The sequence below is a fragment of the Nocardia acidivorans NBRC 108247 genome (assembly GCF_001625085.1).
Lineage (GTDB): Bacteria > Actinomycetota > Actinomycetes > Mycobacteriales > Mycobacteriaceae > Nocardia > Nocardia acidivorans.
The window spans coordinates 1-165,226 of sequence record NZ_BDAW01000016.1; the positions used below are offsets into that span (position 1 = coordinate 1).

The 165,226-nt window shown below is 67.1% G+C and carries 151 protein-coding genes and 1 pseudogene; 83 read left to right on the forward strand and 69 right to left on the reverse strand.

Going from position 1 to position 165,226, the window contains the following annotated elements; genetic code table 11:
* The coding region (locus NA10_RS10210; RefSeq protein ID WP_176580421.1) for a hypothetical protein at positions 1–972 on the reverse strand (972 nt) is incomplete at its 3' end.
* A 189-nt stretch (positions 973–1,161) separates the two neighbouring features.
* Between NA10_RS10210 and NA10_RS10215 the strand changes: the two genes are divergently transcribed.
* Both NA10_RS10215 and NA10_RS10220 read left to right on the forward strand, forming a co-directional pair.
* On the forward strand, positions 1,162–2,085 hold the full coding sequence (locus NA10_RS10215; RefSeq protein WP_067566594.1) for a C40 family peptidase: 924 nt from the start codon (positions 1,162–1,164) through the stop codon (positions 2,083–2,085).
* A 17-nt stretch (positions 2,086–2,102) separates the two neighbouring features.
* A complete protein-coding gene (locus tag NA10_RS10220) occupies positions 2,103–3,851 on the forward strand; it encodes a WXG100-like domain-containing protein (protein WP_067566595.1) in 1,749 nt (582 codons plus the stop codon).
* A 34-nt stretch (positions 3,852–3,885) separates the two neighbouring features.
* On the opposite strand, the gene NA10_RS10225 is transcribed toward NA10_RS10220, so the two are convergent.
* Genes NA10_RS10225 through NA10_RS10235 form a run of 3 tightly spaced genes read right to left on the reverse strand, consistent with a single transcriptional unit; the run spans position 3,886 to position 6,282 of the window.
* Positions 3,886–5,199, reverse strand: a complete 1,314-nt coding sequence (locus NA10_RS10225; RefSeq protein WP_067566597.1) for an MFS transporter — start codon at positions 5,197–5,199, stop codon at positions 3,886–3,888.
* A gap of 39 nt (positions 5,200–5,238) precedes the next feature.
* Positions 5,239–5,916: a hypothetical protein gene (locus tag NA10_RS10230; RefSeq protein WP_067566599.1), complete on the reverse strand. Its 678-nt coding sequence runs from the start codon at positions 5,914–5,916 to the stop codon at positions 5,239–5,241.
* Between the two features lie 33 nt (positions 5,917–5,949).
* On the reverse strand, positions 5,950–6,282 hold the full coding sequence (locus tag NA10_RS10235) for a hypothetical protein (RefSeq protein ID WP_067566601.1): 333 nt from the start codon (positions 6,280–6,282) through the stop codon (positions 5,950–5,952).
* A 384-nt stretch (positions 6,283–6,666) separates the two neighbouring features.
* On the opposite strand from NA10_RS10235, the gene NA10_RS10240 reads away from it, so the two are divergent.
* From NA10_RS10240 to NA10_RS10320, 17 genes are all read left to right on the forward strand, one after another.
* Positions 6,667–7,215 carry a hypothetical protein gene (locus NA10_RS10240; RefSeq protein ID WP_067566603.1) on the forward strand — a complete coding sequence of 183 codons (549 nt, stop codon included), beginning with the start codon at positions 6,667–6,669 and terminating at the stop codon, positions 7,213–7,215.
* A 413-nt stretch (positions 7,216–7,628) separates the two neighbouring features.
* The gene (gene eccA / locus NA10_RS10245) at positions 7,629–9,338 is read left to right on the forward strand and encodes a type VII secretion AAA-ATPase EccA (RefSeq protein WP_245677127.1); all 1,710 of its coding nucleotides are present in this window, start codon (positions 7,629–7,631) and stop codon (positions 9,336–9,338) included.
* 28 nt (positions 9,339–9,366) lie between these two features.
* Positions 9,367–10,923 (forward strand): type VII secretion protein EccB, encoded by a 1,557-nt coding sequence (gene eccB / locus NA10_RS10250; RefSeq protein ID WP_067566606.1) that lies wholly within the window; start codon positions 9,367–9,369, stop codon positions 10,921–10,923.
* Entirely contained in the window at positions 10,920–14,924 is a 4,005-nt protein-coding gene (eccCa, locus tag NA10_RS10255; RefSeq protein WP_084514486.1) for a type VII secretion protein EccCa, read from the forward strand. The genes eccB and eccCa overlap by 4 nt, the downstream gene beginning before the upstream one ends.
* Positions 14,925–15,049: 125 nt before the next feature.
* Positions 15,050–15,367: a PE domain-containing protein gene (locus tag NA10_RS10260; protein ID WP_067566608.1), complete on the forward strand. Its 318-nt coding sequence runs from the start codon at positions 15,050–15,052 to the stop codon at positions 15,365–15,367.
* Between the two features lie 25 nt (positions 15,368–15,392).
* Entirely contained in the window at positions 15,393–16,772 is a 1,380-nt protein-coding gene (locus NA10_RS10265) for a PPE domain-containing protein (RefSeq protein ID WP_067566613.1), read from the forward strand.
* A 45-nt stretch (positions 16,773–16,817) separates the two neighbouring features.
* Positions 16,818–17,144, forward strand: coding sequence for a hypothetical protein (locus NA10_RS10270; protein ID WP_067566615.1), 327 nt, complete (start codon positions 16,818–16,820; stop codon positions 17,142–17,144).
* A gap of 45 nt (positions 17,145–17,189) precedes the next feature.
* Entirely contained in the window at positions 17,190–17,480 is a 291-nt protein-coding gene (locus tag NA10_RS10275) for a WXG100 family type VII secretion target (RefSeq protein ID WP_067566617.1), read from the forward strand.
* 25 nt (positions 17,481–17,505) lie between these two features.
* Positions 17,506–18,333, forward strand: a complete 828-nt coding sequence (locus NA10_RS10280; protein WP_157556345.1) for an ESX secretion-associated protein EspG — start codon at positions 17,506–17,508, stop codon at positions 18,331–18,333.
* Positions 18,334–18,992: 659 nt separating this feature from the next.
* Positions 18,993–20,210, forward strand: a complete 1,218-nt coding sequence (locus tag NA10_RS10285) for a MinD/ParA family ATP-binding protein (RefSeq protein ID WP_067566619.1) — start codon at positions 18,993–18,995, stop codon at positions 20,208–20,210.
* Positions 20,207–21,730, forward strand: a complete 1,524-nt coding sequence (gene eccD / locus NA10_RS10290; RefSeq protein WP_067566621.1) for a type VII secretion integral membrane protein EccD — start codon at positions 20,207–20,209, stop codon at positions 21,728–21,730. The genes NA10_RS10285 and eccD overlap by 4 nt, the downstream gene beginning before the upstream one ends.
* A complete protein-coding gene (mycP, locus tag NA10_RS10295) occupies positions 21,730–23,085 on the forward strand; it encodes a type VII secretion-associated serine protease mycosin (RefSeq protein WP_067566623.1) in 1,356 nt (451 codons plus the stop codon). The genes eccD and mycP overlap by 1 nt, the downstream gene beginning before the upstream one ends.
* On the forward strand, positions 23,082–24,794 hold the full coding sequence (gene eccE / locus NA10_RS10300; protein ID WP_067566625.1) for a type VII secretion protein EccE: 1,713 nt from the start codon (positions 23,082–23,084) through the stop codon (positions 24,792–24,794). Before mycP ends, eccE begins: the two co-directional genes overlap by 4 nt.
* 36 nt (positions 24,795–24,830) lie before the next feature.
* Positions 24,831–25,184: a helix-turn-helix domain-containing protein gene (locus tag NA10_RS10305; protein WP_067566627.1), complete on the forward strand. Its 354-nt coding sequence runs from the start codon at positions 24,831–24,833 to the stop codon at positions 25,182–25,184.
* A gap of 74 nt (positions 25,185–25,258) precedes the next feature.
* A complete protein-coding gene (locus tag NA10_RS10310) occupies positions 25,259–26,290 on the forward strand; it encodes a discoidin domain-containing protein (protein WP_067566629.1) in 1,032 nt (343 codons plus the stop codon).
* Positions 26,287–26,967, forward strand: a complete 681-nt coding sequence (locus tag NA10_RS10315; protein ID WP_067566631.1) for a hypothetical protein — start codon at positions 26,287–26,289, stop codon at positions 26,965–26,967. Before NA10_RS10310 ends, NA10_RS10315 begins: the two co-directional genes overlap by 4 nt.
* Before the next feature lie 123 nt (positions 26,968–27,090).
* The gene (locus NA10_RS10320) at positions 27,091–31,953 is read left to right on the forward strand and encodes an NAD-glutamate dehydrogenase (protein ID WP_067566633.1); all 4,863 of its coding nucleotides are present in this window, start codon (positions 27,091–27,093) and stop codon (positions 31,951–31,953) included.
* A 139-nt stretch (positions 31,954–32,092) separates the two neighbouring features.
* Here NA10_RS10320 and NA10_RS10325 read toward each other — a convergent pair whose 3' ends face one another.
* Together NA10_RS10325 and NA10_RS10330 are read right to left on the reverse strand one after the other, a co-directional pair.
* Positions 32,093–32,854: a trypsin-like serine peptidase gene (locus NA10_RS10325; protein WP_084514487.1), complete on the reverse strand. Its 762-nt coding sequence runs from the start codon at positions 32,852–32,854 to the stop codon at positions 32,093–32,095.
* A 27-nt stretch (positions 32,855–32,881) separates the two neighbouring features.
* Positions 32,882–33,901, reverse strand: coding sequence for an SPFH domain-containing protein (locus NA10_RS10330; protein ID WP_067566635.1), 1,020 nt, complete (start codon positions 33,899–33,901; stop codon positions 32,882–32,884).
* Between the two features lie 204 nt (positions 33,902–34,105).
* Between NA10_RS10330 and NA10_RS10335 the strand changes: the two genes are divergently transcribed.
* Positions 34,106–35,638, forward strand: a complete 1,533-nt coding sequence (locus NA10_RS10335) for an amino acid permease (protein WP_067566637.1) — start codon at positions 34,106–34,108, stop codon at positions 35,636–35,638.
* Positions 35,639–35,929: 291 nt separating this feature from the next.
* Positions 35,930–38,149 (forward strand): serine/threonine-protein kinase, encoded by a 2,220-nt coding sequence (locus NA10_RS10340; protein WP_245677128.1) that lies wholly within the window; start codon positions 35,930–35,932, stop codon positions 38,147–38,149.
* 5 nt (positions 38,150–38,154) lie between these two features.
* Here the strand turns inward: NA10_RS10340 and NA10_RS10345 are convergent, their stop codons facing one another.
* A complete protein-coding gene (locus NA10_RS10345; RefSeq protein ID WP_067566641.1) occupies positions 38,155–38,508 on the reverse strand; it encodes a DUF1707 SHOCT-like domain-containing protein in 354 nt (117 codons plus the stop codon).
* A gap of 202 nt (positions 38,509–38,710) precedes the next feature.
* Here NA10_RS10345 and NA10_RS10350 point away from each other — a divergent pair, with 202 nt between their 5' ends.
* On the forward strand, positions 38,711–39,448 hold the full coding sequence (locus NA10_RS10350; protein WP_067566642.1) for a MerR family transcriptional regulator: 738 nt from the start codon (positions 38,711–38,713) through the stop codon (positions 39,446–39,448).
* A 184-nt stretch (positions 39,449–39,632) separates the two neighbouring features.
* Positions 39,633–40,187, forward strand: a complete 555-nt coding sequence (locus tag NA10_RS10355; protein WP_157556347.1) for a hypothetical protein — start codon at positions 39,633–39,635, stop codon at positions 40,185–40,187.
* Positions 40,188–40,239: 52 nt separating this feature from the next.
* Here the strand turns inward: NA10_RS10355 and NA10_RS10360 are convergent, their stop codons facing one another.
* From NA10_RS10360 to NA10_RS10375, 4 genes are all read right to left on the reverse strand, one after another.
* Positions 40,240–40,656, reverse strand: coding sequence for a hypothetical protein (locus NA10_RS10360; protein WP_067566645.1), 417 nt, complete (start codon positions 40,654–40,656; stop codon positions 40,240–40,242).
* A 287-nt stretch (positions 40,657–40,943) separates the two neighbouring features.
* Entirely contained in the window at positions 40,944–41,282 is a 339-nt protein-coding gene (locus NA10_RS10365) for a hypothetical protein (protein ID WP_067566649.1), read from the reverse strand.
* Positions 41,283–41,309: 27 nt separating this feature from the next.
* Positions 41,310–43,295, reverse strand: coding sequence for a gamma-glutamyltransferase family protein (locus NA10_RS10370; RefSeq protein ID WP_067566650.1), 1,986 nt, complete (start codon positions 43,293–43,295; stop codon positions 41,310–41,312).
* A gap of 199 nt (positions 43,296–43,494) precedes the next feature.
* Complete coding sequence (locus NA10_RS10375) at positions 43,495–44,511, reverse strand: AraC family transcriptional regulator (protein ID WP_067566651.1); 1,017 nt, start codon at positions 44,509–44,511, stop codon at positions 43,495–43,497.
* Positions 44,512–44,739: 228 nt separating this feature from the next.
* Here NA10_RS10375 and NA10_RS10380 point away from each other — a divergent pair, with 228 nt between their 5' ends.
* Positions 44,740–45,795: a transglycosylase SLT domain-containing protein gene (locus tag NA10_RS10380; protein ID WP_245677129.1), complete on the forward strand. Its 1,056-nt coding sequence runs from the start codon at positions 44,740–44,742 to the stop codon at positions 45,793–45,795.
* 546 nt (positions 45,796–46,341) lie between these two features.
* On the opposite strand, the gene NA10_RS10385 is transcribed toward NA10_RS10380, so the two are convergent.
* Positions 46,342–46,542 carry a hypothetical protein gene (locus tag NA10_RS10385; protein WP_157556349.1) on the reverse strand — a complete coding sequence of 67 codons (201 nt, stop codon included), beginning with the start codon at positions 46,540–46,542 and terminating at the stop codon, positions 46,342–46,344.
* 43 nt (positions 46,543–46,585) lie between these two features.
* On the reverse strand, positions 46,586–49,123 hold the full coding sequence (locus NA10_RS10390) for an FHA domain-containing protein (RefSeq protein ID WP_169812564.1): 2,538 nt from the start codon (positions 49,121–49,123) through the stop codon (positions 46,586–46,588).
* Between the two features lie 221 nt (positions 49,124–49,344).
* On the opposite strand from NA10_RS10390, the gene NA10_RS10395 reads away from it, so the two are divergent.
* On the forward strand, positions 49,345–50,748 hold the full coding sequence (locus NA10_RS10395) for a hypothetical protein (protein ID WP_157556351.1): 1,404 nt from the start codon (positions 49,345–49,347) through the stop codon (positions 50,746–50,748).
* Positions 50,745–51,128: an ADP-ribosyltransferase domain-containing protein gene (locus tag NA10_RS10400; protein ID WP_067566664.1), complete on the forward strand. Its 384-nt coding sequence runs from the start codon at positions 50,745–50,747 to the stop codon at positions 51,126–51,128. The genes NA10_RS10395 and NA10_RS10400 overlap by 4 nt, the downstream gene beginning before the upstream one ends.
* Positions 51,129–51,137: 9 nt before the next feature.
* Here NA10_RS10400 and NA10_RS10405 read toward each other — a convergent pair whose 3' ends face one another.
* The 5 genes from NA10_RS10405 to NA10_RS36625 form a co-directional block, all read right to left on the reverse strand.
* A complete protein-coding gene (locus NA10_RS10405) occupies positions 51,138–51,728 on the reverse strand; it encodes a hypothetical protein (RefSeq protein ID WP_067566666.1) in 591 nt (196 codons plus the stop codon).
* Between the two features lie 362 nt (positions 51,729–52,090).
* On the reverse strand, positions 52,091–53,062 hold the full coding sequence (locus NA10_RS10410; protein WP_067566668.1) for a YdcF family protein: 972 nt from the start codon (positions 53,060–53,062) through the stop codon (positions 52,091–52,093).
* Positions 53,063–53,086: 24 nt separating this feature from the next.
* Entirely contained in the window at positions 53,087–54,919 is a 1,833-nt protein-coding gene (locus NA10_RS10415; protein WP_067566670.1) for an HEXXH motif domain-containing protein, read from the reverse strand.
* Between the two features lie 15 nt (positions 54,920–54,934).
* Complete coding sequence (locus NA10_RS10420) at positions 54,935–56,173, reverse strand: FxsB family cyclophane-forming radical SAM/SPASM peptide maturase (protein WP_067566672.1); 1,239 nt, start codon at positions 56,171–56,173, stop codon at positions 54,935–54,937.
* Positions 56,174–56,241: 68 nt separating this feature from the next.
* Positions 56,242–56,394: a hypothetical protein gene (locus NA10_RS36625; protein ID WP_157556355.1), complete on the reverse strand. Its 153-nt coding sequence runs from the start codon at positions 56,392–56,394 to the stop codon at positions 56,242–56,244.
* A gap of 370 nt (positions 56,395–56,764) precedes the next feature.
* On the opposite strand from NA10_RS36625, the gene NA10_RS10425 reads away from it, so the two are divergent.
* The 3 genes from NA10_RS10425 to NA10_RS10435 all read left to right on the forward strand — a co-directional run bounded on the left by NA10_RS10425 (position 56,765) and on the right by NA10_RS10435 (position 60,694).
* Positions 56,765–58,246, forward strand: a complete 1,482-nt coding sequence (locus NA10_RS10425) for an MFS transporter (RefSeq protein ID WP_067566674.1) — start codon at positions 56,765–56,767, stop codon at positions 58,244–58,246.
* 285 nt (positions 58,247–58,531) lie between these two features.
* Positions 58,532–59,284: a DUF5134 domain-containing protein gene (locus tag NA10_RS10430; protein WP_067566676.1), complete on the forward strand. Its 753-nt coding sequence runs from the start codon at positions 58,532–58,534 to the stop codon at positions 59,282–59,284.
* A 186-nt stretch (positions 59,285–59,470) separates the two neighbouring features.
* Positions 59,471–60,694, forward strand: coding sequence for an aminotransferase family protein (locus tag NA10_RS10435; RefSeq protein WP_067566678.1), 1,224 nt, complete (start codon positions 59,471–59,473; stop codon positions 60,692–60,694).
* A gap of 90 nt (positions 60,695–60,784) precedes the next feature.
* On the opposite strand, the gene NA10_RS10440 is transcribed toward NA10_RS10435, so the two are convergent.
* From NA10_RS10440 to NA10_RS10455, 4 genes are all read right to left on the reverse strand, one after another.
* The gene (locus NA10_RS10440; protein WP_067566680.1) at positions 60,785–61,477 is read right to left on the reverse strand and encodes a PhzF family phenazine biosynthesis protein; all 693 of its coding nucleotides are present in this window, start codon (positions 61,475–61,477) and stop codon (positions 60,785–60,787) included.
* Between the two features lie 21 nt (positions 61,478–61,498).
* Positions 61,499–62,245: an HNH endonuclease family protein gene (locus NA10_RS10445; protein ID WP_067566684.1), complete on the reverse strand. Its 747-nt coding sequence runs from the start codon at positions 62,243–62,245 to the stop codon at positions 61,499–61,501.
* A 199-nt stretch (positions 62,246–62,444) separates the two neighbouring features.
* Entirely contained in the window at positions 62,445–62,984 is a 540-nt protein-coding gene (gene ahpD, locus NA10_RS10450; protein WP_067566686.1) for an alkylhydroperoxidase, AhpD family, read from the reverse strand.
* A 40-nt stretch (positions 62,985–63,024) separates the two neighbouring features.
* The gene (locus tag NA10_RS10455) at positions 63,025–63,612 is read right to left on the reverse strand and encodes a peroxiredoxin (RefSeq protein ID WP_067566688.1); all 588 of its coding nucleotides are present in this window, start codon (positions 63,610–63,612) and stop codon (positions 63,025–63,027) included.
* 106 nt (positions 63,613–63,718) lie between these two features.
* Between NA10_RS10455 and NA10_RS10460 the strand changes: the two genes are divergently transcribed.
* Genes NA10_RS10460 through NA10_RS10475 form a run of 5 tightly spaced genes read left to right on the forward strand, consistent with a single transcriptional unit; the run spans position 63,719 to position 66,504 of the window.
* Positions 63,719–64,627 carry a LysR substrate-binding domain-containing protein gene (locus tag NA10_RS10460; protein WP_067566693.1) on the forward strand — a complete coding sequence of 303 codons (909 nt, stop codon included), beginning with the start codon at positions 63,719–63,721 and terminating at the stop codon, positions 64,625–64,627.
* Positions 64,628–64,684: 57 nt separating this feature from the next.
* Positions 64,685–65,461 (forward strand): MBL fold metallo-hydrolase, encoded by a 777-nt coding sequence (locus NA10_RS10465; RefSeq protein ID WP_067566695.1) that lies wholly within the window; start codon positions 64,685–64,687, stop codon positions 65,459–65,461.
* On the forward strand, positions 65,458–65,919 hold the full coding sequence (locus NA10_RS10470) for a gamma-glutamylcyclotransferase family protein (RefSeq protein ID WP_084514490.1): 462 nt from the start codon (positions 65,458–65,460) through the stop codon (positions 65,917–65,919). Before NA10_RS10465 ends, NA10_RS10470 begins: the two co-directional genes overlap by 4 nt.
* A 34-nt stretch (positions 65,920–65,953) precedes the next feature.
* The gene (locus NA10_RS38150; RefSeq protein WP_218021494.1) at positions 65,954–66,121 is read left to right on the forward strand and encodes a hypothetical protein; all 168 of its coding nucleotides are present in this window, start codon (positions 65,954–65,956) and stop codon (positions 66,119–66,121) included.
* The gene (locus NA10_RS10475; protein ID WP_067566699.1) at positions 66,118–66,504 is read left to right on the forward strand and encodes an AMP-binding protein; all 387 of its coding nucleotides are present in this window, start codon (positions 66,118–66,120) and stop codon (positions 66,502–66,504) included. Before NA10_RS38150 ends, NA10_RS10475 begins: the two co-directional genes overlap by 4 nt.
* Before the next feature lie 19 nt (positions 66,505–66,523).
* On the opposite strand, the gene NA10_RS10480 is transcribed toward NA10_RS10475, so the two are convergent.
* Positions 66,524–66,967, reverse strand: coding sequence for an RpiB/LacA/LacB family sugar-phosphate isomerase (locus tag NA10_RS10480; protein WP_067566700.1), 444 nt, complete (start codon positions 66,965–66,967; stop codon positions 66,524–66,526).
* Between the two features lie 86 nt (positions 66,968–67,053).
* Between NA10_RS10480 and NA10_RS10485 the strand changes: the two genes are divergently transcribed.
* On the forward strand, positions 67,054–67,773 hold the full coding sequence (locus NA10_RS10485) for a hypothetical protein (protein WP_084514516.1): 720 nt from the start codon (positions 67,054–67,056) through the stop codon (positions 67,771–67,773).
* A 56-nt stretch (positions 67,774–67,829) separates the two neighbouring features.
* Here the strand turns inward: NA10_RS10485 and NA10_RS10490 are convergent, their stop codons facing one another.
* A complete protein-coding gene (locus tag NA10_RS10490; RefSeq protein ID WP_245677130.1) occupies positions 67,830–69,383 on the reverse strand; it encodes an acyl-CoA carboxylase subunit beta in 1,554 nt (517 codons plus the stop codon).
* Positions 69,384–69,867: 484 nt separating this feature from the next.
* Here NA10_RS10490 and NA10_RS10495 point away from each other — a divergent pair, with 484 nt between their 5' ends.
* The 3 genes from NA10_RS10495 to NA10_RS10505 all read left to right on the forward strand — a co-directional run bounded on the left by NA10_RS10495 (position 69,868) and on the right by NA10_RS10505 (position 71,459).
* Positions 69,868–70,185 (forward strand): hypothetical protein, encoded by a 318-nt coding sequence (locus tag NA10_RS10495; protein WP_067566701.1) that lies wholly within the window; start codon positions 69,868–69,870, stop codon positions 70,183–70,185.
* A 143-nt stretch (positions 70,186–70,328) separates the two neighbouring features.
* Positions 70,329–70,682 (forward strand): methyltransferase domain-containing protein, encoded by a 354-nt coding sequence (locus NA10_RS10500; protein WP_067566702.1) that lies wholly within the window; start codon positions 70,329–70,331, stop codon positions 70,680–70,682.
* Positions 70,683–70,763: 81 nt separating this feature from the next.
* Positions 70,764–71,459, forward strand: a complete 696-nt coding sequence (locus NA10_RS10505) for an LmeA family phospholipid-binding protein (protein WP_067566704.1) — start codon at positions 70,764–70,766, stop codon at positions 71,457–71,459.
* 352 nt (positions 71,460–71,811) lie between these two features.
* Here NA10_RS10505 and NA10_RS10510 read toward each other — a convergent pair whose 3' ends face one another.
* Complete coding sequence (locus NA10_RS10510; protein WP_067566838.1) at positions 71,812–72,795, reverse strand: aldo/keto reductase; 984 nt, start codon at positions 72,793–72,795, stop codon at positions 71,812–71,814.
* 251 nt (positions 72,796–73,046) lie between these two features.
* On the opposite strand from NA10_RS10510, the pseudogene NA10_RS39475 reads away from it, so the two are divergent.
* From NA10_RS39475 to NA10_RS10515, 3 genes and pseudogenes are all read left to right on the forward strand, one after another.
* Positions 73,047–73,136: pseudogene (locus NA10_RS39475) on the forward strand (sterol desaturase family protein); the annotation flags it as partial.
* Positions 73,137–73,165: 29 nt separating this feature from the next.
* Positions 73,166–73,333, forward strand: a complete 168-nt coding sequence (locus NA10_RS37505) for a hypothetical protein (protein ID WP_169812563.1) — start codon at positions 73,166–73,168, stop codon at positions 73,331–73,333.
* Positions 73,334–73,393: 60 nt separating this feature from the next.
* Positions 73,394–74,704, forward strand: a complete 1,311-nt coding sequence (locus NA10_RS10515; RefSeq protein WP_084514494.1) for a class I SAM-dependent methyltransferase — start codon at positions 73,394–73,396, stop codon at positions 74,702–74,704.
* A gap of 86 nt (positions 74,705–74,790) precedes the next feature.
* Here NA10_RS10515 and speD read toward each other — a convergent pair whose 3' ends face one another.
* The 3 genes from speD to NA10_RS10530 form a co-directional block, all read right to left on the reverse strand.
* Positions 74,791–76,008 carry an adenosylmethionine decarboxylase gene (gene speD / locus NA10_RS10520; protein ID WP_067566706.1) on the reverse strand — a complete coding sequence of 406 codons (1,218 nt, stop codon included), beginning with the start codon at positions 76,006–76,008 and terminating at the stop codon, positions 74,791–74,793.
* An 8-nt stretch (positions 76,009–76,016) separates the two neighbouring features.
* Positions 76,017–77,132 (reverse strand): type III PLP-dependent enzyme, encoded by a 1,116-nt coding sequence (locus tag NA10_RS10525; protein ID WP_281180164.1) that lies wholly within the window; start codon positions 77,130–77,132, stop codon positions 76,017–76,019.
* A 169-nt stretch (positions 77,133–77,301) separates the two neighbouring features.
* Positions 77,302–79,812: a DEAD/DEAH box helicase gene (locus NA10_RS10530; protein ID WP_067566842.1), complete on the reverse strand. Its 2,511-nt coding sequence runs from the start codon at positions 79,810–79,812 to the stop codon at positions 77,302–77,304.
* 107 nt (positions 79,813–79,919) lie between these two features.
* Here NA10_RS10530 and NA10_RS10535 point away from each other — a divergent pair, with 107 nt between their 5' ends.
* Positions 79,920–80,444 (forward strand): hypothetical protein, encoded by a 525-nt coding sequence (locus tag NA10_RS10535; RefSeq protein ID WP_067566709.1) that lies wholly within the window; start codon positions 79,920–79,922, stop codon positions 80,442–80,444.
* A gap of 16 nt (positions 80,445–80,460) precedes the next feature.
* Here NA10_RS10535 and NA10_RS10540 read toward each other — a convergent pair whose 3' ends face one another.
* Positions 80,461–81,411, reverse strand: coding sequence for a PAC2 family protein (locus tag NA10_RS10540; protein WP_067566711.1), 951 nt, complete (start codon positions 81,409–81,411; stop codon positions 80,461–80,463).
* A 339-nt stretch (positions 81,412–81,750) separates the two neighbouring features.
* Between NA10_RS10540 and NA10_RS10545 the strand changes: the two genes are divergently transcribed.
* The gene (locus NA10_RS10545) at positions 81,751–82,344 is read left to right on the forward strand and encodes a DUF5642 family protein (RefSeq protein WP_245677131.1); all 594 of its coding nucleotides are present in this window, start codon (positions 81,751–81,753) and stop codon (positions 82,342–82,344) included.
* Positions 82,345–82,394: 50 nt separating this feature from the next.
* Here the strand turns inward: NA10_RS10545 and NA10_RS36630 are convergent, their stop codons facing one another.
* Positions 82,395–82,910 carry a hypothetical protein gene (locus NA10_RS36630; RefSeq protein WP_067566713.1) on the reverse strand — a complete coding sequence of 172 codons (516 nt, stop codon included), beginning with the start codon at positions 82,908–82,910 and terminating at the stop codon, positions 82,395–82,397.
* A gap of 127 nt (positions 82,911–83,037) precedes the next feature.
* On the reverse strand, positions 83,038–83,979 hold the full coding sequence (locus NA10_RS10555; RefSeq protein WP_067566715.1) for a helix-turn-helix transcriptional regulator: 942 nt from the start codon (positions 83,977–83,979) through the stop codon (positions 83,038–83,040).
* A 93-nt stretch (positions 83,980–84,072) separates the two neighbouring features.
* On the opposite strand from NA10_RS10555, the gene NA10_RS10560 reads away from it, so the two are divergent.
* Positions 84,073–84,477, forward strand: a complete 405-nt coding sequence (locus NA10_RS10560; protein WP_067566721.1) for a VOC family protein — start codon at positions 84,073–84,075, stop codon at positions 84,475–84,477.
* A gap of 267 nt (positions 84,478–84,744) precedes the next feature.
* Positions 84,745–85,893 carry a DUF4192 domain-containing protein gene (locus tag NA10_RS10565; RefSeq protein ID WP_157556359.1) on the forward strand — a complete coding sequence of 383 codons (1,149 nt, stop codon included), beginning with the start codon at positions 84,745–84,747 and terminating at the stop codon, positions 85,891–85,893.
* 22 nt (positions 85,894–85,915) lie between these two features.
* On the opposite strand, the gene galE is transcribed toward NA10_RS10565, so the two are convergent.
* On the reverse strand, positions 85,916–86,899 hold the full coding sequence (galE, locus tag NA10_RS10570; protein ID WP_067566722.1) for a UDP-glucose 4-epimerase GalE: 984 nt from the start codon (positions 86,897–86,899) through the stop codon (positions 85,916–85,918).
* Positions 86,900–86,902: 3 nt separating this feature from the next.
* Positions 86,903–87,589: an iron-dependent transcriptional repressor DtxR gene (locus NA10_RS10575; protein WP_067566725.1), complete on the reverse strand. Its 687-nt coding sequence runs from the start codon at positions 87,587–87,589 to the stop codon at positions 86,903–86,905.
* A gap of 213 nt (positions 87,590–87,802) precedes the next feature.
* On the opposite strand from NA10_RS10575, the gene NA10_RS10580 reads away from it, so the two are divergent.
* The 4 genes from NA10_RS10580 to NA10_RS10595 all read left to right on the forward strand — a co-directional run bounded on the left by NA10_RS10580 (position 87,803) and on the right by NA10_RS10595 (position 95,071).
* The gene (locus tag NA10_RS10580) at positions 87,803–89,041 is read left to right on the forward strand and encodes an acetoin utilization protein AcuC (RefSeq protein WP_067566726.1); all 1,239 of its coding nucleotides are present in this window, start codon (positions 87,803–87,805) and stop codon (positions 89,039–89,041) included.
* Entirely contained in the window at positions 89,034–91,742 is a 2,709-nt protein-coding gene (locus NA10_RS10585; protein WP_084514496.1) for a bifunctional acetate--CoA ligase family protein/GNAT family N-acetyltransferase, read from the forward strand. Before NA10_RS10580 ends, NA10_RS10585 begins: the two co-directional genes overlap by 8 nt.
* A gap of 84 nt (positions 91,743–91,826) precedes the next feature.
* Entirely contained in the window at positions 91,827–94,589 is a 2,763-nt protein-coding gene (gene ppc, locus NA10_RS10590) for a phosphoenolpyruvate carboxylase (RefSeq protein ID WP_067566728.1), read from the forward strand.
* Between the two features lie 26 nt (positions 94,590–94,615).
* Positions 94,616–95,071 carry an SRPBCC family protein gene (locus NA10_RS10595; protein WP_067566730.1) on the forward strand — a complete coding sequence of 152 codons (456 nt, stop codon included), beginning with the start codon at positions 94,616–94,618 and terminating at the stop codon, positions 95,069–95,071.
* A 59-nt stretch (positions 95,072–95,130) separates the two neighbouring features.
* Here the strand turns inward: NA10_RS10595 and NA10_RS10600 are convergent, their stop codons facing one another.
* A complete protein-coding gene (locus tag NA10_RS10600) occupies positions 95,131–95,790 on the reverse strand; it encodes an NAD(P)H-binding protein (protein WP_067566731.1) in 660 nt (219 codons plus the stop codon).
* 11 nt (positions 95,791–95,801) lie between these two features.
* Between NA10_RS10600 and NA10_RS10605 the strand changes: the two genes are divergently transcribed.
* The gene (locus tag NA10_RS10605; RefSeq protein ID WP_067566733.1) at positions 95,802–96,173 is read left to right on the forward strand and encodes a helix-turn-helix domain-containing protein; all 372 of its coding nucleotides are present in this window, start codon (positions 95,802–95,804) and stop codon (positions 96,171–96,173) included.
* Between the two features lie 9 nt (positions 96,174–96,182).
* Here the strand turns inward: NA10_RS10605 and NA10_RS10610 are convergent, their stop codons facing one another.
* From NA10_RS10610 to NA10_RS10620, 3 genes are all read right to left on the reverse strand, one after another.
* Positions 96,183–97,028, reverse strand: coding sequence for a class I SAM-dependent methyltransferase (locus NA10_RS10610; RefSeq protein ID WP_067566735.1), 846 nt, complete (start codon positions 97,026–97,028; stop codon positions 96,183–96,185).
* 192 nt (positions 97,029–97,220) lie between these two features.
* A complete protein-coding gene (locus NA10_RS10615; protein WP_067566737.1) occupies positions 97,221–98,189 on the reverse strand; it encodes a sigma-70 family RNA polymerase sigma factor in 969 nt (322 codons plus the stop codon).
* Between the two features lie 436 nt (positions 98,190–98,625).
* The gene (locus tag NA10_RS10620) at positions 98,626–100,143 is read right to left on the reverse strand and encodes a DUF7782 domain-containing protein (RefSeq protein ID WP_067566739.1); all 1,518 of its coding nucleotides are present in this window, start codon (positions 100,141–100,143) and stop codon (positions 98,626–98,628) included.
* 212 nt (positions 100,144–100,355) lie between these two features.
* Here NA10_RS10620 and NA10_RS10625 point away from each other — a divergent pair, with 212 nt between their 5' ends.
* From NA10_RS10625 to NA10_RS10655, 7 genes are all read left to right on the forward strand, one after another.
* A complete protein-coding gene (locus NA10_RS10625) occupies positions 100,356–100,694 on the forward strand; it encodes a DUF485 domain-containing protein (RefSeq protein ID WP_067566850.1) in 339 nt (112 codons plus the stop codon).
* On the forward strand, positions 100,691–102,298 hold the full coding sequence (locus NA10_RS10630) for a monocarboxylic acid transporter (protein ID WP_067566741.1): 1,608 nt from the start codon (positions 100,691–100,693) through the stop codon (positions 102,296–102,298). Before NA10_RS10625 ends, NA10_RS10630 begins: the two co-directional genes overlap by 4 nt.
* A 170-nt stretch (positions 102,299–102,468) precedes the next feature.
* A complete protein-coding gene (locus NA10_RS10635) occupies positions 102,469–102,849 on the forward strand; it encodes a hypothetical protein (protein WP_169812565.1) in 381 nt (126 codons plus the stop codon).
* A 26-nt stretch (positions 102,850–102,875) separates the two neighbouring features.
* Positions 102,876–103,631, forward strand: a complete 756-nt coding sequence (gene atpB / locus NA10_RS10640) for a F0F1 ATP synthase subunit A (protein ID WP_157556361.1) — start codon at positions 102,876–102,878, stop codon at positions 103,629–103,631.
* A gap of 44 nt (positions 103,632–103,675) precedes the next feature.
* A complete protein-coding gene (locus NA10_RS10645) occupies positions 103,676–103,933 on the forward strand; it encodes a F0F1 ATP synthase subunit C (protein WP_067566745.1) in 258 nt (85 codons plus the stop codon).
* 8 nt (positions 103,934–103,941) lie between these two features.
* The gene (locus tag NA10_RS10650) at positions 103,942–104,448 is read left to right on the forward strand and encodes a F0F1 ATP synthase subunit B (protein WP_067566747.1); all 507 of its coding nucleotides are present in this window, start codon (positions 103,942–103,944) and stop codon (positions 104,446–104,448) included.
* The gene (locus NA10_RS10655) at positions 104,448–105,020 is read left to right on the forward strand and encodes a F0F1 ATP synthase subunit B family protein (protein WP_067566749.1); all 573 of its coding nucleotides are present in this window, start codon (positions 104,448–104,450) and stop codon (positions 105,018–105,020) included. Before NA10_RS10650 ends, NA10_RS10655 begins: the two co-directional genes overlap by 1 nt.
* Positions 105,021–105,042: 22 nt before the next feature.
* Here the strand turns inward: NA10_RS10655 and NA10_RS10660 are convergent, their stop codons facing one another.
* A complete protein-coding gene (locus NA10_RS10660) occupies positions 105,043–105,771 on the reverse strand; it encodes a VOC family protein (protein WP_067566751.1) in 729 nt (242 codons plus the stop codon).
* Complete coding sequence (locus NA10_RS10665) at positions 105,768–106,763, reverse strand: GlxA family transcriptional regulator (RefSeq protein ID WP_067566753.1); 996 nt, start codon at positions 106,761–106,763, stop codon at positions 105,768–105,770. The genes NA10_RS10660 and NA10_RS10665 overlap by 4 nt, the downstream gene beginning before the upstream one ends.
* A 167-nt stretch (positions 106,764–106,930) precedes the next feature.
* On the opposite strand from NA10_RS10665, the gene NA10_RS10670 reads away from it, so the two are divergent.
* Entirely contained in the window at positions 106,931–108,238 is a 1,308-nt protein-coding gene (locus NA10_RS10670; protein WP_067566855.1) for an MFS transporter, read from the forward strand.
* On the opposite strand, the gene NA10_RS10675 is transcribed toward NA10_RS10670, so the two are convergent.
* Positions 108,209–108,559 (reverse strand): DUF3099 domain-containing protein, encoded by a 351-nt coding sequence (locus tag NA10_RS10675; protein WP_067566853.1) that lies wholly within the window; start codon positions 108,557–108,559, stop codon positions 108,209–108,211. The two genes, NA10_RS10670 and NA10_RS10675, sit on opposite strands and share 30 nt — an antisense overlap.
* Before the next feature lie 163 nt (positions 108,560–108,722).
* On the opposite strand from NA10_RS10675, the gene NA10_RS10680 reads away from it, so the two are divergent.
* Entirely contained in the window at positions 108,723–108,956 is a 234-nt protein-coding gene (locus tag NA10_RS10680; protein WP_067566755.1) for a DUF3039 domain-containing protein, read from the forward strand.
* A 36-nt stretch (positions 108,957–108,992) separates the two neighbouring features.
* Here NA10_RS10680 and NA10_RS10685 read toward each other — a convergent pair whose 3' ends face one another.
* Genes NA10_RS10685 through NA10_RS10700 form a run of 4 tightly spaced genes read right to left on the reverse strand, consistent with a single transcriptional unit; the run spans position 108,993 to position 111,177 of the window.
* Positions 108,993–109,175, reverse strand: coding sequence for a hypothetical protein (locus NA10_RS10685; RefSeq protein WP_067566756.1), 183 nt, complete (start codon positions 109,173–109,175; stop codon positions 108,993–108,995).
* Positions 109,159–109,518: an FAD-dependent oxidoreductase gene (locus NA10_RS10690; protein ID WP_067566757.1), complete on the reverse strand. Its 360-nt coding sequence runs from the start codon at positions 109,516–109,518 to the stop codon at positions 109,159–109,161. Before NA10_RS10690 ends, NA10_RS10685 begins: the two co-directional genes overlap by 17 nt.
* A gap of 25 nt (positions 109,519–109,543) precedes the next feature.
* Positions 109,544–110,683, reverse strand: coding sequence for a 4-hydroxyphenylpyruvate dioxygenase (gene hppD, locus NA10_RS10695; protein ID WP_067566759.1), 1,140 nt, complete (start codon positions 110,681–110,683; stop codon positions 109,544–109,546).
* The gene (locus tag NA10_RS10700) at positions 110,680–111,177 is read right to left on the reverse strand and encodes an EF-hand domain-containing protein (protein ID WP_067566761.1); all 498 of its coding nucleotides are present in this window, start codon (positions 111,175–111,177) and stop codon (positions 110,680–110,682) included. Before NA10_RS10700 ends, hppD begins: the two co-directional genes overlap by 4 nt.
* A gap of 1,446 nt (positions 111,178–112,623) precedes the next feature.
* On the opposite strand from NA10_RS10700, the gene NA10_RS10710 reads away from it, so the two are divergent.
* The 3 genes from NA10_RS10710 to NA10_RS10720 all read left to right on the forward strand — a co-directional run bounded on the left by NA10_RS10710 (position 112,624) and on the right by NA10_RS10720 (position 116,549).
* A complete protein-coding gene (locus tag NA10_RS10710) occupies positions 112,624–113,544 on the forward strand; it encodes a glycoside hydrolase family 43 protein (RefSeq protein ID WP_245677132.1) in 921 nt (306 codons plus the stop codon).
* Between the two features lie 186 nt (positions 113,545–113,730).
* Complete coding sequence (locus NA10_RS10715) at positions 113,731–114,954, forward strand: PP2C family protein-serine/threonine phosphatase (protein WP_084514520.1); 1,224 nt, start codon at positions 113,731–113,733, stop codon at positions 114,952–114,954.
* Positions 114,951–116,549 carry a sensor histidine kinase gene (locus tag NA10_RS10720; protein WP_067566765.1) on the forward strand — a complete coding sequence of 533 codons (1,599 nt, stop codon included), beginning with the start codon at positions 114,951–114,953 and terminating at the stop codon, positions 116,547–116,549. Before NA10_RS10715 ends, NA10_RS10720 begins: the two co-directional genes overlap by 4 nt.
* On the opposite strand, the gene NA10_RS10725 is transcribed toward NA10_RS10720, so the two are convergent.
* Together NA10_RS10725 and NA10_RS10730 are read right to left on the reverse strand one after the other, a co-directional pair.
* Positions 116,516–116,857 carry an STAS domain-containing protein gene (locus NA10_RS10725; RefSeq protein WP_245677133.1) on the reverse strand — a complete coding sequence of 114 codons (342 nt, stop codon included), beginning with the start codon at positions 116,855–116,857 and terminating at the stop codon, positions 116,516–116,518. The two genes, NA10_RS10720 and NA10_RS10725, sit on opposite strands and share 34 nt — an antisense overlap.
* Before the next feature lie 606 nt (positions 116,858–117,463).
* Entirely contained in the window at positions 117,464–118,537 is a 1,074-nt protein-coding gene (locus NA10_RS10730) for a YihY/virulence factor BrkB family protein (RefSeq protein WP_084514502.1), read from the reverse strand.
* Between the two features lie 122 nt (positions 118,538–118,659).
* Here NA10_RS10730 and NA10_RS10735 point away from each other — a divergent pair, with 122 nt between their 5' ends.
* A complete protein-coding gene (locus NA10_RS10735) occupies positions 118,660–120,375 on the forward strand; it encodes a DEAD/DEAH box helicase (protein ID WP_245677135.1) in 1,716 nt (571 codons plus the stop codon).
* Positions 120,376–120,478: 103 nt separating this feature from the next.
* Here NA10_RS10735 and NA10_RS10740 read toward each other — a convergent pair whose 3' ends face one another.
* From NA10_RS10740 to NA10_RS10780, 9 genes are all read right to left on the reverse strand, one after another.
* Positions 120,479–120,793, reverse strand: coding sequence for a DUF1905 domain-containing protein (locus tag NA10_RS10740; protein WP_067566767.1), 315 nt, complete (start codon positions 120,791–120,793; stop codon positions 120,479–120,481).
* A gap of 38 nt (positions 120,794–120,831) precedes the next feature.
* Positions 120,832–121,089, reverse strand: coding sequence for an excalibur calcium-binding domain-containing protein (locus NA10_RS39480; protein ID WP_373862355.1), 258 nt, complete (start codon positions 121,087–121,089; stop codon positions 120,832–120,834).
* A complete protein-coding gene (locus NA10_RS10750) occupies positions 120,978–121,466 on the reverse strand; it encodes a DnaJ family domain-containing protein (protein ID WP_067566769.1) in 489 nt (162 codons plus the stop codon). Before NA10_RS10750 ends, NA10_RS39480 begins: the two co-directional genes overlap by 112 nt.
* A 53-nt stretch (positions 121,467–121,519) precedes the next feature.
* On the reverse strand, positions 121,520–121,756 hold the full coding sequence (locus NA10_RS10755; protein WP_245677141.1) for a helix-turn-helix domain-containing protein: 237 nt from the start codon (positions 121,754–121,756) through the stop codon (positions 121,520–121,522).
* A 42-nt stretch (positions 121,757–121,798) separates the two neighbouring features.
* Positions 121,799–122,359: a hypothetical protein gene (locus tag NA10_RS10760; protein ID WP_067566774.1), complete on the reverse strand. Its 561-nt coding sequence runs from the start codon at positions 122,357–122,359 to the stop codon at positions 121,799–121,801.
* Position 122,360: 1 nt separating this feature from the next.
* Positions 122,361–124,088 carry a DEAD/DEAH box helicase gene (locus NA10_RS10765; RefSeq protein WP_067566778.1) on the reverse strand — a complete coding sequence of 576 codons (1,728 nt, stop codon included), beginning with the start codon at positions 124,086–124,088 and terminating at the stop codon, positions 122,361–122,363.
* Positions 124,089–124,318: 230 nt separating this feature from the next.
* Entirely contained in the window at positions 124,319–124,513 is a 195-nt protein-coding gene (locus NA10_RS38580) for a DUF7455 domain-containing protein (RefSeq protein ID WP_033087939.1), read from the reverse strand.
* A 346-nt stretch (positions 124,514–124,859) separates the two neighbouring features.
* Positions 124,860–126,665, reverse strand: coding sequence for an acyl-CoA dehydrogenase (locus NA10_RS10775; protein WP_067566780.1), 1,806 nt, complete (start codon positions 126,663–126,665; stop codon positions 124,860–124,862).
* Positions 126,666–126,751: 86 nt separating this feature from the next.
* Positions 126,752–127,786: an AraC family transcriptional regulator gene (locus NA10_RS10780; RefSeq protein WP_084514504.1), complete on the reverse strand. Its 1,035-nt coding sequence runs from the start codon at positions 127,784–127,786 to the stop codon at positions 126,752–126,754.
* 135 nt (positions 127,787–127,921) lie between these two features.
* Between NA10_RS10780 and NA10_RS10790 the strand changes: the two genes are divergently transcribed.
* The 4 genes from NA10_RS10790 (at position 127,922) to NA10_RS10805 (ending at position 131,698) form a co-directional block, all read left to right on the forward strand.
* Positions 127,922–129,247, forward strand: coding sequence for an aldehyde dehydrogenase family protein (locus NA10_RS10790; protein WP_084514505.1), 1,326 nt, complete (start codon positions 127,922–127,924; stop codon positions 129,245–129,247).
* A 358-nt stretch (positions 129,248–129,605) separates the two neighbouring features.
* The gene (locus tag NA10_RS10795; protein ID WP_067566784.1) at positions 129,606–129,974 is read left to right on the forward strand and encodes a DUF952 domain-containing protein; all 369 of its coding nucleotides are present in this window, start codon (positions 129,606–129,608) and stop codon (positions 129,972–129,974) included.
* A 43-nt stretch (positions 129,975–130,017) separates the two neighbouring features.
* The gene (locus tag NA10_RS10800) at positions 130,018–130,500 is read left to right on the forward strand and encodes a cation:proton antiporter regulatory subunit (protein ID WP_067566786.1); all 483 of its coding nucleotides are present in this window, start codon (positions 130,018–130,020) and stop codon (positions 130,498–130,500) included.
* A gap of 4 nt (positions 130,501–130,504) precedes the next feature.
* Positions 130,505–131,698, forward strand: a complete 1,194-nt coding sequence (locus NA10_RS10805) for a cation:proton antiporter (RefSeq protein WP_067566787.1) — start codon at positions 130,505–130,507, stop codon at positions 131,696–131,698.
* Here the strand turns inward: NA10_RS10805 and NA10_RS10810 are convergent.
* Positions 131,591–132,466 (reverse strand): rhomboid-like protein, encoded by an 876-nt coding sequence (locus NA10_RS10810; protein ID WP_174562496.1) that lies wholly within the window; start codon positions 132,464–132,466, stop codon positions 131,591–131,593. The two genes, NA10_RS10805 and NA10_RS10810, sit on opposite strands and share 108 nt — an antisense overlap.
* 226 nt (positions 132,467–132,692) lie before the next feature.
* On the opposite strand from NA10_RS10810, the gene NA10_RS10815 reads away from it, so the two are divergent.
* The 3 genes from NA10_RS10815 (at position 132,693) to NA10_RS10830 (ending at position 136,233) form a co-directional block, all read left to right on the forward strand.
* Positions 132,693–134,105: an ethanolamine ammonia-lyase subunit EutB gene (locus NA10_RS10815; protein ID WP_067566789.1), complete on the forward strand. Its 1,413-nt coding sequence runs from the start codon at positions 132,693–132,695 to the stop codon at positions 134,103–134,105.
* 169 nt (positions 134,106–134,274) lie between these two features.
* Positions 134,275–135,240 carry an ethanolamine ammonia-lyase subunit EutC gene (gene eutC, locus NA10_RS10825; RefSeq protein WP_084514523.1) on the forward strand — a complete coding sequence of 322 codons (966 nt, stop codon included), beginning with the start codon at positions 134,275–134,277 and terminating at the stop codon, positions 135,238–135,240.
* 300 nt (positions 135,241–135,540) lie between these two features.
* Positions 135,541–136,233 (forward strand): YdcF family protein, encoded by a 693-nt coding sequence (locus NA10_RS10830; protein WP_157556365.1) that lies wholly within the window; start codon positions 135,541–135,543, stop codon positions 136,231–136,233.
* Here the strand turns inward: NA10_RS10830 and NA10_RS10835 are convergent.
* The 4 genes from NA10_RS10835 to ppgK form a co-directional block, all read right to left on the reverse strand.
* Positions 136,230–137,822, reverse strand: a complete 1,593-nt coding sequence (locus tag NA10_RS10835) for a Na+/H+ antiporter (protein ID WP_245677136.1) — start codon at positions 137,820–137,822, stop codon at positions 136,230–136,232. The two genes, NA10_RS10830 and NA10_RS10835, sit on opposite strands and share 4 nt — an antisense overlap.
* 95 nt (positions 137,823–137,917) lie before the next feature.
* Positions 137,918–138,856, reverse strand: a complete 939-nt coding sequence (locus NA10_RS10840) for an MHYT domain-containing protein (RefSeq protein WP_084514507.1) — start codon at positions 138,854–138,856, stop codon at positions 137,918–137,920.
* Between the two features lie 844 nt (positions 138,857–139,700).
* Positions 139,701–141,095: an RNA polymerase sigma factor gene (locus NA10_RS10845; RefSeq protein WP_067566797.1), complete on the reverse strand. Its 1,395-nt coding sequence runs from the start codon at positions 141,093–141,095 to the stop codon at positions 139,701–139,703.
* A gap of 151 nt (positions 141,096–141,246) precedes the next feature.
* Positions 141,247–142,005 carry a polyphosphate--glucose phosphotransferase gene (ppgK, locus tag NA10_RS10850; protein ID WP_067566799.1) on the reverse strand — a complete coding sequence of 253 codons (759 nt, stop codon included), beginning with the start codon at positions 142,003–142,005 and terminating at the stop codon, positions 141,247–141,249.
* 161 nt (positions 142,006–142,166) lie between these two features.
* Between ppgK and NA10_RS10855 the strand changes: the two genes are divergently transcribed.
* Positions 142,167–143,099, forward strand: coding sequence for an inositol monophosphatase family protein (locus tag NA10_RS10855; RefSeq protein WP_067566801.1), 933 nt, complete (start codon positions 142,167–142,169; stop codon positions 143,097–143,099).
* Between the two features lie 284 nt (positions 143,100–143,383).
* Here the strand turns inward: NA10_RS10855 and cei are convergent, their stop codons facing one another.
* Positions 143,384–144,061 carry an envelope integrity protein Cei gene (gene cei, locus NA10_RS10860; RefSeq protein ID WP_067566803.1) on the reverse strand — a complete coding sequence of 226 codons (678 nt, stop codon included), beginning with the start codon at positions 144,059–144,061 and terminating at the stop codon, positions 143,384–143,386.
* Positions 144,062–144,506: 445 nt separating this feature from the next.
* Between cei and NA10_RS10865 the strand changes: the two genes are divergently transcribed.
* On the forward strand, positions 144,507–144,809 hold the full coding sequence (locus NA10_RS10865) for a DUF4193 domain-containing protein (RefSeq protein WP_067566805.1): 303 nt from the start codon (positions 144,507–144,509) through the stop codon (positions 144,807–144,809).
* Positions 144,810–144,901: 92 nt separating this feature from the next.
* Here the strand turns inward: NA10_RS10865 and NA10_RS10870 are convergent, their stop codons facing one another.
* The gene (locus NA10_RS10870; protein ID WP_067566867.1) at positions 144,902–145,387 is read right to left on the reverse strand and encodes a DUF3093 domain-containing protein; all 486 of its coding nucleotides are present in this window, start codon (positions 145,385–145,387) and stop codon (positions 144,902–144,904) included.
* A gap of 79 nt (positions 145,388–145,466) precedes the next feature.
* Here NA10_RS10870 and dut point away from each other — a divergent pair, with 79 nt between their 5' ends.
* Together dut and NA10_RS10880 are read left to right on the forward strand one after the other, a co-directional pair.
* On the forward strand, positions 145,467–145,964 hold the full coding sequence (dut, locus tag NA10_RS10875) for a dUTP diphosphatase (protein ID WP_067566807.1): 498 nt from the start codon (positions 145,467–145,469) through the stop codon (positions 145,962–145,964).
* A 2-nt stretch (positions 145,965–145,966) separates the two neighbouring features.
* Positions 145,967–146,848 carry a DUF3710 domain-containing protein gene (locus tag NA10_RS10880; protein ID WP_067566809.1) on the forward strand — a complete coding sequence of 294 codons (882 nt, stop codon included), beginning with the start codon at positions 145,967–145,969 and terminating at the stop codon, positions 146,846–146,848.
* A gap of 85 nt (positions 146,849–146,933) precedes the next feature.
* Here NA10_RS10880 and NA10_RS10885 read toward each other — a convergent pair whose 3' ends face one another.
* Positions 146,934–147,650 carry an alpha/beta fold hydrolase gene (locus NA10_RS10885; RefSeq protein ID WP_067566811.1) on the reverse strand — a complete coding sequence of 239 codons (717 nt, stop codon included), beginning with the start codon at positions 147,648–147,650 and terminating at the stop codon, positions 146,934–146,936.
* Between the two features lie 158 nt (positions 147,651–147,808).
* On the opposite strand from NA10_RS10885, the gene NA10_RS10890 reads away from it, so the two are divergent.
* The 3 genes from NA10_RS10890 to NA10_RS10900 all read left to right on the forward strand — a co-directional run bounded on the left by NA10_RS10890 (position 147,809) and on the right by NA10_RS10900 (position 149,907).
* A complete protein-coding gene (locus NA10_RS10890) occupies positions 147,809–148,201 on the forward strand; it encodes an OB-fold nucleic acid binding domain-containing protein (protein WP_067566813.1) in 393 nt (130 codons plus the stop codon).
* A gap of 5 nt (positions 148,202–148,206) precedes the next feature.
* Positions 148,207–149,046 (forward strand): DUF3159 domain-containing protein, encoded by an 840-nt coding sequence (locus NA10_RS10895; RefSeq protein WP_245677137.1) that lies wholly within the window; start codon positions 148,207–148,209, stop codon positions 149,044–149,046.
* A gap of 159 nt (positions 149,047–149,205) precedes the next feature.
* Entirely contained in the window at positions 149,206–149,907 is a 702-nt protein-coding gene (locus NA10_RS10900) for a sigma-70 family RNA polymerase sigma factor (protein ID WP_373862357.1), read from the forward strand.
* 26 nt (positions 149,908–149,933) lie between these two features.
* On the opposite strand, the gene NA10_RS10905 is transcribed toward NA10_RS10900, so the two are convergent.
* Together NA10_RS10905 and NA10_RS10910 are read right to left on the reverse strand one after the other, a co-directional pair.
* Positions 149,934–150,623, reverse strand: coding sequence for a potassium channel family protein (locus NA10_RS10905; RefSeq protein ID WP_067566816.1), 690 nt, complete (start codon positions 150,621–150,623; stop codon positions 149,934–149,936).
* A gap of 2 nt (positions 150,624–150,625) precedes the next feature.
* Positions 150,626–151,291, reverse strand: a complete 666-nt coding sequence (locus NA10_RS10910) for a potassium channel family protein (RefSeq protein WP_067566818.1) — start codon at positions 151,289–151,291, stop codon at positions 150,626–150,628.
* 249 nt (positions 151,292–151,540) lie between these two features.
* On the opposite strand from NA10_RS10910, the gene NA10_RS10915 reads away from it, so the two are divergent.
* The 3 genes from NA10_RS10915 to NA10_RS10925 all read left to right on the forward strand — a co-directional run bounded on the left by NA10_RS10915 (position 151,541) and on the right by NA10_RS10925 (position 155,934).
* A complete protein-coding gene (locus NA10_RS10915; RefSeq protein ID WP_067566873.1) occupies positions 151,541–153,529 on the forward strand; it encodes an APC family permease in 1,989 nt (662 codons plus the stop codon).
* A complete protein-coding gene (locus NA10_RS10920) occupies positions 153,526–155,031 on the forward strand; it encodes a class I SAM-dependent RNA methyltransferase (RefSeq protein ID WP_218021495.1) in 1,506 nt (501 codons plus the stop codon). Before NA10_RS10915 ends, NA10_RS10920 begins: the two co-directional genes overlap by 4 nt.
* Positions 155,032–155,124: 93 nt before the next feature.
* A complete protein-coding gene (locus tag NA10_RS10925) occupies positions 155,125–155,934 on the forward strand; it encodes a hypothetical protein (protein WP_067566820.1) in 810 nt (269 codons plus the stop codon).
* Positions 155,935–155,937: 3 nt separating this feature from the next.
* On the opposite strand, the gene NA10_RS10930 is transcribed toward NA10_RS10925, so the two are convergent.
* On the reverse strand, positions 155,938–156,624 hold the full coding sequence (locus tag NA10_RS10930) for an SIMPL domain-containing protein (RefSeq protein ID WP_067566877.1): 687 nt from the start codon (positions 156,622–156,624) through the stop codon (positions 155,938–155,940).
* 79 nt (positions 156,625–156,703) lie between these two features.
* Positions 156,704–158,578 (reverse strand): glutaminase A, encoded by a 1,875-nt coding sequence (gene glsA / locus NA10_RS10935; RefSeq protein WP_373862358.1) that lies wholly within the window; start codon positions 158,576–158,578, stop codon positions 156,704–156,706.
* A gap of 150 nt (positions 158,579–158,728) precedes the next feature.
* Between glsA and dxs the strand changes: the two genes are divergently transcribed.
* Together dxs and NA10_RS10945 are read left to right on the forward strand one after the other, a co-directional pair.
* Positions 158,729–160,693 carry a 1-deoxy-D-xylulose-5-phosphate synthase gene (gene dxs / locus NA10_RS10940; protein WP_373862359.1) on the forward strand — a complete coding sequence of 655 codons (1,965 nt, stop codon included), beginning with the start codon at positions 158,729–158,731 and terminating at the stop codon, positions 160,691–160,693.
* A 129-nt stretch (positions 160,694–160,822) separates the two neighbouring features.
* Positions 160,823–161,641, forward strand: a complete 819-nt coding sequence (locus tag NA10_RS10945) for an enoyl-CoA hydratase (RefSeq protein ID WP_067566822.1) — start codon at positions 160,823–160,825, stop codon at positions 161,639–161,641.
* Between the two features lie 256 nt (positions 161,642–161,897).
* Here NA10_RS10945 and NA10_RS10950 read toward each other — a convergent pair whose 3' ends face one another.
* A complete protein-coding gene (locus NA10_RS10950) occupies positions 161,898–163,154 on the reverse strand; it encodes a ribonuclease D (RefSeq protein ID WP_067566824.1) in 1,257 nt (418 codons plus the stop codon).
* Between the two features lie 139 nt (positions 163,155–163,293).
* Positions 163,294–163,923: a DUF3000 domain-containing protein gene (locus NA10_RS10955; protein ID WP_084514512.1), complete on the reverse strand. Its 630-nt coding sequence runs from the start codon at positions 163,921–163,923 to the stop codon at positions 163,294–163,296.
* A gap of 74 nt (positions 163,924–163,997) precedes the next feature.
* Here NA10_RS10955 and hemE point away from each other — a divergent pair, with 74 nt between their 5' ends.
* Positions 163,998–165,065 (forward strand): uroporphyrinogen decarboxylase, encoded by a 1,068-nt coding sequence (gene hemE / locus NA10_RS10960; protein ID WP_067566826.1) that lies wholly within the window; start codon positions 163,998–164,000, stop codon positions 165,063–165,065.
* Positions 165,066–165,226 lie beyond the last annotated feature (161 nt).

Below are 165,226 nucleotides of genomic sequence, written 5' to 3' on the forward strand. Positions count from 1 at the left end.
GCCCGGCGCGCCCGGCGCGCCCGGGGGTGGTCCGTTCGGGTGCTGGCGATCATCGCGCTGATCGTTCTTGTCGTTCATCTTCTCGACCAGCTGCAGTGCCGAGGGCAGCAGGCTGGCACCCAGCATGGGAATCATCATGAGTGCCTGCATGATTCCGGATCCGCCGCTGTCACCGCCACCGCCGCTGGCACCGGGCTGCTGCTGTCCGCCGTTACCCCCACCGCCGGGATTCCCGCCAGCGCCACCGCCGGACATGCGCAGGTTGTCCTCGGCGACCTTGCTGACCCGCTTGTATACCTCCTCGATCGTCTTCGCGATCATGTCCATGAGGCTCACTTCGTCGGCGGGTTGTAATTTGGCCGCGGTCTTTCTGCTCAGCGCGGCAACCAGATCGGCGATCAGGTGTTTGATCGCGGTGAGAGTGAGGTCCTTGTCGGCCGACATCACATTGGCGACGTCGAGCACCTTGTCATCCATGGTTAGCAGCGATGCCTGGCGGGCCTCGACCGCGGCGAGCGTCTTCTGATACACCTCGGAGGCATTGCCCTCGCCGAGGCTCTTGTAGACGACGGTCGTCAGCAGATCGTCGACTCGGGGCGGCGGGAAGGTCGTTCCACGGCCGAGCAGATCGACCGCGGTCTGGAGAGCGGCCTCGGCCATGGCGATGAAGCTCTTGAGTGCCGGCGACGCGCCGGAGGGGACGGGAAGTCGAGGAATCGTCCAGTAGTGCTTGCCGATACTCGATGGCCGCGAATCCCCGCCGGTTTTGGCGGGGAGCGTACGAGCGCCTTGCGCCGCTGCGGCCGGGGCCGTTCCGGAGGGAGCGACGCCGGCGTGCGTCACTTCGGCGGGAAGCGTTCGGGCGTTGTCCGTTCCTCCCGGCAAGGCGAAGATGTCCGCCGGGTCGGCCGTGGTCCCCGCGTCGGTCGTGTCCGCCATGAACGTCGCATCCGTTGTCATCGCCGCCGGCACCCGCCTCCCTGTTGATCTGACTCATTGTCCGGTGTTCCCCGAGATGGGAAGGCGCGCGGCTGCCGGTCATGCATAGTCGAAGGACGGCTACGGCCGATCCGCGAACGCGTGCTGCCCGGAAACAGCTGGGCAGCATGGCAATCGGGAATATGACGAACGCTCGGTGAGGCACGAAGGCGGGTGACGCGAATGGCGACGGTTCTGGCCGATGACCTGAGCGGTGTGCTGAAGTCATTGCTCGGCTTGTATGGAGCGGGCGCGCCTGCTCCGGTACAGGTGTCGAGAATGGGTGTGCTCGAACGAGATATGAGTGAGGGTGTGGGAGTCGCGGTGGCCGCCTACACCGGCGCGCGCGGTATGCACGTATCGATCGCGGATGCGCACGAGGGCAAGGACGGTGTGGTGCGCAAGGCGGTCGCGGTGTCCGGGGGCAATACCGCCGACGGTCGCAATCACCTGACCCATCAGATCTCCGATCTGCAATCGCGCCTCCAAGCGATCGCCGGGATCGGCGATACCCGATTCAGCGGCCCGGCCCTGCTGGACGCGGTGCACACCACCATAACCAAGGCCACCCAGCAGGTCGACCGGGATACGCTCGCCGCGCACAAGCTCGCCGCCCAGATCATGCCGCCCGCCACACCCAAGGCCATAACCAATTGGTCGGATTCGCCCAGACGTCGACGGCCCCGATTACGCACCCGGCGGCGCACGCGAATTCCCGGGGACGGCACCGCGGGCAGCAATGCCGTTCTCGCGGCGCGCAATTGGCTCGGCACCCGGTATGTCTGGGGCGGCGGTGGCGCGGGTGGCCCCAGCGGTGGCGGCTTCGACTGCTCAGGTCTGACCCAGTACGCCATCGCGCAGGCTTCGCAGGGCCAGGTGATCCTGCCGCGCACCACCTATGAGCAGATCCACAGTGGTGTCCGCGTTCCGGTCTCGGAAGCCCGGCCCGGTGATCTGGTCTTCCCCGCCGGGTCCTTCAGCTCCCGCGGCCCCGAACACGTGCAGTTGGCCGCCGGGAACGGCATGGTCATCGAGGCGCCCTACTCGGGGTCGACGGTCAAGTGGTCGCGCATGTCGAGCCAGGCCATAGTCGTTCGCGTGCTCTGAACCGGGGGTAGCCGGACATGGCCATCGAAATACCACACGAGGTGGCGCTGTTCCTCAATTTCGCGGGCGTGCCGTACCCCGATATCAATGAGGATCAGGTCCGCGAATTGGCCACGCACGTGGGGAATTTCGCCGCGAAGGTGCGCGGCACCCACGAGGCCGCGACCGGCGCGATCAAGGAGATGAACGGGGTCTGGTCCGGCTACTCCTATGAGCAGCTGCTCACGGTCTGGGCCCGCATGAGCGTGACCCATATGGCCGAACTCGATCGCGCCTGCAAGGTCGTGGCGGCGGCGTTGAACGCCGCCGCCGAGGTGATCGTCGTGACCAAGGTGGCGGTGCTGTCCGAACTCGCCGCCATGGCCTCGACATACCTCGCCGCCATGGCGGGCACCTTCGCCACCGGCGGACTCTCCGCGGTGGCGGCGCAGTCGCTACCCGTGATGGCGAACAAGCTGCTGTCGGTCATGGAACAGGCGCTGATCGCCTACATTCTCGCCGAGGTGCTCGGCAAGGCGATCGAACCGCTCAGCCACATCATCGAGCGCATGGTGAGCGGCGCGTTGCGCCACGCGGTGGTGGACATGCTGGATCTGCCCTCGGCGCCGAGCAGTTCGGCGGCGCTGCCCATGCGGATCGAACCGGATGAGGTGCTGCGCTACGCGGATCTCCTGGACGCCTATGCGGACCAGATGCTCTCGCACGCACAGGATTTCGCGAACAAGGTGGGCGGACTGGATTTCACCACCGAGAGCGGCCGGAACCTCGGCGACCGCCCGAGCGGTCCCGCGCATAACCCGCCGCCGGACGAGCCCACCGCAGCGTCCGCCGGGCCGCCGCCCGCGACCGATCCGGCGGATCACCCGATTCCAGCCGAAGACATTCCAGCCCGGCGGAATTCACCGCCCCCCGCACTTCCGGCGGTGTTCACGGGCGGACCGGACAGGACGGCTGCGAGCTCGGTCTCACCCTCCGGTCCGACTTCGCCGCGCCGCGGTATGGATTCGGCAGCGCCTGCCACTTCGGCTGGATCGGCTGCGAATGCCGCCGTGCCCGCGGCGAATTCGACCGGACAGGGCGAGAATTCGGCGGCGTCTCGGGTGAGCGCGACACCGTGGCGCGAGAACTCCGGGATGCGGCGGGAAGCCCCGGCCGCCGAATCGGTTCGGGGCGGCAGCGCGCGCGTCGAACGCACGGCGGCCGCGCCGCGAACCTCCGAACGCACCGAGACTCCCACCGTGGCAGTGCCTTCCGAATCGGACCGGGTCTCCGAGCCTGCCGCCACCGGTCCACTCCACACCACCCGGGAGCGATCCGGGCTGGACGCCGGTCTCACCGCCGACGCGGCGGTGTCGAGCGGTAGCGACCGCGAATCCACCGCACGGCAGCCGGATCCGAGGGAATCGGGAGGTTCGGCGGGTGCCCATCCGAGCGCCAGCCCGTGGCGCGGCGGTCCCGCACGACGCAGGGGGTCCCGGCGAGCGGCCGATGCTCCACGCGAGCCGCGTACCCCCGCGGTCCGGGACCCGCGAACACCTGAGCGCGGCGTTGTTCCGGCACCGGAGCGCGGTGTCACCTCGACGCCCTGGTCGAAACGTGTCCGCGAGTCAGACACCGCGGCAAAGGTTTTCGCCCCGCAGACATCCTCGCTCATCCGGCGGGTTCGCGCGCCGCATCCGGTGCGGGAGGACGAGGCGGGGCGCGAGAATCCGGCGGGTTCCCCGGTCGACCCGGTGATCACCCCATCCGATCCGAAGCGTCGCTGATCCGAGGAAGGGGACGATCGCTGACCGGTCGGCGCTATGCGCGCCCCGTGCCGTCGTCTACTCCGGACCCTTGCCGGGAAACCCTGGCAATCCAGTTTCCGGAGCTCGGCGGGGTGGGGTCCGCGGGCACCGACGCGGATGATTTGGGTGCGGTCAGCCGCCGCGCCCGCCGCGCCAGCAGCGCCATCGCCACCACCAGCACCCATCCCGCCGTGTGCGGACCCAGGATCGAGACCAGTACACCTGAGCACAGCGCACCCGCCGCCGTCCCACCGTGCGAGATGAGCTTGCTGGCTCCGAAGATTCGGCCGATCAGCTCCTGCGGGTAGACCCGCACTCGATAGAGGGTCAGCGGAACATTGACCATCGTCCCAACGAAGCCGACTGCCATCCAGCACAGGCCCAGGACAATGGGATTCGAGGTGACGGCGATCGGCACCGCCAACAAGGTCCAGGCCCACAGCGAGGCCGTGAGCACGATCTGGGGGTTGAGCCGATTGCCGAGCCTGGCCGCGGGCACCGCACTCAGTAGGCCGCCCACGCCGGTGGCCCCGAGTACCACCCCGACGGTCCACGTGGGTTGATCGCTCTGCTTGATCGACAGCGTGATCACCAGGATGAGGACCTGGATGATCGCGTTGGACGCGCCGAGCGTGATCGCGGCGTTCCGCCCGAACGGATCCGACCCGAGGTGCCGCATGCCGACCCGGACCTGATCCCAATCCCAGATGCTCGCGCTTTTCGCCGGAACGGGCTCGGGTGGCGTCTGCGCCCGAGAGCGAATTCTGGACAGGGTCCACAGACAGTAGAGGTAGGAGGCGGCGTTGGCCAGAAACGGCAGCCCACGTGCGATGCCGAGCAGTGCCGCGCCGAGCGTGCGGCCCATCATATTGGCGATCGGCTGTTCGGCCTCCAGGAAGGCGAACGCCGCGGGGCGCTCCGCCTCGGTGATGACGTCCCGAACCAGCACCAGCTCAGCGGTATTGAAGAAAACGTAGGCCGTACCTTCGGTGAAGGCGGCCACCGCGAGGAAGAAGGCCAGACCCGGTGGACGCGCGAAGATCACCACGGCCGCCAGCAGGGTTGCCGCCAATCCCATCCGCTGGCACAGCACCAGGGTTTGCCTGCGATCCCACAGGTCCGCCGCGACGCCCGCTGGAATTTCGAACACCAGCCCCGGTGCGGCGATGGCGAAGGCCACCAGACTCGCCGCGATCGGCGAATCGGTGAGAATGAGCGCCAGTAGCGGATAGGCGATGCGCGCGCCCTGCAGGCCGACGTGCGACAGGGCGTTGCCGGACCACAGCAGCAGGAAGTCCCGGTTTCGCAGGACGGTCGCTCCAGGCATTCGGAATCGCTTCTCCGGGAATCGAATTGGATCGGACCGCTAGAGAATTCGGGCGGCGACCGCTGTGATCAGACGTGCCAGGCCGCGCCGGGCCCGCAGGACGGCGATGGAGGCCGAGACGACGGTGATGCTGAGCGCGATCAATGCCAGCGGCGTCAGTTCCGTGGGATTGAGCTTGGACTCCTTGCCCGGCCAGGGATAGTTGGTGGTGCCGCGCAGTGCGCTGACCGCCATTCCCACCTGGGTGCTCAGATCCCCGTTCATCGACAGCGCCAGGCCCACTTGCGGAATGGCGGCGTTGAGGGTGTACACGTCCATCGCCACCAGTACCGCTACGGCGGATGCCGCTACCGCGGTGAGGGTTTCGGTCGTCGCGCCGCGGTGCCGACTGGCCCGGATCGCCGCGACCACGGTGACGAGAATGGCGACGGTGGCGAGCACGGCCCAGACACTGCTGACGTCGGGCCCGGGCGGCGTGGAGTGGGACCACAGGTTGATATGTCTGGTCGTGCGCCGGAAACGCCCGAAGCCGTTCAGGGTCCCCGTGCCGTCCCAGCCGTACGCTCGCAGCCACGGCTTGAACATCATGTACAGCACTGCCGAATTCGCCAGCGCTACTGCGAGATACGGCCAGCCTTCGCTGAGTGGCCGGGTCCCGGTGCGCTGCGGATCGTGCTCGTGGTGAGCCCCGGCCGGCGACGGTGTCGATTGCACCATCGGTCCAACCTAAGGCGTGCCGACGTGCCGGTGTCACCACCGCTGGGGAGAACAGGAGCCCTGTTGCCCGGCGGGCGTGGAGCTTTCGTCCACTATTCGGCAGTAGCTCAGCAGGAACGGGCGCAACAGGGCGCGCATGAAGGCGGGGCCGTCGGCGGCGGTCACCGGCGGTGCGGTCGCCGGTGTTTCGATGCCTTCGCGGTACCAGTGCAGCGCCAGCGGACAGGAGCTGCCGTTGCACAGCCTGAGTTCGACCGAACCCTCTGCGTTGAGCCGGAATTCAGCGACGCGATACCACTGGTTCAACCCCAGTTCGTAGATCGAGACCAGGGTGGGAACGCGTGCGGCGGGATGTGCCGTGATCATTTGATTTCCTCACTCCCCCTCCGCCATTGGATCCCCGAGCAGCTGCTGACGGCCAATGCGCCGCTTCCCCGGCGTGGGAAGTTGCCGACTGCGCCGTGTCCCGCATCCTCGGATCGTGGATGGGCACCGCCATACGGCCGAAGTGGCGCGAATTGGCCCGCAGCTGACGCTTTCTGGTACCTGGAGACCGGTCGTTTCGGCCGTAGAGTCGATGCACACTTCGCCGACGGGTTCGGAAATGAGCCCGGGATCACACGGCGCCTCGATCTGGAATCACTCGGCTCGGAGATTCGATGACGTTAATCAGCACGACCCGGATTCGGCAGACCGCCCTGCCGGTCGATCGACACCGTCGTTCGACGCCCACGGGAGAGGTCGGGTGCCATGCTGATTCACAGTAGCCGTTGCCGCACATACGAATACGCGGTCACCGGACCGTCGGCCTGCGCCGTCGGGGTGGCCGAGGATGAGGTCGGCAAACCGCATCGATTCACCGAATGCCTGGTCGTATCGATCGCGCTCGAACATGGCGATCTGGTGCTCGGCGCCGCGGCAGCCAAGATCATCCGCAAGCTCGTCGCCCGCACCGAGGCGGCGTCGGTGATCATCGACGGCTACCTTCGCCCGCCCACACCGGGGGAGCGCACCGCGGGGGCCACCGATTTGCTCTCCGATCTCGCCGATTCGCTCGATCTGCTCGCCGAGGTCACCGAACGGCTGACGCACGGCGGCGAGAACGTCCACACGCTGCCCTTCGGCTGGCGCACGCGGGCGCGGGCCCGGGTGTCCGAGGGCTCGCATACCCGGCACGATATTCGGCTGAACGCGGGCGATCCCGGTACCGGCGGCGGGGTGGTCGCGGTGCTGGATGTTCCGGCGGCACAGCGCTTTCACGCGATGAGCGCTCCGGATTTCAGCCCGACCTGCGCCTGAGGGATTCCGGAGCGGCCGGTGGTGTCCCACGCCACCGGCCGTCCGTGGATCTGGTTGTCGTGGGGAGGGGATCGACAAACCATGTCCGGGGGCGGCTGGCATACCGGATCGCGGAATCCAGCCGCAGAATCGAGACCACCCGATGAGGGGCAAGGTGGCACCGATCCTTTGTGCCGTCAATCAACGGCACAACGAATATTGGCATATTTGAACGAAGGCTGGATAGCGCCCGATTCCCCGTGCTGGGAAGCCGATGCTTGGGCCCGGGGCAAACGCCGCACGGCTATTCCCAGCGATGGGAAATGCGAGAGCGGGTCTCGCCTCTACCCTTCGTGCAGACGAGATCGGTGGAAGGGAAGTCCGAGTTGTCAGCGGCCGAGGACGCGTTCTATACAGGGGTTCAAAGTCTCGGATTGGTTTCCGGGGGAGTGCGCAACGACCAGCACGCGCTGGCGGCATTCCACGCGGCGACCGATCTCGATCCGGATATGTGCGATGCCTGGCTCGGGCTCGCCATGGCCGGGGAAATCTCCGGTGAAGTCATCTACGGGGCGTACCGCTCCGTCCACAATCTGTACCGGGATCAGCAGCGGGCGGGCCTGCCCGATCGATCGCTCTGGTGTCAGGTCGAGATCGGTATGTACGGGCTGCGAGTGGCCATGTCCGATCGCGATCAGATCGCGCTCGCGCAGGCGTGCAAATACGCCGAGGGCGGTGAATGGGATGAGGCCGCGGCCATTCTCGACCAGCTGCCCGCCGACGATGTCGCCGACTTCGTCCGGCTCTCACTGTATTTCCGCACCCACCGCTGGCCCGATGTGCTGGAATTCCGGGCGAGCAAACCGGCTCTCGAAGACAATCTGCTCGATATCGCCGCCGAATTGATGGCGACACACGCGCTGGCGCATCTGGGCCGCTTCGGTGAAGCCCTGCCCCGCGCCCAGCGCATTGTCGAGGACAGCTCCTCGGGCAGTCTCTCCTACATCTGGGCCGACGCGCACTTCCTGCTCGGAATGGTGTTGCGGCACAACGGCGATCACGAGGCCGCCGATCGAATCCTCAAGGGACTGCAGGGTTCCGCGCTGTGGCAGCAGCATGAGGATTGGCAGCGTGCGGTCGCGGACAAGACCTATCGCTTCGAAATCACGACCGCGGACGTCATATCCACCCGCACCGACCGCTGGGATCCGCGCTCGGGCGATGACCCGGCCGAGGTGGCGGCCTCCGCGGCGCGTGACGAACGTGAATCCCTGCTCACCGAGGCTTCTGATCTGTTGCAGGCGCAGATCGGCATGGACTCGGTCAAGGAGCAGGTGGACCGGCTCAAATCCGGGGTGCTGATGGATCAGGTGCGCGCCAAACGCGGTCTGGCCGTTGACTCCCGGTCCCATCACCTGATCTTCTCCGGGCCGCCCGGCACCGGTAAGACAACCATCGCGCGCGTTATCGCCAAGATCTTCGCCGGGCTCGGCGTGGTGGAGAACGCGGACGTGGTCGAGGTGTCCCGCAACGATATGGTCGGCACCCACCTCGGGCACACCGCGCCCAAGACCAACGCGCTGATCGATTCGGCCCTGGGCGGAGTGCTGTTCATCGACGAGGCGTACACCCTGATCCAGGAAGGGCTTTCCGGCGGAGACGCTTTCGGCAAGGAAGCGGTCGATACGCTACTGGCCCGAATGGAGAACGACCGCGACAAACTTGTCGTGATCATCGCGGGCTACGAGGACCAGATCGATCGGTTCCTGGCCTCCAACGATGGCTTGGCCTCCCGTTTCACCAAACGCATCCGGTTCGCCAGCTACGACGCGAACGAACTCGTCCGCATTGCCGAACATATCGCCCAGAACAAGGATTCGATCCTGTCCGGGAATGCCCGCGCTGCCCTGCACGCCCGCTGTGAGCAACTCTCCGGGCAGGCTCGCAACGGCCGTCGCCTGATCGACCTCGCGGGCAACGGCCGCTTCGTGCGCAATGTGGTGGAAGCCGCCGAGTCCGAACGCGATTACCGCTTCACCCGCGAGAACGCCAATGTGGCCGCGATGACCGACGAAGAACTCATGACCATCTCCGAGGCGGATATCACCGCCGCCCTGGAAGGACTGGCGCCGGCCGCCCACTGATCGGCGCGACGGAAGGAAATACACGACGGTGGCCCGCTTCCGGGTGGTGACCAAACACCAGATCTCCGGCTGGCGCTTCCTGTTCCGGCGCATCGAACACGCGCTGGTCCGGCGGGACGCCTCGATGATCGACGATCCGCAGCGCGGGCGCTCCACCGCTCTGTCGATCGGTATCGCGATGGCCTGTGTGGTCATCGCGGGATCGGCGGTGCTGTCCTTCTTCAAGCCCGCGAAGCCGATCGGCGATTCGAAGATCGTCGCCGAAAAGGGCACGGGCGCACTGTATGTGCGGGTGGGTGGGCGACTGCATCCGGCGCTGAACCTCACCTCGGCGCGGCTGGTGATCGGTGCGGCCGAGAACCCGGTTCAGGTGTCCAAGGAGGAGCTGGCGAAGTTCCCGCGCGGCCCGATCGTGGGCATCGCGGGTGCGCCGGGGGCGATCTCCGATGGCAATGACCGCGATTCCTCGTGGGCGGTATGCGACAGCACCGCCACCGGTGCGGCCGGCCCGACGGATCCCACCACCGGTCTACCCACCACCAGCCGCTCCCCGGTGCGCACCGTCGCGATCGGCAGTCGGCTCACCATCGACGGTGATGCCATCCGCCCGCTCGGTGACACCCAGGCCCGGCTGCTGCGCGAGGGCTCGACCACCTGGCTGGTGTATCGCGATCGTGAGCGCGGAATCGTCAGGGCTACAATCAATCTCGCTGATTCACCGGTCACCCTGGCCCTGGGTATCGACGCCACCGCGCCGGTGCTCCCGGCCTCGCGCGGATTGCTCGAAGCCATCCCGGAGGCACCGCCGCTGCGGGTACCCGCGGTGCCGGGGGCGGGGCAGGTTATCAGCCTGCCCTCGGGTCTGTCGGTCGCCGTCGGCTCGGTGCTCTCGGTCTCCACCGTGGATCACGGAGCCGCCTACTATCTGGTTTCGCAATCGGGCGTGGTGCAGATCAGCGCGGTGCTGGCGGCCATGGTCCGCAATGCCGATTCGCACGGCGCGGTCTCGGCCATCGCCGTCGGCCCGGATGTGGTGGCCACCAACCTGCGCCCCGGTGGCTGGCCCGGCACCACCAGCTATCCCGCCACCGCGGTGCACATCGCCGATCCCGAACGCGACGGCATCACCTGCTACCACTGGAAGCACGCGCCCGACGATCCGAACGCGAGCACCGAACTGCTGATCGGGCGGCAACTGCCACTGGCGGCCGAGGAGCTCGCGCGCACGGTGCCGCTGGTGACCGCGAGCGGTTCGCGCGGGACCACCGCCGACGCCGCCTATCTGCCCCGCGATTCCGGCAGTTTCGTGCGCGTCACCGGAGCGGACCCGGCCTCACCGCTGCGCGAGGCGCTGTACTGGATTTCCGACAGCGGCGTGCGCTACGGCATCGACGCCCACCTCGGCGGCAGTTCGCCGGATCCCACGCTGACCGCACTCGCGCTGCGCAATCCCGTTCCCGCCCCGTGGAGCATCGTCTCGCTCTTCGCCGTCGGCCCGACCCTGTCCCAGCGCGATGCCCGCATCCAACACGACGGCATCGCCGCCGATCGCGCCGCCGCGCCCCTGCCCGGAGGACAACCGTGACCACCACGCGCCGTTTCGTCCGCCCCGCCCGCATGGTGCGCGGGCCCAAGGCGCCGGCGGTGGCCGAACTGCGCCTGCAACCGCCCACCGAATTGCCCAAACCCGTTCCGCCGTCCCGGCTTCGGATGATCATGCCCGTGGTGATGATGGCTGGCATGGGCGGAATGATGGTCATGATGTTCCGCGGCGGCGGGGCCATGAATCCGATGTCGCTGATGTTCCCCATCATGATGGTGGTGTCCATGTTCGGCACCATGGGTGGCGCCATGGGCGGCAATGGGGGAGGCGGCGCGGCGTCCCTCAACGAGGAACGCAAGGATTATCTGCGCAGTATCTCCGAACATCGGAAATCGGTGCGCGCCACCGAGACCGAGCTGCATACCTACCTGACCCACACCCATCCCGGGCCCGACAGCGTGGCCCGGCTGATCGGTGGCCAGCGTATGTGGGAGGTCCAGGTCGCCAGTCCGCAGTTCCTGCGCATCCGGGTCGGGCGCGGTCGCATCGCGAATCAGGTGCGGGTCATCGTGCCCGAGGCCGCACCGCTCGCGGATCTGGATCCCGTTGGCGTGGTCGAGGTTACGCGTTTCGCCAAGGCGTATTCGACCGTCGGGGGTATGCCGGTCGCGATCAATCTGCTGTCCGCACCCGAGATCGGCCTGGACGGCGACGCTGCCGCCGTGGCGGGCCTGATCCGTGCGATGCTCGCGGAAACCGTTGTGCTGCATGGGCCCGACCAGGTCGGCATCGCCGCGGTGCTGCCCGAACCCGACGCACCCGAATGGGCATGGCTGAAATGGCTGCCGCACACCCAACATCCCAGCGATAGGGACGCCATCGGGTCGAGCCGGATGGTGTACCGCTCGGTCGCCGAACTCCGGGGCAAGGTGCTGGCCGGGCTCAACCGCGGACCGTTCTCGGCCAATAGTCAACCGTCACTGGAGCGCAAGCACTTCCTGCTCATCGTCGGCGTCGGCGGGGCGGCCAATGAACGCGATATCTCCGGTATCGACGGCTGCACCTGGCTGCGGCTCGGCGTCGCGGAACAACCACTGCCGCGTGCGCTGCGGTTCAGCGTGGACGAGGACCGCTCACTGTTCGAGGTGTCCGCACGCGGTAGACGCCGCGTCGGCCGGGCCGATGCCATGTCCGTCAGCGCGTGTACCGCCTTGGCTCGCAGCCTCGCCCCCTACCGGCTCTCCACGGTGGTCGAAGCCGTTGTCGCCGAACAGGCGGGCGGCACCAGCTGGGAGGAAATGGTCGGCATCACCGATCCGGGTGATATCCAAATCGATCGGTCCTGGCGCGCGATACGCGATATCGATCGATCGCGGCTGAACGTCCCCTTCGGCTACGACCCGGCGGGCAGTCTGGTCCACCTCGACATCAAGGAATCCGCCGAGGAGGGTATGGGCCCGCACGGCATGTGCATCGGCGCGACCGGTTCGGGAAAGTCCGAATTCCTGCGCACCCTGGTCCTTTCGGCGGTCACCACGCACTCCCCGGATCTGCTGAATCTGCTGCTGGTCGACTTCAAGGGCGGTGCGACCTTCCTCGGGTTCGAGCGCCTGTCCCATGTGACCGCCGTAGTCACCAATATGGAGGAGGAGGCCGATCTCGTCACCCGTATGGAGGACGTGATCAATGGCGAAATGGCCCGGCGGCAACGCATTTTGCGCGATGCGGGCAACTTCGCCAGCGTCGCGGATTACGAGCGCGCCCGAGAACAGGGCGCACAGCTCGAACCCATGCCTACGCTGTTGATCATCCTCGACGAATTCGCCGAACTGCTGGAACAGCATCCGAGCTTCTCCAAACTGTTCGTCGCCATCGGCCGCCTGGGCCGGTCACTGCGCATCCACCTGCTGCTGGCCTCGCAGAAGGTGCCCTCCAGTCGAATGGGCGAGCTCGAGGCGCACCTGTCCTACCGAATCGCGTTGCGCACCAACCAAACCAGCGATTCGCGCGATGCCATCGGCACCGCCGACGCCTATCACCTGCCCAAGAAGCCGGGCGCGGGCTACCTGCGCGTCGGTGCGGGCGATCTGCAGCGCTTCCAGGCCGCCTATGTCGGGTCGCCCTATACCGCCCCCATGCAGACCGCCACGCCCGGCACTCAGCGCGCCCGGCGCGCCAGCGGCGGCTACCGCATGCCGGAGCGTTTCACCGCGGCCGCCATCGCCGAAATCCAAAGTCCCGTCCCCGAACCCGTGCCCGCGCCGGAACCCGAGGTCATCGATGCCGAACCGGTGACGGTGATGGAGACCGTACTGCAGCAACTCGCCGGGCACGGACGGCCCGCCCACCGAATGTGGTTGCCGCCGTTGAATATCGCGCCCACTCTCGATCGGCTCATTCAGAACGTGACGCCGGGAAGCCTGCAACTGCCCTGGGCCATCGTCGACCAACCCCGCCTGCAACGCCAGGACGTGTGGACGGTGGACCTGTCCGCGGCCGGGGGGCATGTCGCGATCGTCGGCGGGCCGCAGTCGGGCAAATCCACGGCCGTACAGACCCTGGTCCTGTCGGGCGCACTGACCCATACCCCCGAGCAGGTGCAGTTCTACTGCCTGGATTTCTCCGGCGGTCTCACCGGCCTGCGCGCCCTGCCGCACGTGGGCTCGATCGCCTCCATCCGCGACGTCGACCGCGTTCGGCGCACCTTCGCGTTGCTGACCAACCTGATCGCGCACCGGCAGAACCTATTCGCCGAATTGGGTATCGACTCCATGCGTGAATTCCGTCGCCGCCGCGCGTCCGCGCCCGAATCGGCAGTGCTCGATGCCCATGGCGATCAATACGGGGACGTCTTTCTCGTCATCGACGGCTGGGATGTCGGATTCTCCAGCAACGGACCGTATTACGACGAATACCTACCGGTGGTGGAATCGCTTGCGCTGCAGGGTCTGAACTACGGCGTGCACCTGGTGCTGACCAGCTCGCGCTGGGCCGCCATCCGGTCCTCGATCAGGGATATGCTCCAGACCCGGCTGGAAATGCGCCTCGGCGACCTCACCGATACCGTGTTCACCACCCAGCGGCAGGTTGTCGCCTCGATACCCGCCAACCGGCCGGGACGCTGCATCTCCACCGACGCCCTGCATATGCTGATCGCGCTGCCGCGCGTCGACGGTGCCGCGGAGCCGGATTCCATTGGTGCGGGGCTTACCGCCGCGGCCGAAACCCTCACCCGTCAATACCCCGGCAGGCGCGCACCGGAGGTGAAGCTGTTGCCCGCCCATATCACCCTCGCCGAGGTCACCGCGGGAATGCCCGTGCCGACCACCCTCGCGCAGCGGCTGGTGGTGCCGTTCGGTCTCCGCGAATCCGATCTCACCCCGGCCGTCATCGACTTCGGTGTCTCCACCCACATGATGGTGCTCGGGTCCACGGGTTGCGGTAAGTCGACCGTGGTTGGGGCACTGCTGGATTCGATCCATCGGCGATTCACCCCGGAGCAGGCGCGAATCCTGCTCATCGACTATCGCAGGCAGCATATGGACGCGGTGCCCGAGGAACATCTGATCGGGTACCTCACCAGTGAACGCGATCTCATCGAGGGACTCGGCGGTTTCGCGGAGCGCATGCGCGAACGCCGTGCGCCCGACGGCGTGACCTCACAGCAGCTCAAGGAGCGCTCCTGGTGGAGCGGCCCGGAGATCTTCGTGGTCGTCGACGACTACCACATGGTTGTCCAACGTGGACAGGGCAATCCGCTCGATCCGCTGAAGGACCTCATTGTCGACGGCCGTGACACCGGCCTGCATCTCATAGCGGCGCGCAATATCGCACAGGCCGATTCGGCCATGTACGACAACATTCTCGGGCAGATGAAGAACCTCAATTCCTCGGGACTCATCATGGACGGCTCGCGGCTGGACGGCATGCTGGTCGGCGATGTCAAGGCGACGAAACAGCCTACGGGCCGGGGCATTTTCGTCGAACCGCTGCACGCCCGCCGCGACCTCGTACAGGCCGCGCTGCCCGCGGTGCGGGAGTAGCCGGGCGCGTCCTATTCGCCGCTCGAAGAGTGAAAAACAACTCGCATTCCCAAGGGTGGGAATGCAATAGCGTTCTTTACGTACCTCTCCATTCGAGCAATCGAATAGTCGCAAGGAGACGATCCATGTTCGTCCAAGTCGCACACGAGGAGCTCCCCGGTATCGGTGGGCAGCTTCAGACCATTCACGGCGCCTTGTCCTCGGTCGTCGGGACGCAGCTACACCGCGCGGTGCCGATACCCGCGGGCACCGACTCGGTGAGCGTCACGGCGGCGATGCGCTTGGTGGCCCAAACCGCGCAGCATATGGCGGTCACCGTACCCGGGCTCGCGCACCTGCTGTCCGGCGCCGAGATGATCTATCCGGTCAGCGCCGCCTACGGCGGTACCGACGGCACGGGCGGGGCCACCATCGGCGGGGTGGGCGCGCAGCTGAGCGTGTAGTCCGCACCGGGTTCGGAGGGATGTCATGTTTCCCGACTTTGTGGCGTTGCCGCCGGAAGTGAATTCCGCGCGTCTGTTCGCGGGCCCGGGCCCGAGCGAAATGGAGTCGACCGCCAGCGCGTACGCGGCCATTGCAGACGGCCTGCTCACCGCTGCCGCCGGCGCCGACGGAAGCATGAACCAGATGGAGATCATCTGGCAGGGCGGCTCGGCCGACCAGGCGCAGCGGGCATTTCGCAACCATGCCAACTGGTTACGCACCGAGGGCGCCGCCGCGGCGACCACCGCGGCGGTCGCCGCCGGAATCGGCGTGGCCAATGGCGCCGCGCTGGGGGCCATGCCGACCGTCGCCGAAATCGAGGCGATTCAGGCCGCCATCGCGACGGCGAGTGCCGCCAGCCCCGGCAGTTTGGGAATGGGCGCCGCGACGGTGGCCATCCTCGAAGGCATGTACATGGCCGAATGGTTCCGGGCGGCGACCGTGATGAGCACCTACGCGGCCGCGACCACGGCCCTGCTCGGTGAGTTGCCGCCGCCGAGTGAAGCGCCGCCGATCGTGAGCGGACCGCCCGGCGTGGCTCCGCCGGGTATGCCGGGCATGGATCCCGGTGTGCCGGTGGGAGATTCGGGCGGCAATACCGGTCTCACCGATCCGGGCGGTGGCGGGAAGGGCTCGGGACCCTCCGGCGGTCTGCCCGGTGACGGCGCGGCCAAACCACCGGGCGGCGACCCGGGTAATCCGGGCGAACCGGGTCAGCCCGGCAATCCCGGTCAACCCGGCGACCCCGGTAATCCGGGTCAGCCGGGGCAGCCGGGCGGCGGAGATCCTCAGACCCCGGTTACCCAAGCCCAGCAACCCATTTCGGAGCTGCCGAGCATGGCGACCGACGGCTACGGCGGTGGCGACGGACTCTCCTCCGGGGACGGCGGCCTGCTCGGCGCCGCACCCAACTCCACCACGTTGGCCGGACTCAACGGCGGCCTGGGCAGCATGGTGGCGCTCGGTATGACCCCGGGCGGATTCGGGGCGATACCGGGCAGTACGACCGGGTTCCGAATGCCGACGAACTGGTCGACCATGTCGACCCGAGCGTTCGGTATGAATACGGGAACCCCTGCGGCGCAACCGGTTGCGCAACGGACCGCGCCTCGGGGTGTCACCGCGCCCAAGGCCCGGCGGCGTCGCGAGCGCGATGAGCGCAAGCCCGGGAAGGTCTTCGCGCCCGGTGAGTCGCAGGACGTGCCGGTGCTGGAGGAACCACCCGCGATAGGCGTCATCGAGTACCTCGACGGGGACGGACAGCGGGAATCGGTTTCCGAACAACTCCTGGGGCGGGAGGACCCCACCCTCGACGACCATACGGATCCGATTCTGGATTCGATCCTCGAAATACGTCCTCGATAGATTGTCGCGGCCGAAGTTGAATACCCATATCGAAAGGAAATTCAAATGGCGAATAAGTACAGCGGCGACCCGGTAAAGGTGCAGGAGTCCGCGAACAACACCTTCAAGGCCCACGAGGAACTGGAGAACGACCTCGGCGCCCTGTTCAACGTCTCGGACGAATTGGCCAAGGCATTGGCCAGTAAGGGCGCCGGTGACGCGACCCAGATCGCCATGTCCGATGCGCTGCACAAGGGGAAGAGCCTCGACGGCCTCCTGGTTCAGATCGTCGAGCAGATGAAGAAGGCCGGTGTGACGGTCGACGAAACCGACAACTGGGCCAAGAGCAAGATCAGTGCCGTGGCCGGCAACAGCAAGATCTCGGCCTTCTGATTCCCCCTACGCAGGCAAATTTTTCTCAGAAAGGCTGAATCGGAAATGCTTTACAATTTCGAAGAAATCGATACCCACACCAGCCAGCTGGGCGGAATCATCGACAAGATGGAACAGCACACCGCGCATATCTCCGCGGTGCGGCAGGACCTGCTGAACAGCGGATTCTTCGGTTCGGCGGCGACAGGCTACGACGATGTGATGACCCAGCTGAACACCAGGCTGACCCAGTATCAGACCAGCCTGACGCAGCTCAAGGGCGCCATCGGCACGTCCAGCGATCTCATGCGGATCACCGATACGAACAACGGAAAAGGCTTCGCGGGAATCCTGTGACGGTTCGTCGACCCCGAGTGAAGAATTGATCAACGATCCTGTCGCGGTCGACCTGAATGTCGATGCCGCCCTGCTGTTGCAGTCCATGGTCGGCATCGACTCGTATCCGATGGTGCTGGCCATCATGCCGAATATCGAGAATATCGATGACCGGGACCGGGTCAACGCCTTCGTCGCCGCCCAACTCACCGAGGCGGGCATTCTCGGCGACGGAGGCGTACACCCGGTCATCGCGCACTGGTTGGGCTGCCTGGCCCGGCCGGATGTGGAACTGGTCGCCCGCATCATCGACCACGGCGTCCCCGGCGAACCACCGGGGATGCTACGAATGTCCTTGGCGCGCAGTGGCGAAACCCATGTGCTCGCCGTGCGCTACGACGACCATGTCGTCCTCCAATCGGTCTTCACCGAGGGTGAGCGGATCGACGCGGTGGCGGCGGCATTGCTCGCCGCGCTCGGGCCGGCGTCCGCGCTGGATTTCGCGCCATTGACCGCCACCCACGAGGAGTTCGATACGGTGCCCGCCGATGCGGAGTCCCGCCGCCCGGCGCTGGTACAGCTGGGCGCGCAAGGCCGCACCGCCGCCGTGCTCACCCGGGCGCTCGACGAGGTGGTCCGGCGCGCGGAAGTACTGATGATCGAGCACCACGATGGCGTCATCCCCACGCCCGAACTGTGTATGACCGTGCTGGACACCCACTCCGGCCGGATCGCGGTCGTACCGCATCGGGATCTGAACGGACAGGTGTACACCACCTACCGGCCCGGGGACGATGCGAGCGTGCGTGCCGGTGTCCGGGCGCTGGTCGACCTGCTACCCGGCGGAAGTTGGTTCCGAACCAGTCGAACGTGATTGTCTCTCTGGGATTTTCGAGAGGATGAGGGGAAATGAACAGAGCACCGAGCAGCAGCGGTGAGACGACCGGATCCGTGCGCGCTCGGGGCGGCTACGACGCCTACTTCGGGTCGGCCGAGCAGAGCGATACCGGTAGCACCTGGCGCTCCACCGTCGCGGGGCGCGGCCACCAGCCGCCTCCGCCTCCCGGCCGAGCCCAGACGCCCGAACCGGATGCGGGTGAATCATCGGATGCCGGAACAGGATTCACGGTCGGGCCCGAAAATAGCGGATCCGATCCCGCGCCGCGGAGCCCTGCCTTCGGGGGCCCGGCGAACCAGCACGGAAGTGAATCCGCGGCCGGAGTCGGCGGACCGGCACCGGGCGGTCCGCCGAACGCCACCACGTACGCAACACCCGCACCACCGGCGGGGGTCGACGTCCGGTCGACCCCGGCACCACCGGCCGCGCCGGTCCCACCACCCACCGGCTCATACGCACCCAATGGCTCGGCCGCGCCCAACGGCCAAGCCCCGCAGGCAGGTTCGGTCGCGCCCCCCGGCCAAGCCGCGCCCACCGGCCCGGTCGTGCCCACAGGTCACGCGGCGCAGTCTGGTTCGGTCGCGCCCACGGGCCATGCCGCACCATACGGCTCGTCCGCGCCCACAGCTCACGCCGTGCCCATCAGCTCGACCTCCTCCACCGGTCAGGTCGCGCCCACCGGGCAAGCCGCCGCTTTCGGTTCCGCCGAGGCCACCGCCCCAGCCAGCGCGCATACGGCGCCCACCCGGGCGCGGAGTCGGACCGGCACCCAACCAGACTTCATTTCCCCTTCCGCCCTCCAGGATTCGCGCCAGCAGGCCGCAGCACCGGCTGTTCGGACGCCGGATCGCGCCGCGCTGCCCGAATCGGCCGGATACCAAGCCCTGCCGCTCTCGCTGACTTCGAATGAACTGCTCGCCGATATCGCGGCCAGCCGTCAGGCACAGCTGCGCTCGACCACGGGGATGCGCGGCGTGTTGAACAAGGTCGGGTTCAATCTCGGCCTTTCACCCGCCGAGTTGCGCACCGAGGACCGGCATGCGCGCATCCGCCGTCAGCTGGGCACGGCTTATCAAATAGCGGTGCTGAATGTGAAGGGCGGCGTGGGCCGTACCACGACCGTGGCGGCACTGGGCGCGACCTTCGCCTCGCTGCGCCCGGATCGGGTCACCGCCATCGACGCCAATCCCGATTTCGGTGATCTGGCCGCCCGCACCAGTCGGCACCCCTTCGGCCTGACCCTGCGCGATCTGGCCCAGGAACGTCACCTCGACGCCTTCTCCGCGGTGCAGTCGTTCGCCTCGATCACCAATTCCGATCTGGCCGTGGTGTCCTCGCCGTGGTCGCCGGCGGCCATGGAGGCACTCACCGGTTCGGAGTACCTGGCCGCCACCGAGACCCTGCGCAAGCATTACAATCTGCTGCTCGTCGATTGCGGCACAGGCGTTCTCGGCTCGGCCGCCAGTGCGGTGCTCGAGTCCAGCGATTCGGTCGTGCTGGTCACCCCGGCTACCGTGCGCGGGGTCACCGGTGCGGTCGCCACCCTCGAATGGCTGAACGCGCACGGCCAATACCGGCTGGCCGCCAATTCCGTCATCGCGATCGTGCTCCAGCAACCGTCCAAGCCGGTCGTCGAGGTCGAGCGCATCGAGGAGTTGTTCGCCACCGCGCAGCGGCCCACGCTCGTCATCCCCTATGACGAGCATCTGGCCGAGGGCGGCGAAATCGATCTGCGCCTGCTGGACAAGGACACCGCGCTGGCATTCGAGGAGCTCGCTGCCACCGTCGCCGACGGTTTCCCGGACACCATGATGGCCGGTTACGGCCGGACCGAACGAGGAGGACGGCAGTGAGCGCCCCCTCCGCCGTGGCCGCGCCGGCGGCGCCCGCCCAGCAACCCGCCGAGGTCGCCCGTGCCCGGGTAGCGATCATGGTCGCCTCCTATCAGGTCGATGTGGTGTTGCCGACCAAGTTCAGCGTCGAAACCTTCATGGACGACCTGATTTCGGTGCTGGTCACCGCCGTGGACGATCCGACCGTGGACTTCACCGCCGAGAACGGTCACTGGACGCTGGCTCGCCCGGGCAAGTCGCCGCTGCCGCGCTGGAGCACGCTGGCCGAGCACGATATCGCCGACGGCGCTCTGCTACTGCTCACCACCACCGAATCGGCGGAGGCGTTCGATCCGCTGGTGGAGGACATCACCGACGCGCTGGCCCGGGTCAACGAGCGCGAGTTCACCGAATTCGATTCCGGAACAGCGGCTTTGACGGGCATATCCGCTTTCGGAGCGGGCGCGCTGGCGATCACGGCCCTGCTGTCCTGGTCCTGGATGCGCACCGGTTCGGTGCTGTGGTGCGCGGTGCCCGCGCTCATCCTGGGTGTGCTCTGCGTATTCGCCGCGACCGCGCTGGAGCGGCGCTATCGCGAGCCCAGGCTCGGCCTCGGCGCGACCTTGACCGCGATACCGCTGCTCGGGGTCGGCGCGGCCATGCTGGTGCCGCTGCCGTATGGGCAGCACGGCATGTTCGGGTCGGCGAATCTGGCCACCGGTGCGGCCGTGGCCACCGTTGTCACCGTGATCCGGCTGCGCTCGACGCGGCTCGGTCTGCCGGCGCTGCTTGCGACGGCGGTGCTGGTCTCGCTGCTGGCCCTGGCCGCGGCCGTGGAAACCGCCCTCGATCTTTCGGCGCGTCAGCTGGCCGGTGCGATGGTGCTGGCCGGACTGCTGTTGCTGACCGCCGCGCCCCGGCTGGCGGTGCTGGTCGCCCGGATTCGCCCGCCGGATCTGCCCGATCCGGGCCGTGAGGTCACGCACAGCACGCTGACCGATATCTTCGACGCCGAGACCGCGGTTCCCGGGGAAGAGGAACAGCCTGCGGCGCAACGCAATCGGGCCACGCTCTCGCTGGAGAGCCGGGCGCGCCTGGCGATCAACGGATTACGCGGACTCATAATCGCGGCCGCGCTGCTGCTGGCGGGTGCGGCGGTGCTCTCGGCGGCGCTGAGCCCGGGCGGTATTCGCGAAATCATCATGGCCGCGGCCATTTCGGGTGTGCTGGTGATGCGGGCCCGCTGGTATCCGGACCGGGTCCAGGCCATCGCGCTGGTCGCGGCCGCCGCCGCCACCGTGATCGGTATCGGGTTCGTCCTGGTCGGCGCCTACGCCACCGCGCCCGCGCGCCTGGTGGTGGTGCTCGTGATCGCCGCGCTGGCGACCGCGGGCGCGGTCTCGGGCGCGCGCCTGCCCGCGGTCCGGCTGTCGCCGGTCGTGCGCCGCATCATCGACCTGATCGAATACGCGTTCATCCTCACGGTGCCGGTGCTGGCCTGCTGGATCATGGGCATCTACACCGCGATGCGGGGGCTCTGATGAGATTCGCCGGCGCGTCCGTGCTGCTGGCCGTGCTGCTCGCGCTGGCCCCCATGACCGCGCCCGCATTGGCCGTCCAACCTCCCGAGGTGGTCACCGGGCCCCCTCCTGCCGATGACACGCCCGGGCCGGAGCTCCCCACCAAACAGGACAAGGGCTGCGTCGCGGTCGGCGTGCTGCCCAATAGCGATCCGGCGCAGGTGCCACCGCCCGAACGCGCCCTGGACCTGCGCCGGGTGCGGGCACTGAGCACCGGTGCGGGAGTCACCGTCGCGGTCATCGATACCGGCGTCGGCCCGAATTCCCGGCTGCCCAACCTGGTCGGCGGCGGCGATTATGTGCAGGCGGGTGGCGACGGCCTCGCGGACTGCGATGCGCACGGCACACTGATCGCCGGAATAATCGGCGCAGCGGCCGATCCGGCGGATGGCTTCGCGGGTGTCGCGCCCGACGCGCACCTCATTTCGATTCGCTATCGCTCCGGGGCGTACAGCCTGGACGGGATGCTGAATCTCGATGCGGCGCAGCGACTCTCGGTCCAGATCCGGGGGCTGGCGCGCGCGATCACCCGGGCGGCCAACCTCGGCGCGCAGGTGATCACCGTCGCGCTACCGGTCTGTGTTCCCGCCGGTCTCGGGGTGGACCAGTCCACCCTGTCGGCCGCGGTCTATTACGCCTCCCGGGTCAAAGGCGCGCTCATCGTGGCGGGCGCGGGTGGTTCGGGCAGCGGTTGCGAGCAGAATCCCGACATCGATCCGGGCCGCCCCACCGATCCTCGCAACTGGACCGGGGTCAAGACGATCTCCAGTCCGGGCTGGTTCGCCACCGATGTGCTGACCGTCGGCTTCACCACCGCGACCGGGGATGTCATGGCGGATTCGCTGACCGGTCCGTGGGTTTCGGTCGCCGCACCCGGCACCGGAATCGAATCGCTCGGTCCCGGCGGCGGTGATCTGATCAACGGTGTCGGTGAACCGGGCAAGCTCAACGCGGTCGGCGGCGCGTCCTTCGCCGCGGCCTACGCCAGCGGTGTGGCCGCGCTGCTGCGCTCGCGCTATCCGAACGAATCGCCCGCCGAGATCGCCGCCCGGCTGCAGGCCAGTGCGCATGCACCCGCGCGCGGGATCGACAATATCGTCGGTGCGGGCCTGATCGATCCACTCGCGGCGCTGAGCTATCGCAACGCCCCGGCCGCCCCCGCCGGGCTGTATCGCGGTGCGGTGCTGAATATTCCGCCGCCGCCGCGCGCCAAGGACCGGCGTCCCGGTATCACCGCGCTCTGCGTCGTCGTCTCGGCCGCGCTGCTCGGCGTCGGCTCGAACGCGGCGTACGGCATGTTCCGGAGGAGACGGTGAGCGAATCACGCTTCGGGGTCGGCGGTATCGGCCGGGTCCCGCTGGCCGTCCTGGTCATCGTCGGCGGACCCGCGCTGGCCGCGCTGACCGCGCACACACCGTGGTGGGTCGGCGCCATCGCGGTCGCGATCGCGCTGACCGTGACCGTGCTGCGGGTACGCGCCCGCACACCCGTGGACTGGCTGGTGATCTGGGCCGGATACCGATGGGGCCGGACCACGCGGGCCGAGCGCCGCACCTCGGTCACCGAGGTGGTCGACATCGATACCGCCGCGGGGCCCTGCGGAATCCGCTTGGGCGACAACACCTTGGTGGCGATGATCCAGCTCGCGCCCAATCTCGATCTGCCCACCATCATCACCGAGCAGACCGTGTACACCGAGGACACCCTCCCGGTGGGCCTGCTGTTGCCGCTGCTGGAGCAGTACGGCATCACCGTGGACATCGATATCGTGACCACCGGCCGCCGTGCCCGCCCCACCGGTGATTACAGCATGCTGTACGACCAGTTGATCGGCACGCATCCGGTGATCGGTGAACGACTCACCTGGCTGGTGGTCCGCCTGGACCAGCAGCGCAATCTGGCCACGCTGACCCAGCGCGGCCCCTGTGCGGTCTCGGGACCGCGCGCCCTGGCCGCGGCGACCCACCGGATCGGCACCCGATTGCGTGAGCGCGGGATCATCGCCCAGGTACTGCCCGCCGCCGCGGTCCGCGAGGCGACCCTGTTGCTGCACACCGGGGTTCGCATGCCGGAATTGCGGGAGGAATGGGATCACCTGGGCGTGGGCGCCTCGGGTCGGCGGGTGGCCAGTTTCATCGTCGACTGGACCCGGCTCGGGGATGCGGTGCTCGACGACTGCTGGAGTTGGAATCGGGGCTGGACCACCGTCGTGATCGGATTGTCCAGCGGCGACGACGGCCCACGCGGTCTGGTCCGCTTCGTCGGTCCGGAGCCGGAGGGCCCGCTGCCCGCCTATCTGCGGCCGCTCTCCGGTCGGCAGTCCGAGGCTTTCCTGGCCACCTTGCCGGGGGAGCGGTCGGTACGGGAGCTTCCCCGCGCCGATCGCGGCGGCGATCACGCCCCGGCGGAGGTGCTCGCCGATCTGGTCGTGCCGATCGGGCCGAACGGTCAGATCCTGGGCGTCATCAGCGGTCAGCCGCAGCACACCCTGGCGCTGCCGCTGTTCGATCCGGCCCGATTTCACCCCCGCCGCCGGACGGTCGACATCCGGGCGGCGCTGCCGGTGGCGCAGCAGATCGTCCTGCGCGCCATGGTGGTCGGGGCCAGCGTCGAGGTGCACTCCTCGCGGCCGCACGCCTGGCTGCCGCTGGTCAACGCGGTCGGCGATCCGCTGTCGCTGCGCCTGGCGGCCGAACCCGGTGCGCGTGAGCAGGATCCGAATACGCCGCCGGTCACCCTCGAGGTGTTCGATCAGATGTCGCCGCGCGGTTCGGCCGCCAATGCCATGGTCACCATCGGCGATCCGGGCACCCGCCCGCGCCGGACGGTGGATCTGGCCATCGAACAGGTCGACGACGGCACCGTCGAGATCGGCATCCCGATGCGCACGGTGCGCGTCGATCTCATCGAACCGCGCGGTGAGACCAGATATTTCGAGCAACCGCCGAATCCGGCCGGCCCCGAGCCGGAGCCCGACGGCGCAACGGCGCCCGCGGGTGCGCCGGTTCCGGTCCCCGGTCCGTGAAATCGGGTCCATCAACTGAAATGAGGTGGGGCAGTAATGTCTTCGGGCGTGGTAACCGATTCCCAGTCGTATGAAAGTGATGGCCGGACGCTCGGCGAGGACGAGGAACAAAGTCCGCGCCAGGCGGCCGCGGCGATATTCTCCAGTCGATTGTCGGCGTTGATCTCCGAATCGATGGTGTCGACCGAGGACGGTGCGACTCGATCGCTGACCCTGTATTCGCTCGCACAGCATCTGGAGCTGGCGTACCCGGATGTGCCCGTCTCCCAATCGGGTTTGTACCGGCTTATTCACGGGGACGCCATTCCGCGGCTCGATCTGATCATCGCGCTGGCCCGGGTATTCGATGTGCCGCCGGAGTATTTCGTGACCGGGGAGAGAACTCGCTGATTCCCCGAATGCCTTCTCGGCAGCGGGAATAGCGCGGTCCCGAATCCGCGCCGCGCCTCGATACGATCCGAGCCATGCCCGACAAGGACCCGGGGGATATCTTCCTCCAGCACCGGGAAGCGGTCCTGGAAGCGCTGTTGTCCGATCCGGCGCTGGGATGGACCGGCACACCCGCCACGGAACAGCCGCCTTTCGGGGAATTCGATGACGGTTTCGACGTCTCCGGCGCGGCGGCCCCGGACTCCGCGGCCCTGGACCCCGCACCCCCGTCCGGCGGCGGGCCCAAGGCCAGTGAACGCATTCTCGCGCTGCTGAACGGCCACACCGCCAGTACCGAATTCGAATGGTCGGATTACGCGCCGCCGGCGGCGGAGAAGGCCCCGGAGTTGCCCGCCGCCGAGAAGACCGCCGAAAAGCTCGGCGCGACCGGCCGCGGCGCGCGCTCCCCGGTCGCGCGGTTCGCCGATCCGATCCGCGATCTGGCCCTGCGCGCCCGGCAACCCAAGGTGGCGTTGGCGATCGCGGGCGTACTGGTGCTCGTGGTGGTGCTGGCCCTGTTGACCTCCGGCGGTGAGCCCGAGAACACCGGCAGTCGGACGGTGCTGGCCACCGCCACCGGTCCGGCGAATCCGGCTCCGGCCCAGCCCACTTCGACCGCCCCGGCGGCGGGCACCCCGATCCAGATCAAATCCGCTCAGTCGCACTGCCCGCCGGGCGGGACCCCCGCCATGGACGCGTTCGCGGGCACCGGCAAGGCGTGGTCGTGCCCGCGCGCGTACAAGGTCGACGGCCAGATTCTGGTCATCGATCTGGGCCGTTCCTATCGGGTCGATTCCATCGGCATCGTTCCGGGCTGGGACGCCATCGGTTCCGACGGCGGTGATCAATGGGCGAAATACCGTACGGCGACGCGGATCTCGTACAAATTCGATGACGCCAATGCCACCACCTACACCCAGCAGACGCTGGACCAGCGGGCGCTGGTCGTCACCAAGGTGAGTCCGGAGATCAGCGCGACCAAGATCGTGCTGACGGTCCTGGAATCCAAAGGCGATCCGACGATCAATTCGGTCGCCCTGTCTTCGATTGTGGTCACCGGACATTGAGCGTTTTCGAATCGATCTGCGAGTACTGCTCGCACCGCAGCCCCGGCGATGCCGCGAGCTGTATCCAATGCGGTGCGCCGCTGGCCAAGTTGATGTCCGGTGATCCGCTGGCCCTGATCGGCCCGGTCATCGCGAGCGCCGACAAGTTGATCGGCCCGACCGGTAAAACCGTCGAGGGTGCGGTGAAGGCGGTATTCGGTGGCGTGGGTCCGCGGCTGCCGCAGTGGATCGGCGCGCTGGTGGGTGTGGTGGCGATGGCGGCGGCGGTCTTCTTCCTGGTGAACTCGTGCGGGCCGGAGTTGAGTTCGGGGTGGAACGCTCCGGCGCGGACACTGCCGCAGACCTTGCTCGCGGCCTCGACATGCAGCGGGGCGGGGGAGAGTCAACAGTGTGTCGTCGCGGCGGGTAATCCGTTGCTGGCGGCCGGAATCGGCGGGGGCCGGGAGTTGGCCTACGCGGCGCGGGTGGTTTCGCCCGATCAACTCGCCAATGATGTGCGGCAGTGGCGATCCGCGGGTGCGACGGTGGTCGCCGACGGTACGACCTTCATCGCCATCAGCCCCTCGTCGAATATCTGGTACGCCGACACCCAATCGGGGCTGCGGCTCGAGACCGGTTCGCTGCCCAACGCGGCCGCCGCTCGCGCCTTCCTGATGCGGTCCGGGCTGCTCGGCTGACGACGTCCGGGTCTTCTCAGCCATGAAGACTTGTTACATTAGTTGATGTGCCGTTATTTAACGGTACATCAAACAGGTGCTGTGACCGCAGGGTACGGCTCGAATCTCGGGAAGGTGCGGACGATGGTGGCAACCACGCTGCGGATGCTTTCGTGGCAGAAGCTCCGCGAAGATCCAGCGGACCTCGAGGCGGTCTACTTCCGTTGGATACGCCCCGACGCGACGATCGCCATGGTGAGCGATCGCGCCGGGCAGATCCTGCGCCGGCACCTGGAACTGGCCGAAGCGCGTCGCCCGGGCACGGCGGTCACCCGCGTCTACCGGCCCGGCGACGAGAGCGAACTCGGCCCGGCCATTCAGATCGTCAATGACGATATGCCGTTGCTGGTCGACTCGCTGTCCTGCCTGCTGCGCCGCTTCGGCGCCGCGGTCAGCGAGGTCATCCACCCGGTCTTCGATGTGCTGCGGGACAACCAGGGTCGCCTGCGCGGGGTCGCCCCCGGCACCGGCGCGCCCCGCGAGGCGGGCCGCCACACCATCGCCGAATCCTGGATTCACGTGCAGCTCGGTCCCCAGACCGACGCCACGCTGCTCGACCGCATCGAACACGCGCTGCCCGATCTGCTCGCCGCCATTCGGGGCGTGGCCCGCGATACCGCCGCCATGACGACCACGCTGTTCAGCGTGGCCGCGGCGCTCGAGGGCGCCGCGACCCGCGAGCACGATGGCGAGATCGCCGATTACGCGCGGCTGCTGCGCTGGCTCGGCGACGGCCACTTCACCCTGCTGGGCTATGGATATCACAGCGCCACAGCCGATTCCGAGACGAGCGGGCCGACCGGAAGTCCCGAACTGCTGCGCCGGGCCGGGCTCGGCATTCTGCACGATCGGATCGCCTCGGACCTGGACATTCCCACCGTCCCGGCCGGTCCGCCGGTACTGCGCCTGTCCAGCGGCTCCCTGGACGGTGTGCTGCCGGGATCTCCGGACGGCTACATCATCAGCGTCGCCGATCCGGGGACGGCCGCACCCGGTCAGCCGCTGCCGATGCCCGGAACACACGTATTCATCGGAACCTTCACCGTCACCGGCCAGCACGAGAACATCCTGGACATCCCGGTGATCTCGCGGCGCGTGCACCAGGTGATGGAGTGGGCCGGCCTGCGCTTGAACTCGTTCTCCGGCCAGGAGTTGCTCGAGCTGCTGCAGACCTTCCCGCGCGCGGAATTGTTCGCCACCGACACCCGCCGCCTGTTCGAAACCGTCTCCGCCGTCATGGATTTGGGTCTGCGCCGACAGGTGCGGCTATTCCTGCGGCCCGAGCCCCGCGGCGGCGCGGTGTACTGCCTGGTCTATCTGCCGCGGGACCGCTATTCGACCGAGGTCCGGCTGCGCATGCGCGAGGTGCTGCGCGCGGAGTTCGACGGTGAACAGGTCGACTACTCCGCGCGCGCGACCGAATCCGAGCTCGCCGTCGTCTATTTCACCGTGCACCGGCCCATCGGAGCCCCCGCCGCCGACGTCTCGGAGGAGAGCCGCGCGCGTATTCAGGAACTGCTGTTCGCCACCACCCGCTCCTGGTCCGATCTGCTCGTCGCCGAGGCTGCTCGCGGATCGGAGGTGCCACCGGAGGTCGCCGCCGACTACGCGGCCGCCCTACCGGCCACCTATCGGCAGGAGTTCGCGCCCGCGCGCGGGCTCGCCGATCTGCGCCGCCTGCGCCCCCTGGCCGAGGGCGGTATCGACACCCAGCTGTGCCGGCGGCCCGGCGCGCGGGCGGGGGAGTGGCGATTCACCCTGTACGTGCACGGTGCGGAGGTCTCGCTGAGCCGGGTGCTGCCCATATTGCACAGCCTGGGTGTCGAGGTCGTGGACGAACACCCCTACCCGCTGCTGCTCGCGGATGGTTCGCGGCGCTGGATCTACGATTTCGGCCTGCGCGTGCCGACCGGGATCGATCAGCCGGATCAGCTGCCGGACAATGATATTCACGGACGATTCGCCGATGCGGTGACCGCCATGTGGTTCGGCGGGGTGGAGGTCGACGGACTCAACGAGCTGGTATTGCGCGCGGGGCTGGACTGGCGGCAGATCGCGATCCTGCGCGCCTACGCCCGCTATCTGCAACAGGCGGGCTTCGCGTACTCCTTCGGCAATATCACCCGGGTGCTGCAGAGCCATCCGGATATCGCCCGCTCCTGCGTCGAATTGTTCGAGGCCCGTTTCGATCCCGACGGTGCGAGCGAACTCGCGGCCCTGCGGGCGTTCACCCTCGATGAGCAATTGCGCGCCGCCATCGACGCCGTGGTCAGCCTGGACACCGACCGGATTCTGCGGGCACTGCTCGATATGATCGGCGCGACGCTACGGACCAGCTACTTCCGCACCGACCGGATCGGCGGCGACCGGGACTACCTGTCGTTCAAGTTCGATCCCCGCCGCATCCCCGTATTGCCCGAGCCGCGACCGCAATTCGAGATCTTCGTCTACTCGCCCCGGGTCGAGGGCGTGCACCTGCGTTTCGGTGCGGTGGCGCGCGGCGGATTGCGCTGGTCGGACCGCCTCGGCGACTTCCGCACCGAAATCCTGGGCCTGGCCAAGACGCAGGCGGTCAAGAACGCGGTCATCGTCCCGGTCGGCGCCAAGGGCGGATTCGTGGTGAAACGCCCGCCCGCCGCCACCGGCGACCCGACCGCCGACCGTCAGGCGCTGCAGAGCGAGGGAATCGCCTGCTACCGCACTTTCATCTCGGGCTTGCTGGATCTGACCGACAATATCGACCGCGGCACCGGGCGGACCGTGCCCCCGCCCCGGGTGGTGCGCCGCGACGACGATGACACCTATCTGGTGGTCGCCGCCGACAAGGGCACCGCGACCTTCTCCGATATCGCCAACGAGGTCGCCCAGCGCTACGACTTCTGGCTGGGTGACGCGTTCGCCTCGGGCGGGTCGGTGGGCTATGACCACAAGGCCATGGGCATTACCGCCCGCGGCGCCTGGGAATCGGTGCAGCGGCACTTCGCCGAAATGAATATCGACACCCGGACAACGGATTTCACCGTCGTCGGCATCGGCGATATGAGCGGTGACGTGTTCGGCAACGGTATGCTGCTCTCCCGCCATATCCGCCTGATCGCCGCCTTCGACCATCGGCATATCTTCCTGGACCCGAATCCGGATGCCGAGAGTTCCTTCCGCGAGCGGGAGCGGCTGTTCGCGCTGCCGCGCTCGTCCTGGGCCGATTACGATCGCTCGCTGATCAGCGCGGGCGGCGGGGTCTACGACCGGGCGGTCAAGGCGATTCCGATCACCGCCGCCGTACGCGCGGCGCTCGCCCTGGATCCTGGAGTAGCGATGCTGTCCCCGCTGGAACTGATCCGCGCCATCGTCAAGGCCCCGGCGCAACTGCTCTGGAACGGCGGGATCGGCACCTACATCAAGGCCGCCGCCGAGACCAATGCCGAGGTGGGCGACAAATCCAATGACGCGGTGCGGGTGAACGCGAATGAGTTGCGCGTCAAGGTGATCGGTGAGGGCGGCAACCTCGGCATCACCGCATTGGGGCGGATCGAATTCAGCAATGCCGGTGGCAAGTGCAATACCGACGCCGTCGACAATTCGGCGGGCGTGGACTGCTCGGACCACGAGGTCAATATCAAGGTGCTGCTCGACAGCGTGGTCGCCGCGGGCGAATTGTCGCTGACCGAACGCAATCTGCTGCTGGCCTCGATGACCGAGGAGGTCGCCGAACTCGTACTGCGCGACAATATCTCGCAGAACTTCCGGCTCGGCATCTCGCGCGCGCACGCCCCGCAAATGGCCGCGGTGCACCGGCGCCTGCTCACCCGGCTCGAGTCCGAGGGGCTCGATCGTGCGCTAGAGACGCTGCCCTCGGATGCGGAGATGTTGCGGCGCATCGACGCGGGCCTCGGCCTGACCTCCCCGGAGTTGGCCAATCTGCTGGCGCACGTGAAACTCTCGCTCAAGCGCGAACTGCTGGCGGGCGGGCTGCCCGATCATCCCGCCTTCGCCGCGGCGCTGCCCGGCTACTTCCCGGAACCGCTGCGCGAACGGTTCGGCGTTGCCCTGCAACGGCATCCGCTGCGCCGGCAGATCATCGCCACCACGGTGGTCAATCGCGTGGTCGACTATGGCGGCACCACCTACGTCTTCCGGCTCGCCGAGGAGATGGGCGTCACCACCGAGGACGCGGTGCGCGCGTTCACCACGGTCGCGGAGATTTTCGATCTGCACGAACTGTGGCATCGGATCCGCACCACGCCCATGCCCACCGAGGTGCGCGATGAGCTCGAACTCGAGACCAAGCGCACCCTGGACCGCGCCTCGCGCTGGGTGCTGACCAACCGCCCGCAACCGATTGCCATCGGCGCCGATATCGCCCGCTACCGGCTGGGGGTGCGCGCGCTGAGTCCCATGGTGCCGGCCTGGCAGCAGGGGCGGATCGCCGAAACCCTGCTCACCCGTTCACGATCGGCGGTCGGCCGGGGCGCACCCCGCGATCTGGCCGAGCAGGTGTTCCTGCTGATCCACCGCTATCCGCTGCTCGATGTCATCGATATCGCCGAAGTCGCCGGTCGCGACGCCCGCGATGTGGTCTCCCTCTACTACGCCCTCGATCAGCATTTCGACATCCAGCGCCTGCTCGACGCGGTGGTGGGACTGGAACGCAGCGACCGCTGGCGCACCCTGGCCCGCCTGGCGGTCCGCGACGATCTGTACGACTCGCTGCGCGCCCTCACCCTGGACGTGCTGACCACCGCCGCGACCGAGGACAGCACCGAGGACAAGATCGCCTACTGGGAATCGATCAACCGCTCCCGCCTCGTCCGCGCCCGGGCCGCTCTCACCGAGATCTTCGCCACCGGCACCCTGGATATGGCCACCCTGTCGGTGGCCGCGCGTCAGGTGCGCGGGATGACCGGCGGCGCGGATTCGGTCCCCGCCACCCCGGCCGCTCTCGAGTGATGCGCCTCGACGATTTCAGGAGCTGAGACGGTCCCGGTTCGCCGCCCGAAGGGAAGGCGAACCGGGACACCTTGTGCGCCCTGGGTTTACCAGGGCAATGTGGGCGGGGCCGCCGTGATCGATTGGCCCCGTGCGGGTTTCAGCAGCGGTTCGCGGTGAAGCCGAGCGGCGCCAGGTCGCCCGCTCCGCCCGCCGAGGCGCGTGCCAACAGCGCCTCGGCGGCGGTGCCGAACGGCGAACTGTACTCCACATCGGGGGTGCAGCCGCCCTGCTCGGGGCCGCCGATGACCCCGACCAACCGGCCGTTCTGGACCCACGGCCCGCCGCTGGTCCCTTCGCCGAAGCCGTCGCAGTGGATCGCGGAACCGCCCGCGGCGATCTCCAGGGGCGCGGTGCAGGTGAGCGGCCGTCCGCGGCTGCCCAGCGGGTAGCCGCTGACGGTGACCGGCGCGCCCGCCCGCGGTGTGGCGAGCGGCAATCCGGGGACCACCTCCTCGATCTGCCTACCGTCGCGCGGCGCGACTCGCAGCAGCGCGAGGTCATGTCCGGGATCGAAGGACTCCCGCCACGCCGGATCGATGTACACCGCCGTCACGGTCCACACGCCCTCGGGGAGTTCGGCGTCGTGCAGCAGCGGTGCGAATTCGATGAGGGCGCCGGGCCCGAGCACGCAGTGCGCGGCGGTCGCCAACAGGTCGTGCCCGGGTGATGCGAGCACACTCGCCGAGCAGAAATGCGGGCCGCCCAGGCGGGCCGCCACACCGGCGGCATCGGGGTAGAACAGGGCACCGGCCGAGGGCACGGTCTCGACCTCGTACGCCGCCGGTATCTCCGCCCGCGCCGCGTACGGCGCGGCCGAGCCGAGTAGCACCCCACACACCAGAGCCGTTATCCGTCGCACCCGAGGACAGTAGCGAAGTCGGCCCGATCATTGCCGGATCGTGCCGCAATTACCGCAGAACTTCGCCGAATCGCGCAGTTCGGTGGCGCAGCTCCGGCAGGCCGGGCGTGGGGCGAGCTCGGTGCCGCAGTCACCGCAGAAGCGCGCGCCGGGGGAGCGGACGCTGTGGCAGGACGGGCACACCGGCGATATGGCGGGCAGCGGCGGGGCGATGGTCTGCTGCTGCAAAGTGTTCAATCCCAGTGCCGCGCCGAGGAATCCGATATCCCCGCCGCCGCGGGCCATACCCTGTCCGGCCCCGATGGCCATCTCGCCCGCCGCGTACCGGCCGAAGTCACCGGTCATGCGGACGTAGGTGCGGTCCTTGGCGAGTCGTTTGAGCCGCTCGGCGTCCTCCGAGGCGAGGGTGATGTCGAAGTTGCCCATGCGCGGCACCCGAAGACCGTACTCGTACAGCAGGATATTGGTCTCGCGCAGCACCGTGCTCTCGATCTGGGTGAGCTGTCCGGACAGTCCGAGCACAGGCCATTCGCCGCGTGAAATACCCTGCGCGACAGCTATTTTCATACACTTGAGCAGTAGGGTGGCGCACCAGCGCGAGGCCGCGTCCGGATCGGCCGGGTCGACCGTGCCGATCAGGCCGGTGATCAGTTCGCCGGGATCCCGTACCGAGAGCGCGAATTCGCCGAAGGCCCGCAGGGTCACCACCTGTTCGCTGACCGGATCCGCGATATCGGTGAGCCGACCGCCGAACTTGATGCCGGGCAGTTCGCGCGCGGAGACGAAATACAGTTCGGCGCGGTAGAAGTTGCCGCCGGTCAGGGTGTCCACCAGGGCGCCCAATACGGGCAGCTCATCGGCGTCGATTCGGTGCCGGCCGGGGCCCAGCGCCGCGATGATCTTGCCGGATCGTACGAACAGGGCGATCTCGTCGGCATTGACCAGGGCGCGGCTGTAGCGGCGGATATTCAGATCCGGCCATTTGTAGACGAGCTGATGCTTGCGATCCTCGGGGACCGCGATGAATTCGCGCTCGAACCATGCCATGCGGGCCTCCCTGACTGTTCCACTTCTACTGATGTATCGATGTACAGCGGCACGATAGTTCTGTCAAACAAGGGCGTATTCCCAGAATTGGGACTCTGAGCAGCGGATTTGATGTCATATCAAGCCGGTACTCCTATTGAATGCGCCGTTATATGACGGTACATTAAGTATCGATATGACCCGGATCACCTGAAAGGTCTCCACATGACTACCGTTCACCCGCCCGACGCGCCCGCGGACGCCTTGGCCGACGAGGACGCGGGCTATCACAAGTCGTTGCGGCCGCGGCAATTGCAGATGATCGCGATCGGCGGAGCCATCGGCACCGGCCTGTTCCTGGGTGCGGGCGGGCGACTGGCCAGCGCCGGCCCCGGGTTGTTCCTGCTCTACGGGATCTGCGGCGTCTTCGTCTTCTTCGTCCTGCGCGCGCTGGGTGAACTGGTGCTGCACCGCCCCTCCTCGGGCTCGTTCGTCTCCTACGCGCGCGAGTTCTACGGGGAGAAGCTGGCCTTCGCGGTCGGGTGGATGTACTTCTTCCACTGGTGCATGACCGGCATCGTCGATATCACCGCCGTGGCCACCTACATCCACTATTGGGGTGCGCTGCAGGTGATTCCGCAGTGGCTGATCGCGCTCATCGCACTCGCCATCGTGGTGAGCATCAACCTGATCTCGGTCAAGTGGTTCGGTGAACTGGAGTTCTGGGCGGCCCTGGTCAAGGTCGTGGCGCTGGTGCTGTTCCTGGTGATCGGCTCGATCTTCCTGGCGGGGCGCTTCAAGGTCGACGGTCAGTCCACCGGTTTCAGTGTCATCGCCGACCACGGCGGTCTCTTCCCGGTCGGCATGGCGCCACTGGTTTTGGTCACCACCGGCGTCGTATTCGCTTATGCCGCTGTCGAATTGGTGGGAACCGCGGCCGGTGAGGCGGAGAACCCGGAGAAGATCATGCCCCGGGCCATCAACTCGGTGATCGCCCGCATCGCGCTGTTCTACGTCGGCTCCCTGGTGCTGCTGGGCCTGCTGCTGCCGTATACCGCCTATCACGCCGGGGTCAGCCCGTTCGTCACCTTCTTCGCGAAACTCGGTGTGCCCGCGGCCGGTTCGATCATGAACCTGGTGGTGCTGACCGCCGCGTTCTCCAGCCTCAATGCCGGCCTGTACTCCACCGGCCGCATTCTGCGCTCGATGTCGATGAACGGCAGCGCCCCTGCGGTCGCGGCCCGGATGTCCCGCACGGGTGTGCCGTACGTGGGCATCCTGGCCACCGGCGCCATCGCCCTGATCGGTGTGGTGCTCAATGCGCTGGTGCCGGACAAGGCTTTCGAGATCGTGCTGAACATGTCGGCACTGGGCACCATCGCCTCGTGGACCGCGATCATCCTGTGCCAGTTGGCGCTGTGGCGGCAATGGAAGGCCGGGCAGGCCGAACGGCCTTCGTTCCGATTGATGGGCGCGCCCTACACCAGTATCGCGACGCTGATCTTCCTGGCCGGGGTGGTCGCGCTGATGGCATTCGGTGATGACGAGGTGCAGCGCGGCGCGGTGCTCGGCACCGTGCTGGTGATGGCGCCGGTGCTGGTCGGCGGCTGGTTCCTGGTGCGCAAGCGGGTGCAGCGCGTGGCCGCGGCTCGCCAGGGCTTCACCGGCCAGTATCCGGTCCTCGCGGAGCGCCGCCCGCGCCTGCAGGACGCGCCCGCCGAACTGGTGGCGGCAGAGCGGAAGGATGACCAGCTGTAGCGACCGGCAACCCGTACCCCATCGTGGCGAACTCCCTTCCCACGGTGGGGAATACGGCGTGCACGCGGTATGCCCCGTGCCCCCAGAATGGGACCTCGATTCCACGGTGGGCGAGAGGTATCCATGCCGGACCAACCCAGCACATCCGATCGCCGCCGGCCCAATCCCTGGGCCGATCGGCGCATACGCGGCACCGAGGTGCCCCAGCGGATGTCGCACCCCTGGGCGACCCGGCGACCCGGTAAGACCGATCCGGTGCACCGGCCGGATCGGCCCAACCCCCCGCCAAGTATGAGAAGCGAAGCCTCGCAGCGATTCACCCCCTCCGCCGCGGTCACCGTGGACCTCGCGGCCGAGCGGTTGGATGCCGCCGAACAGTCCGGCCGCAGTGCCAGATCACGCCCCAGCGTGCGCCGTCTCGGCGGCGGTCTGGTGGAGCTGCCCCGGATCGAGCCCATCGATCCGCGCCGGGTGGTGCTGGAGAACCCGGAGGTCCCCGAACCCAAACGCTTCTGCTGGAACTGTGATCGCCCGGTCGGCCGCCGCACCCGCGACCGACCCGCCCAGGTCAGTGGCGAATGCCCACATTGCCACTCGCCCTTCAACTTTCGCCCCCAGTTGGCCCCGGGCGACCTGATCGCCGAACAGTACGAGGTGCAGGGCTGTCTCGCGCACGGCGGTCTCGGCTGGATCTATCTGGCGGTGGACCGCAATGTCAGCGATCGCCCGGTGGTGCTCAAGGGATTGCAGAATCCGCTGGATTTCGAAGCCCACGTGGTGGCCCTGGCCGAACGCCAATTCCTCTCCGAGGTAGCGCATCCCGGCATCGTCAAGATCTACAACTTCGTCAAGCACCGCACCGGCGGTGATATGCCCGACGGCTATATCGTGATGGAGTACATCGGCGGCAGATCGCTCAAATCGCTGCTCGAGCATCGCGGTGCGCGCCTGCCCGCCGCCGAGGCCATCGCCTACGTGATGGAAATCCTTCCGGCACTGGACTATCTGCACTCCTTCGGCCTCGCGTACAACGATCTCAAACCGGACAATGTCATGGTGACCGAGAATGAGGTGAAGCTCATCGATCTCGGCGCGGTGGCTGCGATGGACTCCTTCGGCAGCCTTTACGGCACCCCGGGCTATCAAGCGCCCGAGATCACCGAGACCGGGCCCACGGTCGCCTCGGACATCTACTCGGTCGGCCGCACCCTGGCGGCGCTGGTGCTGGATCTGGGCCGGGACGACAAGGGCAATCATCTGCCCGGAATCCCCGACCCCGCGGATTGTCCGTTGCTGCAACGCTATCCGGCGCTGGACCGTCTGCTGCGCCGCGCCACCGCCGCCGAGCCGGACCGTCGATTTCCCTCCGCCTATGCGATGTACTGTCAGCTCGCGGGCGTGCTGCGGATGGTGCTCGCGGCCGACACCGGTACCGAACATCCCCAGCGATCGGTCGAATTCGGTTCCATACGCGGCGATTTCGGCATTCACACACTCATCGCCCGCACCGACGGCATGGTGCGGGGAGCCGGCGAGTCCGCGGGCGTGGATCCCCGCGATATCGCCGCGGCGCTGCCGGTGCCGCTCATCGACAGCGAGGATCCGTCGGCGGAACTGTTGTCCGGGCTGCTGCACAGTGAACCCCGGCATGCCCTGGATGCGCTGCACCGCACGCACTCTCGCATTCTTGCCGGTACCGTTGCGGCTCCCGCGTCCTATGAGCTGGAGGGCGCGCTGACCGCGGTGCGCGCACACCTGGACCTCGGCCACACCCTGCCCGCCTGCGAATTGCTCGCGGAATTGATGCCGGCGTACCGCCAGGATTGGCGCATCGAATGGTTCATCGGGGTGGCGGCCCTGCTGGACCGGCATCCCGATCGCGCGTACCGGCATTTCGAGACGGTGGCGGCCATGCTGCCCGGTGAGATCGCGCCCCTGCTGGCCCTGGCCGCCAGTGCCGAGTTGACCGTGGAAAACGTTCCCGGCGTGACCGATCCGCATCTGTGGCGGGCGGCGGCGCTGGATTACTATCGCACGCTCTGGCAGGTCAACCACGGGGTGATCACCGCCGCGGTCGGATGGGCCCGGCGACTGGTCGCCGGTGGTGAGACGCTGCGCGCGGTCGAGGTGCTGGACGAGGTGCCCGACTCCTCCCGGCATTACGCGGTGACCAGGCTGACGGGTTGTCTGCTGCTGGTCTCCCGGCCAGTCACCGAGATCACCGACGCCGATCTGGCGACCGCCGCCGCTCGCATCGAGGAGTTGGCAGCCGAACCCCGCACCGCGCAATTGCGGGTGATCCTGCTCGGGGCGGCGCTGGAGTGCCTGCGCGGCGGTGGCCGCCCGGAACGCCCCGAGGCGACGATTCTCGGTTTCCCGGTCACCGAGATCGGATTGCGTCTGGGTCTGGAATCGAGTCTGCGCGATCTGGCGCGGACGGTCCCGGATCGATTCCATCGCTATCGGCTGGTGGATCTGGCGAACCACATCCGGCCGAACACCCGCTGGTGACCGAATCAGCGCAGGCGGGGGCGCAGGAGCAGGGCCAGCGGGATCGCCGCGAGCAGCAGCAGCCATACGGCATTGCCGAGCGTCACCCACAGCACGATCGCCAAGATCGTGATCGCGACGGTCCGGACCGCCCGCGCGGGTATCGGGCCGACCTCGCCGCCGGGTACGAGTGCGGGGGAGGTGGGCAGATCGGCCAAGGTCTCGGCGAGTTGCCGCCGACTGTTCGCCGCCCAGACCGCGGTGCTGCGCTCGTCGAACTCCGGTGCCGTCAAGCGGCCGATACTGAAATGCCGGGACAGTTCGCCCAGTGCGCGCTCGCGTTCGTCGTCGCTCACCCGGCCGTACGGCGATTCGCTCATCGAGTCAGGATAGAACCGGTCGGAAAACCTCGGTGTTGCATGAGTTGCCAACGGCGGGAAGAGATTCCGTACCGGCGGGTCGCGTCGCGCCGAACCGGGTTCGCGACGGTGGATTCCGCGGCAGCCCGTCATTCGACGGCGCACCGATCGGCGCGACGCCGGGCAGAGGACCGGCACCGCCTCGATATGGTTTCCTTTAGGTATGACAGGAGGGGCCGAATACACGATCGACGAGCTCGCGCGTGCTGCCGACAGCACCGTGCGCAGCGTCCGCGTGTATCACGAGAGGGGGGTTCTCCCGCCGCCGGAGGTGCGCGGGAGAACGGGCTATTACGGGGCGGAGCATCTCAATCGAGTCCGCACCATCAGCCGGCTGCTGGACCGTGGCATCAAACTCAATGGCATCAAGGAATTGCTGGCGGCCTTCGACCGCGGCGATGATCTGGGGGATCTGCTCGGCGTGCCCGAGAGCGAGCAGTCGTCCCGGGATACACGGTCGGGCCAGGCCACGGTCACCGCGACCGATCTGCAGAATCGCTTCACCGAGGTGCCGAACGGGCTCGCCCGGGTGGTGACCGCCGGGGTGTTCGAGCCCGTGGACGCGACGACCTATCGGGTCGCCGATGCCGATCTGGCGGGATTGCTGGACCGCCTCGAGGGTGCCGGGGTGTCGATCGCGGCCGCGCTACAGGAGGTCGAGCGGTTGAAGGCCGACTGCGACCGCATTTCCCGGCGCATGGTGGATCTGGTGCGCGAGCACGCCTGGGAGCCGTTCGCGCGGTCCGAGCGCGGTCCGGACGATCTCGCCGAGTTCACCGCGCGGGTCGACGTGCTCCGCTCGGCGCCCGGACATACGGCCGAGGATCTGCTGAACCGGCTCATCGATCGGCATCTGGCGCAGGACGCCGAGATCGGCACTGTGCTGAATCCCGATTCCTGACGTGCGCTGATCGCGATTCCCGCCGAGTGTCGAATCCAGATACCGAGTGGGCTCCGCTTCCCATGCGTGGCTACATAGTCGACTTAATGCGCCGTTATTCATCGGTACATTAATCGATGTCAGCGACAGTGCCGCAGCACGGGGTGAACTCGGCGCGGAGCGGCAGACGGTAACGGAGACATCGATGTTCATGAGCTCACAGCGCACTCGGACCACTGCTCACACCCCTCGAAACAGGTGGCGCGCCCGCGTGCTGCCCGCCGCACTGGCCGCCCTCGGGGCGCTCACCCTCGGCGTCACCACCGCACCCGCGCCCGCGCAGGCCCAGGCATCGCGCGAGGCCTGTCTCTGGGACGGTGCGGGCTATCGGCAGGGCGGTACGCTCTACGCGGGCGGATGGGCATTCACCTGCGGCGTAGACGGATTCGGCGCGGCGCGCTGGTTCCGCGGTTCCGGCGCCGCGCATCGCGGCGGGACGGTTTTCAGCCCGGGCACCGGAAATCCGGTGGGGCAGTTCAGCCCCGGCGCGCGTCAACCCGGTAGTGAGTGGAGCGACTACTGCGTGGGCAGCCAGCTCATCCCGGGAACCGAGGACGTCTATGAGCTGTTCGTCATCGGCGGAGCGCTGAGTTGGCGGTCGGTCGGTCCCATCTCGGACTGGGTCTTCGATTCCCCGGTCGTGCGCCCCGCGCCGACGTGGCGCTCCTCCAGCATGTGCTACGACGGCGTGTTGAGCTGATTTCCCCCGATGCTCGTGCCGGGCGCCATGTCCCGGCACGAGCATTGTGCTGTCAGCGGTCGGTGTACGCGGGCACGCGCTGCACCTGCTGCGCGTCATCACGGTGCCCGTTGTCCCAGGGCGCGTCGCCCGCACCGGCCGGCTGGTCGCGATCGCTGACGCGCCGGTTGTCGGTGGTATCGGTGGCGCGCTGCTGCTCGTCGATGCGGCGGCCGTCGGTATCGCCGACGTGGTGGTCGCGGTCGGAGGCGCGGCGATTGTCCCCGCTCGGATCCGCATGCGGCCCGCGGCCCTGACGGCCGCCGCCGTCCTTGCCCCCGGAGTGGTCGTTGTCGTGGCTGCCGCCCTGATGGGCCAGTGTGACAAGGGGATTCGCGGATGCGGTGGTGGCGGCCACTACGGGGGCCGTGACCACCGCGCAGGCGAGCATGGAGGAGGCGAGGAGTTTGCGGGTGGTGGATGCGCGCATCGCTGATTCCTTACGTGGCGTCGATTATCGGTTCACACATGCTCCGCGGGCGGTGTCGAGAGGCGTACCAAACAACGTGCCGTTAGATAGCGTTACATCGAATAGTGTTCCACTAGTGGCGGATTCGCTGTTCCCCGCGATGAGAAGTGCCGGCCCGTCGAACATCTGGCCACCGGTCGCACGCCGCACGCCGGGTCGCCGCTGTAGCGGCGGACCCGGCGTGCGAGGGTGAATCGACTGCGTAGCGGCGGGCGGCGGACCCGGCCTACTACGAGATATGTTGTGGTTCAGCAGCTTCCGAACGAACCGCTGCATACGGTCGGGGGCAGGAACGGGCGGCCGTGCCGGTAGTCGCGGGGGCCGTCCCACGAGGGCGGGAAGAAGCCCGGGAACGGCGGGCCGGGCAGGCGACCGCTCCAATCGGGCCGATCCCGATAGTCGGGCCGATCGCCCGCCCACCCGTCGTTTCCATGGTGCGGTCGGTCCAGTGCGATTCCGGTGGCCGGATCGGTGGTCTGGGCGTAGGCGACGGCGTCCAGCGCGCCGATCGGCAGGACGGTCAGGGCGGTGAGCACGCATATCCGGGCCGCGGCCCTGCGAAGCACGGGTGTGGTGGTGTCGAACATGGGATTTCCTTCTTTCGGACCAGGCGATTAGTGGTGGCCTGGTTGGTTTCGCGGCGGTTCGTCGCCGAGGACCGCGCCCTCGCGGCGCGGGTCGGCCCCGCCGATCCAGCCGTCGCCGTCCCGGACCAGGGCGGACGCGCCGCTCGACTGCGGTGCGACCGAGACCTGATGCCCGAGTTCGCGCAATCGCCGCACGAGCGCGTCATGGTCGCCGTTGTCCGTGGCATCGACGGCGGGATGCTCACCGCCGACATTCGTGCCGGCGGAGTTGATCGCGCCGAAATCGATCATGGAGACCGCCTGCTGCGGATCCAGTCCCCAATCGAGCATGGCGACAAGGGTTTTCACCACGAACTGAATGATGACCGCGCCGCCCGGTGAACCTGCGACATGGGTCAGCGGACCCCGGGAACCGTCCGGAGCGCGGTCGAAGACCAACGTCGGGGCCATCGAACTGCGTGGCCGCTTACCCGGCTCGAGACGATTGGCCACCGGTACGCCGTCGCGGTCCAGCGGTTCGGCCGCGAAGTCGGTGAGCTGATTGTTCAGGACGAACCCGTCGACCAGATGAAATGCGCCGAAGGCTGATTCGACCGTGGTCGTCATGCTCGCGGCATTGCCGTAGCGGTCGACAATGCTGATATGGCTGGTGCCGTGCTCCACCTGCGGCGTGCTGTTTCCGACGGGCACCGGTCCGAAATCGCCGGGCTTGGCCGTGCCCATACTGCGCGCCGGGTCGATGAGCGCGGCGCGACGGGTCAGATAGGCCGGGTCGATCAGAGTCCGCGGCGAATTGCCCGGCGGCGCCACGAAATCCGGGTCGGCGAGGTATTTGTCGCGGTCGGCGTAGGCGAGCCGTTCGGCCTCGGAGATCAAGTGCACCGCGGCGGCGGTGGGTTTACCGCCATCGCGGTCGGCCTCGGTGTCCCCGCCGGTGTGCTCGGGTTTCATCGCGGCGAGGTCGGTGCCCGCGAGCATGCCCAGGACCGCCGCCACCGCGGTGCCGCCCGAGGAGGGCGCGGGCATCCCGCAGACCTCGTGGGTCCGGTACGGCGCGCACAGCGCGGTGCGCTTCTTGACCTGATAGGCGGCCAGATCAGCGACGGTGGTCAGCCCGGGGGAGCGACCGCCCGAGGCGTCCGCGATCGCCGACGCGATATCGGCGGCGATGGCCCCGGTGTAGAACGCGTCCGGGCCGTCCGACGCGATCGCCGAAAGCGTCTTGGCCATGGCGGGATTGGTCAGCGTGCCGCCCGCGGGTTTGCCGCTGCCGTCAGGCTGGAGGAAGTAGGCGCGGGAGGCGGGATCCTTGGCGAGGTCCGCCTTCGATTCGGCGATCTGGGCAGCCAGCCGGGGTCCGATCGTGAATCCCCGATCGGCGAGATCGACCGCCGGGGTGAACAGCTCGCGCCAGGACTTGCGGCCGTGCTCCCGCTGCGCGAGTTCAAGCAGTCGCAGCACCCCGGGGGTGCCGATCGAGCGTCCGCTGGCGCGCGTATTGGGTTGCGGCGCGGCGTGATCGGCCGTGCTGATCCAGCGCAGGTAGTCCGGCGTCGCGGCGGCGGGCGCGGTCTCGCGGCCGTCGTAGGCGTCCACGCGCGCGGTGGCGGCATCGTAATAGAGCAGAAACGCACCGCCGCCGATCCCGGTGGCCTGCGGTTCCACCAGGCCGAGCACGGTCTGCGCGACGACGAGTGCGTCCGCGGCCGTCCCGCCGTCGCTCAGCACGACGCAGGCCGCCTCGGTGGCGACCGGGTTCGCCGTGGCCACCGCGAAGGTGCCGGTGCGCACCGGCGTCATGCCCGAGCGGTAGCCGGTCGCGATCTCCGGGTGCAGCGCCAGATCGGTGCCGGCGGCGGCAGCGGCGGCGGCCGTGTGCGCAATGCCGTTGGGAGTCGTGGTGCAGGATGCCGGAGGCTGGTCGTTATCGGACGAGCAGGCGGTCAGCAATCCGATCAGGAGCAGTGGGGCGATACCGGCGGCGCCCCAGCCTTGCGTTCGTGTGCGCCTCATATCTTCGGACCCTAGCGGTATGGCCACCGGTGGGAAGCCGCCGCGATGTGCGGATCGAAGTACGAAATGCGTTCTCACACATCAGAATCCGATAGAACATGGATTGCCGGTCGTGGGAAGGCCGGCCCGTTGCTCGAGTGTCATACTCCCGGTGTGACTCGAATTCGCCGGACCCGCCGGAACCGGAACGCGCGCGAATTCAGTGGGTGCGCCGGAACGCGTCCGGGGTCTGTCCGGTCCAGCGATGGAACGCGCGGCGCAGTGCGCGCTGGTCCCGGTAACCGACCCGCCCGGCAATGGATTGCACCGGTAACCGGGTGTCCCGCAGCAGGCGGGTGGCGTGCTGGTAGCGAACCGCTTCCAGCTCACGCCGCCACGAGGTGCCGTGATCGGCGAGTCGGCGTTGCAGGGTGCGCGGGCTCACTGCCAGCCGCTGCGCCACGACTTCTATTTCGGCGCTTTGCCTTTCGGCCAGGGCGGCGCTGATCTCGGCGCGCAGGGTGTCCTCCCAGGTCGGTGCGGGTCGGGCGGTGTCGATGATCAACTGGGCGTAGCGGATCAGGATGTGGCGCAACTCCGGATCGTAGGGCCGGCCGTCCTGCGCCCGCGCGGCAACGGGCATCGTCAGAGCGGTGCGATCCTGATCGAAATAGATATTGCCGGTGCCGAAGGTGTCGATGAGATAGCCGGGGTCGGTCGGTGCGGAATGAGTGAAGTCGACCCGGATCGGATCGGCGGCATGCCCCGCGAGCGCCCGCGCCCGATGCAGCAGTACGGTCAGCGAGAACTCGCTCACCACCGCGGCGACGGTGGATCCGTAGGCTCTGCCCCGGAATTCGGCGATGAGATGCTGATCATCCGTGGTGACGACGAGGGTGGCCGCGGGGTCCGCCATGACCGCGGCGAATCGCGCGGCATCGGAAAACCCTTCCACCAGACCGGAAGCGCCGAGGATGAGGTAGTCCCAGATGTGCAGCCGCCCGGGCCGGGCCACCTCGGCCACCCGCACGCCCACCCCGACTCCGCCTGCCGCGCAAATCAATTCCCACAATCGCAGCAGCGCCCGCGAGGGAATCCGGAGGAAGTCGTCGCCGAGTAGTTCCCGTCCGAGCCCGGTGATCCCCGCGATCTCTCGATCGGGCACCCCGACCTGGACGGCCGCCTCCAGCACCCATCGCGTCAGATGCGACGATACGGTGCCTTCGATCTCGGACAAGGCTGCTCCTGCGGGTCGCGCGAATGTTGGTTCCGCTCAGCCTGCGACCCCTCACGCGCGGGAACAACAGCCAATCACTCAATAAACGATCACTATTACTAATCAACCAATCGCGTGCTCGGGTCGCTGCCGCCCCGGCGGTTCCCCCAACTGGGAATATGCGCGGTGAGGAACCCGGATAGGGTGCGGGTGGACACGTGGCGGAGGAGGGTAGTGATGGTTGCCTCGTTGACGTTGCCAGTCGCAGGCGCCGATGTGAAGCTCCATCGCGCCTCCGAGGCGCCGATGTTGAACAGCTACATCGCCGATACCGAGTCGATCCTGCAATTGCTGCTCAACACCCTCGGTAAAGGCACGGCCCAAGAGCTCACCGCGACGGCGTTGAACGACGCGACCACGCAACCGGCGGGCACCGGAGCCGCCGCGACGGACTACCACGCGACTGATACCCAACTCGCACAATACAAATCCGACCTGAACTCGCTCGACACTCGGATCGCCGATATCGCGCAGAAATCCGCCGGGATCACCGAGAGCACGCGCTCGGAGGTGAAGGCGCTGCGCGACACGATCAACGGCATCATCGACACGGTGCGCGAAAAGCCCAGTGTCCAAGAGCAATTGGGCGCTATTGATCGGATAGATGTCGCGGTGGGCAAAGCCGAGCAGGCGGTTGTGCAGGCATGGGAGCTGAACAATGCCCACGGTGCCACGGTGCAACAGGCCAGCACCGGCGGCGGTTCCGGCGGGTCGGGCTCTCCGGGTTTCATTCCGAGCAGCTACGGCGGTTCCGGGGGTGGCGGGAACAGCTATGTGCCGACCAACGGCAGCGGCGGTTACAACGATCGATACACCTCGCCGGTGGACCCGACCGGAAGCGGTTCCGGCGGCCCGCATCGTCGTCTCAGCTCCGCCGAACTCGACGCGTATATCGGCAAAGCGCTCGATGCCCTCGGTATCACCGATCCGGTGGCCCGCGCGAATTGGACCCGCGGTTACCGCGTTCTGATCGAACGTGAATCCGGTGGCGATATCGGTGCGATCAATCTGTCCGATTCCAACGCGCGGGCCGGAACCCCTTCTCAGGGCCTCACCCAAACCATCCCCGGCACGTTCAAGGCGTACCACGTCGCGGGCACATCGTCCAATATCACCGATCCGCAAGCCAATATCGCGGCCAGCATGAACTACGTCATGGAGCGCTATCACGTCTCGCGCGACGGCTCCAACCTGGCTGCCAATGTCCAGCAGGCCGATCCGAACCGCCCGTCCAGGGGGTACTGAGCCGATACCCATCTCGGTTGCGGCGATGGCCGCTGAGTTATCCGCGAATCTCCGAATGCGGCGATGCGGATGGCGGCCGACCCGTCAAAGACGCCGAACGCGCGGTTGAGCATCCCGGCGGGATGGACCGGCAGGTCGCCGCGCGCATGCGTGCGCTGTGCGGCGACGCCGAAGACGACGAACGCGCGGCGACCCGCACCATCGCCGACTCGACCGAATCCGCTCGGCCAGCGGTTCTTTCGCACGCCTCGGACGGTGAGGGTGCGGAATACGGTGAGGCAGCCGCGATCCGGCACTGCTGCGCGGCGTCATCCAACATGAGCGCGGCTATCTCTCGACCAGTTTGGGCGCGTCGCCCCCCGGACCTCTACGCCCGCAGCTACCGCCTGGAACTACAACTCCCGGAGGGGTCGAACGGCCTCTGGATGGGCATCGAAAGCCGCAATTGCTATCAGCGCGAACTGATCCTGCCGCGCGGCACCGCCTACCACCTCGGTGTGGACTACCTGCTGAAAGCGACGGTGCTTCCCCGTCGGCCCATGAGCGTTATTCGAAATCCTTTTCGCTCAAACCTGTCGCGCGCAGCAGACGAGCCAGGGTGTCCGGATCCACCGGGCGTCCGGGCGACTTGTTCGCGACCGCGCGGTGCCGCCGAGCGACGGCGAGCAACTCGTCGTACTCCGGGTCGCCGGGATGGAACTCCTCGTAACCGTCGAACAGGATGCCGCCGTGGCCGGTACCACCCACGCGCCTCAGGATGGTCACACCATCGGCGGCGAGGAACGCAGATTCATTCAAATGTTTTTTCAAAGTAGTCCCTAAGTCGTTCGGCGATACGCGCGTCACCACGGGCGAATATCTTCAACTGTTCGGGGCCGACCATCCACGCCGAGAATGCCTCGGCGAAGCTTTCTGTGCGGCTATCGTAGTAGTCGTCCCAGCCTGCGTGCTTACTGATCGAAATCATCATGTCATTGTGTATCGCCGCCCACTGCTGCTGATCGTGCAGACTCACGTCATCGGACCCGTACGCATGAGATGCGGCGTGGCCGAACTCATGCCAGACCAGTAATCCGTCGGACCAATCGCCCCTAACGAATGTCGAGTCGACGTAGAGTCGCCGCGAGTTGGGGTCGTACATGCCGGCCACTTCATTCCATCCACGGCCCTTACCGGGGCCTTCGGGGAAGTTCCTGACTACGCTCTCGGCACCCGGCATCTCCGTTACGGGCATTCGGCCGAAGACGAGAACACCGTTGTGCGCCTCGTTGAAATGGTCGGTCACCCTCTCGAATATGGGATATTGTATTTGTGCCAATGAGTTCAGCGCTCGCATGGTCTCGGTCAGTGAGTCGAGTCTGTGGATGAAGGGGCCGCCCGCGGGCGGGGGGTAGTTGAGAATGAACTCGTAGGCGCCATTCGCGAGCGACACCGTATCACCCGGATTCACTGTCACCTGCTCACCGGACCGGATCGGGACGCCCCCGACGGTAGTGCCATTGGCCGATCCCTCATCGCGGATCCAAACCCGGCCCGAGGGATGCACTCCGATGCTCAGGTGTCGCGGGGAGATCTGTTGTCTGCCGGGCAGTTCGGCGGGCAGGCGCGGATCATCCCGGCCGAGCAGCACCGGATCGCCACCGCGCTTCACCTCGAGTGGGAACCCGCCGTGCGGGGAGTTGACATGTACCGGGGTCGGCCGGGGGTCGGGGTGCTCGATTCCCTCACGGCTGTATTGCGCGGACCCGGCCCACTCACCCATACTGAATCGATCACCGGGATGAATTCGAACCGGCCGTCCGGGATCGAGTTTTTTGTTATGACTCTCCACCCACGTCCCGGAACGTGAGTGCTCATCGCTGATCCACACGTGTCCGCGCTCATCCCGGTAGATGACGGCGTGCTGCGCGGATATCGACATATCCGTAAAGTGTTCTGAGAGAGGCGATTCAGGCCCCCTGCCGAGTACGAGTCGTTCACCGGGCGCCAGCATCACCGGCGGAATCTTCGGATCGTCGAACAATCGCAGTTCGATCGGCGCCTCAGGCCCCAGCCGGACCCTGCTGGTCACATCACCGAATTCGAGTACGGTGTCCGCGGTCAGATATCTCTTTTCGTTGAAGGAGAGGGGTTCGCCGTCGATCATCGTGCGCAGCGATCCATCGGATTGCAGATCGTGGACCCAGATCCGGCCGTCATGGTCACGCCCGATGCGAACTTCGTTCTTGTTCACCGGTTGACCGTCCTCGTACGCCTGCGTACGGCCATTGAAGAACCCGGCGTCCAGGGTCCGCTCGTGCCCCGGTTGGAGATATATGGGGTCTTGGTGATGACCCCGTACGAAGACCAGGGCAGCGGGTGTATAGGGTGCGGTCTGCGCGGTGCCCCCCGGCAGCGGGTGTACACCCGGCCGCAATGAATTCGTTGCCGCACCGAGAAATCCGCCCGCGAGTCCGGTGACCGCGGCCTGCCGTGCCACCTTGAACAGGTCGCCCAGGCTGTGAATCTCATTGTGGCGGATGATCACCGCGGGTATCGCACCGACCACTCCACCGGCCGCGCCACCCGCGCCGCCGATGAGCATGGTGCCGCCCATATGCGCGGCGAGGCGGCCCAGATCGGAGGAGGCGCGGCTGCCGATCCGCTGCAATACCGACGGTGCGAGCCGGCGTCCGACCTCCGCGCCCACGAGGCCGCCCAGCAGTCCACCCGCGGTCAGTTCCACGAATGACAGCGCATCGAACCCGTGCGCGACTCCGGTCGCGTTATCCCAGATCTGCGCGCCCACACTGGTGATCGCACCGGTCGAACCACCGATCTTCGCGGCATGCAGCGCACCGTGCAGGGCGGCCCGGCGCACTGCGCCGGACGCGGCCCGTTCGGCCACCTCCGCGGTGAATCTGGCGACCATGGCCCGCATGGTCTGCTCCGCGGCGAGCCGGTCCGCCATCGCCTTCATACCGCCGCCCTGGAAGAACAACAGCATGTCGTAGGTGAGTTGCGCGCCCAGCACGATGCCGCTGACGATGAGCAGATGTTGTAGTCGCACGGTGGAATCGGCGACGCTGTAGCACTGTTGTCCGAGGTTTTCGCAGACGGCCGCCTTATCCCGCAGCGCCTGTTCGATGGCGCGATGTCGTTCGGCCATCCCGGTCGCGGACGCGCCGTGGATCGTCTGCTGAGTTCGAACTGATTGCGCCGCAAGGTTATCCGCGGCCCGGAGCAGATTCCCATGCGCCGCCATATGCGCATCGCCGTCGCGGCGCAGCGATTCCGGTTCGGTCTTCGGCCAATGTCCGAGTACCAGGTCGCGTGCTGAGGATGACACTTCGGCCAACAGGCCCATCGCATCCATCGCAGCCCTTCCGGCATTTCCACATGCCCTCGGCGTCATCTAATTACGCCTGATCACGTCCCGACGAATGCCGGTTCCCAGCCCTGGGAAATGGTCGGGAGCGGTGCTGCGACGCCTGTGCGACGATTCCGTCCGAGTGGGTCGGTGACCGATGTCAACCACAGCCGAATGGGCACGGGCACAAGGAGAGTCGCGTGGTTGAGCAATTCTTCGCAGACCCGGACGGCTTACGGGATCGAGTGCCGGAAGCGGACAATATGGCCGCGGATGTGGCGGCGACCGTGCACGCGCTGCGGACCGCACTGGCCGCCGAAGGCGAACCGTGGGGTACCGACGAGGCGGGCCGCGCTTTCGCCGAGTCATATCTCCCCGATCAGCGCAGGGTCATGGACGATCTCGACGCGCTGGTGCGGATGCTGGGCCAGTTCGGTCGGGACCTGCGGGGGCTGGCGAACGATTTCGAGCACGTCGACCAGCTCGCCGCTCGTCGGATCACGGACGCCGGCAACGTGACTCAGCGCGCGGTCGAGTCGAGGATGGATGGGAGTCCGGCCGGCTCCGGAACGTTCGATTCGGCTGCTCCGACCGACTCCGTCGCCCGGAACTCCGCAAACACGACGGGCCCGGCGCCGGTAACCGCACCCGTCTCCCGCGATCAGGTAGCAGCGGCAGATCACCGTCCGACCGTCGGCACCTCAGGAGCGGAGGGACCCGGGGCGCCCAACCCGATGAACTCTGCCGTCGATGCCGACCGACCAGGAGCCGCCGACCCCAACGGGTCGAACGGCCGCGATCTCGGCCGGTCCACGGGGGGCGGCGCTCCGGACCCGAACGAACATCCGCCCGGCTCGCTCGCTGCGGGACCGGCTGTGCCCGTGCGGAATCCCGGTACCGGTGTCACCCCGCCGCCACCGGGCGTGCCGACGCCCGCCACCGGCACACCGTGGTCCCGGACCGCGGCGGCCATCGGCGACAGGGCCGGGATATCGGCGGCGGCTCGGTCTTCGGCGCCGGTCGATCCCCGGCCATCGGGGGTCAGCGCACCCGGGACCGGCGCGACCGGCGCACCGCCCCGCCTGCCGGGTAGGCCGGGCGCACCGCGCAAGGACAACAGGCGGGCCGACCGGACCGTCAGGCCGGGCCCCGACGAATCACTCGCGGCACGTTTGGTGCGCGAACTGGCCGAGCGGTACGGAGTGCGGGCCTTCGGCTTCGATACCCCGGGCATTCCGGATGACGTTCTCCTGGAGCTCGTCGCCGCGATAGATGAAGTGCTGCCGGAGAATCCGGGCATCGCACTCGACGCGGTCGGTATCAGGGATCTCACGGACGGTGTGGTGACGCGATTGGAGTGGGATGCGATGTCCGGTATGGCCCGGATTGTGCTGTCGCTGCGGGCGGCCACCGACCGCGCCCAGCTCGAGCACGCGGTCGCCGCCGACGCGCGACCGCGCGGACTCGAGTCGGTCGGGCGCCCGGTGTACACCTGTGTCCTGGGCGAACTCGGCCGCATCCTGGAAACCATGCCGGGTGAGCAGGTTCCGAACAGGACCATGCCGCATTCGCCTCGTACTCGGGTCCGCGATTCTCCCGGATGAACGAGGCCATGCGCATGGGGCGTATCGAACCGAGGATACGAGCCGAGATCGATGCTCTTCGAGCCGCGCTCGTCAAGCTACCCGACCATGTGGGGATGGTCTACCGAGGAGTCGAATTGCCGCCGAGTGTCCTTGCGCGCTATCAGAAGGGCAGTATCGTCGACGAAGTCGCTTTTCTGAGTACGTCGACGAAAGATGGAACCTTCACCGGCGCAGTGCGGTTCCGCATCAGGGCGAAACGCGGTAAGAAGATCACAGCGTATTCGAAGTACGCGGGCGAGCACGAGGTCGTATTTCTGCCCGGGAGTCGCTTCCAGGTGGACAAGCGCAAGTACAACCGACTGACGGCGACCACCTGGATCGATCTCACCGAGGTCTGACCCGAATCATCACTTCGGACGGACCTTTCCGGTATTTCGATTGTTGTCCGGAGTGATCGCGTTGTCTCCGTCGCCGCGGCCGTCGGAGCGGTCTTCCCGGCCGGGATTCCGGTCCGGCGTCGAGCCCGCGATCGTGGTCGCGTTCGCGGGGGGTTGGCCGATATCCCAGGTCACGGTTCGGGTGAGGCTGCCGTGGGATTCGAAGGGTTTCGCCCAGCCCAGCTCGGCGAAGCGACCGTTCTCCGCGTCACTCGCTCCGGTCGCTATATCGTGCTTGCCCTTGTCGAAGTCATAGTAGTCCTGGGCTTCCACGGTGATATCCATGACGACTTTCTTACCTTCGATCCGGACATTGGCGTGACTCCACTGCTGATATCCGCCGATGGTTTTCTGCCAATTCTCAGTTTTTGTGTCCGCACTCTTCGGGTCACCAGTGATCTTGAAGTTGCGATTGCCGGCCTTGGCGAGAGCGTCGGCGGCCAGCGCGGCGCGACCGATCTCCGTATCCACCGCTGCGGTAATGCCTTTGTCTTCTCGGTATCCTTCGTCGTAGTCGAATTCGATCGGTTTGCCGTTGTTGTCCCAGTAATGCCGGTACATGGCCGGTAGACATCCAAGCTGGTGATCAGAAATTCTGCCAACTTCTCGCAGTCATCCGAGGCGCTTCCTCTGAGGCCGTCCATCTCCGAGTGATAGTTCCTCAGCTGAAAGGCGATGTCCCCGAACGCGTTCGGCAGCAGCCCTTCGGCATCTTCCATCGGGGACGACAGATAGAACGCGGCCTTGTATATCCCGTTCACGGCCTCGGGCAAATTCTTCGGATCCGTCCACAGGGCCTGCTGATCAATCGGCTCGGGCGCCATGTGCGGTCCTTACCAGTGGGTGCCGGATCGAGTCACAGCGATGCTAACCACGTCCGCCTTCCCCGCTGTTCCCGTCGCTGGGGATCGCCGGCCCGGCGCTCAGAACCTGCGCTCGGTGGGGCGGAAGGTTTCGCGCAGCCGCTGGTAGGCGGCGCGCACCGAGTCCGGTATCTCCTGCGGGACGATGTGTCCTTCGGCAGGGTAGTCGTCGAGGCGTTTGACCTCTCCCATGATCGCCGAGGCGACCTCCCCCGTCGGCGTCACTTCCGCGGGATTGTCGCGTAGTCCGTACCGCAGGTAATCCCGCACCGAGACATCGGCGGTGACTATCGCCGCGTGCTCAACATCGGTGCCCTGCTTCATGATCGTGCCCCACACCCGTCGGGCGTGCTGGGGTGTGCACACGCCGACGACCGATCGGACGTCCCGCCCCCGGGCTCGGAGCAATGTCAATGAGTTGACGGCGTTCTCACCGGTGTTGCGAGCCAGGTGATCCTCGATGACGTGCCGGGAACCCAATCCGATCCGCTCCGCCCCGTTCCTGAACCGGACGGCTTCGGGAATGATCGCACCCTTGCCCGGGTCCGCATAACCGGAGAAGACGACAGGAGTTCGCTCCAGTCCGCGGTCGCGAATGAGATTGGCCAGGACCGATGCGCCCCCACTGTCCGAACTGCCGAACATCACCACACCGCCGTAGTTCCGTTCGGGATCGAACGCCCACTTGGGGTCGTGTCGCAGGAAGTTCCAGATCGTTCCCAGATCCGTTATCGCACGGTCGGTATCGACGCCCCGAGCCCGCAGTTCGCCGAGCCAGGTCGTGTAGGCGGCGTCGCCCTGCCTCCCGATGACCCGATCCTCACGGATGAGCGCGCGCCCGGTGACGTCGACGGGTATAGCGGTCCGGCGATCGGTGCGGAGCAGCAGACCTGCCGATTCCCGGGTTCCGCCGGCCACCGCATGCCATTGCCGGCGCAGGCCGGACGCACCGGTGGTCAGTGCTCGCGTCGTCTCCTCGGCGATGTGCCGAACGACGGCGGCGGCCTCGCCGGCGCCCGGCTCGATCGACACGGATGTGTTCCCCCTATGTCCCGGTTACCGATTCGATGGCGCTGTCGTCCCTGGGCGGACGGTTGTCGGGCTCGGCGGTGACAACCACCGGACCAGTTCGACGACGTCGGTCGCGCCGTCCACCTCCTGCACGCGGCGCAGCAGGCCCGCGGCCACCTCGGCGCGGTATTCGAGGATCTCGAAGGTGTTGCCGGGGAACGCTTTCGGCAGTGCCGCTGCCAAGCCCGCCCACAGCTGAGGGCGCAGGGGGTCGATGGCCAACTCCAGCGCGTACATCTCGACCGCCGCGGACCATTCGCCCGCCAGGTAGGCGTGATCGCCGCGCGGTTGGTCGGGGCGTGCGATGGTGCGCGCTGCTGCCGGATCGTTCAGTTTCAGCTGTGCGGAAAGGTGCAGTCGGCGATGGCGTTCCGGAATCGTCGACTGATCGACATCCCGTGCGGGCGGCAGGACGATGCCGGGTGCGGTGCGCGCCAGCCATCGCTCGGTCAGCTCGACCAGATCCGCATCGCGCACCGAACGGTTTCGCACCTGCCAGAAGGTGCGGTGCGCCGTCATGATCTCCGAAGCCGCGCGGCGCGCCTGGTCCGGCACCTCCTCCCGGCTCCACGGTTCGGCCCCGGCGCTGAGCGTGGCCGCCAGCCGCGCACCGGTCGCGGTCAGCAGCCCCGAGCCCTGCGCCTGGGCGATAGCCACCGCCAACTGCCTGCGCCACAGCTCGAATTCGGTGTGCGACAGCATCGAGCGGTGGCAGTCGGCGTACCGGTGCACCCGCCAGAAGTCGGTGACCCCGAAGAACGCGTAGATCCCGTGCAGTAGACCGAGAATCGGCCGCGGATCGTCACGCCAGGGTGCGTAGAAGCGGCAGGTCTCGTCGTTGTCGAAGAGCAGCACCTGATCGGTCAGCATGGCGAATTTGCTGTGCTGAATCTCGTGGATCAGCGACATCGCGAGCGTGCACGGATCGGCGGGAGCGGTGGTGTACACGCAGCCGACGCCGTGGTAGGCGGTGTGACTGGTGCTCGCCGCCACCGGCCGCGCGGTCAGGGGCGTGATCATCCGCAGACAGCCGCGCATCGGCGTCAGATAGCGAGGGTGGTCGTGCCGCAGCAGCCGCCAGGCGTCCGCGAAAGCTGTTCGCCAGGTGTCGATCTCGTCCGTCGCGAGCGGCGCGGGCGGATCGGAGTGCAGGTAGCGGAACGGATCGAGCTCATCGAAGAGAACCTCCGGCTCGCCGCTGCCCGGCCGCAGTCGTCGAAGCGGTCGCCACGCCACGCCGGATTCGTGCACCGGGAATGCCACGCGGATCAATTCGCCTGCCTCGGTACCGAATTCGATCGACCCGTCCTCCCAGCGCAGCTCGCGGTGGCCGAATTCGCCGACGGCTCCGACCCGGGCGAGCCCGATTCCGGGCAGCATCACCACACCGTCCCGGACCACCACCCGCAGCGACCCGCCCGCCGAGCTCGCCATCGTCCCCGCCGCCGCCAGCCAGCCGAGATAACCGAGGTCGGCCCACAGCGGAATCGCCTGCACCGCAGCGGAATCGCCGCCCTCGGCCCGCGCCCGGTGCAGTACACGGCTGAGCCATACTCCCGTATGCGGGTACGCCAGCAGCGCCTGCACCGTCTCGGGATGCGACCGCTGCAGCTCCAGCAGTCTGCCGTAGGCCGCGGAGAGCCCCGCGGCGTCGTCCGCTTCCGGTCGGTCCGAAGCGATTTCGGCGATGAGAGTGCGTAGCAGGATGATGCGCATGGACAGGGTGCCGGACATCATCCGGGCCACGGCGGCTTCGGTGCCGTAGCCGGTGAACAGTTCGGCCGCTGCGTCGTCGATATCGATGGTCGGCGCGGGCATGGGGCACTCCTGTGGTCAGTGGTCTCCGGCGGGGCGGAGAGCGGCGCGGACGCGGGCTTCGATGTGGCGGATCAGGGTGATCAGATCGGCGCAGTACACCGAGCGATTGCGGAAACCATTGCCGGCGCTGTACCGGTGCACGTAATGTCCGCCGCCGCAGACGATCTGGACGGGGCACTCCAGGCAGGCATCGCTCAGCGCCGCCGCGCCGATCTGGCGAGCGATGATCGCGGGTTCGCGCAATGCGAGGTCGAGCGGATTGCCGGCCTCCGGAACGGGCAATCTGGTGGCCCCGGCGAAGGCGGACTTCAATTCGTCGACCTGTTCCAGGGTGCCGTCGGTTTCGATCACGGCCAGCCGGACCGGAGCCAGCCCGAAGGTCTCCGAGCTCACGCTGCCGCCCAGCAGCAGGTCGATGATGTCGTCGAAAATCCTGACGCGGGTCTCCGGCTCGGTCGAGAGGAACCATCGATCGAACACCGTGATAAGCCAGTCGGCGTAGGGGGTGCCAGCGCTCCCGGCGGCCTTCGCGGGTGGTGGTGTCGTCCAATTGCCGTGTGGCAGTAGGAAATCGATCGCCGGTGGGCGCAGCTCGACCAGGGCTTCGTAGGTACGCACCGGATCGTTGGCGACGTCGATGGTGCACAGCAGACCCGCGAACAGACGCCGGTGCTCGTCCGCGTGGAGGTGTGCGATTCCGGCCGCGACTCGCGCATAACTGCCGATTCCCCGTCGATCACGGCGGTGCCTGTCGTTGCCGGTCTCGTCGCCGTCCAGACTGACCCCGACATACACGTTCCAGCGCGCGCAGATGCGCAGGAACTCCGGGTCCAGCAGTACGCCGTTGGTTTGCACGCCCAGCCGCACGGTGGTGATCGGTTCCAGTATTTCGCGCGCCGCTCGGGCGAAATACTCGAGATCGCGATGACCGACCAGCAGCGGTTCACCACCGTGGAACACCAGGGTGACCGCGGGCGTCCGGAACCGGCGGACGTGGTCGGCGATCATGCCGAGCGCCTCGTCGAAGACCTTGCGGCTCATGGTCTTCGGCTGATCGCGCCAACTCTGATCGGCCATCTCGTAGACGTAGCAGTAGTCACAGGCCAGATTGCACCGACTGTGGATCTTGATCACGAATTCCGTGAACGGCAGCGGTTCCCAGCCCCGATGGCGCAGGCCGTCGACATCCAATCCGGCGGCGGGCCACGATTCTCGGATCGAGGGGAGGCCCAGCGATACCGGGGTGGACTCCATACGCGCTCCCTGGAACGGCGGAACGGCCACGGGCGCACTGTTCGTCGAGTGGCCCGTGGCCGCGGTGATCAGTGGACGGGGTTGATGAACGACTGGAACATGCCGGGGGCGTTGTCGTGCGCACCCGAGGCGTAGCGATCGAGTGCGGCGCGCATGGCCGGTGTGCAGTTGGCGGCCAGTTCGTCCGCATCGTGAGTGGTGAGTTCGCTGAGAATTCCCATGGATGGAACCTCTTTCTCTTCATACCCGTATAGGCACGGCAGAGTGCCGGGCGTGGCAATGAATTGATCGGCTCGGCAATGCCGGCGAATAGCGGGAATATCAATCGATAAGGTGACGTGTCGCCGTCCCCGAAGCGAACTGTACCGCCCGCCGGTGTGTGTGCGCTCGCGGCGATTCCCGTTGCTGGGAACTGGATTTCGACGGACTGCCGACAGAACCTCGCTACCGTCGCGGTCGGCTGGTCGCCGCCATGAGTGGGAAGCCGCATACGGCTGAGTTATGAGCCGCGGGTTTATTGTTCGGTAGCGGCCGCCCTTGTCGAAACCCCTTTTCTGTCATCGTCTTTCGATCGAATAATCAGGAGTCGTCATGGTGGACGTGACCGGTGCGGCCGGCGGTATACGGACCTTGATACCGGCACGAATCGACCGGTTGCCCTGGTCGAGGTTTCACACCCGCATGGTGGTCGCGCTCGGGGTGGCGTGGATTCTGGACGGGCTGGAGATCACCGTGGCCAGTGCGGTCGCGGATACGCTGACCGAACCCGAAGCGCTGCAGCTGTCTTCGGCGGCCGTCGGTTTCCTGGCGACCGTCTATCTCGCGGGGGAGGTCGCCGGTGCGCTGCTGTTCGGGAGTCTGTCCGATCGGCTCGGTCGGCGCAGGCTCTTCGTGGTTACGCTCGGGGTCTACCTGGTCGGCAGTGGGCTCACCGCTTTCACGCTCGGCGGTGGTGCGGGGTGGCTGGCGTTCCTCTACCTGACCCGGTTCATCGCGGGTATGGGTATCGGCGGTGAGTACGCCGCGATCAATTCCGCCATCGATGAGCTGATCCCGGCGCGATATCGGGGTCGCGTGGATATCGCGGTGAACGGAACCTATTGGGCCGGAGCAATTCTCGGCACGCTGGGCTCGTACATCCTGCTCAATCGGGTGAGCCTGGACCTCGGCTGGCGACTCGGATTCCTGATCGGCCCGGTGCTGGGTCTGGTGATCGTGCTGGTGCGGCGCGATCTGCCGGAGAGCCCGCGCTGGCAGATCATGCACGGTCGATCCGAGGCCGCCGAGGCGTCGATCACCGCCATCGAACGCGAGGTGGCCGCGACGGGGGTGCGGCTGCCGCCGGTGGAGGAATCGCGGGCCATCGACATCACGCCCGCCGATCAGATCGGCTATCGGGCACTGACTCGAATCCTGTTCCGCGAGTATCCTTCCCGGGCTGTGCTCGGTGCGAGCCTGATGATCAGCCAGTCCTTCCTCTACAACGCGATCTTCTTCACCTACACCCTGGTCCTGGGCAAGTTCTATGACGTCCCCTCGACCGCCACGCCCCTGTACCTCATCGCCTTCGCGGTCGGAAACCTGCTGGGCCCCTTGCTGATCGGCCGATTCTTCGACACCGTCGGCCGCCGCGTGATGATCGCGGGCACCTACATCGGGTCCGGCGCGCTGCTCGCGTTCTCGGCCTGCCTGTTCTACAGCGGTGCGCTCAACGCCATCACCCAGACCGTCTGCTGGTGCGTCATATTCTTCTTCGCCTCGGCGGGTGCGAGCGCCGCTTATCTCACCGTGAGCGAGATCTTCCCGCTCGAGGTCCGCGCCAAGGCGATCGCCGTATTCTTCGCCATCGCACAGTGTTTCGGCGCGCTCGGCCCGGTCATCTACGGCGCGTTGATCGGCGACGGCACGTCCCCGGGCGGCCTGTTCGCCGGTTATCTGGTGGGGGCCGGCGTCATGATCGCCGGTGGCGTGATCGCCTACCGCCTCGCCGTCGACGCCGAGGGACGCGCACTGGAGGACATCGCCCCGCCGCTGTCGGCGACCGTGCGCACACCTGCTCACGATCCGCACTGACCGCACGGCGTCGTCGGTCAGGGTTTCGAACAGATCGACCAACGGGATCGGGTGTGCCGCGCGGAGTCCGCGGGTGGGGGTCGCCCCACATTTCCCAGACCTGCCGCATGGATTCACGCTAACCGCGAATTTCGGAGTGGCCGTAGGTATGTGTGGGGATTCGGGGTGGGTCGGCGCGGGGCGGTGTGTGGCCAGGGGAGAGGCAGGGCTAGGGCGGTGCCGGATGTCGTAGCCGGATGCCACCATGGAGGGAGATCGGGGCTCCGCGCTGAGAGGTGGTGGGGTGTGACGGGATTCGTGCAGGAGTACGGGGCGCTGCGATGGGTGATCGCGGCGGCGTTCGGGGTCGCGGTGGTGATCGTGCTGGGGCGGTTGGCCGCGGTGCGACCGGCCGCCTCGATCGCGGAGGTCTACGCGGGTGAGGGTGGCGACGCGATGGTGCGGGGAAGCACCGCGTCGCGCCCGGGGGACATCGCGCCCGGCTGGGGCGGTCGCACCTCGGGCGAGGGGATGACGTCCGGTTGGGGAGGTATCGCCGCCGGGCGCGGAGATATGTTCGCGGGGAATGGGATTCGCGGGCTCGATCAGGAGTCGGATGCGGCGCATCTGTTGATGTGCATGGTCATGCTGGCCATGTTGGTGTTCCCGGCCGCCGCCGATCCGCGGGCATTGCGGGGTGTGCTGACGGCCATGCTGGTGGTGTACGCGGCATTGCTGACGGCGCGAATCGTGCGATGGCGCAGTGTGAGTGTGGCCGCGTTCGGGTATCACGTGCTGGCCGCCGGAGCCATGTTGTACGCGATGAGCGGGCACGGTGAGCACGGGATGCGGATGGGTGGTGGCCCGGCCCCGGGCCTGATGCTCACCCTGGCCGCGTTGTTCACCGCCGACGCGATGGTCATGGCGGTGCCGTGGTCGCGGCGGGCGCTGCGGCATGTGTTCCCGCATCCGGTGGGCACCGGTCCCACGGCGGTGGTACCGCATCTGGTGATGGATATCGGGACCGCCTACATGCTCGTCCTCGCCACCGCGAGCTGACCCGGAGCCGCCGCGAGCCGAGCCGGATCCGGTGGTCGGGGGCGGTGCCTTCCGGTGCTGTCGCATACGCCCGGACCCCGGCCAGGGCGGGGGTCGTTCGCGCTGTTCACGGTCGTGATGGTGTGATGGAGGGGTGTGCGGTGTGCCCGGGATGGGCCGCCGGTGTCGGTGTGACGGAGGTGCGGGATGGGTTCGCTGTGGCATGGCTTCGCCGATATGGGTGCGGTCGAGAGTGGTGGCGCGTTCGTGGTGGCGCGCGGTGAGGGCGCTTATATCTGGGATGAGGGCGGCACCCGGTACCTCGATGCCACCGCCGGTCTGTGGTTCACCAATGTCGGCCACGGCCGTCGCGAGATCGCCGAGGCGGTCGCGGCGCAGCTGACCGATATCGCGCACTACTCCAATTTCGGGGACCTGGCCTCCCCGGTGCTGCGCGATCTGGCCGAGCGCCTCTCCGGCATCGCGCCGGTGCCGGGCAGCAAGATCTTCTTCACCTCCGGCGGCTCCGACGGCGTCGACACCGCGGTCAAGCTGGCGCGCCGCTACTGGAATGTGCAGGGCAAGCCGGGCAAGACCATTGTGGTCGGCCGGCAGAAGGCGTACCACGGCATGCACGTGGCGGGCACCTCACTCGCGGGCATCCCGGTCAACCACGAGGGCTACGGCGAATTCATGCCCGATGCCCGCACCATCGGCTGGAATGACGCCAAGGCGCTGCTCGCGCTCATCGAGGAGGTCGGCGCGGACCGTATCGCCGCCTTCTTCGCCGAGCCGATCATCGGTGCGGGCGGTGTCTACCTGCCGCCCGAGGGCTACCTGACCGAGGTGCGCCAGATCTGCCGCGAACACGACATCCTCTTCGTCGCCGATGAGGTCGTGACCGGTTTCGGTCGTATCGGTGGATCCTGGTTCGCCTCCTCACGATTCGATCTACAGCCCGACCTCATGACCACCGCCAAGGGCCTGACCTCCGGTTACATCCCGATGGGCGCGGTCTTCATCGCCCCGCACATCGCCGAGCCCTTCTTCGCCGGCGGCACCTGGTTCCGGCACGGCTACACCTACGGTGGCCACGCCGCCGCCGCGGCCGCCGCCATGGCGAACCTGGACATCATGGAGCGCGAGAACCTCCTGGACGCCAGCAAAAACCTGGAAGGACTGCTGCACAAGCATTTCGCCCCCCTGGCCGAGCACCCCCGGGTCTCCGAGGTGCGCAGCGGCCTGGGCGCGGTCGCCGCCGTCCAGCTCGCCGATCCCGCCGAGGCCATGCCCTTCGTGAAAACCCTGCGCGCCCACGGCATCTCGGGTCGCGCCGCCGGACAGGGCGCACTCCAGATCTCGCCGTCCTTCGTCATCACCGAAGAGCAGGTCGCCGAGATGGCGGCCGGTTTCGCCGCGGCCCTGGGCTGATCCCGCACCCAGGTGCCCACCGCGAGTGAGCGCCGCGGTACCCACGATCGCACCCACCACCGACGGAAACGGCCACCGGATTTCCGCTGGTCAGATGACGACCGGATGGTCTTCGACCACGCGACCACCCAGGCGCACCCAGCCGTCGGAATCCCATTCGGTGAACAGTTGCGACCCCGAACCCTGGGTGATGTACAGCCCGCGCCGCAGTGTGGCGGTCAGGGCGATGGCGGCCGCGCCGGTGGCCTCGTCCTCGGGAACTCCCATGGCGGGGGCGAACATTCGGGTGCGCACCGCACCGCGCGCCTCGTCGGTCCAGTTCCAGACGTAGTGCGACCCCTCGGTGAAATCACCGGGATCCAGTGTGGCCAACTCGCTCAGATCGTCGAACTGGTGAAAGGTGAAGGTGGGAGCCCATTCCGAGCGCGCTCGGACCCAGGTCATACCGTCGGTGACCGAGACATCCACCGGCCCGGCGGGGACATCGATCACCGAGACCGGATTGCCCTGCGTGAACAGCCACCAGCCGGTGCCGACCGTCGGATGCCCGGCGAAGGGCAGTTCGATGGCGGGTGTGTAGATGCGCATACTGGTGCGCTCGTTCGAGGGGGCCTGTACCACCACGGTCTCGCTGTATCCGACCCGTGCGGCGAGCGCCTGATGATCGACGCCCTCGACGTCGGCGGCGCGGGCTATGCCCAGCGGATTGCCGAATCTCCCGGCCGCGTCGGTGAACACGCGAACCACTTCGATCTGTGCGCCATCACTTTCGGGAGTGCCCATGGGAGCCGAGCTTACCGCTGGTTATCGCGCGACGGGAGGGGAACAGCTGCCGAGCATGTCGGCCAGTGCGCTCTTCTCCGTGGCCTGCACGGTCAGTGCCCAGCGGGATTTGATCGCCACCCAGCGGCGTGCGTAATCGCACCAGTACGCGGTGCGCGGCCGCCATTGATCCGGGGTCTTGGACCCCTTGTCCTGATTGGCCTGCTTCTGCACCGCGAGCAGATTGCCGACGTCATTGGCGAACCGCTCGCGCTGTTCGGAAGTCCACTCCGAGGCCCCCGAACGCCAGGCGTCACCGAGCGCCACCACATGATCGATCTCGATCTCCGACGCGGCGAACCGGTCGTACGGCAGCCGCTGTCCGGTGTACGGATCCATGAGCACCCCCGACCGCACCGTGCACGAATTGCTGTCCGCCAGGCGCACTTCCGTCAGATCCCGCTTCAGCACATCTTCGCGGGCGGTGCAGCCGTCCGCGAGGACGGGCTCCCCGCCGCGTCCGGACCACCCGGGTCCGAAGGCAGTGCGATCGTAGGATTCCCAATTGCGATTCCAGGCGATGGTGAGCCGATCCAGATCCCCGCGCGCCCGCTGTGCGTCGGGCAGCGGCGTACCGGTCGGATCGGCCGCGGGGGTCTGTTTCGCGGGCTCCTCGCGCTGATTGCTCCAGAGCGTGAATCCGACCGCGGCGACCGCGAGGAGTACCACCGAGGTGGCGAGGAATCTGCGCCAGCGGCGTCGGGCAGCGGTCCGGGGTCGCGGGGGCATGCGGGGGAGTCTAGGTGCCCAAACAGGATGAACCGGGCAACGTTGCCAACCGGTGATCAATATCCGCTATCTGTGGGCAAACATCACATTCAGCGTCCGCAACGTATAACAGCCGTGCGTGAGGTCCGCGCCAAGAAAAACGGGGCCGCACACCCTGACGGTGTGCGACCCCGCGTGAACTACGTCGGATTCCGACCGATCAGACGGCGGCGGTGGCAAGCGCCTCGGTCGATGCCACGGCCTGGCCGACACCGGCCACGATCGCGGCGGCGCGCAGCGACTCGAAGATCACCTCGCGCGAGACGCCCTCTTCCCGCAGGGTGTGCTCGTGCGCCTCCAGGCAATGCTGGCAGCCGTTGATCGAGGAGACCGCGAACGACCACAGCTCGAAATCGGCCTTCTCCACACCCGGGGTGCCGATGATCTGCATGCGCAGGCCCGCACGCAGATCGTCGTACTTACCGTCCAGGAACGCCTTGCCCCGGTAGAAGACATTGTTCATGCCCATGATCGAGGCGGCGCCCAGTGCGGCGTTGTACGCCTGCTCCGACAGGATGTCGGCGGCCTCCTCGGCGACCTCGCGCAGCGTGGTGGCCGAACGGGTGGCGGCCGCCGACGCGAGCAGGGTGCCCCACAGCTGCTGTTCGGTCAGCACGGTGGTGCGTGCGATCGAAGACAGGTTCAGCTTGAGGTCCTTGGCGTACTCGGGCAGGGAGTTCTTCAGATTCTCGATGGTCACAGCGCGCAATCCTTTTGTGTCAGAGCAGGTTCGAAAGAAATCAGACCGAAGCGGTCATGAGCTCGCCGGCCTTGATGGTCGGGTCGCCCTTCTTCCAGTTGCAGGCGCAGAGCTCATCGGACTGCAGTGCGTCGAGCACGCGCAGCACCTCGTCGACATTGCGGCCGACGGAACCGGCGGTGACGGAGACGAACTGGATCTCATTGTTCGGGTCCACGATGAACGTGGCGCGGTCGGCGACGCCGTCGGCATTGAGAACGCCGGTGGCAGCGGCCAATTCGCGCTTCAGATCGCTCAGCATGGGGAACGGGAGGGTCTTGAGCTCCTCGTGCTGGGCCCGCCACTGGAAGTGCACGAACTCGTTGTCGACGGACGCGCCGAGCACCTGGGCGTCACGATCGGCGAACTCGTCGTTCAGCTTGCCGAAGGCGGCGATCTCGGTCGGGCAGACGAAGGTGAAGTCCTTCGGCCAGAAGAACACGATCCGCCACTTGCCGGCGTGATCATCGCTCGAGATCTGGGTGAAGTAGTCGTCGGGCTGCTGAGCGTTCACCTTCGAGAGATCACCGCCGATGACTGCCGTCAGGTTGTAGGCGGGGAACTGGTCGCCGATGGTCAGCAGGGCCATGCTTGCTCCTCTTGTAGTCGAATCGATTGTGTCGTGACTGCCGCGAACGATCTTGCCCAAACGGGGCTGAAAGGTAAAGCCGATCGTTCGCTCTACACTGATAGGCGTGACTGATCAAACTTATCAGCCGACCCTTTCGCAGCTGCGTGCGTTCGTGGCGATTGCTGAATATCGTCATTTCGGTACCGCGGCGGCTCGGCTGAACGTGAGCCAACCCACGTTATCGCAGGCTTTGGCATCACTGGAAAACGGACTCGGTCTCCAGCTGATCGAGCGCAGCACCCGCCGGGTATTGGTCACACCCGCAGGTAAACGCCTTCTGCCCCAAGCTATGGCGACACTCGAGGCCGCTGACCGTTTTGTCGCTTCGGCCGCCGGTTCGGGTCTCGGCGGCACCCTGCGGATGGGCATCATTCCGACGGTTGCCCCATATGTGCTGCCCACCTTGCTCCCCGAGCTACGCAGGCAGCTGCCCGCACTCGTCCCGCATGTGATCGAGGATCAAACCGCACGCCTGCTGGACGGTCTGCGCTCCGGCGTGCTGGATGTGGCGCTGCTGGCGCTCCCGGCCGAGGCCACCGGCCTGGTCGAGATTCCGCTCTATACCGAGGAATTCGTGCTGGTCCTCCCGCGCGGGCACGAATTCGCGGGTCGCCGCGACCTGAAACCCGCCGATCTGGACGCACTTCCGCTGCTGCTGCTCGATGAGGGCCATTGCCTGCGCGATCAGACCCTGGACCTGTGCCGCACCCATGAGGCGCAGCCCGGCGCGGTGGGCGACACCCGCGCCGCCTCGCTCGCGACCGTGGTGCAGTGCGTGGCGGGCGATCTCGGGGTGAGCTTGATTCCGGAGATGGCGGTCTCGGCCGAAACCTCGCGCGGCACTTTGGATATCGCGCACTTCGCCGCCCCCGCGCCCGGTCGCACCCTCGGATTGGCCTATCGCGCCTCCACCGCCCGTGGTGAGGACTACGAACGCCTCGCCGAGATCATCAGCGGTCACCGGCCGCACTGACCCGGGCCCCGGCTGCTCCAATTGACCGGTTCGAGTGTGTCTGGTTCGCTCGAGTCCATGCGGATTCACCATCTGAACTGCGGCACCATGGCCTTCGGCCTGGTCGACCACTGCCTGCTCGTCGAGACCCGGACCGAACTCGTGCTGGTCGACACCGGATTCGGGCTGGGGTGCGTACGGGACCGGGGAAAGATGCTGGGCCCGAGTCGATTCGCCCTGGGGGTCAAGCTGCGCGAATCCGAGACCGCGTTCCGGCAGATCCAGCAGCTGGGTTACGACCCGCGCGATGTGCGGCATATCCTGCTCACCCATCTCGATCTCGACCACTCCGGCGGGCTCGCCGATTTCCCGGAGGCCACCGTGCACGTGCACGGCCCGGAGTTCCGCGCCGCCACCGCCACACCCACGCTCTCCGAGCGGCTGCGTTATCGCGCCCAGCAGTGGGAGCATGGACCCAAATGGATGGTCAACGAGGTCGACGGCGGCGAGGACTGGTTCGGCTTCACCACGGTGCGTGATCTGCCCGGTTTGCCGCCGGAGATTCTCGCGGTGCCGCTGGCGGGCCACACCCGCGGGCATACCGGCTATGCGATCGACTCCGGGCGCGGCTGGCTGCTGCACGCCGGTGACGCCTTCATGATGGCGGGCTCGATCGATCCGGAGACGCCGAATGTGCCGTTCTGGGTGCGCATGTACGAACAGGGTGCGATCGTGCGGGATGCCCATCGCGAGAATCAGCGCCGCCTGCGCGAGCTCCTGCGTCTGCACGGCCACCAGATCAGTGTCGTCAACTCCCATGATCCGGCGTTGTACGCCCGGTCGATCGGCCGGTGAGTAACCGATCCTGGGCGCGCCGGTTGCCCGCCGGCGCCGCCCCGCTGTTCGTCTATGGGACGCTGCGGTTTCCGGAGGTGTTGCGCGAATTGATGGGCCGCGCACCGGAATTGCTGCCCGCCGAATTGCCCCGGCGGCGCGCGGCGATACTGCCCGGCAAGGTCTATCCGGGTTTGGTGCACGCCGATTCCGGTGCCGCGCAAGGGTTCCTGATCACCGGGCTGACGCGCACGCAGTGGCAGGTGCTGGACGAGTTCGAGGACGACGAGTACGACCTCGCCCCGGTGTCGGTGCACGCGGGTGACCGCGAGGTCTACGCGTGGACCTACGCCTGGACCGCCGAGGTGGACCGGCGGGATTGGTCCGCGACCGATTTCGCCGCCGATCACCTGACCGCTTATGTCGAGAAGACCGCGGCCTGGCGTCGCGAATTGGTCCTGCTCAGCGGGACCGTATGACGCCGGACACAGTCGTCCGCTAGAACGTGTTGGCATGAGTGCAGCGTCGGATGGCAATGCCGTGGCCGCGGGTGCGCGCGACCATGGACTCGGGGATCTGTTGCGACGCAGCGCGACCCGGGTGCCGCACAAGACCGCGCTGGTCTGGCGCGAGCGAGGCTGGAGCGAGGCGAGAGCTTCGCCGAACTCGACGCGGCGGTGAATCGGGTCGCGCACAGCCTCGCCGACCGCGATGTGGCGCAGGGTGATCGGATCGCGCAGTACACGCACAATTGCCGCGAGTTCGTCCTGCTGTACTTCACGCTGGCGCGACTGGGCGCGGTATCGGTGCCGCTCGATTTCATGCTCACCGCCGAGGAGGTGGCGTACATCCTGCGGCACTCCGGGGCCGTGCGGTTGATCGTGGAGGACGCGCTCGGGGCCGAGTCCGAAGCGGCAGTGAAGCAGTTGGGCGACAAGGAGATTCGGCTCTTCGGCTGGATCGGGTTGAACGGTCTGCCGGTCGCCGCGGGCTGGGAGGAGATGGCCGGATGGGCGGGCCGCGCCGACGCACCAAATCCGGTTCGGGGGGGCGGCCCGCATTGAATGTGGAGACGCGGTCGGGTCAGAAGTCCGCGATCCGATCCAGATGTTCGATATTGGCGATATCGTCGGGGTCCTCGCTGGCGGCCTCGCCGAACCAGCCGTCGAGGATTTCGGCCAGCAGGGCGCGTGAGGTGAGCCGCAGGCTCAGCGCCAGCACATTGGCATCGTTCCACCGGCGCGCCCCCGCGGCGGTGTAGCTGTCGACGCACAGCGCGGCCCGGATCCCCGGCACCTTGTTGGCGGCGATCGACGCGCCCGTGCCGGTCCAGCAGCACACCACGGCTTGGTCGGCTCGCCCCTCGGCGACATCCCAGGCCGCCGCCGCGCTGCCCCACGCCCAGTCGTCGCGCTCATCGGGCTCCAGGGCCCCGTGGACCATGACTTCGTGCCCGCGCCGGGTCAGCTCGGCCACCACTGCCCCCGCCACCCCGGTGTCTTCATCCGCAGCTACCGAAATCCGCATACGGACATTCTGCCCGCCTAGAATTCGATTGATCGTAAACTCAGCCGTTTCGACCCTCGGAGAGGGGCAGTGGCCCAATGATCAGCATGAGATTCGCCGCTTTCGCCGCGGTCGCGACACTTACCGGCGCGTTGTTCACAGTGGGTTCGGGGACCGTGGGTTCGGGGACCGCGCACGCCTACGGCCCCTGGTCGTGCGCGACCGGCAACCCGCTCCAACCCACGGCCGAACTCTTCGGCACCTGGAATACCGACACCATCACCGACCCCGCCGATCCACGGCTCGCGGATCCGCTCACGCAGTTCGATATCGAGGTGAACCTCACCGCCGCAATGGAACTCGGGCTCACGGTGCACTCCGAGCCCGTCGACGGGGTCTTCTGGTCGCAGGACTCCCAGCAGATCACCTATGAGCCCGCTCGGCGGTTCGAATTGGCCTGTACGGGGCGGGACAATCTGTGCTGGATCGCCGACGATCTGCGCGTGCGCTATCACCAGGAAGCGGTGCTGGGGCTGGAGTATCTGCCCGCCTCCGATGAACGCGCCGACGGATTCGCCGTCACCGTCCCGGGTGTCGACCGCACCCGCCTGCACGATGCGCTCCTGGCCGACCCCGCCGCACGCGACACACTGGGCGGCGGCTCGGTCACCGAGGACGGCAACCTGATCCTGGTGGCCGATCGCGCCGACCTGGAGACGGTGCGATCGTTCGTCGAATCGCTTGGCGCCCAATGGGATCCCGCTGCCGTCCAATACGGCGACCGGCAATACGTCACCGGCTACTGCACCCCGGGCGTCTATTTCTGACCGGGGCGGAGCCGGGTGCGGACGGCGCGCGCTGAGTCCCGTTGTGCCGGTGCGGATTACATCGGATAGATGGAGTGCTTACGCGGGTTGAACTCCGGCTTGAGCGGCTGTTTGGTGCGCAGCAGGCGCAGCGCGTGGCGGATCTCCAGGCGGGTGCGGGCCGGTTCGATGACCGCGTCGATATAGCCGCGTTCGGCGGCGATCCACGGGGTCGCGACCGTCTCGTTGTACTGGTTGACCATGAATTCGCGGGCCGCGGCGCGATGCTCCTCCGGAATGGCCGCGAGCTGACGCTTGCCGAGCAGGTCGACCGCGCTTTCCGCGCCGATGACCGCGATGCGGGCGGTCGGCCAGGCGAAGCTGAAGTCGGCGCCCACCTGGCGCGCTCCCATCATGCCGTAGGCGCCGCCGTACGACTTGCGCACCACCAGGTTGATGATCGGCACGGTGGCCTCGATGATCGCGCGGGGGACGCGACCGCCGCGGATGATCACCCCGGCCGCCTCTTCCGACAGGCCGGGCAGTACGCCCGGGGTGTCGGCGACGAAGATCAGCGGGATATTGAAGGCGTCGCAGAGCCGGATGAAGTAGGTCGACTTGTCCGAGCAGGCGGCGTCGATCGCGCCGCCGAGCACCAGCGGCTGATTGGCGATGACGCCGACCGGCAAGCCGTCGACGCGGGCGAATCCGGTGATCAGGTTCGGCGCGAAAGCCGCACGGAGTTCATGGAATTCGCCGTCGTCGAAGATGCGCAGCAGAATCTCGTGCATATCGTATCCGGCGCGATCGGAGTCCGGAATGATCCGGTCGAGCTCCCGGTCCGAGTCCGTGATCTCCGGCTCCAGACCGGGATTCACGATCGGCGGCTGTTCGACGCAACTGGTCGGCATATAGCTCAGGTAGTTGCGCGCCCACTCGTAGGCTTCCTGCTCGGTTTCGGCCACGTGATGCAGCGTGCCGCGTTCGGCCTGCACCTTCGCACCACCGAGATCCTCGGCGCTGACGTCTTCACCATTGACGGCCTTGATCACGTCCGGTCCGGTGACGAACATGTACGAATCCTTGGTGCCGATCAGCACATCGGTATTGATCGGACCGTAAACCGAACCGGCGGCGCACTTTCCGAGAATGATCGACACCTGCGGCACATACCCCGACAGCTTCTCCAGCACCCGGGAGATATCGCCGAACGAGGCCAGCGACCCCACCGCGTCCTGAATCCGCGCCCCACCCGAATCATTGATCGTCACCACCGGGCAGGCATTGTCGAACGCGAACTGCAACGCGCGCATGAACTTCTGCGCCGAGGTCACACCCACCGACCCGCCGTACACCGTCTGATCGTGAGAGATCACCACCACCGGCCGCCCCCCGATCAACCCGCGCCCGGTGACGAGCCCATCCCCGTACAGCGCGTCATCCTGCCCCGGCTGCCGAGCCAGCGCCCCCGTCTCGATGAAGGTCCCCTTGTCCAGCAACATCTCCACCCGCTGCCGAACACTGGGTATCCCCTTCTTCGCCCGCTTGGCAACCCCGGCCTCCCCGGCCGGTTCCGCGGCCATCTCCAGAATCTTGGCCAACTCGTCGAGCTTCGCCCGGGTACCGATCACGCTTCCTGCCACCTTCCAACCAAACTGTTGTGCCACCGGCAGGTTAGGCGGTGCGGCCCCGGAACGTGCGACCGATCCGGATATAAGGGATGAATCACAGTCGAGGACCGCCGCAAGCTGGTCATATGGGCGGTCGCATCCAGGTCGGTGCTTTCCGTTGTGGGCGGCCATTTCTCGGACCGCTGACGCTGGAGGAGATGTGTGCTCGGCACTGGTGCCGTTGTTGAGGCGGTCGGTAGTCCTGTCACTCGTTCGTTCCGGTCTTTGGACGGGTGATCACCTGTCCGACAGGGTATTTCGAATTATCTGTGTTACCTCTGGCTGGATTCGATGGGGATGGCGGGCTTGGGGGTGGGAAATCGAGTGATTGATCCTTTAAATTGGCGGGTCGGGTGGGGATTGTTTTCGGGTGGAGGGTGGGCGAAAGTAACAAGTCTGATTTGTGGGCGATGGTTTTCACACGACACCAATTCAGGAGGTTGGAATGCGATCCGTGAAGCGACTTGCTGTAGGCGCGGCTGTTGTAGCTGCTGCGGCGGGCACTGTTCTCGCTGGTGGGGGCGTTGCTCAGGCTGATGTGCCGGTGTGGCAGGCCAACTGTCACGTGTACAACATCTTCAACACCGGCGGCATGTCCAATTGTGAGTTGCCCACCTGGCATCAGGTGAAGCTCACGTGCATTGCGTGGCCGGTTCCATTCACCTACTGGAAATACGGGCCGATCCAGTACGGGCAGAATCAGTCCTGGGCGAGTTGTGATTCGTTGAATGCGATGGTCGGTATCGAAGTTATCCAGGCGTAGCGCACTACCGCGTTGTTCGAGCCGGGGTAACCGGGGTCAATTCGGAGACGGTGGCCGCCGCGGGGTGCCACCGCCCCCTCCTCGTGTATCGAGGAGGTATGGAAGACCATGGGCGGCAGGGGTATTCGTCATCGTTCGGGGAAGTGGCGGCTGAATATGCCGAGCATCGGCCGGATTACGCGGTGCCGGCGGTGCGGTGGGCGCTGGCACCCGCGCCGGGCGTGCGGGTGGTAGATCTCGGGGCCGGGACCGGGAAGTTGACTCGGACTCTGGCGGAGGTGGGGGCCGAGGTTATTGCGGTGGAGCCGGATTCGGCGATGTCGGAGGAGTTGCGTGCCACACTCGCCACCCGAGCCGGGGTGCTGGTCATGCCGGAGCGGGAGCGCCGGGGCACGCTGGATCGGATTCGCGCGTATCTGGCGAGCAGGCCGGAGACCGCCGAGGGGGAGTTCATGCTGCCGATGCTGACCGGGGTGCTGCGGGTTCGGCGGCTGTGATTCGGGGAGTCCATGACCGTCGCTGACCACCCACCGCCGCGAAGCACAGCATGATGGAGGGATGTTCGAGCGGGTGAGCGCATGCGCGCATTGTTGATATTGGTCATCGTGCTGGGGATCGCACTGGTTGTCGGGGACCGGGTGACGGTCGTGATGGCGCAGAATGAGATCGGGCGCAAGATCGCGACGGACTACGGGCTGCCGAACCGGCCGAGTGTGACGATCGGGGGGATTCCCTTCCTGACGCAGGCCGCCGAAGGCACCTATCGCGATATCGAGGTGCGGGTCGGGGACTGGACGGAGAAGAATCTGTCCGTTCACAACCTTGATGTGAAGCTGACCGATGTTTCCGCACCGCTGGGGGACATTCTCAACAACCGCACCTCGAACCTGGTCGCGGCGACGGCCAACGCGACGGCCGTGGTGCCGTATGACGCGGTGAAGCCTTTCGCCCCCGAGGGAGTCGAATCGATCTCGTACAGCCCGGAGGGATTGCGCGTCACCGGAACGTTCTCGGTGCAGGGCATCCCGGTGCCCGCGACCGTCACGGTCACCGTCGCACCGACCGCCGACGGCATCGAGGTCACCCCGGTGTCGGTCCAGTCCGCCGCGGGTGGGCCCGAGATCCCGTTGGCTCTACTGAGTTCGACCCTGGCGTTCACCGTGCCGCTGGAACGACTCCCGCTGGGTGCGCAGTTGACGGCGATCCAACCGGGCGCCGATGGCCTGCACGTATCGGCGGTTGCCCATAACGTGCGCTTCTCCGACCTGCCGTGACCTTCGCTCGCGCACGGGGATCAGAGCTGATCGGCCGTCAACTGCACGCAGATGCGTGGTGGCCCAGAGTCGGAGAACCTGGACCGGCGATGCCGTGGGAGAGCGCGATCGAGGGCTTCGAGGGTGGTGGCCGCCGTAGCAGGGGACGTGAACCGTTTGCCCCGCGGCGACAGTGATCCGCTCGCGCTGTCACGGTGGCGTGCGCAGGATTTCCGGCCGGCGACAGTTCCACGGCGATCTCGTGGAGCGTTTGACGTAGCGACTGTAACCACACGCGCCGACAGATTCGAGGTGACCGACGGCTCGGCCACGCGCGGTGACCGAGCCGGGTCGGAGGGATCGGTGTTCCGGGCTACTTCCCGGCGGCGCGACCCAGTTCCTCCGGGTAGCGTTCGCCCGCAATGGCATCGGCGGGAGTCGCGGCTTCGATCCGGGCCAGATCCTCGGCGCTGAGCTCGATGTCGGCGGCCGCCACATTCTGCTCCAGGTAGGTGCGCCGCTTGGTACCCGGAATCGGCACCACATCATCGCCCTGGTGCAGCACCCAGGCGAGCGCCAATTGCCCTGCGGTGACACCCTTTTCCTTTGCCAGCTCGCCGATCGCGGCGACAATCGCCAGATTGCTGTCGAGATTGCCGTCCGCGAAGCGCGGGAACCGGCGGCGCATGTCATCGGCGGGCATATCCTTCGTGGAAGTGATGGCGCCGGTGAGCAATCCGCGTCCCAGTGGCGAGAACGGCACGATGCCGATACCGAGTTCGCGTGCGGTGGACAGGATTTCGTCCTCGATACCGCGCGTCCACAGCGACCACTCGCTTTGCAGCGCGGTGATCGGATGCACCGCGTGCGCCCGCCGGATGGTCTCCGCCGACGCCTCGGAAATCCCGAGGTACCTTACCTTCCCGGCCTGCACCAGCTCCGCCAGCGCACCCCAGGTCTCCTCGACCGGCACGGTCGGATCCACCCGATGCTGGTAGTACAGATCGATGTAATCCACCCCCAGCCGAGCCAGCGACTCATCACAACTCCGCTTCACATACGCCGCATCCCCCCGCGCCCCCATGCTCCCGCCCTCACCCCACACAATCCCGAACTTGGTGGCCAGCACCACCCGATCCCGCCGATCCGCGATAGCCCGCCCCACCAACCGCTCATTGGTCTCGGGCCCGTACACATTCGCCGTATCGAGCATGGTCACCCCCAGTTCGAGCGCCCGATGAATAGTCGCAATCGACTCGTCATCACTCTCCCGAACCCCATACGCATGGCTCATCCCCATACACCCGAGCCCCTCGGCCCCCACGGTCAGCCCACCGAGCTTCCTGGTCGCGATCATCCCGAACTCCTCCAAGTCGACGTCGTTCCCGGGCAGAAACCCGCTCACAAACCGAACCTATGACCTGGAGAGCAATCCAAGTCAAGCGCCGCCTACACCCCGCCGAGCTTGCGATCCTGTCCGCGGGGTCCGCCGGATTGTGCTGAAGCCCCTGCCCGCCAGCGTGAAGATCAACGGAAACTGGTAGAGCTGGTCCGGCTGCGCCGCGTGCCTGATGCGCGGAGTTCGGAGCACCGGTGTCAATCCCTGCGATGACATCAGCCCACCATCGCGTGCACCACGGCGCGAACAAACCGTATCTGGATAAGAACTTCGGCGGCGTATTCATGATCTGGGACCGCTTGTTCGGTACCTACGCCCCCGAACGCGAGTGGTCGAATTCGGTCTCACCCACCAGATCGGCACGCACAATTCGCTGGAGGTCTACACGCACGAAATCCGTTCCCTCATAGGCGATGTGCGCTCGGCGACCACGGGGCTGGACCGCGCCGGATACCTCTTCGGGCCGCCGGTCGGCAGCCCCGCCCCGCTCCGATGAGCCGCACCAAGATCGCGCGTCCACCCGGGGACGCGGCGCCCCGAATGACATAGTGGTGCGATGGGCGACAAGGCAACCGTTGCGGAAGCGTTCCTACCCCTGCTGCACGCCGCGGTGGGGCGCGAATCGCCGGTGCGATTCGAATTCTGGGACGGCAGTGTCATCGAACCGGCGGGCGAGCCCGCCGGCGTCATGCGGGTGCGATCCAAGAACGCACTGCGCTATTTGATCTGGGCCCCGGGCGAACTCGGCCTCGGCCGGGCCCTGGTCTCGGGTGAGGTCGATCTCGAGGGCGATATCTTCGTCCTGCTGCGCGCCCTGCAATCCACCGCACCCCGCGACGCCCGGCTCGGCCTCGACGGCGCCTGGCAGGCCCTGGGCGCGGCGCGACGATTGGGCGCGATCGGCCGCCGACCGGAACCACCGGCCGAGGAAGCCAAACCCGTGCGCGCCGGACTGCACACCAAACGCCGCGACGCCGCCGCCATCAGCCACCACTACGACGTCGGCAACGACTTCTACCGACTCGTCCTCGGCCCCAGCATGACCTACTCCTGCGCCCGCTTCGTCGGACCGGACGACGACGGCCACACCCCCGCGGATCCGACCGTCACGCTCGAAGACGCCCAGCGCGCCAAACACGACCTGATCTGCCGCAAACTCGGCCTGGACACCCGCCCCGGCATGCGCCTGCTCGATGTCGGATGCGGTTGGGGCGCAATGGCAATGCACGCCGCCGCCAGCTACGACGCCCAGGTCGTCGGCGTCACCATCAGTCGCGCCCAAGCCGACCTGGCCCGCACACGCGTAGCCGAGGCCGGATTGTCCGACCGCATCGAGATCCGCCTCCAGGACTACCGCGACCTCGGCGGCGAACACTTCGACGCCATCTCCTCGATCGGTATGTTCGAACACGTCGGAACCAAGCGCGCCGCAGCCTATTTCGAGACCCTGCGCACCCTTCTGCGCCCCGAGGGCCGCCTGCTCAACCACGCCATCTCCTCCCCGGGCGGTTCGGTCATGAGCCCCCGCTCCTTCGTCGGCCGCTATGTCTTCCCAGACGGTGAACTCATGGACGTCGGCGAAACCATCCTCGCCATGCAGCGCGCCGGATTCGAGGTCCGCGATGTCGAATCCCTGCGCGAACACTACGCCCTGACCCTCCGAAACTGGGTCGCCAACCTGGAAAGCGCTTGGCAGCAAGCGGTTTCACTCTCCAGCGAGGGCCGGGCCCGCATCTGGCGGCTCTACATGGCGGCCTCGGCCCTGGGGTTCGAAGACGGCGGCCTCGGCCTGCACCAGGTCCTCGCGGTCGTCCCCACCCCCTCCGGCGCGACCGGTATGCCCGCCACCCGCCGCGCCTGGGGCTGAGCTGCTCACGCTCCCGATAGGCGGCTGAAAAGCACTGTGCCCGTACGGAATCCGTACGGGCACAGTGCTTGTGCTACTGGTTCGGGCTAGCCGACCGTCGCGCCCACGCGCAGGGCGTGGGGTTCGATCGCGCCGCGGACGATCGCGCGCTCGTCGATGGTCTGCGCCTTGTAGGGCAGTGTCGACAGGGTGGCGGTCATCTTGGCGACCGGATCCTCGATGGCCTTCGGGGTGCCGAAGATGAAGGTCCACTCGTGCTCGTCGCTGACGTACGGGACGACCGTCTCGAACAGGTTGTGGAAGCGGGTCCACGAACGCTTGAGGGTTTCGTTGCGCCACATGGTCTGACAGCCGGCCTGGGCTGCCAGCACGCCGCCCTCGGACAGAATCGCCTTGCAGCGGTTCAGGAAATCGTCCTCGTACAGGCGATTGTGCTGCGCGTCCTCGACCCGCTCATCCGGCAGGTCGATACAGATCATGTCGTAGCGCACGCCCTCGGCCTCGGCCTTGGCCAGGAAGTCCCAGCCGTCGGCGTAATGCATCTTGATCGGGCCGGTCTGCGCGACCGCCTCGGCCAGATCCGCCTCGGAGTAGCCGTAGGGGAGGTGCTTGGCGCACAGCTCCACCTCGAGCTGATCGATGTCCACGTGATCCACCAGCGACGCGCCCGCCGCGGCCGACATCTGCGAGGCCACGCCCTCACCGGAACCGATGATCAGCACCTTGTCCAGCTTCTCGGCCAGCGCGTACCCCGGGACCAGCATGGCCTCGTGGTAGGTGAGCTGGGAGAACTCGGTGGACTGCCGATCGTCGTCGGAGAACAGCGACAGACCCTGCTCGGTCTTGGCGATCACCATGTGCTGGAACGGGGTGTTGGTGTCCACCACGACCTCGGACATGTTCCACACCCGGGTCAGGCCATCGCCGACCGGTTCGTGGATTCGGCGCGAGGTGTGCCCCCGCTGGATGACCTCCATATTGACGGTCCCCGGCGAAAGCTCCTGCTGCAGCAGCTCGACCGCCTTGGTGGCGCCGGCGCCGATGCTGCCGCAGGTGAAGACGTCGACGAAGATATCGCCGGACTCCGGGTAGGTGTGGATGGAGGCGTGCGACTCGGCCAGCAGCGCCAGGACGGTGACACCCTGCGGCTCGAACTGCTTGCGCACGACATCACAGATGGTCACCCCCGCGGCGACCAACGATTTTCGAAGTGCGGCTTCGAGTCGTTCGAGGTCGTTGCAGAGGGCCGCATCGACACCACCGAACTCGGCCAGCACGTGCCAGCCGGTGAATTCTGCCGTCATGGCTAAACTCACTCTCGCTCAGCGCCAGTGACTTGAACAGTCAAAGGCGGAAAACCGTTGAAGGACACCGACGAATAGCTCGCCGTATAGGCACCGGTCTCGAGGATTCGAACTGAATCACCGGCTCGCAACGTGGTCGGGAGAAGAACCCGCGTGCGCTGATACAGTACATCGTCGCCATCGCAGGTCGGACCAGCGACGACCGCCTCATCCACCGGGTCGCCGTCGCGATCGGTCTGGAAACGGTAGGCGATGTACTCGTTCTCGGTTTCGGCCATACCGTTGTAGCGGCCGATATCGAGGTATATCCAGCGCCGCCCGTCCGGCGCCTGGCGAACATTCACCACCTCCGCGTGGATCACTCCGGTGTTACCCACCAGGGCGCGGCCGGGTTCCACGATCAGATCGGTGTGTTCCGGGAGATGGCGGGCGGCGGCCGCGGTGATCACCGCGCCCAGCTCGGCCACGCCGGGAGCCGCATCGGCGTACGAAATCGGCAGTCCCCCACCGATATTCACTGCCGCTACGGGAATGTCCTTGGCCGCCAACGCTTCCGCGATAGCACCGGCCTGTTCGATGCCGATCTGCCAGGCGATCGGATCCAGCTGCTGCGAACCGACATGGAAGTACGGCCCGCCGACCCGCAGCCCCAGATCGTGCGCGCGCACCAGCAACTGCGCGGCTTCCCCCGGGGCGCAACCGAACTTGGTGCCGAACGGGGTCTGCGACTGCGGCGCCGAGGCGAGGAATCGGCACTCGACCTCCGAGCCGGGCGCGTGCTCGGCGATCCGTTCGAGATCGTCCTCGGTATCGAAGGCGAAGCGGCGCACACCCGCGGCGAACGCAGCGGCGATATGGGCAGCCTTCTTGATCGGATTGCCGTAGCACAGGACGGCCGGATCAACCCCCTGTGCGAGGCAGAGTTCGATCTCGCCGACACTGGCGACGTCGAACTCGGCGCCTTCGGAATCGAGTAGCCGGATGATCTCCGGTAGGGGACTCGCCTTGACGGCGAAGCGAATTCGTGCGGTGGGTAGCGCGGACTGCAGGGCGCGGTAGTTGTCACGCACCAGGTTCAGGTCGACGACGAGACAGGGCGACTCGCGAGAGTTTGAAACGGTCAATCTAAGGGAACTCCCCACTGTTCGGGCCGTGGAAGTGGCCTCGGGCAACAGCCAGCGAGAATAGCAGCGGTAGGCGTCGGAAAACGAACTGGCGATCAACGACTACGTCACCTTAACGCCGCGGGAGCGTCCTAAGACGGCCCCGCGACCTTACGAGAGTGTGACCGTCTCAGCCCGCGGCGATGGTCATCTCATCGAAGACGACCTCACCCGCGGCATCGGATTCGGCCAGGTCAACGACCGCATTGATACTCCAGCCGTGGTCCCCGGCCGGATCGTCCAGCACCTGGCGCACATGCCAGAACTCGCCCCGCGGCTCCACCTGGAACAGCTTCGGGCCGCGCGCGTTGGGCCCGGTGCGGATTTCGTCGTACTCGGCGAAATAGGGCACGAGTTCGCCCTCCCAGTCCAGTTCGTCCTCGTACTCGTCGAGCGCCTGCCAGCGCTGTAGCGCCGCCAGCTCGACCCGGCGAAACAGGGCATTGCGGACCAAAACCCGGAACGAGCGTTCGTTGGCGGAGATCGGACGTACGGATTCCGCACCGAAGGCCACCTGTTCGGTATCGGTCTCCGCGCCCGGATTGGTGAGCTGCTCCCATTCGTCCAGCAGGCTCGAATCGACCTGACGGATCAGCTCGCCCAGCCATTCGGTGATGTCGTCCAGCTCCTCGGTGCGCGCCTGCTCGGGCACCGTGCGGCGCAGCGCGCGATAGGCGTCGGCGAGGTACCGCAGCACCACGCCCTCCGACCGCGCCAGCTCGTACTGCGAGATCAGTTCGGCGAAGGTCATGGAGCGCTCGACCATTTCCCGCACCACCGATTTGGGCGCGGGCTCGAACTCGGACACCCACGGATGCCCGGCCTTGTACGTCTCGAATGCCGGGAGAATCAGTTCTTCGGCAAGGGGTTTGGGCCAGGTGATCTCCTCGAGGAGTTCCATGCGCTCCTCGTACTCGATCCCGTCGGCCTTCATCTCCGCGACCGCCACCCCGCGCGCCTTGTGCTGCTGGGCCATGAGCAGCTGGCGCGGATTCTCCAGCGTGGACTCGATGAGCGAGATGACATCGAGGGTGTAGGTCGGCGACTCCTTGTCCAGCAGTTCGAACGCGGCCAGCGCGAACGGCGACAGCGGCTGATCCAGGGCGAAATCGCGCTGGAGATCCACCATGAGCCGGGCATGGCGGCCGTACTGATCCGGCTCGTCGAGCTGCTGCACCACCCCCGCGTCCCGCAGCGCGCGATACAGCTTGATCGCCTTGAGGATATGCCGACGCTGCGCCGGCCGCGGTTCGTGATTGTCCTCCAGCAGATGCCGCATGGCCTCGAAGCAATTGCCCTTGCGCGCAATGACATTCAGCAACATCGAGTTGGTGACATTGAAGCGCGACACCATGGGTTCGGGGGCGGCCGCGACCAGGCGATCGAAGGTCTCCTCGGACCAGGAGACGAAACCCTCCGGGGGCTTACGCTTCTGCACCTTCTTGAGCTTCTTGGGATCATCACCGGCGCGCGCGATCAGCCGGGCATTCTCCACCTCGTGCTCGGGCGCCTGCACCACGACCGTGCCCAGGGTATCGAATCCGGCGCGCCCCGCCCGACCCGAAATCTGGTGGAACTCACGGGCATTGAGCCTGCGCGTGCGTACCCCGTCGTATTTGGTGAGTCCGGTCAGCAGCACCGTGCGAATCGGCACATTGATGCCGACACCGAGAGTGTCCGTGCCGCAGACGACTTTGAGCAGTCCGTCCTGAGCCAGCTTCTCCACCAGTCGCCGATACTTGGGCAGCATGCCCGCGTGATGCACGCCGATCCCGTGCCGGATGAACCGCGAGAGCGTCTTGCCGAACCCGGTCGCGAACCGGAATTCGCCCAGCGCGTCGGCGATCGCGTCCTTCTCGGCCTTGGAGGCGAAGTTCACGCTCATCAGCGCCTGCGCCCGCTCGATGGCCGCGGCCTGGGTGAAGTGCACGACGTACACCGGCGCGAGACTGGTGGTGACCAGGTCCTCGAGGGTTTCGGTGATCGGCGTGCGCACGTACGAGAAGCTCAGCGGCACAGGACGTTCCGCGCCCGAGACGATGGCCGTGTCATTCCCGCTGCGTCGCTCGAGATCCTCGGCGAAGAAGTCGACCTCACCGAGCGTGGCCGACATGAGCAGGAACTGCACCCCGGGCAATTCGATCAGCGGCACCTGCCACGCCCACCCGCGATCGGGATCGGCGTAGTAGTGGAACTCGTCCATGATGACCTGGCCCACATCGGCGGCCGTCCCCTCGCGCAGCGCCAGATTCGCCAGAATCTCCGCGGTCGCGCAGATGATCGGCGCATCCGGATTCACCGCCGCGTCACCGGTCACCATGCCGACCCGATCCGCCCCGAACACCTCGCACAGCGCGAAGAACTTCTCACTGACCAGGGCCTTGATCGGCGCGGTGTAATAGCTGCGCTGTCCGCGATTCAACGCCGCGTAGTGCGCGCCGATGGCGACCAGCGACTTACCCGATCCGGTGGGCGTGGCCAGAATGACATTCGACCCGGTGAACAGCTCGAGCAGCGCCTCTTCCTGCGCCGAATACAGCGTCAGCCCCTCCGCGGTCGTCCAGTCCGTGAAGGTTTCGTACAGCCAGTCCGGGTCCACATCGGGCACGGCTTGGTCGGGGACGAGTTCGGATAGCTGCACCTCGACTACGTTACTGGGCGATCTGCCCGGCTCGGCCACGGCGGCCGTCGCGCCGTCCCGCGACCGCGCCGCACAGATCTCGCCGATCCGATGCGGGTGCACGCGACATGGCCACGGCAGCGGTACCGCGTCACGGGCTGGGCACCCAGTTCGCGGTGCTCGGGTATGTGCCGTCACCGATGTTCGACAGGGCGGTGCACGACGGATCTCGCCTGTCCTACAACGTGTATCACACGACCTTCGTCTTCGGGATCCTCTGCGCGCTGGTGCGGATGGGCAGAGATCCCGATGAGCGAATGGCCGCCGGACTGAGCAGATCCGGCGGCGAACTGCCCCGGGAGTGGGACGGTCGCCGCGCCGGAATCGCGGAGGTGGCCGAACAGATCGGGCGCACCTTCCATGCGTGGCGAGAACTCGCCGGCGGTGCGCCGAACGCGGCCGAAGAGAGAAAACCGCTGCGGCAAGTCCTCGACGTCGACCTGCTGCGCGCGCACGAGCTGATGTCGCTGTTCGCCATGGCCCGGGTGGCGGGCGTCAGCTCGATACACGACTCGGGCTGGAGACTACCGCGCCGCCGAGCGCTGCTGTCCGGGCGTGAACTGCCCGCGGATCCGCTCATCGCCACCGCGTGAGGCGGCCGCCGTGCGGTCAGCGACCGTGCTCGCCGCCGTCCTCGCCCTCGGTGAAACCGGACTGCTCGGCGAGGAACTTCTCGAACTCCGCGCCCAGCTCATCGCCCGTGGGCAGATCGGCATCGGGCGCGAGCAGGCTGGACTGACGCTCCTGCGCGGTGACGAAGCTGTCGTACTGGCGTTCCAGCGCCTGCACGACATTCTCGACCTCGGAGTTACCCGAGATGTGCTCGTTGACCTGCTCGCGCACCCGCGCGGCCGATTCGCTCAGCGCGGCCAGCGGCAGTGCCAGGCCCGCGTTCTCGGCCACATTCTCCAGCAGCGTCTGCGCGGCCTCGGGGTACGCGGTCTGGGTCAGATAGTGCGGCACATGCACCGAGAAGCCGACCGACTCATGACCGTGCTGTGCCATTCGGTACTCGAGCAGCGAGGACGCGCTACCGGGCACCTGCAACTCGCCCGGCCAGCGCTGATGATCGCCGATCAGGTCGCTGTCGCTGGCGTGCGCGGTCACACCCAGCGGGCGGGTGTGCGGAATCGCCATGGGAATCGCGCTCAAACCGATGGTGCGGCGCACACCCAGCTGTTCGGCCAGCAGCCGCACCGCGGTGACGAACTTCTCCCAGCGCAGATCCGGTTCCAGTCCGGACAGCAGCAGGAATGGCGTGCCCGCGGTGTCCTTGACGGCCCACAGATTCAGCTCGGGCTCGGAGTACTCCGAGAAGTGATCGGTCTTGAACATCATGAGCGGGCGGCGGGAGCGATAGTCCAGCAACTCGTCCATATCGAACGAGGCGACCAGTTCGCTCTCCAGGCTTTCGCGCAGATGTGTGGTGGCCAGCTTCACAGCGTGCCCGGCATCGGTGAAACCCTCCAGCCCGTGCACCAGCACGGGACCGGCACCGTCGGCCGAGGACAGCTGCGGAGCCGGAAACTCCAGCTCGTACATTCGCGACTCGTAGTCCATCGCGTACTCCTTCCTGCGTGGCCCACCTGCGCGACCCGTGACCCAATTGTCCCTCATGCGCCGACAGGTCGTGCATCGCCCGCACCCCGGCTGCAACGCGGCAGACCCGGACACGCATTCCCGCGAGCTCGCCACGCGGCGTGGCATTCGGTGTGAACAGCAGATATTCGGCATAGTGGACGAGTGACCGTGCCGGATTCGTCGGGTCGGCAGGTGGCTTGCGAGCCCTGCCCCATGCCCACTCGCAGGTTCTCCCGAATGCCGATCCGCCCCGTGGGGATCGCGTTACTGGGCATGATCCTCGCGGGATGCGGCAGCACAACGATATCCGGTCACCCCGTGGCATCCCAAAGTCCGGTGACCACCGTGCATACCGACAGTGGACTCGCCCGGTTACTGCCCGACGCGTCCCAATTCCCTTCCCGCTACGCCGCGGTGACCCTGCCCGTGGACGCCGCGGGACAGGCCGCGAGCGATCTCGACGGCGTCCTGCCCGGCGCGAGCATCGATCCCGCGACCTGCGCACCCCAGGCCCCCACCGCCGGACCGGTGGTCGTGGTCGGCACCGATGACACCACCCGCGCCACCCTCACCGTGGCGCTGGTGCGCACCGATCAGAAACTCGCCACCCTGCGAGATCAATTGCAGCGCTGCGCAACCGTGCGCGTCGGACACGGCGGCACCACCGCCACCATCACCACCGATATGGATCCGCCACCGCCGCTGGACGCCGACGACACCCTCGCGTTGCGCCGCACCGTGCAATCGGAATCCGGTGGTGCCGGTCTGACCCGCAGCATGCAGACCCTGCTCGGCCAGATCGGTGATGTGCGAATCAATGTCACCTATATGTCTTTCAGCGGCGGCAAACCCGATGCCGAGGCCCTCGACACCCTCTTCACCACCGCGGTGAGCAAAGTCCGCAAGGGCTGAACGCCTTTCGGAGAGGAGCCGACCCCTGCCTGCCCGGCTCCAGCGCCGAATCAGCAGGCCGAACCGGTGCCCGAACCCGAACCCGCGGAGCCGCTGCCCGCCGAACCGCTTCCGGCCGAGCCGCTTCCGAACGAACCGCTCGCCGAACCGCTGCCACCCGAACCGCTGGCCGAGCCACTGGGCAGGAAGGCGCACAGCGAGTTCGGCGCGCCGACCGGATAGACGATGGTGGACATGGACAGGCCCTGGCGCACGCCGATGGTGTAACTGCCCGTCGCGGTGGGGTGCCAGTCCAGCGAAGCGGTCACGACGCCGGAATTGGCGACGGGCGTGACGGTTCCGATGCTCGCGCCATTGATCAGGAATTCGACCTGGCCGAATTTATTGCTGCCGTCGACCCCGGCGATGATGGTGCAGCCGTCTTTCACGCTGCACGCTTTGCCCGGAATCAAGCCGGTCACGCTGATGTCGGTGATATCGGCGGTGGCGGGTCCGGCCAGCAGCGCGGGCCAGGCGAGGGCGGTGAAGGCGGCGGCGGTGCTCACCTCGAGAAGTGTTCTCTTCATTGTGTAATTCCTTCCGGCACCGGAGTGGGGTGCCGGGCGGACTGTAACAGCGCCGTGCCCTCCGATTCTGCGAAATCGGAAGTGCTGCAACATGATTCGGTTTTCGTATGACTGCGCAGCAGTGCGGTCAGGTGCCATGGCGCGCCACGAGTTCGGTGCCCAGGCGGGCCAATTCGGCGCGCACCGAATCGGGTTCGGTGACCTCGAGCGCGGCACCCCAGCCCGCCAGTTGCTGGGCGATCATGAGCGGACTCGGGGCGGTGATGCGAACCCTGGTGCGGCCGTCCGGCATCGGACCCTCCACCACACAGTGCCTGCCCTGCTGATGGCGCAGCACGGCCAGCAGATGGTCCGGGACGAGCACCGTGGCCGACAGCGTCGAGCGATGCCGCTCCACCTCCTCGACCACCTCCGACCAGGCGGTATCGAGGTCGAAATCGGCCGGGCGATGCGCCGATTCGTCGCTGATCTCGATATCGGTCATGCGATCGACCCGGAAAGTCCGCTGCCCGCGTTCGGTTCCGGCGATCAGGTACCAAACGGCGTCCTTGTCGGTCAGGCCCCACGGGTCGACCGTCCGGCGCGTGCGGGAATCGCCGCGGCCGTAGTCGAATCGCACCCGGCGGCGGCGTACCACCGCGCGCTGCAATTCCCGCACGGCGTCCGGGGCCGGTTGATCGCGTTCTCCCCAGCGCGCCGGATCGACGATCATCGCCCCGGCCGCGGCCTCCGCATCGGTGCGAAAGGACCGGGGGAGCGCGTGCAACAGCTTGCGCACCGTGGAGCGGGTCGCCGGAGTCGCGGTCGCCATCGGACCCAGCAGCAGGAACAGCGACTGCGCCTCCGGGGCGGTCAGACCGCTCAGATCGGTGCGCGCACCACCCACCAGGGTCCAGCCGCCACCGCGTCCGGCCTGCGGGTACACCGGAATCCCGGCGGTGGACAGGGCCTCGAGATCGCGGCGCGCGGTCGCCACCGACACCTCCAGTTCGGCCGCGACCTCGGCCGCGGTCACCCGGCCGCGGGTCTGCATGAACAACAGGGTGGCTACCAATCGATCGGCTCGCATGCGAAAAGTGTGCCGGTAAAAGTGCTCATTCGGTGAGCACTTTGCCGCCGATGATTTGTTCCTATCGACATCGGAACCACCAAGGAGATCGACATGCTGCGTGGAATGGCCACCGTGACCTATTACGCCGACGACCTGGCGGCCGCCAAGGACTGGTACAGCGAATTCCTCGGCACCGCACCGTATTTCACGGTCCCGGGCGGGTACTACGAATTCCGCGTCGGCGACCACCAGGCCGAGTTGGGCCTGATCAATCGCTCGTTCGCGCCGAGTCATCCGGATCGGCCCGGCGGCCAGGTGGTGTACTGGCACGTCGATGATCTGCCCGCCACCTTCGAACGACTGCTGAGTATGGGCGCCAAGGAGTTCGAGCCCGTCACCGAGCGCGGTGCGGGTACCGGGTTCGTCACCGCCGCGGTGGTCGACCCGTTCGCAAATGTGCTGGGCATCATGTCCAACCCGCACTATCTGGAAATCCTCGCGCAGCGCGCCGGATAGCTCGCACGGATCACTCCTTCCGGCACGTGAGGGGCGTGCCGAGGCGGACTGTAACAGCGCGGGGGTGGAGAATCAGGCAAAATGAAACGAATATGTTTCACGTTGTGACCGCCGAGTGGGCAAAGTAGCAGCGGGCACCGACAGATCCTCTCGTCGGCTGCTCACGCCACGCCGAATGGTGCACGGCGCGAACCGAATTCCACAGCCGGGGTGAATCCGGCGATTGTTGTCGGAGTCGTGACGGTGCTCGCGCACACTCTCGTCCGCATGACAACGCCCGCCGAACCCGGCCCACCCGAACCCCCGCCCACCGCCGCCGATCGGTCCGAGCCCGATCCACACCTGTCCGATCCCGGTGATCTCATCGCCGCGATACCGGCCATGCTCGGCTTCGTACCCGCCAGATCGCTGGTGATCACCGTCTTACGCGCGGATCCGGACGCCTCCGGGCGGGCCGCCATCGATGTGGTGGCGCGTATGGATCTGGACAATCCGGGCCGGGCCGCCACCGGGGAGTTGGTGGACCGGGTCGCGGGAGTCTGCGGGCGCGGGGACGCGACCGCGGTGCTGGCGCTGATTGTCGATGATCGGGCCACCGCACCCGTCGATCGGCATCGCGGCGTGCGATCGCGCAAGCATCGCGATCTCATCGGCGCGCTCGAACATCGGCTCGATGCCGACGCGGTTCCGCTCGCCGGCGCCTGGGCGGTCTCGGCGATCGGCGTCGATCAGCCGTGGTGGAGTCTGCTCGGACCGGTGCGATCGGGCAGCCAACCCGATCCGGCGACCTCCCTGGTGACGCTCAAACATGTGCTCGAGGGCCGCCCGATGCGCGCCTCACGCGATGAACTGACCGCCGCGGTGGCGGTGAATTCCCTTGTGCGAGACAAGATGCCCGAACTCCTGACGGCGGCGACCGAAGCCGCCGCCGACCGGCTCGCGCACGCCCTGCGCCGCGGTGAACCGACCTTCTACAGCCGCGCCGCGCTGCGGAGCATCCTGCGGCAGATCGCGAATATCGAGGCCGGGCGCCTGCCCACCGTCGCCGAGTTGGCGGAAGTGGCTGTGGCACTGCGTGATCAGACGGTGCGCGATATCCTCTTCGGCCTCTCCCCGGGCGCGCACGCCGAGGCGGCCGAAACCCTGTGGCTCGAATTGACCCGTGCCCTGCCCGATCCCGATCGCGCCGAGGCCGCCATGCTGCTGGGCTATGCCGCCTATACCCGCGGTGACGGACCGTTGGCCGGGGTCGCCCTGGACGCCGCATTGGCCTCGGATGACTCCCATCGCATGGCCAACCTGCTCGAACTCGGCCTGCAAACCGGTATGCGCCCGGAGCGCCTGCACCGTTTGGCCGAGGCCGGACGCGAAGCCGCCGCGGATCTCGGGATCCATCTGCGATCGGAGCACCCGTGACATCCGCGGCGGCGGCAAGGACCTACTTGCGTGCGCTGTGCGCGCGATCGCCGAGCGCGCGCAGGAAATCCCAGGCGTCGGTGACGATCTCGTCCAGATCGGTGTGTTCGGGCCGCCAGCCCAGTTCGGCCATCGCCTTCTCGCTGGAGGCGATGAGCACCGCCGGATCACCGGCGCGGCGCGGCGCGTCCACCGAGGTGATGGGCAGGCCGGTCACCCTGCGGCAGGCCGAAATGACCTCGCGCACCGAGAAACCGGTGCCGCTACCCAGGTTGAAGATGCGATGCGCACCCGGCTGCGACTGGGTCAGCGCCAGCAGATGCGCCTGCGCCAGATCGCGAATGTGGATGTAGTCGCGCACCGCACTGCCGTCCGGCGTCGGATAGTCGGTGCCGAAGACCGAGATCGAATCCCGATGGCCCAGCGCCGTCTGCAACACCAGGGGGATCAGATGCGTTTCCACCACCCGGTTCTCACCGAGCCCGGCGTAGGCCCCGGCCACATTGAAGTACCGCAGGCTGGTCGCCGCGAGCCCGTGCGCCGCGGCGTACGAGGTAATGGCGTAATCGATCGAAAGCTTCGACGCGCCATACGGATTGGTCGGCGCCTTGGGCGCGTCCTCGACGATCGGCACCCGCTGCGGTTCGCCGTACACCGCCGCGGTGGAGGAGAAGACCAGGCGCGGGGTGCCCGCGTCCCGCATGGCCTCGAGCAGCGCCAAGGTCTTGACCACATTGCCGTGCCAGTACTTCTCCGGTTGCAGCACCGACTCCCCGACCAGCGACTGCGCCGCGAAATGCAGCACGCCGTCGAAGGATTCGGCCGCGATGAGGTTTACACCGGCGGTGGCGATATCGCCCTCGACGAACTTCGCCCCGGCGGGCACGCCGTCGGCATTGCCGGTGGACAGATCATCGACGACCACCACCTCGTGGCCCTCTTCGAGCAGAACCTGTGCGACGCCGCCGCCGACGTAACCCGCGCCCCCGGTAACCAGCAGTTTCAAGTCTCAGACCAACTTCACCTGGACGGCGTGCGCCATCTCGTCGGACAATTCATAGCCTTCGTGACCCGGCACCAGAATGATCACCGAACCGGGCTTGGTCTCCACATTCACGCGCGCGTCCGGTACGACACCGGCCTCACGCAACTGGCCGATGACCTCGGGGTCGGTCTGAATGTGCTCCGAGAGGCGGCGCACCACCACCGCGGCCGAGTGACCCGAGGGCAGATCCGAGAGCCGGATCAACTTCTCCTCGCCGCCGACGCTCGGGGTGACGCCGAGTTCGTCCAGGCCCGGAATGGGATTGCCGTACGGCGAGGTGGTGGGATTGTTCAGCACCTCCACCAGGCGGCGCTCCACCTCCTCGCTCATCACATGCTCCCAGCGGCAGGCCTCGGCGTGCACGTTCTCCCAGTCCAGCCCGATGATGTCGACCAGCAGCCGCTCGGCGAGCCGATGCTTGCGCATGACCGAGACGGCCATGGACCGGCCCTTGTCGGTCAATTCGAGGTGGCGGTCACCGGCAACGGTCAGCAAACCGTCGCGCTCCATCCGGGCCACCGTCTGGCTCACCGTGGGCCCGCTCTGTTCGAGACGCTCGGCAATGCGAGCGCGCAGGGGCGTAACGCCCTCCTCCTCGAGGTCGTAGATGGTACGGAGGTACATCTCCGTGGTGTCGACCAGATCCTTCACCTGTTAACCCCTTCGTCGGCACGAATTCTACCCATGCGCGGCGGCTACACCGGGCGACAGCATATTTCGCGAACGCCGAGTCAACACCCAGGACGGCCTGCGTGTTCCCCATGGGTTTCCCGGGTGACAGGCCCGCCTGCCCGCAGTGACGGCGGGACGGCGTCCGCGGTGTCAACAGCTTACGAAGTGCGGCGACGCATTAGCGTGGCAGGTATGCCCGACCGCGCGCGTGGAGATGGAACCGTTGTCTGGAGCGATAGGTTCCTGGACTACACGTGGACACCCGAACACCCGATGCGGCCGGTCCGACTGCAATTCACCATGGCACTGGCCGAGAATCTCGGGCTGCTGGACGGGGTCGAGACCTTGACCCCGGCCATGGCGGGGGAGTCCGAACTGCTGCGGGTGCACACCCACGACTACATAGAGGCCGTCAAGCACGCTCGGCAACCGGCGGGCACCGTGCCGGTCGCCCCGCCCTTCGGGCTCGGGTCGGCGGACAATCCGGTGTTCTCGCATATGCACGAGGCCGCGTCGGTGATCGTCGGCGGAACTCTGGCCGCGGCCCGGGAGATCGCGGCCGGGCGCACCCGGCGCGCGGTGAGCATCGGCGGCGGTATGCATCACGCCATGCCGGATTCGGCGGCCGGGTTCTGCGTGTACAACGATGCGGCGGTGGCCATCTCGTGGCTGCTGGAGAACGGCTTCGATCGGATCGCCTACCTCGATGTGGACGTGCACCACGGAGATGGCGTGCAGCGCGTGTTCTATGGCGATCCGCGCGTGCTGACCCTGTCGATCCATCAGCATCCGGCGACGCTGTGGCCCAATACCGGCTGGCCGGAGGAGACCGGCGCGGGCGAAGCCGAGGGCACGGCCATCAATCTGCCGATCATGCCCGGCACCCGGGATCAATTGTGGCTGCGTGGTTTCCACGCGGTGGCCCCCGGTGCGCTGGCGGCCTTCCGCCCGCAGATCGTGGTCAGCCAGTGCGGGGTCGACACCCATCGCGAGGATCCGCTGGCCGATCTGGAGCTGAGCGTGGACGGTCAGCGCGCGGCCTTCCTCGCCATGCGCGATCTCGCCGATCAATACGCCGAGGGCCGCTGGCTCGCGGTCGGCGGTGGGGGCTACGGGCTGGTGCGGGTGGTGCCGCGCGCCTGGACGCATCTGCTGGCCGCGGCCCTGGATCGGGATATCGACCCCGACACCGAGATTCCGCAGCAGTGGAAGGACCTGGTGGGCGCGTACGCGCCCACCGTCGCCGCACCCGGCACCATGGGCGATGGCGCGGCCACCGACTTCGACCGCTGGGAAGGCCCGGGCGGCGGCCGCGAAACCGGTGACGAGCGCGCCGACCGCGCCCGCCGGGCCCTGGACACCTCGATATTGGCAACCCGCCGAGCGACTTTCGGCCTGCTCGGCCTGGATCCGGAGGATCCCCGTGACTGACCCCGCCGATCCGGCACCGCTGCTGCCCGCGGCCACCCCGGGCACGCCCGCGATTCCACCGCCGCCGCCCGAACACTGGTTCGCCGATGTGCTGGCCGCCGACGGTGGTGTGGTCCGGCTGCGCCCGATCACCCCCGACGACGCGCGGAGCCTGGAGCGATTCCACACCGGCCTGTCCGATCGCACCCGGTATCTGCGGTACTTCGGCCCGTACCCGCGCATGACCCCGAAGGATCTGTACCGCACCACCCACGTGGACTACCACGATCGGGTCGGGCTGGTGATCGAACTCGGCGACGACATCATCGCGGTCGGGCGATACGAGTATCTGGCGGATCGGACCGGGGCGCGCTCGGCCGAGGTGGCGTTCGTGGTCGCCGACCACCATCAGGGGCGCGGGCTGGGATCGATTCTGCTCGAACACCTCGCGGGCGCGGCGGCCGAGAACGCCATCGAAACCTTCGTGGCCGAGGTGCTGGCGGAGAACAACGCCATGGTGACGGTCTTCCGCGATGCCGGATATCAGGTGCAGCGCAGCCGCGACGGCTCGGTGCTGCATCTGGAATTCGCCATCGACCCCACCGAAGCCCTGCTCTCGGTGCGGGATTCGCGCGAGCGCGCCTCCGAGGCGCGCAGTGTCGGGAATCTGCTGAGCCCGCGCTCGGTGGCGGTGATCGGCGCGACCCCGCTGGCGACCCGGGTCGGCGGCGCGGTGCTGGCGAATCTGCTCTCCGGAGGCTTCCAGGGCCCGGTGTTTCCCGTCAATCGCCATCGCACCGCCGTGCGCGGGGTGCGCGCGTATCCGACCGTGCGCGATATTCCCGATGAGGTCGACCTCGCCGTAATCGCCGTTCCCGCAGCCGAAATCGGTTCGGTGCTCGATGACTGCATGGCCAAGGGCGTCAAGGGCCTGGTGGTGCTCACCGCCGGATTCTCCGAGACCGGGCCGCACGGGTACGCCGCCGAGCGCGAACTCGTCGACGCGGTGCGCGCGCACGGTATGCGGGTGGTGGGTCCCAGCGCGCTGGGTATCGCCAATACCGATCCCGCCATCTCGCTGAACTCCACGCTCGCCTCGGTGCTACCCGGGCGCGGTCGTATCGGATTCTTCTGCCAGTCGGGACCTTTGGGCGCGGCCATTCTCGGTGAGGCGGCCGCGCGCCAGCTCGGGCTGTCCACTTTCGTCTCCGCCGGCAATCGCGCCGACGTCTCGGGCAATGACCTGTTGCAGTACTGGGATACCGATCCCGGCACCGATGTGGTGCTGCTGTACCTGGAGACCTTCGGCAATCCGCGCAAGTTCTCCCGGATCGCGCGCCGGGTGGCGCGCACCAAACCCATTGTGGCCGTGAGCAGTGGCCGCAATGTGGTGCGCGTGGACGGTGAACCGGATCTGGACCGGTCGCTGGTGCGCAACCTGTTCGCGCAGGCGGGCATCATCCAGGTCGACTCCATCACAGAGCTTTTCGACTGCGCCATGCTGCTGGCCTATCAACCGCTGCCCGCCGGGCCGCGCCTGGCGGTGCTCGGCAACAGCGCGGCGCTGAACTGGCTCGCGGTGGACGCGGGGCGCAGTGAAGGGCTCACCGTGGGGGAGCCGATCCACCTCGGGCCGCAGGCCGGGCCCGCCGACTATCTGACCGCCGTCGCGGCCGCGGTCACCGATCGCACGGTGGACGCGGTCATAGTCATCTACTCCCCGCCGGTGCCCAACGCGGTCGCGGCCTTCGCCGAGGCCATTCGCTCCGGTGCGCAATCCGATCCGGAGACACCGGTTCTCACCACCTTCGTCGCCGATCAGGGCATGCCGAATCTGCTCGCCACCCGCGGTCCGGGCGGCATGCTCGAGCGCGGCTCACTGCCCTCCTACGGCGATCCGGAGCGGGCGGCTCGGGCGCTGGCGCGGGTGCGGCGCTACGCGGATTGGCGCACCCGCCCGATCTCCCCGGTGGTGCGCCCGGAGGGCTGTGCGACCGCCCGCGCTCGTGAACTCGTCGCCGAGTGGATGGCCTCGGGGACCGATCACTGGCTCTCGGACCTCGAAGCCGCAGAACTGCTGGGCTGCTACGGCATCGGCGTCGTCGAATTCCGCGAGGTGCGCGATGCCGATGCCGCTGTGGCCGCCGCCGAGGAACTCGGCTATCCCGTCGCCGCCAAGGCGACCGGGGAGATCTGGCGCAATCGCCCCGACCTCACCGGTGTGCGCCTGGACCTGTGGCGTCCGGACGCGGTCCGGCGCGGCTTCACCGATCTGGCCGAGATCTCCGGCAATCCCGTGCACATTCAGCGCATGGCGACCAAGGGCGTCGGCTGCGGCTTCCGGGTGCAGGACGATCCGTCCTTCGGTTCGGTGATCAGTTTCGGGCTCTCGGGCACGATCATCGATCTGCTCGGCGATCGGGTGTACCGCGCGCTGCCGCTGACCGAGGACGAATCGGCCGAGCTCATCGACGCGCCCCGGGCCGCACCACTGCTCTCGGGCACCGTCCGCGGCCGCGATATCGGCAAACCGGTGGACCGGGCCGCTCTCGCCGAACTGGCGCAGCGCGTTTCGGCGCTCTGCGATGACCTGCCCGAGGTGCGTGAATTGCAGTGCGAACCGATCATGGCCGCGCCCGAGGGCGCGGCGGTGCTGTACGGCCGGGTGCGCGTCGGGCCCGAGCCGAACCGCTTCGATATCGGGCCGCGGCGTATGGCCTGAACCGCTATGGGATGACTCACAGCGGCGCATCGGCCGAGATGGGTTGAGATAGATCAAGAATCGTCGGCATGGAGAGGTGATCGTATGCGGGAGAACCAGATCGAGACGGCGACCGCGCCACTGCGCGATGACATCCGATTCCTGGGCGGCATCCTCGGGGACACGATTCGCGATCATGAGGGGCCGGAGGTCTTCGACCTCATCGAGCGGGTCCGGGTGGAGGCCTTCAAGATCCGGCGCGAGGAGGTGGACCGCGGCGCGGTCGCCGATATGCTGCGCGATCTCGATATCGGCACCGCGATACCGGTGATCCGCGCCTTCAGCCACTTCCTGCTGCTGGCCAATCTGGCCGAGGATCTACAGCGTGATCGGCGGCGCGCGGTGCATATCGCGGCGGGGGAGCCGCCCCAGGACTCCAGTCTGGCGGCCACCTACCGCAAACTCGACGCGGCCCGGCCCGATGCGGATCTGGTCGCCGACCTGCTCGGCGAGGCGCTGGTCTCACCGGTGATCACCGCGCATCCCACCGAGACGCGCCGGCGCACCATCTTCGATGTGCAGTCCCGGATCACCGAACTCATGCGTACGCGCCAGCGCTACGGTGAGCACGAACCCGAGTACGCCGCCATCGACACCGATATCCGGCGGCAGGTGCTGCAACTGTGGCGGGCGGCGCTGATCCGCCTGGCGCGCCTGCGGATTCAGGATGAGATCGAGGTCGGGCTGCGGTACTACGACCTCACGCTGTTCGAGGTCATTCCCAAGATCAACGAGGAGGTGCGGGCCGCGCTGCGAGCGCGCTGGCCCGGACATGAACTGCTGTCACGGCCGATGCTGCGGCCGGGCTCGTGGATCGGCGGCGACCGGGACGGCAACCCGAATGTCACCGCCGAGGTGGTGCACCGCGCCACCCATCGCGCGGGCGCCGTCGCCTTCGAACGGTATCTGAAAAGCCTGGTGGAGCTGGAGAAGTCGCTCTCGCAGTCGGCCCGCCTGGTACCGGTGACACCGGAGTTGGCCGCGCTCGCCGATGCCGGATTCGATGATTCCCCCCAGCGCGCCGATGAGCCCTATCGGCGGGCGGTGCGCGCGATCCGCGCCCGGCTCAGTGCCTCCGCGCGCCGGGCGCTCGGCGAAATCCCTTCGGACGGAATCGATGTGGTGGCCGAGCCGTATGCCGGTCCCGAGGCATTGCTCGCCGATCTCGATGTGCTCGACGCCTCCATGCGCGCCTCCGGGGACGGTCTGCTCGCCGATGATCAGCTCGCCGCGCTGCGCGGTGCGGTGGAGACCTTCGGATTCCATTTGCAGGGCCTGGATCTGCGGCAGAACTCCGAGACCCACGAGCAGGTGGTGGCCGAGCTGTTCTCCTGGGCGGGCGTGCATCCCGATTACGCCTCGCTCGACGAGGCACGGCGGGTGGAGCTGCTGGCGGCCGAATTGACCACGCGCAGGCCGCTTGTCGGGCCGAGCGCCCAGCTCAGTGAGCTCGCCGCCAAGGAGCTCGCGGTGGTGCGGGCGGCCAAGACCGCGCTCGATGATCTGGGCCCGGACACCGTGCCCAACTACATCATCAGCATGTGCACCTCGGTCAGCGATATGCTCGAGGCGGCGCTGCTGCTCAAAGAGGCGGGCATTCTCGATCCGGGTGATGAGCGGACGCCGCCGTCGAGTTCGGTCGGCGTGGTGCCGCTCTTCGAAACCATCGACGATCTGCGCGGCGGTGCCGAAATCCTTGCCGCCGCACTGGAAGTGCCCGCGTACAAGGGGCTGGTGCGGGCGCGCGGCATGCGGCAGGAGATCATGCTCGGCTATTCCGACTCCAATAAGGACGGCGGATATCTCGCCGCGAATTGGGCGCTGTATCGCGCGGAGTTGGATCTGGTGGATACCGCGCGCAAGACCGGAATCCGGATGCGGCTCTTCCACGGTCGCGGCGGCACGGTCGGTCGCGGTGGCGGTCGCAGTTATGACGCCATCCTGGCCCAGCCCGCCGGGGCGGTGCGCGGATCGCTGCGGCTGACTGAACAGGGTGAGGTCATCTCCACCAAGTACGCGGAGGCGGGCACCGCCTACCGCAATCTCGAGGCACTGGTCGCGGGCACGCTCGAATCCACGCTGCTGGATGTGGAGGGTTTGGGCGAGGATGCCGAACCCGCCTACGCGGTCCTGGACGAACTGGCCGAGCTTGCGCGCCAAGCCTATTCGCGCCTCGTGCATGAAACCCCGGGCTTCGTGGAGTATTTCCGCGCCTCCACACCGGTGGCGGAGGTCGCCGATCTCAATCTGGGCAGTCGCCCGGCCTCGCGCAAGCCGACCAATTCGGTGTACGACCTGCGTGCGATTCCGTGGGTGATGTCCTGGAGCCAATCCCGGGTCATGCTGCCGGGCTGGTACGGGACCGGTTCGGCCATCGAGGAGTGGATCGGCGACGATCCCGCGCGCTTGGCGCAGCTGTCGGAGCTGTATCGGCGCTGGCCGTTCTTCCGGACGGTGCTCTCCAATCTCGCCCAGGTGATGGCCAAGGCGGATATGGATATCGCCGCCACCTATGCCGAGTTGGTGCCCGATGAAGCCTTGCGCGCCACCGTCTTCGGCATGATCTGCGATGAGTTCGGCCGCACCGCGCGCATGCACGCGGCCATCACCGGGACCGATGAACTGCTTTCGGACAACCCGGCCTTGGCGGAGTCGATTCACAATCGCTTCCCGTACCTGGAGCCGATCAACCAGTTGCAGGTCGAGCTGCTGCGCCGGCGTCGTGCGGGTGATGATTCGGAGTTGGTCGAGCGCGGCATCCTGCTCACCATGAACGGCCTGGCCACGGCCCTGCGCAACTCCGGCTAGATGGAAGCGTAGGAAAATGCCTACGGTTGACAGGTAGGGGAAATCCTAGCGACCTCACCAGCATCGAACTCGACCACTACGACCCGCACCCGCCCGCCAAGGTCTGGCGCGCGGTCACCACCCCGCATCTGATGGGTCAGTGGATGATGGAGCCCGTCGGCTTCGAACCCGTCGCGGGCAATATCTTCGAGATGAAGACCCAGCCCATGCCCGGCCAGGACTTCTCCGGTGCGATCCGCGGAGAGGTGCTCGAAGCCATTGCCCCGCAACGCCTTCGCCTCACCTGGGACGATGCCAATGCCGGGGGGCACCGGCTGGATCATCACCTGGGAGTGCGCCCCGAGGGGCACGGCACCCGAATCCTGTTCACCCACAGCGGATTCGATCCGGATGATGCCACCGCCCAGCGCACCCGCGGCATTATGGGCACGGGCTGGTCGAGCATGCTCGACAACCTGGAGCGCGTCGTGGCGGCCGAATAGGTTCGGCCGCCATCGTGCGCTGACGACCCGATCCCCGGCCGTCAACGCGCACTGTGCCTCTAGTGGAATGCGTCCACATGGTCGCGCACCCAGTCGGCGTACGTGCGCGGCGCGCGACCGAGCACCTCTTCGACATCCCCGGTGACCGTGGCATTGCCCGCGGCGCGGACATACTCCTGCCCGGCGAGCGAGCCATCGGCGAACTTCTCCGACATACCCGCCGCGATCATGTGCTCGCGCGCTTGCTCCAGTGGAATGTCCATGGTCTCAACAGGTTTGCCCAATGCGGCGGCGATGACGGCGGCCTGATCGGCCACGGTGAGCGCGGCCGGTCCGGTGAGCGTGTACACCTTCCCGGAGTGCGCGTCCGAGACCAGCGCCTCGACCGCCACCGCCGCCACATCCCGGGGATCCACGACGCCCTGCGCGCCGTCCCCGGTCGTATTCGGCACCGGCCGCCCGGCCTGGATCGGCCCGGCCCAACTCCGGGAATTACTCGCGAAACTACTGGGCCGCAAGATGGTCCACGCCACCCCGCTCTCGCGCACCGCCCGCTCACCCGGCAGATGCCAGGTCCCGATCCGCCCGAGCGCGGCCTCCCCGGTCCCGATCGCCGACAGCTTCACAATCCGCCGGACCCCCGCATCCCGGGCCGCCCGCACCAGCGCCCGATCCACCTCCAGGAACTCCGGCCCGAGCAGCCCCACGATGAAACCCATTCCTGGAATCGGTGCTCCCGCAGCACATTCCCACCGATCACAAGCACCGGGCGCGTCAGGATCTGCTCGAGTCGGCGGTGCGGGCGCTGTCCACCTCCACCGGATCGATCGCGGATCTGGCCGCCGCCCTCTCGGTGAGCGAGCGCCATCTGCGCAACCTCTTCACCGCGGGAATCGGCGTCTCTCCCAAGCATTTCGCGCGCATCACCCGTATCCGGCAGGTGCTCGCCGCGGCGGGGAACACGCCCTGGTCGGATCTGGCGCTGACCGCCGGGTTCTACGATCAGTCCCATATGACGGCCGACTTCCGCGCCATCATGGGTGTTCCGCCCCCGCCTTCTTCCAGGGCAGCCACCCCGCCCCCACCGGCTGCCCCTCGCTGAGCCGAGCGGTCAGGGGATCAGCCGGGTGACCGCGCTGTAGGGCCACGACCCCGGTGCGCGCGGGTCCGGCTGCGGGGTGTCGACCGCCGCGCGCAGATGCGGTGAGGACAATCGGCCGAACCGGTCGGCCGCCAGATAGATCGGCTCGAGGTAGGCGACCTTCCAATCGCACTCCTCGAAGAAGGCGATTCCGTTCTCCGGCAGGAACTTCCACGGCGCATCGCGCAGCAGACCCACATTACGTTCGGCCATCAGCTTCGCGACCCCGGCCGCGCTGAAATCCAAGCACCAGCTAGCGATCTCGGGCCGGCGCAGCGCCGCGGCGAGGGCGATCACCTCGGTTTCGGAGAAGTACATGACCAGGCCCTCGGTCAGCACCAGCGCCTGTTCGGCGTCGGCGAGCACCTCGTCGAGGAAGCCCTTCAGCGCCGGGCCGTCGGTGAGATCGATTGCCGCCCGGGTCAATCGGCACCGCGGGTGCTCCTCGGCGAGCAGGGCGTTCTTCTCCGCGACCAGTCCGGGGAGATCGGCTTCCACCCAGTCGAAGCTCTCGGGCAGCTCCATCCGATAGGGCCGGGTATCAAGTCCGGCACCGAGATTCACCACCAGATCGCATCCGGCGGCCACCGCTGCCTCGATCTGATCGTCGATCATCCTGGTCCGGGTGACCAGAAACCAGTCGTCGGCCATGACCGCCCCGGCCGCCTCGGCGATCTCGCGACCGCGATCCCCGGCCAGTCGCGCGGCGAGCGGATCCCGAAACAGGGCATCGGGTCGTGCGGATTCCGCGGCGCGCCGGGCCGCCACCCACCGCGCGGTATCGGAGACATGGGTAACCAACGGCCGAGATGTCATCGGATCAACTCCTTTGTATTCGCGAGGGACACAAGGGAATTCGATCACAGATCACAGGGAGACGCCGGACGACGCGAGCTTCCCGGAGGGGGACGACGGGATACTCGGGTCGACCGGCGTCGATCGGACCGGCGCCTCGAATGACGGTCCGACGGAATGCGAACGGCCGACCCGGAGGTCGACCGTATCGGATCAGCTGGCGTAGGCGCGCAGGCGATCGGCGCGCTCGCCCTTGCGGAGCTTGGACATGACCTCACGCTCTATCTGGCGGACCCGCTCACGCGAGAGGCCGAAGAGCTTGCCGATCTGGTCCAGGGTGCGCGGCTGACCGTCGTCGAGGCCGTAGCGCAGGCGGATGACCTGCTGTTCGCGCTCGTCGAGGGTGGCCAGCACCACGCGCACATCCCGGTGCAACAGACCCGCGATGACCGCGGACTCGGCCGAGGTGGCCTCGGAATCCTCGATGAAATCGCCGAGGGGGGCCTCTTCGTCATTGCCGACCGGCATATCCAGGCTTACCGGATCGCGGCTGTGGTCCAGCAGGTCCGCGATCTTCTCCTGCGGAATGCCGGATTCGCGGGCCAGCTCGGCGTCGGTGGCCTCACGCCCGAGCTGCTGATGCAGTTCCCGCTTGATGCGGGCGAGCTTGTTGACCTGCTCCACCAGATGCACGGGCAGCCGGATGGTGCGACTCTGGTCGGCCATACCGCGGGTGATCGCCTGACGAATCCACCAGGTGGCGTACGTCGAGAACTTGAAACCCTTGGTGTAGTCGAACTTCTCCATGGCGCGGATCAGACCCAGGTTGCCCTCCTGGATCAGGTCCAGCAGCGGCATGCCGCGGCCGGTGTATCGCTTGGCCAGAGAAACCACGAGGCGCAGGTTGGCTTCGAGCAGATGCTGACGGGCCGCTTGGCCCTCGCGGACCAGGATCGCGAGATCCTTCTTCTTGACCGCGGACAGACGTTTGGTCGTCTCCAGCAGGTGCTGCGCGTAGAGGCCCGCCTCGATGCGCTTGGCCAACTCGACCTCGTCGGCGGCCGTGAGCAGCGCGGTCTTGCCAATGCCATTCAGGTACACGCGTACCAGGTCGGCTGCGGGGCTCTGGGCGTCGAGGTCCTGTTCGCTGATGCGCACGTCAGTGGTGGCGGGGCTTGTCATGACTTGCCTCCTGTCGGTGGTGTCTCGCTCCGTTCAACGGACCCGACATCAGGAAAGTTCCCCGCGGTGGCTCCGGTAAACCGCATCTGAGCTGCGGTTTCCACTGCGCACGGCTGAGAAGTTCCTGAGAAGGGCGTACAGTGCGGAACTTCGGAACCCGATCGGCGGCCGTCGTTATCCGGGCGGTTGCCACCGTCGGAACCCGAACTTCGGAGCGCGGCAATCGAATACGTGTGTATGGGCCTTGCCCTGCCACTGGTCGCCCGAGTCTGTTTGTGACGATCAGCAGGTCGGAGGCATTCCGGGGATACCCGCCGGCGGTGATCGAAACGTGAGATAGCTCACCGAGGTCAGATAAACACCAGGTCACGACACGGAAACGACTCGGCCGCCGAGCGGAGTGCCCGGCGGCCGAAGGAGGGTGAGCTCCGCTGGGTCAGCGCGGATGGATCAGGCCGTGCCGGACCAAACCGACCACCACGCCCAGCACCGCGGATTCGAATTCGGGGGTGGCCGCGCCGCCGGTCTCGCTGAAGGCGAGCAGTTCGACCAGCTCGCTCAGCGGCAGGCCGTCCGGGCGCATCCCGGCCAGCAGCGCCGCGGTGGTGTCGTCCACCTCGTGCTGCCACAGCGGACCGTCGCCGCGATGCAGACGCGCGACCTGCTGCTCCCAGCCGTCCATGCCCGGCAGGTAGACCCGCTCCAGCGCGCTGACCGGATCGACCTCGAACCGCGTCGCCAGCACCAGATCCGGATCGGTGGCCACCGCGCGCAGCCACGCCGAGCGCTCGAAATAGCGGCTCGCCTCATTGCCCAGGGGTTCTTCGAAGTGATGGGTGAGGTCCTCGGCCAGGATCTCGGTCGGACCGTCGATATCGCGCAGATAGACCACACCGAAACCGATTCCGTCCACCCCGGCCTCGGTGAACGCCTGCAACCAGCGTTCGGCCCGCTCCTGCGCCTGCGGTTCGCGCGGATCCAATCCGGCGTCGCGCAACCAGGTTCCGACATACAGCGCGGGATCGGCGATGTCGCGCTGCACAATCCACGCGTCCACGCCCTGATCGGGCAGCCAGCTCGAGACCCGGGCGCGCCAGTCCTGTCCTGCCACATGCACCCAGGAGGCCAGCAGCGCCGCGGTGCCACCGGGATTCAGCATGGCGGGCATACCGGAGATGACGAGCTCGCTGGCCCCGTCCATGGCCAGCCCGGAGTCCCGGTAGGTGTGCTCCACCCGCGCGGGCCCGACCACGAACGGGGGATTGGCCACGACCTGGTCGAAGCGCCGCCCCGCCACCGGCTCGTACCAGGAGCCCTGGCGCAGTTCGATATCCAGGCCGTTGAGCGCGGCGGTGGCCTCGGCCAGCCAGAGGGCGCGTCTGTTGAGATCGGTGCCGGTGACGGTCTGGCCGTAGGACTTGGCGTGAATCGCCTGGACGCCGCAGCCGGTGCCGAGATCCAGGACGGTGCCGACCGGTCGGGTCGGCGTGGCTCGCAGCAGCGACAGCGAAGCCTGGCCCACACCGAGTACATGATCGGTGTCGAGGGTGCGCCGCCGCATGGAGTCGTCGAGATCGGAGAGCACCCACCGCGTGCCGTCGCCGAGATCCAGCGGCCGCAGGTCCAGCGCCGGGCGGATATCGCCGCCGTCGCGCTCGAGCAGTCCGGCCGCGACCGCGCGATCGGTATCGACGGGAGCCAGCGCCGCGGCCACCTCGCGCTCGGGCATGGCATCACCGAGCAATAGCAGTCGAATCAGCGTGCCGAGTTCACCGGCATCGCGGGCGGCGCGGCGCACGGGCACGGGTTCCGAGCGCCAGAGTGCGGCGTGCGCCTCATCGCCGAGCGCCTCCAGCAGCGAATCGGAGTCGTAGCGGACGCGCTGTAGGGCGGTGCGCAGGTCCGGGGCCAGGTCGGCGAGCAGTGACGAGGCTGTCGTCTGATTCGTCGGCATGGACCCAAACTCTGCCACCGCAATCTCCGGGCATATCGAGGCGGCCCCGGTTCGCGGGTCGCGCTGAGTGTTCGCCGGTGTGCACCCGGGTGGTGAAACACATGAATTCCGGCTCACTTCACCATCATTGGACGATCTCACCTGCGGTTATTCCGACCGCTCGGACCGGTATTCGTTGCTACGGTGACCTGGTTCACAAGGAGGTATCGCAGTTGACATCCGATATCGAGACCGGCGGACCCGGACCGGACTGGCCGCAGGTGTACGACAGCCCCGAATTCCAGCGACTACGCCGCAGATTCCGACTCTTCGTCTTCCCCATGACCGTTCTCTTCCTGGCCTGGTACGCGCTCTATGTACTACTGGCCGACTACGCGCACGCCTTCATGGCCACCAGGGTCGCCGGGAATATCACCCTCGGTCTGATTCTCGGCCTGCTGCAGTTCCTGTCGACCTTCGTCATCACCGGCCTGTATGTGCGCTACGCAGACCGGCAGCTCGATCCGATCGCCGATGACATCCGCGCCGAAGTCGAAGGGCCGCAGTCATGACCGTCACCCTGGCCGCTGCCGTCGAGGGCAGCAGACCCGGCCTGAACATCACCATCTTCGCCGTCTTCGTGGCCATCACGCTGGTGATCGTGTTCCGCGCCAGCCGCGACACCCGCACGGCCGCAGACTATTACGCGGCGGGGCGGGCCTTCTCCGGTGCGCAGAACGGTATCGCCATCTCCGGCGACTACCTCTCCGCCGCCAGCTTCCTGGGTATCGCGGGGGCCATCGCGCTCTACGGTTACGACGGCTTCCTCTACTCCATCGGATTTCTGGTGGCCTGGCTGGTAGCGCTGTTGCTGGTCGCCGAATTACTACGCAACACAGGGAAATTCACGCTCGGCGATGTACTGGCGTTCCGGATGCGGCAGCGTCCGGTGCGGGCGGCCGCGGCCACCTCCACCCTCGCGGTGAGTCTGTTCTATCTGCTCGCGCAGATGGCGGGCGCGGGGGTGCTGGTCTCGCTGCTGCTCGGCGTATCCGGCGGTGCGGGACAGAATCTGGTGATCGCGGTGGTCGGCGCGATCATGATCGTCTACGTGCTCGTCGGCGGTATGAAGGGCACCACCTGGGTGCAGATCGTCAAGGCGGTCCTGCTCATCGCCGCCGCCGGGGCCATGACCATCTGGGTGCTGGCCAAGTACGGGATGAACCTGTCCCATCTGCTCCAGGATGCGGTCGATCACGGCGGCAAAGTGGGGGACAAGCTCCTCGAGCCCGGGGTGAAGTACGGCAAGAACGGCACCTCCAAGCTCGACTTCCTGTCTCTCGCACTGGCTCTGGTGCTCGGCACGGCGGGGCTGCCGCATGTGCTCATGCGGTTCTATACGGTGCCGACCGCCAAGGACGCGCGGCGTTCGGTGGTGTGGGCGATCGGTTTGATCGGCGTCTTCTATCTGTTCACCCTGGTGCTCGGCTACGGCGCCGGCGCGCTGGTCGGGCCGGAGAAGATCGCCAAGGCCCCGGGTAAGGAGAATGCCGCCGCACCGCTGCTCGCGCTCGAACTGGGCGGGCCCGTGCTGATGGGATTCGTTGCGGCCGTTGCCTTCGCGACCATCCTGGCGGTGGTCGCGGGGCTCACCATCACCGCCTCGGCGTCCTTCGCGCACGACGTGTACGCCAATGTCATCAAGCGCGGCAGCGGTGAGGGTAAGGACAACGAGGTGAAGGTCGCGCGCATCACCGCGGTGGTGATCGGCGCGGTGGCCATCGTCGGCGGCATCCTGGCAAAGAACCAGAATGTCGCCTTCCTGGTTGCCCTGGCGTTCGCGGTGGCGGCCTCGGCCAACCTGCCGACCATCCTGTACTCGCTGTTCTGGCGGCGCTTCAATACCGCTGGGGCACTGTGGAGTATCTACGGCGGACTGGCGGTGACGATCGTGCTCATCGTCTTCTCCCCGGCGGTGTCCGGTGCGCCCACGGCGATGATCAAATCGATGGACTTCCACTGGTTCCCGCTCGCCAACCCCGGATTGGTGTCCATCCCCGTTTCGTTCGCCCTGGGCTGGCTGGGAACCATGCTTTCGGCCGAACGCAACAATGCGAAGTTTGCTGAGATGCAGGTGCGCTCGCTGACCGGCGCGGGAGCGGAAAAATCTGGGTAATAAAAAGGTAAAGAAATTGTCGCTGAAGAGTCACTGAAAACCGTTGCGGCATTTCAAGATCAAAAATTTGAAGATCAAAAATACTGCTACGCAACGTGGTTGGGCTGTGTATGCTATTGATCATGCACAGCCCCACTACGAGGTGGGATGATGGCGAGGCGGTGTCGTAAGTGGATGTCAACAGGCTCCGAATGCGCCGTGCGACGGCAATTGCCTTCGCACTCGGCGCACTGGTACTGATGGCCTCCGGCCTGCTCGACAGATTGTTGCTGGGTGTATTCATCAGTGCCGGACTGGCTCTCGGTTGGATCAACGCGCAAATCACGTGGATGTCGATTGTGCGAATCACCGATGCGGAAACTCCCAGCAAACAAAAACTCGCATTGTCCTCCGCGGCGCGGCTGATCATTTTGACCGGCCTGTCGATAGTCGTCGCCTTCTTCACCCGGCCCTACGGTGTCGGAATCTTCTTCGGGCTGGCCGTCTTTCAATTGATTCTGGTACTGCATACCGCATTGCCCGAGGTGAAAGGGCTTCGACAGCAGCCATGAGCCATCCCGTCGCTTCGATTGCCCAGATGTCCGTCACCCTGAGCGCCGAAGGGGAGTCGGAGTCCAAGATCCACGTCGGCGACCACGCGGTCGCGCGGCTGTGGGGTCTGGAATTCAATGTCGACACCATTGTGTCGACATCCGTTGCCGCCCTGATCGTGCTGAGCCTCGCGTTCTATCTGCGGGTCAAGCTCACCTCCGGGGTCCCCAACGGCGTACAGCTGTTCTTCGAGACCGTCACCGCGCAGATGCGCAATCAGGTCGAGACGGCCATCGGTATGAAGGTCGCGCCGTTCGTGCTGCCGCTCGCGGTCACCCTCTTCACCTTCATCCTGCTCTCCAATTGGTTGTCGGTGCTTCCGGTGCAATACGGCTCGGGTGAGTTGATCGCCCCGCCCGCCTCCGACGTGAACTTCGTCTACGCGCTGGCGCTCTTCGTATTCGTCGCCTATCACGCGGCGGGTGTGGGCAGGCGCGGTGCGGGCGGCCACGCCAAACAACTGCTCAAGGGCCACACCGGTTGGGGCCCCATGATTTTCATCAATGTGATCGAGGAAATCGCCAAGCCGCTCTCCCTGGCCTTGCGACTCTTCGGCAATATGTTCGCCGGTGGCGTCATGGTCGCGGTGATCACGCTGTTCCCCTTCTGGATCAGCTGGGGCCCGAATGCGGTATGGAAGTTGTTCGACCTCTTCGTCGGCGCCATCCAGGCATTCATCTTCTCCCTGCTGACCGTTCTGTACTTCAGCCAGTCGATGTCGCTGGAGCACGAAAAGCACTGATCGGCACCGCTGTTCGGTGATAGTTTCCACAAAGGAAGTGAAAAATGGCAGATCCAGCAACCGCGAGTATCGTCCAGGGCGCCCTGATCGGCGGCGGCATCATCCTGGCGGGCGGTGCGATCGGCGCGGGTATCGGTGACGGTCTCGCCGGTGCGGCCCTGATCAATGGCGTCACCCGGCAGCCCGAGGCCGAAGGCCGACTGCGCGGTAACTTCTTCCTGACGGTCGGTCTGGTCGAGGCCGCCTACTTCATCAATCTCGCATTCATGGCGCTTTTCGTATTCGCCACTCCCGGTAAGTAGACGTCATCATGTCTCCGAGAACAGATGTGGAGGCCGCGGGGAACTTCCTGATCCCCAACGGCACCTTCTTCGCCGAGCTCGTGATCTTCCTGATCGTGCTCGGGGTCATCATGTTCTTCGTGGTTCCGCCGATCCGAAAGGTATTGGCGGAGCGGGAGGCTCGGGTCGAGGAGACGGCGGCGACCAGCAAATCGGCGAACGAGTTGTTCGCCGAGGCCGAGGCCAGATACCAGTCCGCATTGGAGAAGGCTCGGGCCGAGGCGGCCGAGATCCGCAACCAGGCGCGCGCCGAAGGCCGGGCGATACTCGAAGAACTACGCGGCGATGCTCAAAAAGAGGTCGACCACATCGTCGCGGAATCCTCGGCGCACCTGCGTGCCGAGGCTGATCAGGTCGCCGCCGAACTACGCGAGGACGTCGAACCGCTGGCCCAGAATCTCGCCGATCGCATGCTCGGCGTGAGTTCCAGACCCCGGACCAGCGCCGGCCATCAGAGAGGACGGGGGACGCCCTGATGCACACCAATGGGCTGCTCGCCGAAGGCATTTACCACATCACCTTCGATTGGCCCGTCTTCTTCAGCCAGCTATTCGGCTTCGGCGTCATCATCTGGATTTTCGTCAAATACATTCTGCCGCCTTTGCAGAAGATCATGTCCAAGGCGCAGGACACCGTGCGACGGCAACTGGAGGAGAGCGAAGACGCGGCGGTTCGCCTGACCGACGCCAAGACCGCGTACGACAGCGCCATCGCCGAGGCGAAGGCCGAACTCGAGCGAATGCGCTCCGAGGCGCGCACCGATGCCGACCGCATCATCGCGCAAATGCGTGAGGCCGCGGCCGCCGAGGTGGAGCGGGTGCGCAAACAGGGCCGCGATCAGATCCTGCAGTACCGCAGGCAGTTGATGCGCGATCTGGAGGCCGATCTCTCGGCCGCCATGCTCGACCTCACCGAGGAGAAGGTGCGCGAGCAGATCGGCACCCCGCAGGCCAGGTCCGAGAGCGTGGAGCGTTTCCTCCAGGATCTCGAGGTGCTGGCCAACTCGGCTCCGGCCGCGCGGCGGCAGCCGCAGACCGGGCTGAACTAGAAACCGTGTGATCTGGACACGGTTATTCCGGATCCCGGCCGGTCAGGCAATATTCCTGACCGGCCGGATCGGCCATGACCAGCCATCCCGCGCCCCCATTGCGCACGCGCCGCGCGCCGAGCCGCTCGTGCCAGGCCGCGGTGGTCTCGATATCGGAACAGGCCAGATCCACATGCGCGGCGGTGGGCCGATCCTGCTCCAGCCGTTGCAGCAGCAGTTTCACCGGTAGTGCGGAATCCGGTGTGAGCCTTGAGAATTCGGGCAGACGGCCGGATGTCCACGACCAGCCGGTCAATTCGGTCCAGAAGCGGACCTCGTCGTCGTAATCGCTCGGCCCGATATCCAGGCAGACCTGATCCAGGCGGCTGCGATCACCCTGCGGGCCGGTGACCACCGGTGCGATATCGCCCTCATTGCCCGCCGGGGTCAGACAGAAGATCATCCCGTGCGGTGATTTGAGCACGGTGAAGTCCGGATGTTCGAGAACCAGTGTGGCCCCGAGCGTGACGGCCCGGTTGACCTGGCTCGGAATATCGTCGACATCCAGATCCAGGTGAATACGCGGGCCGTGCGGCACGGCCTGCATCTTCACCGCGGGCGCACCGGAATCCGGTAGCAGCGTGACGAATTCGGAGTTCTCGCCCCGCCTGGCCGAGAGCGTGGTGGCGGTGACCGCGCTCCAGAACTCCGCGCAGGCGTCGAACTGTGTTGCCGGTTGGTCGAGGAAGGTCCAGATCCACCGAATCGTCATGCTGTCTCCCAACTCTCGCGATGCCAGTCTTTGCGGAAGGTTTTGCGGTAGGTCAGCGGCGGCACACCCAGCTCGGCGCGCATGTGATGGCGCAGCGAGGCGGCGGTGCCCATCCCGGCCGAGCGGGCCACCTCGTCGATGGCCAGATCGGTGGTCTCCAGCAGCTGGCGTGCGTGCCGCAGCCGCTGTTGCAATACCCACGCGCCCGGGGCCATACCGGTCTCGGCCTTGAATCGGCGGGTGAAGGTCCGCACGCTCATACACGCGTGCGCGGCAAGGGAATTCAGATCCAACTCCTGATCCAGATGCGCCAGCGCCCACAGCCGGGTCGGCGCGGTGCCGTCCGAACCCGGTTCGGGGACCTGCTGTTCGATGAATTGCGATTGCCCGCCCTCACGCCACGGGGGAACCACGCAGTAGCGGGCCGCGTGATTGGCCACCGCGCTGCCGTGATCGGTGCGGATCAGATGCAGGCACAGATCGATTCCGGCCGCCAAACCCGCTGCGGTCCAGATGTTTCCGTCCTCGACGAAGAGCAGATTCTCATCCAGGCGCACGCTCGGGTAGAGCGAGCGGAACATCTCGGCGAAGTGCCAGTGCGTGGTGGCGCGGCGGCCGTCCAGCAGCCCGGCCGCGGCGAGTACGAATGCGCCCGTGCAGATGGAGACGATGCGCGTGTCCGGGCCGATGGTGCGCAGCGCCGCGGCCAGCTCCGGGGTGAGCACGCCCCGGGTGCGCGGTTCGGCGATGCGGGTGCCGGGCACGATGACGGTGTCCGCGCGGGCCAGCAGTTCGGGTCCGTGCGCGGGGACGACGGCATAGCCGGTGGTGGTGCAAATGGCCTGTCGCGCTTGCAATCCGCACACCTGGACGTCGTAGAGCGGGCGGCCCGACTCATCCTTGGCCTCGCCGAGGACCAGGGGCGCGATGGTCATATCGAAGCCGATCAGCGGTTCCAGCGCCAGCACGGCCACCAGATGCGGTGCGGTCATCCGCGGCCTCCTCTCCCTCGGTATTGGCCGAATATTGACGCATTGTGTCATTCAGGCCACTCGTTCGCCAGCGGGAATTCCGTCACGCTCTAGCGGTGAGCGAACTCGAGACCGGCCCCGTCGTCGAATCATCACCCGGCGCAGCGTCATTGCGCGCTGCGGATTCCATGCCCTCGGCATCGGGGAACTATCCGGGCCGACTGCATCCCGCGTGGATCGTCGCCGCGATCGGATTCATCGCATTGATCGGTGCGGCGGCCTTCCGCTCGGTCCCCGGTGTGCTCATGGAGCCGCTGCACGAGGAGTTCGGCTGGTCGCACGGGACCATCGGCGCGGCCGTCTCGCTGAATGTGCTGCTGTACGGCCTGATTTCGCCCTTCGCGGCCGCGCTCATGGATCGCTTCGGCATTCGGCGAGTGGTGGCGAGCGCCCTGCTGCTGATCGCCGCCGGTGCGGGCCTGACCGTCTTCATGACCCGGCCGTGGCAGTTGATGGCCACCTGGGGCCTGCTGGTGGGCATCGGGGTGGGCTCGATGTCCATGCCGTTCGTGGCCACCATCACCGGACGCTGGTTTGTGCGCCAGCGCGGACTGGTGACCGGTGTGCTCACCGCGGCGGGTGCGGCCGGACAGCTGGTGTTCCTGCCGCTGATCGCGCGGCTGGCGGGCGATTACGGTTGGCGCACACCCTCTCTCGTGGTGGCGGGGACCGCGCTGGTGGTGGTGCCGCTGGTGCTGCTGTTCATCCGCGACTATCCGAGCGATATCGGCGTCACCGCGTACGGGGCCGAACCGGGCAGCGCAATCGGGGTGCGCGCGCAGGCCCCGGGCGGTGCGGGCCGGGCGATCACCGTACTGTTCTCCGTCGCTCGCAAGCCCGTATTCTGGTTGCTGGCAGGCGGTTTCGCGATCTGTGGCATGTCAACCAACGGTCTCATCGGCACGCATTTCGTGAGCGCCGCACATGATCACGGCATGCCCGCCACCACCGCGGCCGGACTTCTCGCGCTCGTGGGCGTCTTCGATGTGGCCGGAACCATCGCCTCGGGCTGGTTCACCGATCGCGTGGACTCCCGGTATCTGCTGGTCGGCTATTACTCGCTGCGCGGACTGTCGCTGCTGGTGCTGCCCATGCTCTTCGGTCCGGATGTGCAGCCGAGTATGTGGGCGTTCATCATCTTCTACGGTCTGGACTGGATCGCCACGGTGCCGCCGACCGTCGCCCTGTGCCGCGAGCATTTCGGCGAGGACGGACCGGTCGCCTTCGGCTGGGTCTTCGCCTCACATCAGATCGGCGCGGCCGTCGCGGCCTTCGGTGCGGGCTATATCCGCGATATCCAGGGCAGCTACACCCCGGCCTGGTACATCGCCGGGGCGCTGTGCGGCCTGGCGGCGCTCATGTCGGCGAGCATCCGCCGCAAACAACCCGAGGTCGCCGCGGACCCGTCAGCTGTCGATGGCGTTGTGCGGGCGTGAGTCGAGCGCCTTCTGATTGCGCCGCCCGTCCCAGCGGCTGGGTTCGTCCTTGCTGCGGGGCGGGCGGTCGTTCGCGCCCAGCACCGCGATCCACGGCAGCGGAATCGAGACGCCGATGATCAGCAGCGAGATCACCCAGTTGTGCCAGATGCCGTACGCGATCGCCGCCCCCACCAGGCAGGGAATCCGGAACGCCATGATCATCACGTACCGCCGCACCCGATCGTGATGCTGCTGTTCGAGCGAGGTCGCCGCCTCGGTGATCAGCGTCGGCTGTTCCTTCTCACCCCGGAAGAACCCCGCCGGTTTACGCTCCGGCATCGGAATCGAACCGGGCGGAAGGAATTCGACCTCGGGGCGAACCTGGCCGCCCTCGGGATCGGCCTGCGAATCGCCGTCACGCTGCATACCTCGAGTGTTGCACTCCCGCCTGTCGAATGCACACGCCGGTTGCCTCCCGCGTAGCTCCTGGCATCATGGATGGGTGAGCACAGACACCCTGGTACGCCCGGAAACGACCACCGACGAGTCGACCGACAGCGACATCCCCAAGGTCTTCCACTATGTGAAGAAGAACAAGATCGCCGAAAGCGCCGTCATGGGCACCTTCGTCCAGGCCCTGTGCGGCGAGGTCTTCCCCGTCACCCGCTCTCCCAAGCCCGGCTCCCCGGTCTGCGAGGAGTGCAAGCGCGTATACGAGATGATGAAGAAGGACTAGCTGTTTCCACTGTTCAGCGGGTCATAGACCACCGAACTAGGCCGCAGAGTGCCAGTTTGGTGCCATTCTGAATGGGTCTGGCAATTCCAACACGTCGGCGTTGTCCACTACCACCATGCGGCGAATGCCCTGGTGGATATAGTGGCGCTGAGCCATCGACTTGGCGCCGTCCATGTGCCCCAACTGGGCACTGGCCCGTTCGTCATCGCCGGTGATCATGGCGATATGGGTAGCCACGGTGTCCCGCAGGTCCGACAGGCGGAAAGTGACGCAACTCCGGTGGGAACTCGACGCACATCAGGTGCGTGCGATCGGAGTAACACCGGTAGCGGTGGATGCGAATCGCGGGGTCGAACGCGCGGCGCTCGACCCCGAACTCGGCCAAGACATCGAAGGTGCGTGGCCACAACAGCAGTGCGCGCGGCGTATTGAGCGGTCCGGGTCTCTTCTCGGTGATCCTGACCGAGATGCCCTGTGCCAGTAGGGCGCATGCCATGGCGAGACCTGCGGGGCCGGTGCCGATCACGAGCACATCCGGCTTCGAACGGACTCGACCGGACATCTGCCTCCGATCGATACGGCTAGGTTCACAGATTTCCGCGACGGTCCTGCTCACGTTCGATCGCCTGGAACAGTGCGGCGAAATTGCCGACCCCGAAACCCTGTGACCCGTGCCGTTCGATGAGTTCGAAGAACCCCGTCGGCCGATCCTGTGGCGGACGCGTGAGGATCTGTAGGAGATGACCGTGTTCGTCGCGGTCCACCAGCGCGCCGCGCCGTGCGAGTTCGGCGACCGGCGTGGTGATGGGTCCCATGCGGTCGAGTAAACCCGGGTCGTCGTAGTAGGAGTCCGGTGTTGGCAGGAACTCCACCCCGCCGGCCCGCATGCCGTCGATCGCGGCCAGAATGTCATCGGTGGCGAGCGCGACATGCTGTACCCCAGGGCCACCGTAGAACTGTAGGAACTCGTCGACCTGACTGTGGCGCGCCGATTGCGCCGGCTCCACTACCGGGAATTTCACCTGTCGGCGCGGGTCGGCGACGACTCGGGATCGCAAAGCCGAGAACTTCGTGGAGATCTCCCCGTCGACGAACTCCGCCATGGTGTCGAAGCCGAAAACTCGCTGGTAGAAGTCCACCCATTCATCCATTCGCCCCGCTTCCACGGCGGCGACACAGTGATCGACGGCCTGGAAATAGGGGACCGCGGCGCCGGACATCGCGAAGGGCGCAGACGTGTAACCGGGTAAATGGGCGCCTCGATAGCGGGACCGGTCGACAAATGTATGACGGACCCTTCCGTACGCCGCGATCGACGCGAGCATGACGGTGCCGTCCCCATCGCCTGTCCGGTGCGGTTCGGCCAGCCCCCGTGCACCCTGCGCCAGCGCGTGGTCGTAGGCGGCGCCGACATCGGACACCGACAAGGCGACATCGACCACCCCGTCGCCATGATGATGGACGTACTCTCCCAGTTCCGTGCCCGCTCGGGCGGCTCCGGTAACGACGAAACAGGCTGTGCCCGAACGGAGTACATACGAGCATTCATCCGGACTCCCCGTCTCCGGCCCTCGATAGGCGACCGGAGACATTCCGAACGCAGTCGCGAAGAAATGTGCGGACTGGAACGCGTTGCCCACCGCGAACACGATCGCGTCGAAGCCGTGTATGTCGAACGGCGTGCTCGGGGTCGTGTTCGCGGCGGCTACGCCGACCGGGGTGCTCAAGCGTGCGTGAGCAAGTCGGCTACCGGGTCCTCCGCGGAGCTGGTGTAGTACCTACAGATCACCTCGGCCCACACCGGCGCGGCGATCTCGCCGACACCCGAGGTATCGAGCTTCGCGAACATCGCAGCGGCCCTGTCGGCGTCGAACCCGGCCACCCGCATGTAATTGGTGTACTCGGCACGGTCGATCATGCCGTCGTCATTACGATCACAGATCGCGACAAGCGCCTCGGCATACGGTCGAAGGTAGGACATGTTCGCCGTGGGATCGGTGACCGCGGCGAAGTATTCCTCGAAACTCACCACCCCATCGCCATTCGTATCGGCGTGGGCCAGCAAGCCCTGCCAGTACCCTTGGTGTGCGGCCATCACCGCCCGTGCCTTGGCCGAGGTGGGCGGCTCCCCCGAACCGGTAATGACTCGTTCGGCCAGCTTCTGGAAATCCACCTCCTCCAGCACGCCGTTCCCATTGGCATCCAGAAGGTCGAACCGCATACGAATCCTGTTCGAAGCGGCATCATTCGAAGCGGCATTGCTCATGATTCCGATCGCCTTCCCTTAGGACAGTGCGGCAGGTCATAGCAGACCCGATCGTAGCAAACCGACCAGTCGTTCGACGCCGGTTCGGCGGGCCGGTCGGCGGTGAACGGCGGATCGCGCAGGAAGATCGCGAACGCCTCCGGCCCCAGAATGTCCAATACCGCCTCGGCGTACCCCCGGTCACGTCTCGACTTCGTCAACGCCGCCCGTGTGGTAGGGGTGGAAGACACCAACGGTGAGGCTCGCGGTCACATCAGCACCTCGCCCGGACTGTTCATTGTGGTTGCGGCACAACCATTCAACGCCCTTCAGGAGCGATCGGTCTCGTCATCGTGAATGGTGAATGCACGCCAGCGACCGGCAAGTTCGCCGCCATGGAGCGTGGGCCGCCGGACTCCGATCTGCCTGTGAAGCCGTGAGCGCGGCTATTCGGGACGGACGACAGCAGGGCCGAGACGGATGCGTGCCGAGGACGGCGTACACAGGTCTGGGCATCAACCGACGGTGCAGAGCCCTGCTGGATGCGCCGTTCGCTGTAGTTGGATTGCCGCGACGGTGGCTGTGGCTGAGCGCGCACCGCCGCGCTACCGTGCCGGATGATCCCAATCCGTTCAGCGTGTGGCACGTGCTGTTGGATTTGATCATCGTTCCGGCGGCGATCATTGCGATCCGGGGTCAACGGAGAAGCGGCGTATAAAGCGCTCGGAGATCGATCGCCTTGGGCTGATGTGCGACTTTCCACCGAATGTCAGTGCGCCGACCTGCTCCCAACGTCTTGCACAACTCCGTCACCTGGGCACGGACAATAAAATGCGGCGACTGACGTTGGATCCGACCCACCACACGCCCCGGCTCCGCAACCATCACTGGAAGTCCACCGGGACCGCGCGTTTGCCCGGCTCCGATCCATCGCCCATTTTCTCGTTTCGAGTAGCTCGAATTGCGCTGTGCCGAAGTAGCTTTCGACCATGCTGTTCTCGAAGTAGTCTCCGAGGGATCCCATCGATCCCGGCAGGCCCGCAGCGCGGGTTCGTTGGCCGAAACGACGTTCTGGATAGCATCGAAACAGGCTGACTTTAGTCAGGGTAAGTGAGCGATAATGCCGCTTATGGGTCGGTTCGCACCAGTCTCCGGTCGGCGGCATCCCCTGAATCGCACCTTATCTGTGCCCCGCAGATAATCAGCGGGGCCGTCTCCATTTTCGCACGATCCCTGCCCGCCGACCGGGGTTTGGCTGGATCGGAGCACCCCACCCGGTGTGTGCGCCACCCGGACTGTCGTCCCGGGCTTCCGACAGGAAAATCGGTCGGCCGCTTCCCATCCGCCATGCGGAGTGTCGGCAACGGTGCGGCTATTGATCATCGGATAATTCGACGGGTGGCTATCGGTCGAAGAACGGCGTTGGCGTTGCTGGGGAGCCTGCCGCTGGGTGCGCTCGCGATCGGGCGGGCGGCGGGTACGCCCGTGGGTGGGCCGCCGGTCACCCAGCCCGATCGGAATGCGGTGCGGTACACCATGACCGCGTTCACCAATGACAGTGAATCCGAGCTGTATGTCTACGAATCCGCCGATGCGACCGATTTCACGCTGGTGCGAGGCCCGGCGTATGAGCCGCCGAGCGGATTGCTGCGGGATCCGAGCCTGATCCGGCATACCGACGGCATGTATTACCTCACCTATACGACCGGGTGGGAGGGGCAGACCATCGGATTCGCGCGCAGTGGTGACCGGATCACGTGGACGCATTTGTACGACCATCCGATCGACGTGCCCGGGGTGACCTCGACCTGGGCTCCGGAATGGTTCGTCGATCCGAGTGGGGAAGTCAGTGTGCTGGTATCGCTATCGGATGGCTATCGGTTCACGCCGCATCTGATCACCGCCACCGACGCCGGGCTGGGGGCGTGGACGCCGCCCGCGCCGCTATTGGGGCTCGGGCCCAAGGACACCGGCTACGGATACATCGACACCACCGTGGTGCATCACAACGGGCAGTACTACGCGTTCACCAAGGACGAGACCACGAAATACGTCGAGCTCGCGGTCGCCGATCAGCTGCGCGGACGGTATCGCTTTCTGCAGACCGGGGATTGGGCCGGATGGGGCACGCCCCGCGAGGGGCAGTGCGTGATTCGACTGCCCGGCGGCGGATGGCGCATCTACTTCGACGCCTATGCCGACGGCATGTACCTGTACAGCGACAGTCATGACTATTTCCGGACCTGGACCGCCCCCGCGGAACTGCCCGAACTCTCCGGCACCGTCCGGCATTTCACCGTCCTGCCCGAAACCGTTGTCGCCCAGGCCACGACGAAGAACTGAGGTCAGGTCTGTGGCCCGGTCGAACGGGACTGCGCTGTCATCGAAGTACCTTTCCGAGATCACCAATGCGTATGCCAGGGGATTACCGCATCGGACCCGGCCCTTAACTCCTCGCCGGAATCGGGCGCTTCGCCCAGCGACTCGAATACTGTGACAGCGTGATTGCCGGTCTGCGCGGATGCGCCCATGTCCTCGATGATTGAGCGCGCGCCCGGTCAGGGGCCGGAACCGGGTCCGCTGCGGATCCTGCTGGTGGAGGATGACCGCGCCGATGCGTTGCTGGTCCGTGAACTGGTCGCCGACGCCGCGCCGGGGGCGGTGCTGGAGTGGGTGCGCACCGTCGCACAGGCGTGCGAGATGCTCGCGACCGCGCCACCGCACTGCGTACTGCTGGATCTGCATCTGCCCGACGCACACGGACTCGAATCCCTCGAGCGCCTGCGCGCGGCCGCCGCCGATGTGGCCATGGTCGTGCTCACCGGCCTCGATCAGGAGCCGATGGGCTTGGCCGCGGTCGCCGCGGGCGCACAGGACTACCTGGTCAAGGGGCGGGTGGAACCGGAGCTGTTCGGGCGGGCACTGCGCTACGCGGTCCAGCGCAAACAGGCCGAACGGGCCGCCGCGGCCCTGCGGGCCGGTCGGATGCGGGCGCGGGAGAACGCCCGGCTCGAACGCGGACTGCTGCCGACCCCGCTGCTGCACGGTGATCCGCTCATCGAGGTGGTGACCCGGTATCGGCCCGGCCGCGCGCATTCGTTGCTGGGCGGCGACTTCTACGATGTGGTGCAGGATTCCGACGATCGGGTGCACATCGTCATCGGCGATGTCTCCGGACACGGACCCGATGAGGCGGCCACCGGGGTCGCGCTCCGATTGGCCTGGCGCACACTGGTTCTCAGTGGAATCACCGGCACCCGGCAACTGCGCCTGCTGGAACAGGTGCTGTTGGCCGAGCGCACCGGCAAGCACACCTTCGCCACCGTCACCACCCTCACCCTGCGGCCGTCCCAGCGCTCGGTACGGGTGATCCGCGCCGGGCACCCCGGCATGCTCATCCGCGACGGGGCGACGGTGCGCTGGTGCGAGGTGCCCGGCGGCCCCGCCCTCGGATTCAATCCGGGACAGGCGGATTGGCCGATCCACGACTTCGAACTGCCCGCGTCCGCCGAGGTGATACTCCTGACCGACGGCCTCTTCGAAGGGCATATCGGCGCGGGCGAGGAACGACTCGGTGAAGACGGACTGCTGCGCCTGGCGCGCTCGCTCCCGGCCACCGCAGCGGCCGAATTCCTGGACACCCTCATCGACCGCGCCGAGGCATTGGCCGAACAGCAGGGCGGGCTCGCCGACGATGTCGCCGTGCTGTCGGTGCGCTGGAGTCACCGCACTCGCCCGGGAGCCGCGCCGTGAGCACCACCGACACCGGAATAGGCCGGGTCACCGCGCAGGCGTGGTTCCAGCGTGTTCTCGCGCTGATGGTGTTCGTGGTACTGATCGGCGTGGTGGTGACGGCCCTGACCATCACCGCGACCGCGCGCGTCACCGACACGCTCGTGCGGCAGATCCAGCCCGCCGCCACCGAGGCCTACCGGCTGCAGAGTGCGCTGGCCAATCAGGAGACCGGCGTGCGTGGTTACGCCATCACCGCCGACCCGCAGTTCCTCGCGCCCTTCACCCTCGGTCGCGAGGACGAACCGCGCGCCGTCGCACACCTGCGTGAACTGCTCGCCGGCCGGCCGCAACTGCTCGCCGATGTCGACGCCATCGAAAAGGCCGCCCAGGTGTGGCACGACGACTACGCGCAGCCGCTGATCGCCTCCATCACCCCCGGTGCGGTCCGCCCGCTGGACACCGTCGCCACCGCGGTCGGCAAGGTCGAATTCGATGCGCTCCGTGATCGTTTCACCATCCTCAATACCGACCTGTCCGCCGCGGTCGAGAACGGTCGCCACGATCTGAGCCATAAGCGCGCCGTGCGGAATGTGGCGCTGTTCGGCATGGTCATCGCCTTCCTGGTGACCAGCCTGGTGCTCACCGTGCTGGTGCGGCGACTGGTGGCCCGGCCGCTGCGCGAACTCGCGGCCGCCTCACTGCGGGTGGCCGACGGCGATTTCGACCATCGCATCGCCGTGGCCGGACCCGCCGATCTCGCCATTGTCGCCGAGGCCGTGGAGAGCATGCGCCGGCGCATCGCGGCCGAGCTCGAATCCTCCCGGGTGCAGGAGGCGCTGCTCGCCGGTCAGGCCGCCGATCTGGATCAGCAGGCGGCCGAATTGCGCCGCTCCAACACCGAATTGGAGCAGTTCGCCTACGTCGCCTCGCACGATCTGCGCGAACCGCTGCGCAAGGTGGCCTCGTTCTGCGAACTGCTGGAACAGCGCTACGGCGATCAACTCGACGAACGTGCCCGGCAGTACATCGAATTCGCGGTGGACGGCGCCAAGCGCATGCAGATCCTGATCGAGGATCTGCTCACCTTCTCCCGGGTCGGCCGGGTGCACGACGCCGTCGCCGTCACCGACCTGGACCGGGTGCTGGACCGTGCGCTGGCGAATCTCTCTGCGGCGGTGGAGGATTCGGGTCTACAGGTGGAACGGCCCGCGCGCCTGCCCGAGCTCACCGCGGAACCGACACAGCTGATCATGCTGTGGCAGAACCTGCTGTCCAATGCCATCAAATTCCGGCGGCCCGAGGTGCCGCCGACCGTCCGGATCGACTGCGAAGCCGAGCCCGGCGATCCGGACGGATGGCGATTCACGGTGTCCGACAACGGAATCGGCATCGCACCCGAATTCGCCGAGCAGGTGTTCGTGCTCTTCCGGCGGTTGCACGGTCGCGACGATTACAGCGGTACCGGAATCGGATTGGCGCTGTGCAAGAAGATCGTCGAATTCCACGGCGGTCGCATCTGGATCGATACCGACTACACCGGTGGAACGCGCATCTGTTTCACGCTGTTCGAGCGGATGCGCTACTCGGCCAGCGCCTCCTCCAGCGAGTCGTAGACATCGAGCAGGTCATCGAGCCCGGTCACCTCGATGGGTCGCCGCACCTGCGGTGAGGCGACCACCTTCAACCGGCGATCGGAGATCGCCTCCAGTGCCCCGACCAGCACGCTCAATCCGGCCGAACCGAAGAATCCCACCTCGGTCAGGTCCACGACCAGCAGTGCCGAATCGGTGGCCAATGCCTCGTCCACCGCGGCCGACAATTTCGGCGCGGAGACGATATCCACCTCACCCGTCGCGGACAGGATCACCGCCGACTCGGCCGATCGCGTCCGGACGACCAGTTCTCGTGCCTCGCTGCTCACCGGGATACCCCGGTACTCGCCCCGAGCACCGCCCACGCGATTCCTTGAATCGTCACTATTCGCTACCTCCGGACCCATCCCAACACAGCGAGCCGACCACCCGTTTTCTCGAATGACGTCGACCCCGGCAAAGCTACGCAATCGTACTCCAGTCGGGCGCGTACCTGGGCAATGTGACATTGCTTCCCCCGATGCGGCGGCGATCCGAGACTGTCGGTGGGTCCGGCCATACTCGGCGAAAGGTTGTTCGGGAGAAGGAGATCGGTGTCATGGGGGAGTCATTGCCGCGGCTGTTCGTGGAACCGCGGCGGGCAGGCCGTCTTCGACTGCTGGGTGCGGGTGCGCACACCCGCGCGCAACGGCTGGGTGATCGACCAGTTCTGTTGGACCGCTTACGGCGCAAGGGCTTTCACGGTCAGATTCGACCGCGGCCTATCAGCGCTTCACCGCCCTGAAGAAGCTCGCGCGGCACCGCCGGGCATCTACGCGGGCGATGCGCACGGCTCCGGCGCTCAGTGACTCGTCGGAATCCGTTTCACCGCACCGCTCTCGGATGCGCTCGACCCCGTGCCGGCTTCGGAGCTGCCGGCGGATCTGGCCGGATAACTAGCGGGACATCAGAGTCGGCGGATCCTTCTTCAGCGAGACATGCGGTCCGGCCGGGAGCTGGACGGTTGGGGGATCGGTCTCGGGCTCGGCCGCCGACCGGTGTCTGCGCCGGGCCCACCACGCGCGGATCTGCGCGGCCCGGGTCGCGCGGGCGGGCCAGAACTCCTGCACGCTGGCATTGAACTCCGCGCCCAGGATGACCGCGAAGCCGAGGAAGAAGGTGAACAGCAGGAAGGCGATCGGGGTGGCCAGCGCACCGTAGGTGACGCCGGTGCGGGACACCCAGGACAGATAGCGGCGCAGACCCTCACTGGCGGTCATGAAGAACACACCCGCCACCAGCGCGCCGCCGAAGAGCCGATGCCAGGGCAGGGTGCGATGCAGGGCCAATTTGTAGAGCGTGGTCAGCGCGATGATGAGCAGCAGGCCCGCGCCCGGATAGTAGAAGGTGTCGATCAGCCTGAGACCGGGCTCTTTCCACCCGCGCGGCAGCACCCGGCCCACCAGTGACGGCCCCAAGGCCACCAGCGGCAGGATCAGCACCGAGGTCACCAGGAACAGCACGTACAGCCACAGCGCGAAAATGCGCTGCCAGACCGGATGCCGGGCATTGGCCTGACCGTGCGCGGCGGTGATGGCGTCCACGAAGGTCGCCATGGCCGAGGATCCGGCCCAGAGCGAAAGCACGAAACCCACCGAAACCACCCCGCCGTGACCGCGTTTGAGCACGTCATTGGTGGTCGGTTCGATCAGATCGTCGACCACGTTGCCGCTGAACAGATTGCGGCTGAAGGTGATGATCTTGCCTTCGACAATGTTCACGGTGTCCGGTCCGAACCAGTGTCCGACATAGCCGAGACTGCCCATCAGGCCGAGCAGCAGCGGGGCCAGCGACAGCGTCTGCCAGAACGCGGCGGCGGCGGATTTGTTGAAGATGGAATCGTCCCACGCCTTCACCGCGACATGCGCGATGAGCACTCGGACACGCCCGAGCCATGTGGCGACGCGCACGTCTACCCCTGGCGCGTCGGACGCGTCGTCGTGTTGCGGGGATTTGTCGTGCTCGTTCATGGTGGCTACAGCATCGCTCACCAGCGTTTCAAATGGACGCGGACCGACGATGTGTCGTGCGGCACTACTTGTGACCGTGTTGGATTGGTGCGTTGTCGGTCCACATCGCTAATCTCTTCCAAGTGACTTCGGGTGGTGGCGGTTCATTACGTGCTTGGCAGCGCAGGGCTCTCACCAAGTATCTGACAACCAAGCCTCGAGACTTCCTTGCTGTCGCCACGCCGGGTGCGGGTAAGACGACTTTCGCGCTGCGCGTGGCGGCCGAACTGCTCGCCGACCGCACCATCGACCAGGTGACGGTGGTGGCTCCCACCGAGCATCTGAAGCATCAGTGGGCCGGATCGGCGCAGCGGCTCGGGATCCAACTGGACTCGAACTTCTCCAATTCCACCGGGTCCACCTCCTCCGATTACCACGGTGTGGTGGTGACCTATGCCCAGGTGGCCTCGCATCCGTTCAAGCATCGGGTGCGCACCGAGAACCGCCGCACGCTGGTCATCATGGACGAGATCCATCACACCGGTGATGCCAAGAGCTGGGGCGAGGCGGTCGAGGAGGCGTTCGGGGATGCCACCCGAAGACTCGCGCTCACCGGTACGCCCTTCCGCAGCGATGATTCGAAGATCCCGTTCATCACCTATGAGGCCGATGAATCGGGCTTCGAGAAATCCAAGGCCGATCACACCTACGGCTACTCCGAGGCGCTCGCCGACGGCGTGGTGCGCCCCGTGGTCTTCCTCGCCTACTCCGGTGAGGCGCATTGGCGGGACAGCGCCGGCGATGAGTACTCCGCCCGCCTGGGTGAGCCGCTGAACGCCGAACAGACCGCCCGCGCATGGCGCACCGCCCTGGACCCCGCGGGTGACTGGATGTCCAAGGTGCTCACCGCCGCCGACACCCGGCTGCGGCAGTTGCGCGCCACCGGTATGCCCGATGCGGGCGGTCTGGTCATCGCCACCGATCAGGACAAGGCGCGCGACTACGCCGAACTGCTCGAACATATTTCGGGCACCAAACCGACCGTGGTGCTCTCGGACGATCCGCAGTCCTCGAGTCGCATCGGTGAGTTCAGCGAGAGCACCGATCCGTGGATGGTCGCGGTGCGCATGGTCTCCGAGGGCGTCGACGTCCCGCGCCTGGCGGTCGGCGTCTACGCCACCAGCGCCTCCACCCCGCTGTACTTCGCGCAGGCCATCGGTCGTTTCGTGCGTGCCCGCAAGGCCGGTGAGACCGCGAGTGTCTTCCTGCCCTCGGTGCCGGTGCTGCTGGATCTGGCCGCGCAGCTCGAGGTGCAGCGCGATCACGTCATCGGCAAACCGCATCGTGAGAAGAACGAACTCGACGACGAACTGCTCATCGACGCCAACAAGCAGAAGGACGAGCCCGGCGAGGAGGAGAAGAAGTTCATCGCGCTGGCCGCGGATGCCGAACTGGATCAGGTCATCTACGACGGCGATTCCTTCGGCACCGCCACCTTCTCCGGCAGCGATGAGGAGGCCGACTACCTCGGCATCCCCGGCCTGCTCGACGCCGACCAGATGCGCGCCCTGCTCCGCGACCGCCAAACCCGCCAGCTCCAGGACCGCACGGCCGAATCCGCCCGCACCGCAACCCTGCCCACCAATGCCGCCTCGGCCGAGCGCGCCGCCACCGCCGACCGCCTCGGCGAACTCCGCCGTGAACTCAACAGCCTGGTCGCCATGCACCACCACCGCACGGGCAAACCGCACGGCGTCATCCACGGCGACCTACGTCGCGAATGCGGCGGTCCCCCCACCGCCCTGGCCACCGCCGACCAACTTACCGAGCGCATCGCGGTCCTGCGCCGCACCAGCTGAGCAACGTCCCGCGCCGCACCGGACCCGACCCGTTGCCGCGGCTGTTGCCGGGCGTCGACGGGTCGGCGACCGCTGCTCGGCATCTGCCGAAACCCGGCCGATCTCAGGCGGTTTCGGAGCCGACGACCTCCAGCTCCACCTGGAACGAATCCCCGACATCGAGCCCCTCGGCCACGCGCACCGGCTTCTTCATCGGCAGCATGTAGGTCCCCGCCTTGCGGTTGGGAAACAGCGAGGTAGCCCATTTGCTCCCACCCACGGTGACCCGCACCCGCACCGACCCGAACCCCGCCGCCCGATGCCCATGCTCCTGCTCGATCTCATCGGCCACCTCCTCCGGCAGGCTGGTGAAATACCACGACGCGGGCCCCTCCCACACCCATAGCTCACCGGTGAACGCGTACCGCGAAGTCGACATACGCCAGACCGTAATCCAGCGGCACGACACCAACCCGACTACTTCTCACAGGCGATGCCGTCGCCATCCCCGTCGAACCGGCTGCTGTACCCCGGATCGCCGCGATGCAGTGGTGCCGCACCCGCCGCCCGGGGCATCGGCGCAACTCCGATCGGCCACAGGGTATGCGCGAGCTGTGCCCGTTTCATCGGCCGCGCACGCGCCGCCACCACGACCGTTTCGCGCGCGGTTCGACCGGTTCGGCTGGCGCACTGGGGTTTTCGGCTGACCGTTCGGTTTCCCGTGCCGCGCGCCATTTGGCCACCACCTCGTCCGCGCGCACCGGGCCGATTGGCACGTTCGGGCCGCCGGGGGAGCGGAGCCAGCGGATGATTCGTTCGTTGAGTTCGGTGACAGCGTCGCGGACGGCGCGTTCGGTGGGGAGTTGGGCGACGGTTCGGTCGATGCGTTCGCGGTCGCGGCGCAGGACTATGTGTTCGGGCAGCAGGGCGTCATTGCCGATTCCCTCGCGTTGCAGGAGGTTTCGGACCCACCAGTTCTCGTCATCCATACCGGGCGGAATGGGTTTTCCCGCACCGGGCAGCTGTCCGAATTCGCCCCGATCGATGGCCTCTCGAATCTGCTTGTCTATCCAGGATTCGAAGGTGAGATCGGGCGGTTTGCGCTCGGTCACACCTCAATACTACCGACTGTCGGAGACCGCCGGGTGGACAGAACGAGGATGCGTTACCCGCGCAAGTAGCGGGCCGGGGAGACCCCGACCTCGCGGTGGAAGGCGGCGATATACGCGCTGGGAGTGGCGTAACCGACTCGTTCAGCGATCCGGGCGATGGGCAGGCCCGCGGCCAGCAGGGGGAGTGAGGCGGCCGGCCGGAGCTGGGTTCGCCACCGGCCGAAGGTAATCCCCATCCCGCCCGCGACCCTGACCGAGAGCACCCGCGGCGGTTTCACCGATATCGACATCGACACCGGCGCAACCATGTTCCGCTTCCGCGCCCGCCGCCCCTACGCCACCGGCACCTCGAAATAGGCCGCCGGATCCAGTGAGCTCAGCGGCGTCCAGCGGGCCGGATGCGATTGCGCACCCGCCACCTCGGTGGTCCCACCGCTCCGGAACCCCTGCAATTCCAGTGCCAGCCAGGGTGTTTCATCGACCTGTCGGGCCAGGGCGTAACACGTGGCCAGGTAGTGCAGGCAGCGCTCGTTGCGAGCCCGGCAGGAGCAGTCCGCCCGCGCGATCCGCGGTGCGATACCGATGCCGTGCTCGGCGATCGCCGCCCGATGCTCATCGGTCAGCGTGAGCGCGTCCGCCGGAATCAGTTGTGCGATAGCCGCGATGGTCGGCGCGGAGAGCGGGACCAGTTCCACATACGTCACCGACGCTTCCGACCCGCGATGAATCGTGGCTCGCACCATGGTGTTCTCGATCTCGGTCCGCACCAGGCCATTGCCCGCGATGCTGCGTGCGCGCGGCAGCATCGGTTCGGGCTTGTCCATTTTCAATGGTTGCGCCAGCCGCACCCAATCCTTGCCCCAGCTGGTGTATCCGAAGTCGTTGTCGGGCATCTCAGTTCGCTCGCTTTCGACGCAGGAGTTCGAATAGTCGGTCGTCATCGAGGCGGGCGAGGGCGGCGATCCCGGCGGTATCGGTGAGATCGGTCAATGCCGACTTGCGATCGTGCATTCCCGCGATGTGCTCCTCGATGGTGGTCCCCGAGGTCAGCGTGGTGACGGTGACCGTGCGGGTCTGCCCGATCCGATGCGCGCGGTCCGAGGCCTGCGCCTCGACCGCCGGATTCCACCAGCGGTCGAAGTGGATGACATCGGCGGCGCGGGTCAGGGTGAGGCCCGTACCCGCCGCTCGCAGGCTCAGCACCAATACCGGTGGCCCGTCCGGGGATTGGAAGTCCCGCACGATCTCCCCGCGCTGCGCCTGATTCAGCCCGCCGTGGAAGAACGGCGCGGTGATGCCGAGTTCCTCGGCGCAGTACCGCACCAGCAGTTCCCCGGTGCGCCGGTACTGGGTGAACACCAGCGTCGGCGCGTCATTGGCCACATTGGCGGCCAGAATGTCCGCGCACACATCGAATTTGCCCGAGCGCCCGGCCAATTCGTCCAGATCCCCGCTGATCAGCCCCGGGTGATTGCACACCTGCTTGAGCTCGGTCAGCACCGACAGCAGCCGGGTATGCCGCTGCCCGCCGGATCCGAACCCCTCCTGCTCGGCCCGATCGAGCAGCCGGTCATAGACCCGCTCCTGCTCCCGGGTGAGGTCGCAGACCAGATCGGTGTGAATCTTGGGCGGCAGCGTCCCGGCCACCTCGGCCTTGCGCCGTGCCAGCACCACCGGTTCGATGGCATCGCGCAATCGCAGCACCGCGGGCGCGGACCCCTCGCTGATCGGCCGCACGAACCTGCGCCGGAACTGCGTCTTATGCGTGAACTCGTGCGGCACAACCAGGTTGAGCAGCGCCCACAACTCCTCGAGATTGTTCTCCACGGGCGTACCGGTCAATGCCACCCGCGCCTGGGCCCGAATGCCCCGCGCCGCCTTGGACACCTGTGTGCGCGGATTCTTCAACACCTGCGCCTCGTCGAATACGACGCTCGCCCACTGCGTTCCGGTCAGCGCCGGGCCATGCCCGCGCAGCGTCGGATATCCGGTGACCACCACGGTCCCGGCCTGCGCCTGCGGCGGCCCGCCGCCCCGCCACGCGACGGCCGCGAGTTCGGGCGCGAATCGTTCGATCTCATGCACCCAGTTGCCCACGAGCGATGTCGGACACACCACCAGTTGTGGTCCGTCGGCGATCCGCCCGAGCAGGTATCCGATGGCCTGCACGGTCTTGCCCAAACCCATCTCGTCGGCGAGCACGGCGCCCCCGTGCGCGGCCGTGGTCTCATGCAGCCAGGTGATGCCGCGGGCCTGGTAGGGCCGCAGTTCGGCCTTCAAGCCGCTGCGCAGCTCGGTGCCCAGCGCGAGGGTGTCCCGCAGCGCCCGCACGGCCCGAGCGGCCGTCACGATGGCATTGCCGCCCGCATTGGGCACCGCGTGCGCCGCGACCGGCAGGGCGGCCGGCTCCCCGTTCAGCACGGCCCGCCAGCTCAGCGCCGACGAACCGGGCTCGTTCAGGGTGAGCCCCGGGAACCGCTCGGGCTCGACCAGCAGGCAGGGCACCTCGCGCACCGCGAACCCCGCACCCTCGGGAATCGCCAGCGGGATCGCATCCGATTCCCCTTCGAGCTCCGGCGGCGCGCCGGGAGCCGACGCGCTCCAACTCCAGAGCGCGAACATATGCCGATCGGGCAGGTAGGTGGCGTGTGTGGCGGACAGGACGCTCTCCTCCGATGCGTGGAACCCACCCCGAGACACACAAAACCCGTTTTGCGCAAGTCCGGGTGGGAAAACCGGGCAACGGGCGGGCCCGTGAGGGACCGCCCGTTGCTTGGGGTAATTCTGTTGGGAAGATTCAGTTTTCGAGCGGACCCCCCGGGCCGATATACGAACCCGAGGTGGAGGAGCTGTTACAGCGCCGGTGCCGACTCCGTATCGATCACGGCTTCGAGCTCACGGAGACGATCCATGTGCTCATTGGCGTGATGCTGGCAGAAGAGCAACTCACCACCCGCGGGAAGGGTTGCACGCACGCGCGCAGCCGCCCCGCAGCGGTCACAACGATCGACCGCGGTCAGTGGGGTGCTAGTCAGGGTTCCTGGCATGACTCCTCCGTCCTGGCTCCGAGTGCTCGCACACCCTTCGCCTGGTGTGGGGCTCGCGATCCACTTCGCGAGCTCGCTACCGCTACTTCCCAGCAGTGGTTGATGACTACTCTGTCAGACGTTCGAGGCGAGGTCTTTGTTCCCGAGGAGTTTCCCGTGTGTTTTGCCTAACAGACCTGGGATTTCGCTGAAAGCGAACAGGGCCGCGCCGCTCCCCGTGGAGTCCTTGGAACTACCCACCTAATACGCTGATCGAGTTGTCTATCGGGAGACTACCCGGGGGCACTGACACTCACACTCCGATTGGATAACCCTCCGAGTTCGATCTGCACACGCTCGGCAACGCTCACAGCCACGAGGGGTTCAGATCGAGGGTGGCGCGATCACGCGAGTCCAGCAGATCGAACATCGCGCCCGTGCGCGGCAGCTCCCACCGGAAGAAGTATCCCGCCGCCGCGCGCTTGCCGAGCCCGAAGCTGTCGCCGCCCGCCGCGAGTGCCGTTGCGGCCATGGCCTGTTCGAGCCAGATCCAGGACAGCGTCACATGGCCGAAGGCCTCGAGGTAGACGGCGGAGTTGGCCAGCGCGGTCTCGGCGTCACCGTCGCGCCACAGGCCCGCGGTGGTGGCGGCCAGGCGGCCCGCCGCGGTCTCCAGGGCGTCGGCGTACCCGCTGAGCTCGGCATCGCCGGTGGCGTGGGCGGTGGCGACGGTGGCGGCCATGCGGGTGAGCAGGGCGGTCAGGGCCGCGCCCTGGTCGAGGGTGACCTGGCGGCCGAGCAGGTCCATACTCTGAATGCCGTGTGTGCCCTCGTGAATGGGGTTGAGGCGATTGTCGCGGTAATGCTGTTCGACGTCGTAGTCGCGGGTGTAGCCCGCACCCCCGTGCACCTGGATCGCCAGGTCGTTGGCCCGCAGGCACCACTGGCTGGGCCAGCTCTTGGCGATGGGGGTGAGGATGCGCAGCAGGGTGGCGGCCTCGGTGCGCTCGGATTCGGTTGTGGCGGTGTGCTGTTCGTCGACCAGGCGACCGCAGTAGAACTGTAGCGCCAGCGCGCCTTCGACATAGGACTTCTGGGCCAGCAGCATGCGGCGCACGTCCGGGTGATCGACGATGGGCACCTGCGGGCCGCCCTTCGCGCCGAGCGGACGGCCCTGCGGGCGATTGCGGGCATAGTCCAGGGACTTGAGATAGCCGGTGTAGCCCAGGGCGGTGGCGGCCAGACCGACGCTGATGCGCGCCTCGTTCATCATCGTGAACATCTGTGCCAGACCGTGATTCGGCTCGCCCACCAGATAGCCGATCGCGCCGGGCTGTCCGCCGGGGGTGAAGTTGCCGTCGCCGAAGACCGGGGCGGTATTGACCGTGCCGCGCCAGCCCATCTTGTGATTGATGCCCGCGAGCGCCACATCATTGCGCACGGTCGGCCGATCCTGGTCGTCCGCAAGGAATTTCGGCACGATGAACAGCGAGATGCCGCGGGTGCCCTCCGGCGCGCCAGGAATGCGGGCCAGTACCAGGTGGACGATATTCTCCGAAAGTTCGTGGTCCCCACCGGAAATCCACATCTTGCGGCCGAAGATCCGGTACGAGCCGTCGTCCCGCGGTACCGCGCGGGTGGTGATATCGGCCAGGCTGGATCCGGCGTGCGGCTCGGACAGCGCCATGGTGCCGAGGCTGCGCCCGTCCAGCATGGGCCGTACGAAACGGTCGATCTGCTCCGGACTGCCGTGCGTGGCAAGCAGATTCGCATTGCCGGTGGTGAGCATCGGATAGGCGGCGGTGCCCGCGTTGGCGGCGTGGAACCAGGCCATGCACGCGGTGTAGACCACATGCGGCAGCTGCATCCCGCCGATGTCGTAATCCATTGCCGCGCCGATCATTCCGGCATCGGCGAAGGCTTTCACCGCCTTGCCGACGGCGGGGATGATGTGCACCCGCTCACCGTCGAACTCGGGTTCGCGCAGATCGTTCTCGCGATTGTGCGGGGCGAAATAGGTGGTCGCCAGGTCCTGGCACAGCCGCAGCACCTGGTCGAAGGTGTCGCGGGAGTGGTCGGCGAAGCGTTCGCGACCGGTCAGGGACTCCACATCCAGCCAGTCGTAGAGCAGGAACTCGATATCGCGGGCGGACATGATCACGGACGGGTTCATGATTCCTCGAACGGTCGGGTACGGATGGTTCGTACCCGACGGTCTACCAGATCGGTGCGCCCCCGCCGGCGCTCAGCGGGGCGGGTTCAGGAGCGCACCGAGGTGCGGCCGCGATGCAGGCGGCCGAAATGTCCCGGTGACTGGCCCTTCCAGGTGCGGAAGGCCGAGGCGAACGCCGACACGCTGGAGTAGCCGAGCCGCTCGGCCGCCTGTTCGACGGTGAGCCCGGCGATGAGCAGTTCCTCCGCGAGCAGGCCGACGGTCTCGGTGCTGAGTTCGCGGAAGGTGGTGCCCTCCTCGGAGAGGCGGCGGCGCAGGGTGCGCACGCTGACATCCAGATCCGCGGCAATGCGCGCCTGATCCGCCGAGCCGCCGTGCCGGATGAGCAGTTGACGCACCCGTCCGCTCAGACCGGTGCGGCTGTGCCTGCTCTCCATCAGGTCGTTGCACTGCTGTTCGTAGAAGCGGGCGGTGGACATATTCGCCTGCGGCAGTGGGGTTTGCAGGGTTGCTGCCTGAAAGCTGATGCGGGACTGCGGCATCGAGAACGCCACCTCCTCGACGCCGAAGACCGCGCCGAACATCTCGTAGATGGGATGGGCCTCGACATAGAGCTCCACCCGCACCGCGGGAAGGCGCATGGGCAGCAGATCCTGCTGGATGGTGGCGATGGCGGCGAGATCGCGTTCGAGGGTGAAGCGGCGGATGTCCGGCGGTAGGGCGCTGTCATCGCGCACCACCGCCACCTCGGTGCCCATATCCTCGATGTAATGGTGCGCGGCGGTGAAGGACAGATCGGCGTAGCGCAGCGCGATATCCATGGCCGCACGCAGATTCGCCGCGCTCATCAGCGCGAAGCCGAGCACGCCCATCGAGGGCGGATGACACAGCAGCCCGGCCAGCAGGCCCAGGCCGGGCTCATCCTCGATGCCCGCGACCACATTGCGCATGATCGAGAATTCCTGGCCCAGAGTGATTTCCGTGGAGGGGTCGCGCAGATCCGCTTCGCCGATACCGGTTTCATGCAAAACCGACCGTATGGTGAGCCCGCGACCCAGGGCGAAGTCGGCCAGCAGGGCGGTGCTGGTGATGGACCGCAGTTGCGCCAACTCTTCCGTCACTCAGGCATACTCGCAAACTTTTGGCTTCCCCGGGCCGTTACCGGCCGGTAAGTTGCCTGGGTACGGCCCATATTCGTCGATTCCTGGCCCATTGCCAGCTGGTCGCTCGAAAAGCTCAGCCATACGGTGAGATTCATGCGCACTGCGCTTTCCGCATATTCCGAGGTGCCGTCTGCCGGAAAGGTCGGCCCGCCGATGCTCATAGTGATCGCACCCGCCGACGGCAGGGTGATCGACACCATTCCCGCCCATACCCCCGACACGGTGCGCGATACCGTGGATCGGCTGCGCGACAACAGCGTGCTGTGGCGGTCGCTGGGCGTGGTGGGACGCATCCACTGGCTGTACTCGTTCCGGAATTGGTTACAGGACAACAGGTCCGGACTCGCCACATTGCTGAGCCTGGAGACCGGCAAACCCGAGACCGAGGCCGACGCCGAGCTGGCGCTCACGCTCGAGGCCCTGGATCACTACCGCGCCAATGCCGCCGAATTCCTCGGCGGCAGAATGCCGCAGGCGGCGCTGCGGCCCGGCGCGGCCATGCAGCTCGCCGTCGCGCACCACTCGTGTGCGGTGGTCGGGGTGATCGGCCCGTGGACATATCCGTTGGCGCTGGCCATGTTCGACGCGCTGCCCGCGCTGCTGGCCGGTGCGGCGGTGGTCGTCAAACCCTCTTCACAGACCCCGCTCACCCTGCGCGCGATCACCGCCGGCTGGGCGAGTACCGGTGCGCCAGCGGTTTTCGAGACGGTGACCGGACACGATGCCGGACCCGCGGTGCTCGATCATGTGGATTATGTCCGCTTCACCGGCAGCGCCGAGACCGGGAAGGTGGTGGCATTGCGCGCCGCTGCCCGATTGATCCCGTGCTGTCTGGATCTGGGCGGGAAGTCCGCGGCGGTGGTGCTCGCCGACGCCGATCTGGACAAAGCGGCCGCGAGCATTGCTTTCGGCGGATTGGCAAATAGCGGGCAAAATCCCAATGGGATCGAGCGCGTCTATGTCGAAAGTGCGGTCTACGACGCATTTCTCGACAAACTCGTCGACGAGGCCGCCGCCTTCGGGCCGATTCTGGGCGATGACACCGCCGTCGGGGTCATGACCTCCGCCAAACATATCGACGTGGTGCGCGATCAGGTGCGCGACGCGCTACTCAAGGGCGCGACCCTGCGCTGCGGTGGCACCGCCGCCGGACACAGCTTCGAACCCACCGTCCTGGCCGATGTCGACCCCACCATGTCGGTCCTGACCCAGCAGACCCTCGGCCCGGTCCTGCCCGTGGTCCGCGTCGCCGCGGCGGGCGAAGCCTTCGAACTCGCCCTGCGCCCACCCGGCCCGCCCTGCGTGAGCGTCTGGACCTCGGACATCGCGGTCGGCGCTCGCGCGGTCGGCCGCTTCGCCCCCGCCCCCGTCGGGGTCAACGACGTATCGGTACACGTGGCCCGTCCCGCGCCGTATTGATCGGATCAACCGGACGAGCGCCATACGGCTCCCACCCCGCCGCCCTGTCCCCGGCGGTCCGGGGTGGGAACCCCCGCGTCGTCCCCGGGCGAAGTCACGCCCGCGCGCACTTCTCCTTCGGGATGACGAGCCGCGTGGCGGGATGACCAGCGGCCTACTGGGATGACAAGGGGCCGGGATGACGAGCGGCATGCTGGGGTGACGAGCGGAGTGGCGGGGTGACGAGCGGCGTGGCGGGGTGACGAGCGGCGTGCCGGGGTGACGAGCGGCGCGCCGGGATGACGAGCGCCGCGCCGGGATGACAAGCGGCGTGCCTGGGTCGAAAGGTGTGGTGGGGACTGCGGGTAGGTTGTGGCGGGTGGGAGATCAGACGACGCCGAAGACCTTGCTGCACATCTGCGCTCGCGATGAATGGGAGGCGGCCGTGGCGGCGGGGGAGTATCGCGCGCCGTCGCTGGTGGAGGTCGGGTTCATTCATCTGTCCGAGCCGTATCAGGTGCATCTGCCCGCCAATCGGCTCTTCGCGGGGCGCACGGATATGGTGCTGCTGCGCTTGGATCCCGAGCGGCTCGGGGCCGAGGTGAAGTGGGAACCGGGGGTGCCGACCGATCCGGAGTCCATGCGCTTTCCGCATCTGTACGGTCCGCTGCCGATCGCGGCGGTCGTGGAAATCACCGCCTACCAGCCAGGAACGGACGGTCTGTACAGCGCGCTCGCCGACAACTGAGCTGATCCACCGGTATCCGGCCACCCTGTCCTAATCTGGACGGGTGAACGTCGATGTGACAGCGCTGCCCGGTATCGGTGTGCGGAAGGATTTCGAGGTCCGCTCGGGACGTCGGATCGGGGTGGTGGCGCATCGGGACGGCACCATCGACCTGATCGTCTCCCAGCGGGACGACCCGGACGCCTGCCTCGCACAGGTCCCGCTCACCAGCGATGAGGCCGCGGTCATGGCCAATCTGCTCGGTGCGCCGCAGCTGGTGGAGAAGCTCAAGGAAGACCACCGCGACCTACCCGGAATCACCACCCGCCAACTACCCATCGGCGGTAATTCGCCCTATCGCGGCCGCATGCTCGGTGAAACCGGGATGCGCACCCGCACCAAGGCCAGCATCGTCGCGGTTATGCGCGCGGGCCAATTGCACCCCTCGCCCGGACCCGACTTCGTCCTCGACTCCGGCGACCTGCTGGTCGTGGTCGGCACGCCGCACGGACTGGACGCGGCCGCCCGCATCCTGGCCGACGGCTGAGCCGGTGGATTCGACCGCCCTAGCTCTGGTCGAACTCGGCGCGATCTTGTTCGCGCTCGGCATGATGGGGCGGTTCGCCGCCCGCTTCGGCATGTCGCCGATTCCGCTCTATCTGCTGGGCGGGCTCGCCTTCGGTGACGGCGGGATCATCGAAATGCGGGCCGCCACCGAGTTCGGCCACCTGGCCGGTGAGATCGGCGTGGTACTGCTGCTCCTGCTGCTCGGATTGGAGTACACCGCAGCCGAATTGGTCACCGGATTGCGGCGGGGCTGGCTCGCCGGTGTGCTCGATATCGTGGCCAACGCGACACCGGGCGCACTGGTGGCACTGTTCCTGGGCTGGGGACCGGTGGGCGCGGTGACCATGGGCGGGGTCACCTATATCTCTTCCTCCGGAATCGTCGCCAAAGTACTCAATGACCTTGGGCGACTGGGTAACCGCGAGACCCCGGTCATCCTGTCCATCCTGGTGTTCGAGGATCTGGCCATGGCGATCTACCTGCCGATCCTGACCATGATGCTGGCCGGACTGAGCTTCGCCAGCGGGATGAAGTCCCTGGCCATCGCATTGGTCGCGATCACCGTGGTGTTGCTGGTGGCCCTGCGGTACGGCCGCTATGTCTCGGCCATCGTGGACAGCAACGACAATGAGGTCTTCCTGCTCAAACTGCTGGGCGCGGCGCTCCTGGTGGCGGGTGCGGCCTCGGCGCTGAACGTCTCGGCCGCGGTCGGGGCGTTCCTGCTCGGTATCGCCATCTCCGGATCGACCGCGCAGGAGGCGGCCAAACTGCTGGAGCCGCTGCGAGATCTGTTCGCGGCCATATTCTTCGTGGCCTTCGGGCTCAATACCGATCCCAAGGCCATCCCGCCGGTGCTGGGCTGGGCCATCGTCCTGGCCGTGATCACCTCGCTGACCAAGATCGGCACCGGTTGGTGGGCGGCCCGGCGGCAGGGCATTCGCCGCATGGGCCGGGCGCGCGCGGGCGCGGCGCTGGTGGCGCGCGGCGAATTCTCCATTGTCATTGCCGGGCTGGCGGTTTCGATGGGCGGGGTGAGCCATAAGCTGGCCGCCCTGGCCTCCGCCTATGTGCTAATTATGGCCGTACTGGGACCGATCGCCGCCCGCGTGGTCGAGCCTGCCGTCCGGTTCTTCCAGCGCGACCGCAGTACCGGACTCGATCCCGTCACCGGGATCTGAAGGCGCGGCGGCCCTTTCGGCGGTCGGGCCGGTGCGGGCGGCCGAGTTGCGCCAGGTCAGCAGGCGTCGCGAGGCCAGCACCGCCAGCCCGCCGAGCACGAAACCGATGATGAGCGCGAGCAAATGGCCGTAATCGGTGAAGGTCGGGCCGTTCCATAGCGTGTACCCGTACCAGATCAGCAGTCCGACAGCGTAAATCAGGCGAACCCGGCCGCGTAATCGATACGCCATCACCGCCAGCATGGCCGAAATCCCGTAGCTGGGGCCCACATCCGAAGCCACCGTCACCCGGAACGGGATCATATCCCGGGTCACCGCATGCGAAATCGCGCTCACCGTGAGCAGAGTCGCGCCCACATGCCCGGCCGCCACCACCACAATCCAGCGCAGCGAACCCAGCCAGCGTTCGGCCAGCGCCATCACCGTGAGCAGAATCAGAATGTCGCCCCACGGGAAACCGCCATCGGTCCAGAACGCCGAGGCCAGCAGCACCTGAATCGGATCACGCTGCATATTGCGCAGATTCGTGGACGCCGACAGGATCAGGCGGCGGCCGACGATATCGCTGGCCCCGCGCAATGTCCACCAGGTGACGAACAGGGTGAAGGCGTACGCGATCGAGGCCGGGGCCACCGCGAGCAATCGCTGATAGGCGGCGGCCGCGCGGCGGAATCGCTGCGGACGACGCCACCACGCACTCACCGTCCGGGTCTCCTCGCCGATATCGACCGAGTCGACCCAGGGTGGGTGGTACGTGCGCAAACTCATGTGCAGGGGTCCGTTCTCGCGTGTGCTGGGGATCGTCACCGTGTGAACCGACGTCCCGCCAGGGCGTCGTTCCCATCGTATCCCGAGGTCAAACAGGTTCGCAGCGGCAGACCCGGGAGAGTGGAAGTTACCTGCGGTAATCCGCCGGGAAAGTGGCGGTTACGGCACAGCAACATGGGTCCGGAGGATGGAGGGGAACACCCCGTCCACCGCCGAAGGAGCCTGAATGAGCGTGTACCACCAGCGAATCGGGGGCACCACGTACAGCTTCGACGGGCTGGTGGAGTTGCTGGCCAAGGCCACGCCCAAACGCAGCGGCGATGAATTGGCCGGATGCGCGGCCGAATCCGATGCCGAGCGCGCGGCGGCGCAGTGGGCCCTGGCCGAGGTGCCGCTCGGTGTGTTCCTGAACGAACCGGTGGTGCCGTACGAGACCGACCAGGTCACCCGGCTGATCTTCGATACGCACGATCGCGGTGCGTTCCAAGCGATTTCGCATCTCACCGTGGGCGGGCTGCGGGACTGGCTGCTCGCCGTCGCGGTCACCCCGGACGCCGCGGTGACCCTCGCCGCCGTCGCGCCGGGGCTGACGCCGGAGATGGTGGCCGGGGTCTGCAAGCTCATGCGCAATCAGGATCTGATCGCGGTCGCCAAGGCCACCGAGGTGACCGCGGGATTCCGCACCACCATCGGACTGCCGGGCACCCTCGCCACCCGCCTGCAACCCAACCATCCCACCGATGATCCGCGCGGTATCGCCGCGGCGGTCCTGGACGGCCTGCTGCTGGGCTGCGGGGACGCGGTGATCGGCATCAACCCGGCGACCGATTCACCCACGGCCACCGCCGATCTGCTGCACCTGCTCGACGAGGTGCGCCGGCGGTTCGATATTCCGACCCAGTCGTGTGTGCTCTCGCATGTCACCACCACCCTGGGATTGATCGAGGCCGGTGCGCCGGTGGATCTGGTCTTCCAGTCCATCGCGGGCACCGAGGGCGCGAATTCCGGCTTCGGCGTGAATATCTCGCTGCTGCGCGAGGCCAACGAGGCGGGCCGGTCACTGCGGCGCGGCACCGTGGGCGACAATGTCATGTACCTGGAAACCGGTCAGGGCTCGGCACTTTCGGCGGGGGCGCACCTGGGCGCCGGCGGCAAGCCCGTCGATCAGCAGACCCTCGAGGCCCGCGCCTACGCCGTGGCCCGCGATCTGGACCCGCTGCTGGTGAACACCGTGGTCGGATTCATCGGACCCGAATACCTGTATGACGGAAAGCAGATCATTCGCGCCGGGCTCGAGGACCATTTCTGCGGCAAGCTACTGGGCCTGCCCATGGGCGTGGACGTCTGCTACACCAACCACGCCGAAGCCGACCAGGACGATATGGATACCCTGCTCACCCTGCTGGGTGCGGCCGGATGCGCCTTCGTCATCGCCGTCCCCGGCGCGGACGATGTCATGCTCGGCTACCAGAGCCTGGCCTACCATGACGCCCTCTACGCCCGAAAAGTCCTGGGCCTGCACCCCGCTCCCGAATTCGCCGCCTGGCTCGACCGGCTCGGCATGATCGACCCCGCCGGCCGCATCCTGCCCGTGGAACCCCTGTCCTCACCCCTGCGCGCCCTCGCCAGCGCCTCTTGAGTAGGGAACACCATTGATCCGAGACGACTCCGCCCGCACGTCCGTGAACGTGGAAAGCGATTCATCGCAGCCGATTCCGGACATGCGCCATCCGATCGCCGACGCGCGTGCGGGTTCATCGCAGCCGATTCCGGGCGCAGGCGATCCGGTCGCTGACGCGCTTGGTGATATGTCGCAGTCGATTCTGGGCGCAGGCCATCCGGTCGCTGACGCGCTTGGTGATACGTCGCAGTCGATTCTGGACGCGCGGCGTCCGATCGCCGATACGCGTGCTGGTTCGCCGCAGTCGATCGCGGAGGCGGGTCATGGCTTGCCGGATCCGTCTTCAGCTGCGAATAACGTTGCTGCCCAAGAATTCTGGTCGGAGCTGCGCCGCACCACCCAGGCGCGCATCGGCCTGGGGCGCACCGGTGACGCGCTGCCCACCGCCGACGTCCTGGAGTTGCGCGCCGCGCATGCGGCGGCCCGCGACGCGGTGCACAAGCCTTTGGACGTGGAATCCCTTGCCGCACAGGTGAAATCTCTCGGCCTCGGCGACCCGGTGCATATGCGCAGCCGAGCCGCCGACCGCTCCGAGTATCTGCGCCGCCCCGACCTGGGGCGTCTGCCCGGTGACTCCGAACTCCCCGCCGGTCAGGGTATTTCAGCCCTCCGCCAGACCGGTGCGGATATCGGTGTGGTCCTCGCAGACGGCCTCTCACCCCGCGCTCTCACCGACCACGGCGCACCCATGCTCGCCGCCCTGTTCGAGGCGCTCGGCGACCGCTTCACCTTCGCTCCACCGGTCATCGCCACCCAATCGCGGGTGGCCCTCGGCGATCACATCGGCCAAGCCCAGGGCGTAGGCACCCTCCTGGTCCTCATCGGCGAACGCCCCGGCCTCTCGGTGGCCGACAGCCTCGGCATCTATCTCACCCACCTCCCGCGCCCCGGCCGCGCTGACTCCGAACGCAACTGCATCTCCAATATCCACCCGCCCGAGGGACTCGATTACGCCCGCGCCGCCCAGGTCGCCGCGGGTCTCATCGAAGGAGCCCGCCGTCTCGGCCGCTCCGGCGTCGACCTCAAGGACACCTCGGCCGACCTCGTGCTCGACACCTCGGACGCGCTGATCCTGAAAGCCGAGTCTGCCTAGTCGATCGGGTCGACAGTCTCGGTGCCGGGGGGTTCGCCCAAGTCCACGCTGCCCAGGTGGACGCAGGTTCTTAACGACGGAGCCTGTCTTCTCATCGACGGAGCCAGCCACGTCGACCGCTTCGGGCGTGGATCTCGAGCACACCTCGGCCGACCTGGCCCTCGACAACGCAGACCCGCTGATCCCGGACGCCGAGTGGGCTGAGCAGCGCCTGTCGTGCCGGGTGCGCCCGCGATGAATGCCGCACGTTCACCGAACCCTCCCTGCTCGCGCAGGACGCCGCCCCGATAGATTGTCGCGGTGAGCGGATCAGTGCGGCTCGTGCTTGCGGTGCGGCTATTCCTGGTGGTGGCCGGGGTGGCGGTGCTCGTACAGCTGCTCGCGTTCATCGGGTACACCATGCGGTCCGCGCGGCGAATACCTCGGCCGGGTTCGGACGCGGTGGTGGTGCTGGGATGCCGACTCAAAGGCGGCAAGGCCGGGCGGCTACTGGCATCCCGGCTGGACCGTGGGTTGGCCGCGTATCACGCGGAGTTGGCCGCCGGTGGCGATCCGATTGTGGTGGCCTCCGGGGGACAGGGGCACGGTGCCGCGATCGCGGAGGCCGAGGTCATGTCCGACTATCTTCAGGCCGCGGGTGTTCCGGCGGGAAAGATCGTGCGGGAGAACAAATCTCGAAACACCGAGGAGAATCTGCGTTTCACCGCCGCCGAACTCGATGCGCTGCTCCCCGCGGATGCCCGAATAACGGTGGTGACCAGCGACTTCCATGTACTCCGCACCGCCGCGCTGGCCCGGCGACTCGGCGTGCGCGCCCAGGTGACGGGCGCGCGTACGGCCCGTCGCTTCATTCCCAAGGCCTATGCGCGCGAATTCGCCGCGGTACTGGTCGCGCGTCGCCGGGGCAACCTGCTGGCCGCCGGTGCACTCGTCGCCCTGAGCGCCGCTGTAGCCCTCGACTCGTCTCTCGGGAGATCTGGCCGCCGGGACTAGGGCGAGCCCGCCTTGGTGCGCAGGTCCAGGCGGCGCATGACCCGGTCGACGACATCGGGGGCGATGCCGGGTTCGCGGCGCGCGGCGAGGGCTTCGGCGCGACCGGCCTCGAGGACCTCATTGCTGATGGTGCGCATCTGCTGGGCGAAGGCCACGGTGCGGTCGGTGTTCATCCGGGCATTGCTGTCGGCGGCCTCCGGATCCGCCTGTGCCAGCCGGCGTTCGAAACCGTCGCGCAGGCGTTCGTAGACCTCCTCGGGCAGCGCCTCGGTGGTCGAGATCTCTTTCAGCCGTGCGAGTTCGGCCTCCAGGACGCGGGTCCACAGCTGCCGTTCCATGGCGCGCTCCTGCACCGTGTCCACGTGCACGCCGGTCGCGCGTACCACCGCGGGCAGCGTCGGGCCCTGTAGCAGCAGGGTGAACAGCGCCACCGCGAACGCCGTGAACAGGATTTCGGTACGCCCCGGGAAGGGTGCGCCGGTATCGGTGGTGAACGGAACCGCAAGTGCCAGTGCGACTGTCGCCACTCCGCGCATACCCGCCCACCAGGTGACGACGGTCTCGCGCCAGGTGTACGGCTCATCGGCGTCGCGGTCGCGCCACCAGTTATGGAAGAGCGCGGTGGTGATCAACAGCCAGATCAGCCGCAGCCCCACCACCACGCCGATGACCACGGCCGCGCCGCCTATGAATTTGGGCCAATCCGGTCCGGCGTCCTTGAGAACGGTGCTCAACTCCAGGCCGATCAGTCCGAAGGCGAAACCGGTGACCAGCATCTCGATGATCTCCCAGAACGAATCACCGATGAGCCGGTAGTCGCTGGAGCTGAAATCGGTTGCCGCATCGGTCAAATACAGCGAACACACCAGCACCGCCAGCACCGCCGATCCACCGCGCGCCTCCGAAACCCCGTACGCCGCGAAAGGCAGCAGCAACCCCAGCGCCACCTGCCACGGCGCCTCGCCGAGTCGCCGCATCAGCTTGCTGCCCGCCCAGCCGAAGAGCAGTCCGACGCCGACGCCGACCAGCGCCGAGACCGCGAACTGACCCGCCGCCGCCCATGCGGAGAATTTGCCGGTCACCACCGCCTGAATCGCCACCGAATAGATGACGATGGCGGTCACGTCATTGAACAGGCCCTCGCCCTCCAGCACCGCGACCAGGCGGCGGGGGAGTCCGAGCTTGCCCGCCAGCGCGGAGACCGCGACCGGATCCGGCGGGGCGACCAGTGCGCCCAGGGCCAGCGCCGCACCGACCGGAACGGCCGGGTGCCAGGCGCGGAACGCCACCGCCACGGCCACCGCGGTGACGATCACCAGCACCACCGCGCGCATGCTGATCGCACCCCAGTTATCGGCGAAGGTGCGCCAGGAGGTGCGCCGGGCGGCCGCGTAGAGCAGGGGCGGCAGGATCATCGGCAGGATCATCTTGGGATCGATATGGATCTCGGGGACCTGCGGTATCAGGGCCAGGATTACGCCGAATCCCGTCATGAGCACCGCGGGAGCCTGACCGAGCCGCTTTCCGAGCGGTTGGGCCAGGATCGTCGCGAACAGGACGACGAAGATCAACTCCATTTGATGCGCCACGCCAGACAGTTTGCTGCGAGTGTGCCGGAAAGTCGACCAGGTGGTCCGTGTTCTCAGGCGCAGCCGGTCAAGTTCTCAGGCGGCGGCGGAGAATCTCAGGAAAGGCGGGGTGGGTAGCCACCGCGCTCGGGCGCGTACAGCGGCGGCTGCGGATACTGGTACGGCTCGGGATTGTGCGCAACGGAGTACTGCTGTGGCGCAACAGGATTCGGTCGAGACACGGCGGGGTCATCGGGCAGATCGGTCGAATTCGCCTGCAGCGACCACGGATCGTGCCGCACCGGCTCCGGGCGCACCGGCTCCTTGACTCGGCTCGCCTCGTCCACCTCGGTCAATCCGACGTGAATGAGCAGCACCATGGTCACCGTGCTGACGCTGACCATCAGTGGCGCAAGCAATTCCATCGCACCCGCGCCGTGCGGCATACTCGCGTGATCGGCATGATGCGCGCTCATCGCCGCCATACCGGTGTAATGCATACCGCACACCGCGACACCCATGATCAACGCGGCGCCGATGGTGGCCAGAATCCCATTGATATTCAAGGTGAACCACAATGCGACGATCGAGGCGACCACCGCGATCACCATCGAAAGGCTCACCAAACCGACGTTGTAATCAATGATCGCGTCGGACCTCATGGCGTACATACCCGAGTAATGCATGGCGCCCACGCCGAGTCCGGTGATGGTGCCGCCGACGGGCAATTCCCAGCCACCCCAGCCTCCGGTCGCCACGATCGCCAATCCGATCCACACCACGCCCATGGCGATGGCCGCGCTCAGCAGTGTCACCGGAACGTCATAGCGGAGGGTCGCACCATGAATGGAAAACCCCAGCATGGCAATGAAATGCATGACCCAGATGCCGGTTCCGCCGATGGCCACGGCGGCGGCGATGAGCCAGCCGCGCCGTCCCTCTCCGGTTCGGGCACGCGCCGTGCATCGGAGTCCGAGCAGACATCCGGTGACGGACATTATGTAGGCCAGAACGGGTGTGACCCACCCATAGCTGAAGTGGCTTATTTCCAGCACTCGAACTCCATTGCCAGAACCAAATTTTCGCGCTCGCGTCTGCGACGTGCGAAGAGTACTCGCCGGTAGCCTGATTGGGAAATTGAAAAGTGAATGTTTCGTTCCTATTGACCGGGCCTGAGAGGGAGGGTGCACTCCCCGACCGGTCAGGTGCGCGCGGCACCCTCCTGCACTCGTCCGCGCGACCTCGTGCGCGATCTGCAATCATCACGTGCGCGATCTCGTAATCACCGAAATACCCTCGACGCCAACAATATTCAGACCCGCATCGCACTCCCCGAAGACCGCGCCACCGGCTCCGCCTGAAAAGCACGGCGAGCCATCCCCTTTCCCGTCCTGGTGAACACCGCCGACACCCCACGCCTCAATCGGCCTGACCCGCAAACTCTTCTGCTCGCTGCAACAATCCGGCACCCTCCTGATCGACCCGACCGGCGCCATCGCCCACGCACGCCCCCGACCTGGTCATGCACCAACTCACCGACCTCCCCGACGACCCGGCCCACCTCCCCGCAGGCCGCACCGCCAACGCCCGCATCCGCCGCGAAGGCCCTCCCACCCACCCCCCGCATCAACATCACCACAGCCGCCACCCGCACCGCCGAATCCCGAACCTTCCCCACCGGCACCTACGAACTCACCGAACAACCCTGAGCCACGGCCACACCACCGCGTCGGCTCAGATCCGGAGTACCACCCGAAAAGACGTGTGCGCCGAATACCCGAGGTGATGCGGGACAATGCGAATACGGCGATAGACGCCTACCCGTTCGCTGAGGTCGTACAGATACGACAGTGGGCCGCAAAGCAATTGCTTTGCGGCCCACTTGTGCGTGCGCTCGAACTAATCCAAATAGTCGCGCAGGACCTGGGAGCGGCTCGGGTGGCGGAGCTTGCTCATGGTCTTCGATTCGATTTGGCGGATGCGTTCGCGGGTGACGCCGTAAACCTGGCCGATCTCGTCGAGGGTGCGGGGCTGGCCGTCGGTGAGGCCGAAGCGCAAACGGACTACGCCGGCTTCGCGCTCGGAGAGCGTTTCCAGGACCGATTGCAGTTGGTCCTGCAGCAGGGTGAAGCTGACCGCGTCGACCGCGACTACGGCTTCGGAGTCCTCGATGAAATCGCCGAGCTGGGAATCGCCCTCGTCGCCGATGGTCTGGTCGAGGGAGATGGGTTCACGCGCGTACTGCTGGATTTCCAGCACCTTCTCGGGCGTGATGTCCATTTCCTTGGCGAGCTCTTCCGGGGTGGGCTCGCGGCCCAGATCCTGGAGTAGCTCACGCTGGATACGGCCCAGCTTGTTGATGACCTCGACCATGTGCACCGGAATGCGGATGGTGCGAGCCTGATCGGCCATGGCGCGGGTGATGGCCTGACGAATCCACCACGTGGCGTACGTGGAGAACTTGTAGCCCTTGGTGTAGTCGAACTTCTCGACCGCGCGGATCAGGCCCAGATTGCCTTCCTGGATCAGATCCAGGAACGCCATACCGCGGCCGGTGTAGCGCTTGGCGAGCGAAACCACCAGTCGCAGGTTGGCTTCCAGCAGATGGTTCTTGGCGCGATTGCCATCGCGCATGATCCACTGCAGATCGCGGCGTAGCTGAACGGGGAGCTTCTCGCCCTTCTCAGCCAGCTCGCGCAGGCGCTCGGTGGCGTAGAGACCGGCCTCGATTCGCTTGGCGAGCTCGACCTCCTCCTCCGCGTTGAGCAGCGCGACCTTGCCGATCTGCTTGAGATAGGCGCGGACCGAGTCGGCCGAGGCGGTGAGCTCGGCGTCCTTGCGCGCCTGACGCAGCGCTTCGGACTCCTCCTCGTCCCAGACGAAATCGCCCGAGGCCTTGTCCTTCTCGGTGGGCTCCTCGGCCTCTTCGGCTTCCTCGCCCGCCGGAGCGGCCTCGGCCTCCTCGTCGGCATCGTCGTCGGTGAGGTCTACTTCGACCAGATCGGTCTCATCGACCTCCAGGTCACCGAGATCGTCGAGCTCGACGTCGTCGTCGCCGACCACATCGGCTTCGCCCTCGGCGCCCTCGGCCTTGCTCCCGGCCTTCTTGGCAGCCGCCTTTTTGGCGGGAGCCTTCTTCGCGGCGGCCTTTTTGGCGGGAGCCTTTTTGGCAGCGACCTTTTTGGCCGGTGCTTTCTTGGCGGCAGCCTTCTTGACCGGCCGTGCTGCGGTGGTGTCTGCGGAGTCGGCTTCGTCGGCCGATTCGGCGGTCTCTCGGGTATTCGTGGCTACCACGTACGCCCTTTCGTGACGGTCTCGTGCGGCGTCACGCCAGAGTGGTGATCCGGCGGAGCGGTCTGTCGGGGGATAACCGGCGCGCATGCCGGGTTGGTTTCACCGGCGCACCGCCGGATGTTGTTCCATTGTAACGATCGAACCAGCCTGCTTACGGCGCGATACCGGCAGACACGGCCATTGCCGCTCCGACAATGCCCGCGGTGTTCTTCAAATCGGCTGCCACGACGGGTGTTCTGTTGGTCAGCAGGGGAATCCATTCGGCGTAGTCACGGCTGATGCCGCCACCCGCCACGAACACGTTCGGCCAGAACAGATTCTCCAGCGTGACCAGCACCTTACTCACCTCGGCGGCCCATTCGGCGTAGCTGAGCCCATCGCGATCCTTGATGGACGCGGCGGCGCGGTGCTCGGCCTCCTTGCCGTCGACCTCGATATGCCCGAGTTCGGTGTTCGGGACCAGCACACCGTTGTACATCACGGCCGATCCGATGCCCGTGCCGAAGGTGAGCAGCATTACCGAACCGCTGAGATCTTTTGCCGCGCCGTAGCGGTCCTCGGCGAGTCCGGCGGCGTCGGCGTCATTGAGCACCGTCACCTCCCGCCCGCCCAGCGCCACCGAGAACAGTGCGCGCGCATCGGTGCCGATCCAGGACTTGTCGATATTGGCGGCCGTGCGCACCACCCCGCCGATGATCACGCTCGGCAGGGTGAGGCCGACCGGACCCTCCCAGCCGGACTGCGCCACCACCTTCGCCGCCGCCTCGGCCACGGCATTGGGTGTGGACGGGTGCGGTGTCGGGATCTTGATGCGTTCGCGCACCAGCTCGCCGGTGGCCAGATCGACCTCGGCGCCCTTGACGCCGCTACCACCGATGTCGATCCCGAACCCGTGCCCCCGAGCGGACATGACGACTCCTCGTTCTCCCAGTGCTGCCGGTGAATCCCGGCGCGCGGCACGATACCGGCTCCGGCGAATGAATCCGCACGCCCGTCACCCGGCCCGGAACGGCCGAGGAGCTGTGTCGTGCGTGACAAGCCTAATGCGAGGTGTGCCGGATCTGTGCTGCGATGGGAATCGTGCCGGAATCCGATTTCACCTCCACCGCATCGAACACCACCGCGACCACCGACGGGACCGACATCGCCGAACTTCGCCGCATAGCGGTACATCTGGCCGAAACCGCCGCCGCGCACGTGCGCGCCCGCCGCCCCCAGGTCTTCGGCCCGGGCACGGTAGAGGACGAGGCCGTGCAGTCCAAGAGCACCCCCACCGACCCGGTCACCATCGTCGATACCGAAACCGAGGCCCTGGTCCGCCGCCTGGCCGCCGAACTCCGCCCGGGGGACCTGGTGGTAGGGGAGGAGGACGGGGGGACGCTGACGGACCTTCCGGAGGCCGTCCAGTGGGTCGTGGATCCCATCGACGGGACGGTGAACTTCGTCTACGGAATCCCGGCGTACTCGGTCTCGGTGGCGGCGGTGCGCGACGGCAGATCCGTCGCCGGGGCCGTCGCCGATGTCGTGCACGAGGTCACCTACAGCGCCGGGCTCGGTCAGGGCGCGCATCGCAGCGCCTTCGGCGCATGGGGAGACCCGGACCGGCAGCCGATTCCCTTGCGCTGCAATGCCGTCGACTCGGTCGCCATGGCTCTGGTCGCCACCGGCTTCGCCTACGCCCCCAAACGCCGTGCCCGGCAGGGCGAACTCATCGCCGAACTGTTGCCCGAGATTCGCGACATCCGCCGACTCGGTTCGGCCGCACTGGATTTGTGCATGGTCGCCGAGGGCCGGGTGGACGCGCACTACGAGCACGGCCTGAACCTCTGGGATTGGGCCGCGGGCGCGCTCATCGCCGCCGAGGCGGGTGCGGTACTGACCCTGCCCGCACCGACCGCATCGGGCACCGCGGGGGAGTTGGTGGTCGCCGCCGCCCCCGGCATCGCCGCCGAATTGTCGGTCCTGCTGGACCGCATCGGTGTCACCACCCCTATCCCGGTCTAGCTCCAGCCCACTGAACACCCCCGCCCCCCGGAAAAAAGAGAAAAGAAGAATCGCCACGTCCGAACGGACGCGGCGATTAGCGGAAAGTGGCACCGGCACAACCCTATTGGTTCACGGCCGTCCCGGTTCTGGACTGAGTGGAGCGGGGGAGCGCAGCGGAGGAGCGGAGGGAGGGAAGAACCGGGACTTCAGGGCCGTGAACCCGCCCGCAGCGAAGCGGAGGGCAGAAGATTCAGCACTTCAGGGCCGTGAACCCGCCCGCAGCGAAGCGGAGGGCAGAAGACTCAGCACTTGGAGTGTCGTGCGGCGTCCAATAGTTTGGGGTCGATGGCGGGTGTGGTGCCCGGCACCGGATTCTTCAGCGAACGCAACACCTCCTCCGCGTCGGTGCTCGGCCGGATATCGCGGAACAGCGAGCCGAGCACGAAATCCACGGTCTCGTCGGTGCGCTGATCCTCGATGAGTTCCGCGCACGGCGCGACCAATTGCACGGCCGCCGCGGCGGGCCGTCCGTTCACGCCGAACCGAATCTGCCCGGTGCACTCCAGATCACCGTTCACGTAGACCGGATCATTGCCGACCTGCACGTCCGGTGCGCTGGCGAAACCGAGATCGCCCAGTTCGGAGGCCACATGCGCGGCCTGTCCGCGCTGGCCGTTGGCATTGAACACGCGCACCTTGGACTGTGCCAGCGCCACCGGTTCCACATCACGCAGCCGTGATTGCCCCACCCGCTGCCCCAGCGGGGCGGCCGCGGGCGCGGTGGTACTGGAGGCTGGACTGGGCGAATTGCATGCCATCGCGCCGGGATCGGCCTCGGTCGTCGTCAGTGCCTTGAACCACACACCGACGCAGATCACGGCGATGACGCCCACCATGGCTGCCCACGGCTCCCAGCGTCGCCGAATGAAGGGCCGCCCCTCGGGGTCGGTCGAATTGCCTTGGGTGATCAGTGAAACCACAGGCACACTCTACGAAAAGCCGGAGCGCGTTGTGTGCAAGGTCCCTGACGCGCGTCGTGTCCGATGCCCCGGTATGTCCCCGTCAGGTCTCGGGAAGCCGCGCCAAGGTCTCGGTCCGTTCCCTGGTCGGTGACGATTGACCCTCAGTTTCGAGTCACGCGTGTTTTGATTGCGACTTTTGTGCCGGGGTCCGCTATTGTCTGGCGGCCCAGATCGTATCGCCCGGGTTGAATCGGGGGGTTCGATTTCGGGAACAACAAGGGCATGTCCTGCGTTGACCGAGCGCGATCAGGTACGGACCAGGAGTATCCGGCCAGGTCGGTGACCGGTGTACGTGTGGCGTACACCACGGGCGGGGCGGTGAACCCCGGCCGGATTCCTGCGGGAATCCGTTCCGGAACGAGCCGGTCCGGGATATACGGAGTAAGGACGAGGGGAAGACGACATGGCAACCGACTATGACGCACCGAGGCGTAGCGAAACCGACGAAGTGTCGGAGGACTCGCTCGAGGAGCTGAAGGCTCGTCGCAACGAGGCCGCGTCCGCCGTCGTGGATATCGACGAATCCGATACCGCGGAGTCGTTCGAGCTTCCCGGCGCGGATCTTTCGGAGGAGGTGCTCTCGGTTCGGGTCATCCCGAAGCAGGCCGATGAGTTCACCTGTTCCAGCTGCTTCCTGGTGCACCACCGCAGCCGGCTGGCCAATGAGGCCGGCGGGCAGCTGATTTGCATGGACTGCGCGGCCTGATCCTGGTCACACAGCCCTGAACAGGAAGTATCCGTCAGCCCGCGCTCGGTTCGCCGAGCGCGGCAAGGACGTCTTGGGTTTTCAGTGCACCGCTAGGCGGCGCTCTGCACGCCCAAAGCCTCGAGGATTCGTTCGGGCCGGCGCGTACTGATCAACCAGTACGGTGTCGGGTCGTCCGGGTCGTCGAGTACCAACAGGAGCATCGGGCCGATCCAGGCGCGGTGCTGCACATAAGCGGCCGGATCGAGCTGTCGACCCAGGGCCGCGCTCTTCGCACTGGTCGGCACCCCCGCCGCACGCGCCACGAAAGTGGCCGGGAGATGGGCGGTGTCGATTCGCAATTCGGGGGTTCCGTCCGCGTCGCGGGTCACTTCGACCCGGTGCCGCGACATCCACAGCAGCACCCAGACGGGGATGGGGAACAGCAGCACATACGGTAGCCACGCCCGGATACCCGGTGCGCCCATGTGGATTTCGGCTGCCAGCAGGCCGGTCACGGCCAATCCGACGGGCCACCACCACAGCGGCACCCACAGGCGCTCGGAGTAGAGGGGCGTGGTCTGCTGCTGAGGTTCCATGGTCACCTGAGGGGGCTGGTCGGACACGACCTCAGACTAGGTCAATGACCGCGGGGGTGAACGCGTAGGCTCGGCCGACGTGACCGGAATTCCTCCTATTCCCCTGCTGCGGCTCGATGCCGGCATGCCCGTACCCACGCGCGCTCATGAGGGCGATGCCGGGGTGGACCTGTGCACCACCGAGGACGTCATCATCGAACCGGGGGAGCGGGTGCTGGTCGGTACCGGCATCGCGATCGCGCTCCCGATCGGCACGGTCGGTCTGATCCATCCGAGATCCGGACTGGCCGCCAAGCACGGCCTTTCGGTCGTCAACACCCCCGGCACGGTCGACGCCGGGTACCGCGGTGAGATCAAGGTGTGCCTGATCAATCATGATCTGCGTACTCCCATCGAGCTCCGGCGCGGTGACCGCATCGCTCAGCTGCTGGTGCAGCGGGTCGAGCTGGTCGACTTCACGGAGGTGACCACGCTCGACGAAACCGAGCGGGGCGCAGGAGGATACGGATCGAGCGGTGGGCACGCCAGCCTGGTCGCACAGTCCGGCGGGGCGGATAGAGCCGGTAAGGAGGCCTGACGATGTTCGGACGCAAGAAGAAAAAGGGTGACGCGGACGACACCCGGTTCGCCGACGAGTACACCGAATACGACGAATACGGTGACGTCGACATCGAATACGAAGCCGAGGGCTACGACGCACCCGCGTACACCGCGGCGACCGATCCGGAATTCGACACCGATTCGTTCCGGGTGCCCGAGCGCGGTTCCAAGGTCGGCCCGTACAACTACGAGGATGTCGTCGACCAGCTCGAGAATGTCGCCGATCAGCGCCTGGATCTGGGATCGGTCATCGTGCCGGTTCCGCCGGGCGGGCAGTTGCAGGTCGAGATGACCCCGGACGGCACCCCGCAGGCGGTGCACCTGGCCACCGAGCACGGCCGGATCACCGTGGCCGCGTACGCCGCGCCCAAGTCCGCGGGCCAATGGCGCGCGGTCGCGGCCGATCTCGCCGAGACGCTGCGTAAGGACGGCGCGCAGGTGTCGGTGCAGAACGGTCCGTGGGGCCGGGAACTGCACGCGGTCACCGAGGGCGCGGATCTGCGCTTCATCGGCGTGGACGGGCATCGCTGGATGGTGCGCCTGGTCGCGGCCGGTCCCTCCGGTTCCGCCGCCGAGAGCACCCCGCTGGTGGCCGCCGCGCGCGCCATCATGAGCGAGACCATCGTGCGCCGCGGTGACGAGCCGCTGCCGGTGCGCGAACCGCTGCCGGTGGTCCTACCCCAGGAGCTGGCGGATCAGCTAGCCGCCGCGCACCAGCAGCAGCTGGCCGCGCAGCAGCAGGCCGTGGCCGCACAGCTCGCCGCTCTCCAGGGCGGTCCGCAGCCCGGAATCCCGCAGCCGGACACCGAACCGCGCCGCGGCGCGGAGGGTTCGGCCATGCAGCAGCTGGGCCTTCAGTAGTCGGAACCGAGACGGCCTTCGCACACCTCGGCGAAACGAGATGGGCGGAGGCCGTTGTGATGTGTGGGACGGTCCACCTCGGGTGTCAGGGCGTCGCGATGCGGCGGGGAACCAGGGTCCGGACACCGCGTGCGCCGAGAATGGCCGGGTCCGAACCGAGTTCGTCGAGGGTGATGTGGTGTAGATCGCTGTCCGGAATCAGATCGGCCCAGTGTGCGGCGACCGCGATGGGGTGCACCGGATCGTCGGTCGCGCCGACGAGGGAGACCGGAACTGTGATGCCGCTCAACAGGTCCGCGTCCGGCCAGCGGTAGGCAGCGGCCTCTTCCAGCGCCGAGGGCAGGTCCGGCCACTGCGAGCGCCACGAACGGGTGAGGGCTGCGCCCAGCCATGCCGGGCTGGAGGCGCGCATCACCTCGATGACGGCGTCGATGCCGTCCGCGCGCAGGGCCGCGGCGGTGGCCGCCGCGCTCAGCGCGGCCGGGCAGCCGGTGGTGTCCGCGCCGGTCCAGGCGGGCAGGGCAGCGATCACGCCGTACACCGATTCGGGGTGTCGCGCCGCCCACTCCACGGCCACCGCCGCGCCGAGTGAGATGCCCGCGATGAGCACCGGCCCCGAGCGCGCCGCGGCGTCGAGTGCGGCGTGATAGCTCTCGATCACCCGTCGCGGGTCCGGATTCACCGGATGGAAGGGGATATCCAGTGCGGCACAGGCGGATCCGAAGGCCCGGCGGGCGAAGTGGGCATCGGAGCCGGTTCCGGGCAGGGCGACGGCGACCGCCGGATGTGGTAGATCTGGCACCCGGCGAGCGTACTGGGCCGGGCGCGCGTGGCGGGTGGGGGCGGTCCCCTCTACAGTGGCGGTGTACGTCCGCGGCCAGGGGGTAACCCCCGGGTAAGTGGAAACAGAAGAACGACGTGCGACCCACGCCGTATTGGCTCTACAGGAGAGCGTGCGAGATGCCATCCTCGGGTGGAAAGGACTTCCCTTCAGGCTATTTCCGGCGACTCAGCCGACGCCTGACGGAAGATCTGGATCGTTTGGATGCCGAGGAACTCGCCGAGACCTCCGAAGCGTCGGGTGCGTGTCACGCATCGGAGTGCCGTCGTGGCGAAGAGGTCACCATGCTGGGTCGGCTGCGCAGCGTCGAAGCCTGTCCGAAGTCGGGCGGGGCCGAGGTGGAGGCCGAGTTCTTCGACGGCACCGACAGTGTGAACCTGGTGTTCATCGGCAGGCGGCGCATCCCGGGTATCGAGCCGGGGCGTCGTATCCTGGTCCGCGGCCGGGTCGGCGAACGTGACGGCGGCAAGGTCATTTTCAACCCCTACTACGAACTTCGCGGGAACTCCTGACACCTATGCCGATACCTGCCAGCAGCAATGACGAGGGCCGTGCGCCCACCGGTGACCCTCGCGAGCTGGAGGACGTCTTCGCGGGCGAACTCACCGCGCGTGAGGCCGAGATCGCCGGGGCCGTGACCGAGCAGTACGAGGTCCAGCAGCCGCACGGCCTGCGCGAGGAGCTGGAGGAGCTGCACGAGGAAGAGGTCGAGCAGACCCTGCTCGAGCAGCTCGGCGGTTTCAGCGGCCTGATCTACTCCTCGCTGCCGGTGCTGGTCTTCGTGCCGGTGAATTCGCTGCGCGGGCTCACCGCCGCCATCTGGGCGGCCCTGGGTGTGGCCACCGCGATTCTGGTCTGGCGGCTGGTGCGCCGCGGTCCGATTCAGCCCGCGATCTCCGGGTTCCTGGGCGTGGGCGTCTGCGCGTTCATCGCCTACCGCATGGGTGAGGCCAAGGGCTTCTTCCTGTTCGGCATCTACGCCAGCCTGGTGTACGCGGGCGCGTTCCTGGTGTCTCTGGTGGTGCGCTGGCCGCTGGCGGGTGTCATCTGGGGTGTGCTGAACGGCCATGGCACGCAATGGCGTTCGGATCGCAGGGCAATGCGCCTCTACGATCTGGCGACCGTGGTGTGGGCGGTGGTGTTCGGCGCCCGCTATCTGGTGCAGAACCATCTCTACGACTCCAACAGCACGGGTCTGCTGGCGGTGGCGCGGCTGGCTATGGGCTGGCCGTTGACGGCGGTGGCCCTGGTGGTCACGGTGTGGGCGGTGCGCAAGGCCGGGCATCTGCCCGTTTCCACCGCGAAGGCAGCGAAGTCTCCTGACTCGGCCGATTCCGCCGATTCCGCGCGTAACTGACCTCTACCAGCGCCTTATCGCGCTAACCGCTCGTCGCGCAACACCTTCGGGCGGATCTGGCACGTAAAGGGGGTGCCCACCCCACCCCTGGGGTGCCTATTTCGACGGCCCCGATCATCGCAGGATCGTTATGAACGATACGGCGAAAGGATCCGGGAGTTGAACACCGACGGCAAGGCAGTGGCACAGCAGGACCGTGGCGAGGGGCTCGGGACCGCGGTGCAGACGACGGCCGCCGCACGCAGGCATTCGGCGGGGCGGGGAACCAAGACCAACAGCGCGGCGACATCGGAATCCCGGCGCGCCGCAGCCGAACTGGAGAAGTTGATCGAACCGGCCGCCGCGGGCGACCGCGCCGCGGTCACCGAGATCCTCAAGATCGTGTACCCGCTGGTGCGGCGCTACTGCGCGGCCCGTATGGGCGGTGCGGGACATCTGCACGTGACCGCGGACGATGTGGCACAGGAGATCTGCCTGGCCACCGTGCAGGCCATTCCGCGCTACCGCGATCAGGGCAAGTCGTTCCTGGCGTTCGTGTACGGCATCTCGGCCAACAAGGTCGCCGACGCGTTCCGGCGGGCGCAACTGCATCCGGCGTATCCGGTGGCGGAGTTCCCGGACGAGCCGATGAACGAGGCGGGTCCGGAGGAGCGCGCCATGCAATCCGAAACGCGGGCCGCGACAAGGGAACTCATGAAGGTGCTGGCCCCGACCCATCGTGAGGTGCTGGTCATGCGCATCGTGCTGGGCTGGACCGCGGCGCAGACCGCGGAGGCCATCGGCACCAGTCCGGGCGTGGTGCGGGTGATGCAGCATCGCGCGCTCAACAAGCTGCGCGCCGAACTCCGGGCGGCGTCGTAGACCGGGACGGCACCCGGCGGGCGATATCAGGCGGTTACGCCGACCGGGGTGCCGAAACCGTTGACGCCGAGGGCTTTCCGAAGATCGTCCTCGGCTTCCACGGATGCGACGAACAGCAGTTCGTCCTCACCCTCGAGCGGGTCGTCGCCCTGCGGCACGATGACCCGGCCGCCGCGCAGAATGGTGACCAGCGCGGCGTCGCGCGGCAGCTTCAGAGTGCGAACGGCCTTGCCCGCCAACGGTGTATCGGTGGGCAGGGTGATTTCCACCAGATTGGCCTGGCCCTGGCGCAGGGTCATCAGCCGCACCAGATCACCCACCGAGACGGCCTCCTCGACCAGTGAGGCCAGTAGTCGCGGTGTCGAGACGGCCACGTCCACTCCCCACGACGAATCGAAGAGCCATTCATTGCGCGGATCGTTCACCCGTGCGACCACTCGCCCCACCCCGAATTCGGTCTTGGCGAGCAGTGCGAACACCAGATTCACCTTGTCGTCGCCGGTGGCGGCGATGACCACGTCATAGGATTCCAGCCCGGCCTCTTCGAGCGTCTCGAGCTCGCAGGCATCGGCGTGCGTCCAGACCGCGGTGGGCGCGCTGGTCGGATCGATGTGATCGAGGCGGCGCTCCAGCAGCATGACCTGGTGGCCGCCGCGCAATAGCTCCTGGGCGATGGATCGGCCCACGGCCCCCGCGCCCGCAATGGCTACCTTCATGACTAATCCTCGCTCGCGGGTGGGTTACCGGCCAGGGCGACGGCTTCACCGACACTGCCCGAGGTGGCGGCGATGTAGATCATGTCGTCGGCCTGCAGCATGGTCTTGGAGTTGGGCAGCATGCCCTGCCCGAAGCGGATGAGGAAGGCCACGCGCGCGCCGGTGGCGCTCTCCAGGGACTGCACGGTGCGGCCGTACCACTCCTCGTGCAGCGGGATCTCGGTGACCGCGACGGTGCCGGTGGGATCGCGCCAGGTGGTGGTGGATTGATCGGCGACCAGCGTGCGCAGGAACCGGTCGGTGGTCCAGGGCACGGTGGCGATGGTCGGAATGCCCAGGCGCTCGTAGACGGCCGCGCGTTTGGCGTCGTAGATGCGGGCGACCACGCGCTCGATCCCGAAGGTTTCGCGGGCCACGCGCGCGGAGATGATGTTGGAGTTGTCGCCGGAGGAGACGGCCGCGAACGCGCCCGCCCGTTCGATTCCCGCGCGGGTCAAGATATCCCGGTCGAATCCCACGCCGGTAATGCACAATCCGGGGAAATCACGGCCGAGACGGAGGAAGGCGCTCGAATTCTGGTCGATCACCGCGACCTCGTGGCCGATGCGGACCAGGGCGCGCGCGAGTGAGGAGCCCACTCGGCCACACCCCATGATCACTACGTACACCGTGCGAACCCCATTCCCGAAAACCGTGGTGTGCGGTCTGTTGCTTCGGAGGGCAACCGTACCGCTCGAGTTTTTCCCGAGGCACTTTCCCCCTCGGGTCGGTATTCAAACCGGAACCGGAAAAGCTCACACCGTGAAGCGACGGGTGGCGACCGCGCTCACAGTGTTCACGCGCAACAGTACGGTCCGCGACCGCACTCTGCCGCGCCGTGGACGCGACCCGCCCCGCACTCCCTTATGCTCACCAAAGTGTCGAAGTTGACGACGGCCGCCAAACGCATGCTGGTTGGCCGCCCATTCCGTAGCGATTCCCTGGGGCATACCCTGCTGCCCAAACGAATCGCGCTCCCGGTCTTCGCCTCCGATGCTTTGTCATCGGTGGCATACGCGCCGGAGGAGATCTTCCTGGTGCTGTCCGTGGCCGGGCTCTCCGCCTACGCGTACGCGCCGTGGGTGGGCCTGGCCGTCGCGCTGGTGATGGCGGTGGTGGTTGCCAGCTATCGGCAGAACGTGCACGCCTATCCGTCCGGCGGCGGCGATTACGAGGTCGCCACGGTGAATCTGGGGCCTACCGCGGGCCTGACGGTGGGCAGTGCGCTGCTGGTGGATTATGTGCTCACCGTGGCGGTGTCGATTTCCTCGGCGGCCTCGAATATCGGTTCGGCGGTGCCGTTCGTCTCCACGCACAAGGTGCTGTTCGCGGTGGCGGCGATTGTGATTCTGACCGCCATGAATCTGCGCGGCGTCCGGGAATCCGGATCGCTGTTCGCCATTCCGGTGTACGCCTTCATGATCGGCATGTTCGTCATGCTGATCTGGGGTTTCTTCCGGATCGGCGTGCTGGGTGATCAGGTGCACGCGGAGTCGTACGGATTCGGCCTCAAGGCGGAGGAGGAGCATCTGCTCGGTGTTCCACTGGTGTTCCTGATCGCGCGCGCGTTCTCCTCCGGCTGTGCCGCGCTCACCGGTGTGGAGGCCATCAGCAATGGCGTGCCCGCCTTCCGCAAACCCAAGTCGCGCAATGCCGCGACCACGCTGCTGTTGCTCGGCGGTATCGCGATCACCATGTTCCTGGGCATGATCGTGCTCACGCAGAAGGTGGGCGTGGTCTACGCGCACAGCACCTCCGATCTGATCGGCGCACCGGCCGGATACGAGCAGAAGACCCTGGTCGCGCAGTTGGCGGGCGCGGTGTTCCACGGCTTCCCGGCGGGCTTCTACTTCGTCACCATCGTCACCGCGCTGATCCTGGTGCTGGCGGCCAATACCGCGTTCAACGGTTTCCCGGTGCTGGGCTCGATTCTGGCGCAGGACCGCTTCCTGCCGCGGCAGCTGCACACCCGCGGTGATCGGCTGGCGTTCAGCAACGGCATTATTTTCCTCGCCGGCGCGGCCATCGCGTTCGTGGTGTTCTTCGGCGCCGAGGTGACCAAGCTCATCCAGCTGTACATCGTGGGCGTGTTCGTCTCGTTCGTGCTGAGCCAGACCGGCATGCTGCGGCATTGGACGCGGCTGCTGCGCACCGAGACCGATCCGGCGCAGCGTTCGCGGATGAAGCGTTCGCGGGTGATCAATGCCATCGGCCTCACTCTGACCGCGACCGTGCTGGTGATCGTGCTGGTGACCAAGTTCCTGGCGGGCGCGTGGATCGCCATCGTCACCATGGCCGCCATCTTCGGTTTGATGAAACTCATTCGCCGCCACTACGACACGGTGTCGCGCGAACTCGACGAGACCGAATGGGACGGTGTGCTGCCCAGTCGCACGCACTCGATCGTGCTGGTCTCCAAACTCCATCTGCCCACCAAACGGGCCATCGCGTACGCGCGTGCCACCCGGCCCGACACGATCGAGGCGATCACCGTCAATGTCGATGAACCCGATACCCGCGCGCTGGTACGGGAGTGGGAGCGCAGCGATATCTCGGTGCCGCTCAAGGTGATCGAATCGCCGTACCGCGAGATCACCAAGCCGGTGATGGATTACGTGAAACGGGTGCGCCGGGATTCCCCGCGCGATGTGGTGACCGTGTTCATCCCCGAATACGTGGTCGGCCACTGGTGGGAACAGTTGCTGCACAACCAGAGTGCGCTGCGCCTGAAGGGCCGCCTGCTGTTCGAGCCCGGCGTCATGGTGACCTCGGTGCCGTGGCAGCTCACCTCCTCGGCCAAGGCGCGTGCCGGGCGCGAGGTCAGTGCCCCCGGTTCGGTGCGGCGCGGATACGGAGACGACCTGTGAGCAGTGGCGAGGATTGGCGCGGTGAGGTTTTCGAGGTTCGCCTCGGCCCGCCCGGACACGGCGGATTCTGTGTGGCCCGGCATGAGGGCCGGGTGCTGTTCGTGCGGCACGGGCTGCCGGGTGAGCTGGTGCGCGCCCGGGTGACCGAGGATCGCGGCGGAAGCTTCTGCCGTGCCGACGCCATCGAAATCCTGGAGGCGTCGGACGACCGCATCGACCCGACCTGCCCGGTCTCCGGGCCCGGCGGCGCGGGCTGCTGTGACTTCTCCCATGCGAGCCCGCAGGGTCAGCGCGCCCTGAAGGCGGCCGTGGTAGCCGAGCAGCTGCGCCGACTCGCGAACTGGGAGACCGACTTCGAGGTCGAGGCCATCGCGGCTCCGACCTACGGTGCGGCGGCCCCCGTCTCCGGCGTCGCCACGGCCGGAATGACCGAGGGTGAGCTCGCCCGGATCGGAGCCATGCCCGGTGCATTGGGCGGTGTGCGAGGCATTGCCGCCGGGCGGGTGCGCGAATTCGCCGCCGGTGCCGTGAACGAGATTGTCCCGCAGTCTTATACGGCCGGATGGCGTTCTCGGGTGCGCCTGGTGGTGGATGCGAACGGGCGGGCCGGGGTGCACCGCTATCGCAGTACCGAGGTGATTCCGGATCTGCGCTGTCCGCAGCCGATGGCCGGGGCCGTGGAGGGTATCGCCGATCGCGAGTGGACTCCGGGCGCGGATCTGGTTGTGGCCGTGGATGGTGACGGTATGCGCCACCTGATCGAATTGGCTCCGGTCGAGTCCGAGAAGGGTGATCGCAACGCTCGCGGGGCGAACAGCCGGGGTGAACGCCATCGCGGTGGCCGTCAGGGCGGCGGCCGCGGCAGTGATCGCAGTAGTGCGGCCGCGCGTCGCGCCGCGGCGGCCGGTCCGCGTGCGGAGCGACTGATCGACGGTAGCGGCCGGGCCGTGCAGTATGTCTCCGGTCGTCGCTTCGAGGTCTCGGCCACCGGTTTCTGGCAGCCGCATTACGGTGCCGCGCAATGCTATTCGGATGTGGTGGGGGAGTGGGCCGATGCCGCCCCCGGTGCGCTGGCGTGGGATCTCTACAGCGGTGTCGGCGTCTTCGCCGCCGGACTGGGTGAGCGGGTCGGCGCGACCGGCGCGGTGCACGCCGTCGAGTTCGCGCGCTCGGCCGTCACCGAAGGTAAAGCGTCGCTGCGGGATCTGCCGTGGGTGCAGCTGCGGGCCGAACGCGTCGAGCGCTGGATCGTCGAACAGGCCGATACCGCACCGGATGTGGTGGTCCTGGACCCGCCCCGCGCGGGCGCGGGTAAAGAGGTCATCGCCGCGCTGGGTGAGCGCGGCCCGCGCCGGATCGTCCATATCGGTTGTGATCCAGCGGCTTTCGCCCGCGATCTGGGCCTGTACCGCACCGCCGGTTATCAGCCGTCGGCCCTGCGGGTTTTCGATGCCTTTCCCGGCACCCACCACGTGGAATGCGTCGCGCTGCTGGAGCGCTGACCCGGATCGTATTGCGGCGGAATCTATCTCCGTTTGCCCGTGGGAAGCGGGCCGTGCTGCGCGGCCCGCGGGGTGTCCGCCAAGATAGCCGTCATGACTACGCTGTCCGACCCGACCCTCGCGGCGGTGGTGGAACTGATCTATGGCGATCAGGCCAAGTTCTACTCGCTCGAGGGACTGCTCCTGAGCGTCGACCTCAAACGCCCCGAGTACACGGTCGAGATGTGGGTCAACAGCGACAGCTACTGGGGGCGGCTGGTCACCCCCGTCTACGGCGCGCGGATGGCGGCGCTGGCCGGTAATGCCGACGCCGATCAGGCGCTGCTGAATCTGGTCGAGGTCACCACCCAGAAGTTCCTGCGCGGGGAATCCCCGGAGCGCGGACAACTTCCGCCCTGGCTCACCACCCTGCGCGCGGCCCTGCTGCTGGACGGCTATCAGCTCCGCCTCGAAAAGATCAGCGGCACAGCGGCGGAGGACACCGTCCGCTGTCGCCTCAGACCCACCTCGCGCCTGCCCGTCGCCCTGGCCGAGCAATTGGCCCTGATCGAGACCGAACTCGAATTACGCAGTCAGCAAACCCCTTTGGAGCAGCTCCAACAGGCCACCCGCGCGTGGTCGCGACGTGATTACACCGCCTGCGAGGAATACCTCAGCGCTTCCCTGGACCACCTCACCGCCTACGCGGCGGGCACCCAGGAGCTGGATAGCGCCAAGAACGTTCGTCACCTCATCGACACCGCGCGCCTGTCGGTCCGCGAGGGCACCCGGCTACTGCGGGACCTGCGCCTGCTGACCTCGCCGAACCCCTACCCGCACCGCACCCGCGCCGACGCCACCCGCTTCCGCATCCAGCTCACCGCCATCCGCGCGGCGACCCTGCTGGCGCAGATCGAGTTCTGAGCCTCAGCCCAGCTGCCAGGTCACCTTGATCGAGGCGGAGAGTTCGCTCTCCCCGAGTTCGACGGGAACCGGTGGGGCGCCGCCCATATCGCTCTTGGCGGCGGCGAAGGCTATGCGCGGCATGGGAATCGACGGTCCCGAGATGTCCTCGGTGATCTCCAGTACCGGTCCGAGTCGGCGGCCCGCGCGGCGCGCGTACTGCTCGGCCTTGTCGAGCGCGTGATCCCAGGCGGCGTCGCGGGCCCGGGTGAGCAGCGATTCGGGTTCGCTCACCGTCAGCGACAGGCCACCGAGTCGTACATCGTCGCCACCCGCGTCGACCGCGTGCGCGATCACCGCGGCCGGTCCGCTGTTCGCATCACTTTTCTCCGGTGCGGCGATATCGCGCAGTGTCACAGTCAGCGAGGTGCTCGCCACATAGCCGACGACCTGCTCTCGATTGGCCTCGGTCCATACCGTGTCGGTGCGCACCGACAGCCCGCTGGTCGAGATGTCCCGCCCCGGCACCCCATCCCCGCGCAGCGACTCGATAAGCGCGGCCGAGCGCTCCCCGGCGGCCGCGTACGCGAGCGCGACGGTCTCGGCCCTGGTCTCGACCGACATTGTCACCCGCATGAGATCCGGTGTGCCGGTGGCACTTCCGGAGCCGTAGATCGTAATACTGCCGGTGTCGATTCCGGTGCTGGTCACGGCGGCGTCCTCCTGGTTGGCCGGCAAGGCGATCCCGATGCTACCCACGCCCGCGTTTGCCCCGATCGCGGCGCGCTGGTCACACCCCGCCGTGTGCGGCCAGCGCCCGCACCGCCGCATCGGCCTGGGCGTAGGCGGCGGTGGCCAGGCGTTCCAGCAGCGCCAATTTCACCTCGGGGGCCTGCCGGGTCAGCTCATCGAATTTGTCCGGCGACAGCACCGCCAGGCGGACGGTGTTCTCCGCGTAGATGTCATTGCTGAACCGCACTCCGGTCAGGAGCGAGATCTCACCGAAAGACATTCCGGGGGAGAGCGAGATGAGTCGATGCCGCCTGCCGTCGCGATCCTCGAAACTCACGCGCACGCGCCCGTCGAGAATCAGGAACAATCCGGCGCGCGGGCTGTCGCGTGCCACGATGCGTTCCCCGCGCGCGATGGTCCGTATCTCGAATTCCTTGGCCAGCCGCTGCCTTTCCTCATCGGGCAGATCCGCCAGCGCGGGATGCTGATCGATGCGCAGCGCCGCCGAGGGCGTGCAATCCTCCGGGCGGTATTTGTCGATAATGAGTTGTTCGCACCATTCGGTGGCGCTGTCGCGGTCGGCGAAGACCCGTCCGCGCGGATCGGCCGGATCCAGACTCGACTCCATATGTCCGAGTTTGGCGTCCGGATCCACCAGTGCCACCCGGCATCCGGCGGCGGCGAGTTCGGCTTGCAGATCGCCGAGCATGCGCACGGCGATCTCACTCACATCGGCGACTTCGCGCAGATCCAGCACGAGCGCGTCGAGCGATTCGGCGGCCGAGGCCGCCTCGACCGCGCGCACGGTGGATTCCGCGCCCGCGAACAGCAGATCGCCGTGCAGTTCGAATATCTGTGCGCGCTCACCCCATTCGCGCAGTACCGCGAGTTCATCGGCATCGCGCCGCAGTCGCGAGGGAGCCTCGGCGACGGTGTAGGCGGTGCGGATCGCGGTGTGCGCGGCCCGGGTCACGTGCAGGAAGTGCAGTCCGAGTCGGTGCGACAGCTCCCGGCACGCCTTGACCCCGCGCACGCTGCTGCCGTGCGCGTCCAATCGCGGTGAGTAGACGGCGATACCGATCTGTCCCGGCAGCACAGCCAGAATCCCGCCGCCCACACCGCTTTTGGCGGGCAGTCCGACCGTGGTCACCCAGTCTCCGGCGGCGTCGTACATACCGCAGGTGGTCATGACGCTGAGCACCTGTTCGACCAGTGGCCGCGACAGTGCGCGTTCGTGCGTCAGGGGATTCACGCCGTTGTTGGCCAGGGTCGCCGCCATCATCGCCAGATCACGGCAGGTGACGTCGATGGAGCATTGCCGGAAGTATCGGTCGACCGCTTCATCGGGATCACCGTCGATGATTCCCGCGCCGCGCAGCAGATATCCGATGGCCCTGTTGCGGAATCCGGTGCGGGCCTCGGAGGCGTAGACGGCTTCATTGAGTCGAAGCTCACGCCCGGCGAATCGGCTGTAGCTGCGTTGTATCCGAGCGAACCGGTCGCCCGCGTCAAGGCCGTTCACGAGTGCGGCGGCGGCAATGGCTCCGGCATTGATCATCGGGTTGCGGGGCCGCTGTGTCTTGGGGTCCAGACTGATTTCGTTGAACGGTTCCCCGGTGGGCTCGACATCGATGCGCTGCGCCACGGCGGCGGGTCCGCGATCGGCCAATGCCAGGGCGTAGGTGAAGGGTTTGGAGATCGACTGAATGGTGAAGCAGGTGTCCAGGTCTCCGCTGCCGTATATCTGGCCGTCGGCCGTCGCCAGGCAGATGCCGAATGAATCCGGTTGTACCGCTGCGAGTTCCGGTATGTAGTCGGCGAGCTCACCCGAGGTGTCCGAACTGCACAATTCGTACACTTCATCGATGATTCTCGCCACCACGCCGTGCGACACACGAGCTGGGCCGCCGGTGGCCGATATCGGGGGGACCACGCGGTCACTGTATCCGGGTAATGTGTGTGGAGCCTCACATCTACTGCGGATGTCGCAGGTGGAGTTCAGTTCCTGGCGTTGGGGGCCGGTCGGGTCTCCGTAGACTGTTGCAATCACAGGAGACATCCGGAGGGAGCAATAGCCGTGGGAGTGCTTTCCCGGGTCGACATGCCCGAGGATCTGCGTCGGCTGTCGGTACCGGAGCTGCGCGAATTGGCCGAGGAGATTCGCGAATTCCTGGTGCGGAAGGTCGCCGTCACCGGCGGGCACCTCGGACCGAACCTCGGTGTCGTGGAGCTGACCATCGCGCTGCACCGGATCTTCGATTCGCCGGCAGACCCGATCATCTTCGACACCGGCCATCAGGCCTACGTGCACAAGATCCTCACCGGCCGCAAGGACGGTTTCGACACGCTACGCAAGGGCGGCGGCCTCTCCGGCTATCCGTGCCGGGCCGAGAGCGCGCACGACTGGGTCGAGTCCTCGCACGCCTCGGCCTCCCTGTCCTATGCGGACGGTCTGGCCAAGGCGTTCGCGCTGACCCGGCAGAAGCGCCATGTGGTCGCGGTCGTCGGCGATGGCGCGCTCACCGGCGGTATGTGCTGGGAGGCGTTGAACAATATCGCCGCCGGGCAGGACCGTTCGGTGGTCGTGGTGGTCAATGACAACGGTCGTTCGTACGCGCCGACCATCGGCGGTCTCGCCGAGCGGTTGGCGGGGCTGCGCATGGAGCCCGCCTACGAGCAGGCTCTGGACGCCACCAAGCGCATCGTGCAGTCCATTCCGCGCGTGGGGGATTCGGCCTATTCGATGCTGCACGCGCTCAAGACCGGCATCAAGGACGCGGTCGCTCCGCAGGAGCTGTTCGGCGATCTCGGCCTGAAGTATGTGGGCCCGGTCGACGGACACGACACCGTGGCGCTGGAGGCCGCGCTGCGGCGCGCCAAGGATTTCGGCGGTCCGGTGGTCGTGCACGTGGTCACGCAGAAGGGGCGCGGCTACAAGCCCGCCGAGGACCATGTGGCCGATCAGATGCACGCCATCAACCGCATCGACCCGGAAACGGGTGAACCCGTCGGCGTGTCCTCGGGCACCACCTGGACCTCGGTCTTCTCCAATGAACTGATCGAACAGGCCGAACAGCGCGACGATATCGTCGCCATCACCGCGGCCATGCCGGGGCCGACCGGTCTGTCGCCGTTCGGAAAGCGCTTCCCGGAGCGCATGTTCGACGTCGGCATCGCCGAACAGCACGCCATGACCTCCGCGGCCGGTATGGCCCTGGGCGGTCTGCATCCGGTGGTGGCGATCTACTCCACCTTCCTGAACCGGGCCTTCGACCAGCTGCTCATGGATGTGGCGCTGCTCAAACTCCCGGTGACGCTGGTGCTCGATCGCGCGGGCATCACCGGTGACGACGGCGCGTCGCACAATGGCATGTGGGATTTCTCGGTGCTCGGCATCGTGCCCGGTATTCGCGTGGCAGCCCCGCGCGATGCCGCCACCCTGCGCGAGGAACTGGCGGAGGCGCTGCATATCAGCGACGGCCCGACCGCCATCCGCTTCCCGAAGGGCACTGTCTCGCAGGACATCTCCGCGGTCGAGCGGTTCGATGGTGTCGATGTGCTGCGCCTGCCCGACGGCGAGGATTCCGGGGCGCGTTCCGCCCGCGGTGATGTCCTGCTGGTCGCCGTCGGCGCCTTCGCGGATCTGGCCCTCGAGGTCGCGGATCTGCTGGCGGCCGAGGGTGTTTCGGTATCGGTCATCGATCCGCGCTGGGTGCTCCCGGTCTCGGACAGCGTGGTGAAGCTGGCCGAGAACTACCGCCTGGTGGTGACGCTGGAGGACAGCGGTCTGCACGGCGGTATCGGCAGTACGGTCTCCGCGCGCCTGCGGGCCGCCGGACTCGATGTGGCCACCCGCGATCTCGGTGTGCCGCAGCAGTTCCTGGATCACGCCGCGCGCGCTCAGATCCATCACGATCTGGGTCTGACCCCCGGCGATATCGCGCAGCGGGTGCACGGCTGGCTGGGCAACAGCGCCGAGGCTGATGCGGCGATGTCCGAGGCCGAGGGCGGCAAGGCCATCTCGACCGCGGGGGCGCTCGCGGAGTAATCGGCTCGACAGGGAGGCGGGCGGCATCCGAGGGTGCCGCCCGCCTTTCTTGTTCGCGACTTCGTGTACGCGGCAGCACTTCTCGCGTAGATTCTAGAACCGGTTACAGTTTCCGGTCAGGAGTGGTGCATGCCCGCAGAGGATCCCGCGTTCGTACTCGTCGAGAAGCCGCGCCCGGGCATCGCCCTGGTCACCCTCAACCGCCCCGAGCGGATGAACGCCATGGCCTTCGACGTCATGATCCCGCTGCGTGAAACCCTCGAGGCGGTCGCCGCCGACAATGAGGTGCGCGTGGTCGTCCTCACCGGCGCGGGTCACGGCTTCTGCTCCGGCGCGGACCTCCAGCACGCGGGTCGCGTCCCCGGTGTCGAGGGCCTGACCAAGACCACGGTCGCCCGCCGCTCGATGGAACTGCTCAACAACGTCATGCTGACCATTCGCCGTATGCATCAGCCGGTGATCAGCGCCGTCAACGGCGCGGCCATCGGCGGCGGCTTCTGCCTGGCGGTCGGCACCGATATCCGCATCGCGTCACAGGACGCGTACTTCCGCGCCGCGGGCATCAACAACGGTCTGACCTCCGCCGAACTCGGCATCAGCTATCTACTGCCCCGCGTGGTCGGCACCACCCGCGCCTTCGAGATCATGCTCACCGGTCGCGATGTGGACGCCGCCGAAGCCGAACGCATCGGCATCGTCTCGCGCGTGGTCCCCGCCGACAAACTCCTGGAAGCCGCCTACGACACCGCCGACCAGATCATCCGCTGGAGCCGCGTGGGCACCGAACTCACCAAGCGCATGCTGTGGAGCGGCCTGGAGGCGAGCAGCTTCGAATCCCATATGCAGCACGAGGGCACCGCCCAGCTCTACGTCCGCCTCACCACCGATAACTTCGACGAGGCCATCCGAGCCCGCCGCGACCGCCGCCCACCCGTGTTCGAGGACTGACCAACCCCGTCGCCCCGGTCATCCCGGCATGCTTGAGGCCCGGACCCATCGTCTATCGGCGGCCCACCGGAAGGTGTGGATCCCGGCCAAAAACGCGTCGGGATGACGAGGCCGCTCGCACCCTGGGGTTCGGTGAGCGCGGATCGGCTGGCCCTCGACGAGCTCGGCGGCCGTCACCGCTTTGCCCGCGCGCAGCAGCAGGGCCACCAGCACGGCCCGCCGCTGCGCCCGCACCGACCCGTACCGGCGGGCTCGCTTACGCTTCTTTGTCGTCGGCCGGGTAGAGCGCTTCGACCAGGCGGGGGACGGCGAGCGTGCGCTGCCAGTCGCGTGCGCCGCCCGCTGCCAGGAATTCGTCGATCAGGGCGGGCGCGTCGCCGTTGGTGGCCGTGCGGGGCAGTCCGTCCCAGCACATGCGGCGCAGCAGGTCCGGCGTCAGCAGGTTCTCGATGGGCACCGACACCTCGGTGGAGAGGTCGCTCATGGCCGACCGAGCGGCCTGCAACCGCGCGGCGGCGGCCGGATCGCGCCGCTCCCACCGATTCACCGGTGGCGGCCCGTCGAAAGGCTGGGTCAGCGGCGGCAGTTCACTCTCCGGCAGCGCCCGCGCGCGTTCGACCGCACCGAGCCACTCCCGCGAGTACCGTCGCTGCCGTGGCCCGCCGAAGACCGGCAGCGCCCGCAATTGCGCGATGGACTTGGGCTCGCCGGTGGCGGCCGCCACGATCGCCGAATCCGGGAGAATCCGTGCCGGCGCCACATCGCGCAGCCGAGCCAGCCGGTCCCGGGTGGTCCATAGTTCGCGCACGATGGCGAGCTGCCGAGTCTTGCGCAGGGCGTGAATCCCCGAGGTCCGCCGCCACCGATCCGATTTCGGCGCGGAGGGTTCCGCATTGCGCACATGTTCGAATTCCTGTGCCGCCCAATCGGTCTTGCCCTGTTCCTCGAGTTCGAGTGCGACCGCGTCGCGCAGTTCGAGCAGCAATTCCACATCGAGCGCCGCGTAATTCAGCCATTCGTCGGGCAGTGGCCGAGTGGACCAGTCCGCGGCCCCGTGTCCTTTGCGCAATTCCCGTCCGAGCAGGTTCTCCACCATGGCCGCGAGTCCGACGCGCTCATATCCGGCGAGTCGCCCGCCGAGTTCGGTATCGAACAGTCGCGCCGGGTAGAGCCCGAGTTCGGCGAGTCCCGGCAGATCCTGATCGGCGGAGTGCAGCACCCATTCGAGTCCATTGATCGCCTCCGCGAGCGGCTCCAGGTCGCCGTCCAGCGGAATCGGATCGATCAGGAATGATCCGGCTCCGGCGCGCCGCAACTGAATCAGATAGGCGCGATTGGAGTAGCGGAATCCGGAGGCGCGTTCGGCGTCGACGGCGAGGGGCCCGGTGCCGGCGGCCAAGCGGCGCGCGGCATCGGTGATTTCGGCAGCACTGTCCAATACCGGCGGCACACCCTCCACTGGCGCGAGCAGCGGTACCGCGGCAGTGGCTTCGGGCTCTTCTGGTACGGACATGGTCTTGAACTCTACGGGTAGGACAGTGGCGATCCGCGTCACGTCGGCGAAACAGCACACCTCGACACGGCCCCGGGCTGTGGGGAATCGTAATAGCCCCGAGCTGATTTCGTTGCGGTACAGGTGTTCTCGTTCGGGACTAGTCGGAATCGCCGTCGTCGTGCCGCACATCCAGCCGGGTAACCCCCGCGGGTGGTAATCCGGCGGCGTAGGCGAGAACCTCGCAGAACGCTTCGACGTGCGGCTTCATCTCGGTATCGCCGACCGTCCAGGAGGCCCGCAGTTCGAGTTGATGCGCGCGCGGCGGTCCCGCGATATCGCCGTATCGCACCGAACTGGTCGAGGTGACCGTGCCGCCCAGCGCGGTGAACGGCGCCCGCGACTCGAGTGCGTCGACCAGCCAGCTCCACGCCACCTCGGGCAGCAGCGGGTCGGCGGCGAGCGCGGAGTCGATATCGGCCTGTATATAGGCGACCAATCGGAACACCCCGTGCCAGGCTTCCTGCCCGTCCGGATCGTGCAGCAGGATCAGTCGGCCGAAGGCGTCCCCGTCGGAGTCGACGGGAACCACATTGGTGTCCGGGCGAGTGACCTCCGCGCCCAAGGCGTAGGAGTAGGGAGCCAGGCGCTGCGGCGGGCGGATCGGAGCCAGCTCGATCCGGGGATGCACGGTCGCGGTTCCCATCGCATCGACCGCGGCGCGGAACCCTGTGGGTTCTTCAGGCTCCGGGGTCGGTGCGGTGCCGTCGCGGAAGTCGAGCGGTGTCACGTATGAGGACGGTAGACCTACCGGGCGCGGTGTAGTGAGAGGCGCGCCGCTCGGGGCCTTTACGATGAGCGGTGATGAGCACTCACACCCGCCGCCAGCTGACCGATGCACCCCTCCTAGTCGCCGCCTCCGGTGGCGTCCCGCATCGCCGTCCGGTGTGGTTCATGCGTCAGGCAGGGCGTTCACTGCCGGAGTACCGCGAACTGCGCAAGGGCATCGGCATGCTCGAATCATGCTTCGATCCGGAACTGGTGTGCGAGATCACCATGCAGCCGATCCGCCGCCATGACGTCGATGCGGCAATCCTGTTCTCCGACATCGTGGTTCCGCTGAAGGCCGCGGGCATCGACCTCGATATCGTGCCCGGCGTCGGTCCGGTGGTCGCGAACCCCGTGCGCACCGTCGCCGACGTACGCGCGCTGCCCCGCCTGCGCGCCGAGGAAGTAGGTGCGGTCACCGCCGGAATCGGCCTGCTGCTCGATGCCCTCGGCGAGGTGCCGCTGATCGGTTTCGCGGGCGCCCCCTTCACCCTGGCCTCCTATCTGGTGGAGGGCGGCCCGAGCAAGAATCATGAGCGCACCAAGGCGATGATGCTCGGCGATCCGGAGACCTGGCATCAACTGCTCGGCGTCCTGACCGATATCACCATCGAATTCCTGCAGGCGCAGATCGCCGCCGGAGTGGACGCCGTCCAATTGTTCGACTCCTGGGCCGGAGCCCTGACCCTCGCGCAATACCGTGAATTCGTCTTCCCGCATTCCCAGCGAGTTTTCGCCGAAGTAGCCTCGGCCGGAATCCCGCGCATCCACTTCGGCGTAGGCACCGGAGAACTCCTGGGCGCCATGGGCGAAGCCGGTGCCGACGTGGTAGGCGTCGACTGGCGAATCCCCCTCAATGACGCCGTCCGCCGAGTAGGCCCCGGAAAAACCCTCCAGGGCAACCTCGACCCCGCCGTCCTCTTCGCCGGTACCCCCGCCATCGAATCCGAAATCCACCGCATCGCCCGCGAAGCCGACGAGGCGATAACCCTCGGCGCCAAAGGCCACATCTTCAACCTCGGCCACGGCGTCCTCCCCAACACCGACCCCGACGTAATTACCGAAACGGTAAAACTAATCCACGGCCTCCCCGCCCCTCTCTAAAAGGCTATTCCTTCTGAATAGCTTTATATCACAATGGAATTCGTCTTCCGTGGACTGTTCTATCACGGTAGAATAAAGCTATGAATTCAGGGGAAGCCACCACGCTCGTGAGCAGCGCGACAGCGCTGCTCACGGCGGTGGATGGTCTCCTGGACGCATCC

Coding starts and splice junctions, on each gene's coding strand:
- NA10_RS10215 (WP_067566594.1), top strand. CDS start 1,162: ATGGCGACGGTTCTGGCCGATGACCTGAGCGGTGTGCTGAAGTCATTG.
- NA10_RS10220 (WP_067566595.1), top strand. CDS start 2,103: ATGGCCATCGAAATACCACACGAGGTGGCGCTGTTCCTCAATTTCGCG.
- NA10_RS10225 (WP_067566597.1), bottom strand. CDS start 5,199: ATGCCTGGAGCGACCGTCCTGCGAAACCGGGACTTCCTGCTGCTGTGG.
- NA10_RS10230 (WP_067566599.1), bottom strand. CDS start 5,916: ATGGTGCAATCGACACCGTCGCCGGCCGGGGCTCACCACGAGCACGAT.
- NA10_RS10235 (WP_067566601.1), bottom strand. CDS start 6,282: ATGATCACGGCACATCCCGCCGCACGCGTTCCCACCCTGGTCTCGATC.
- NA10_RS10240 (WP_067566603.1), top strand. CDS start 6,667: ATGCTGATTCACAGTAGCCGTTGCCGCACATACGAATACGCGGTCACC.
- NA10_RS10260 (WP_067566608.1), top strand. CDS start 15,050: ATGTTCGTCCAAGTCGCACACGAGGAGCTCCCCGGTATCGGTGGGCAG.
- NA10_RS10265 (WP_067566613.1), top strand. CDS start 15,393: ATGTTTCCCGACTTTGTGGCGTTGCCGCCGGAAGTGAATTCCGCGCGT.
- NA10_RS10270 (WP_067566615.1), top strand. CDS start 16,818: ATGGCGAATAAGTACAGCGGCGACCCGGTAAAGGTGCAGGAGTCCGCG.
- NA10_RS10275 (WP_067566617.1), top strand. CDS start 17,190: ATGCTTTACAATTTCGAAGAAATCGATACCCACACCAGCCAGCTGGGC.
- mycP (WP_067566623.1), top strand. CDS start 21,730: ATGAGATTCGCCGGCGCGTCCGTGCTGCTGGCCGTGCTGCTCGCGCTG.
- NA10_RS10305 (WP_067566627.1), top strand. CDS start 24,831: ATGTCTTCGGGCGTGGTAACCGATTCCCAGTCGTATGAAAGTGATGGC.
- NA10_RS10310 (WP_067566629.1), top strand. CDS start 25,259: ATGCCCGACAAGGACCCGGGGGATATCTTCCTCCAGCACCGGGAAGCG.
- NA10_RS10320 (WP_067566633.1), top strand. CDS start 27,091: ATGGTGGCAACCACGCTGCGGATGCTTTCGTGGCAGAAGCTCCGCGAA.
- NA10_RS10330 (WP_067566635.1), bottom strand. CDS start 33,901: ATGGCATGGTTCGAGCGCGAATTCATCGCGGTCCCCGAGGATCGCAAG.
- NA10_RS10335 (WP_067566637.1), top strand. CDS start 34,106: ATGACTACCGTTCACCCGCCCGACGCGCCCGCGGACGCCTTGGCCGAC.
- NA10_RS10340 (WP_245677128.1), top strand. CDS start 35,930: ATGAGAAGCGAAGCCTCGCAGCGATTCACCCCCTCCGCCGCGGTCACC.
- NA10_RS10345 (WP_067566641.1), bottom strand. CDS start 38,508: ATGAGCGAATCGCCGTACGGCCGGGTGAGCGACGACGAACGCGAGCGC.
- NA10_RS10350 (WP_067566642.1), top strand. CDS start 38,711: ATGACAGGAGGGGCCGAATACACGATCGACGAGCTCGCGCGTGCTGCC.
- NA10_RS10355 (WP_157556347.1), top strand. CDS start 39,633: ATGTTCATGAGCTCACAGCGCACTCGGACCACTGCTCACACCCCTCGA.
- NA10_RS10360 (WP_067566645.1), bottom strand. CDS start 40,656: ATGCGCGCATCCACCACCCGCAAACTCCTCGCCTCCTCCATGCTCGCC.
- NA10_RS10365 (WP_067566649.1), bottom strand. CDS start 41,282: ATGTTCGACACCACCACACCCGTGCTTCGCAGGGCCGCGGCCCGGATA.
- NA10_RS10370 (WP_067566650.1), bottom strand. CDS start 43,295: ATGAGGCGCACACGAACGCAAGGCTGGGGCGCCGCCGGTATCGCCCCA.
- NA10_RS10400 (WP_067566664.1), top strand. CDS start 50,745: ATGAACGAGGCCATGCGCATGGGGCGTATCGAACCGAGGATACGAGCC.
- NA10_RS10405 (WP_067566666.1), bottom strand. CDS start 51,728: ATGTACCGGCATTACTGGGACAACAACGGCAAACCGATCGAATTCGAC.
- NA10_RS10415 (WP_067566670.1), bottom strand. CDS start 54,919: ATGCCCGCGCCGACCATCGATATCGACGACGCAGCGGCCGAACTGTTC.
- NA10_RS10420 (WP_067566672.1), bottom strand. CDS start 56,173: ATGGAGTCCACCCCGGTATCGCTGGGCCTCCCCTCGATCCGAGAATCG.
- NA10_RS36625 (WP_157556355.1), bottom strand. CDS start 56,394: ATGGGAATTCTCAGCGAACTCACCACTCACGATGCGGACGAACTGGCC.
- NA10_RS10425 (WP_067566674.1), top strand. CDS start 56,765: ATGGTGGACGTGACCGGTGCGGCCGGCGGTATACGGACCTTGATACCG.
- NA10_RS10435 (WP_067566678.1), top strand. CDS start 59,471: ATGGGTTCGCTGTGGCATGGCTTCGCCGATATGGGTGCGGTCGAGAGT.
- NA10_RS10440 (WP_067566680.1), bottom strand. CDS start 61,477: ATGGGCACTCCCGAAAGTGATGGCGCACAGATCGAAGTGGTTCGCGTG.
- NA10_RS10445 (WP_067566684.1), bottom strand. CDS start 62,245: ATGCCCCCGCGACCCCGGACCGCTGCCCGACGCCGCTGGCGCAGATTC.
- NA10_RS10455 (WP_067566688.1), bottom strand. CDS start 63,612: ATGGCCCTGCTGACCATCGGCGACCAGTTCCCCGCCTACAACCTGACG.
- NA10_RS10465 (WP_067566695.1), top strand. CDS start 64,685: ATGCGGATTCACCATCTGAACTGCGGCACCATGGCCTTCGGCCTGGTC.
- NA10_RS38150 (WP_218021494.1), top strand. CDS start 65,954: ATGAGTGCAGCGTCGGATGGCAATGCCGTGGCCGCGGGTGCGCGCGAC.
- NA10_RS10480 (WP_067566700.1), bottom strand. CDS start 66,967: ATGCGGATTTCGGTAGCTGCGGATGAAGACACCGGGGTGGCGGGGGCA.
- NA10_RS10485 (WP_084514516.1), top strand. CDS start 67,054: ATGAGATTCGCCGCTTTCGCCGCGGTCGCGACACTTACCGGCGCGTTG.
- NA10_RS10495 (WP_067566701.1), top strand. CDS start 69,868: ATGCGATCCGTGAAGCGACTTGCTGTAGGCGCGGCTGTTGTAGCTGCT.
- NA10_RS10505 (WP_067566704.1), top strand. CDS start 70,764: ATGCGCGCATTGTTGATATTGGTCATCGTGCTGGGGATCGCACTGGTT.
- NA10_RS10510 (WP_067566838.1), bottom strand. CDS start 72,795: ATGATCGCGACCAGGAAGCTCGGTGGGCTGACCGTGGGGGCCGAGGGG.
- NA10_RS10515 (WP_084514494.1), top strand. CDS start 73,394: ATGGGCGACAAGGCAACCGTTGCGGAAGCGTTCCTACCCCTGCTGCAC.
- speD (WP_067566706.1), bottom strand. CDS start 76,008: ATGACGGCAGAATTCACCGGCTGGCACGTGCTGGCCGAGTTCGGTGGT.
- NA10_RS10535 (WP_067566709.1), top strand. CDS start 79,920: ATGGCCACGGCAGCGGTACCGCGTCACGGGCTGGGCACCCAGTTCGCG.
- NA10_RS10540 (WP_067566711.1), bottom strand. CDS start 81,411: ATGGACTACGAGTCGCGAATGTACGAGCTGGAGTTTCCGGCTCCGCAG.
- NA10_RS36630 (WP_067566713.1), bottom strand. CDS start 82,910: ATGAAGAGAACACTTCTCGAGGTGAGCACCGCCGCCGCCTTCACCGCC.
- NA10_RS10555 (WP_067566715.1), bottom strand. CDS start 83,979: ATGCGAGCCGATCGATTGGTAGCCACCCTGTTGTTCATGCAGACCCGC.
- NA10_RS10560 (WP_067566721.1), top strand. CDS start 84,073: ATGCTGCGTGGAATGGCCACCGTGACCTATTACGCCGACGACCTGGCG.
- NA10_RS10565 (WP_157556359.1), top strand. CDS start 84,745: ATGACAACGCCCGCCGAACCCGGCCCACCCGAACCCCCGCCCACCGCC.
- NA10_RS10580 (WP_067566726.1), top strand. CDS start 87,803: ATGCCCGACCGCGCGCGTGGAGATGGAACCGTTGTCTGGAGCGATAGG.
- ppc (WP_067566728.1), top strand. CDS start 91,827: ATGCGGGAGAACCAGATCGAGACGGCGACCGCGCCACTGCGCGATGAC.
- NA10_RS10600 (WP_067566731.1), bottom strand. CDS start 95,790: ATGGGTTTCATCGTGGGGCTGCTCGGGCCGGAGTTCCTGGAGGTGGAT.
- NA10_RS10610 (WP_067566735.1), bottom strand. CDS start 97,028: ATGACATCTCGGCCGTTGGTTACCCATGTCTCCGATACCGCGCGGTGG.
- NA10_RS10615 (WP_067566737.1), bottom strand. CDS start 98,189: ATGACAAGCCCCGCCACCACTGACGTGCGCATCAGCGAACAGGACCTC.
- NA10_RS10620 (WP_067566739.1), bottom strand. CDS start 100,143: ATGCCGACGAATCAGACGACAGCCTCGTCACTGCTCGCCGACCTGGCC.
- NA10_RS10630 (WP_067566741.1), top strand. CDS start 100,691: ATGACCGTCACCCTGGCCGCTGCCGTCGAGGGCAGCAGACCCGGCCTG.
- atpB (WP_157556361.1), top strand. CDS start 102,876: ATGTCCGTCACCCTGAGCGCCGAAGGGGAGTCGGAGTCCAAGATCCAC.
- NA10_RS10645 (WP_067566745.1), top strand. CDS start 103,676: ATGGCAGATCCAGCAACCGCGAGTATCGTCCAGGGCGCCCTGATCGGC.
- NA10_RS10650 (WP_067566747.1), top strand. CDS start 103,942: ATGTCTCCGAGAACAGATGTGGAGGCCGCGGGGAACTTCCTGATCCCC.
- NA10_RS10655 (WP_067566749.1), top strand. CDS start 104,448: ATGCACACCAATGGGCTGCTCGCCGAAGGCATTTACCACATCACCTTC.
- NA10_RS10660 (WP_067566751.1), bottom strand. CDS start 105,771: ATGACGATTCGGTGGATCTGGACCTTCCTCGACCAACCGGCAACACAG.
- NA10_RS10665 (WP_067566753.1), bottom strand. CDS start 106,763: ATGACCGCACCGCATCTGGTGGCCGTGCTGGCGCTGGAACCGCTGATC.
- NA10_RS10670 (WP_067566855.1), top strand. CDS start 106,931: ATGCCCTCGGCATCGGGGAACTATCCGGGCCGACTGCATCCCGCGTGG.
- NA10_RS10675 (WP_067566853.1), bottom strand. CDS start 108,559: ATGCCGGAGCGTAAACCGGCGGGGTTCTTCCGGGGTGAGAAGGAACAG.
- NA10_RS10685 (WP_067566756.1), bottom strand. CDS start 109,175: ATGATCACCGGCGATGACGAACGGGCCAGTGCCCAGTTGGGGCACATG.
- NA10_RS10690 (WP_067566757.1), bottom strand. CDS start 109,518: ATGTCCGGTCGAGTCCGTTCGAAGCCGGATGTGCTCGTGATCGGCACC.
- NA10_RS10700 (WP_067566761.1), bottom strand. CDS start 111,177: ATGCGGTTCGACCTTCTGGATGCCAATGGGAACGGCGTGCTGGAGGAG.
- NA10_RS10715 (WP_084514520.1), top strand. CDS start 113,731: ATGTCCTCGATGATTGAGCGCGCGCCCGGTCAGGGGCCGGAACCGGGT.
- NA10_RS10730 (WP_084514502.1), bottom strand. CDS start 118,537: ATGAACGAGCACGACAAATCCCCGCAACACGACGACGCGTCCGACGCG.
- NA10_RS10740 (WP_067566767.1), bottom strand. CDS start 120,793: ATGTCGACTTCGCGGTACGCGTTCACCGGTGAGCTATGGGTGTGGGAG.
- NA10_RS39480 (WP_373862355.1), bottom strand. CDS start 121,089: ATGGCGCGCGGCACGGGAAACCGAACGGTCAGCCGAAAACCCCAGTGC.
- NA10_RS10755 (WP_245677141.1), bottom strand. CDS start 121,756: ATGTCGATATCGGTGAAACCGCCGCGGGTGCTCTCGGTCAGGGTCGCG.
- NA10_RS10760 (WP_067566774.1), bottom strand. CDS start 122,359: ATGCCCGACAACGACTTCGGATACACCAGCTGGGGCAAGGATTGGGTG.
- NA10_RS10765 (WP_067566778.1), bottom strand. CDS start 124,088: ATGTTCGCGCTCTGGAGTTGGAGCGCGTCGGCTCCCGGCGCGCCGCCG.
- NA10_RS38580 (WP_033087939.1), bottom strand. CDS start 124,513: ATGCCAGGAACCCTGACTAGCACCCCACTGACCGCGGTCGATCGTTGT.
- NA10_RS10775 (WP_067566780.1), bottom strand. CDS start 126,665: ATGAACCCGTCCGTGATCATGTCCGCCCGCGATATCGAGTTCCTGCTC.
- NA10_RS10790 (WP_084514505.1), top strand. CDS start 127,922: ATGCGCACTGCGCTTTCCGCATATTCCGAGGTGCCGTCTGCCGGAAAG.
- NA10_RS10810 (WP_174562496.1), bottom strand. CDS start 132,466: ATGAGTTTGCGCACGTACCACCCACCCTGGGTCGACTCGGTCGATATC.
- NA10_RS10815 (WP_067566789.1), top strand. CDS start 132,693: ATGAGCGTGTACCACCAGCGAATCGGGGGCACCACGTACAGCTTCGAC.
- eutC (WP_084514523.1), top strand. CDS start 134,275: ATGTCGCAGTCGATTCTGGGCGCAGGCCATCCGGTCGCTGACGCGCTT.
- ppgK (WP_067566799.1), bottom strand. CDS start 142,005: ATGTCCGCTCGGGGGCACGGGTTCGGGATCGACATCGGTGGTAGCGGC.
- NA10_RS10855 (WP_067566801.1), top strand. CDS start 142,167: ATGGGAATCGTGCCGGAATCCGATTTCACCTCCACCGCATCGAACACC.
- NA10_RS10865 (WP_067566805.1), top strand. CDS start 144,507: ATGGCAACCGACTATGACGCACCGAGGCGTAGCGAAACCGACGAAGTG.
- NA10_RS10870 (WP_067566867.1), bottom strand. CDS start 145,387: ATGGAACCTCAGCAGCAGACCACGCCCCTCTACTCCGAGCGCCTGTGG.
- NA10_RS10880 (WP_067566809.1), top strand. CDS start 145,967: ATGTTCGGACGCAAGAAGAAAAAGGGTGACGCGGACGACACCCGGTTC.
- NA10_RS10890 (WP_067566813.1), top strand. CDS start 147,809: ATGCCATCCTCGGGTGGAAAGGACTTCCCTTCAGGCTATTTCCGGCGA.
- NA10_RS10895 (WP_245677137.1), top strand. CDS start 148,207: ATGCCGATACCTGCCAGCAGCAATGACGAGGGCCGTGCGCCCACCGGT.
- NA10_RS10905 (WP_067566816.1), bottom strand. CDS start 150,623: ATGAAGGTAGCCATTGCGGGCGCGGGGGCCGTGGGCCGATCCATCGCC.
- NA10_RS10925 (WP_067566820.1), top strand. CDS start 155,125: ATGACTACGCTGTCCGACCCGACCCTCGCGGCGGTGGTGGAACTGATC.
- NA10_RS10945 (WP_067566822.1), top strand. CDS start 160,823: ATGCCCGCAGAGGATCCCGCGTTCGTACTCGTCGAGAAGCCGCGCCCG.
- NA10_RS10950 (WP_067566824.1), bottom strand. CDS start 163,154: ATGTCCGTACCAGAAGAGCCCGAAGCCACTGCCGCGGTACCGCTGCTC.
- hemE (WP_067566826.1), top strand. CDS start 163,998: ATGAGCACTCACACCCGCCGCCAGCTGACCGATGCACCCCTCCTAGTC.